This window comes from Streptomyces sp. NPDC048481, from assembly GCF_043200075.1.
GTDB lineage: Bacteria > Actinomycetota > Actinomycetes > Streptomycetales > Streptomycetaceae > Streptomyces.
Genome location: NZ_JBICXC010000005.1, coordinates 1 through 228,341 on the forward strand (window position 1 = coordinate 1; position 228,341 = coordinate 228,341).

At 72.6% G+C, this 228,341-nt stretch carries 195 protein-coding genes, 3 tRNA genes, 2 pseudogenes and 1 riboswitch; of the genes and pseudogenes, 82 read left to right on the top strand and 118 right to left on the bottom strand.

What is annotated here, in order from left to right; translation table 11 throughout:
- Positions 1–361: 361 nt before the first annotated feature.
- Positions 362–1,369, bottom strand: coding sequence for a stage II sporulation protein M (locus ACGFSH_RS16985; protein ID WP_393349194.1), 1,008 nt, complete (start codon positions 1,367–1,369; stop codon positions 362–364).
- A 133-nt stretch (positions 1,370–1,502) separates the two neighbouring features.
- On the opposite strand from ACGFSH_RS16985, the gene ACGFSH_RS16990 reads away from it, so the two are divergent.
- On the top strand, positions 1,503–2,450 hold the full coding sequence (locus ACGFSH_RS16990) for an RDD family protein (RefSeq protein WP_393349196.1): 948 nt from the start codon (positions 1,503–1,505) through the stop codon (positions 2,448–2,450).
- A 112-nt stretch (positions 2,451–2,562) separates the two neighbouring features.
- Here the strand turns inward: ACGFSH_RS16990 and ACGFSH_RS16995 are convergent, their stop codons facing one another.
- From ACGFSH_RS16995 to ACGFSH_RS17030, 8 genes are all read right to left on the bottom strand, one after another.
- A complete protein-coding gene (locus tag ACGFSH_RS16995; protein WP_393349198.1) occupies positions 2,563–3,177 on the bottom strand; it encodes a hypothetical protein in 615 nt (204 codons plus the stop codon).
- Between the two features lie 225 nt (positions 3,178–3,402).
- A complete protein-coding gene (gene ahcY, locus ACGFSH_RS17000) occupies positions 3,403–4,860 on the bottom strand; it encodes an adenosylhomocysteinase (protein ID WP_393349199.1) in 1,458 nt (485 codons plus the stop codon).
- A gap of 325 nt (positions 4,861–5,185) precedes the next feature.
- Positions 5,186–6,166 carry a cation diffusion facilitator family transporter gene (locus ACGFSH_RS17005; RefSeq protein WP_393349201.1) on the bottom strand — a complete coding sequence of 327 codons (981 nt, stop codon included), beginning with the start codon at positions 6,164–6,166 and terminating at the stop codon, positions 5,186–5,188.
- A 125-nt stretch (positions 6,167–6,291) separates the two neighbouring features.
- Positions 6,292–7,443: a mannose-6-phosphate isomerase, class I gene (gene manA / locus ACGFSH_RS17010; protein WP_393349203.1), complete on the bottom strand. Its 1,152-nt coding sequence runs from the start codon at positions 7,441–7,443 to the stop codon at positions 6,292–6,294.
- A 110-nt stretch (positions 7,444–7,553) separates the two neighbouring features.
- Positions 7,554–8,687: an SIS domain-containing protein gene (locus ACGFSH_RS17015; RefSeq protein WP_393349205.1), complete on the bottom strand. Its 1,134-nt coding sequence runs from the start codon at positions 8,685–8,687 to the stop codon at positions 7,554–7,556.
- A gap of 253 nt (positions 8,688–8,940) precedes the next feature.
- Positions 8,941–9,111 (bottom strand): Trm112 family protein, encoded by a 171-nt coding sequence (locus ACGFSH_RS17020; RefSeq protein WP_329410578.1) that lies wholly within the window; start codon positions 9,109–9,111, stop codon positions 8,941–8,943.
- Positions 9,112–9,303: 192 nt separating this feature from the next.
- Positions 9,304–10,668, bottom strand: a complete 1,365-nt coding sequence (locus tag ACGFSH_RS17025) for a phosphomannomutase/phosphoglucomutase (protein WP_393349207.1) — start codon at positions 10,666–10,668, stop codon at positions 9,304–9,306.
- A 518-nt stretch (positions 10,669–11,186) separates the two neighbouring features.
- Entirely contained in the window at positions 11,187–11,609 is a 423-nt protein-coding gene (locus ACGFSH_RS17030) for a DUF3499 domain-containing protein (protein ID WP_256911035.1), read from the bottom strand.
- Between the two features lie 307 nt (positions 11,610–11,916).
- Between ACGFSH_RS17030 and ACGFSH_RS17035 the strand changes: the two genes are divergently transcribed.
- Positions 11,917–12,366, top strand: a complete 450-nt coding sequence (locus ACGFSH_RS17035) for a metallopeptidase family protein (RefSeq protein ID WP_393350021.1) — start codon at positions 11,917–11,919, stop codon at positions 12,364–12,366.
- Positions 12,367–12,452: 86 nt separating this feature from the next.
- On the opposite strand, the gene ACGFSH_RS17040 is transcribed toward ACGFSH_RS17035, so the two are convergent.
- The 3 genes from ACGFSH_RS17040 to ACGFSH_RS17050 all read right to left on the bottom strand — a co-directional run bounded on the left by ACGFSH_RS17040 (position 12,453) and on the right by ACGFSH_RS17050 (position 18,288).
- The gene (locus ACGFSH_RS17040) at positions 12,453–14,039 is read right to left on the bottom strand and encodes a DUF5719 family protein (RefSeq protein WP_393349209.1); all 1,587 of its coding nucleotides are present in this window, start codon (positions 14,037–14,039) and stop codon (positions 12,453–12,455) included.
- Positions 14,036–17,776, bottom strand: coding sequence for a glycosyltransferase (locus ACGFSH_RS17045; RefSeq protein ID WP_393349211.1), 3,741 nt, complete (start codon positions 17,774–17,776; stop codon positions 14,036–14,038). The genes ACGFSH_RS17040 and ACGFSH_RS17045 overlap by 4 nt, the downstream gene beginning before the upstream one ends.
- Before the next feature lie 242 nt (positions 17,777–18,018).
- A complete protein-coding gene (locus ACGFSH_RS17050) occupies positions 18,019–18,288 on the bottom strand; it encodes a WhiB family transcriptional regulator (protein ID WP_069768511.1) in 270 nt (89 codons plus the stop codon).
- Positions 18,289–19,021: 733 nt separating this feature from the next.
- Here ACGFSH_RS17050 and ACGFSH_RS17055 point away from each other — a divergent pair.
- From ACGFSH_RS17055 to ACGFSH_RS17070, 4 genes are all read left to right on the top strand, one after another.
- Positions 19,022–19,603, top strand: a complete 582-nt coding sequence (locus ACGFSH_RS17055; RefSeq protein ID WP_393349213.1) for a cysteine dioxygenase — start codon at positions 19,022–19,024, stop codon at positions 19,601–19,603.
- Between the two features lie 135 nt (positions 19,604–19,738).
- On the top strand, positions 19,739–20,698 hold the full coding sequence (gene cofD / locus ACGFSH_RS17060; RefSeq protein ID WP_393349215.1) for a 2-phospho-L-lactate transferase: 960 nt from the start codon (positions 19,739–19,741) through the stop codon (positions 20,696–20,698).
- On the top strand, positions 20,695–22,005 hold the full coding sequence (locus ACGFSH_RS17065; RefSeq protein WP_393349217.1) for a coenzyme F420-0:L-glutamate ligase: 1,311 nt from the start codon (positions 20,695–20,697) through the stop codon (positions 22,003–22,005). Before cofD ends, ACGFSH_RS17065 begins: the two co-directional genes overlap by 4 nt.
- Positions 22,006–22,180: 175 nt before the next feature.
- The gene (locus ACGFSH_RS17070; protein WP_393349219.1) at positions 22,181–23,206 is read left to right on the top strand and encodes a DNA-3-methyladenine glycosylase family protein; all 1,026 of its coding nucleotides are present in this window, start codon (positions 22,181–22,183) and stop codon (positions 23,204–23,206) included.
- A gap of 91 nt (positions 23,207–23,297) precedes the next feature.
- Here the strand turns inward: ACGFSH_RS17070 and ACGFSH_RS17075 are convergent, their stop codons facing one another.
- Together ACGFSH_RS17075 and ACGFSH_RS17080 are read right to left on the bottom strand one after the other, a co-directional pair.
- Entirely contained in the window at positions 23,298–24,380 is a 1,083-nt protein-coding gene (locus ACGFSH_RS17075) for a sugar phosphate nucleotidyltransferase (RefSeq protein ID WP_393349221.1), read from the bottom strand.
- A gap of 252 nt (positions 24,381–24,632) precedes the next feature.
- Complete coding sequence (locus tag ACGFSH_RS17080; RefSeq protein ID WP_393349223.1) at positions 24,633–26,240, bottom strand: peptidoglycan recognition protein; 1,608 nt, start codon at positions 26,238–26,240, stop codon at positions 24,633–24,635.
- Positions 26,241–26,380: 140 nt separating this feature from the next.
- Here ACGFSH_RS17080 and ACGFSH_RS17085 point away from each other — a divergent pair, with 140 nt between their 5' ends.
- The 4 genes from ACGFSH_RS17085 to ACGFSH_RS17100 all read left to right on the top strand — a co-directional run bounded on the left by ACGFSH_RS17085 (position 26,381) and on the right by ACGFSH_RS17100 (position 32,437).
- Positions 26,381–27,139, top strand: coding sequence for a TIGR03089 family protein (locus tag ACGFSH_RS17085; protein WP_393349225.1), 759 nt, complete (start codon positions 26,381–26,383; stop codon positions 27,137–27,139).
- A gap of 305 nt (positions 27,140–27,444) precedes the next feature.
- Positions 27,445–28,677 (top strand): LCP family protein, encoded by a 1,233-nt coding sequence (locus tag ACGFSH_RS17090; RefSeq protein WP_393349226.1) that lies wholly within the window; start codon positions 27,445–27,447, stop codon positions 28,675–28,677.
- A 242-nt stretch (positions 28,678–28,919) separates the two neighbouring features.
- Complete coding sequence (locus tag ACGFSH_RS17095; protein ID WP_393349228.1) at positions 28,920–30,695, top strand: LCP family protein; 1,776 nt, start codon at positions 28,920–28,922, stop codon at positions 30,693–30,695.
- Between the two features lie 80 nt (positions 30,696–30,775).
- The gene (locus ACGFSH_RS17100) at positions 30,776–32,437 is read left to right on the top strand and encodes an LCP family protein (protein WP_393349230.1); all 1,662 of its coding nucleotides are present in this window, start codon (positions 30,776–30,778) and stop codon (positions 32,435–32,437) included.
- Between the two features lie 27 nt (positions 32,438–32,464).
- On the opposite strand, the gene ACGFSH_RS17105 is transcribed toward ACGFSH_RS17100, so the two are convergent.
- Positions 32,465–33,496 (bottom strand): glycosyltransferase family 2 protein, encoded by a 1,032-nt coding sequence (locus tag ACGFSH_RS17105; protein ID WP_393349232.1) that lies wholly within the window; start codon positions 33,494–33,496, stop codon positions 32,465–32,467.
- Positions 33,497–33,628: 132 nt separating this feature from the next.
- Between ACGFSH_RS17105 and ACGFSH_RS17110 the strand changes: the two genes are divergently transcribed.
- The gene (locus tag ACGFSH_RS17110; RefSeq protein WP_393349234.1) at positions 33,629–35,101 is read left to right on the top strand and encodes an LCP family protein; all 1,473 of its coding nucleotides are present in this window, start codon (positions 33,629–33,631) and stop codon (positions 35,099–35,101) included.
- 113 nt (positions 35,102–35,214) lie between these two features.
- Here ACGFSH_RS17110 and ACGFSH_RS17115 read toward each other — a convergent pair whose 3' ends face one another.
- Positions 35,215–36,495, bottom strand: a complete 1,281-nt coding sequence (locus ACGFSH_RS17115; protein ID WP_393349236.1) for an LCP family protein — start codon at positions 36,493–36,495, stop codon at positions 35,215–35,217.
- Positions 36,496–36,615: 120 nt separating this feature from the next.
- Between ACGFSH_RS17115 and ACGFSH_RS17120 the strand changes: the two genes are divergently transcribed.
- Positions 36,616–37,176, top strand: a complete 561-nt coding sequence (locus tag ACGFSH_RS17120) for an acyl-CoA thioesterase (protein WP_393349238.1) — start codon at positions 36,616–36,618, stop codon at positions 37,174–37,176.
- Between the two features lie 63 nt (positions 37,177–37,239).
- Here ACGFSH_RS17120 and ACGFSH_RS17125 read toward each other — a convergent pair whose 3' ends face one another.
- Together ACGFSH_RS17125 and ACGFSH_RS17130 are read right to left on the bottom strand one after the other, a co-directional pair.
- A complete protein-coding gene (locus ACGFSH_RS17125) occupies positions 37,240–37,668 on the bottom strand; it encodes an SRPBCC domain-containing protein (protein ID WP_393349240.1) in 429 nt (142 codons plus the stop codon).
- 148 nt (positions 37,669–37,816) lie between these two features.
- Positions 37,817–38,974 carry an acyl-CoA dehydrogenase gene (locus tag ACGFSH_RS17130; RefSeq protein WP_393349242.1) on the bottom strand — a complete coding sequence of 386 codons (1,158 nt, stop codon included), beginning with the start codon at positions 38,972–38,974 and terminating at the stop codon, positions 37,817–37,819.
- Positions 38,975–39,175: 201 nt separating this feature from the next.
- Here ACGFSH_RS17130 and ACGFSH_RS17135 point away from each other — a divergent pair, with 201 nt between their 5' ends.
- Positions 39,176–40,519 (top strand): UDP-glucose dehydrogenase family protein, encoded by a 1,344-nt coding sequence (locus ACGFSH_RS17135; RefSeq protein ID WP_393349244.1) that lies wholly within the window; start codon positions 39,176–39,178, stop codon positions 40,517–40,519.
- Positions 40,520–40,704: 185 nt separating this feature from the next.
- On the opposite strand, the gene ACGFSH_RS17140 is transcribed toward ACGFSH_RS17135, so the two are convergent.
- On the bottom strand, positions 40,705–41,214 hold the full coding sequence (locus tag ACGFSH_RS17140; RefSeq protein WP_393349246.1) for a CGNR zinc finger domain-containing protein: 510 nt from the start codon (positions 41,212–41,214) through the stop codon (positions 40,705–40,707).
- A 137-nt stretch (positions 41,215–41,351) separates the two neighbouring features.
- On the opposite strand from ACGFSH_RS17140, the gene ACGFSH_RS17145 reads away from it, so the two are divergent.
- On the top strand, positions 41,352–41,711 hold the full coding sequence (locus tag ACGFSH_RS17145) for a VOC family protein (protein WP_393349248.1): 360 nt from the start codon (positions 41,352–41,354) through the stop codon (positions 41,709–41,711).
- A 52-nt stretch (positions 41,712–41,763) separates the two neighbouring features.
- Positions 41,764–42,168, top strand: coding sequence for a VOC family protein (locus ACGFSH_RS17150; protein WP_393349250.1), 405 nt, complete (start codon positions 41,764–41,766; stop codon positions 42,166–42,168).
- Positions 42,169–42,182: 14 nt separating this feature from the next.
- On the opposite strand, the gene ACGFSH_RS17155 is transcribed toward ACGFSH_RS17150, so the two are convergent.
- From ACGFSH_RS17155 to ACGFSH_RS17170, 4 genes are all read right to left on the bottom strand, one after another.
- Complete coding sequence (locus tag ACGFSH_RS17155) at positions 42,183–43,292, bottom strand: dipeptidase (RefSeq protein ID WP_393349252.1); 1,110 nt, start codon at positions 43,290–43,292, stop codon at positions 42,183–42,185.
- Between the two features lie 143 nt (positions 43,293–43,435).
- A complete protein-coding gene (locus tag ACGFSH_RS17160) occupies positions 43,436–44,623 on the bottom strand; it encodes a dipeptidase (RefSeq protein WP_393349254.1) in 1,188 nt (395 codons plus the stop codon).
- An 8-nt stretch (positions 44,624–44,631) separates the two neighbouring features.
- Positions 44,632–45,153 carry a 5-(carboxyamino)imidazole ribonucleotide mutase gene (gene purE / locus ACGFSH_RS17165; RefSeq protein ID WP_393349256.1) on the bottom strand — a complete coding sequence of 174 codons (522 nt, stop codon included), beginning with the start codon at positions 45,151–45,153 and terminating at the stop codon, positions 44,632–44,634.
- On the bottom strand, positions 45,150–46,289 hold the full coding sequence (locus ACGFSH_RS17170) for a 5-(carboxyamino)imidazole ribonucleotide synthase (protein ID WP_393349258.1): 1,140 nt from the start codon (positions 46,287–46,289) through the stop codon (positions 45,150–45,152). Before ACGFSH_RS17170 ends, purE begins: the two co-directional genes overlap by 4 nt.
- Before the next feature lie 199 nt (positions 46,290–46,488).
- On the opposite strand from ACGFSH_RS17170, the gene ACGFSH_RS17175 reads away from it, so the two are divergent.
- Positions 46,489–47,004, top strand: coding sequence for a GtrA family protein (locus ACGFSH_RS17175; RefSeq protein WP_393349259.1), 516 nt, complete (start codon positions 46,489–46,491; stop codon positions 47,002–47,004).
- 45 nt (positions 47,005–47,049) lie between these two features.
- On the opposite strand, the gene ACGFSH_RS17180 is transcribed toward ACGFSH_RS17175, so the two are convergent.
- A complete protein-coding gene (locus tag ACGFSH_RS17180) occupies positions 47,050–48,324 on the bottom strand; it encodes an ATP-binding protein (RefSeq protein ID WP_393349261.1) in 1,275 nt (424 codons plus the stop codon).
- A 131-nt stretch (positions 48,325–48,455) separates the two neighbouring features.
- Positions 48,456–49,133, bottom strand: a complete 678-nt coding sequence (locus ACGFSH_RS17185) for a response regulator transcription factor (RefSeq protein WP_069768534.1) — start codon at positions 49,131–49,133, stop codon at positions 48,456–48,458.
- Between the two features lie 524 nt (positions 49,134–49,657).
- On the opposite strand from ACGFSH_RS17185, the gene ACGFSH_RS17190 reads away from it, so the two are divergent.
- A complete protein-coding gene (locus ACGFSH_RS17190) occupies positions 49,658–51,196 on the top strand; it encodes a peptide MFS transporter (protein ID WP_393349263.1) in 1,539 nt (512 codons plus the stop codon).
- 92 nt (positions 51,197–51,288) lie between these two features.
- Here the strand turns inward: ACGFSH_RS17190 and ACGFSH_RS17195 are convergent, their stop codons facing one another.
- From ACGFSH_RS17195 to ACGFSH_RS17225, 7 genes and pseudogenes are all read right to left on the bottom strand, one after another.
- Positions 51,289–51,648 (bottom strand): hypothetical protein, encoded by a 360-nt coding sequence (locus ACGFSH_RS17195; RefSeq protein ID WP_393349265.1) that lies wholly within the window; start codon positions 51,646–51,648, stop codon positions 51,289–51,291.
- Positions 51,649–51,823: 175 nt separating this feature from the next.
- Positions 51,824–53,095 (bottom strand): hypothetical protein, encoded by a 1,272-nt coding sequence (locus tag ACGFSH_RS17200; RefSeq protein ID WP_393350023.1) that lies wholly within the window; start codon positions 53,093–53,095, stop codon positions 51,824–51,826.
- 344 nt (positions 53,096–53,439) lie between these two features.
- Positions 53,440–54,531, bottom strand: a pseudogene (locus ACGFSH_RS17205) (hypothetical protein); the annotation flags it as partial.
- The gene (locus ACGFSH_RS17210; protein WP_393349267.1) at positions 54,528–55,391 is read right to left on the bottom strand and encodes a hypothetical protein; all 864 of its coding nucleotides are present in this window, start codon (positions 55,389–55,391) and stop codon (positions 54,528–54,530) included. The gene ACGFSH_RS17210 and the pseudogene ACGFSH_RS17205, both read right to left, overlap by 4 nt.
- A 29-nt stretch (positions 55,392–55,420) precedes the next feature.
- Positions 55,421–56,149 (bottom strand): peptidase, encoded by a 729-nt coding sequence (locus tag ACGFSH_RS17215; protein WP_393349269.1) that lies wholly within the window; start codon positions 56,147–56,149, stop codon positions 55,421–55,423.
- Positions 56,150–56,791: 642 nt separating this feature from the next.
- Positions 56,792–57,355: an ATP-binding protein gene (locus tag ACGFSH_RS17220; protein ID WP_393349271.1), complete on the bottom strand. Its 564-nt coding sequence runs from the start codon at positions 57,353–57,355 to the stop codon at positions 56,792–56,794.
- 203 nt (positions 57,356–57,558) lie between these two features.
- A complete protein-coding gene (locus tag ACGFSH_RS17225; RefSeq protein WP_393349273.1) occupies positions 57,559–57,954 on the bottom strand; it encodes an STAS domain-containing protein in 396 nt (131 codons plus the stop codon).
- A gap of 239 nt (positions 57,955–58,193) precedes the next feature.
- Here ACGFSH_RS17225 and ACGFSH_RS17230 point away from each other — a divergent pair, with 239 nt between their 5' ends.
- On the top strand, positions 58,194–59,129 hold the full coding sequence (locus ACGFSH_RS17230) for an RNA polymerase sigma factor SigF (protein WP_393349275.1): 936 nt from the start codon (positions 58,194–58,196) through the stop codon (positions 59,127–59,129).
- A gap of 298 nt (positions 59,130–59,427) precedes the next feature.
- Positions 59,428–60,279, top strand: a pseudogene (locus ACGFSH_RS17235) (DMT family transporter); the annotation flags it as partial.
- Positions 60,280–60,431: 152 nt separating this feature from the next.
- On the opposite strand, the gene hutI reads toward ACGFSH_RS17235, so the two are convergent.
- The 4 genes from hutI to hutU form a co-directional block, all read right to left on the bottom strand.
- Entirely contained in the window at positions 60,432–61,640 is a 1,209-nt protein-coding gene (gene hutI / locus ACGFSH_RS17240) for an imidazolonepropionase (RefSeq protein ID WP_393349277.1), read from the bottom strand.
- A 35-nt stretch (positions 61,641–61,675) separates the two neighbouring features.
- Positions 61,676–63,022, bottom strand: coding sequence for a formimidoylglutamate deiminase (locus tag ACGFSH_RS17245; RefSeq protein ID WP_393349279.1), 1,347 nt, complete (start codon positions 63,020–63,022; stop codon positions 61,676–61,678).
- On the bottom strand, positions 63,019–64,260 hold the full coding sequence (locus ACGFSH_RS17250; protein ID WP_393350026.1) for an allantoate amidohydrolase: 1,242 nt from the start codon (positions 64,258–64,260) through the stop codon (positions 63,019–63,021). Before ACGFSH_RS17250 ends, ACGFSH_RS17245 begins: the two co-directional genes overlap by 4 nt.
- Before the next feature lie 155 nt (positions 64,261–64,415).
- Positions 64,416–66,086 carry a urocanate hydratase gene (hutU, locus tag ACGFSH_RS17255; protein ID WP_393349281.1) on the bottom strand — a complete coding sequence of 557 codons (1,671 nt, stop codon included), beginning with the start codon at positions 66,084–66,086 and terminating at the stop codon, positions 64,416–64,418.
- A 402-nt stretch (positions 66,087–66,488) separates the two neighbouring features.
- Between hutU and ACGFSH_RS17260 the strand changes: the two genes are divergently transcribed.
- From ACGFSH_RS17260 to ACGFSH_RS17275, 4 genes are read left to right on the top strand one after another with little or no spacing between them, the layout of a single operon-like run.
- Complete coding sequence (locus ACGFSH_RS17260) at positions 66,489–66,941, top strand: hypothetical protein (protein ID WP_393349282.1); 453 nt, start codon at positions 66,489–66,491, stop codon at positions 66,939–66,941.
- Positions 66,938–67,852, top strand: coding sequence for a transcriptional regulator (locus tag ACGFSH_RS17265; protein WP_393349284.1), 915 nt, complete (start codon positions 66,938–66,940; stop codon positions 67,850–67,852). Before ACGFSH_RS17260 ends, ACGFSH_RS17265 begins: the two co-directional genes overlap by 4 nt.
- Before the next feature lie 34 nt (positions 67,853–67,886).
- Positions 67,887–68,414 (top strand): roadblock/LC7 domain-containing protein, encoded by a 528-nt coding sequence (locus ACGFSH_RS17270; RefSeq protein ID WP_393349286.1) that lies wholly within the window; start codon positions 67,887–67,889, stop codon positions 68,412–68,414.
- Between the two features lie 22 nt (positions 68,415–68,436).
- Positions 68,437–68,811, top strand: coding sequence for a hypothetical protein (locus tag ACGFSH_RS17275; RefSeq protein WP_393349288.1), 375 nt, complete (start codon positions 68,437–68,439; stop codon positions 68,809–68,811).
- Between the two features lie 183 nt (positions 68,812–68,994).
- On the opposite strand, the gene ACGFSH_RS17280 is transcribed toward ACGFSH_RS17275, so the two are convergent.
- Together ACGFSH_RS17280 and ACGFSH_RS17285 are read right to left on the bottom strand one after the other, a co-directional pair.
- Positions 68,995–69,582, bottom strand: coding sequence for a hypothetical protein (locus tag ACGFSH_RS17280; protein WP_393349290.1), 588 nt, complete (start codon positions 69,580–69,582; stop codon positions 68,995–68,997).
- Between the two features lie 98 nt (positions 69,583–69,680).
- A complete protein-coding gene (locus ACGFSH_RS17285) occupies positions 69,681–70,559 on the bottom strand; it encodes a MurR/RpiR family transcriptional regulator (protein ID WP_393349292.1) in 879 nt (292 codons plus the stop codon).
- A 272-nt stretch (positions 70,560–70,831) separates the two neighbouring features.
- Here ACGFSH_RS17285 and ACGFSH_RS17290 point away from each other — a divergent pair, with 272 nt between their 5' ends.
- On the top strand, positions 70,832–71,251 hold the full coding sequence (locus ACGFSH_RS17290; protein WP_393350028.1) for a hypothetical protein: 420 nt from the start codon (positions 70,832–70,834) through the stop codon (positions 71,249–71,251).
- 15 nt (positions 71,252–71,266) lie between these two features.
- On the opposite strand, the gene ACGFSH_RS17295 is transcribed toward ACGFSH_RS17290, so the two are convergent.
- Positions 71,267–72,112 (bottom strand): SDR family oxidoreductase, encoded by an 846-nt coding sequence (locus tag ACGFSH_RS17295; RefSeq protein WP_393349293.1) that lies wholly within the window; start codon positions 72,110–72,112, stop codon positions 71,267–71,269.
- Between the two features lie 146 nt (positions 72,113–72,258).
- On the opposite strand from ACGFSH_RS17295, the gene ACGFSH_RS17300 reads away from it, so the two are divergent.
- Positions 72,259–73,095 carry a helix-turn-helix transcriptional regulator gene (locus ACGFSH_RS17300; protein ID WP_393349295.1) on the top strand — a complete coding sequence of 279 codons (837 nt, stop codon included), beginning with the start codon at positions 72,259–72,261 and terminating at the stop codon, positions 73,093–73,095.
- Between the two features lie 364 nt (positions 73,096–73,459).
- On the opposite strand, the gene ACGFSH_RS17305 is transcribed toward ACGFSH_RS17300, so the two are convergent.
- Positions 73,460–74,848 carry a cystathionine beta-synthase gene (locus ACGFSH_RS17305; protein WP_393349297.1) on the bottom strand — a complete coding sequence of 463 codons (1,389 nt, stop codon included), beginning with the start codon at positions 74,846–74,848 and terminating at the stop codon, positions 73,460–73,462.
- Positions 74,849–75,009: 161 nt separating this feature from the next.
- Here ACGFSH_RS17305 and ACGFSH_RS17310 point away from each other — a divergent pair, with 161 nt between their 5' ends.
- From ACGFSH_RS17310 to ACGFSH_RS17320, 3 genes are all read left to right on the top strand, one after another.
- Positions 75,010–76,038, top strand: coding sequence for an SGNH/GDSL hydrolase family protein (locus ACGFSH_RS17310; RefSeq protein WP_393349299.1), 1,029 nt, complete (start codon positions 75,010–75,012; stop codon positions 76,036–76,038).
- Between the two features lie 367 nt (positions 76,039–76,405).
- Positions 76,406–77,626, top strand: coding sequence for an acetyl-CoA C-acetyltransferase (locus ACGFSH_RS17315; protein WP_393349300.1), 1,221 nt, complete (start codon positions 76,406–76,408; stop codon positions 77,624–77,626).
- Positions 77,627–77,976: 350 nt separating this feature from the next.
- Positions 77,977–78,777, top strand: coding sequence for a hypothetical protein (locus ACGFSH_RS17320; RefSeq protein WP_393349302.1), 801 nt, complete (start codon positions 77,977–77,979; stop codon positions 78,775–78,777).
- A gap of 40 nt (positions 78,778–78,817) precedes the next feature.
- Here the strand turns inward: ACGFSH_RS17320 and ACGFSH_RS17325 are convergent, their stop codons facing one another.
- On the bottom strand, positions 78,818–79,129 hold the full coding sequence (locus tag ACGFSH_RS17325) for a hypothetical protein (protein ID WP_329410690.1): 312 nt from the start codon (positions 79,127–79,129) through the stop codon (positions 78,818–78,820).
- Between the two features lie 104 nt (positions 79,130–79,233).
- Here ACGFSH_RS17325 and ACGFSH_RS17330 point away from each other — a divergent pair, with 104 nt between their 5' ends.
- Entirely contained in the window at positions 79,234–79,461 is a 228-nt protein-coding gene (locus tag ACGFSH_RS17330; RefSeq protein WP_256918764.1) for a DUF4287 domain-containing protein, read from the top strand.
- A 92-nt stretch (positions 79,462–79,553) separates the two neighbouring features.
- Here ACGFSH_RS17330 and ACGFSH_RS17335 read toward each other — a convergent pair whose 3' ends face one another.
- The 3 genes from ACGFSH_RS17335 to ACGFSH_RS17345 all read right to left on the bottom strand — a co-directional run bounded on the left by ACGFSH_RS17335 (position 79,554) and on the right by ACGFSH_RS17345 (position 82,045).
- Positions 79,554–80,447 (bottom strand): Bax inhibitor-1/YccA family protein, encoded by an 894-nt coding sequence (locus tag ACGFSH_RS17335; protein WP_393349305.1) that lies wholly within the window; start codon positions 80,445–80,447, stop codon positions 79,554–79,556.
- A gap of 211 nt (positions 80,448–80,658) precedes the next feature.
- On the bottom strand, positions 80,659–81,834 hold the full coding sequence (locus ACGFSH_RS17340; RefSeq protein ID WP_393349307.1) for a 4-hydroxybenzoate 3-monooxygenase: 1,176 nt from the start codon (positions 81,832–81,834) through the stop codon (positions 80,659–80,661).
- Between the two features lie 127 nt (positions 81,835–81,961).
- Positions 81,962–82,045 (bottom strand) — tRNA-Leu (locus ACGFSH_RS17345).
- Between the two features lie 418 nt (positions 82,046–82,463).
- On the opposite strand from ACGFSH_RS17345, the gene ACGFSH_RS17350 reads away from it, so the two are divergent.
- Positions 82,464–83,234 carry an ABC transporter ATP-binding protein gene (locus ACGFSH_RS17350; RefSeq protein WP_393349309.1) on the top strand — a complete coding sequence of 257 codons (771 nt, stop codon included), beginning with the start codon at positions 82,464–82,466 and terminating at the stop codon, positions 83,232–83,234.
- A gap of 103 nt (positions 83,235–83,337) precedes the next feature.
- Positions 83,338–85,866 carry an ABC transporter permease gene (locus tag ACGFSH_RS17355; protein ID WP_393349311.1) on the top strand — a complete coding sequence of 843 codons (2,529 nt, stop codon included), beginning with the start codon at positions 83,338–83,340 and terminating at the stop codon, positions 85,864–85,866.
- 73 nt (positions 85,867–85,939) lie between these two features.
- On the opposite strand, the gene ACGFSH_RS17360 is transcribed toward ACGFSH_RS17355, so the two are convergent.
- The 12 genes from ACGFSH_RS17360 to ACGFSH_RS17415 form a co-directional block, all read right to left on the bottom strand.
- Positions 85,940–87,229 (bottom strand): class I SAM-dependent methyltransferase, encoded by a 1,290-nt coding sequence (locus ACGFSH_RS17360; RefSeq protein WP_393349313.1) that lies wholly within the window; start codon positions 87,227–87,229, stop codon positions 85,940–85,942.
- Positions 87,230–87,505: 276 nt separating this feature from the next.
- The gene (locus ACGFSH_RS17365) at positions 87,506–88,900 is read right to left on the bottom strand and encodes an NAD(P)/FAD-dependent oxidoreductase (protein WP_393349315.1); all 1,395 of its coding nucleotides are present in this window, start codon (positions 88,898–88,900) and stop codon (positions 87,506–87,508) included.
- 575 nt (positions 88,901–89,475) lie between these two features.
- The gene (locus ACGFSH_RS17370) at positions 89,476–90,429 is read right to left on the bottom strand and encodes an exopolyphosphatase (protein ID WP_393349317.1); all 954 of its coding nucleotides are present in this window, start codon (positions 90,427–90,429) and stop codon (positions 89,476–89,478) included.
- Positions 90,426–90,992: a DUF501 domain-containing protein gene (locus tag ACGFSH_RS17375; RefSeq protein ID WP_393349319.1), complete on the bottom strand. Its 567-nt coding sequence runs from the start codon at positions 90,990–90,992 to the stop codon at positions 90,426–90,428. The genes ACGFSH_RS17370 and ACGFSH_RS17375 overlap by 4 nt, the downstream gene beginning before the upstream one ends.
- 21 nt (positions 90,993–91,013) lie before the next feature.
- Positions 91,014–91,490, bottom strand: coding sequence for a septum formation initiator family protein (locus ACGFSH_RS17380; RefSeq protein WP_393349321.1), 477 nt, complete (start codon positions 91,488–91,490; stop codon positions 91,014–91,016).
- Between the two features lie 123 nt (positions 91,491–91,613).
- The gene (gene eno / locus ACGFSH_RS17385; RefSeq protein WP_393349323.1) at positions 91,614–92,909 is read right to left on the bottom strand and encodes a phosphopyruvate hydratase; all 1,296 of its coding nucleotides are present in this window, start codon (positions 92,907–92,909) and stop codon (positions 91,614–91,616) included.
- A 360-nt stretch (positions 92,910–93,269) separates the two neighbouring features.
- Positions 93,270–93,983, bottom strand: coding sequence for a transglycosylase family protein (locus ACGFSH_RS17390; protein WP_393349325.1), 714 nt, complete (start codon positions 93,981–93,983; stop codon positions 93,270–93,272).
- A gap of 3 nt (positions 93,984–93,986) precedes the next feature.
- Positions 93,987–94,171, bottom strand: a riboswitch (cyclic di-AMP (ydaO/yuaA leader).
- A gap of 205 nt (positions 94,172–94,376) precedes the next feature.
- Positions 94,377–95,444 (bottom strand): transglycosylase family protein, encoded by a 1,068-nt coding sequence (locus tag ACGFSH_RS17395; protein ID WP_393349327.1) that lies wholly within the window; start codon positions 95,442–95,444, stop codon positions 94,377–94,379.
- A gap of 189 nt (positions 95,445–95,633) precedes the next feature.
- Entirely contained in the window at positions 95,634–96,941 is a 1,308-nt protein-coding gene (locus ACGFSH_RS17400) for a cytochrome P450 (protein ID WP_393349329.1), read from the bottom strand.
- Positions 96,942–97,183: 242 nt separating this feature from the next.
- A complete protein-coding gene (locus ACGFSH_RS17405) occupies positions 97,184–98,224 on the bottom strand; it encodes a nucleoside triphosphate pyrophosphohydrolase (RefSeq protein ID WP_393349330.1) in 1,041 nt (346 codons plus the stop codon).
- A gap of 94 nt (positions 98,225–98,318) precedes the next feature.
- Entirely contained in the window at positions 98,319–98,963 is a 645-nt protein-coding gene (locus tag ACGFSH_RS17410; RefSeq protein WP_393349332.1) for a SurA N-terminal domain-containing protein, read from the bottom strand.
- A gap of 218 nt (positions 98,964–99,181) precedes the next feature.
- Positions 99,182–100,012 (bottom strand): glycoside hydrolase domain-containing protein, encoded by an 831-nt coding sequence (locus ACGFSH_RS17415; protein WP_393349334.1) that lies wholly within the window; start codon positions 100,010–100,012, stop codon positions 99,182–99,184.
- A 323-nt stretch (positions 100,013–100,335) separates the two neighbouring features.
- Here ACGFSH_RS17415 and ACGFSH_RS17420 point away from each other — a divergent pair, with 323 nt between their 5' ends.
- Entirely contained in the window at positions 100,336–100,725 is a 390-nt protein-coding gene (locus ACGFSH_RS17420) for a hypothetical protein (RefSeq protein WP_393349336.1), read from the top strand.
- Between the two features lie 105 nt (positions 100,726–100,830).
- Here the strand turns inward: ACGFSH_RS17420 and ACGFSH_RS17425 are convergent, their stop codons facing one another.
- Both ACGFSH_RS17425 and ACGFSH_RS17430 read right to left on the bottom strand, forming a co-directional pair.
- Positions 100,831–101,631, bottom strand: coding sequence for an HNH endonuclease family protein (locus ACGFSH_RS17425; protein ID WP_393349338.1), 801 nt, complete (start codon positions 101,629–101,631; stop codon positions 100,831–100,833).
- The gene (locus tag ACGFSH_RS17430) at positions 101,621–101,752 is read right to left on the bottom strand and encodes a hypothetical protein (protein WP_393349340.1); all 132 of its coding nucleotides are present in this window, start codon (positions 101,750–101,752) and stop codon (positions 101,621–101,623) included. The genes ACGFSH_RS17425 and ACGFSH_RS17430 overlap by 11 nt, the downstream gene beginning before the upstream one ends.
- A 217-nt stretch (positions 101,753–101,969) precedes the next feature.
- Between ACGFSH_RS17430 and ACGFSH_RS17435 the strand changes: the two genes are divergently transcribed.
- Entirely contained in the window at positions 101,970–102,155 is a 186-nt protein-coding gene (locus ACGFSH_RS17435; RefSeq protein WP_393349342.1) for an antitoxin, read from the top strand.
- 117 nt (positions 102,156–102,272) lie between these two features.
- Here ACGFSH_RS17435 and mfd read toward each other — a convergent pair whose 3' ends face one another.
- Positions 102,273–105,806 (bottom strand): transcription-repair coupling factor, encoded by a 3,534-nt coding sequence (gene mfd / locus ACGFSH_RS17440; protein ID WP_393349343.1) that lies wholly within the window; start codon positions 105,804–105,806, stop codon positions 102,273–102,275.
- A 502-nt stretch (positions 105,807–106,308) separates the two neighbouring features.
- Here mfd and ACGFSH_RS17445 point away from each other — a divergent pair.
- Positions 106,309–106,866 carry a phospholipase A2 gene (locus ACGFSH_RS17445; RefSeq protein WP_393349345.1) on the top strand — a complete coding sequence of 186 codons (558 nt, stop codon included), beginning with the start codon at positions 106,309–106,311 and terminating at the stop codon, positions 106,864–106,866.
- 163 nt (positions 106,867–107,029) lie between these two features.
- Here the strand turns inward: ACGFSH_RS17445 and ACGFSH_RS17450 are convergent, their stop codons facing one another.
- Both ACGFSH_RS17450 and ACGFSH_RS17455 read right to left on the bottom strand, forming a co-directional pair.
- Positions 107,030–109,615, bottom strand: a complete 2,586-nt coding sequence (locus tag ACGFSH_RS17450) for an ABC transporter permease (protein WP_393349347.1) — start codon at positions 109,613–109,615, stop codon at positions 107,030–107,032.
- Positions 109,612–110,400 (bottom strand): ABC transporter ATP-binding protein, encoded by a 789-nt coding sequence (locus tag ACGFSH_RS17455; protein WP_329410755.1) that lies wholly within the window; start codon positions 110,398–110,400, stop codon positions 109,612–109,614. Before ACGFSH_RS17455 ends, ACGFSH_RS17450 begins: the two co-directional genes overlap by 4 nt.
- Before the next feature lie 559 nt (positions 110,401–110,959).
- On the opposite strand from ACGFSH_RS17455, the gene ACGFSH_RS17460 reads away from it, so the two are divergent.
- The 3 genes from ACGFSH_RS17460 to ACGFSH_RS17470 all read left to right on the top strand — a co-directional run bounded on the left by ACGFSH_RS17460 (position 110,960) and on the right by ACGFSH_RS17470 (position 114,794).
- The gene (locus ACGFSH_RS17460; RefSeq protein WP_393349349.1) at positions 110,960–112,498 is read left to right on the top strand and encodes an MFS transporter; all 1,539 of its coding nucleotides are present in this window, start codon (positions 110,960–110,962) and stop codon (positions 112,496–112,498) included.
- 260 nt (positions 112,499–112,758) lie between these two features.
- Entirely contained in the window at positions 112,759–113,187 is a 429-nt protein-coding gene (locus tag ACGFSH_RS17465; RefSeq protein WP_393349351.1) for a DUF485 domain-containing protein, read from the top strand.
- Positions 113,184–114,794: a cation acetate symporter gene (locus ACGFSH_RS17470; RefSeq protein ID WP_393349353.1), complete on the top strand. Its 1,611-nt coding sequence runs from the start codon at positions 113,184–113,186 to the stop codon at positions 114,792–114,794. Before ACGFSH_RS17465 ends, ACGFSH_RS17470 begins: the two co-directional genes overlap by 4 nt.
- A gap of 27 nt (positions 114,795–114,821) precedes the next feature.
- Here ACGFSH_RS17470 and ACGFSH_RS17475 read toward each other — a convergent pair whose 3' ends face one another.
- From ACGFSH_RS17475 to ACGFSH_RS17485, 3 genes are all read right to left on the bottom strand, one after another.
- Complete coding sequence (locus ACGFSH_RS17475) at positions 114,822–115,706, bottom strand: cellulose-binding protein (protein WP_393349355.1); 885 nt, start codon at positions 115,704–115,706, stop codon at positions 114,822–114,824.
- A 350-nt stretch (positions 115,707–116,056) separates the two neighbouring features.
- A complete protein-coding gene (locus ACGFSH_RS17480) occupies positions 116,057–118,807 on the bottom strand; it encodes an SUKH-4 family immunity protein (protein ID WP_393349356.1) in 2,751 nt (916 codons plus the stop codon).
- Positions 118,808–118,814: 7 nt separating this feature from the next.
- The gene (locus ACGFSH_RS17485; protein WP_393349357.1) at positions 118,815–119,819 is read right to left on the bottom strand and encodes an SMI1/KNR4 family protein; all 1,005 of its coding nucleotides are present in this window, start codon (positions 119,817–119,819) and stop codon (positions 118,815–118,817) included.
- A 307-nt stretch (positions 119,820–120,126) separates the two neighbouring features.
- Between ACGFSH_RS17485 and ACGFSH_RS17490 the strand changes: the two genes are divergently transcribed.
- Positions 120,127–120,705: a YwqJ-related putative deaminase gene (locus ACGFSH_RS17490; RefSeq protein ID WP_393349359.1), complete on the top strand. Its 579-nt coding sequence runs from the start codon at positions 120,127–120,129 to the stop codon at positions 120,703–120,705.
- 68 nt (positions 120,706–120,773) lie between these two features.
- On the top strand, positions 120,774–121,268 hold the full coding sequence (locus tag ACGFSH_RS17495) for an SUKH-3 domain-containing protein (RefSeq protein ID WP_393349361.1): 495 nt from the start codon (positions 120,774–120,776) through the stop codon (positions 121,266–121,268).
- 31 nt (positions 121,269–121,299) lie between these two features.
- On the opposite strand, the gene ACGFSH_RS17500 is transcribed toward ACGFSH_RS17495, so the two are convergent.
- A complete protein-coding gene (locus tag ACGFSH_RS17500) occupies positions 121,300–122,580 on the bottom strand; it encodes a sensor histidine kinase (protein ID WP_393349363.1) in 1,281 nt (426 codons plus the stop codon).
- A 166-nt stretch (positions 122,581–122,746) separates the two neighbouring features.
- Between ACGFSH_RS17500 and ACGFSH_RS17505 the strand changes: the two genes are divergently transcribed.
- The 7 genes from ACGFSH_RS17505 (at position 122,747) to ACGFSH_RS17535 (ending at position 128,530) form a co-directional block, all read left to right on the top strand.
- On the top strand, positions 122,747–123,622 hold the full coding sequence (locus ACGFSH_RS17505) for a hypothetical protein (RefSeq protein ID WP_393349365.1): 876 nt from the start codon (positions 122,747–122,749) through the stop codon (positions 123,620–123,622).
- Positions 123,623–123,637: 15 nt separating this feature from the next.
- Positions 123,638–123,709: transfer RNA gene (locus tag ACGFSH_RS17510), tRNA-Gln, on the top strand.
- 109 nt (positions 123,710–123,818) lie between these two features.
- Entirely contained in the window at positions 123,819–125,267 is a 1,449-nt protein-coding gene (gene glmU / locus ACGFSH_RS17515; RefSeq protein ID WP_393350030.1) for a bifunctional UDP-N-acetylglucosamine diphosphorylase/glucosamine-1-phosphate N-acetyltransferase GlmU, read from the top strand.
- Positions 125,268–125,401: 134 nt separating this feature from the next.
- Positions 125,402–126,376, top strand: a complete 975-nt coding sequence (locus tag ACGFSH_RS17520; RefSeq protein WP_393349367.1) for a ribose-phosphate diphosphokinase — start codon at positions 125,402–125,404, stop codon at positions 126,374–126,376.
- Between the two features lie 208 nt (positions 126,377–126,584).
- Positions 126,585–127,169 carry a 50S ribosomal protein L25/general stress protein Ctc gene (locus tag ACGFSH_RS17525; protein ID WP_393349369.1) on the top strand — a complete coding sequence of 195 codons (585 nt, stop codon included), beginning with the start codon at positions 126,585–126,587 and terminating at the stop codon, positions 127,167–127,169.
- Positions 127,170–127,349: 180 nt separating this feature from the next.
- The gene (gene pth, locus ACGFSH_RS17530) at positions 127,350–127,952 is read left to right on the top strand and encodes an aminoacyl-tRNA hydrolase (RefSeq protein ID WP_393349371.1); all 603 of its coding nucleotides are present in this window, start codon (positions 127,350–127,352) and stop codon (positions 127,950–127,952) included.
- A 41-nt stretch (positions 127,953–127,993) separates the two neighbouring features.
- The gene (locus tag ACGFSH_RS17535; RefSeq protein WP_393349372.1) at positions 127,994–128,530 is read left to right on the top strand and encodes a hypothetical protein; all 537 of its coding nucleotides are present in this window, start codon (positions 127,994–127,996) and stop codon (positions 128,528–128,530) included.
- Positions 128,531–128,643: 113 nt separating this feature from the next.
- On the opposite strand, the gene ppc is transcribed toward ACGFSH_RS17535, so the two are convergent.
- Positions 128,644–131,385 (bottom strand): phosphoenolpyruvate carboxylase, encoded by a 2,742-nt coding sequence (gene ppc, locus ACGFSH_RS17540; RefSeq protein WP_393349374.1) that lies wholly within the window; start codon positions 131,383–131,385, stop codon positions 128,644–128,646.
- A gap of 290 nt (positions 131,386–131,675) precedes the next feature.
- Here ppc and ACGFSH_RS17545 point away from each other — a divergent pair, with 290 nt between their 5' ends.
- Both ACGFSH_RS17545 and ACGFSH_RS17550 read left to right on the top strand, forming a co-directional pair.
- Positions 131,676–132,686, top strand: a complete 1,011-nt coding sequence (locus tag ACGFSH_RS17545; RefSeq protein WP_393349376.1) for an acyl-CoA desaturase — start codon at positions 131,676–131,678, stop codon at positions 132,684–132,686.
- Entirely contained in the window at positions 132,683–133,369 is a 687-nt protein-coding gene (locus tag ACGFSH_RS17550) for a TetR/AcrR family transcriptional regulator (RefSeq protein ID WP_329410790.1), read from the top strand. The genes ACGFSH_RS17545 and ACGFSH_RS17550 overlap by 4 nt, the downstream gene beginning before the upstream one ends.
- Before the next feature lie 121 nt (positions 133,370–133,490).
- Here the strand turns inward: ACGFSH_RS17550 and ACGFSH_RS17555 are convergent, their stop codons facing one another.
- Positions 133,491–133,664: a CsbD family protein gene (locus ACGFSH_RS17555; RefSeq protein ID WP_328481426.1), complete on the bottom strand. Its 174-nt coding sequence runs from the start codon at positions 133,662–133,664 to the stop codon at positions 133,491–133,493.
- Between the two features lie 77 nt (positions 133,665–133,741).
- Complete coding sequence (locus ACGFSH_RS17560; protein ID WP_393349377.1) at positions 133,742–134,536, bottom strand: trans-aconitate 2-methyltransferase; 795 nt, start codon at positions 134,534–134,536, stop codon at positions 133,742–133,744.
- A gap of 88 nt (positions 134,537–134,624) precedes the next feature.
- Here ACGFSH_RS17560 and tamR point away from each other — a divergent pair, with 88 nt between their 5' ends.
- Complete coding sequence (gene tamR / locus ACGFSH_RS17565; RefSeq protein WP_329417062.1) at positions 134,625–135,122, top strand: MarR family transcriptional regulator TamR; 498 nt, start codon at positions 134,625–134,627, stop codon at positions 135,120–135,122.
- On the opposite strand, the gene ACGFSH_RS17570 is transcribed toward tamR, so the two are convergent.
- A complete protein-coding gene (locus tag ACGFSH_RS17570) occupies positions 135,081–135,848 on the bottom strand; it encodes a LuxR C-terminal-related transcriptional regulator (RefSeq protein ID WP_393349379.1) in 768 nt (255 codons plus the stop codon). The two genes, tamR and ACGFSH_RS17570, sit on opposite strands and share 42 nt — an antisense overlap.
- Positions 135,849–136,168: 320 nt before the next feature.
- Between ACGFSH_RS17570 and ACGFSH_RS17575 the strand changes: the two genes are divergently transcribed.
- Positions 136,169–136,636 carry a GNAT family N-acetyltransferase gene (locus ACGFSH_RS17575; protein WP_393349381.1) on the top strand — a complete coding sequence of 156 codons (468 nt, stop codon included), beginning with the start codon at positions 136,169–136,171 and terminating at the stop codon, positions 136,634–136,636.
- 46 nt (positions 136,637–136,682) lie between these two features.
- Here ACGFSH_RS17575 and galK read toward each other — a convergent pair whose 3' ends face one another.
- From galK to galT, 3 genes are read right to left on the bottom strand one after another with little or no spacing between them, the layout of a single operon-like run.
- A complete protein-coding gene (galK, locus tag ACGFSH_RS17580) occupies positions 136,683–137,837 on the bottom strand; it encodes a galactokinase (protein WP_393349383.1) in 1,155 nt (384 codons plus the stop codon).
- Entirely contained in the window at positions 137,837–138,847 is a 1,011-nt protein-coding gene (galE, locus tag ACGFSH_RS17585; RefSeq protein WP_393349385.1) for a UDP-glucose 4-epimerase GalE, read from the bottom strand. The genes galK and galE overlap by 1 nt, the downstream gene beginning before the upstream one ends.
- A complete protein-coding gene (gene galT, locus ACGFSH_RS17590; RefSeq protein ID WP_393349387.1) occupies positions 138,844–139,905 on the bottom strand; it encodes a galactose-1-phosphate uridylyltransferase in 1,062 nt (353 codons plus the stop codon). The genes galE and galT overlap by 4 nt, the downstream gene beginning before the upstream one ends.
- A 148-nt stretch (positions 139,906–140,053) precedes the next feature.
- Here galT and ACGFSH_RS17595 point away from each other — a divergent pair, with 148 nt between their 5' ends.
- Complete coding sequence (locus ACGFSH_RS17595) at positions 140,054–141,745, top strand: sodium:solute symporter family protein (protein WP_393349389.1); 1,692 nt, start codon at positions 140,054–140,056, stop codon at positions 141,743–141,745.
- Positions 141,746–141,779: 34 nt separating this feature from the next.
- On the top strand, positions 141,780–142,163 hold the full coding sequence (locus tag ACGFSH_RS17600) for a hypothetical protein (protein ID WP_393349390.1): 384 nt from the start codon (positions 141,780–141,782) through the stop codon (positions 142,161–142,163).
- Positions 142,164–142,257: 94 nt separating this feature from the next.
- Here the strand turns inward: ACGFSH_RS17600 and ACGFSH_RS17605 are convergent, their stop codons facing one another.
- From ACGFSH_RS17605 to rsmI, 13 genes are all read right to left on the bottom strand, one after another.
- Positions 142,258–142,530 (bottom strand): hypothetical protein, encoded by a 273-nt coding sequence (locus tag ACGFSH_RS17605; RefSeq protein ID WP_393349392.1) that lies wholly within the window; start codon positions 142,528–142,530, stop codon positions 142,258–142,260.
- A 180-nt stretch (positions 142,531–142,710) separates the two neighbouring features.
- Entirely contained in the window at positions 142,711–143,166 is a 456-nt protein-coding gene (locus tag ACGFSH_RS17610; RefSeq protein WP_393349394.1) for a hypothetical protein, read from the bottom strand.
- Entirely contained in the window at positions 143,163–143,867 is a 705-nt protein-coding gene (locus ACGFSH_RS17615; RefSeq protein ID WP_393349396.1) for a LuxR C-terminal-related transcriptional regulator, read from the bottom strand. Before ACGFSH_RS17615 ends, ACGFSH_RS17610 begins: the two co-directional genes overlap by 4 nt.
- A 257-nt stretch (positions 143,868–144,124) precedes the next feature.
- Entirely contained in the window at positions 144,125–146,203 is a 2,079-nt protein-coding gene (locus ACGFSH_RS17620) for a hypothetical protein (RefSeq protein ID WP_393349397.1), read from the bottom strand.
- A 171-nt stretch (positions 146,204–146,374) separates the two neighbouring features.
- A complete protein-coding gene (locus ACGFSH_RS17625) occupies positions 146,375–148,174 on the bottom strand; it encodes a PQQ-binding-like beta-propeller repeat protein (RefSeq protein ID WP_393349399.1) in 1,800 nt (599 codons plus the stop codon).
- A 189-nt stretch (positions 148,175–148,363) separates the two neighbouring features.
- Complete coding sequence (locus tag ACGFSH_RS17630) at positions 148,364–150,169, bottom strand: ABC-F family ATP-binding cassette domain-containing protein (protein WP_393349401.1); 1,806 nt, start codon at positions 150,167–150,169, stop codon at positions 148,364–148,366.
- 324 nt (positions 150,170–150,493) lie between these two features.
- Entirely contained in the window at positions 150,494–150,883 is a 390-nt protein-coding gene (locus ACGFSH_RS17635; RefSeq protein WP_393349403.1) for a hypothetical protein, read from the bottom strand.
- Positions 150,884–150,973: 90 nt separating this feature from the next.
- On the bottom strand, positions 150,974–151,879 hold the full coding sequence (locus ACGFSH_RS17640) for a 4-(cytidine 5'-diphospho)-2-C-methyl-D-erythritol kinase (RefSeq protein WP_393349405.1): 906 nt from the start codon (positions 151,877–151,879) through the stop codon (positions 150,974–150,976).
- Entirely contained in the window at positions 151,876–152,757 is an 882-nt protein-coding gene (gene rsmA / locus ACGFSH_RS17645) for a 16S rRNA (adenine(1518)-N(6)/adenine(1519)-N(6))-dimethyltransferase RsmA (RefSeq protein WP_393349407.1), read from the bottom strand. Before rsmA ends, ACGFSH_RS17640 begins: the two co-directional genes overlap by 4 nt.
- 46 nt (positions 152,758–152,803) lie before the next feature.
- A complete protein-coding gene (locus ACGFSH_RS17650; protein ID WP_393349408.1) occupies positions 152,804–154,246 on the bottom strand; it encodes a ubiquitin-like domain-containing protein in 1,443 nt (480 codons plus the stop codon).
- Between the two features lie 117 nt (positions 154,247–154,363).
- The gene (locus tag ACGFSH_RS17655) at positions 154,364–155,254 is read right to left on the bottom strand and encodes a TatD family hydrolase (RefSeq protein ID WP_393349410.1); all 891 of its coding nucleotides are present in this window, start codon (positions 155,252–155,254) and stop codon (positions 154,364–154,366) included.
- A 67-nt stretch (positions 155,255–155,321) separates the two neighbouring features.
- Positions 155,322–155,735 carry a hypothetical protein gene (locus tag ACGFSH_RS17660; RefSeq protein WP_393349412.1) on the bottom strand — a complete coding sequence of 138 codons (414 nt, stop codon included), beginning with the start codon at positions 155,733–155,735 and terminating at the stop codon, positions 155,322–155,324.
- A 394-nt stretch (positions 155,736–156,129) separates the two neighbouring features.
- Positions 156,130–157,002: a 16S rRNA (cytidine(1402)-2'-O)-methyltransferase gene (gene rsmI, locus ACGFSH_RS17665; protein ID WP_393349414.1), complete on the bottom strand. Its 873-nt coding sequence runs from the start codon at positions 157,000–157,002 to the stop codon at positions 156,130–156,132.
- A gap of 62 nt (positions 157,003–157,064) precedes the next feature.
- Between rsmI and ACGFSH_RS17670 the strand changes: the two genes are divergently transcribed.
- The 4 genes from ACGFSH_RS17670 (at position 157,065) to ACGFSH_RS17685 (ending at position 163,251) form a co-directional block, all read left to right on the top strand.
- Positions 157,065–158,813 (top strand): dolichyl-phosphate-mannose--protein mannosyltransferase, encoded by a 1,749-nt coding sequence (locus tag ACGFSH_RS17670; RefSeq protein ID WP_393349415.1) that lies wholly within the window; start codon positions 157,065–157,067, stop codon positions 158,811–158,813.
- A 203-nt stretch (positions 158,814–159,016) separates the two neighbouring features.
- The gene (locus ACGFSH_RS17675) at positions 159,017–159,553 is read left to right on the top strand and encodes an SHOCT domain-containing protein (RefSeq protein ID WP_393349417.1); all 537 of its coding nucleotides are present in this window, start codon (positions 159,017–159,019) and stop codon (positions 159,551–159,553) included.
- A 223-nt stretch (positions 159,554–159,776) separates the two neighbouring features.
- Complete coding sequence (locus ACGFSH_RS17680; protein ID WP_393349419.1) at positions 159,777–161,405, top strand: penicillin-binding transpeptidase domain-containing protein; 1,629 nt, start codon at positions 159,777–159,779, stop codon at positions 161,403–161,405.
- A 169-nt stretch (positions 161,406–161,574) separates the two neighbouring features.
- Positions 161,575–163,251, top strand: a complete 1,677-nt coding sequence (locus ACGFSH_RS17685) for a penicillin-binding transpeptidase domain-containing protein (protein ID WP_393349421.1) — start codon at positions 161,575–161,577, stop codon at positions 163,249–163,251.
- A gap of 89 nt (positions 163,252–163,340) precedes the next feature.
- On the opposite strand, the gene ACGFSH_RS17690 is transcribed toward ACGFSH_RS17685, so the two are convergent.
- Positions 163,341–163,694 carry an SsgA family sporulation/cell division regulator gene (locus ACGFSH_RS17690; protein WP_393349423.1) on the bottom strand — a complete coding sequence of 118 codons (354 nt, stop codon included), beginning with the start codon at positions 163,692–163,694 and terminating at the stop codon, positions 163,341–163,343.
- A 247-nt stretch (positions 163,695–163,941) separates the two neighbouring features.
- On the opposite strand from ACGFSH_RS17690, the gene ACGFSH_RS17695 reads away from it, so the two are divergent.
- From ACGFSH_RS17695 to ACGFSH_RS17720, 6 genes are all read left to right on the top strand, one after another.
- Complete coding sequence (locus ACGFSH_RS17695) at positions 163,942–164,988, top strand: energy-coupling factor ABC transporter permease (protein WP_393349424.1); 1,047 nt, start codon at positions 163,942–163,944, stop codon at positions 164,986–164,988.
- 3 nt (positions 164,989–164,991) lie between these two features.
- Complete coding sequence (gene cbiQ, locus ACGFSH_RS17700; protein WP_393349426.1) at positions 164,992–165,753, top strand: cobalt ECF transporter T component CbiQ; 762 nt, start codon at positions 164,992–164,994, stop codon at positions 165,751–165,753.
- Positions 165,741–166,502: an energy-coupling factor ABC transporter ATP-binding protein gene (locus tag ACGFSH_RS17705; RefSeq protein ID WP_393349428.1), complete on the top strand. Its 762-nt coding sequence runs from the start codon at positions 165,741–165,743 to the stop codon at positions 166,500–166,502. Before cbiQ ends, ACGFSH_RS17705 begins: the two co-directional genes overlap by 13 nt.
- Complete coding sequence (locus ACGFSH_RS17710; protein ID WP_393349430.1) at positions 166,499–166,966, top strand: MarR family winged helix-turn-helix transcriptional regulator; 468 nt, start codon at positions 166,499–166,501, stop codon at positions 166,964–166,966. Before ACGFSH_RS17705 ends, ACGFSH_RS17710 begins: the two co-directional genes overlap by 4 nt.
- A gap of 250 nt (positions 166,967–167,216) precedes the next feature.
- Positions 167,217–167,621 (top strand): organic hydroperoxide resistance protein, encoded by a 405-nt coding sequence (locus tag ACGFSH_RS17715; RefSeq protein WP_256916206.1) that lies wholly within the window; start codon positions 167,217–167,219, stop codon positions 167,619–167,621.
- Between the two features lie 76 nt (positions 167,622–167,697).
- Positions 167,698–168,873: a serine hydrolase domain-containing protein gene (locus ACGFSH_RS17720; protein WP_393349432.1), complete on the top strand. Its 1,176-nt coding sequence runs from the start codon at positions 167,698–167,700 to the stop codon at positions 168,871–168,873.
- 60 nt (positions 168,874–168,933) lie between these two features.
- On the opposite strand, the gene ACGFSH_RS17725 is transcribed toward ACGFSH_RS17720, so the two are convergent.
- From ACGFSH_RS17725 to ACGFSH_RS17750, 6 genes are all read right to left on the bottom strand, one after another.
- Positions 168,934–169,215, bottom strand: a complete 282-nt coding sequence (locus tag ACGFSH_RS17725) for a DUF1876 domain-containing protein (protein ID WP_329410852.1) — start codon at positions 169,213–169,215, stop codon at positions 168,934–168,936.
- A 96-nt stretch (positions 169,216–169,311) separates the two neighbouring features.
- On the bottom strand, positions 169,312–170,157 hold the full coding sequence (locus tag ACGFSH_RS17730; RefSeq protein ID WP_393349434.1) for an EamA family transporter: 846 nt from the start codon (positions 170,155–170,157) through the stop codon (positions 169,312–169,314).
- Positions 170,154–170,639 carry a YbaK/EbsC family protein gene (locus tag ACGFSH_RS17735; protein ID WP_393349436.1) on the bottom strand — a complete coding sequence of 162 codons (486 nt, stop codon included), beginning with the start codon at positions 170,637–170,639 and terminating at the stop codon, positions 170,154–170,156. The genes ACGFSH_RS17730 and ACGFSH_RS17735 overlap by 4 nt, the downstream gene beginning before the upstream one ends.
- Before the next feature lie 161 nt (positions 170,640–170,800).
- Positions 170,801–171,370, bottom strand: a complete 570-nt coding sequence (locus ACGFSH_RS17740; RefSeq protein ID WP_393349438.1) for a lamin tail domain-containing protein — start codon at positions 171,368–171,370, stop codon at positions 170,801–170,803.
- 446 nt (positions 171,371–171,816) lie between these two features.
- Positions 171,817–174,084: an MMPL family transporter gene (locus tag ACGFSH_RS17745; protein WP_393349440.1), complete on the bottom strand. Its 2,268-nt coding sequence runs from the start codon at positions 174,082–174,084 to the stop codon at positions 171,817–171,819.
- A 123-nt stretch (positions 174,085–174,207) separates the two neighbouring features.
- Positions 174,208–174,810, bottom strand: coding sequence for a TetR/AcrR family transcriptional regulator (locus tag ACGFSH_RS17750; RefSeq protein WP_393349441.1), 603 nt, complete (start codon positions 174,808–174,810; stop codon positions 174,208–174,210).
- Between the two features lie 266 nt (positions 174,811–175,076).
- On the opposite strand from ACGFSH_RS17750, the gene ACGFSH_RS17755 reads away from it, so the two are divergent.
- On the top strand, positions 175,077–178,400 hold the full coding sequence (locus ACGFSH_RS17755; protein ID WP_393349443.1) for a S41 family peptidase: 3,324 nt from the start codon (positions 175,077–175,079) through the stop codon (positions 178,398–178,400).
- A 72-nt stretch (positions 178,401–178,472) separates the two neighbouring features.
- On the opposite strand, the gene ACGFSH_RS17760 is transcribed toward ACGFSH_RS17755, so the two are convergent.
- The 4 genes from ACGFSH_RS17760 to ACGFSH_RS17775 all read right to left on the bottom strand — a co-directional run bounded on the left by ACGFSH_RS17760 (position 178,473) and on the right by ACGFSH_RS17775 (position 182,147).
- A complete protein-coding gene (locus ACGFSH_RS17760; RefSeq protein WP_393349445.1) occupies positions 178,473–178,754 on the bottom strand; it encodes a hypothetical protein in 282 nt (93 codons plus the stop codon).
- Positions 178,755–178,846: 92 nt separating this feature from the next.
- A complete protein-coding gene (locus tag ACGFSH_RS17765) occupies positions 178,847–179,731 on the bottom strand; it encodes an SDR family oxidoreductase (protein WP_393349447.1) in 885 nt (294 codons plus the stop codon).
- Positions 179,728–180,630 carry an alpha/beta fold hydrolase gene (locus ACGFSH_RS17770; protein ID WP_393349449.1) on the bottom strand — a complete coding sequence of 301 codons (903 nt, stop codon included), beginning with the start codon at positions 180,628–180,630 and terminating at the stop codon, positions 179,728–179,730. Before ACGFSH_RS17770 ends, ACGFSH_RS17765 begins: the two co-directional genes overlap by 4 nt.
- Positions 180,627–182,147: a flavin-containing monooxygenase gene (locus ACGFSH_RS17775; RefSeq protein ID WP_393349451.1), complete on the bottom strand. Its 1,521-nt coding sequence runs from the start codon at positions 182,145–182,147 to the stop codon at positions 180,627–180,629. The genes ACGFSH_RS17770 and ACGFSH_RS17775 overlap by 4 nt, the downstream gene beginning before the upstream one ends.
- 147 nt (positions 182,148–182,294) lie before the next feature.
- On the opposite strand from ACGFSH_RS17775, the gene ACGFSH_RS17780 reads away from it, so the two are divergent.
- Positions 182,295–182,963: a MerR family transcriptional regulator gene (locus tag ACGFSH_RS17780; RefSeq protein WP_393349453.1), complete on the top strand. Its 669-nt coding sequence runs from the start codon at positions 182,295–182,297 to the stop codon at positions 182,961–182,963.
- Positions 182,964–182,997: 34 nt separating this feature from the next.
- On the opposite strand, the gene ACGFSH_RS17785 is transcribed toward ACGFSH_RS17780, so the two are convergent.
- Complete coding sequence (locus ACGFSH_RS17785) at positions 182,998–183,801, bottom strand: exodeoxyribonuclease III (RefSeq protein WP_393349455.1); 804 nt, start codon at positions 183,799–183,801, stop codon at positions 182,998–183,000.
- Positions 183,802–183,897: 96 nt separating this feature from the next.
- Here ACGFSH_RS17785 and ACGFSH_RS17790 point away from each other — a divergent pair, with 96 nt between their 5' ends.
- A complete protein-coding gene (locus ACGFSH_RS17790; RefSeq protein WP_393349457.1) occupies positions 183,898–184,380 on the top strand; it encodes a GNAT family N-acetyltransferase in 483 nt (160 codons plus the stop codon).
- A 21-nt stretch (positions 184,381–184,401) separates the two neighbouring features.
- Here ACGFSH_RS17790 and ACGFSH_RS17795 read toward each other — a convergent pair whose 3' ends face one another.
- Together ACGFSH_RS17795 and ACGFSH_RS17800 are read right to left on the bottom strand one after the other, a co-directional pair.
- Positions 184,402–185,055: a response regulator gene (locus ACGFSH_RS17795; RefSeq protein WP_393350032.1), complete on the bottom strand. Its 654-nt coding sequence runs from the start codon at positions 185,053–185,055 to the stop codon at positions 184,402–184,404.
- Positions 184,995–186,389: a sensor histidine kinase gene (locus tag ACGFSH_RS17800; RefSeq protein ID WP_393349459.1), complete on the bottom strand. Its 1,395-nt coding sequence runs from the start codon at positions 186,387–186,389 to the stop codon at positions 184,995–184,997. Before ACGFSH_RS17800 ends, ACGFSH_RS17795 begins: the two co-directional genes overlap by 61 nt.
- A gap of 250 nt (positions 186,390–186,639) precedes the next feature.
- On the opposite strand from ACGFSH_RS17800, the gene ACGFSH_RS17805 reads away from it, so the two are divergent.
- A complete protein-coding gene (locus ACGFSH_RS17805; RefSeq protein ID WP_393349461.1) occupies positions 186,640–187,365 on the top strand; it encodes an ABC transporter ATP-binding protein in 726 nt (241 codons plus the stop codon).
- The gene (locus ACGFSH_RS17810) at positions 187,359–189,818 is read left to right on the top strand and encodes an FtsX-like permease family protein (protein WP_393349463.1); all 2,460 of its coding nucleotides are present in this window, start codon (positions 187,359–187,361) and stop codon (positions 189,816–189,818) included. Before ACGFSH_RS17805 ends, ACGFSH_RS17810 begins: the two co-directional genes overlap by 7 nt.
- A 127-nt stretch (positions 189,819–189,945) precedes the next feature.
- Here the strand turns inward: ACGFSH_RS17810 and ACGFSH_RS17815 are convergent.
- The 7 genes from ACGFSH_RS17815 to galU all read right to left on the bottom strand — a co-directional run bounded on the left by ACGFSH_RS17815 (position 189,946) and on the right by galU (position 195,745).
- A tRNA-Ala gene (locus tag ACGFSH_RS17815) sits at positions 189,946–190,019 on the bottom strand.
- An 82-nt stretch (positions 190,020–190,101) separates the two neighbouring features.
- Positions 190,102–191,586, bottom strand: coding sequence for a gephyrin-like molybdotransferase receptor GlpR (gene glpR, locus ACGFSH_RS17820; RefSeq protein WP_393349465.1), 1,485 nt, complete (start codon positions 191,584–191,586; stop codon positions 190,102–190,104).
- A gap of 187 nt (positions 191,587–191,773) precedes the next feature.
- Entirely contained in the window at positions 191,774–192,445 is a 672-nt protein-coding gene (locus ACGFSH_RS17825; RefSeq protein ID WP_393350034.1) for a GNAT family N-acetyltransferase, read from the bottom strand.
- A complete protein-coding gene (locus ACGFSH_RS17830) occupies positions 192,442–192,951 on the bottom strand; it encodes a molybdenum cofactor biosynthesis protein B (protein WP_393349467.1) in 510 nt (169 codons plus the stop codon). The genes ACGFSH_RS17825 and ACGFSH_RS17830 overlap by 4 nt, the downstream gene beginning before the upstream one ends.
- A complete protein-coding gene (gene moaC, locus ACGFSH_RS17835) occupies positions 192,948–193,427 on the bottom strand; it encodes a cyclic pyranopterin monophosphate synthase MoaC (protein ID WP_329410880.1) in 480 nt (159 codons plus the stop codon). The genes ACGFSH_RS17830 and moaC overlap by 4 nt, the downstream gene beginning before the upstream one ends.
- 84 nt (positions 193,428–193,511) lie before the next feature.
- Positions 193,512–194,837: a gephyrin-like molybdotransferase Glp gene (gene glp / locus ACGFSH_RS17840; protein WP_393349469.1), complete on the bottom strand. Its 1,326-nt coding sequence runs from the start codon at positions 194,835–194,837 to the stop codon at positions 193,512–193,514.
- Positions 194,838–194,842: 5 nt separating this feature from the next.
- On the bottom strand, positions 194,843–195,745 hold the full coding sequence (galU, locus tag ACGFSH_RS17845; protein ID WP_329410883.1) for a UTP--glucose-1-phosphate uridylyltransferase GalU: 903 nt from the start codon (positions 195,743–195,745) through the stop codon (positions 194,843–194,845).
- Positions 195,746–195,860: 115 nt separating this feature from the next.
- On the opposite strand from galU, the gene ACGFSH_RS17850 reads away from it, so the two are divergent.
- A complete protein-coding gene (locus ACGFSH_RS17850; RefSeq protein ID WP_393349471.1) occupies positions 195,861–196,487 on the top strand; it encodes a 5-formyltetrahydrofolate cyclo-ligase in 627 nt (208 codons plus the stop codon).
- A gap of 136 nt (positions 196,488–196,623) precedes the next feature.
- On the opposite strand, the gene ACGFSH_RS17855 is transcribed toward ACGFSH_RS17850, so the two are convergent.
- Positions 196,624–199,455, bottom strand: coding sequence for a penicillin acylase family protein (locus tag ACGFSH_RS17855; protein WP_393349473.1), 2,832 nt, complete (start codon positions 199,453–199,455; stop codon positions 196,624–196,626).
- A gap of 218 nt (positions 199,456–199,673) precedes the next feature.
- Between ACGFSH_RS17855 and ACGFSH_RS17860 the strand changes: the two genes are divergently transcribed.
- From ACGFSH_RS17860 to mscL, 7 genes are all read left to right on the top strand, one after another.
- The gene (locus tag ACGFSH_RS17860) at positions 199,674–201,236 is read left to right on the top strand and encodes a potassium/proton antiporter (RefSeq protein ID WP_393349475.1); all 1,563 of its coding nucleotides are present in this window, start codon (positions 199,674–199,676) and stop codon (positions 201,234–201,236) included.
- 267 nt (positions 201,237–201,503) lie between these two features.
- The gene (locus ACGFSH_RS17865; protein ID WP_393349477.1) at positions 201,504–202,796 is read left to right on the top strand and encodes an MFS transporter; all 1,293 of its coding nucleotides are present in this window, start codon (positions 201,504–201,506) and stop codon (positions 202,794–202,796) included.
- A gap of 67 nt (positions 202,797–202,863) precedes the next feature.
- On the top strand, positions 202,864–203,181 hold the full coding sequence (locus ACGFSH_RS17870) for an FmdB family zinc ribbon protein (RefSeq protein ID WP_393349479.1): 318 nt from the start codon (positions 202,864–202,866) through the stop codon (positions 203,179–203,181).
- Positions 203,182–203,409: 228 nt separating this feature from the next.
- On the top strand, positions 203,410–204,630 hold the full coding sequence (locus ACGFSH_RS17875; RefSeq protein ID WP_393349481.1) for a DUF4241 domain-containing protein: 1,221 nt from the start codon (positions 203,410–203,412) through the stop codon (positions 204,628–204,630).
- Positions 204,631–204,765: 135 nt separating this feature from the next.
- Complete coding sequence (locus ACGFSH_RS17880) at positions 204,766–205,611, top strand: S-methyl-5'-thioadenosine phosphorylase (RefSeq protein WP_393349483.1); 846 nt, start codon at positions 204,766–204,768, stop codon at positions 205,609–205,611.
- A gap of 247 nt (positions 205,612–205,858) precedes the next feature.
- Complete coding sequence (locus ACGFSH_RS17885) at positions 205,859–206,518, top strand: RcpC/CpaB family pilus assembly protein (RefSeq protein ID WP_393349485.1); 660 nt, start codon at positions 205,859–205,861, stop codon at positions 206,516–206,518.
- Positions 206,519–206,626: 108 nt separating this feature from the next.
- Positions 206,627–207,094, top strand: coding sequence for a large conductance mechanosensitive channel protein MscL (gene mscL / locus ACGFSH_RS17890; RefSeq protein WP_393349487.1), 468 nt, complete (start codon positions 206,627–206,629; stop codon positions 207,092–207,094).
- Between the two features lie 217 nt (positions 207,095–207,311).
- On the opposite strand, the gene ACGFSH_RS17895 is transcribed toward mscL, so the two are convergent.
- A complete protein-coding gene (locus tag ACGFSH_RS17895; protein WP_329410895.1) occupies positions 207,312–207,494 on the bottom strand; it encodes a hypothetical protein in 183 nt (60 codons plus the stop codon).
- Between the two features lie 98 nt (positions 207,495–207,592).
- Here ACGFSH_RS17895 and ACGFSH_RS17900 point away from each other — a divergent pair, with 98 nt between their 5' ends.
- The 4 genes from ACGFSH_RS17900 to ACGFSH_RS17915 all read left to right on the top strand — a co-directional run bounded on the left by ACGFSH_RS17900 (position 207,593) and on the right by ACGFSH_RS17915 (position 212,501).
- Positions 207,593–208,891, top strand: a complete 1,299-nt coding sequence (locus ACGFSH_RS17900) for a low temperature requirement protein A (protein WP_393349489.1) — start codon at positions 207,593–207,595, stop codon at positions 208,889–208,891.
- A 53-nt stretch (positions 208,892–208,944) separates the two neighbouring features.
- A complete protein-coding gene (locus ACGFSH_RS17905) occupies positions 208,945–209,973 on the top strand; it encodes a P1 family peptidase (protein ID WP_393349491.1) in 1,029 nt (342 codons plus the stop codon).
- Between the two features lie 337 nt (positions 209,974–210,310).
- On the top strand, positions 210,311–211,486 hold the full coding sequence (locus ACGFSH_RS17910) for an Ig-like domain-containing protein (RefSeq protein WP_393350036.1): 1,176 nt from the start codon (positions 210,311–210,313) through the stop codon (positions 211,484–211,486).
- A 271-nt stretch (positions 211,487–211,757) separates the two neighbouring features.
- On the top strand, positions 211,758–212,501 hold the full coding sequence (locus ACGFSH_RS17915) for a DUF6227 family protein (protein WP_393349493.1): 744 nt from the start codon (positions 211,758–211,760) through the stop codon (positions 212,499–212,501).
- An 82-nt stretch (positions 212,502–212,583) separates the two neighbouring features.
- On the opposite strand, the gene ACGFSH_RS17920 is transcribed toward ACGFSH_RS17915, so the two are convergent.
- The 5 genes from ACGFSH_RS17920 to ACGFSH_RS17940 all read right to left on the bottom strand — a co-directional run bounded on the left by ACGFSH_RS17920 (position 212,584) and on the right by ACGFSH_RS17940 (position 219,179).
- Positions 212,584–212,886, bottom strand: coding sequence for a hypothetical protein (locus tag ACGFSH_RS17920; protein WP_393349495.1), 303 nt, complete (start codon positions 212,884–212,886; stop codon positions 212,584–212,586).
- A gap of 163 nt (positions 212,887–213,049) precedes the next feature.
- Entirely contained in the window at positions 213,050–215,224 is a 2,175-nt protein-coding gene (locus tag ACGFSH_RS17925; protein ID WP_393349497.1) for a fructose-specific PTS transporter subunit EIIC, read from the bottom strand.
- 247 nt (positions 215,225–215,471) lie between these two features.
- Positions 215,472–216,434, bottom strand: coding sequence for a 1-phosphofructokinase (gene pfkB / locus ACGFSH_RS17930; RefSeq protein WP_393350038.1), 963 nt, complete (start codon positions 216,432–216,434; stop codon positions 215,472–215,474).
- 62 nt (positions 216,435–216,496) lie between these two features.
- A complete protein-coding gene (locus ACGFSH_RS17935) occupies positions 216,497–217,258 on the bottom strand; it encodes a DeoR/GlpR family DNA-binding transcription regulator (RefSeq protein WP_393349499.1) in 762 nt (253 codons plus the stop codon).
- A gap of 343 nt (positions 217,259–217,601) precedes the next feature.
- Entirely contained in the window at positions 217,602–219,179 is a 1,578-nt protein-coding gene (locus tag ACGFSH_RS17940) for an MFS transporter (protein WP_393349501.1), read from the bottom strand.
- A gap of 62 nt (positions 219,180–219,241) precedes the next feature.
- Here ACGFSH_RS17940 and ACGFSH_RS17945 point away from each other — a divergent pair, with 62 nt between their 5' ends.
- The gene (locus tag ACGFSH_RS17945; protein ID WP_393349502.1) at positions 219,242–220,327 is read left to right on the top strand and encodes a helix-turn-helix transcriptional regulator; all 1,086 of its coding nucleotides are present in this window, start codon (positions 219,242–219,244) and stop codon (positions 220,325–220,327) included.
- Between the two features lie 117 nt (positions 220,328–220,444).
- Here ACGFSH_RS17945 and ACGFSH_RS17950 read toward each other — a convergent pair whose 3' ends face one another.
- Entirely contained in the window at positions 220,445–221,095 is a 651-nt protein-coding gene (locus ACGFSH_RS17950; protein WP_393350040.1) for a TetR/AcrR family transcriptional regulator, read from the bottom strand.
- 1,021 nt (positions 221,096–222,116) lie between these two features.
- Positions 222,117–223,115 (bottom strand): RNA polymerase sigma factor RpoD/SigA, encoded by a 999-nt coding sequence (locus tag ACGFSH_RS17955; protein WP_393349504.1) that lies wholly within the window; start codon positions 223,113–223,115, stop codon positions 222,117–222,119.
- 186 nt (positions 223,116–223,301) lie between these two features.
- Between ACGFSH_RS17955 and ACGFSH_RS17960 the strand changes: the two genes are divergently transcribed.
- Complete coding sequence (locus ACGFSH_RS17960; RefSeq protein ID WP_393350043.1) at positions 223,302–223,841, top strand: GNAT family N-acetyltransferase; 540 nt, start codon at positions 223,302–223,304, stop codon at positions 223,839–223,841.
- Positions 223,842–223,945: 104 nt separating this feature from the next.
- Here ACGFSH_RS17960 and ACGFSH_RS17965 read toward each other — a convergent pair whose 3' ends face one another.
- Positions 223,946–224,755, bottom strand: coding sequence for a dioxygenase (locus ACGFSH_RS17965; RefSeq protein WP_393349506.1), 810 nt, complete (start codon positions 224,753–224,755; stop codon positions 223,946–223,948).
- Positions 224,756–224,901: 146 nt separating this feature from the next.
- On the opposite strand from ACGFSH_RS17965, the gene ACGFSH_RS17970 reads away from it, so the two are divergent.
- On the top strand, positions 224,902–225,411 hold the full coding sequence (locus ACGFSH_RS17970) for a MarR family winged helix-turn-helix transcriptional regulator (protein WP_393349508.1): 510 nt from the start codon (positions 224,902–224,904) through the stop codon (positions 225,409–225,411).
- A 74-nt stretch (positions 225,412–225,485) separates the two neighbouring features.
- On the opposite strand, the gene ACGFSH_RS17975 is transcribed toward ACGFSH_RS17970, so the two are convergent.
- Both ACGFSH_RS17975 and ACGFSH_RS17980 read right to left on the bottom strand, forming a co-directional pair.
- Positions 225,486–227,027 carry an MFS transporter gene (locus ACGFSH_RS17975; RefSeq protein ID WP_393349510.1) on the bottom strand — a complete coding sequence of 514 codons (1,542 nt, stop codon included), beginning with the start codon at positions 227,025–227,027 and terminating at the stop codon, positions 225,486–225,488.
- Positions 227,028–227,386: 359 nt separating this feature from the next.
- The gene (locus ACGFSH_RS17980) at positions 227,387–228,037 is read right to left on the bottom strand and encodes a TetR/AcrR family transcriptional regulator (RefSeq protein WP_393349512.1); all 651 of its coding nucleotides are present in this window, start codon (positions 228,035–228,037) and stop codon (positions 227,387–227,389) included.
- Positions 228,038–228,341 lie beyond the last annotated feature (304 nt).

Consider the following 228,341-nt stretch of genomic DNA (forward strand, 5'->3'; position numbering starts at 1 on the left):
TTCTCGGGCTTTCCTCCGGGCGCTTCCCTTCGGTCTTGCGTTTCCGACTCTATCAGATCTTTTCTCGATCCGATTTCCTCGGTGCTTTCCAGGTTTCCGCTTTTGTTTCGCGGTTTCCTTTCCGGCGGTTCCGACTTTATCAGAAGTCTCAGGCCGTTTTGACCGGCCATTCGTTTTCCGACTTGTCGGGAAGACCTCGATGGAATCTGCGATTCGAGAGGCCGATCTAGATACTAACCGCTGCCGACCGGACTCTGTCCAGTTCCAGGCAACTGTTCGAATCTACCTCCCCACGCGCTCCGTGTCAACGGCTTTTGTGGGGCGAAGAGGAGACTAGCAGTTCACCGAGGCCGGTCGCACATCAGGCGGCGGTGGGCACCGTGGCGCTGCGTTCGGCCTCCTCGACGTCGCCCGTGTCGCCGGCACGGGCGGCCCTGCCGCCGAGGGCGTACACGTAGGCGAGAAAGGCCAGTTCGGCGGTGACGCCGATGGTGATGCGGGCCCAGGTGGGCAGGCCGGACGGGGTGACGAACCCTTCGATGGCTCCGGAGACGAAGAGGACCAGCGCGAGCCCGATCGCCATGCCCACGGCGGCGCGGCCCTCCTCCGCCAGGGCGTCTCGGCGGGTGCGGGGCCCCGGGTCGATCACCGTCCAGCCCAGGCGGAGCCCGGTGCCGGCCGCGACGAATACCGCCGTCAGCTCCAGCAGGCCGTGGGGCAGGACGAGGCCGAGGAACGTGTCGAGCCGGCCTGCGGAGGACATGAGGCCGGCTCCGACGCCGAGGTTCAGCATGTTCTGGAAGAGGATCCAGAGGACCGGCAGGCCCAGGAAGACGCCCAGGACGAGGCACATCGCGGCGGCCTGTGCGTTGTTCGTCCAGACCTGGGCGGCGAACGCCGCTGCCTGGTGGCTCGAGTAGTACGTCTCGTAGAGGCCGCCGGGGCGGGTGAGCTGCCGCAGTTCGTCGGGGGCCGCGATGGAGGACTGGATTTCGGGATGGGTTCCGATCCACCACCCGAGGAGGAAGGCGACGGCGGTGGAGAGCAGCGCGGTCGGCACCCACCAGTGACGTGACCGGTAGACGGCGGCCGGGAAACCCCGCGTGAGGAAGCGCGTCACGTCGCGCCAGGATGCGCGGCGGGTTCCCGTGACCGCGCTCCGCGCGCGGGCAACGAGCTGGGTGAGCCGGCCGGTGAGCTGGGGGTCGGGGGCGCTGGACTGGATGAGGGAGAGGTGGGTGGCGGCACGCTGGTACAGGGTGACGAGTTCGTCGGTCTCCGTGCCGGTGAGATGGCGCCGGCGGCGCAGGAGCGCGTCCAGGCGTTCCCACTCCGCTCGGTGGGCGGAGACGAAGACGTCGAGGTCCATCGGTGTGCCTTCTCCTCGGCTGTTCGTCAGCGGCCGGTGGTCATGTCAGCTTGTCCTACTGCGGCGCGATGTGCCTTCAGCTTGGCAGACTGGCCGTTCACGGGGCGGGCGGTACGGGGAAGGGACGGCGGGCGTGAGTGAGCTGGTGACAGGTGAGGCGGTGGCGCTGGAGTTGCGGCCAGCCAGGCTGCCCAGCCGGGCGTTGTCCACGCTGCTGGACCTGGCCGTGGTTCTGGTGGTCTACCTCGTCGTGAGCGTCGCTGTGTTGGCCGCGACGGCTTCTCTGGACGAGGCGGCGCAGATCGCGTTGTCGATCGCCGCGTTCCTGCTGGTGCTGGTGGGCGGGCCGATAGCGGTGGAGACGCTCAGCCATGGCCGTTCGCTCGGCAAGATGGCGTGCGGGCTGAGGGTGGTGCGGGACGACGGCGGGCCGATCCGGTTCCGGCACGCGCTGGTGCGGGGTGCGATCGGTGTCGTGGAGATTCTGCTGACGTTCGGGGTGGTGGCCTGTATCGCGTCCCTCGTGTCGGCGCGTGGGCGCCGGCTCGGCGACGTGTTCGCCGGGACGTTGGTGGTGCGTGAGCGGATTCCGGTGGCGCGGTCCGGTTTCCTGCCGCCGCCTCCGCCCTGGCTGGCGGGACGTTTCCAGGGGCTCGACCTGTCCGCCGTGCCGGACGGGCTGTGGCTGGCGGTGCGCCAGTACCTGGGGCGGATGAACCAGCTGGATCCGCAGGTCGGCTCGGTGATGGCGCAGCGGCTGGCGGGTGATCTCGCGGCGCGTACGGGGGCGCCGGTGCCGCAGGGCGTGCCGCCGGCCGCTTTTCTGGCCGCGGTGGTGCAGGAACGGCAGGTCCGGGAGGCGCGGCGGGCGTTCGCGGGAGGCTCCTACGGCCCGCAGGCTCCGGCTCCGGCTCCGGCTGGGCCCTCGGCGGCGTATGGGCCGTCCGCGGTCTCCGGCCCCCCGGTGTCCTCCGGGCCGTCGGCGGTCGCGGGTCCGTCGGGGCCGTCCGAGGCCGCTTCGGCGCGGGCGCACGGTGATCGGCCGGAGGGGGCCGGGAGCGGGTTCGTGCCGCCCGCTTAAGGTCTGCCCGGCCTGTCGGGAGACGTGTTCTCAGTGGGCCGTGTGGGGCGGAGGGCGGGTGTCCGTGTCGGGGCCGCCGGCTGTCCGGGGGGTCTTCTGTGCGGAGGCCGGGTCAGGTGAACGTGGAGGGGGGTGTCTCCAGGTCTTCCAGCTCGATTCCGGGGGCCGCGAGGACGACGTCCCCGGCGATGTGCACGGTGTGCTGTTCACCGGTGTCCAGGGCTGTGACCTGGTATTCGTCCACGGTGAGGGGGCCGTTGTCAGTGGCGTGTGCTTCGCTTTTCAGCAAGGCCCAGGACTGGTCGACGGTGCGTGGGGCGAGGACCGGGTCCGTGAAGGCGACGAGGCGTACGCGGGTTGCCGGGGAGGAGGGGGTGAGGCGCAGGAGACGGGTGGTCGCGACGAGGAAGGCGGGGGATGTGCCGGTGAAGGCGTGGGCGGGGACGTTGCCTTCCCTGGCGTCGGCGCCGGTGGGGTCGGTGCGGACCCAGGTGACGCCGTCCAGGGCCGCGCCGCGTACCTGCCAGCTGCTGGCGTGGAGTTCGAGGCGCAGGGGGCGGCCGAGGTCGTCGAGGGTGAGGTCGACGGAGCCGGTGTGCTCGCCGGTCGGGGTGGTGAGCTGGGAGACGTAGCGCCAGCCGGAGGGGCCGGGGGCGCAGTGGAAGTGCTCGTGCGCGAAGGGGGTGTGATCGTGCGGATCGTGGAGCGAATAGCGGCCGCGGGGCATCGGGGTCCTGGGGTGTGACGGGCCGGCTGGTGCGGGTCGTGCCGTCGTCTCGGCGGCGGGTCGGGTGGGCCGGCGGCCGGTTCGGGCCGGGCCGAAGGGGCAGGCCCCCGTCACGGGGGTGCGGGGGCCTGTCTCGGAGGGCCTGTGCGGACCGGTGAGGGTCCCGAGGGCCGGTGCTGAGGGGCGCGTCGGTGCGTGGACGCGCCCGTCAGCCGGGGGCCGGACTCAGTAGCGGTACTGGTCCGACTTGTAGGGGCCGTCGACGTCGACGCCGATGTAGGCGGCCTGCTCCGGGCGCAGGGTCGTCAGCTTGACGCCGAGGGCGTCGAGGTGGAGGCGGGCGACCTTCTCGTCGAGGTGCTTGGGCAGCGTGTAGACGCCGGTCGGGTACTCGTCGGGCTTGGTGAACAGCTCGATCTGGGCCAGGGTCTGGTCCGCGAAGGAGTTGGACATCACGAACGAGGGGTGGCCGGTGGCGTTGCCCAGGTTGAGCAGGCGGCCCTCCGACAGCACGATGATGACCTTGCCGTCGGGGAACGTCCACGTGTGGACCTGCGGCTTGACCTCGTCCTTGACGATGCCGGGGATCTTCGCGAGGCCGGCCATGTCGATCTCGTTGTCGAAGTGGCCGATGTTCCCGACGATGGCCTGGTGCTTCATCCTGGCCATGTCGGAGGCCATGATGATGTCCTTGTTGCCGGTGGTGGTGATGAAGATGTCGGCCTGGTCGACGACCTCGTCCAGCGTGGTGACCTGGTAGCCGTCCATCGCCGCCTGCAGTGCGCAGATGGGGTCGATCTCGGTGATGATGACGCGGGCGCCCTGGCCGCGCAGCGACTCGGCGCAGCCCTTGCCGACGTCGCCGTAGCCGCAGACGACGGCGGTCTTGCCGCCGATGAGGACGTCGGTGGCGCGGTTGATGCCGTCGATCAGGGAGTGGCGGCAGCCGTACTTGTTGTCGAACTTCGACTTGGTCACGGCGTCGTTGACGTTGATCGCCGGGAAGAGGAGGACGCCGTCGCGCTGCATCTCGTAAAGGCGGTGGACGCCTGTGGTGGTCTCCTCGGTCACGCCGCGGATCTCCGAGGCGAGCTGGGTCCACTTCTGGGAGCCGTCGGTGATGGTGCGGTTGAGGAGTTCGAGGATGACGCGGTGCTCGTCGTTCTCGGCGGTGTCGACGGAGGGGACCTTGCCGTCCTTCTCGTACTCGACGCCCTTGTGGACGAGCAGGGTGGCGTCACCGCCGTCGTCGAGGATCATGTTGGGGCCGCCGGTGGGGCTGTCCGGCCAGGTCAGCGCCTGCTCGGTGCACCACCAGTACTCCTCCAGCGTCTCGCCCTTCCAGGCGAAGACGGGGACGCCCTGCGGGTTGTCCACCGTGCCGTCGGGGCCCACGGCGATCGCGGCCGCGGCGTGGTCCTGGGTGGAGAAGATGTTGCAGGACGCCCAGCGGACGCGGGCGCCGAGGGCGACCAGCGTCTCGATGAGGACGGCGGTCTGCACGGTCATGTGGAGGGAGCCGGTGACGCGGGCGCCGGCCAGGGGCTGCGCCTCGGCGTACTCGCGGCGGATCGCCATGAGGCCCGGCATCTCGTGCTCGGCGAGGGTGATCTCCTTGCGGCCGAAGGCGGCCAGGGAGAGATCGGCGACCTTGAAGTCCTGTCGGTTGTCGACAGTCGTCATGGTGAGCTGCTCCTACGGGTCGGTGGAGAGGGTGGGTACGGCTGGTCTGCGCGCCGGCGGACACGGGAGTGCCCGAGGGGCACGCGGGCATGCCCGCGTGCGCGCGGCGCAGTCCGTCGGAGGCCCTCTCTCCCTCGGCCGGTCCGCTCGGACCGCCCGACCGCCATCAGCAGCGACGTCTGGCTCCGTTCCAAGCTACACCGCTCGCACGGGGCGCCCCAGTCCGCGTCGGTCGGATCGAGCCGTTCCGGATCGGGCGGGAACGGCGACAGGGCCGGCCGGTGGTGTGCGGCGGGCCCTGTCGGGTGGGGGGAGAAGGCCGGGTTCAGTGGTCGGCGGGGTGCTGGGCGGGGCCGCCGGGGGTGGCCTCGCGGTCGGGGCCCTTGGCGGCTTCGGCCTCGCTGTAGATGTCCGGTTCGAGGTAGATCACCCGGGCGATGGGGACGGCTTCGCGGATGCGGGCCTCGGCGGCGTTGATGGCGGTGGCGACCTGGGCCGCACTGTCGTCGTGCTGGACGGCGATCTTGGCGGCGACCAGGAGTTCCTCGGGGCCGAGGTGGAGGGTGCGCATGTGGATGAGGCCGGTGACGGTGTGGCCGTCGACGACGGCGGCCTCGATCTTCTCGACGTCGTCCAGGCCGGCGGACTCGCCGAGGAGGAGGGATTTGGTCTCGCCGGCGAGGACGAGGGCGATCAGGACGAGGAGGACGCCGATGCAGACGGTGCCGATGCCGTCCCAGACGCCGTCGCCGGTGAGGAGGGCGAGGCCGACTCCGCCGAGGGCGAGGACGAGGCCGATCAGCGCGCCGAAGTCCTCGAGGAGGACGACGGGCAGTTCGGGGGCCTTGGCGCGGCGGATGAACTGCGACCAGGAGAGCCTGCCGCGCAGTTCGTTGGATTCCTTGATCGCCGTGCGGAAGGAGAAGCCCTCGGCGATGATCGCGAAGACGAGTACGCCGACCGGCCAGTACCAGTGCTCGATCTCGTGCGGGTGCTTGATCTTCTCGTAGCCCTCGTAGATGGCGAACATGCCGCCGACGGAGAAGAGGACGATGGAGACGAGGAAGGCGTAGATGTAGCGCTCGCGGCCGTAGCCGAAGGGGTGCTGGGGGGTCGCCTCGCGCTGGGCCTTCTTGCCGCCGATGAGGAGGAGGGCCTGGTTGCCGGAGTCGGCGAGGGAGTGCACGCCTTCGGCGAGCATGGAGGACGAGCCGCTGAACGCGAACGCCACGAACTTCGATGCCGCGATCGCGAGGTTGGCGCCGAGTGCCGCCACGATCGCCTTACTGCCGCCTGACGCGCTCATGTTTTCGCGTTGTCCCTTCGCCTTGGTGCATGCGGTTCGCCGTTCAGGCCTTTGCCCGTCCTTTGCCGGTGGGTCATTCTTGCAGTCCGTGCCGGCGACAGCTGTTCAGGTATCCACAAGCGCGGTCAGACAATCACCGTGGCGCGGAAGAGGGTGCCGGCGCCGCAGGCCTCGACCTTGTCGGAGGCGGGTACGAACACGGACTGGCCGGGGGTGAGTTCGTGCTCGCCGGCCCGTACGGTCCCGGCTGTGCAGAGCAGGATCTGGGGGGTGTCGCGGGTGAGGTCGTGGGCGGCGGCGCCCTGCGGGAGGACGTGGCGGGAGAGGCGGAACTCGTCGATGGGGGTGTCGTAGACCTCTTCGCCGTCGGGTGCGGCCTCGGGGCGCAGGATGCCGGGGTCGCCGGGTTCGAAGCGGACGACGCGCAGCAGTTCGGGGACGTCTACGTGTTTGGGGGTGAGGCCGCAGCGCAGCACGTTGTCGGAGTTGGCCATGATCTCGACGCCGAGGCCGTTGAGGTAGGCGTGCGGGATGCCCGCGCCGAGGAACAGGGCTTCGCCGGGCTGGAGCCGGACGTGGTTGAGCAGCATGGCGGCGATGACGCCGGGGTCGCCGGGGTGGTGGTGGGCGATGTCGGCGTAGGGGGCGTGTTCGCCGCCCAGGCGGTCGCAGGCGGCGGCCGCTTCGGCGACGGTGTGGGCGCTCTCCTCGCGGTCGGCGGTGAGGATCGCCGTGAGGACCTCCCGCAGGGCGGCGTCCTCCGGGTGGGCGTGCAGGAGGTCGACGTACGGCTTGAGGGAGTCGACGCCCAGGGCGTCGAGGAGGTCGGCGGTCTGGGCGGGGGGCCGGAAGCCGCAGAGGCCGTCGAACTCGGTGAGGGCGCAGATGAGTTCGGGCTTGTGGTTGGCGTCCTTGTAGTTGCGGTGCGGGGCGTCGACGGGGACGCCGCGGTGCTCTTCGTCCGCGAAGCCCTGTTCGGCCTGGGTGAGGTCGGGGTGGACCTGGAGGGAGAGGGGGGCGCCGGCGGCGAGGATCTTGAAGAGGAAGGGCAGGCGGGGGCCGAATCTGGCGACGGTGCGGGCGCCGAGTTCGCGTGCGGGGTCGGCGGCGATGACCTCGGCGAGGGTGCCCCGGCCGGTGCGCGAGGGTGCGCCGGGGTGGGCGCCCATCCACATCTCGGCCTGCGGTTCGCCGGTCGGCCGGGTGCCGAGCAGGTGCGGGATCGCGGTGGTGGATCCCCAGGCGTAGGGGCGGATGGTGTTGTCGAGGCGGTCCATGCGGTTCTCTCTGCCTGCCCTGGGTGTCGCTGTCTGCCCGGGGGGCCGGTCGTCGGGGGCCTGCCCCGGGATCCGGCGGGCGGACGGTGGGTGGGGTGGTCGGGGGTGGGTCAGGATCCTGAGGCGAGGGCCAGGTAGACGGCGGCGAAGTCCGTGGTGGCGATCAGTTCGGCGAGGGTGACGAGTTCGTCGCCCGGGTCGGGTTCGAGTTCGCTGATCGGCGTGTCGTGGCCGAGGGCCAGTTCGCGGGCGGCGGGGGCGGCGGTGAGGCCGCCGATGGGCCGGTCGCGCAGCAGGACCACGCGCGCGTGGAGGGCGGGGGGTTCCTCGACGCGGTCGCGGAAGAAGTCGTCCGGGTCGGCGCCGGCGGCGAGGGGGCCGGCGAGGAGGGCGCTGTGTTCGGCGAGGGCCTCGGGGAGTTCGGCGACGAGGGCGGGGCGGCCGGCGAGTTCGGCGAGGGCGGCGGCGAACCGGCGGCCGGCGGGGCCGGCGGAGGTGCCCTCGGTCCAGATCACGGGGAGGGCGTCGGCGAGTTCGCCGGCCAGGGTCTTGGCGGGGTTGCTGTAGGTCGCGACGGCGGGGCCGCAGCGTTCGGCGACCTGGTCGAGGCGGTCGGCGACGGCCTCCAGCGCCTCGGGCGGCGCGGAGAGCAGGGAGATGCGGTCCAGGAGGGCGAGCAGGGGGGTCAGGAGGGCCCACAGGACGCCGGGGGCGGAAGCGGCGACGGGGGGCTGTTCGTCCTGTTCGTACGGCGCGGTCGCCATGGGGACGAAGAGGCTGTGGCCCGTGGTGGCCGTCTCGGCGACGGGGGTGTGCGCGGGGGCGACGGCGACGACGGTGCAGCCGCGGCGGTAGGCCTGCTCGGCGAGGAGGGCGAGGCCGGGTTCGCCGCCGTCGGGGGTGGTGATCAGGAGGAGGTCCACGGACCCGGCCCAGCCGGGGAGTTCCCAGCGCAGGGCGCCCGCGTCGGGGGCGACGCCGGTGGGCGACAGGTGGACGACGGGGCAGGCGGCGCCGGCGAGGGTGCCGAGGAGGTCGGCGACGCTGACGGCGGCGGCGCCGGGGCCCGCGATGAGGACGGCGCGGGGGCGGCCGTCCGGTTCGAGGGCGCGGACGCCGGCCTCGGTCGCGTACCGGGCGGCGGTGCGGACGCGGGCACCGGCTTCGGCCGCGCCGCGCAGGAGCGCCCGGTGGTCGGCCGCGGCGAGGGCCTCCGGCGTGTCGAGCAGCGAGTCGTCGAGCATGGCGGCAGTCTCCGATCGCCCGGGGGCGTCGTCGGTGTGCGGGGCCGGGGGGTGGGGCGCGTGCGGGGAGGCTGCCGGGTCCGGCGGGGCCTGTGGGACGCCGTTCCGGCTGTTCCTCGCGGTGCGTGATCGCCCGGGTGGGGTGGTGGTGGTGCGGTGGGGCTGGGCGTCGGACGGGTGGCGCCGGTGGGGCGGGCGCCCGACCGATGCCGGTGGGCGGGGCGTGGCCGCGGGCGGAGCGCGCGGCGCGGGGTCACTCGGGGTGGCGGGCCTCGTCGACGAGGAGGACGGGGATGCCGTCGCGGACCGGGTACGCCAGGCCGCAGTCCTGGCCCGTGCAGATCAGCTCGGTGTCCTGCTCCTTGAGGGGGGCGTGGCAGGCGGGGCAGGCGAGGATCTCCAGGAGGCCGGCTTCGAGCGGCATGGGGGTGTCCCTTCGGGGTGGGCCGGTGTGCGTCCGGGCTGTGGTGCGGGTGGTGCGGGGGTGTGCGGTAGTGCCTGGTCAGGGTACCGCCGGTGAAGGTGGGGCGTGGGGGTGCGGCGGTATGCGGTGCGAGGGGGCGGGGAGAGGGCCGGCGGGCGTCGTCCCGGGTGGTCGTCGCGGCCCCCGGTGCGCTCAGACTCTGATGATCGCGAGGGCCTCGTCCCGGATCCGGGTCATCGTCGGCTCGTCCCTGGCCTCGGCGTTGAGGCGCAGGAGGGGTTCGGTGTTGGAGGGGCGGACGTTGAACCACCAGTCGGCGGACGAGACGGTCAGGCCGTCGAGTTCGTCGAGTGTGACGTCGTCGCGGTCGCCGTAGGCCGCCCTGATCGCGGCGATGCGGCCGGCCTGGTCGGCGACCGTGGAGTTGATCTCGCCGGATCCGCTGTAGCGGTCGTACTCGGCGACGAGGCCGGACAGGGGGCCGTCCTGTCCGCCGAGGGCCGCCAGGACGTGGAGGGCGGCGAGCATGCCGGTGTCGGCGTTCCAGAAGTCCTTGAAGTAGTAGTGCGCGGAGTGTTCGCCGCCGAAGATCGCGCCGGATCGCGCCATCTCGGCCTTGATGAAGGAGTGGCCCACGCGGGTGCGCACGGGGGTGCCGCCGTGCTCGCCGACGACCTCGGGGACGGTGCGGGAGGTGATCAGGTTGTGGATGACCGTGCCGCGGCCGCCGTTGCGGGCGAGTTCCCGGACGGCGACCAGGGCGGTGATCGCGGAGGGGGACACGGGTTCGCCTCGTTCGTCGACGACGAAGCAGCGGTCGGCGTCACCGTCGAAGGCGAGGCCCAGGTCGGCGCCCTCTTCGCGGACCCGCTTCTGGAGGTCGACGAGGTTGGCCGGGTCCAGCGGGTTGGCCTCGTGGTTGGGGAAGGTGCCGTCGAGTTCGAAGTACAGGGGGACGACGGACAGGGGAAGGCCTTCGAGGACCGTCGGGACGGTGTGGCCGCCCATGCCGTTGCCCGCGTCGACCACGACCTTCAGGGGGCGGATGGAGGTCAGGTCGACGAGGGCGCGCAGGTGCGCCGCGTAGTCCTTCAACGTGTCGGCCTCGGAGACGGTTCCCGGCTCGGGCGCGGCTTCGGGTCCGCCCGTCCGCGACCACTTCTCGACCAGTTCGCGGATCTGGGCCAGGCCGGTGTCCTGGCCGACCGGCGCCGCGCCGGCGCGGCACAGTTTGATGCCGTTGTAGCGGGCCGGGTTGTGGGAGGCGGTGAACATCGCTCCGGGCAGGTTCAGCGCGCCCGACGCGTAGTACAGCTGGTCCGTGGAGCACAGGCCGATCAGGGTGACGTGCACGCCGAGGGCTGCCGCGCCGCGTGCGAAGGCGCCGCTGAGGCCCGGCGAGGAGGGGCGCATGTCGTGCCCGACGACGATCGCCTCGGCGTCGGTCACCTGGGCGAAGGCCGCCCCGAAGAGCTCGGCCAGCGACTCGTCCCACTGGTCCGGGACCACTCCGCGCACGTCGTACGCCTTCACGATCTGTGACAGATCAGCAGCCACGGCCAGCCTTCCTGAAGTCCTGTGGGTCACCACAAACTACCCGGACGGGTTCGCCGCCGGTCGTCGGGCCGCCGGGGGACGCGCGCGCACGCGGTCCCCGCCGGTGACCTGGGGTGGCGTGGGGTGCGGAGCCCGGTGGTCGGGCACGCGCGCGTGCGCCGCACGGCCCGGCCCGTCGGGCACGCGCGTGTTCGGGTGGACGACGGAACCCGCGGTGTCGTCAAGTCCCGTCGGGCGGCCGTGCGTTGTGCGCGCCGGGGCGGCGCGGAGGGCGGCCGGTGCGAGGTCCGGGGGTCGGGGCGGGCAGGGGTGAACCGGGTTGTGTCGGGGGACGGTTCACGGTGCTGGAGCGGAACTCGCCCACCACTGAATCCAATTGGGGTGAACCGGACAGCAAGCGGTTTCATGCCCGCCAGGTGGAAAGAAGTGCCGGAGCGGGGCCGGAGGGCCGGGACGACAGCGATCGGGCCGCCCCACGGGGACGCACCGGGCAGGGATGCAGGCGACCGCGCAGTGGGTCAGTTGTCCGGCGAGCGCAGGACCCGCAGGTGGCCGCGCCGGGCGACCTCCATCGGGTCCGCCCCACGGCCGGCGCCGCCCGCTCCCGCCGCACGCTCCTGCGGACGGGCCGCCTCGCGGACGGCGTTGGCAAGCGCTTCCAGGTCGTCACCACTGGGGCGGGCCGGAGCCGATCCGTCGAGCAGCCGGACGACCTCCCAGCCACGCGGGGCGGTGAGGCGTTCGGAGTGCTCGGCGCACAGGTCGTAGCAGTGGGGTTCGGCGTAGGTGGCGAGCGGGCCGAGGACCGCGGTCGAGTCGGCGTAGACGTACGTCAGCGTCGCGACGGCGGGTCGGCCGCAGGCGGTGCGCGAACAGCGACGTACAGGGCTCACGACGTTGGACGGTACCGCACTCTTGAGCGGGCCGCGACGACTCTCCACCAGGTCACTCCACCGTGTCGTGTTGTGAAACGCCCCACGGGCCACACCAGTCATACCCCGCTGACCTGCGCGAACACCAGCCCCTAAGACGAAGTGACCGACACCGTCCGGTCATCACTCGGCACAAACGGCACCAATTGCCATGAGTTCGCCGCTCTCGCAGAGATACGGAATCGAGCCCAACCTTGGCTGGAACGGTCGTCGTGCGACATGGACGGACGGTGGTCCGGTGCTCGCGGGCCGGGCCGGCCGGGAAGGTGTGTGCGGGCCGGTGCCGGGGGGCGTCGGGGACTACGCTTCAGTAGTGATGGACAACCCCGTACCGCCCCCCGCCGCAGGCCCAGGTCCCCGTCGTCGTGATCGCCACGGACGGGGCATGCGGGGGCCGATCGCTCCGCCGCAGGTGCCGTTGGCGGCCAGCCGCGCCGACGTGTTCGCGGATCTCGTGCAGGACTCGGTGGAGCGCCTGGAGCGGCGGTGGCCGCAGCTCGCCGACATCGATTTCATGGTGCTGGAGGTGCCTCGGCCGGCCGCGGCCCCGGAGCCGTGGAACGACGAGGCGGTCCCGCTGGGCGGGACGATCGCCGCTGGCGAGGGCCGGCGGGCCCGGGTCGTCGTCTACCGGCGGCCGGTCGAGATCCGCACCAAGGGGCGTGACGAGCGCGCGGCGCTGGTGCACGAGGTGGTCGTGGAGCAGGTCGCCGAGCTGCTCGGACTGACCCCCGAGACGGTGGATCCGCGCTACGGCGAGGACTGAGCACCGCCCGCGCACGCCCCTCGCCCGGCACCCGGACAGCCCGTCCGGGCGCCTCGACGGCCCTTTCGGGTTCCTTCGGTCGCGGGTTACTTCTGCAGCACCGCGACGTCTTCGTCGGCCTGCGGCACGGACACCGTCCCCCGGTCGTCCGGCAGGGTCTGGACGGTGAAGCCGGGGACCCCTTCCTGGGTGGACGTCAGGGTGCGGGAGGCGTAGACGGGGGTGGCCGTGAGGGTTTCCACGGTCAGGGCGTAGCTGCCCTTCAGGCCCGCGGGCACCGGGAGTTCGACGTCCTGGGTGGTGCCGGCGCGGACCGTGTACGTCTTGGAGACGGCCGTTCCGCCGCCGCTGCCGGCGGACGCGGTGACCTTGACCTGGGCGGCGCCCTTGGGTGCGGTCAGGGAGAGGGTGGTGCCCTTGGCGCTGTTGCCGGCGGCGGAGGCGCGCGAGCCGACCGGTGCGGTGGCGGGGATGAACGCCGACTCCTGGGCGGAGCCCTTGCCGCGCAGGACACGGGCGGCGGCGACGATGGGGACGGACCGGTCGGTGGGGGTCAGGACCAGGGAGCCGGCCTCCCCGCGCGTGACGTCGCCGAGGTCGACCGAGATCGTCCTGCCCGCCTTGACGTGCAGCGTCTCGTGCCCCGCGGGGGTGATCAGACCTGAGGGGGAGGCGAGTTGGACCTTGAGGTCGGCGTCCGCGTCACCCGGGGCGTAGGCGACGAGACGGACGCCGGTGGCGTCCTTGGGGATGCCCGGCACGACCTGGACGGACGCCGGGTCGGTGGCGGCGGTCAGCCAGTCGCCGCCGAGTTTCTCGTCCAGGGCCTGCACGGCGGCTCCGAGCCGGCCGCTGCGGACGTTGACGTGGACGGTGAGGTCCTCCTGCTTCTCGCTGGTGAGCGTGGACAGCAGGATCGGCTCGCTGGAGTGGGCGGGAACGGTCAGGTCCTCCCCCACCGTGGTCGCGAGGGCCCCGTCCTTGCCGTACAGCTCGATGTCGACGACGGCGGCGGAGTCGTCCGGGTTGGTGAGGTGGACGTAGTCGGTGCGGTCGGCGGCGGTGCTGGCGCCCGGGAACCAGAACTCCGTGTCGGGCGCGGAGCAGGCGAGGCCCTGGAGACCGCGGCCGCTGCCGGCGGGGACCTCCGTGGTCTCCTGGACGGTCCAGCCGGGCGCGAAGCGGCCCTCGGCGGTGCCCAGGAGCGCGGCCGCGCCGCCGCCGTCGGCGGCGCCGACGGAGGGTGCGCCGGGCGCCTTGGGGGTGAGCACGGGCTTCGCGGCCGCCTTCTTCTTGCCGCTCGCCTTCCCGTCGGTCTTGCCGTCCGTCTTCCCGTCCGTCTTCCCGTCCGTCTTGCCGTCGGTCTTGGCGCCGGGCTTGCCGCTCGGCTTCCCGCCCGCCGGGTCCGCCGCTCCCTCGGCGGCGGCCGCGAGCGCGGCCTTGCCGTCGTCGCCCGCGCCCTTGGTGACGGGCGTGAAGGACGTGTACGCCGTCTCCGCGAGGTCGGACGTGCTGGGCGCGGGGCAGAGCAGGCTCGTGCGCTCCACGGGCAGTTCGGCGGCCGCCCGGGCGGTGTCCGCGCCGGTGGCGTCCGGTTCGCTGAGCGCGGCGAACCCGGTGACGGCGGCCAGTGCGGCCGTGCCGGCGATCAGGGACAGGGTGGTGCGGTTCACTGCCGGCTCCCGTCGGGACGCTCGTCGTCGGCGCCACGGGGGTGCCGGTCCGGGTCGTAGGCGGGGTCGTAGCCGCCCTGGCCGTAGCCGGACGGGTCGTAGCCCTGCTGCTGGTAGGTCTGGTCGTAGGACGCCTGCTGCGCCTGGCCGTCGTAGGCGTACGGGTCGTACTGGCCGGGTGGGTAGGGGTCGTAGGCCTGCTGGTCGTAGCCGCCCTGCTGGTACTGCTGGGCGCCCTCGTACTGGGCACCCTCGTACTGGCCGCTCCGGTACTGCTCGCCCGGGTAGCCGCCGTATTCGGCGCCCGTGTACGTGGACTGGTCCGCCCACTCGCCGTAGGGCTGCTGCTGCGGGACGGGTGCGGGGGGCTGCTCCTGCCCGGGGGCAGGGAACTCGTCGGGGCTGCCGGGCTCCCGGGGTTCGGCGTCGGCGTCGGCGTCGGGCCCGGATTCCGCCTCGGCTTCGGCCTGGGCGCGCAGGCGGCGGGCGCGGCGGCCCTCGCCGTCGACGGCCTGGGCGGGGACGGGCTCCTCCTCGGGGAGGTCGTCGTCGACGTCACGGCGGCGGCCGGGCAGAGCCAGGACGACGAGGACGAGGGCGAGCAGGCCCTGCGCCCACAGCCACGCGGTGTGGGTGAACGGGTCGTCGTAGGTGACGTCCAGTCTGCCGCCGGAGGCGGGGAGTTCGAAGCCCTGGGCCCATCCGTCGACGGTGGTCGGGGTGAGGGCCTTGCCGTCGAGGGTGGCCGTCCAGCCGTCGGCGGCGGCGTCGGCCAGGCGCAGCACGCGGTTGCCGGAACCGTCGGGGACGGTGGTGTGGATGTCGACGGGGCCCGCCGCGACCGGGGTGGCCGCGCCCTTGCCGGAGTCGGCGACGACGGCCGCGCGGGAGACCTCCTGGTCGACCCGCCACAGGGCGCTGCCGTCCTGCTGGCTGAGCCGCTTCAGGCCGGGGGTGGCGTCCAGGACGCGGGTGGCCTCGCGGGGCGCGCCCTTGTGGACGAGGACGTAGCCCACGGCGAACTTGCCGAGCTGGTCGGCCTGGTCGGCGCCGGAGCCGGCGACGAGGTTGGCGACGACCTTGTCGAGCTGCTCGTTCTCGCCGTCGGCGGCGGCGAGTTCGGCGTCGCCGAGCCGGGCGCCCGAGCCGCGGACCAGCATGTAGCCGACGTGGGCGGCGTCGCTGTCGAGGACGAGGGTGCGGGCCTGGTCGCGGTCGCCCGCCTCCTCGGCGACGAACGCGGGCACCTGGACGGGGTCGCGGCGCTCCAGCGGGCCGTCGGCGCCGCCGATCATCCATCCGGCGGCGACGAGCAGGGGGCCGGCGGCGGAGGCGAAGGCGATGAGCGCGGCGACCGGCTGGCGCCAGCCGAAGCTCTGCTCGGCGACACGCGTGCGTGCCCCGTCGGCGCCGATGACGGCGGCGGCGAGGAGGGCGATGCCGTAGACGAGGGTGGCGGGGCCGGCCCAGGTGGAGCTGTTGGACAGCACGGCGAAGACGAGGCCCACCAGGGCGACGGCCCAGGCCGCCCAGACGCCGAAGTGGCGTTCGGTGCGCAGCAGGGCGGCCAGCGCGGCGAGCACGACGCCGACGAGCATCAGGCCGTCGACGGTGCCGGGGCCGCCGGGGCTGGCGCCGAGCAGGTCGAGGGCGGTGGCGGCCGAGGGGCCGTAGTCGAGGCCGGCCTGGGTGAAGAACCCGAAGGGCAGCAGGGACAGCGACCAGGGCGCGAGGATCAGCAGCGGGGTGCCCAGCTGGGCGAGGAAGCGCGGGCCGTAGGCGGTGAGGTCGCGGCGGCGCACGGCCAGGACCGCGAGGCCGAGGACGAGCGCGATGGGCCAGACGATCGGGGTGAACGCGGTGGTGATCGTCAGCAGCAGGGTGTACGCCCAGGTGGCGCGCCAGCTGCCGCGGGCTCCGGAGGGGTGCGCCAGGCCGCCGGCGGCGATGCCCGCGCGGGCGATGAGCGGCAGCAGCACGGCGAGGACGGCGGTGCCGACGCGGCCGCCGGCGAGGGCGCCCGTCGCGGCGGGCAGGAAGGCGTAGACGACGGCGGCCCACGCGCGCAGGAGGCGGGACTCGACGAGCGGGCGGGAGGCGAAGTACGCGGTGAAGCCGGCCAGCGGCACCGAGCAGACGAGGAGCAGGGTCAGGGCGACGCCGGTCGAGCCGAGCAGCAGGGTGGCCAGGGCCGCGATGATCGCGAGGTAGGGCGGGGCGGCTGGGGTGCCGCCCACGCCGACCGGGTGCCAGGCGTCGATGTAGCGCGACCACAGGTCGGAGGCGTCGGCCGGGGCGGGCAGCAGGGCGCCGCCCGCGAGCGCGCCGCCGCCGAGCAGGCCGCGGCAGGCGACGAGGGAGACGAGCAGCAGGACCAGGAAGAGAACCGGGCCGGGCTTGCGGGCGATGCGCTTGAGGCGCGCGAACTGCTCGATCTCCAGGAATTCGGCGTCGTCGCCGCCGGGGCCGGACTCGACGGCGCCGCCGTGCCGGCCCGCGCCGGAGACGGCGTCGGGGTCGGAGGAGCCGAAGTAGTCGCCGACGGCCTGTTCGACGGTGGCCCGTACGGTCGCGCCGGGCGGCGGGAACAGGGCGCGCAGTTCGTCCTTGTCGATCGTCGGCTTGCCGCGCCTGCGCCGCCCGGCGATGATCCGCTCGGGGCGCAGCAGGGTGCTGAGCAGGCCGCGGATCTCGTCGAGGGCCTGTCCGGGGACCTTGCCGACGAGGTTGGCGAGGGTGCGCAGCAGGGTGCCGAGGACGAGGCGGACCAGGATCCAGGGCAGCAGCGCCGTGCGGCTGTTGACGAGGAGGGTGTAGACGGCGCCGGCTTTGTCGACCTTGTGCGGGGAGGCGGCGGTGCGGCCGGCGCAGTCGACGGCGCGGCGTTCGCGGGAGGCGGCCTCCGCGTGGCGGACGACGGCTTCGGGGGCGATGAGGACGCGGTGGCCGGCGGCCTGTGCGCGCCAGCACAGGTCGACGTCGTCGCGCATCAGGGGCAGTCGGCGGTCGAATCCGCCGAGCTGTTCGAAGACGTCGCGGCGGATCAGCATGCCGGCGGTGGAGACGGACAGCACGGAGCGGACGTGGTCGTGCTGGCCCTGGTCCTGTTCGCGGCGGTCCAGGCCGGTCCAGCGGCGGCCCGAGTGGGCGATGGTGACGCCGACCTCGAGGAGCTGGCGGCGGTCGTACCAGCCGCGGAGCTTGGGGCCGACGACGGCGACGTCGTCACGGCCGAGTTCGAGTTCGTTGTCGACGACGCGCAGCAGTTCGGCGAGTGCGTCCGGCTCGGGGGCGCTGTCGTCGTGCAGCAGCCACAGCCACTGGACGGGTTCGCCGTGCGGGAGTTCGGGGAGGTCGTAGGCGTCGTCGCGCCAGGTGCGCGTGACGGGGTCCCAGCCGCTGGGGCGCTTGAGGTAGGGCAGTTCCTCGGGGGTGAGGACGGGGGCCGTGCGGTTGGCCTCCTCGACGGCCTGGCCGAAGCCGGTGCGGCGGGCGAGGTGCAGCACCCGGTCGTCGCCGAGGGCTTCGGCGACCAGCCGCGCGGAGTCGTCCGAGCTGCCGGTGTCGGCGGCCATCACGGACTGGACGGGGCGCTCCTGGCCGAGCAGCCCGGCGAGCGCGTCGGGCAGCCAGCGGGCACCGTCGTGGGAGACGATCACCGCGGTCACGACATGACGCGGGAACTCAGGTGTGGCAGCGCCGTCTTGGTGGGCTGCCGTGTGGCTGTGCACGGACATCGAGGTACGGGCCCCGGTTCGCTGGACTGCGGTGGACGCCTGCGCCGTGTGGGGGCGGAGGAGCGTCTCGGACGAGCGCCCACACTATCGGCTGGGCAGCACGACGGCCCGCCGCCTGTGGACAAGCCACCTGCGACGGGCCGTTCGGACCCTCGCACCCGAAGGTGCGTCGACGTTCCCCGGTATCGGGGCGCGGCGCCGCCGTGACGCGGGTCGCCGCGTCCGTGCGGTGGGGGCGGTTCTCAGACCGCCGCCTTCTTCAGCCTGCGGCGTTCCCGCTCCGACAGGCCGCCCCAGATGCCGAATCTCTCGTCGTTGGAGAGGGCGTACTCCAGGCATTCGGAGCGGACCTCGCAGGCGAGGCAGACCTTCTTGGCCTCGCGGGTGGAGCCGCCCTTCTCGGGGAAGAAGGACTCGGGATCGGTCTGGGCGCACAGTGCGCGCTCCTGCCAGCCGAGTTCCTCGTCCGCGTCGTCGACGTCGACCAGCAGTTGCTGCACCAGCTCGGTCATGTGCGCCCCTCGCTCTGTCTTTCGCGTCCCCGTGACGTGGCCGTTACCGATTCCGGCTGAACGACACGAGTGAAATTACAAGTGTGCTGCTCCGGGCGAGTCAAGCCGAGATCTGCTATTGGGCCCCTTATTCACTCTGCGGAACCAAGGCCATGCGGTAAGTGTTCAAATCGCCATAAACCTTGACAAGCAGATGTGGCCCCGGAGGGCTACCTCCCCGCACAGCGCCTGTACGGGGAAAGACGCCCGGAGGTTCGATCCCGTTGCGACACGCGCGCGGAAGCGAACCGGATCACAGTCGGATCACGGGATCGCAGCGAGGCTCGCGCGCCCGGCATGTGCGCCATGTGTCCCGGTCACCCCATGCACAAACCTTTCACCTCGCAGATGAACCGAATGAGGTGAACCCTGTCCCACATACCGGGTGGCGAGTTGACAGTGCGGGTGTGAACCGGTGTCCTTGTGGGCATGCTCGCGAACTTGGCACTCACCTCGACCGGCTCCGCCGGGTCCCACGGTGCTGCCCTCGTCCGCTGTAGCTGTTGTCGTCGTCCCAGCTGTTGAGCCCATCGCGCTCCGGCTGCACCCGTTGAGTCCACCGCGACTCGGCTGCTGTCTCCCTCCGGCCCACACCAGGGCACTCCTGTCCCGCCCGTGATCCGGGCGGACGGTCCGCGACACCCAGCAAGCCCCCCACCACTGCCGCCTCTTCCGCCGAGGGACCCCCGCATCCATGAACAGCGACAGCGACCTCCAGATCGCCGGCGACATCCTCGAAGTCCCCCACCTCCTGAAGGCCCCGCGCGAGCACCCGGCCACCGTGGCCGAGTTCGTGGGCCTGGCCCGCTCCGTCGCCGCCGACCGCGCCCAGTGGGAACACCTGGTCCGCTACGACGCGACGGCCCGCTGGTACCACCTGCTGCGCACCGGCCCCGGCTACGAGGTGTGGCTGCTGTCCTGGGTGCCCGGCCAGGGCAGCGGCCCGCACGACCACGGCGGCTCCTCCGGCGTGTTCACGGTGCTGGAGGGCCGGCTGACCGAGCGCACCGCGGCCGGCGAGCGGGTGCTCGGGCCCGCGGCGGCGGGGGCGTCCCTCCGGGAGCGGGGCCGGGAGTCGGAGCGGGTGTTCGCGCCGGGGTACGTGCACGAGGTCGTCAACGACACGCTGGAGCCGGCGGTGAGCCTGCACGTCTACTTCCCGGGGCTGACCGAGATGCCGATGCACCCGCGCTCGGACGTGCGCGCGGGCGGCGCGACCACGATGGCGTGCGCGGCCCCCGGCCCGCACGGCGCCGCGGCCGCCGTCCACGCCTAGGGCCTGCCGTCGTTCGGATCACCGCGCAGGCGCGGCCTTGGCCGCCGCGCCTTCGGGTGGACGCAGTGTCCACAGGCGCGCGGTTGTCCACAACCGCCCGTCGTGCTGTCGGCGCCGCCTGCGAGACTTGCCCTCATGCGCATTGTGGTTCTGGCAGGCGGCATCGGCGGTGCCCGGTTCCTGCGCGGTCTGAAGCAGGCCGTGCCGGACGCCGACATCACGGTCATCGGCAACACCGGCGACGACATCCATCTCTTCGGGCTGAAGGTCTGCCCGGACCTCGACACGGTGATGTACACGCTCGGCGGCGGCATCAACGAGGAGCAGGGCTGGGGGCGGGCGGACGAGACCTTCCACCTGAAGGAGGAGCTCGCCGCGTACGGCGCGGGGCCCGGCTGGTTCGGTCTCGGCGACCGGGACTTCGCCACGCACATCGTGCGGACGCAGATGATCGGCGCCGGTTATCCGCTGAGCGCGGTGACCGAGGCGCTGTGCGACCGGTGGAAGCCGGGCGTGCGGCTGATCCCCATGACGGACGACCGGGTCGAGACGCATGTGGCCGTCGACGTCGACGGCGAGCGCAGGGCCGTGCACTTCCAGGAGTACTGGGTGCGGCTGCGGGCGTCGGTGCCGGCGGAGGCGGTCGTGCCCGTCGGCGCGGAGCAGGCCAAGCCCGCGCCGGGCGTGCTGGAGGCGATCGCGGAGGCGGACGTCGTGCTCTTCCCGCCGTCCAATCCGGTGGTCTCCGTCGGCACGATCCTCGCGGTGCCCGGCATCCGTGAGGCGATCGCCGAGGCCGGGGTGCCCGTGGTGGGGCTGTCCCCCATCGTCGGGAACGCGCCGGTGCGCGGCATGGCCGACAAGGTGCTCGCGGCGGTCGGCGTGGAGTCGACGGCCGCGGCGGTGGCCGAGCACTACGGCTCGGGTCTGCTCGACGGCTGGCTGGTCGACACCGTGGACGCGGCCCTCGTGGAGCGGGTGGAGGCCGCCGGGATCCGCTGCCGCGCCGTCCCGCTGATGATGAGCGACCTCGACGCGACCGAGCGGATGGCCCGCGAGGCGCTGCGGCTCGCGGAGGAGGTGCGGGGCGCGTGAGCGGGTCCGTGGAGACCGGTTACCGGGTCTGGGCCGTGCCCGGGCTGCCCGAGGTGCGGTCCGGGGACGACCTCGCCAAGCTGATCGCCGCCGCGGAGCCGGGGCTCGCCGACGGGGACGTCCTGCTGGTCACGTCGAAGATCGTGTCCAAGGCGGAGGGGCGGATCGTCCGGGCGGACGACCGGGAGGCCGCGATCGACGCGGAGTCGGTCCGGGTGGTGGCCCGCCGCGGGACGCTGCGGATCGTCGAGAACCGGCAGGGGCTGGTGATGGCCGCGGCCGGCGTCGACGCCTCCAACACCCCCGCGGGGACGGTGCTGTTGCTGCCCGAGGACCCGGACGCCTCGGCGCGGGCGCTGCGCGAGGGGCTGCGGGACGCGCTCGGCGTCGACGTCGGGGTCGTCGTCACGGACACCTTCGGACGGCCCTGGCGGGCCGGACTCACGGACGTGGCGATCGGCGCCGCCGGGGTGCGGGTGCTCGACGACCTGCGGGGGCAGACGGACGCGCACGGCAACGCGCTGAGCGCGACGGTCGTCGCCACGGCGGACGAGCTGGCCGCCGCCGGCGACCTGGTGAAGGGCAAGTCCGCGGGACTTCCGGTGGCCGTGGTGCGGGGCCTCGGGCACGTGGTCGCGTCCGACGCCGAGGAGGGGGCCCGGGCGCTGGTCCGCGGGGCCCGCGACGACATGTTCCGGCTCGGGACCTCGGAGGCGGTGCGGCTGGCCGTCACCCAGCGGCGGACCGTGCGGTCCTTCACCGACCAGCCGGTCGACCCCGGCGCCGTGCGCCGGGCGGTGGCCGCGGCCGTCACCGCGCCCGCGCCGCACCACACCACGCCGTGGCGGTTCGTCCTGCTGGAGTCGCCGGACGCCCGGCTTCGGCTGCTGGACGCCATGCAGGACGCGTGGATCGCGGACCTGCGGCGGGACGGGAAGTCCGAGGAGTCCATCGCCAAGCGGGTCCGGCGCGGGGACGTGCTGCGCAACGCGCCCTACCTCGTGGTGCCGTGCCTGGTGGCGGACGGGTCGCACACCTACGGCGACGCGCGGCGCGACGCGGCCGAGCGGGAGATGTTCGTGGTCGCGGCCGGGGCCGGCGTGCAGAACTTCCTGGTGGCGCTGGCCGGCGAGCGGCTGGGCTCCGCGTGGGTGTCGTCGACGATGTTCTGCCGGGACGTCGTCCGGGACGTGCTCGCGCTGCCGGACGGATGGGATCCGATGGGAGCGGTGGCGGTCGGACACCCGGCGGAGGAACCGCGCACCCGTCCCGAGCGGGAGCCGGGCGACTTCGTCGTGGTGCGGTGAGGCCCACGGCGGCCGGGAGCGCCCGCCGGACGGTCCGGGGGCGGGAGCGGTCGGCGGAGGTCGGCGGGTGGTCCGGGGCGGTCAGGTGAGGCCGTCGCACGGTCCGGGGCGTGTGGGGGTGGTGGTGCGCCTACTCTCGTAGCAGCCCTTTTTCGCAGGACCCGGGACATTCATCGTGGCAGGACGCTTCTCCCCCAGGCCCACGCGCACGACCGTGCGCGGCGGCCACGCCGGCGTGCCCGCGGGGGTGCCGCGCCAGGCGTCGGCGCCCGGGCGGGTGCGCGACTGGACGCCGAACGGGCCGCTCGACCTCGGCCTGGTGCTCGGACCGCTGCGCCGGGGCCCGGCGGATCCGACGTTCCGGGCCACTCCGGACGGGTCCGTGTGGCGGGCCAGCCTCACTCCCGCCGGGCCGGGGACGCTGCGGGTCGCCGCCCGCGACGGCGCGGTGCGCGGTGAGGCCTGGGGGCCCGGCGCCGAGTGGCTGCTGGAGCAGTTGCCCGAGATGCTCGGGGCGGCGGACACACCGGAGGCGTTCGAGCCGCGGCACCGGGTCGTGGCGATCGCCCGGCACCGGCGGCCCGGACTGCGGCTGACGCGGACCGGGCTGGTGCTGGAGTCGCTGATCCCCTCGGTGCTGGAGCAGAAGGTCACCACCGACGAGGCGTACCGGGCCTGGCGGCTGCTGGTCCGCAAGTTCGGGGAGCCTGCCCCCGGGCCCGCGGCGGGCGGACGGCTGTGGGTGATGCCGGCCCCGCGGACCTGGGCGCTGATCCCGTCGTGGGAGTGGCATCGGGCCGGGGTCGACGACAAGCGGGCCTCGACGATCCTGCGGGCGGTGCGCGTCGCGCGGCGGCTGGAGGAGACGGTGCGGATGTCTCCGGCCGAGGCGCGGGCACGGCTGGAGGTCCTGCCGGGGATCGGCCCGTGGACGTCCGCGGAGACCGTGCAGCGCAGTCATGGCGCGGCGGACGCCGTCACCGTGGGCGATCTGCATCTGCCGGGCATCGTGGGGTGGGCGCTGGCCCGGGACCGGGACGCCGACGACGCCCTGATGCTGGAGTTGCTGGAGCCGTACGCGGGGCGGGAGCCGGGGCAGGAGGGCCAGCGGCATCGGGCGGCCCGGCTGATCCTGCTCAGCGGGCACGCCCCGTCCCGGCGGGTGCCGAAGATGCCCCGGTGGGACATCGGGCAGCTGTGAGCGCCCGCCGGGCGGCGACGCGTTCCCAGACGGCACGTTCCTGGCCGGGGCGCTTGCCCTGAGACCGGGGCGCCGGAAGGAGCCGTCGGCCCTACTGGTCCGACGAGAAGCGGACCGCGCCGGCCGGGATTCGCGCGTCGCACCACACCCGGGCGCCCTCGCGGAGTTCGTTGTCCGCGCCGACGACCGCGCCGTCGCCGATGACCGTGCCGGTGAGGACGGAGCGTTCGCCGACGCGGGCCCGTGCGCCGATGAGCGAGTCGGTGATGACGGCGCCGGGTTCGATGACCGCGCCCGGCAGGATCGTCGAGCCGAAGACCCGCGCGCCCTCCGCCACGAACGCGCCCTCGCCCACCACCGTGCCGCCGGTCAGCTTCGCGTCGGGGGCGACCCGTGCGGTCGGCAGGATCAGGCGGTCGCCGCAGCGGCCGGGGACCGCGGGCGAGGGGGCCCGGCCGAGGACCAGGTCCGCCGAGCCGCGGACGAACGCGGCCGGGGTGCCCAGGTCCAGCCAGTACGTCGAGTCGACCATGCCCTGGAGGTGCGCTCCCGCCGCGAGCAGGCCGGGGAACGTCTCGCGCTCCACCGACACCGGGCGGCCCTGCGGGATCGTGTCGATGACCGAGCGGCGGAAGACGTACGCGCCCGCGTTGATCTGGTCTGTGACGATCTCCTCGGGCGTCTGCGGCTTCTCCAGGAACGCCAGGACCCTGCCCGTGCCGTCCGTCGGGACCAGGCCGTAGGCGCGCGGGTCCGTCACCTGGGTGAGGTGCAGGGAGACGTCCGCCCCCGTCGTCTCGTGGGTGGCCACCAGGCGGTTGATGTCCAGGCCGGTGAGGATGTCGCCGTTGAAGACGAGGACCGGATCGTCCGGCGCCGAGGTGAGACGGGACGCCACGTTGCGGATGGCGCCGCCCGTGCCGAGGGGCTCGTCCTCCGTCACGTACTCGATCTGCAGGCCCAGGGCCGAGCCGTCGCCGAAGTGCGGCTCGAAGACCTCGGCCAGATAGCTCGTCGCCAGGACGATGTGGTCGACGCCCGCCGCGCGCGCCCGCGCCAGCTGGTGCGTGAGGAACGGCACCCCCGCCGCCCTGACCATCGGTTTGGGCGTGTGCACCGTGAGGGGGCGCAGCCTGGTGCCCTTCCCGCCGACCAGGAGGATCGCTTCAGTCACCTTGTCGTCTCTGCTTCCTGCCGGGACCGGCCGAACTGTCATTCGGCCGGCCAGTGTATGCAGACCCTTGTGTGGCGACTTCCAGGCCGGGGGCGTTCCGTCCCGGTCCCGGCGCGCTGTCCCCCCGACGGCGGCGCAAGGTGCCCCCGTCCGGACGCGCGGTCCGGCCGTTCGGATGCACGGTCCGGCCCTCGGGAGCACGGGAGCTCCGGGGCCCGCCCGGCCCCGGAGCTCCCGCATGCGCAGACCGGTTCAGCGCCCCTGGTAGCGCGCCGCGGTCGAGCGGGCCGAGCCGAGCTTGCCGTAGAGCTGTTTGCCGGGGCATTCGGTGGCGAAGCCGTCCCGGTGACCCGAGATCACGTTCAGTCGTACGCTCTTTCCCTTTCCGTAGAGGTTGCCACCCCCGGACGTCAGGTATGTCTTCCCCTTGGGGTTCGCGCCGAAGAGGCCGAGCTTCCACGCCGTCAGCCGGGCGACGGCGTCGACCGTGGCGGCGTTGGGCTTGGCGCTGCCGAAGGTGCCGAGGACGGCGATCCCCATGCTGTTGGTGTTGAACCCCAGGGTGTGGGCGCCGAGGACCGCCTTCGCCACTCCGCCGGCGCGGCCCTCGTAGATCTTCCCGCACTTGTCGACGAGGAAGTTGTAGCCGATGTCCCGCCAGCCCATGCTCCTGACGTGGTAGCGGTAGATGCCGCGGATGACGGAGGGGGCCTGGGCGCAGGTGTAGCCGTTGCCGGACGCCGTGTGGTGCACGAACGCGGCCTTGACCTTCGTCGTGTAGCGGAAGCCGCTCTCGCGCAGGCTCTCGTCGGCTCCCCAGCCGCGGCGGGTGACGATGCTGGGGCGCGGGCCGATGTACGGGGTGGCCCGCTGGGCCTGCGTCAGTTCGCCGCCGCGCAGGGCGAGGAGTTCGCGTTCGGTGGCCGTGCGGTCCAGGCCCGGGATCTCCAGGGCGCCGAACGGGGCGAGGGCCTCGTTGGCGGCGGAGGCCTCGACGGCCTCGGCGGACAGGCCGTCCGGCAGCTCCGCCGACGCGTCGGCCGTCTTCGCCGACCCGTCCGTCCCGCCGGCCGCCTCGGCGCCGACGGGTCCCGGTTCGCCCGGTTCACCGGGTTCACCCGGTTCGCCGGGCGGGTCGGCGTCGGGGGACAGCGACCGGCTGTGCGGGGGGCCGGCCTGGGCTTGACCGGGGGCGGCCTCGCCCGGGTCGACGAGGTCCAGGCGCAGGCCGGCGGGGAGCGGGGCGACGGTCGAGAGGGTGCGGGCGCCGCGGCCCGTCTCCTCGGTGCGGCGTTCGGTCTGCGGCCGGACGCGGACCTCGACGCCGTCGGAGTCGCCGACCCAGAGGGGGGCGGTGGCGCCGTGGGTCCGGCCCGAGGCGCTCTCGGTGGTGCCGGGGTCGGCGCCGTGGTCGGCGTTGTGGGTCTCGACGTCCTGCCAGCCGGACCAGGCGTCGGAGCCTGCCGGGCGGGTGCGGACCTGGACGCGGCCGTGGAGTTCGGCCGAGGGGTCGTCCCAGACGACGCCGAGGAGGGAGAAGCGGTGCACCTCCCGGCGGGACAGTCCCAGGCCGGGGGCGGCGCCGAGGGCGCGGTCGGCGAGGGGGGCGAGCGGCAGGGACTGGGTGCCGCCCGGGAGAGCGGGGGCGTCGGGCAGTCCGGGGCGGCCGGGAACACCGGTCGCGCCGGAGCGGGTTGTGGCGGTCCGGGCGCCGGGGCTCGTGGCCCCGGCGGTCCCGGCGGACGCCGCCTCCGCGGCCGGTGCCGGTCGCACCGTCGCCGCGTCGGCGGGCGGCGTCAGCGGGAGGGCGAGAGCCGCCGCGCAGGTGACGCCGATCGAGGAAGCAAGCAATCCACGCATGCCAACGATCCTGGACATAGCCATACATATCTGTCCATCGGGGAATTGACGGGCCGTCGGCGTCCGTTCCGCCGAACCGGTGGCTCCGCGCGGGCCCGGCGGCCGGTGCGGCGCCGGGGGCGGCGCGTACCCTTCTGCGGGTGACTGCCACCGATCGCACCCCTGCCGACCTGCTGCGTTCCGCACTCGCCGCGGATCCCGCGCGCCCCCTGGTGACGTTCTACGACGACGCCACGGGCGAGCGCGTCGAATTGTCCGTGGCCACCTTCGCCAACTGGGTGGCCAAGACCGCCAACCTCATCCAGGACGGGCTGTCCGCCGAGCCGGGCGACCGGGTCGCGCTGCTGCTGCCCGCGCACTGGCAGACGGCGGTGTGGCTGCTGGCGTGCGCCTCGACCGGGGTCGTCGCGGACATGGCCGGGGATCCGTCGCGGGCGGACTTCGTCGTGGCCGGGCCCGGGAGCTTCGAGGCGGGGCTGGCGTGCCGGGGCGAGCGGTACGCGCTGTCGCTCGCCCCGCTCGGCCGGCGGTTCGTGCCGGGCCCTCCGCAGGGGTACGACGACTACGCCGTGGACGTCCCGAGCTTCGGGGACCGGTTCGCCCCGTACGCCCCGGTGGACCCCGAGGAGCCCGCGCTGATCGTCGCGGGGGCCGAGTACACCGGCGCCGAGATCGTGGAGCGGGCGCGAGCCGAGGCCGCGGGACTCGGACTGACCGGCCCCGGCTCCCGGCTGCTGTCGGGGCTGCCGTACGGCACCTGGGAAGGGCTGAGCGCCGGGCTGTACGCGCCGCTGGCGAGCGGCGGCTCGGTGGTGCTGTGCCGGAACCTGTCCCAGGCCGACGAGGAGACGGTCGCCCAGCGCGTGGAGAGCGAGCGGGTGACGGCGACGGCCCGCTAGCCGCCCCCGCGGCAGCCGGGGCGGCAACAAACCTCCGGCCCCGCACCGCCCCCACCAGGGCTGAACCCGGGCGCCGCCCCGGCGGCAGCCGTGGTCCTTCGCCGCTCGCTTGCCTGTTCGCCCCCTCGCAGGGGTGCGGTCTGCCTCCGGGACGGGGGCTCGTGTCACCCGTCCGGTCGCTTCGCGAGGTCCCTTTCGTCCTGTTCGCGTCATCGTCGTAGGGACGGCTCCGCGCAGGGACGGCTGGACGCGTTCGTGCGGCCGGGGCGGGAGGACGGCTGGACGGGAGCGGGAGGGGGTCGGACGTGACGCACTCGGAGAGGCGCGACGGCGGGCTCCTGGGGCCGGGTGCGGGGGCGTCCGCCGACGGGCGCGGGCTCGCGCGGCGGCGCCGGCGGCGGTGGGCGCGCTACGGGGCGGGGGCGGTGGCGGTGATCGTCCTGGGGGCCGGGGTGGCCGGGTGGGCGGTCTACGCGAAGCTCGACGGGAACATCACGCCCGACGAGGCGGCCGCGGCGGAGCTGGCGCGGTACGCGAAGGAGCGGCCGACCTCGCTGGTGAAGGGTGCGCAGAACGTCCTGCTGATCGGGTCGGACTCGCGGTCGGGGGACGGCAACGACGAGTACGGGCGCGATTCGGGGACCGAGCGGTCGGACACGACGATCCTGCTGCATCTGGCGGCCGGGCGGCGCAGCGCCACCGCCGTCTCGCTGCCGCGGGACCTGATGGTGGACGTGCCGGGCTGCCGGCGGCCGGACGGGAAGCGCACCGAGCCGATGTTCGCGATGTTCAACTACGCCTTCCAGGCCGGGGGTTCGGCCTGCACGATCCGCACGGTGGAGAAGCTGACCGGGATCCGGATCGACCATCATGTCGTCGTCGACTTCGGCGGGTTCAAGGACATGGTCGACGCGGTGGACGGGGTGGAGGTGTGCCTTTCGGAGCCGATCAGCGACAAGGCGGCCCGGCTGCGGCTGCCGGCCGGGAGGGTCACGCTCGACGGGGAGCAGGCGCTGGGATACGTGCGTGCCCGCAAGTCCCTCGGCAACGGCAGCGACACCGGCCGGATGGACCGGCAGCAGCGGTTCCTGGGGGCGCTCGTCAACAAGGTGCAGAGCAATGACGTCCTGCTGAACCCGGTGAAGCTGTATCCGGTGCTGGACGCGGCCACGTCCTCCCTCACCACCGATCCGGACCTGGCGAGTCTGCGCGGTCTGTACGAACTCGTGCGGGGCCTGCGGGACATTCCCACCGAACATGTGCAATTCCTGACCGTTCCGCGGGAGTCGTACGTCTACAACGCCAATCGCGACCAACTGGTGGAGCCGGAGGCGGAGAGGCTCTTCGCCCGGCTGCGGACGGACAGGCCGGTGGCGGTCTCCCGGGCACATCCCTCGGCGTCCGCCCCTGCGGAGTCGGGTGATCACGGACCGTATCCGCCCCCGGAGGCGAACGGCGCGGCGTCCGGGGCGGCTTCGCCCGGCCCCGCGACGCCCACGTTCCGCGGGAACACCGCCGCCGAGGACGGCTGCGGGTAAAGCGCTTGCCAAGCCGAGCCCACCCGGCGAACAGGAGTTCAAAGAAATAGGGCGGATTGCCCGGTTGTAGGGGCGTGGAATTTGTCACGGCCGTCGCTCGACGCCGAATCGGGCGGATAGTGTGAGCGATCCGGTGCACCCGGCCGCGAGGTCCTTCCTGGGGTCGCGCACCGTGTGACCGAGACCCGAGCGCCTTGAGGGGGAAAGGCGCCGCGTGGCCCCGACGGAGGATTCGGACAACCGTGGACGCGCAAGGCCGTGGGCGGGCGGATGACATCGACCCCGCAGACCAATGGGTGCTCAATCCGGACACCGGTGAATACGAACTGCGACTGAGCAGTTCCGCAGCGCAGTCGCCGGTGCCCGGACCCCGCAGATCCGCCTCCGGCGGCGGGAACGGGGGCCCGGCGCGCGCACGCGCCGCCGAGCCCGACCGGCACGCGCCGTCGTCGTCGCCCGCGAACGCGGCGGCGGGCGCGGACGTGCCCGGCCCGCGCCGGCGCCGCGGCGCGCCGGCGGAGGAGCCCGCGAGCCGGCGTGGCCGGCGGCCGGTGAAGAAGAAGTCGCGGGCGAAGAAGGTCCTGGTGTGGACCGGCGGCATCATGGCCTTCGTGGTCGTGGGCACGGCCGGCGCGGGCTACCTGTACCTCAAGCACCTCAACGACAACATCACCTCCGTCTCCGACGACGGCGCGAGCACCGGCGGTTTCAGCAAGGACAAGGCCATCAACCTGCTGGTGATCGGCACGGACAAGCGCACCGGCTCCGGCAACGAGGGCTACGGCGACTCCGGCAGCGTCGGCCACGCGGACACCACGATCCTGCTGCACGTCTCCAAGGACCGCACGAACGCGACCGCGCTGAGCATCCCGCGCGACCTGATCGTGGACGTTCCGGACTGCCAGACCGAGCAGGAGGACGGCACCACGAAGGTCATCAAGGGCACGGACCACGTCCGCTTCAACACCAGCCTCGGGCAGGACGGCCGTACGCCGTCGTGCACCGTGCGCACCGTCACCGAGCTGACCGGGATCCAGGCGGACAACTTCATGGTCGCCGACTTCAACGCGGTGAAGACGCTGACCACCGCGGTGGGCGGGGTGGAGGTGTGCCTGGCCAAGGACATCGACGACGACGACTCCCACCTGAAGCTGGCGAAGGGCACCCACCTGATCCAGGGCGAGCAGGCGCTCGCCTTCGTGCGCACCCGGCACTCGGTCGGCTTCGGCGGCGACCTGAGCCGGATCCAGATCCAGCAGCAGTTCCTCAGCGCGCTGATGCGCAAGCTGAAGTCGAACGACACGCTCACCAGCCCCACCAAGATGATCAAACTGGCGGAGGCGGGCACCAAGGCGCTGACCGTCGACTCCCAGCTCGACAGCATCAACAAGCTGAAGGACCTGGGGATGGAGCTGGGCAAGCTCGACATCAAGAACCTGACCTTCACCACCGTGCCGGTCGTCGACAACCCGGCCGAGAAGGTCAAGGCCACCGTCGTCCTCGACGACTCCGCGGCGCCGACCGTCTTCCAGATGATCCGGGACGACGTCTCCTTCACCGCGGTGAAGCAGCAGGCGGCGGCCTCGAAGAACGCGGCGGCCAAGGCGGCCGCGGCCCGTCTCAAGGGCTCCCAGTCCGCCGCCTCCGAGGTGCGGGTGCAGGTCATGAACGGCGGAGCGCCCCCCGGCAGCGCCCAGGAGACCCTCAACTGGCTCCAGAACGACAAGGGCGTGACGAAGTCCGAGAACGCCGGCAACGCACCCGCGGCGCTGGCGAAGACCACTCTGGAGTACGCGCCCGAACAGGCCGCGCAGGCACGCAAGCTGGCCGCGGTCATGGGGCTGCCCGGCACGGCGCTGAAGCCGGGCCGGAGCGTGCAGAACGCGCAGGGTCTGCCGACCATGACACTGACGCTGGGCAAGGACTTCAAGGGGGCCGGCGTCTCGCTCACGGCGCCGGCGAAGGTGCCCGACTCGGTCCAGAAGTCCACGGCCGACAAGGTCCAGTGCGCCAAGTAGGTAACCCTTCGGGCCCGTCGTGCGTCTGACTGGACGCGGGACGGGCCCGTGTCAGGCGCACGGCGGGGAGGGGCAGGGCAATGACGGGGAGCAGCGGGGTGCGGGGGAACGTTTCCGCGACACAGGATGCGGCGTCCGCGACGACCGGGGACGCGACGTCTTCGGCCGGGCGGGAACCGGGCGACACGGCCGCGTCCGAGGGGGACGGCAGACGCGGCGGCGGACGGCGCAGCGGCCGGGAGACGGACCGCAGACGCCGGCGTCGACGCGCGTTGCGCTGGTCGGCGACGGTGCTGGCGGTCGTCATACTCGGCGGCGCGGGGGCCGGATACCTCTACTACGAGCACCTCAACGCGAACATCAAGCACGACGACCTGAACATCGGCGACGCCAAGGACCGGGCGGCCGGCACCAAGGCCAACTCTGCCGGGCAGACCGCGCTGAACATCCTGCTGATCGGGTCGGACGCACGGGACACCGAGGCCAACCAGAAGCTGGGCGGCGCCAAGTACGACTTCGGCGGCCCCCCGCTCGCGGACGTCCAGATGCTGCTGCACGTCTCGGCGGACCGCAGCAACATGTCGGTGGTGAGCATGCCGCGTGACACGCTGCTGGACATCCCCAAGTGCACCGACCCCGACGACGGGAAGAGCTACCCGGCGTTGCGGCACGAGATGACGAACGCCTCGCTCAGCCGGGGCGGGCCGGGCTGCACGGTGGCGACCTGGGAGAAGCTCACCGACATCCACATCGACCACTTCATGATGATCGACTTCGCCGGTGTCGTCTCGATGGCGGACGCGATCGGCGGCGTCCCGGTCTGCGTGGACGCCAACGTCCACTCGCACACCAGCTCAGGCAAGGGCTCCGGCCTCAGGCTGGAGAAGGGCACGCACCCCGTCAAGGGCGAGCAGGCCCTCCAGTGGCTGCGCACCCGCTACGGCTTCGAGGACGACACCGACCTCGCCCGCGCCAAGGCGCAGCACATGTACATGAACTCGATGGTCCGCGAGCTGCGCGCCAGCGCCAAGCTGACCAACCCGAACAAGCTGCGCAAGCTCGCCGAGGCGGCCACCAAGGCGATCACGGTCGACGACGGCCTGGACACCATCGGCAAGATGTACGACCTGGCGGGCGAGCTGCAGAAGGTGCCCACCGACCGGATCACGATGACGACGATGCCCAACCGCTACCAGGGCGAGCGGGTGGTGCCCACCGACGACGCCGGGCAGCTGTTCCGGCTGGTGCGCGAGGACATCGCCCTGGACGGCAAGGACGCCCGCAAGGCGACGGCCGCGCCCGCGCCGACGGCGGTCGCCGACCCGGCGGCCGCGAGCGGCGAGATCGCGGTGCAGGTGCACAACGGCACGTCCACCGGGACCGAGCGCGCGGTCCGCGGGCGGGCCACGGCGGTGAAGGACGCGCTGGCCGGCAAGGGCTTCGCCAAGGCCGTCGCGGACACCTCGCCGGCCACGGCCGTGGCGAAGACGGTGGTCAGCTACCCGAGCGCCGACCTCCAGGGCGACGCGCTTGCGGTCGCCAAGGCCCTCGGCATCCCGGCGGCCCAGGTCAAGAAGTCCACCGAGGTGTCCGGCGTCACCGTCGTCGTCGGCGCGGACTGGCGCTCGGGGGCGGGCTACAAGGCGCCGGTGAAGAACGACAAGACGCCCGACACGGCCGGCGCGATCAACGCCTCCGACACCGGGCAGTGCATGCACGTCGACCCGGACTACACCTGGTAGTCCGGGCCGGGCGGGATCCCGCGGTGCTCAGCGCGCGTCGCTGAGGACCGCGGGCCGCCGGGACGCGATGACCTTCCTGGCCAGCGCCTTCGGGCTGGTCAGGAAGCCGAAGCCCCACGACATGTGCATGGTGGCCAGGGCGACGGGGATCTGGAGCCGGGCCTTCGCCGGCAGTCCGCGGCCGGCCGGCAGCGAGCCCGCCGCTATCGCCGCGAGGTACCCGGCCGGGATCACGAAGCCCAGCGGGGTGAGCGTCGCGCCGACCACGATCCCGGCCGCGATCGCGCACACCGCGGCCGGCGGCGCGAGGTAGCGCAGGTTGATGGAGCCCTCGTGGTAGCGGGCGACGACGTGCCGCCAACGGCCGTAGTCCTTGTACTGCTTGGCGAGCGCCCTGACGCTGGGGCGGGGCCGGTAGGACACCTTCAGCTCGGGCGAGAACCAGATCAGCCCGCCCGCCTCGCGGATCCGGAAGTTCAGCTCCCAGTCCTGGGCGCGGATGAACTCCTCGTTGTAGCCGCCCTGTCGCTCCAGCGCCTCGCGCCGGAAGACGCCGAGGTACACCGTCTCCGCCGGACCGGCCTGGCCTCCCGTGTGGAAGGCGGCGTTGCCGACCCCGATCTTCGAGGTCATGGCCGCGGCGACCGCGTGCTCCCAGTCGTTCTCGCCCTCGGCGTGCATGATGCCGCCGACGTTCTGCGCGCCGGTCTCCTCCAGGAGCCGCACGGCGGTGGCGATGTAGTTCGGCGAGAGCATGCCGTGCCCGTCGACGCGGACGACGACCGGATGGCGCGAGGCCTTGATCGCGGCGTTGAGGGCGGCGGGCGTACGGCCGGTGGGATTGGGGACCGTGTGCACGCGCGGGTCTTCGGCCACGAGCTGGGCCGCGATCTCGTCCGTACGGTCCGTCGACGGACCGATGGCGATCACGACCTCCATCTCGCCGGCGTACTCCTGCGCGAGGATCGCTTGGACGGCTCCGCGCAGATGCCGCTCCTCGTTGAGGACGGGCATGATGACGGACACTGCGGGGAGCTGCACGTCGGGCTTGGCGTTCATAGGGGGCTCACGTTACCGCGAACGGGGGACACGGCCCGCCCCGCCGGGTGCGCTGCACCGGTCGGCCGATCGTATGGGCCTATGTTCCAACGGCCACCACCGCCCCACGGCCGCCGCCCGGAGGTGCCCCGTATGCCCGTCACCCCGTCCCGGTTCCCGCGCCGCCCCCACCCGCGGCGCCCCGCGCCGCGCGCCCCCGCCCGACGCGGGCGGCCCCGCTGGGCCGTGCGGGCGGCGACCACGCTGTCCGTGGTGCTCCTCGCGGCCGCCGGCATCGGTCACTCGGTGATCAGCAGCCTCGACGCGGGCATCGCCCGGGTCGACCCCTTCAAGGACATGAAGAACCGTCCGCGCGCCGGTCACGGCATGAACGTGCTGCTGGTCGGCACCGACGGCCGCGACCGGATCACCCCGGAGGAACGCCGCCGGTACCGCCTGGGCGGAGCCCCCTGCCACTGCACCGACACGATCATGATCGTGCACATCTCGGCGGACCGGGAGCGGGCCGGCGTGGTCAGCCTCCCGCGCGACTCGTACGCGCTGACGCCCCCGCACACCGACCAGGTGACGGGCAAGGAGCACGGCGGCCACCCCATCAGGCTCAACGCTGCCTACGCGGAGGGCGGGCCGCAGCTCACCGTCCGCACGGTCGAGAACATGACGCACCTGAAGATCGACCACTACCTGGAGGTCGACTTCACCAGCTTCATGAAGACGGTGGACGTCCTCGGCGGCGTGCCCATCTGCACGGCCCTGCCCCTGAAGGACGCGTACACGGGCCTGGACCTGGCGCCGGGCCGGCACGTCCTCCAGGGCGGCGAGGCGCTCCAGTACGTGCGCTCCCGGCACGCGGACGCCTCCTCCGACCTGGGCAGGATGAAACGCCAGCAGCGGTTCATGGCGGCCCTGGTGGACCGGGCGACGTCCTCCGGGGTCCTGCTGAACCCGCTGCGGTTCCGCGACGTCACACGGGCCGTGCTCGGCTCGGTGCGGGCGGACCGGGGCTTCGGCGCGGACGAGCTGCTCGACCTCGGGCGGGCGATGCGCTCCTTCTCCCCCGCCTCCTCCGAGTTCGCCACCGTGCCCATCGGCCGGATGGGATACCTGGTGAAGGGGATCGGCTCGACGCTGAAGTGGGACCCGGTGAAGTCGGCCCGCCTGTTCGCGTCCCTGCGCGACGACGAGCCCCTCGCGGCGACGGCCCGCGCGAGTGGCAGCCGCGTGGTGCGGGTGCCGGTGGCGCCGCAGCAGATCCGGGTGCAGGTCGAGAACGGCACCCGCACGCCGGGCCTCGGACGGCGGGTGGACGCGGCGCTGGCGGCGGCGGGCTTTCGCGCGACCCGGCAGCCGGTCGCCGCGGCCGGCCCCGCCCTGCGGCGCACGGTCGTCGCCTACGACCCCCGCTGGGACCGCTCCGCGAAGTCCCTGGCGGCCGCCCTGCCCGGCAGCGAGCTGCGCGCCGTACCCGGCCTCGGGCCGACCCTGAAGGTGATCGCGGGCGCGGACTTCCGGCAGGTGCGCCGGGTGCGGGCGGCGGACGCGGAACAGGGCGGGTTCGGGGTCGTCCGGGGCGACGAGGTGGGGTGTGCCCAGGGGAGCCCGTGAGGAGCGCGCGACGGGCGCGCGGGCGCCGGTGACCGGCGCCCCCTCGCTCCCCCGCAACGCAGTTCAGGGGCGCCCCCCCGAGGGGGCGCCCCTGAACTGTGCCCGCCCCGGCCTCAGTTGCCGGAGACGGTGACCTTCTCGTCGTTGTTCAACTCGTTCACCAGCTGCTTGACCTTCGCCTTGTCCCAGACGAGGTTGCCGCCGGACGAGCCGGAGATCGGCATGTTCAGCGAGGTGCCGTCGCCGCCGTTGACGCCCTTCATCGCGAAGAACATGGACCCCAGGTCGTACAGCCCCATGTCCTTGTCGACGATGAGGGAGTCCAGGCCCGCGCTCATCGTCGGGTAGAGCTTGAAGGGGTTCAGGACCGTGCCGGGGGTCGCCACCTCGTGGGCGAGGGCCGCGAGGAACTTCTGCTGGTTCTTGGTGCGCTGGAGGTCGGACGCGGCGAACGCGTGCCGGGTCCGGACGAAGGCCAGCGCCTCCTCGCCGTTCAGCTTCTGCTTGCCCGCCTGGAAGTCGGCGCCCGAGTACTTGTCCTTGAAGGCCTTGTCGATGGTGATCTCGACGCCGCCGACCGCGTCCACGATGCTCGCGAAGCCGGCGAAGCCGATCTCCACGTAGTGGTCGATGCGCAGGCCGGTGTTGAACTCGATCGTGCGCACCAGCAGCTCGGGCCCGTCCGTGGCGTACGCGGCGTTCAGCTTGATGTGCCGGCCGGTGCCCTTGTACGTCTTGCCGGACTCGGAGCCGACGAACGACGGGAGCTCGACGTCGGAGTCGCGCGGCAGCGAGACCAGGGTGTCGCCGTTGGACCCGACGTGCAGGATCATCATCGAGTCGGTGCGCTTGCCCTCGGCGGAGCCGGTGTGCAGCTTCTTCTTCTCCTCGGCGGACATGCCGTCCCGGCTGTCGGAGCCGACGATCAGGTAGTTCGTGCCGTCACCGCCCTCGGGCCGGTCGATCACCTTCGACAGGTCGACCTCGCGCCTGAGCTTGCCGTCGGCCCAGAAGTAGGTGGCGACGCTCGTCACTACGAGCACGGTGACGAGGGTGATCGCCGTCCACTTGATGCGGCGGCGCCAGTTCGGCGCGGGACGCGGGGCGCGCGGGCCGACGTCGCCGGGCCCGCCCGGGTCACCGCCGCCCCCGTAGACCTGGCCCGTGTTGTAGCCGCTGTCGTATCCGGTCTGCCGGGCGTCGGTGTAGTCGCCGTATCCCTGGCCGTTGACGTACGACGGCTGCTGCGGGACGCCGGCGCCCTGCGGCGGCGCGGCCGGGCCGCGGCGGATCTGCCGCATGACGCGAGCGCTCTCGGGCTGCGCGCCGGCGCTGCCGCTGCCGTACCGGTTGCCGCGGTCCCTGTCGGACCATCCCTCGGGCCAATCGTTCATGCGGACCAGTGTGCAGGGCAGGGCACTGTGCCGTACAAGGGTCGTCGGAGAATCAGGGCCGCCCTGTTGCCAAGCTGACACAAAGTCCCGGGTTGTCCCCCTCGGCATAAGGTGGAGGACATGACAGACCAGGTCACCGCGGCGGACTCGGGCAGCACCTCGGACATCCCGGGCAAGCCCACATCCGCGTCCCGCACCACCCTCAGCCACATCATGACCCACGCCGACACCAACCTGCTGGGGACGGTGCACGGCGGGGTGATCATGAAGCTCGTCGACGACGCGGCGGGCGCGGTGGCCGGCCGGCACAGCGGCGGCCCCGCCGTCACCGCCTCCATGGACGAGATGGCGTTCCTCGAGCCGGTCCGCGTCGGCGACCTCGTCCATGTGAAGGCACAGGTCAACTGGACCGGCCGGACCTCGATGGAGGTCGGGGTGCGGGTGCTGGCCGAGCGCTGGAACGAGTCGGCCCCCGCGACCCAGGTCGGCTCGGCCTACCTGGTCTTCGCCGCCGTCGACGCCGACGGCAAGCCGCGCGCCGTCCCGCCGGTCCTCCCGGAGACCGAGCGTGACGAACGCCGCTACCAGGAGGCCCAGATCCGCCGCACCCACCGCCTGGCCCGCCGCCGGGCGATCATGGAGCTGCGCGAGCGCCGGGTGGCCGAGGGCTTCGAGGACTGACCGCGGGCCCCCTGCGACAGCCGCGGTCTGCGCCGACGACCGGACCCGCGCCGGCGTCCGGCCTCAGGGCTGCGCGAGCAGGGCCGCCAGCTTGCCGAGGGCCTCGCCCCAGCCGTCCTCGTGCAGCGCGCGCCGCCGCTCGGTGGCGAAGCCCTCCTGGGTCAGCACCAGCTCGGTCTCGTCGCCGGGCCGGGCGCGCAGGGTCAGCGTGACGACCGTCTCACGGTCCTCGGGGTCGGGTTCCTCCCAGCGGAAGGTGCAGCGCAGCAGCCGCGGGGGGTCGACGGCGAGGTACTCCCCGGCGAGGTGGAACTCCGGCCCCTCGGGCGGCCGCATCGTGATGCGGTAGGCGCCGCCGGGTTCCGGGTCACCGCGCGCGTCGGGGATCGTGAACCCGGCCGGTCCCCACCAGCGGGCCAGCTCCACCGGCTCGGTCAGGGCCCGGAACACGGCCGGCGGCGCGGCGGGCAGCACCCGCCGAAGGCGCAGCACCGGCCCGTCGTAAGCGCGACATGGCGCACCTCCCGCCTCCATCGTGGACCGGCGCCGGCCCGTCCACCACACGCGCCTCGCCCCTCGCCCGGCGAGCGGACGAGGGGCGAGGCGGCGAGCCGGGGCGGGCAGTCCCCGCGGACGGGCCTTAGGGAAGGTTCCTCGCCATCACGATCCGCTGGACCTGGTTCGTGCCTTCATAGATCTGCGTGATCTTGGCATCGCGCATCATGCGCTCGACCGGGTAGTCGCGGGTGTAGCCGTAGCCGCCGAGGAGCTGGACGGCGTCGGTGGTGACCTCCATGGCGACGTCCGAGGCGAAGCACTTGGCGGCCGCGCCCTGGAAGGTGAGGTCGGAGTCGAGGCGCTCGGACTTGGCCGCCGCCGCGTAGGTGAGCTGGCGCGCGGCCTCGATCTTCATGGCCATGTCGGCGAGCATGAACTGGATGCCCTGGAAGTCGGCGATCGGCTTGCCGAACTGCTTGCGCTCCTGGACGTAGCCCTTGGCGTAGTCGAAGGCGCCCTGGGCGACGCCGAGAGCCTGGGCGGCGATGGTGATGCGGGTGTGGTCCAGGGTCTTCATGGCGGTCGCGAAGCCCGTGCCCTCCTCACCGATCATGCGGTCGGCCGGGATGCGGACGTTGTCGAAGTAGACCTCGCGGGTCGGGGAGCCCTTGATGCCCAGCTTCTTCTCCGGGGCGCCGAAGGAGACGCCCTCGTCGGACTTCTCGACGACGAACGCGGAGATTCCCTTCGAGCGCTTCGTCGGGTCGGTCACGGCCATGACCGTGTAGTACTCGCTGACGCCGGCGTTGGTGATCCAGCGCTTCACGCCGTTGAGGATCCAGTGGTCGCCGTCGCGGACCGCCTTCGTCTTCATGCCGGCCGCGTCCGAGCCCGCGTCCGGCTCGGAGAGGGCGTACGAGAACATGGCGTCGCCCTTGGCCAGCGGCGAAAGGTACTTCTTCTTCAGGTCCTCGGAGCCGGAGAGGATCACCGGGAGCGAGCCCAGCTTGTTCACGGCGGGGATGAGGGAGGAGGACACGCACACGCGGGCCACCTCCTCGATCACGATGACCGTCGCGAGGGCGTCGGCGCCCGCGCCGCCGTACTCCTCGGGGACGTGCACGGCGTGCAGGTCGCTCGCCACCAGCGCGTCCAGCGCCTCCTGGGGGAAGCGGGCCTCCTCGTCCACCACGGCCGCGAACGGCGCGATCTTCGCCTCGGACAGTGAGCGGATGGCGTCGCGGAGCATGTCGTGCTCCTCGGACGGGCGGTACAGGTCGAAGTCAGCCGATCCGGCCAAGGTGTCCTCACACTCCAAAGACGCTGCGTTACCGACGCTAATTACCGTTAAGTAACTCAAATTTTAATGGTCTCCCCGATGCCCGTGGTACGTGAGTTTGGCGACAGGGCTCCCGCACCGGCGAACTGCCCGGTGGGGGGCGCCGACACGCCACGGCTATGCTCGGGCGCGCAGCGACGGCAACCCCCACCAGGAGCATCCATGGCCCTCAAGATCACCGTGATCGGCACCGGCTATCTCGGCGCCACGCACGCCGCGGCCATGGCCGAGCTGGGCTTCGAGGTGCTCGCGCTCGACGTCGTCCGCGAGAAGATCGAGATGCTCGAACGCGGTGAGACGCCCATGTACGAGCCGGGTCTGGAGGAGCTGCTGCGCCGGCACGTCGCCGGTTTCGAGGGGTCGAGCGGGCGGTTGCGGTTCACCCAGGACTGGGCCGAGGTGGGGGCGTTCGGCGACGTCCACTTCGTCTGCGTCAACACGCCGCAGAAGCACGGCGAGTACGCGTGCGACATGTCGTACGTCGAGTCCGCCCTCGCCTCCCTCGCCCCGCATCTGACGCGGCCCGCGCTGGTCGTCGGCAAGTCGACGGTGCCGGTGGGCTCCGCGGACCGGCTGGCGCGCATGATCGCCGGTCTCGCGCCGGCCGGCGAGGACGCCGAGCTGGCCTGGAACCCGGAGTTCCTGCGGGAGGGGTTCGCGGTGCAGGACACTCTGCACCCGGACCGGATCGTGGTCGGGGTGCGCAGCGAGCGGGCCGAGAGTCTGCTGCGTCAGGTGTACGAGACGCCCGTCGCGGAGGGCACCCCGTTCGTGGTGACGGACTTCCCCACGGCGGAGCTGGTGAAGACGTCCGCCAACTCCTTCCTCGCGACCAAGATCTCGTTCATCAACGCCATGGCGGAGGTGTGCGAGGCGGCCGACGGCGACGTGGCCAAGCTGGCCGAGGCGATCGGCTACGACGACCGGATCGGCAAGAAGTTCCTGCGGGCGGGGATCGGGTTCGGGGGCGGCTGTCTGCCGAAGGACATCCGCGCGTTCATGGCGCGGGCCGGTGAGCTGGGGGCCGACCAGGCGCTGACCTTCCTGCGCGAGATCGACTCGATCAACATGCGCCAGCGCGGGCGGATGGTCGAGCTGGCGCGGCAGGAGCTGGGGGGCGGGTCGTTCCTGGGCAAGCGGATCGCCGTGCTGGGTGCCACCTTCAAGCCGGACTCGGACGACGTCCGCGACTCGCCGGCGCTGAACGTCGCCGGGCAGATCCATCTGCAGGGCGGTCAGGTCACCGTGTACGACCCGAAGGGGATGGAGAACGCGCGCCGGCTCTTCCCGACCCTGGGTTACGCCGGCTCGGCGCTGGACGCCGTCCGGGGCGCCGACGCGGTGCTGCACCTGACGGAGTGGCGGGAGTTCCGGGACCTGGATCCGGCGGCGCTCGGCGAGGTCGCGGCGACGCGGCTGATCCTGGACGGACGCAACGCGCTGGATCCGCAGCTGTGGCGCAAGTCGGGCTGGACCTACCGGGCCATGGGCCGCCCGACGGCGTAGCGGGCGAAGGCGACGCCGGTTCGGCCGAGGCTCAGTCGGCCGAACCGGCGTCTTGGTGCATTCTGCACCACCGGGCGGCGGCCCGGCCGGTGAACCATCCCTGAACCGGCCCCGAACCACCCCTGAATCGGCCCCTGACCCGACCCGGTCCCGCCCCCTGAACCGGCCCGTCGCCGGTCGGCGGGCTACTTCGCCCGGTAGCGGCGCATCTTGGCGCGCGCCCCGCACACCTGCATCGAGCACCAGCGGCCCCGGCCGGCCGGGCTGCGGTCGTAGTAGGCCCAGTGGCAGGTCGCCGCCTCGCAGGCCTTCAGCCGGGTCCAGGTGCCGTCGACCAGCGCCTGGGCGACGGCGGCCGCCGTGCGCGACAGCAGCGGGGCGCCGCCGTCGGGGCCGGAGGGCGCGAGGCGGGCGGAGCCGTCGTGTTCGTCGACGGCGATCACGAGGGGCGCGGACGCCAGCAGTTCGCCCAGCGGTGTCACCGCGCGGTGCGGAGGGTGCCCGGCGTGTGCCAGCAGGGCGGCTCTCAGGGATTCCCGCAGGGTGCGGGCCTGCTCCACCTCGTCCTCGGCCAGCCCGAACCGCTCGCGTCCCCGCGCGGTGTCCAGGGCGTCCGCGCCGGACGCGACGTCCAGCGTGTTGACCAGGGACTCCACCAGGGCGAGGGCTCCGGGGGCGGCCGATCTGTCACTCATGCCTGCGACGGTACCGCCAGAAGAGGCTTGCGACGTTACCGGCAATGGGCCAGTATGCGGTAACCGTTACCAGTTGCCGGTCTCTACAGGTAACCGGCGACGGGCAGGAAGCCGATTCCGACTCCATGGAGGAAGTCATGGCACTCGCCGAGCTGGGCCAGATCGTTCTGGACTGTCCCGACCCGCGCGCACTGGCCGGGTTCTACGCCGAGGTGCTGGGCGGCACCGTCGAGGGCGACGGGGACTGGGTGAACGTGAAGACGCCCGAAGGCCGCTCGCTGGCCTTCCAGGCCGCCCCCGGTTTCGTCCCGCCCGAGTGGCCCGCGCCGGAGCGGTCGCAGCAGTTCCACCTCGATCTGACCGTCGCCGACCTGGACGCCGCCGAGCAAGGCGTGCTCGCGCTGGGCGCGAAGCCGCTGGACGCGCAGGACCGCTCGCGCGGCTGGCGTGTGTACGCCGACCCCGCTGGGCACCCGTTCTGCCTGTGCCGCTGCTGAGACCGCAGCGGCGGCCACGGTCCGTCGTCCCGCGCCCGCCCAGGAGGGTCCCATGCCGCCCGTCGCCCGATTCCGCTCCGTCGTCCTCGACTGTCCCGATCCGCGCGCGCTCGCCGCGTTCTACGCGGCGGTCCTCGGCGGCACGCCCGAGGCCGAGGACGGGGCGGACGACTGGTTCGTTCTGCACGTGCCCGGCGGTCCCCGGATCGCCTTCCAGCAGGTCGAGGGGTACACCCCGCCCGAGTGGCCGCGCGCCGACCGCAACCCCCAGCAGTTCCACCTCGACCTGGACGGCGGCGCCACCTGGGAGGAGATGGACGAGGCCCACGCGCGCGTGCTGAAGCTGGGCGCGCGCCCGCTCGACCTGGAGGACCGGGAGAAGAAGGACTTCATGGTGTACGCCGACCCGGCCGGCCATCCGTTCTGCCTGTGCCGCGTGGAACAGCCCCTGGCCTGAGCGCGGGGGCCGGCTCAGGCGTCCGGCGGGTCCAGTTCGGTGATGCGCACGGTCGACGGCTTGCGGCGTTCGCGGGCCGCACGGGCCGCGAAGTCGGCCGAGCGCAGGACCCGCTGCATGTTCCCCCAGGTCAGCAGCGCGATGTCGGGCTCCGGCCAGCCGCGTTCGAGCAGCTCGGCGATCAGCGAGGGGTAGGCCGGGACGGTGTCGGGGGCGTCGTCGCGGGCGTGGGCGCCGGACAGGCCCACGCTCTCGGGGCCGGCGATCGCGCGGACGTGGTCGAGATGGTCGGCCACGTCCCGCACGTCCGGCCCGGTCCGCTCGGGCGAGGACGGCACCAGGCACAGCCCCTTCGCCGCGCCAAGCTCGGCGAGCAGCGCGTCGGACAGATTGTCGGGGTGGGCGCGCAGGGCGCGGGCGCCGGAGCGGGTGCACAGCACCGGCGTCCTGGACAGCGCCAGGGCACGGCCGGCCGTGGCGTCGGAGGCGCCGGACAGGTCGGCGAGCACGCCGAGCCGGTTCATCTCGCGCACGACCTCCTCGCCGAACCGGGTCAGCCCCGCCTCGCCCGCCCACGAGGCCCCGGCCAGGGTGAGGACGCGCAGCCCGAGGGAGTGCAGCGACCGCAGGATGCCCAGGGAGTCGTCCAGCGCGGCGGCGCCGGCCGGTCCGAGGACGACGGCGACCCGGCCGCAGTTGCGGGCGTCGATGACCTGTCCCGCGCTGCGGGCCAGCCGCAGCGCCTCGGGATGCGCGGCGATCAGCGACCGGACGAGGTCCAGCTGTTCCAGGGTGGCGCCCACCGCCCGTTCCCGCGCGGAGCGCTCGGGCAGCCGCAGCGACCACAGCAGCGCGCCCACGTGGCCCTCGCGCAGCCGGAGCACGTCCGTGTCGACGCCGCTCTCGCCGAGTTGCAGGTCGTACCAGGGCAGGTCGCGCAGCGCCCGGGGCAGGCCGCTGTGGCCGTCGACCACGGGATGGGCGGCGAGGAGGGCCTCGGCGCGCTCCAGCGGAGCGGTCGTGCCGCGCGGGGGCGGCTGCGGGGCGCAGGGCGCCGTCCGCGCCGTGTCGGGGAGCTCGCCGGCCTCGGGGAGGGCGTGCAGTTCGTCCTGGAGGTCGGCCATGACGGTCTCCGTACGTCGGTCAGCAGTACGGTCACCGTCGCACGGCGGGCGGCGCGCTTCCTGGTGGACGGGGCGTTCGGGGGTACGCGCACGGGCGGGCCGGTCGCGCCGGCCCGCCCGTGTGCCCCGAGGCCTAGGGCCTGTCAGCCGTCCAGGGACTCGATCGTGGCGTGGGAGGCCGGGCGCGTGGCCTTCAGGCCGCGCGCCACGTCCTCGGCCGCGCCCAGCACCCGTACCGCGTTCTGCCAGGTCAGCTTGGCGAGGTCGGCCCTGGACCAGCCGCGGTCCAGGAGTTCCGCGATCAGCCGGGGGTAGCCGGAGACGTCGTCGAGGCCCTCGGGGGTGAAGGCCGTGCCGTCGTAGTCGCCGCCGATGCCGACGCAGTCGACGCCGGCCACCTCGCGCATGTGGTCGAGGTGGTCGGCGACCGTGGCGACGGTGGCGACCGGGCGGGGGCGGGTCTCCTCGAAGGCGCGGTGGACCTTCATCGCCTCGGGGGTGGTGTCGAGGTGGTGGAAGCCGTGGGCGCGCATGTTGTCGTCGGCCGCGGCCGTCCAGTCGACCGCCGCCTGGAGGACGAACTTCGGCACGAACGTCACCATCGCCATGCCGCCGTTGGCGGGCAGCCGCTCCAGGACGTCGTCGGGGACGTTGCGGGGGTGGTCGCACACCGCCCGCGCGGAGGAGTGGGAGAAGATCACCGGCGCCACGCTCGTGTCGAGCGCGTCGCGCATGGTGGTCGCCGCCACGTGCGAGAGGTCGACGAGCATGCCCTCGCGGTTCATCTCGCGCACGACCTCGCGGCCGAACGCGGTCAGCCCGCCCGCCCTGGGCTCGTCGGTGGCGGAGTCCGCCCAGTCGACGTTGTCGTTGTGGGTGAGCGTCATGTACCGCACGCCGAGGCCGTACAGGCCGCGCAGCACGCCGAGGGAGTTGGCGATGGAGTGGCCGCCCTCCGCGCCCATGAGCGAGGCGATGCGACCCTGCGCGCGGGCCGTCTCCATGTCCGCGGCCGTCAGCGCCGGGTGCAGGTCGCGCGGGTGGCGGGCGATGAGCCGCCGAACGCAGTCGATCTGCTCCAGCGTCGCCGGGACCGCGTCGGGCAGGTCGGCGCGCACGTACACCGACCAGTACTGCGCGCCGACGCCGCCGGCGCGCAACCGGGGGATGTCGGTGTGCAGGTGGGCGTGCTGGTCCTGGGCGACGTCGCGGGCGTCGAGGTCGTAGCGGACCTGTTCGCGCAGCGCCCAGGGGAGGTCGTTGTGGCCGTCGACGACCGGGAACTCGCGCAGGAGCTCGCGGGCCGTGTCCAGCGAGGCGGACTGTGTCACCGGTGCCGTCACTTCCCGAAGCCGAAGCCGTTCGAGCCCTCGGCCTTGGCGCGCAGGCGCTTGCCCTTCTCGGTGGCCTGGTCGTTCAGCTCCTGCTGGAAGTCGCGCATCCGGGCGAGGAGGTCCTCGTCGTGGGCGGCGAGGATGCGGGCGGCCAGCAGTCCGGCGTTGCGCGCGCCGCCGACCGAGACGGTGGCGACGGGCACGCCGGCCGGCATCTGCACGATGGACAGCAGGCTGTCCATGCCGTCCAGGTACTTCAGCGGGACGGGGACGCCGATCACCGGCAGCGGGGTCACGGAGGCGAGCATGCCGGGCAGGTGGGCCGCGCCGCCGGCGCCCGCGATGATCGCCTTGAGTCCGCGGCCGTCCGCCTGCTCGCCGTACGCGATCATCTCGCGCGGCATGCGGTGCGCCGAGACGACGTCGACCTCGTACGCGATCTCGAACTCGTCGAGGGCCTGGGCTGCGGCCTCCATGACGGGCCAGTCGCTGTCCGACCCCATGACGATGCCTACGACTGGGCTCATTCGGTGATCGTGCCTCTCAGGTAACCGGCTGCGTGACGTGCGCGTTCGAGGACGTCGTCCAGGTCGTCGCCGTAGGTGTTGACGTGGCCGACCTTGCGGCCGGGCTTCACGTCCTTGCCGTACATGTGGATCTTCAGCTGGGGGTCGCGGGCCATGCAGTGCAGGTACGCCGAGTACATGTCCGGGTAGTCGCCGCCGAGGACGTTGACCATGACCGTCCAGGGGGCGCGCGGACGCGGGTCGCCGAGGGGGAGGTCCAGGACGGCGCGGACGTGGTTGGCGAACTGCGAGGTGATCGCGCCGTCCATCGACCAGTGGCCCGAGTTGTGCGGGCGCATCGCCAGCTCGTTGACGAGGACGCGGCCGTCGCGGGTCTGGAACAGCTCGACCGCGAGGTGGCCCACGACGCCGAGTTCCTTGGCGATGTTCAGGGCCAGCTGCTCGGCCTTGAGCGCCAGCGTCTCGTCGAGACCGGGGGCGGGCGCGATCACCGTGTCGCAGACGCCGCCGACCTGGCGGGACTCGACGACGGGGTAGGCCACCGCCTGGCCGTGCGGGGAGCGCACCACGTTGGCGGCCAGCTCACGGACGTAGTCGACCTTCTCCTCCGCGAGGACGGGGACGCCCGCGCGGAAGGGGTCCCCGGCCTCCTCGGCGGAGTCGACGACCCAGACGCCCTTGCCGTCGTAGCCGCCGCGGACCGTCTTCAGGACGACGGGGAAGCCGTCTCCCTCGGCCGCGAACGCGGCGACGTCCGCCGGGTCGCTCACGATGCGGTGCCGGGGGCACGGCACGCCGAGCGCGTCGAGCCGGGCCCGCATCACGCCCTTGTCCTGGGCGTGCACGAGCGCGTCCGGGCCGGGGCGCACGGGGATGCCGTCCGCCTCCAGCGCCCGGAGGTGCTCGGTGGGCACATGTTCGTGATCGAAGGTGATCACATCGCACCCGCGCGCGAAATCGCGCAGCGTGTCGAGATCGCGGTAGTCGCCGATGACGACATCGCTCACGACCTGCGCCGCGGAATCCTGTGGGGTGTCACTGAGGAGCTTGAACCTGATGCCGAGCGGGATGCCCGCCTCGTGTGTCATACGAGCGAGCTGCCCCCCGCCGACCATGCCGACTACCGGGAACGTCACGCCCCCAGGGTATCGGCCACGCCACCCGGCCGGATCCCTCCGTCTCCCGTCGGCTGTTCCGCGGCCCCATACCCGCCGTTTTCCCGCATCTCGGCCGCCCGCGGCCGACCCGTGAGCCCGACCACAGGAAACCGGGAAGAGTGGTGGTTAGCATGGCTGGGTTGACGACACCGAATCCCGGACGGGGGCCTGTACGACCATGGCACATGGTTCCTCGGGGCTGAAGAGGCTCATCCGTGAGCTGGCCAAGTTCGGAGCCGTGGGCGGCGCGGGCCTGCTGGTGAACCTCGGCGTCTTCAACGCCGTCCGGCATCTGACCGATCTGCAGGTGGTCCGGGCGAGCGTCATCGCGACGGTCGTGGCGATCGCCTTCAACTACGTGGGGTTCCGCTACTTCACCTACCGTGACCGCGACCGCAGCGGCCGTACCCGGGAAATGACGCTGTTCCTGCTGTTCAGCGCGGTGGGCCTGGTGATCGAGAACGGGCTGCTGTACGCGGCGACCTACTGGTTCGGCTGGGACAGCCCGCTGCAGAGCAACGTGTTCAAGTTCGTCGGCATCGGCATCGCGACGCTGTTCCGGTTCTGGTCGTACCGCACCTGGGTGTTCCGGGCGCTGCCGGCTAAGGAGGCCGTGGCCGACGCCGAGGCCTTTCTGACGGTGGCCGAGCAGTCCCGCCGCCCCGAGCCCCAGACCGCGCAGCGCGTGAGCTGACCCCCGCCGCGCGCCCCCTGGGCCCTTCGTCCGGCGCGGGGCCCGTCAGCGGACCGTGGGCTCCTCGTCCTGTGCGGTGCGCTTCTGCGGCGCGGTGCGGGACAGGAACAGGCCGAAGACCGGCGGCTGGGCCTGGAGCATCTCCAGCCGTCCGCCGTCCGCCTCGGCCAGGTCGCGAGCGACGGCCAGGCCGATGCCCGTGGAGTTGCGGCCGCTGATCGTCCGCTCGAAGATGCGGGCCCCCAGGTCGGCGGGGACGCCGGGGCCCTCGTCGGTGACCTCGACCACGGCCTGGTTGCCGGTGACGCGGGTGCGCAGCGCGACGGTGCCGCCGCCGTGCATCAGCGAGTTCTCGATCAGCGCGGCCAGCACCTGGGCGACCGCGCCGGGCGTGCCCACGGCCCGCAGATGGCGTTTGCCGGAGCTGACGATGGCGCGGCCCACGCCCCGGTAGGCGGGCCGCCACTCGGCGAGCTGCTGCTGGATGACCTCGTCGAGGTCGAAGGTGACGGCGGAGCCGGTGCGCGGGTCGCGGGCGTTGGTCAGGAGGCGCTCCACGACGTCCGTGAGCCGTTCCACCTGTGTCAGCGCGATCGTGGCCTCCTCCTTCACCGTGTCCGGGTCGTCGGTGAGGGTGATCTCCTCCAGCCGCATGGACAGCGCCGTCAGGGGCGTGCGCAGCTGGTGGGAGGCGTCGGCGGCCAGCCGGCGTTCGGCGGTGAGCATGCGGGCGATGCGTTCGGCGGAGGAGTCGAGGACGTCGGCCACCCGGTCCAGCTCGGGGACGGCGTAGCGCTTGTGACGGGGGCGCGGGTCGCCCGAGCCCAGGCGTTCGGCGGTCTCGGCCAGGTCGGTGAGGGGCGAGGCGAGCCGGTTGGCCTGGCGGATCGCCAGCAGCACCGCCGCGACGACCGCGAGCAGCGCCACCAGGGCGATGATGAGCAGGGTGCGGCCGACCTCCCGGGTCACCGTGGAGCGCGGCTCCTGGACCAGGACGCTCTCGCCCTCCTCGCCGCGGGCCGTGGACCGGATGACGTCGCCCTCGGGGCGGACGCCGACCTGGATGACCGGCCGGCCGGGGATGCGGATCTCGGCGTAGCGGTCCTGGGTGACCTGGTCGCGCAGTATCTCGGCGGTGACGTCCTCCGCGCCGACCAGCCGGCTGTCGACGATGCTGGCCAGCCGCAGCGCCTCGGAGTCCACGCGTTCCTGGGCGCTGTTGCTGATCGTGCGGGTCTCGACGATGACGAGGGACACCCCGAACACGGCGATGACGACGAGCACGACGGCGAGGGTGGACTGGATCAGACGGCGGCGCACTGAGCCCTCCGGGGCGGTGACGTTTCCAGGCGGGTTCTGGCGGCCCCCTCAGGGGCGCGGGGAGCTGCGCGAGCAGCCCCACCGGCCCGCACCCGACGACGCACGCGCACGGTCGGCCCCAGGGGACCGGTTCAGCTCTTCTCGAAGCGGAAGCCCACGCCGCGCACGGTGGCGATGTAGCGGGGGTTGGCCGCGTCGTCGCCGAGCTTCTTGCGCAGCCAGGAGATGTGCATGTCGAGGGTCTTGGTCGACGACCACCAGGTGGTGTCCCAGACCTCGCGCATCAGCTGGTCGCGGGTGACGACGCGCCCCGCGTCGCGCACCAGGACCCGCAGCAGGTCGAACTCCTTGGCGGTGAGCTGGAGTTCCTCGTCGCCCATCCAGGCGCGGTGCGACTCGACGTCGATGCGCACGCCGTGGGTGGCGGGCGGCTGCTGGGGCTCGGAGGCGCCGCGCCGCAGCAGGGCCCGTACCCGGGCGAGGAGTTCGGCCAGCCGGAAGGGCTTGGTGACGTAGTCGTCGGCGCCCGCGTCCAGACCGACGACGGTGTCCACCTCGTCGGCGCGCGCGGTCAGGATGAGGATCGGAATGGCGTGGCCCTCGGAGCGCAGCCGGCGGGCGACCTCCAGGCCGTCCATGCCGGGCAGACCGAGGTCCAGGACGACCAGGTCGACGCCGCCCTGCATTCCGGCGTCGAGTGCGGTGGGGCCGTCCTCGCGCACCTCGACCTCGTAGCCCTCCCGGCGCAGGGCGCGGGCCAGCGGCTCCGAGATGGACGCGTCGTCCTCGGCGAGCAGTACACGGGTCATGAGCTGATGGTAGTCCGCGCGGGCAGGGGCCGAAGTGTGATCGCCGACGCCGTTTCTTACCTGGGGACATGCCGGACAGCCGGGACACCCGCCGAGGGCGGCGGCGTCGTCGATCTTGGTACGGACCTGTGGTCGGGGGATGGCAGGATGATTCAGACCTTCGAAACGCCGCCACGGTTCCATGATCACCTGTGATCCGCGTCTCAAGTCCTTCCATATCCGGCGTTGTGCTGCCGTATGGTGAAAGAACGCCTGTAGTACACAGGGACCTTTGGCGGTCCGCTTGACGCCGAGGGTCTCTTTTGTGTGCGGGCCGGTTCCCGCCGGCCCCGAAAGGAATGACCTGTGGCCGGGCCCCCGACGCGAGGGGGCGTGGATCCCGGTGACCGCCGTCCACCGCTTCGAGACCCGGAGCGGACTCCCCCCGGGCGTAGGGGCGGACGAGGCGGTCCGCCGGTGCCGGCCGCCCCCCACCGGGCGCGCGGCGCGTTGAGCGCGGCGCGTCCCGAGCAGCAAGGAACGACATGGCGTCCAGCCTGACGAAGGACTCGGTCCGCCCGGGCACCCCCGGCTCCGGGAAGACCTTCTTCGGCCACCCCCGCGGACTGGCCACTCTCTTCATGACCGAGATGTGGGAGCGGTTCTCCTACTACGGCATGAAGGCTCTGCTCACCGTCTACCTGCTCTCCGGCGGCCCCGGCGCCGGCAAGGGGAGCATGGGCGGCGGTCTGGCGATGGACGTGGCCACCACCACGGTGATCGTCTCCGTCTACTCGGCGATGGTCTATCTGCTCGCCATGCCGGGCGGCTGGCTGGGCGACCGCGTCTGGGGCCCCCGCAAGACGGTCGCCATCGCGGCCGTGACGATCATGGCCGGTCACCTCGTGCTGGCGCTGCCCGGCGGCCAGGCGCCGTTCTTCGCGGGCCTGGCGCTGGTCGCGGCCGGTTCGGGCCTGCTCAAGGCCAACATCTCCACCATGGTGGGCCACCTGTACGACGGCCCGGAGGACCCGCGGCGCGACGGCGGCTTCACCATCTTCTACATGGGCATCAACGCGGGCGCGTTCTTCGCCCCGCTGGTCATCGGCACGGTCGGCCAGGAGGTCAACTGGCACCTCGGCTTCGGCCTGGCCGCGGTCGGCATGGCGATCGGCCTCACCACCTTCCTGCTCGGCACCCGCAACCTGAGCCCACGCAGCGATGTCGTCCCGAAGCCGCTGGCGGCCGAGGAGCGCGCGGACTGGCTGCGCAAGGGCCTGCTCTGGCTGATCGCCGGAACCGTGTTCTACGGCGTCGTCGGGTTCACCGGTCACTTCACGCTGAACTGGGCGATGATCCCGCTCACGGTCATCGGTCTGGTGATCCCGGCGGGCGTGCTGCTGCGCATCAAGCGCGACAAGGAGCTGTCGGTCGTCGAGCAGTCGAAGATGACGGGCTACATCTGGTTCTTCGTCGCGGCCGCCGTCTTCTGGATGATCTACGACCAGGGCGCGTCCACGGTCCAGGCCTTCGGCGAGGGCAAGGCCTCGGGCTCCCTGCTGGGCTTCGACTTCCCGTCCTCCTGGTACCAGTCGCTGAACCCGCTGTTCATCATGGCGCTCGCCCCGGTCTTCGCCTGGGTCTGGGTGTGGCTGAACCGCCGCGGCAAGGAGCCGAGCACCATCGTGAAGTTCGCGATGGGCCTGATCCTGGTCGGCGTCTCGTTCTTCTTCTTCCTGGTCCCGCTGGCCATGGCGTCCGACGGCACCGCGGTCAGCCCGATGTGGCTGGTGGGCATCTACTTCATCCAGACCGTGGGTGAGCTGTGCCTCTCGCCGGTCGGCCTGTCGGTGACCACGAAGATGGCCCCCGCCAAGTACGCCAGCCAGATGATGGGCGTGTGGTTCCTCGCGGTCACCGCGGGCGACTCCGTCACCAGCCTGCTGTCCAACCCGGCCATAGCGGGCGTCGACCTCGGCGGCACTCCCGCGGTCCTGGGCGAGGCCGCCCTCGCCGCCCTCGCGGGCGTCGCGGTGTGGATGTACCGCCGGAAGGTCAAGTCGCTGATGGGCGACGTCCACTGACGTCCCGTCACACCGAGAGGGGCCGCCGCACCGGACAGGTGCGGCGGCCCCTCTCGCATGCGGGACGCCTGCGCGCGGGCCCCGTCCCGGCTTCAGGACTTGGTCTCGACCGACCAGGAGCGCGTGAAGCTGCTGAATCCGCACATGACGGTGGACTTCTGGCCCGGCTTCACCCACGGCCCGAACAGGATCCACGGGATCTCGTGCGGGGTGCCCCGGCCGCGGATCACGTCGCACACCAGCTTGACGCGCTGCTTGCTCACCTTCTTGCCCGAGGAGGACTTCTTGCACGAGGACGTCGCCTTCGGCCGGCCGAGGTCGAGGTGGACCTCGGCCTTGCACTTGTACTTGGCCGTCGCCGCCTCGGCGGGCGCCGCCGTCGCCAGTCCGGCGCCCGTCGCCATGAGGACGGCGGCGAGCGCGCCGCCCGCCGCCTTCTTCCCCCAGATCATTTGCTCCTCTTCCCTCCGCGAGACACAGAGCGCGATGGTCAACGCTTCAACTGCTTCTTTGCCTCGCGGGCATATCCGTTGCTCGATCGCTTGCGCGAACACCCGGACGGTATGCGAGAGATGATCTTGGACGCAAACGATCCGCGCCGTTCTGAGCAAGATCTGAGGTGGGCCCTCAGAACGGCCGCCGCCGTCCCGGCAGGAACGTGAAGACCGCTCCGCCCAGCAGCACCGCCGTGCCCGCGACCAGGCCCAGGGCCTTCAGCGCCCCATGGTCGCCCGAGCCCGTCTCCGCCAGACCGCCGCCTCCCGCGGCGCCGCCGCCGGAGCCCGACGACGACCCCGAACCGCCGCCGCCCGAGGCGCCGCCGGCCTGCTCCTCGGTGTTCAGCGTCAGGGAGACCGCCGTGCTGTCCGGAGTGCAGGTGGTGGTCGTGCCCAGGGCCTCGATGACGAGGACGCCCGGCGAGAGCGTGGACTCACCGGTCGCACCCGGCTTGTACGTCCCGGTCAGGTCGGGGATCTCGATCGGGGCGCCCTGCTTGACGGGGGCCGCGTTGGCCGGGCCCGTCACCTTGACCGAGCCCTTGTCCGAGCCGCCCAGGGTGATCTGCATCGACGGTTTCACCGCGCCGGCCGGGATGTCGATCGGGCTGTTCATCACCGACTTCTTGAACCGCACGGTCAGCCCGTAACTCCCGCCGTCCTTCCGCGCGTCGATCTGCACCGGCGACGTCGCCCTCTTCTCCCCGATGGGCGACTGACAGGTGTAGGGGACGTCGACGACCTTGCCGGTGAACTCCGTCGGGCCGGAGCCGCCGGTCGGCGACGAGGTCGGGGTGGCCGACGGCGAGGACGACGGCGTCGCGGACCCGCCGGGCGAACCCGAGGCCGTCGGCGACGTGCTCGGCGAGGGGCTGCCGCTGGACGAGCCCGAACCGCCGTCGCCGGCCGTCACCGTGATCGTCGCCGAGGGCTGCACGGCCTGCGTGGGCGTGCACCGGGTGTCCGTCGACAGCGCGTTGACGACGTAGGCGTCCGGCGTCAGCGTCACCTGCCCGGCCGCCGTCAGCTTCAGCGAGCCCTTCATGTCGGACAGCGTCATCGCGCCGCCCTTGGGGATCGCCGGGTTCTCGCGCGGCCCCCGCACGGCGATGTCGGCGGTCTGCGCACCGGCCGCCTTGAGGGTGCCGGACGGCTGCACGGAGTTCGCGGGCAGATCGATGATGTCGGGGTTCTTCGACGCGGCCTGCGTGAACTTCCAGACGACGTCCACGGTGTCGCCGACCTTCGCCGTGGCCGGCGCGGTGATCTCCACCTTCGTGGTGCCGTTGACGTCGGGCAGGCCGATGCCCGACGGCGGTACGCACTTGGTGGCGTAGGACACCTCGGCGGCCTGCGCCTGACCCGCGGTCACGCCCAGCAGGACGGCGGCCCCGGTGAGCATGACGGCGACGCCCGCGGCGGCCGCCCGCCTGCGCGCGGGGGCCCCTTCGGGTGGCATGGCTCTCTCACTCACGTGGATCCCTTCCTGCCGGAGTCGTGGGGTCGAGGGGAGTCGCCGCCCCCGCCGGAACCGGGAGAACCGGCAGAACCGGCGGACCGGGGGGCCCGGCGGGGGCGCCCGTGCCCCGTGGGAGCGGTGCGGTCGGTGGGGACGGCCGAACCGGCGGAAGCCTCCGGGTCGGCGGGCACGGCCGAACCCGACGGAGCCGTCGCGGCAGCCGTGGGGGCCGTCGGAGCCGTAGCGGTCGTCTGAGCCGCTTGAGGCGTCGGAGCCGTCGGTGGGGCCGAGTCCGGTGGCGGGACCGGGCCCGGCACAGGTGCGGGGCGGTCCTCTCGCAGCGCGGTGAGCCGGGTCGTGGCGGCCGGGCCGGTGTCAGGGGTGAACCACGGCAGGACCGGGTCGGGAGGAACGGGGTTCGGGGCCGGGGGCCCGGTCCGGGGGGACCGGAGGTGCCTGCCGCGTACGTGCCGGGGGACCCGCGAGGCGCCCGGGCCCGGCGGGCGCGGGCGCACCCGGTCCACCACGGCCAGCCCGACGCGGAACACCGCCGCCGGGACGACCACGCAGAGCAGGATCCAGAACAGGGTCACACCCCACGGGCGGCCCACGCCCCACGGCTGCTCGGCGAGGACCTTCCCGCCGTACTTCAGGGAGACCGTGTAGTCGCCGTGGGCGCCCGCGGCCAGTTCGACGGGCAGTTCGACGCGGGCCTTCCCGCCGGGACGGATCGTGCCGCGCCACTGCCGCTCGTCCCACTCGGGGGCGAACACCCCGTGCGCCGCCCCGACCTGGAACACGGGGTCCTTCACGTCCCCGGTGCCGAGGTTGCCCACGGTGAACGTCAGCGTGCGCGCGGGCGGCGCCCCGAACCAGGTCAGCAGGCCCGAGGACCCTTCGAGGCGGGTGTCGGTGAGCACCGACAGACGTCCGCCGCCGGTTCGCGCGGGCAGCGGCCGGACCGGGTGCCCGGCCACCTGGAACGCCGCGTCGGCCTGCGCCTTCGTACCGGTGACGGTGGCCACGTGCACCACGCAGGGACAGGGCGCCGGCGGTTCGGACACGGGCAGCGCCCGGCTGAAGCGGCCGTCGGCGTCGGTGGTGACGGCGCGCCCGTCGGCGTTGGCACAGGAGTTGGTGCCGCCGATCACGCCCCGGGCGGGCGTCGCCTGGCCGCAGACCAGCAGCATCAGCAGGGTGCGCGGCCGCCAGCCGCTGCCGCTCACGGTGACCGAACCGCCCGTGCCCGCCTGTGCCGCGGACACCGTCACCGCCGGCCGCCCGGCGGCCGCGCCCGCGGGCACCGGGGCCGACGACAGCAGCAGGACGAGGAGGAGCAGGACCGGCGCGGGCGCCGTGATCCGCCACTGTGCTCTCACGTCAGCGCTCCCCTCGGCTCGACTTCGACGGCGGCCGTCCCGCGCCGACAGCACCGCCGGCGTCGTAGGGCCGCCGCGGCGGCCACGGCCGACAGCGCGCCGCCCGCCACGCCCGCCGCCGCGCCCGGTGACACGAACCGCGCGGACGCCCGCCCGGTGGCCCGCGCCGCGCCGGGCGCGGTGACGGTCAGCCGCACGGTGACGGCGTCCAGGGCCGGAGGGTCGGGCCAGGGCTCGGACAGGGCGAGACGGCGGCCCGGCGGCAGGCGCACGGGCAGCGGGCGCGGCCCGCGGTCAAGGACGACGCCCAGGACGCCGTCCGCGTGCACGGCGAGCCGGGGGACGAGGACCGTCGTGCCGCGGTTGACCAGCTCGTAGGCGATGCGGCCGCCGCGCACGGCCACGTGCTCGACGGTCAGCGCGGCCAGCCGCGGACCGCCGACCCGGACCAGCAGCCGGACCTCCCTCTCCCGGCCCGCAAAGTCCCGCACGACGATCCGGCCCGTGCGGTCGCCGGGCCGCGCGTCCGCCGCGACCGTCACCGTGAAGGGCACCTCGGCGCGGGTGCGGGCGGGAACGTCGAGCGCGGTCTCGGCGAAGGCGACCCGCAGGCCGGGACCGGCGGCGCCCAGCCGGACGGCGAGCGGCCGGGTCCCCCGGTTGGTCACGGCGACCGTGTCCCGCAGGGCCGCTCCGGGAGCGCCCTCGGCGTAGAACGACGGCCGTCCCCCGCCGGCGGGCGCCGCCGACCAGCCGTCCGGACCGGCGTTCGGCGCACCGGCCGGCAGTGCCGGGGGAAGCAGCGCCGGGGACAGCAGCGGCAGGGACAGCAGCAGGACGCGGGCGGTGGCGTACGGCATCGGCGGCTCCAGCGCTCCTCCGGGGGCGGTCAGCGGCGGGCGCGCGCCGGTTGGCCGCGCCGGGTCAGCCACAGGGCGCCCGCCGCGCCCGCGAGCAGCACGGTGCCGCCGAGGGTGCCGAGGGCGATCGCGGAGTCCTCGGGGCCGGTCCGCGGGAGCTGCCCGCCGGAGCCGCCGCCGCTCGCCGCGCCGCCGGTCGAGCCGCCGCCCGACCCCCCGCCCGTCGAGCCCCCGCCGGCACCGCCGCCCTTCGCGCTCACGTCGAGGGTGAGGGAGGGCCCGGGGGTGTTGCCCGGGGTGCAGGTGGTGGTGGTGCCGAGGGCCTTGATGGTCAGCACGCCGGCCGTGAAGGTGACCTTGCCGCTCTTCTTCGGGGTGTACGTGCCGCTCAGGTCGCTGATCTTGATGGGGGTGTTCGCGGGTATCGCGGCCTGGTTGGCCGGGCCCGTGGCGTTCAGGGTGCCGCTGTCGGCGCCGCCCAGAGTGATGGTCGCGCTCGGCTTCATGGAGCCCGCGCCGAGTTCGACGGGGCTGGAGGAGACGCCCTTCTGCCAGGACATCGTGATCCGGTACCCGTCGCCGCTCCGGACGCCCTTGATGTCGATGGGCGAGACGGCGCTCTTGTCCCCGATGGGCGTCTTGCAGTTGTAGTTGACGTCGACGACCTCGGCCATGGCCGCCGGGGCGGCCGTCAGCACCGCCGAGCCGGCCAGGGCCGCGGCAGTCGCGAGCACGGCGGTTCGCTTCCGGTTCGACACGGTCCCGTCCCCTCACTCCCACCGCCCCGCCTTACTGACGAGGCATCAGATCGAGCCGTCAAGGTACGCCCGAGGCGATGAGGAGGGAAGAGAAGGCACGGGCCGGAGTTGTGACGATCCCGCACCCGGCCCCGGCCACCACGAAACCCCCGGAACGGGGCCGGAGAAGCGGGGCCGGGGACCGGGACCCGGGGTCGGGGAGCGAGGAGCGGGGGGCGCGAAACAGCGGCCGGGACGGGCCGGCGCGGGCCGACTGGGCGGGTCTGCGAAGGGGGAGCACCGCGCGGCGACCGGCGCGGCTCGGCGACAGAGGCACGACCGGTGACGGACGACCGGCGGAGACGCAGACGCACCGGTGACGCCGGCGGCCGGGAAGCGGTGGTGCTCGGCGACCGGCAAGGGCCGGGATCCCTGACCGGAAGCAGTGGCAGTGGGGTCCGGCGACCAGCGATCGGCGGTGCCCGGTGAGCGCGGGCGGTGGTGATCGGTGCTGATCGGCGGCCGCTGGGACGGGGCGCCCGGAGCGGACGGCGGGCGGCCGCGGGCCCGCGACTGCGGGTGCCGCCCGTGTACGGCGACAGTGGGCGTCGGCGGCGCGGGCACGCGGGTCGGGGCCGGGACCCGTGGCCCGCGGCCGCCGTGTCAGGCGGGGGCCGCGCCCAGTTCCGCCCAGACCGTCTTGCCCGCGACGCCCTGCGCGCGCATGACGCCCCAGTCCAGGCAGAGACGCTGGACGATGAACATGCCGTGGCCGCCGGGGCGGCCCGCGCGGTGCGGGGTGCGGGGCGCCGGCTGGCCCGTGCCGCGGTCCGAGACCTCGACGCGGATCACCTTGTTGTCGCAGCCCAGGACCATCGCGTCCGGTCCCTCGGCGTGCAGGCACGCGTTGGTGACCAGCTCGGAGACGACGAGCAGCACGTCCTCGGCGGCGGCCCGCCGGTCGGCGGTCGCGGCGGGCAGCCAGCCCCACGCGTAGAGCGCCTGGCGGGCGAAGTCGCGGGCGAGCGGGACGACACCGCTGGCGTCCTCGAAGCTCAGCCGGCGTACCTGACGGCCGCCCGGCGACGCGGGCGGCACGGCAGCCGTGCTTCCGTCGGACGCCCCAGCCCCCCGCGCGTCCCCGTGGGACGTCCCGGAAGCGCCGCTGGGCTCCGGGCTGGGCTCCGGGCCGCGGTCGCCCGGCGAGTAAGGCCGGGTGGTGCTCATCAGCGCTTCACCTCACCGATTCCCCGATTGACCGGTTCACCATTCAAGAGTCGGATCTCTGCAGAGTCGTACGTGACCGGACGGCGTTCGCGTCGGCGCCACCGCCGGGATGTGCGGGTTCAGGATGACTCCTGCCCGGCGTGACGGGCGGGACACCCCCCCATCTCGCCCGTGTCGAGCCGACGCCGGGCGGACGGCGGAACTCAGCCGTCCTCGTCGTGTCCGTCGCGCTCGTCGGCCAGCGCCGCCTCGACCGTGTCGTGCACGGTGAACACGGCGTCCGCGCCGGTGATCTCGAAGACCCTGGCCACCACGGGGAGCATCCCCGCCAGATGGACTCCGCCGCCGGCCGCCTCCGCCTTGAGGCGGGCTCCGAGCAGCACGTTGAGCCCGGTGGAGTCACAGAACTCCAGGCGCGTGCAGTCGACCACCAGGCGACTGTGACCTCTGGCGAGGCAGGCTTCGAGTGGCTCACGCAACAAATCGGCGGTGTGGTGATCCAACTCACCCGCCGGGGTCACGACGGCACTGGGGCCCTCTTCCCGCACCTCGACCAGAAGCCGGCCCGACTGTGCGCTGCCGACCGTCCCGCGGTCCATGCCGTCTCTTCTCCTGGGTCGCGAACTGCTTTCTGACGCCCTCGAACACTACGCCCTCGACCCGCACCTCAACACCCGAACAATCGCACACAAACAGACATAAACGGACAAAGTGCACTTGCGATCGGTCAAGTAAAGCAGGTAGGCCTAGTACGAACACGCAGACCGACACGGCCGGCTTTGGAGGCGCCGCACACCGTAGTGCGCTCACTGGCTTCGGCAGCCATACGCCGAGAACGATGGAGGACATCATGTCACCCCGGCTCGACGCACCGCATACCCGCGGAGCGACGTCGACACCCCCTCCGGACCAAGAACATCTGGAACCCATCGCACACATCGCGGTGCCGGACGTCGACCCCACCGACGCCCTCGCCGGACTCCCGGAGATCCCTCCGTTCGACGAGGTCGGATCCGTCGACGCGCGGGCCCTGTCCAAGACCCTGTTCGCACGGCTCGAAAGCCTCGAGGAGGGCACGCACGACCACGCGTACGTGCGCAACACGCTCGTCGAACTGAACCTCGCGCTGGTCAAGTTCGCCGCCTCCCGGTTCCGCTCCCGCAGCGAGCCCATGGAGGACATCATCCAGGTCGGCACCATCGGCCTGATCAAGGCGATCGACCGCTTCGAACTCTCGCGGGGCGTCGAGTTCCCGACGTTCGCGATGCCGACCATCATCGGCGAGATCAAGCGCTTCTTCCGCGACACGTCCTGGTCCGTGCGCGTCCCGCGCCGGCTCCAGGAGCTGCGGCTCGACCTGGCCAAGGCGGGCGACGAACTGGCCCAGAAGCTCGACCGCGCGCCGACCGTCGCGGAACTGGCCGAGCGCCTCGGCCTCTCCCACGACCAGGTCGTCGAAGGAATGGCCGCGTCCAACGCCTACACGGCGTCCTCGCTGGACGCGCAGGCCCAGGACGACGACTCGGAGGGCGCGCTCGCCCATCGCATCGGCTACGAGGACAACAGCCTCGAAGGCATCGAGTACATCGAGTCGCTGAAGCCCCTGATCGCCGAACTCGCCCCCCGCGACCGGCAGATCCTCTCCCTCCGTTTCGTCGCCGGTCTGACCCAGTCGGAGATCGGCGAGGAGCTCGGCATCTCGCAGATGCACGTGTCGCGGCTGCTGTCGCGCACCCTGGTGCGGCTGCGCAAGGCGCTGACCGTCGAGGAGTGAGTCGAGGTGTAAGGGCCGGCCCCCAGCAGGCCTCGGACGTCCGCGCCCGGTGATCGAGCCGTACTCGATCACCGGGCGCGGACGTCTGTGCGCCAGGGCGCGAAAATCCGCCGGCCGCTTCCCTCCCGGCGACTACGCTGGCCCGGCCCCCGAACCAGCAGCGCCGCTGGCCCGCGTCGTCTGCCCCTCAGGAGCCCTCGTGCGCCGCTCTCCCGCAGCCCCCGCAGCCCCGGCGGTCCCCGCCACCGCACGGTTCGGACGGCCCGCACGGTCCGGGCGGCCGGGGCCTCTCGCCGACGTGCCCGTCCTGCTGGTCGCCGCGGTGTGGGGGTCCAGTTACCTCGCCGCCAAGGGCGTCACCACGGCGCAGACCGTCATCGCCGTGCTGGTGCTGCGGTTCGCCGTGGTGCTCCCCGTGCTGGCGGTGGCCGGACGGCGGCGGCTGCGGGCGCTGACGGCCGCCCAGTGGCGCGGCGCCTCGCTGCTCGGCCTGGTGCTCGCCGGGATCTTCCTCCTGGAGACGTACGGCGTCGTCCACACCTCCGCGACCAATGCCGGACTGATCATCAGCCTGACGATGGTGTTCACGCCGCTCGCGGAGAGCCGGGCACGGGGCGTGCGGCTCCCCGGGGCCTTCCTGGCCGCGGCGGGCCTGTCGGTGCTCGGCGTGGCGCTTCTCACCCAGGGGGCGGGGTTCACGGCCCCGTCCGGGGGCGATCTGCTCATGCTGGGGGCGGCGGTGGCCCGCACCGTGCACGTCCTCGCCATGGCGCGCATGGAGTCGGTGCGCGGCGCGGACGCGCTGTCGCTGACGACGGTCCAGCTGGGCGGTGCGGTCGCCGTGTTCGCGCTGCTGGCGGCCGTGCCCGGCACGGGCGCCTCGCCGTGGGCCGCGGCGGCGCGCTTCGGCTCCGGCGACTGGGCCCGCCTGGTCTACCTGTCCGTCTTCTGCACGCTGTTCGCGTTCTTCGTGCAGATGTGGGCGGTCCGCCGCACGTCGCCGTCGCGGGTCGGTCTGCTGCTGGGCACCGAGCCGGTGTGGGCGGCGGCGGTGGGCGTCGCCCTCGCCGGGGACCGGCCCGGCCCGCTCGGGTTCGTGGGCGCGGTGCTCGTACTCGTCGGCACCGGCTGGGGCAGGTCGGCGGCGGACCGGCAACGCGCCACCGTCCCCGCCACCACCGCCGCAGACGCAGCCGCTGCTGCCGCTGGTGCCGCCGCCGCCGAGAGTCTGGACGCGGCCTCGACGGGACACCCCGGGGAGACCTCGTCCGGAACCCGACCGCTCCCCCGGTCCGCGCCCCCTCAGACCACGCGCACGCCCCTGCGCCAGACGCCGGACACCAGGGGGACGCCCGGCCGGTAGGCCAGGTGGACGTGGCTGGGAGCGTCCAGCAGGGTCAGGTCGGCGTACGCGCCGGGGGTCACGCGGCCCACATCCGTGCGGCGCAGGGCCGCGGCCCCGCCCGCCGTGGCCGACCACACCGCCTCGTCCGGGGTCATCCCCATGTCCCGCACGGCGAGCGCGACGCAGAACGGCATGGACGACGTGAAGGACGAGCCGGGGTTGCAGTCCGTGGAGAGGGCGACGGTGACGCCCGCGTCCAGCAGCCGGCGGGCGTCCGGCCACGCGGCGCGGGTGGAGAACTCGGCGCCGGGCAGCAGCGTGGCGACGGTGTCGCCGCTCGCGAGGGCGTCGACGTCCGCGTCCGTGAGGTGGGTGCAGTGGTCGGCGCTGGCCGCGTCCAGCTCGACCGCCAACTGCACGCCGGGGCCGTGGGTGAGCTGGTTGGCGTGGATGCGGGGGTGCAGCCCCTTCGCCCGGCCGGCGGTGAGGATCGCGCGGGCCTGGTCGCCGTCGAAGGCGCCCTTCTCGCAGAAGACGTCGATCCAGCGGGCGTGCGGGGCGCAGGCGTCGAGCATCTCGCCGGTGACCAGGGCGACGTAGGCGGCCGGGTCGTCGGCGTGGTCGGGGGAGACGATGTGGGCGCCGAGGTAGGTGACCTCGTCGGTGTGGCGTGCGGCGAGGCGCAGGGCGCGTGCCTCGTCGGCGACCGTCAGGCCGTAGCCGGACTTGGTCTCCATGGTGGTGGTGCCCTGGCTGAGGGCCTCGCCCAGATAACGGGTGAGGTTGGCCTCCAGTTCCTCGTCGCTCGCGGCCCGGGTGGCCGCCACGGTGGTGCGGATGCCGCCCGCCGTGTAACCGCGGCCGGACATGCGGGCGTTGAACTCCTCGGTGCGGTCGCCCGCGAACACCAGGTGGGAGTGGGAGTCGACGAAGCCGGGGAGGACCGAGCGGCCGCCGGCGTCGACCCGGTTGTCAGTGGCTGGTGCTTTGCTTGATTCACCGGTCCACGCGATCCGGTCGCCGTCGATGACGACCGCCGCGTCCCGGATCAGGCCGAGGGGCGAACCGCCCCCGTTCTCGCATGCGTCCGACCGGGGGGACCCGCGTCCGAGGGAGGGATCGTTGGTGACCAGCGTGGCGATGTTGGTGATGACGGTGCTGCTCATGGCGTCCTCATGGGTGGCCGGGCGGGGGGCGGTGGTCAGCCGCGCAGGGCGTCGACGGCCTGCGCGAGGGCCTGCGGCACATCCGGTACGAGCGTGTGCGCCCCGTCCCGTACGACATGCCGTCCGCCCACGACGGTGTGCCGGACGTCCGCCGCGCTCGCGGCGAATACGGCCGTCTCGGCGCCGAGCCGGGGCAGCGGTCCCGCTGTCCTGACCGAGTCGAGCGCGATGGTCGTGAGGTCGGCGAGCGCGCCCTCCTCGATCGTTCCGGCCTCGTGCCAGCCGAGGGCCGCGTGGCCGTCGGCGGACGCGGCGCGCAGCAGCGCGGCCGCCGTCCAGTGACCGCGGGTGCGGGTGCGCAGGCGCTCGTCGAGTTCCATCGCGCGGGCCTCTTCGAGGAGGTCGATGACGGCGTGGCTGTCGGAGCCCAGGCAGAGCGGTGAGCCCTCGTTCTGCAGGGCGACGGCGGGCCCGATCCCGTCGGCGAGGTCGCGTTCGGTGGTGGGGCACATGCAGGTCCCGGTGCCGCTGGCGCCGATGAGGGAGACGTCCTCGGCGGTGAGGTGGGTGTTGTGGACGCCGGTGGTGCGCGGCCCGAGCACGCCGTGCAGGGCGAGCAGCTGGGTCGGGGTGCACCCGTGGGCCTCGCGGCAGGCGTCGTTCTCGGCGGTCTGCTCGGACAGGTGCACATGGAGCGGGGCGCGCCGCTCCTCGGCCCACCGGGCGACGGTCTCCAGCTGGCCGGCGGGCACCGCCCGCACGGAGTGGATGGCCGCTCCGATCCGCGCGTGATCCCGTTCCTTGAGAACTGAACAGCGTTCGGCCCAGGCTTCGGCGCTCCCGTCGGAGAAGCGCAGCTGGTGGGCTGTGGGCGGCTGTCCGAAGCCGGAGGACAGATAGGCGGTGTCGAGGAGGGTGATGCGGATGCCGGCGTCGGCGGCCGCCGCGATGAGGGCCTCGCCCATGGCGTTGGGGTCGGCGTAGCGGGCGCCGCCGGGGGCGTGGTGCACGTAGTGGAACTCGCCGACGGCGGTGACGCCCGCCAGCGCCATCTCGGCGTACACGGCGCGGGCCAGGGCGTGGTAGGTCTCCGGCGTCAGCCTGTCGGCGACCGAGTACATGATCTCGCGCCAGGTCCAGAAGGTGCCGGAGCCGACCTGGACGGTTCCGCGCAGGGCGCGGTGGAAGGCGTGCGAGTGCGCGTTCGCCAGCCCCGGCAGGGTCAGGCCGCGCAGGATCTCGGCGCCGGGCGGCGGGGCCGGCACGTCCGTGCGGACGGCCGTGATCCGGCCGTCCGCGACGTCGACGGCGACTCCCGGCTCGACGTGGGTGTCGAGCCAGGCGTGCTCCAGCCAGTACGTGCGCGTGTGGGGGTGGGTCACCTGCAGGCCAGCCCTTCCAGTGCGTCGGCGAGTGCGAGCACCCCGGCCACGCAGTCGTCCTCGGCGGCGAACTCGGCCGGGGAGTGCGAGACGCCCGTGGGGTTGCGCACGAACAGCATGGCGGTCGGGATGCTCGCGGAGAGGATTCCGGCGTCGTGTCCGGCACCCGTCCCGAGCACGGGGACCCTGAGGCCGGTCCCGCTGCCGCCCGCTCCCGCGATGTCGCCCACGCCCGCGCCGGCGCCCAGGATGCGGGCCAGTTCGTCGCGCAGGGCGTGGTCGAACTCGACGACGGGCGTGAACGACTCGCGCACGACGTCCAGGTCGATCCCGTGTGCCTGCGCGTAGCCGCGGGCGGCCCTCTCGACGCCCTCGACGACCTGGTCCAGGGTGGCCTGGTCGGCGGCGCGGGAGTCGAGCCAGCCGCGCACCAGGGAGGGGATGGCGTTGACGCCGTTCGGCTCGACGGAGATCTTGCCGAACGTGGCGACGGCGCCCGCGAGTTCGGCCTCGCGGCGGGCGGCGAGGACCGTCTCGGCGTAGGACAGCATGGGGTCGCGCCGGTCCGCGAGGCGGGTGGTGCCGGCGTGATTGGCCTCGCCGCGGAAGTCGAACCGCCAGCGTCCGTGCGGCCAGATGGCGCTCGCGAGGCCGACCCGGTCGCCGCTGAGGTCCAGGGCGCGGCCCTGTTCGACGTGCAGTTCCACGAACGCGCCGATGCGGCCGAGCCGCTCCGGGTCGGCGCCGAGGGCGTCGGGGTCGTGCCCGGCGGCCTCCATGGCCTGCGGCAGGGTGATCCCCTCGGCGTCGGTGAGCCGGTGCGCCTGCTCGACCGTGAGCTGCCCGGCGGCGAGCCGCGACCCGACGCAGGCCAGGCCGAACCGGGCGCCCTCCTCGTCCCCGAAGTTGACGAGGGCGAGCGGCCTGGTGAACTCCACGCCCCGGGCGAGCAGTTCGTCGAGGGCGGCGAACGAGGACACGACGCCGAGGGGCCCGTCGAAGGCGCCGCCGTCGGGCACGGAGTCGAGATGCGAGCCGGTGACGACGGCGTCTTCGGCGCCGGGGTCGCCCAGCCAGGCCCACTGGTTGCCGTTGCGGTCGACCTCGTAGGCCAGCCCCCGTGTCTCGGCCTGCTGCCGGAACCAGGCGCGGCAGTCGGCGTCGGCGGCGGTCCAGGCGTAGCGGCGGTAGCCGCCGGAGTCGCGGTGACGCCCGAGGGGCGCGAGGTCACGCCACATCTCCTGGAAGGAGGCGCCGGCCACCGCGGACACCGGCGCCTGCGGCCGCGGCTCGCGCTGCCGCGGCTCGTGCGCGCGGGATCCCGCGCGGGGCCGGTCGGCGGGGGGCGGCGACGGGCGCTCGGCGCCCGCCGCACGGCTGCCGTCTGCGGTCGTCACCGCGCCTCGCCCTCGCCCTCGTTCATCGGCACCCGCACGCCCCGCTCGTCGGCGACGGACTCCGCGATGTCGTAGCCCGCGTCGACGTGCCGGATGACGCCCATGCCGGGGTCGTTGGTCAGCACGCGGCGGATCTTCTCGCCGGCGAGCCGGGTGCCGTCCGCCACCGAGACCTGGCCGGCGTGGATGGAGCGGCCCATGCCGACGCCGCCGCCGTGGTGGAGGGAGACCCAGGAGGCGCCCGAGGCGACGTTGACCATGGCGTTCAGCAGCGGCCAGTCGGCGATCGCGTCGGAACCGTCGAGCATGGCCTCGGTCTCGCGGTACGGGGAGGCGACGGAACCGCAGTCGAGGTGGTCGCGGCCGATCGCGAGGGGGGCGGCCAGTTCGCCCGACGCCACCATGTCGTTGAAGCGCTCGCCGGCCTTGTCGCGTTCGCCGTAGCCGAGCCAGCAGATGCGGGCGGGCAGGCCCTGGAAGTGGACGCGCTCGCCGGCCAGCTTGATCCAGCGGGCGAGGGACTCGTTCTCCGGGAAGAGGTCGAGGATGGCCTTGTCGGTCTTGGCGATGTCCGAGGCCTCGCCGGACAGGGCGGCCCAGCGGAAGGGGCCCTTGCCCTCGCAGAACAGCGGGCGGATGTAGGCCGGGACGAAGCCGGGGAAGGCGAACGCGCGGTCGTATCCGGCCAGCTGGGCCTCGCCGCGGATGGAGTTGCCGTAGTCGAAGACCTCGGCGCCGGCGTCCATGAAGCCGACCATCGCCTCGACGTGGCGGGCCATCGACTCGCGGGCCCGGGTGGTGAAGCCGGCCGGATCCTTCTCGGCGGCGTCGGCCATGTCCTCGAAGGCGATGCCGGTGGGCAGGTAGGCCAGCGGGTCGTGGGCGGAGGTCTGGTCGGTGACGATGTCGACGGGCGCGCCCATCGCCAGCAGCTGCGGGACGACCTCTGCGGCGTTGCCGAGGACGCCGATGGACAGGGGCCTGCGCTGGTCCCTGGCCTCCACTGCGAGCCGGAGCGCGTGGTCGAGGTCGTCGGCCCGGACGTCCAGGTAGCGGTGCTCGATGCGGCGGTCGATGGCGCGCGGGTCGCAGTCGACGCAGATCGCCACGCCGTCGTTCATCGTCACGGCGAGCGGCTGGGCGCCGCCCATGCCGCCGAGGCCCGCGGTGAGGGTGATCGTGCCGGCGAGGGTGCCGCCGAACTTCTTCGCGGCGACGGCGGCGAAGGTCTCGTAGGTGCCCTGGAGGATGCCCTGGGTGCCGATGTAGATCCAGGACCCGGCGGTCATCTGGCCGTACATGGTCAGGCCCAGCTGTTCCAGGCGGCGGAACTCCTCCCAGTTGGCCCAGTCGCCGACGAGGTTGGAGTTGGCGATCAGGACGCGCGGGGCCCACTCGTGCGTCTGCATGACGCCGACCGGGCGGCCGGACTGGACGAGCATGGTCTCGTCCTGCTTGAGGGTGCGCAGGGTGCGGACCATCGCGTCGAAGGAGCGCCAGTCGCGGGCGGCCTTGCCGGTGCCGCCGTAGACGACGAGCTTGTCGGGGTGCTCGGCGACCTCGGGGTCGAGGTTGTTCTGCAGCATCCGCAGCGCGGCCTCCTGCTGCCATCCCAGGGCGCTCAGTTCCGTACCGCGCGGCGCTCGTACGGGGCGGGGTCCTGACATGGTCGGCCTCCTTGCGGATGGGTGATCCCGGCGGATTTTTGCTGTTGTTATTCACATCCTGACGCTCTGAATAGGGCTAGTCAATACGCGGGCGCGACGAGCCGCGCTCCGGACAGGGAGAGCGAAGGCCCCCGGCAGGGACGGGAAAGGGAAGGGCCCGACGGGGGCGCGCGTTGCGGCACGCACCACCCCGGCGGGACACGCGCGCCGTTGACGTGCGCCGGTCGGGAGGTGTTGAAGAGACACATGGGGCGCCGGCCGGCCCGAAACGAGGTCAGTCGACCCACGTTAGCCACCCCGCCGCATGTTCCGCTGGAAAATGCCAGAAGACTCACCCCTCACGCCTACGTTGCGTAGCTTCTTCATCACTCAGCCGAACCGCAGGCGGGAGGGGAGCCAACGGTGCCCGGAATCGACGAGTGTCTACTGGAGGCCATGCGGCTGCCCGGCGCACGGGGCGCCGCGTTGGTCGACTGGACGAGCGGACTGGCCCTGGGCGCGGTCGGGGAGTTCCCCGGCGGCGACCACGAGGCGGCCGCGGCCGAGGCCGCCGAGGTCGCCCGGCTCACGGCGGAGCAGCGGGCCTTCGCGCCCGACGGCTACGCCCGCCACGAGCACGCCGACGACGGCGACGGACCCGGCGGGGGCGACGCGACGGCCGGGGCGGCCGGCGTCGATCCCCCGGTCGAGGATCTGATCATCAGCAACCGGGACAGCTACCACGTGCTGCGCTTCGTGCCGACGTCCTTCGACAGCAGCGTGTTCCTGCACGTGTGGCTGGGCCGGCCGGACGGCAACCTGGCGCTCGCCCGGATCCGGCTGGGCGAGATGGCCGGACGGCTGGTGCTCGGGTGACCGCGGTGAGAACGCACCCCCAGGGGACGACCCCGCCGCCCCGGCTGCCCGTGCGGGAGAAGTCCGGGGCCCGCGACCGCGGCGGCGCGCTGTCGCCGATGCTCACCCGGCTCGCGGCCGAGCGGGCGACGGGCGTCCTGGAGCGCGAGCGCGGCTCGCTCTACCTCGCCGAGGGCCGCGTGGTGCACGCCGAGAGCCCGCTCGCCCCGGGCCTCGACGTGCTCCTCCTGGCCCACGGCACCCTCGCCCCCGCCGTCTGGCAGGACGCGGTGGACCGGGCCGACGAGGAGTACGGCGCCGCCCGTCTGCTGCTCGACGCCGGCCGCGTCCCGCGCGGCGCACTGGAGCTGTGCCACCTGGAGGCGGTGTACGACGCGGCCTACTTCGCGCTCGCCCCCAGCAGCACCCCGGGCCACTTCCGCTACGGGGCCGGGCACTGGCTGGGCGCCCTGCGGCCCGTCCCGGTCGCCGCGGTCGAGCGCGAGACGCTGCGCCGGCGCGAGCTGCTGGACCGGCTGTGGCCGGACCCGCTGACCGACGCGGCGCCGCTGCGGCGGGCCGACGCCGTCGCCGCGCCGACGCCGACCGCCCGGCAGGGCGCGGTGCTGGCCCTGGCGGACGGGGTGCGGACCGCGCCGGACATCGCCCACGAGCTGGGCCGGCAGGCCTTCCACACCCTGGTCGACGTCCGGCGGCTGGCCGCGGCCGGGCTGCTGACGGCCCTGTTCCCGCCGCCGCGCGCCCCCCACTCCCCGGCCGCCGCCGTGCCCGGCCTGCCGCCCCGTCACGCGCTCACCGCGACCGCGGGGACGGCCGCGGCCGAACCGCCGCGGGGCATCACCCTGCCCCGCGTCAACGACCCCGACATCACCCTGCTGAAGAGGCTCAGGGATGCGCTGGAGGCCCTTTGAACGGCAGCGACCGCGTGCCGAGAGGAGCGAGCTGATGGCCTCGGCGCCCGAGATACTCGACGAGCTGCGGCGGCTGCGGGCGCGGGTGCCCCAGCTGACCGGCGCCCTCGCGGCCGGCGTGGACGGCCTCGTCCTCGCCCACGACACACCCGGTGTGGAGCCGGAGGTGGTGGCCGCGCTGACCGCCGCCGCCCTCGGCGTCGCGGTGCGGATGGCGGACACCACCGGCCAGGGCGACTTCCGCGAGCTGCTCGTGCGCGGCCGGTACGGCTACGTCGCCACCTACGCGGCCGGTGAGTCCGCCGTGCTGACCCTGCTCGCGCAGGACCGCGTCAACGTCGGCCGGCTGCACCTGGAGGGCCGCCGCGCCGGAGCCCGCGTCGGGGAGCTGGTGGACGCCCGGGAGGCGGCGGCCCGGCAGGCACGGGCCTCGCCCGCCGAGGCGCCGCCGAAGCCCCCCGCCAAGCCGCCGGTGCGCACACCGGCCAAGCCCCCGACCCTACGGACCAGAACGGCGCGCGGCCCGGCCACCGCCAACGCGCGCACCACCACCGAAAGCTGACAGGAACCGAGGAGCACACGTCATGGCCAACACCGAAACCACGCTGAAAGAGTGCCTCGCCTCCATCGAGGGGGCGACGGGCGTCGCGCTCGTCGACTACACCAGCGGCATGGCGCTCGGCACGCTGGGCGGCAGCAAGACCTTCGACCTGAACGTCGCCGCCGCCGGCAACACCGACGTGGTGCGCGCCAAGATGCGCACCATGGAACACCTCGGGCTCAAGGGCCAGATCGAGGACATCCTGATCACGCTCAACGACCAGTACCACCTGATCAGACTGATCAGCGGCCGCAGCGGCAACGGACTGTTCATGTACCTCGTCCTGGACGCCAAGCGGGCCAACCTCGCGATGGCCCGCCACCAGCTCAGGAAGATCGAGGAGGACCTGGAGGTCTGAGCCCCGCGCCGGGCGGCCCCTCCGGGACGCCGCCCGCGCATCGGCCGCGACGGCGCGGACCGGGCCGAAGGACACCCGCCCGGCCCGCGCCCGCCCCGATCAGGACCCGTCCCGGTCAGGACCCGTCCCGATGGGGCCCGTTCCGCGCCCGGCCCGCCAGTCCCCGCCCGTCCCCGCCGGCCGTCAGGCGGCCAGGGCCGCGGTGCGGCGGCGCGCTCCGCCCGGTGCCGCGTCGCCCGCCGCGACGCCGGTGGCGCGGTACGCCTTGACCGCCTTGCCGGCCGGGCGTCCGCCGCGCCGGTCGAGCCAGTCGACGCGCACCCACAGCAGCACGTCGTCCTCCCGCTCGCGCCGTCCGATCCAGGCGGCCTTCCCGTACAGCCCGGCACCGCAGCCGGCGAGCAGCAGTCCGCCGGCCGAGGGCGCCGCGAGGGAGGCGGCCAGTGCGCCGAGGAAGGCGAGCAGCAGCCACCAGCGGTGACCGCGCCGCCAGGTGCGCACGGTGACCGCCCTGTCCTGGAGCACGTCGTGCTTGCCGGCCCGCGCGGCTCCGCGGCCCAGCGCGGTGAACCGGCGCCGGCCGCGCAGTCCCGTCAGCGCCGCTGCCACGATGAACAGCGCGGCCCCGGCGAGCACACCGATCCGCCGTCCCGTGAGGCCCGGCGTCAGGACGCCGGCCCCCGCCGCCACCACCCCGCACCACCACATCGGCGCGGCTCCGGCCCGTACGACGACGGCCACCCGAGCCAACCCCTGTCCTCCGCGTGCCACGTCCGCCTCCTCGTCACTCAGGCACTGTTTCCGTGACCGCGCAGACTAGTGAGCGAACGTGAGACGAGTCTGAGAGCGCGCCGCGCCCGCGGGCGGGGTCACTCCACGAACAGGCCGCGCGCCGCCGCCCGCGTGTCGAACTCCTCCAGCCGGGCCTGCGCGTCCGGCAGGTCGTCGCACATCGCCTCCAGCAGCACCCGCCCGAGCAGCATCGGCGCACAGGCCGTGTCGAAGGCGAGTCCGGTGCCGACGGCGGCCGGCAGCAGCAGGTCGGAGACCTTGGCGACCGGCGCGAACGCGGAGTCGGCGACCGTCACCACGCTCAGCCCGGCCTCCCGGGCGTAGCCGAGGGTGTCGACGACCTCGCGCGGGTGGCGGGGCAGCGCGAAGCAGAGCAGGGCGGAGGCGCCGGCCCGGACGGCGGCGTCGATCCGGTCGTGGATCATGGTGCCGCCTTCGTGCAGCAGCCGTACGTCCGGATGGACCTTGGCGGCGAAGTACGCGAACCCGTACGCCTGGGAGGCGGCGGCCCGCAGGCCGAGGACGGGCAGCGGACGCGAGGCCGCCAGCAGCCGGCCCGCCCGCCGCACCGGGCGGGGGTCGGCGAGCGCCTCGGCGAGGTGGCGCAGGTTCTCGATCTCGGCCTCGACGGCCTGCTGGTACTCGTTGTACGAGGCGGTTTCCGCGGGCTGCCCGGCCGGGGCGACCTCGCGCAGATGCCTGCGCAGGGCGGGGTAGCCGTCGAAGCCCAGGGCGACCGCGAAGCGGGTGACGGACGGCTGGCTGACCCCGGCCAGCTCGGCCAGTTCCACGCTGGACAGGAACGGCACGTCGGCGGCGCGGCGGACCATGCTGTGGGCGATCCGGCGCTGCGTAGGCGTCAGCCGGTGCCCCTCGAACAGGGTCTGCAGCCGGGCGGCGGGACCGTCCGCCCCGGCCCCCGGCCCGCTCTCGCCGAACTCCGTCTCCGCGCTCATGCCCCGCTCCCCCTCCAGGTGTCCGTGGTGTCCGTGAACCGGTCCGGCAGTGCGCCAGGAGCCCCGGACCGCACCTCGCACCCGAGGCCGGACCGGACGCCACCGCGCCGCTCCGTCGACGATCCATTCACTCACCGAGAACTCTGCATGACGTCATACAGCCGGGCAAGGGGTTCCCGCCCGCGGGCCCCACCGGGACAGGGGGGCTAACCCCAGTGCGCCGGGCGTCCCCCGCTCCCTAGCCTTTGTCCATGACGGGACGGGAGACGGCCATGGACGCGCGGGACACGGACCTGAAGAAGGAACTGGACGCCACCTTGCAGACGCGCAGGGAACTGGGCGAGGAGTACGAGTCCGCGCTGGTGGACTCGTTCCTGGAGAAGGTCGACCAGCGCATCGACAGCGCGGTGGAGCGCCGGGTGCGGCGCCGGCTGGCCGAGCAGCAGATGGCGACGGCCCGGGGGGCGCGCTCGCCCGGGTCGGCGGACTCCTGGGGCGAGCGCTTCGGCTTCGGCATCGTCTCGCTGATCCTGGCGATCCCGCTGTCGGCGGTCTGCGGCGCCTTCGCCGGCTTCGCCGGCGTGGTCACCACCTGGATCGGCGTCGTCGGCGTGAACTTCGTCCAGGCCGCCCGCAGCAACCCCGACCTGCTGTCGGGTCCGCGCCGGCGGTCCGTGCGGGACGACGACTGACCCGCGTCCGGGGCGTCACGCCTGCCGGGTCGGCAGGACCACGATCTGCCGCAGGTTGACGTGCCGGGGGCGGCTGGTCGCGTAGGCGACGACATCGGCGATCTCCGCCGAGGACAGCGCCCCGATGGCGTCGAGCATGCCGTCCAGCTGCCCGGCCAGTTCGGCGTTGTCGAGATGCGTGGCCAGTTCGGTCTCCGTCAGCCCCGGCTCGACGTTGGTGACCCGCACGTCCCGCGGCCCGAACTCGGTGCGCAGCGACTGGGACAGATAGGTGACGGCGGCCTTGGTCGCGCCGTACACCGCGTAGTTCGGGAACGTGATGTGCGCGCCGATGGACGAGACGTTCACCAGGTCGGCGGCGCGCCCCCGGGACGCGCTCTCCACCAGGTCGCCGGTGAAGGCGCGGATCATGCGCAGCACCCCGGTGACGTTGGTGTCGAGCATCCGCTGCCACTCGTCGGCGCGGCCGGCGTCGACGGGGTTGGGCAGCATGACGCCGGCGTTGTTGACGACCAGGTCGACGGTCCCGTAGGCCTCCCTGATCCGGTCGGCGGCGGCGGTCACGGACGCGTCGTCGGTGACGTCGGCGACGACCGCGAGGGCCTCGCCGCCGTTGGCGCGGATCTTCTCGGCGACCGCCTCCAGCCGGTCCGCGCGCCGGGCCAGCAGCGCGACCCGGGCGCCCGACGCGGCGAGCAGCGCGGCCACCGCCTCCCCGATCCCGCTGGCGGCGCCGGTGACGACGGCGGTCCGCCCGGCGAGGCTCGGGTACGGCGTCGCGAACGGGACGTCCCGCGGGGTCGGCCGGGGGTCGTCGTGCAGGTCGCCGCGCAGGTTCTCGTGCAGGTTCTCGTGCGTCATCCGTCGCTCCCGGTGTGGTGGGCCGGGGCGTCTCCCCGGCGGCACGCACCACTGTGGCCGCCCGTCCCGGAGCTACCCAGGGATGCGCTTTTCCTGGGTCCGGCAGTACCAGGTTCGCCGGGCGCCCGTCCCCTACGATCGAACCCATGGACGGGGACCTCGGAGATTTTCTGCGCTCGCGCCGTGCTCGCATCCGGCCGGAGGAGGTCGGACTGCCCTCGCACGGGCGCCGGCGCGTCCCCGGTCTGCGGCGCGAGGAGGTGGCGCAGCTCGCAGGAGTGAGCGTCGACTACTACATACGCCTGGAGCAGGGCCGCGGCCCCGCCGTCAGCGACGCGGTCCTGGACGCCGTGGCCCGCGTACTGCGCCTGGACGACACCGAGCACGCCTACCTGCGCGCCGTCGCCCGCCCGCGCAGGTCCGCCGGGCGGCCGTCCGCGCCCCGCGTCCGGCCGGGGGTGCGGGCGCTGCTCGACAGCATGGAGCGCACGCCCGCGTTCGTGCTGGACCAGCGGATGGACGTGCTGGCGTGGAACCCGCTCGCCGACGCGGTCTTCGGCTACAGCGGGAGCGGGCCCGAGGGCCGCAGCATCCCCCGGCACGTGTTCCTCGACCCCGGCTCGCGCGACTTCTACCCGGAGTGGTCCGCGGTGGCCGTCCAGTGCGTGGCGCACCTGCGGATGCTGGCGGGCCATCACCAGGACGACCGCCGGCTGACCGCGCTGGTGGGGGAGCTGTCGCTGAAGAGTGAGGAATTCCGCAGGCTGTGGGCCGATCACCCGGTCCGGGAGTGCGCCTACGGGGTGAAGCGGATCCAGCACCCGGTCGCGGGCCTGCTGACCTTCCCCTACGAGACGCTGGCGGTGGCGGCGGACCCGGACCAGACCCTGCTGGTCTACACCGCGGAGGCGGGCTCCGAGACGGAGGAACGGCTGCGGCTGCTGGGCAGTTGGGGAGCCGCACCGGTACGTACGTCGCCCTGAGAAGCCCGGCCGGGCCGGGAGGCTTGCGCGGGGACCGCCGCACCCCCGTTGCCGGGGGGCGGGACGACGGCGGTCCCCGCGAGGGACGCGGGCCGGGTCAGGCCGGGCTTGCGTCCGTGGCGTCGTGGGAGGTCCGGGAGCCGCTCCGGAGGTCCGTGACGCCGTTCACCTGCCGGCGGGGGAGCCGCTCCCCGCCGACACCCCTCACGATGCCGGACGCGTGTTAACCCGGTGCTGCGTGCACGTGACACGCGCGTAGCACTTCCGCGAAGTCGACCGATCCGGTGGGGAAACGGAAGTCCGGTGCCTCGGGGGGCCGTTCACCGCAGGTTTCCCCGCGATCACGGCCCCCGTCACGCAAAGGTCACTTTCCGCCCTTGGCCAGGAAGGCCAGCAGGTCCTGGCGGCTGACGACCCCGGTGGGCTTGCCCTCGACGAGGACGATCGCCGCGTCGGCCGTGCCGAGCACGGACATCAGGTCGCCGACCGGCTCACCGGAGCCGACCTGCGGCAGCGGCGCGGACATGTGCTTCTCCAGCGGGTCGTCGAGCGAGGCCCGCTGGGTGAACAGGGCGTCCAGCAGCTCCCGCTCCACGACCGACCCGACGACCTCGGCGGCCATGACGTCCGGGTGACCGGCGCCCGGCTTCACGATCGGCATCTGCGAGACGCCGTACTCGCGCAGCACCTCGATGGCCTGGCCCACGGTCTCGTCGGGGTGCATGTGGACGAGGGACGGGATGGCGCCGTGCACCTTGTCGTTGAGGACGTCGGCGACGCGGGCGCTGGGGCCGTCGTCCTCGAGGAAGCCGTAGTCGGCCATCCACTCGTCGTTGAAGATCTTGGAGAGGTAGCCGCGGCCGCTGTCGGGCAGCAGGACGACGACGACGTCGTCCGGGCCGAGCCGCTCGGCGACGCGCAGCGCGGCGACGACGGCCATGCCGCAGGAGCCGCCCACCAGCAGGCCCTCCTCCTTGGCCAGCCGCCGGGTCATCTGGAAGGAGTCCTTGTCGGAGACGGGGACGATCTCGTCGGCGACGGTGCGGTCGTAGGCGGTCGGCCAGAAGTCCTCGCCGACGCCCTCGACCAGGTACGGCCGCCCGGACCCGCCGGAGTACACGGAGCCCTCGGGGTCGGCGCCGACGACCCGCACCCGGCCCTCGCTGGCGTCCTTCAGGTAGCGGCCGGTGCCGGAGATGGTGCCGCCGGTGCCGACGCCGGCGACGAAGTGGGTGATCCGCCCCTCCGTCTGCTCCCACAGCTCGGGGCCGGTGGAGTGGTAGTGGGAGAGCGGGTTGTTCGCGTTGGAGTACTGGTCCGGCTTCCACGCGCCCGGCGTCTCGCGCACCAGCCGGTCGGAGACGTTGTAGTAGGAGTCCGGGTGCTCGGGGTCCACGGCGGTCGGGCAGACGACGACCTCGGCACCGTAGGCCCGCAGCACGTTGATCTTGTCCGTCGACACCTTGTCGGGGCACACGAAGATGCAGTGGTACCCCTTCTGCTGGGCCACGATGGCGAGCCCGACACCGGTGTTCCCGCTGGTCGGCTCGACGATCGTGCCGCCCGGCTTCAGCTCTCCGCTCTGCTCGGCGGCCTCGATCATGCGCAGGGCGATGCGGTCCTTCACGGAACCGCCCGGGTTGAAGTACTCCACCTTGGCCAGGACGGTCGCCCGGATGCCCTTGGTCACGCTGTTGAGCTTCACCAGCGGGGTGTTGCCGACGAGGCTGATCATCGAGTCGTGGAATTGCACCGTTGTCTCCGGTTGCTTGCAAAAACAGTGGTCGTAGTGGTCCCGCCAGGGTACGGGGCGGGCCCCGGCCGGAGCGGCATGTTCACTCCTCGTCGAGATTGGGCGACCGTGCGTACGGGGCAAGGAGTGGGTGTACGGACACGAGGAGGTGGCGTCGAGGCATGACGAGCATGTCGAGGGCGAGAGTGGCCCGGCGCATCGCGGCCGGCGCGGCCTACGGCGGCGGCGGCATCGGGCTGGCCGGGGCGGCGGTGGCCGGACTGGTGCTGGCGGAGGTGCATCTGGCCCGCCGCCAGGTGAACAACGGGACGCACCCGCACGTCCCGCACGCGGACGGCCGCTACGGCACCGCGTACGACGCCCCCGGGCCGGGCCGGGAGCCCCTGCGGCTGACGATGCTGGGCGACTCCACGGCGGCGGGCCAGGGGGTCCACCGCTCCGGGCAGACCCCGGGCGCCCTGCTGGCCTCGGGGCTGGCGGCGGTCGCGGAACGGCCCGTGGAGCTGCGCAACGTGGCGCTTCCCGGCGCCCAGTCCGACGATCTCGACCGGCAGGTGGCGCTGGCGCTCCAGGACTGCGACCGGGCGCCGGACGTCTGCGTGATCATGATCGGCGCGAACGACGTGACGCACCGCATGCCGCCCACCCGCTCGGTGCGGCACCTGGCGGCGGCGGTCCGGCGACTGCGCACGGCCGGCGCCGAGGTCGTCGTCGGCACCTGCCCCGACCTGGGCACGATCGAGCCGGTCCAGCAGCCGCTGCGCTGGCTGGCGCGCCGGGCGTCGCGTCAGCTGGCGGCGGCCCAGACGATCGGCGCCGTCGGGCAGGGCGGCCGCACGGTGTCGCTGGGCGACCTGCTGGGACCCGAGTTCGAGGCGAACCCGCGCGAGCTGTTCGGCCCCGACCACTACCACCCGTCGGCGGAGGGCTACGCGACGGCGGCGATGGCCGTGCTGCCCACGGTGTGCGCGGCGCTCGGCCTGTGGCCGGCCGACGAGGAGCGCCCGGACGCCGCCCGCCGCGAGGGCTTCCTGCCGGTGGCCCGGGCGGCCGCGGAAGCGGTCGCGGAACCCGGCACGGAGGTGACGGCGGCGATGCCGACCGGCCCCCGGGGCCCCTGGGCCCTCCTGAAGCGACGCCGCCGCCGCCGGGTGACAGAACCAGAACCCACCACCCGCACCACAGCCTGACCGACAAGCCCGTCCGGCACTTCACCACCGGGCCGCACAACCAGCCCGTCCGGCCCTTGAGGACGAGGCCGCACAACCAGCCCGTCCGGCGCTTGAGGACGAGGCCCGTTCAGGGGCGAAGGGGGTCTGGGGGCACAGCCCCCAGGGCCGCTCACCCCACCAACCCGCACAACCCCTCACCTCCCCGACCCGCACAACCCCCCGCACACCCCGGCCGCACAAATCCCGCCCCGCCGCCGGAGGCAAAAGCAAGCGCTTAGTAAATTGCGGCCAGGGTCACATCCCCACCCCCGTGACCCAGGCCATACGTACGGGTAACTTCCCAAGCAGCCGCCCGTACGACCCGTCCAGTCCCCTTGGAGCCGTGATGCCCGAAGCAGTCATTGTCTCGACCGCCCGCTCGCCCATCGGCCGCGCCTTCAAGGGCTCCCTGAAGGACCTGCGCCCGGACGACCTCACCGCCACGATCATCCAGGCGGCCCTCGCCAAGATCCCCGAGCTGGACCCGAGGGACATCGACGACCTGATGCTCGGCTGCGGCCTGCCCGGCGGCGAGCAGGGCAACAACCTCGGCCGCATCGTGGCCGTGCAGATGGGGATGGACCACCTCCCCGGCTGCACGATCACCCGTTACTGCTCCTCGTCCCTCCAGACCAGCCGCATGGCCCTGCACGCCATCAAGGCCGGCGAGGGCGACGTCTTCATCTCGGCGGGCGTCGAGATGGTCTCCCGGTTCGTCAAGGGCAACTCCGACAGCCTGCCGGACACGCACAACCCGTTCTTCGCCGAGGCGGAGGCCCGCACCGCGGCCGTCGCCGAGCAGGAGGGCACGAGCTGGCACGACCCGCGCGAGGACGGCCTCGTCCCCGACGCGTACATCGCCATGGGCCAGACCGCGGAGAACCTCGCCCGCGTCAAGGGCGTGACGCGCCAGGACATGGACGAGTTCGGCGTCCGCTCGCAGAACCTCGCCGAGGAAGCCCTCAAGAACGGCTTCTGGGAGCGCGAGATCACCCCGGTGACGCTGCCCGACGGCACGGTCGTCAGCAAGGACGACGGCCCGCGCGCGGGCGTCACGATGGAGGGCGTCCAGGGCCTGAAGCCGGTGTTCCGCCCCGACGGCCTGGTGACCGCCGCCAACTGCTGCCCGCTGAACGACGGCGCGGCCGCGGTGGTCGTCATGAGCGACACCAAGGCGCGCGAGCTGGGCCTCACCCCGCTCGCCCGCATCGTGTCGACGGGCGTCTCGGGCCTGTCCCCCGAGATCATGGGCCTCGGCCCGGTCGAGGCGAGCAAGCAGGCCCTGCGCCGGGCCGGCCTCACCATCGACGACATCGACCTGGTCGAGATCAACGAGGCGTTCGCCGCCCAGGTGATCCCCTCCTACCGGGACCTCGGCATCGACCTCGACAAGCTGAACGTCAACGGCGGCGCCATCGCCGTCGGCCACCCCTTCGGCATGACGGGCGCCCGGATCACCGGCACGCTCATCAACTCCCTGCAGTTCCACGACAAGCAGTTCGGTCTGGAGACCATGTGCGTGGGCGGCGGCCAGGGCATGGCGATGGTCGTCGAGCGCCTGAGCTGACCCCCGCGTGAGGTGACGGGAACGCGGCGAGCGGCCGCCCGGCACGGCGAGGACGCCGCGTGGCGCGGCGACTTGACGGAGTCTCTGCGTAACCGTTTCAGCACTCGTGGTCACGGATCAGCCCGGAGTCCGGAAAGCACCTGGACTCCGGGCCTTTTTGTGATCCAATCTCCCCCAGGATGTGACCTATCTCCCTCCCAGAGGGATTTACCCAGCTCAGCGCCTTTCGGCAGCAAACCCCAGGCCCAAAGTCCTGTCCGTTTCGTGACGTTACGCACTGACAGCTGGATAGTCCACCCTTCAAGCTGATGTAGGAAGTCGGGGGTCGACTTTGAACCGGGAGTACGTCAGTGAGCGCCATGCCGATCGCCTTGCTGGTCACCACGGCCGCCACGGGCGCCGTGGGCGTCGCCGTCCTGCGCACCCTCTTTCAGCTGCGCCGGCAGGTCGCCGCCCTGCACGCCGAACTCGCGAGGAACGCCGAGAGTGCCGAGAGCGCGGCCGCGCACCTGCGCGGCTTCGTGCCGGCCGCCCGCACCACCGCCGACGCGGCTGAGATACGCGCCGCGGTGGCCGAGGCGCTCGCGGAGGAGCGGGAGCGGGAGCTGGCCGAGGCGCGCGCCTTCTGGGCCGCCCAGGAGGCCCGTGACGGCTCCGACGCCCCCTCCCTGCTCGGTCTGCCGGACAGCGAGCTGTTCCTGCCCCGCCAGGCGGACTTCATCGGCCTGGAGCCGGTGACCGAGGCCGGCGCGGACGGCGACGACTTCAGCGGCGAGTCCGCGGAGCTGGCGGCCGCCCGCCGCCGCCACCCCTCGCACCCCGACTTCGTGCCGGTCCAGTCACCGGTCGTGAACGACCACGAGCGCACGGTGGCCACGCTGGAGGAACTCGCGGCGGAGCAGGTCGAACTGACCGACGTGCGGCCGGGCCCGCTGGGCACCCTCGACGTCTACGTCTTCGCCGACGGCACCACCCTGTGCATGACGCCGGGCCACCGCGAGACGGCGGAACGCCTCGCCGCGGCCCTCACCGCGGGCGAGACCCCGTTCCTGCTGGGCGGTTCGGGCGTCTCCGGCGCCTACACCCTGACGTTCCAGTGCGGCGCGGACAGCGTCTACATCCTGGCGGACCGGGTCATAGCGAGCCTCTGAGACACAGCCGCGGGCGCGTCTGCGCCCCCGCCCGTGAGGCTCACACGCCGGCGCGTTTCTGCGCCTGCGCCACCAGTTCCACCGCTTCTTCCACCTGGCCCTCGTCCGTGAGCACGAGGGCCAGGTCGTGCGCGGCGACGGTGATCTGGTCGGCGGCGGCGAACATCCCGGCGTCGGGCATCTCCCGCGGCGGCGTGCCGGGCTCCTCGACGAGCTGGGCCCGCCGGGCCAGCTCCCTCGCGAGCGCGAGCGCCTCGGCGGCGGCGCCTCTTTGCAGCCGGCTCTGCGGGGCGGCGCGCAGACGGTCGGCGAAGCGGTCCACCGCACGGGTCAGGGACGTCGTATCAGCCACGCCGCGAGAGTACGCGTCGCACCGGGACTGTTGCCAACGGGCGGACACTCAGGCACGGTGACCTGAAGGACCGGCTTACATCCCCTTTGCTACCGGAGGCGCCGATGTCCCATGTCCTCTCCGAGGAGACCCACCGCAACATACTGGCCCGCATCCCCCACTGCACCGGTCGTGAGGTCTCCGACTGGCTGCGCACCGTCGACGAAGGCCCCGCTCTCCGCTTCGAGGAGAAGGTCAGCTGGCTGCGCGCCGAGCACAACCTCGCGTACGGCCACGCCAAGGCGATCATCCACGAGTACGACCTGAGGAGGGCCGCGCGCAAACTGACGTAGCGCGCTCGCGACGCACCCACACAGACGCGGCGAAGGGCCCCGGGACGGTGTCCCGGGGCCCTTCGCCGTGGTGTCGCGCGGTGCGCGGCGGGTCAGTCGCTGTTCAGGATCGACAGGAGCCGCAGGAACTCCATGTAGATCCACACCAGCGTCATCGTGAGGCCGAAGGCGGCGAGCCAGGCCTCCTCGCGCGGGGCGCCGTAGGCGATGCCGTCCTCGACCTGCTTGAAGTCGAGGGCGAGGAAGCAGGCGCCGAGGATGATGCCGATGATGCCGAACACGATGCCCAGGCCGCCGCTGCGGAAGCCGAGGCCGTCACCGCCGCCGAAGACCGCGAACAGCAGGTTCACGGCCATCAGCAGCACGAAGCCGATGGCGGCGGCCATCACGAAGCCGTAGAAGCGGCGGTTGACGCGGATCCAGCCCGCCTTGTACGCCACGAGCACGCCGGCGAAGACCGCCATGGTGCCGAGCACCGCCTGGGCGACGACGCCGTCCGCGATGTAGGTGGACACCGCGCTGGAGATCACGCCGAGGAAAACGCCCTCGAGCGCGGCGTACGACAGGATCAGCGCGGGCACCGGGCGTCGCTTGAACGACTGGACCAGCGCCAGCACCATGGCGACCAGACCGGCGCCGACGGCGATGCCGTACGACTTGTTGATGTTGGCCTCGTCGACCGGCAGCAGCAGCCACGACAGGACCGCCGCGACGACCACGGCGCCGAGCGTGGTCGCGGTGCGCGCGACGACGTCGTCCATGGTCATCCGGCCGGTGGCGGCCGGGGCCTGCGGCGGGACGCCGTACTGCAGGTCCTGCTGGGCGTAGGGGTTCTGCGCGTACGGGTTGCCGGCCTGCTGGGCGTACGGGTTGCCCTGCTGCGTGCCGACTGCGGGTCCCCCGGCCTGCGGCGCGGCGTTGAAGCCCGCGTAGCCGTTGTCGCGGCTGAACCCCCGTCGCGAGAAGACCGGGTTTCTGCTCCTCATTGCACTCCTCCATGGCCACACTGCGCGGCCTTGGCTCAAGGGTAATAGGTAGGCAAAGGATTGACCCTAGTGCTTGGGGAGGATCTTTCCCTCATCCTGTCGCGCAACACGCTACGCCGCCTGGTGATTCCCGGCCGGGGCCGTCACCGATCATGACCAAGCCGGGACAAGGCCGGTATCCCACGGAGACCGGACGAACCCCGCCGTTCGATCAATCGAACGAGAAGCCGGTGTAGCCCTCGGCGAGATCGGTCTCCGCGGCCCGAGAGGAGGCGATCCGCTCCAGGCGGGCGAGCTGGAGCCGCTCCTCGAAGGGGGTGGCGCCGGGGGCGGGGTGCAGCAGGGCCGTCATGTCGCAGGAGAACCGCTCCGCCTGCCACACGCGCCGCAGACAGGTCGCGGAGTAGGCGTCGAGGAGGGCGGACGAACCGGTGTCCCTGCGGTGGGTCAGGGCACGCGCGAACGTGACGACGTCCCCGACGGCGAGGTTCAGCCCCTTGGCCCCGGTCGGCGGGACGATGTGGGCCGCGTCCCCGGCGAGGAAGAGCCGGCCGTGCCGCATGGGCTCGTGGACGTAGGACCGCATGGGAGTGACCGACTTCTGGGTGATGGGGCCGCGTTCCAGCTTCCAGTCGTCGTCGGTGACGAGCCGTCGGTCCAGCTCGTCCCAGATCGCCTCGTCCGCCCACTCCCGCGCGTCCGTGCCCTGGGGCACCTGGAGGTAGAGCCGGGAGACGGACGGCGAGCGCATGGAGAGCAGCGCGAAGCCGCGCGAGTGGCGGGCGTAGACGAGTTCGTCGTGCGAGGGCGGCACGTCGGCGAGGATCCCGAGCCAGCCGAAGGGGTACGCACGCTCGAAGACGTGGGCGGCCGCGGCCGGGACCGCCTTGCGGGCGACGCCCCAGAAGCCGTCGCAGCCCACGACGTAGTCGCACTCCAGGACGTCCTCGACGCCCTCGTGCCGGAAGCGCACGCGCGGCCGGTCGGTGGCGGCGTTCTCGACGGCCAGCGCCTCCGCCTCGAAGAGCAGCGGGCCGCCCTGTGCGAGCTGGAGGGCTATGAGGTCCTTGCACACCTCCGTCTGGGCGTAGACCGTCACGGACCGGCCGCCGGTCAGGGCGGGGAAGTCCACGCGGTGGCGCCGCCCGGCGAACCGCAGCTCGATGCCGTCGTGGCGCAGTCCGGCCCGGTCCATGCGCTCGCCGGCGCCGGCCGCGCGCAGGACGTCCGCCGTGCCCTGCTCCAGGATCCCGGCGCGCTGGCGGTTCTCCGCGTAGGCCCGGTCCCGGCTCTCCAGCACGACGGAGTCGATGCCGGCGACATGGAGCAGGCGGGCGAGCAGCAGGCCGGCGGGGCCGGCGCCGACGATGCCGACGGTGGTGCGCATCCGGCCATCCTCCCAGGAGAGTTCGCACAGTGAACTTTTTTTCACTAACTTCGGACGTGAGTGTGCGCCCGCACTCGGCGGGTGTCAACGGTCGAGACGGCTGGAGGGGTCGCCGAGAGGTCGGAAGTGCCCAGAGCCGGACTTGAACCGGCACGCCCGCGAAGGGGCAGCGAGGTTTAAGCTCGCCGTGTCTGCATTCCACCATCTGGGCAGGCCGAGGGCTCCGCTTGACCTGTCGACCCTATCGGGATCCGTCCCCCCGTCCGACGGCGGTCAGACCCGATGTTGTCTTATTTTATTGATGTCTGAGGGTGCATCAGCACCGATGACCCACTGTCCGCACTTGCCAGCAGCCTCCCGTGCGGAAACCGCTTGTGCATGCGGAATGACGGAATTTCACCGTCCGAACGAGGTTGCTCCACCGGTTCTTGACGAACGTCCAGCAGACGGGCGGGCGCGGGAGCGAGCAGGGGTCCGGCGTCATCCCCAGGTATGACACGGGAGCCCCCGGTCCGTCCGGAGTCTGCCTTCAGAACCGGAACAGCGGCTGACTACACGACGGCCCCCGGCCGCGACGATGGTTCACGTCCCCAAGGAAACCGCCGTCGTCCCGACAGGAGCACCACTCCGTGACCACCAGCCCCCTCGCCGACCGGACCACCACAGCGGCCGCACGCGCCACGGAACTGTCGAAGATCTACGGACAGGGCGAGACCCAGGTGGTCGCCCTGGACCGGGTCTCGGTCGACTTCCGCCAGGCCGAGTTCACCGCGATCATGGGGCCCTCCGGCTCCGGCAAGTCCACGCTCATGCACTGCGTGGCGGGCCTGGACACCTTCTCCTCCGGCTCCGTGCGCATCGGCGACACCGAACTCGGCTCCCTGAAGGACAAGCAGCTCACCAAGCTCCGCCGGGACAAGATCGGCTTCATCTTCCAGGCGTTCAACCTGCTGCCGACGCTGACCGCGCTCGAGAACATCACCCTGCCGATGGACATCGCGGGCCGCAAGCCCGACAAGGAGTGGCTGGACAAGGTCATCCGCATGGTCGGGCTCGCCGACCGGCTCAGCCACCGGCCCTCGCAGCTCTCCGGCGGCCAGCAGCAGCGGGTCGCCGTGGCCCGCGCCCTGGCCTCGCGGCCGGACATCATCTTCGGCGACGAGCCGACCGGCAACCTCGACTCCCGCTCCGGCGCCGAGGTGCTGGGCTTCCTGCGCAACTCCGTGCGCGAACTCGGGCAGACGGTGGTGATGGTGACGCACGACCCGGTGGCCGCGGCCTACGCGGACCGGGTGGTCTTCCTCGCGGACGGCCGGATCGTCGACGAGGTGCACGGCCCGACGGCCGAGTCGGTGCTCGACCGCATGAAGCGGTTCGACGCCAAGGGCCGCACCAGCTGACCCGTACCGGACCGACCGGGCCCGCCTCAGGGCCCACCGGGACCGACCGGGACCCAACGCAAGCCACCGCTCGCCGACGAGCAGGACTGAGAAGACACCACCCATGTTCCGTACCGCCCTGCGCAATGTGCTCGCGCACAAGGCCAGGCTCCTGATGACCGTGCTCGCCGTGATGCTCGGCGTGGCCTTCGTGTCGGGGACCCTGGTCTTCACCAACACCATCTCCGACGCCCTTCAGAAGAGCTCCGCCAAGGGCTTCGACCAGGTCGACGTCGCCGTGACCGGCGAGTCCCAGCCGGACGTCGGCGACCGCATCGTCAAGACGCCCGAACTGACGCAGGCCACGCTGGAGCGCGCCGCGAAGGCGCCGGGCGCCGCGTCCGCCGTCGGCGTCGTGACCGGCTTCACCGCCATGGCCGACAAGGACGGCAAGCTCATAGGCGGCGGCTTCCAGTCGCAGGGCGGCAACTACTGGGGGACGAAGGACGCCCGGTACCCGCTCGTCTCGGGGCGCGCTCCGCGCGGCGTGAACGAGGTCGTCATCGACGAGAAGACCGCCGAGCGCGCCGGGTACGAGGTCGGCGACACCGTGCGGATCTCCGTCGACGGCCCGGTCCTCTCCCCGCGCGTCACCGGCGTGTTCAGCACCGACGACGGCAACGTCGCCGCCGGCGGCAGCCTCGCCCTGTTCGACACGGCGAGCGCGCAGAAGCTGTTCGGCAAGCCCGGCGTCTACGACGAGATCGACGTGAAGGCGGCCCCCGGGACCTCGCAGAGTGCGCTGAAGTCCGCCCTGGACGCCGCGCTGCCGAAGGACCAGGTCGAGACCACCACCGGCAGGCAGCTCGCCGACGACCAGGCGGAGGTGATCTCGGCGTCGATGAGCGGGATGAAGCAGGGGCTGCTGGTGTTCGCCGGCATCGCGCTGTTCGTGGGCACCTTCATCATCGCCAACACCTTCACCATGCTGGTCGCCCAGCGCACCAGGGAACTCGCCCTGCTGCGGGCCGTGGGCGCCTCGCGCCGGCAGGTCACCCGGTCGGTGCTGATCGAGGCGTTCGTGGTCGGCACGGTCGCCGGCGTGACCGGACTGGCGGCCGGCGTCGGCATCGGCGCCGGGCTGCGCTCGCTGCTCGGGACGCTGGGCGCGACCGTCCCCGACGGGCCGCTCGTCGTCTCCCCCGGCACGGTCGCCACCGCCATGGCCGTCGGCATCGTCATCACCATGGTGGCGGCCTGGCTGCCCGGCCGCCGGGCCGCGAAGATCCCGCCGGTCGCCGCGATGAGCAGCGTGCACGCCGCCGCGACCACCCGGTCGCTGGTGCTGCGCAACACGCTGGGCGCGCTGTTCTCGGCGGCGGGCGTGGCCGTCGTCCTCGCCGCGACGACGATGGACGGCTCCGACGGCCAGGCCCCCATGGGCCTCGGCGCGGTGCTTCTGATCATCGGCGTGTTCATCCTGACCCCGCTGCTGTCCCGACCGCTGATCGCGGCCTCCGCGCCGGTGCTGCGGATCTTCGGGGTGTCGGGCAAGCTGGCCCGCCAGAACTCGGTGCGCAACCCGCGCCGCACGGCGGCCACGGCCTCCGCGCTGATGATCGGCCTCACCCTGATCACCGGCATGACGGTGATGGCGGGCAGCCTTCAGAAGTCCATCGACAAGATGGCGTCCGCCGCGATCAAGGCCGACTACGTCGTGTCGATGGCCAACGGCAACGAGCTGTCCCCGGACGTCGACGCGAAGCTGAAGACCGTCGACGGGGTGACCGCCACCAGCCCGATGCGCAACGCGCCCGGCCGCATCGACGGCGAGACCGAGTACCTCACCGGCGTCGACGGCTCCGCCTTCGGCAAGCTCACCGACCTCCCGATGGACAACGGCGCCTTCACGGTCGGCGGCTCGCGGGTCGTCGTCGACGCGGGCACCGCGAAGTCCTACGGCTGGAAGGCCGGTTCGTCGTTCACCGTGCACTACGAGGACGGCAAGAGCCGGCGGCTGACGGTCGCCGGGGTGTACGAGAGCAACGAGCTGATCCGGGGCATCCTCCTCGACAACGCGGCGCTGACCCCGCATGTCGAGGACCCGGCCGACATGCAGGTCATGGTCAAGACGTCCGGCGGCGTCTCGGACGGCACGAAGGACCGGCTGGAGAAGGCCCTCGGCTCCAACCCGGCCATCAAGGTGCAGAGCAAGCAGGACCTCTCCGACGAGATCGCGAAGATGTTCACGCTGCTGCTGAACATGCTCTACGGGCTGCTCGCCATGGCGGTGATCGTCGCTGTCCTCGGCGTCGTCAACACCCTCGCGATGTCCGTCTTCGAGCGCTCCCAGGAGATCGGCATGCTGCGCGCCATCGGCCTGGACCGGCGCTCGGTGAAGCGGATGGTCCGGCTGGAGTCCCTCGTGATCTCGCTCTTCGGCGGGGTGCTCGGCATCGGGCTCGGCGTGTTCTTCGGCTGGGCGGCCGGCGAGCTGCTCGGCACGAAGATGGCCACGTACGAACTCGTCCTGCCCTGGGGCCGGATGGCGCTCTTCCTGGCCCTGGCCGCCGGGGTGGGCATCCTGGCGGCGCTGTGGCCGGCCCGCCGGGCCTCCCGGCTGAACATGCTGGCGGCGATCAAGTCGGAGTAGCGGTACGGGGGGACGGCACAGGAGAAGGGGCCGCGCGCCGGGAGACGGCGCGGGCCCCTTCGTCCGTTCCGGGTCAGTTCCAGGTGCGGGCCCGCAGCGGCATCCCCGAGTCGCCCGACTCGGGGGTCCGCACGGCCAGGATCTGGTTGACGCCGATGCGGTTGCGTTCGAAGGCGACGGCGGAGGCGGCCATGTAGAGCCGCCAGACGCGGGCGCGGCCGGGGCCGGTCAGGTGGACGGCCCGGTCCCAGCCCTCCTCCAGCCGGGCCACCCAGCGGCGCAGGGTGAGGGCGTAGTGCTCGCGGATCGACTCCAGGTCGCGGACCTCGAATCCGGCGCGTTCGAGGTGGCCGACGGTGGTGCCGACGGGGGCGAGTTCGCCGTCGGGGAAGACGTAGGCGTCGATGAAGGCGTCAACGCCGTAGGAGGACTCGTCGCGCTGCGGGCGGCGGGCGATCTGGTGGTTGAGCAGCCGTCCGCCCGGCTTCAGGAGCGCGTGCAGGACGCGCGCGTACTCCAGGTATCTGGCGGAGCCGACGTGTTCGGCCATGCCGATGGAGGAGATCGCGTCGTACGGGCCGTCGGCGACGTCGCGGTAGTCCTGGACGCGGATCTCGACCCGGTCGGTCAGTCCGGCCTCGGCGACGCGTTTGCGGGCGTGGGCGGCCTGCTCCTGGGAGAGCGTGATCCCGACGACGCGCACGCCGTGCTCGCGGGCCGCGTGGACCGCCATCGAGCCCCAGCCGCAGCCGACGTCCAGGAGTCGCTGTCCGGGCGTCAGGGCGAGCTTGCGGCAGACGAGTTCGAGCTTGTCGCGCTGGGCGTCCTCGAGAGTGCCGTCCGGGGTCTGCCAGTAGGCGCAGGAGTACACCATGGACGGGCCGAGGACGAGTGCGTAGAAGTCGTTGCCGACGTCGTAGTGGTGGCTGACGGCGCGCCGGTCGGTGCGGCGGGTGTGCAGGTGGCCCGTGCGGCGGATCTCCTCGCGGGGCGGGGCGGGCGGCAGCGGGGGGCCGGCGAGCCTGAGCAGATTGCGGGCCGCGGCGCGGAACCCGGGGTCGCGCAGCGCTCGGGCGAGGGTGCGGGCGTCGTCGTCGCGCTCCCACAGAAGCCCGGAGACCAGGTCGAGCGCGGTGTACAGGTCGCCCTCGATCTCCACGTCGCCGGCCACCCAGGCGCGGGCCAGGCCCAGTTCGCCGGGCTTGAACAGAAGGCGGCGCAGGGCCCGGCGGTGGCGTACGACCAGGGTCGGCGCGCCGGGAGGGCCGGCCTGCGAACCGTCCCAGGCGCGCAGACGCAGCGGGAACGGTGCGTCCAGCAGCTGTTCGACGAGTCCATGGAGCCGCGGCGCGGCGTCGGCCATGATGCACACCTCCGTGACGGTGATCCCGGAATGCCCTGTCACCACGTAAACACGAGGGGGTGCGGTGTCCAGTCCCGCGACGCCGTCACGGCTGGGCAAAATACCTGCACACGGCACACGGCACACGGCACTCGCCGGGTCATCACAAAGGATGACAACACGCTCCGTCCCCGCCGCGGGACGCCGAAGGGGCCGTCCGCACCACGGATGGCGGACGGCCCCTTCGGGGTGTTCAGTGACCGCGGGCCCGCAGGCCCGAGGTCGGGTGACGCGAGGTCAGGAGGCGTTGGCCTTCTCGTTCTCGGTCTTCTCGGCGGCCGGCTTCGCGGCGACCGGGGCGGGCTTGGCGGCCTCGTAGAACTCCTCGCGCGGGGACTCCAGCGCGCCCAACGCCACGACCTCGCGCTTGAGGAACATGCCGAGGGTCCAGTCGGCGAAGACGCGGATCTTGCGGTTCCAGGTCGGCATCGCCATGCCGTGGTAGCCACGGTGCATGTACCAGGCGAGACGGCCCTTGAGCTTGATCTTCATCTTGCCCATGACGATCATCGCGACGCCCTTGTGGAGGCCGAGGCCCGCCACCGCACCCTTGTTGGAGTGCGCGTACTCCTTCTGCGGGAAGCCCCGCATGCCGGAGATCACGTTGTCGCCGAGGACCTTGGCCTGACGCAGCGCGTGCTGGGCGTTCGGCGGGCACCAGGCGTTCTCGACGCCGGCCTTGCGGGCGGCGACGTCGGGGACCTGGGCGTTGTCGCCGGCGGCCCAGATGTAGTCGGTGCCCTGGACCTGGAGGGTCGGGGCGGTGTCGACGTGACCGCGCGGGCCGAGCGGGAGGCCGTAACGGGCGAGCACCGGGTTGGGCTTGACGCCGGCCGTCCACACGATCGTGCTGGAGTCGACCTCGAGTCCGTTCTTCAGGACGACGTGGCCGTCGACGCAGGAGTCCATCGAGGTGGAGAGGTAGATCTCCACACCGCGGCTCTCCAGGTGCTGCTTGCCGTACTGGCCGAGCTTGGGGCCGACCTCGGGCAGGATCTTGTCCGCGGCGTCGACCAGGATGAAGCGCATGTCCTCGCGGGACACCGTCTTGTAGTACTTGGCCGCGTCGCGGGCCAGGTCCTCGACCTCACCGATGGTCTCCGCGCCGGCGAAGCCGCCGCCGATGAAGACGAAGGTGAGCGCCTTGCGGCGGATCTCCTCGTCGGTCGTGGAGTCGGCCTTGTCCAGCTGCTCCAGGACGTGGTTGCGCAGGCCGATGGCCTCCTCGACGCCCTTCATGCCGATGCCCTGCTCGGCGAGGCCGGGGATCGGGAAGGTGCGGGAGACCGCGCCGAGCGCGATCACCAGGTAGTCGAAGGGCAGCTCGTACGCCTCGCCCACCAGCGGGGCGATCGTGGCGACCTTGCGGTCCTGGTCGATGGTGGTGACCCGGCCGGTGAGGACCTCCGCCTTGGGCAGCACGCGTCGCAGCGGGACGACGACGTGGCGCGGGGAGATGTTGCCGGCGGCGGTTTCGGGGAGGAAGGGCTGGTAGGTCATGTACGACCGGGGGTCGACGACCGTGACGGTCGCCTCGCCGTAGCGCATCTTCTTGAGGATGCGCCGAGCTGCGTACAGGCCTACGTACCCACCGCCTACTACGAGGATCCTGGGACGCTCCGTGGTGCTCATGCCATCGAGTATCCACCCGGTCGGAGGGGGTCGCTCGTGCGCCCCTTCACAAGCTTGTCGGGGGTGTGTGCTATCCTCCGCCGCTCGCGTGATCCACATCATGGCGCGAGGTGGGAACCGGCGTGTAGGGCGTGACGTTGTCAATGCCGCTTGAGCTGCCTCTCCGGGTCCCGGAGGCCGCCGTGAGGCGCTCCGGCAGGGCCCCTCCCGCCCCCTCGCGATACGTCCGCGCACGCCTGTTTTGAACACGTTCACACGGCAGTTGGGGCCCTGGAAGGGTCAACCGGGACGTCTTCGTCCTCCGGCGGGGCCGAATTCCTTGTGAAGAACTTCACGAACTTTCCCGACGGGGCGCCGCGAGGAGGCGTCCGAGGGCCCGCGAGGCGTGCTCATCCGGGCGTCCTGCCTGCTCAGCAGAGTGCGCGCACAGCATCGAAGCGCACCGGGCGACGGACCGCACGACGCCGTCGGAGATCGCCCACGACCGCGACGGCCCCCTGCGCTCCGCGGTCCATCACGGCGGCACAGCGGCCGCTGACGCCCCGCCCGGTCAGGGCATCGCCCGGCACTGCCCCTCAGCGCGCCTCGGCGGCGCAGCCGTGGGCGATGCCGTCGAGGATGTCGTGCTCGCTCACCACGACCTCCCGCGCGCCGATCCGCTCCATGACCGACAGCAGCACCAGCGCGCCCGCCCCGATCACGTCCACCCGGCCCGGATGCATCGCGCCGATCGCCGCGCGCTCGGCGTGCGTCGAGCGCAGCAGCCGGTCGGTGATCTCGCGGACCTTCTCGTGCGAGACGCGCGAGTGGTGGATGGCCGCAGAGTCGTATTCCGCCAGCCCCTGCGCGATCGCCGAGACCGTGGTGACCGAACCGGCCAGGCCGACCAGGGTGTGCGCCTCGCGCAGGGGCACGGTGCGCTCGGCGACGTCGAGGGCGGCCTCGATGTCGGCGCGCATGGCCGCGATCTGGCGCTCGGTCGGCGGGTCGGTGACCTTCCCGTCCACGACCAGGTGCCGCTCGGTCATCCGCACGCAGCCCACGTCGACGGAACGGGCGGCGCGCACCCGGTCGTCGCCGACGACGAACTCGGTCGAGCCGCCGCCGATGTCGACCACCAGGTAGGGCCGGGTGAGGTCGTCGCGGCCGGCCAGTTCCTTCGTGGCCCCCGTGAAGGAGAACTCGGCCTCCTGCTCGCCGGTGATGACCTCGGGCTCGACGCCCAGGATGTCCAGCACGCCGCGCACGAACTCGTCCCGGTTCTCCGCGTCCCGGGAGGCGGAGGTGGCGACGAAACGAAGCCGCTGCGCGCCGAGTTCCTTGATGACGTCCGCGTACTCGCGGCAGGCGGCGAAGGTCCGCTCCAGCGCCTCGGGGGCGAGCCGTCCGGTGCGGTCGACGTCCTGGCCGAGCCGGACGATCGTCATCCGGCGGTCCAGGTCGACGATCTCGCCGGTCCGCGGATCGGCGTCGGCGACGAGCAGCCGGATGGAGTTGGTGCCGCAGTCGACGGCGGCGACCCGCGTCACCGCTCCTCCCCCGCCTCGGAGTTCGCCGCGGAGTCCGCCGCCGGGCCGGCTGCGAGGGTCACGCAGGCGCCCTTGCTCCACCACTGCGGAAGCATCGCCAGCGCCTCGTCGCCGAGCGGGTTGACGCCCGGGCCGGCCGCCAGCGAGTGCGCCACCAGCACGTGCAGGCACTTCACCCGGTCCGGCATGCCGCCGGCGCTGGGGAAGTTCTTCAGCTCCTCGATCTCGTCCCGGCGCCGGACGTAGTCCTCGTGCGCGGCGCGGTAGGAGGCGGCCAGCTCCGGGTCGGTCCGCAGCCGCTCGGTCATCTCCTTCATCACGCCGTTCGCCTCGAGCGTGCCGATCGCCGAGTTGGCCTTCGGGCACGTCAGGTAGTACAGCGTCGGGAAGGGCGTGCCGTCGGGCAGCCGCGGGGCCGTCTCGACGACGTCCGGCTGCCCGCACGGGCAGCGGTGCGCGATCGCGCGCAGGCCGCGCGGCGGCCGTCCCAGCTGCTGCTTGAAGGCCTCGACGTCCGCGTCGGTGGGCTCGGTGCGCGGAGTGGTCGGCGGGGCTGTTTCCATGCCTGTCTTTCTATCGGTCGGTCACTGGTCGGAGGCGTCCGACGAGTCGACCCCGTCCCAGACGTTCGAGTACCAGGGGCGGTCCGCCGCCCCCAGCTCGGCGCGGGACTGCCGGGCCGCGTCCGGGTCGACGACGATGTAGCCGGTCTCCCCCGGCAGCACGTAGTGCAGCCGCTGTCGGATCTGCTGCTCGGCGTACGCGTCGTCCTGCCAGCGCGCCTTCAGGTCGCGCAGCTGCCGTACGCGCTCGCCGGCCTGCTGTTTCTCGCGTTGCAGGTCGGCCACCTCGGCGCGCTGGGAGACGTACTGGCGCATCGGGTAGGCCAGGGCGACGATCAGCGTGCACAGGACGAGCGCCAGCAGGGCGGCGCGCCCGGTGAGCCGTGAGCGGCGGGCCTGGCGCTTCGTCTGGGAGCGGTAGACCCGGGCCGCGGTCTGCTCGCCGAGCAGCTTGATCCTGGTCGCGGTGGAGAACCGGTCCCGGTCCTTCACGGGCATGTGCTCCGCCTCCCCTTCACGTGCGTACGTCCCCGCACACGGTACGGGACCGAGTACGGGGACGTACGTACGACTGGCGGAGCCTTGACCCCGTGGGGTCAGCGCGCTGCGCCGCCGCCGCGCCTACTGGTTCGCGGAGCGGAACCGGGGGAAGGCGCTGCGGCCGGCGTACACGGCGGCGTCGTCGAGGATCTCCTCGATGCGCAGCAGCTGGTTGTACTTGGCGACGCGATCCGAGCGGGCCGGGGCGCCGGTCTTGATCTGACCGCAGTTCACCGCGACGGCGAGGTCGGCGATGGTGACGTCCTCGGTCTCGCCGGAGCGGTGGGACATCATGCACTTGAAGCCGTTGCGCTGGGCCATCTCGACGGCGTCCAGGGTCTCGGTCAGCGAGCCGATCTGGTTGACCTTGACGAGCAGGGCGTTCGCGGAGCCCTCCTCGATGCCGCGGGCGAGGCGCTCGGGGTTGGTGACGAAGAGGTCGTCGCCGACGATCTGGACCTTGTCGCCCAGCTTGTCGGTGATGACCTTCCAGCCGGCCCAGTCGTCCTCGAACAGCGGGTCCTCGATGGAGACCAGCGGGTACGCGGAGACGAGCTCCTCGTAGTACTCCGTCATCTCGGCGGCCGAGCGGGACTTGCCCTCGAACTCGTACTTGCCGTCCTTGTAGAACTCGGACGCGGCGACGTCGAGGGCGAGCGCGATCTGCTCGCCGGGGACGTAACCGGCTTGCTGGATGGCCTCGATGATGAGGTCGAGCGCGGCGCGGTTGGACTCCAGGTTCGGGGCGAAGCCGCCCTCGTCGCCGAGGCCGGTGGACAGGCCCTTGGTCTTCAGCACCTTCTTGAGGGTGTGGTAGACCTCGGCGCCCCAGCGCAGCGCCTCGGAGAAGGACTCCGCGCCGATCGGGGCGATCATGAACTCCTGGATGTCCACGTTGGAGTCGGCGTGCGAGCCGCCGTTCAGGATGTTCATCATCGGAACGGGCAGCAGGTGCGCGTTCGGGCCGCCCAGGTAGCGGAACAGCGGCAGGTCGCTGGCCTCGGAGGCGGCGTGGGCGACGGCGAGCGAGACGCCGAGGATGGCGTTGGCGCCGAGGGAGCCCTTGTTGTCGGTGGCGTCCAGGTCGAACATGGCCTGGTCGATCAGGCGCTGCTCGGTGGCGTCGTAGCCGACGAGCTCCGGGCCGATCTGCTCGATGACGGCGAGGACGGCCTTCTCGACACCCTTGCCGTGGTAGCGGTTGGGGTCGCCGTCGCGGAGCTCGATGGCCTCGAAGGCGCCGGTGGAAGCGCCGGACGGTACGGCGGCACGACCCGTGCTGCCGTCGTCGAGGCCGACCTCGACCTCGACCGTGGGGTTGCCTCGGGAGTCCAGGATTTCCCGGGCTACGACGACGTCGATGGACGGCACGAGCATCTCCTTCTTGGGATGTGACGCTGGTTGTGCGGGGCCCCGCGGGCCATGACGGACCGCGACGGGCCTTGCGGCTAGAGCCTAACCGTCCCCGGGCCGTCGGCAGCCGACCGACCGTCCCGTGGACAGAGAGACCGTACCTATTGTTCACGCCCGGAACAAAGGGGGTGGCCGAGAAAGGCCGCCGGAGGCCCGCGGACGGGCGCCCGGACACAGAGAAACCCCGCTCCGGTGCGTACGGGGGAACACGCACCGGAGCGGGGAGCCCGTGGGGACGGGGGCGGCCCTCACCGGGTCCTCATGAGGCCCTCAGTGTGCGGGCCTCGGCCGTGGGGGCGCTGGGGCTCGCCGGGGAGCCGGCTGTCACTTCAGGTGCAGCTGCTGACCCGGGAAGATGAGGTTCGCGTCCTCGACGATGTCCTTGTTCAGCTCGAACAGCTTGTGCCAGCCGCCCTTGACCTTGTGCTTCTCGGCGATGGAGCTGAGGGTGTCGCCCTTGACGACCTTGTACTCGCCGTCGCCCTTCTTGACCTTCTTGCCGGTCGGGGTGGTGACCGTCTTGGACTTCTTGGTGGCGGCCGGGCGGTCGGTGGAGCGCGAGGCGCTCTGCTTCTCGGTCGAGCGGGCACTGGCGCCGCTGTCCGAGGAGTTGGAGGAGCTGGACGAACCGGAGGAGTTCGAGGAGTCGGAGCCGCCGTTGTACGAGGCGCCGGACAGGCCCGTGCCGCACACCGGCCAGGCGCCCTTGCCCTGGGAGGCGAGGACCTTCTCGGCGACGGAGATCTGCTGCGACTTGGAGGCCTGGTTGGCCTGCGCGGCGTACTGCGTGCCGCCGTACGCGGCCCAGGTGGAGGCGGAGAACTGCAGGCCGCCGTAGTAGCCGTTGCCGGTGTTGATGGACCAGTTGCCGCCGGACTCGCACTGGGCGACCGTGTCCCACTCGGAGGCGGTGGCGGCGGAGGCGTTGCCGGCCGCCATCAGCGGGGCGGCGATGGCGACACCGGTGACGCCGGCCAGAGCGGCGGCGCGGGTGGCCTTGGACGGACGACGGTGCTTGCCCTTGGCGGAAAACAGCATGGTGGATCCCCTCACCGACGCCTGCGAGGTGAGCTGTCGGGTTCGGGCCGTGTGAGTTGCCCGGCCGCTCCTCCGCGGAAGCGATGCTTCCCGGAGGGGCGGCTTCACCCCAAGCCGGATCCAGCCTCTACAGCCGGTCCCGGCACTTACCTTGGGTCCCCCGCTCCTGCCTACGGCGCTTGACGCGACGACTGTTCCCGGGCTGCCGCTGGCAGGATTCGGCGTTGCGACGGCCGGGGCTCGGGTTGCCGAGCGGCCTCGACCGTAGACACGTGATCCGCCGAATTTCAAAGACGATCAGGGCTTCTGAGACTCATCCCACACTTTCACCAAAGCGGACATTAGGCGCGAAGTGTGACGTGAACTCCCGCTGTATTTACCGGGTTTTGCGCCCTATTCGACCCCTGTGTCGAGCGTCTGACCGGGTGCGATGTCGCTCGGGTCGTCGCCGATGAGGCTCCTGTTCTCGGCGTACAGGGCACGCCATCCGCCGTCGAGGCCAAGGGAGTCGGCGATGGACGCGAGCGAGTCCCCCTCCTGGACGACGTAGGTGGCCGCGGCGTGCCGGCCGGCGGTGGCGGGGGCGGTGCCGCTCGGCGCGACGTCCGTGGCGCTCTTGGCCGTGTTCTCGTCGGCCGTGGGCCCACGGTGCCGGCCGGAGCCGAGGGAGCCGGTGTCGACGAGACTCCAAGAGCCCACCTCCTGGCCCGAATTGTCCGACTCGTTCACTTCCGGGGAGACCGTGGGCGATCCGTCGCCCGTAGCGCCCGCCCCCTTGCCCGCGGCGGAGCCGGTGGACTCGCCCGCGGCGGAGGAAGAGGCCGAAGGGGACGAAGAGGACGAAGCCGAGGAAGAGGAGGAAGCGGACTCCGAAGGCGAACCGGTGGGATCGGTGGTCGAGTCGGACGAGTCGGACGATCCGCCCGCGCCGGACGAGCCGTCACCCGAACCGCCGGAGGAGCCCGTCGAGTCCGACGAGCCGGAACCGGACGATCCGGACAGCCCCCGGGACAGATCGGACAGTCCGGAGGAGGCCGAGCCGGAGGAGTCGTCCGCCAGGCCCGTGTCCACGGGCAGCGCGCCGTTCGCCTTGGTGAGACCGGACGTCAGCCCGCAGGTCCCCCACGCGCCGATGCCCTGCGCCGCGAGCACCTTCTGGGCCACCGCGATCTGCTGGTTGCGGCTGGCCAGGTCGGGACGGGCCGCGTAGTCGAGCCCCCCGTACGTCTCCCAGTCCTTCTGGCTGAGGCTCAGACCGCCGAACTCGCCGTCACCCTTGTCGGCGCTCCACGAGCCGCCGGTCTCGCACTGCGCCACCTTGTCCCACACCGTGCCGTCGGCGGCGCTGGCGCCGGAGGCGGCCAGCAGCGGGATGGCGATGGCCGAACCGGTCACCCCGGCCGCGACGAGGAGGGCCGGAGCCTGACGGGGGCGACGGTGCCGACCGTTCCCGGAGAGCATGCGAGGGCCTTTCTCTGGACAGCAGTGACCGGCGCGACGTCCGAGACCGGCCCGTCGCGCTGACGAGTGAACGTATAGGCAGACGATCACTTGTCACAAGTTCATGCCGCGCAGATCACGTGAAGATCACAGAGTTGAGGACCGGTCACGTTTGCTCCGTCGAACGGTCACACTCCGGCTGACTTTCGCTCAGATCCGGACCTGTCCGGTGCCGGAGCGTTCCGGGGCGAACTCCACCGGCAACGTCCGCAGCCCGCGCATGATGAGCCCGCCCCGCCACCTCAACTCGGCCGGATCCGCCGCCAGTCGGAGGTCTGGCAGCCGCGTGAGGAGAGTGGCGAGCGCGGTCCGTCCCTCCAGCCGGGCCAGCGGCGCACCCAGGCAGTAGTGGATGCCGTGGCCGTAACCGAGGTGCTGGTTGTCACGGCGGGACAGATCCAGCACATCGGGATCCGCGAACCGCGCGGGATCGCGGTCCGCCGCCGCGAGGACGACGAGGACCGGGTCGCCCGGCGCGATGTCCTGCCCGCCGATCCGCAGCGGCTCGGTCGCGAACCGCCACGTCGCCAGTTCCACGGGCCCGTCGTAGCGCAGGAGTTCCTCGATGCCCGTCTCCAGCAGGGTGGGGTCGTCATCCCCGGCGAGCGACCTCTGAAGGCGCGCACGCTGCTCGGGGTGGGTGAGGAGGGCGTAGGCGCCGTTGCCGATGAGGTTGACCGTCGTCTCGAAGCCCGCGAACAGCAGGATGAACGCCATGGCCGCGGCCTCGTTCTCGGTGAGGTGCTCACCGTGGTCGGAGGCGCGGATGAGGCCCGAGATGAGGTCCTCGCCCGGCGCCGGCCGGGCGGGCAGCTCCGCGCGCTTGCGGTGGATCAGCTCCAGCAGATACCCGCGCATCTTCTTCACCGACCGCGCGACCCCGCCGCGCGGCCCGCCGCCGTGCCGGATCATCATGCCCGCCCAGTCCCGGAAGTCGTCCTGGTCCTCGCGCGGGACGCCCAGCAGGTCGCAGATGGCGTAGATGGGCAGCGGGAAGGCGAAGTCGTGGATCAGGTCGGCCTCGCCCCGCTCCGTGAACCGGTCCAGCAGCTGATCGGTCAGCTCCTGCACCCGGGGCGCGAACTCGGCGACCCGGCGGGGCGTGAACGCCTTGCTGACCAGGCGGCGCAGCCGGGTGTGGTCGGGCGGGTCGATGTTCAGCAGATGCGTCATCAGCTCGGCCTTGCGCTCGCCGGGGATGCCCGTCTTCCCCTTCGCGTGCGCGGGCTCGTCGTGGTGCGCCGGATTCTTCGACAGCCGCTGGTCGGCGAGAGCCTCCTTCGCGTCGGCGTACCGCGTGACCAGCCATGCCTCGACACCGCTGGGCAGTCGCGTGCGATGCACGGGCGCGTGCTCGCGCAGCCAGGCATAGGCCGGGTAGGGGTCGGTGGCGAACTCCCAGGTGAACAACTCGGGAGCGGGCGGGACGTCGGCCTGGGGGCGGGGCGGGTTGGTCACTCCACGACGGTAGCCGGACACCGGAGGACGCGTTCCGTCAGGCGGGGGGCGAGCGAGGACGCGTTCCGTCGGGCGGGGGTGGCAGGGGCGAGCGAGGAGGCGGGCGGGGCGAACCGCGGGTCGGCGTGGGGCGGGCCGGGCAGGCGGCGGGAAGTGGTCAGCCACCGCACGCTCGCCCCGCACGCTCGGCCCGCGCCGCCGCCCGCCCGCTCGGCCCGCCGCGGGCGCGAAGGGCGGCCGTGCTACTCCTGCGGTATGCCTTCGGTGGCGCGGATCGCGTCGCGGTAGGCGCGGGCCGCCGCGCGGAGCGCCGCCTCGGGGTCCACGCCCTCGGACTCGGCGCGGGCGGCGAGGGCGAGCAGTTCGTAGCCGATGCCGTCGGCGGCCGGCAGTGCCACGTCCAGTCCAGCCGTCCGGGCGCGCGCCACCAGCTTGGTGGCGAGGGCCAGCCCGGGCTGATGGAGGGGGACGCCGTCCGTCACGGACGCGCGCCGCTTCTCGGCCGCCTTCGTGCGCAGCCAGTGCTCCTTGACCTCCTCCGGGGTCGTTGCCGTGGCGTCGCCGAAGACATGGGGGTGGCGGTGGATGAGCTTGGCGACGATCGTGCCCGCGACGTCGTCGACGGAGAAGGGGGACTCCTCGTCCTCCTCGGCGATGCGGGCGTGGAAGACGACCTGGAGCAGGACGTCGCCCAGTTCCTCGCGGAGTTCGTCGCGGTCACCGTCCTCGATGGCCTCGACCAGTTCGTAGGACTCCTCGACGGCGTACTTCGCAAGGTCCCGATGGGTCTGCCGGGAGGACCAGGGGCACTCGGCCCGGATGCGGTCCATGACCTGGACGAGGTCGAGGAGGCGGGCCCCGGGCAGGTCGTAGGAGGCGGGGAGCAGTTCCAGCTCGGGCATCGCCACACGGCCGGAGCCCGCCAGCCGGGCCAGCCCGTCCGTGAGCGCGGGCTCGCCCTCGCCGGTCGCCACGACGACGACGGTGCGGCCGCCTTCGCAGGCGGCGACGAGGCCCTCGGCGGTCGGGGACGTCTCCTCGACGCCGAGACCGGCGTCCCGCAGATAGGGCAGCTGCGGATGCGCGCCGTCCGCGCAGAGCACCCGGTCCGCCGTGCGCAGGGCCTGCCAGGCGGGCCAGGACAGCAGGCCGGGGGCGACGCGGTGGCTGGTGGTGAGCAGGACGATGCGGCCGGGGACGGACGGACCGGCGACGGAGGGACCGGCGACGACCGCGGCGGGACCGCCGGCCGGGCGGCCGCTGGACGGGCTGGATGCGTTCACACCTCGAACGTAACGCACACCCGGCGGCGGCCCGGAGAGTTGTCCACAGGCCCGGTGCGTTCATCACACCGGGCGGGTCGCAACGGCGACGCCGTCACGTGGTCTGCTGGTTCCCCGCCGTCGAGATCTCGTGCACCCAGGGGGTCTTCGCGTCGACGCGGGCGACCTTGCGGGCGTCCCAGCTGCCGTAGCGCGGGTTGAGGTCGACGCCGAGCGACGTGGACGCCTTGGACAGCGCGTTCCAGAAGGCGGGCTGGCTGGTGTTCGTGCCCAGCTCGGTGGCGAGCTTCTGGGCCTCCAGCTGGAGACGGAGGTTCTCGTCGAGACGCCGGGGCGGGATGCCGTACTGCTGGAGCCACGCCCTCTGGAGACCTTCGGAGCCCCCGGCCTGCTGTTCCAGCCCCGCCCGCATCTCCTGGACCTCGCGCGGAGTGACGGTGACGCCCGCGTCCTCGGCGGCCCGCTGGAGCACCCGGTCGAGGACCATGCTGTGCAGGGTGTCGCGGGTGAGGGTGCCCGTCTGGGCGACGGCCTGGGCGTACTGGGTGTCGTCGGTGACGGCGGCGCGCTGGGCGGCGCGGACCTCCTTCACCCGGCCCTCCAGCTGGGCGACGGTGATCCGCTGCCCGCCGACGACGGCCGCCGCGCCGGGATGCGCGTCACTCCCGCAGGCGGCCAGAAGGGGGGCCGCCGCGATCACGGCGGACAGCAGGAGCGCGGTGCGACGACGGCGGTGCAAGGAAACCTCCCGAGGAGATTGTGCGACGGTGCACAAAGTCTTGCGGTGATCGATGGTAGGCAGTGGCAGGCCTGGGGCCAACCCATTCGACCAACGATTCACCAGGACTTCGGGCACCGCCGCGCGCGGCCACCGCCCGCACCGGGGTGCGAGCGCTCAGCCCCGCGCGTCACGCCCCGCCCTCCGTGACCCGCTTCCGGATCGGTTCCTGCTCCGGTTCAGCCGACGATGGCGACCGGGGCGTCCCACGCGTCGCGGTCCACGGTGATCGTGTAACCGCCGCGGGTCTCCTTGCTGTTGACCTGGTACTGGTGACCACGGCTGTGGTTGGTGAACTGGGTGGAGCCCCACGGCCAGTCGGTGGTCGTGGTGTACTTCCCGTCCCACAGCGCGTACCAGAGGTTGCCCGGCAGGTCCGTCTTGTCGGTCGCCGTGGCGATGGCCTTGGCGCTGGAGCTGCTGAAGCCGTAGTAGCCGCCCCGGTAGATCTTGGCGCGCAACGTCTTGGTGAAGGAGCGCACGTACGCCAGCACGGCGTCGTTGCACGCCTTGTTCGTGATGTCGTACGCCTCCATGTCGAGGTAGATCGGGCTGCCGGCCTTCATGCCGAGCGCCGAGGCCTTGGCGACCGCGTCCGCGCCGTCCTTCGCGCCGAGGGAGGTGGCCGTGGCGGCGGTGATCTTCTCCGGGCTGGAGCCCGTCTGGCAGGGCGGCTGGGCGCCGACGTAGAGCGGGATCAGCTTCCAGCCGACCGCGTTGACCGACTTCACCCAGGAGGCCGTCAGGTTGGGCTGCGCGCAGCCCCGGTTCTTGCCGCCGACGTAGACGGCGGCGCCGCCGTAGTACCCGTCGGTCTTCCAGGCCTTCATCGCGGCCAGCGACGGCGCCGTGCAGGCGTCGAAGGCCCGGCCGGTGTAGGTCTTCTGGGCGGGCCAGGTGGTGGCCGCCATCGAGGTCTGCGCCGCTATGCCGGCCCCCGCGAGCACGGCCGCTCCGGCCACGCCCCACGTGATGTATCTGCGCTTTCTGGACTGCCGGTGCTCGGCCATCCCCCACCCCATCGTTCGTGTGTGCGCACGGCGCCTACGGCTCCGCGCGGCAGTGTCTCGCCAGGTCTCCTGTCGGTGCGCCGCGAGGCGCCGCCGGGACCCTGTGGCGCTGCGTTCGAGGCACGACGATACGGCGTCGTCTCGACGTCCTGAACAGCAAAACGGATCGCACCGTACCCCGCGGCGTCCCAGCCGTCGGAAAACGGGACTCCCGCACCCAGGCAAGATTCGCCTACGCCACGGTAAAGAACCGACGCCCCACGCGGTCCACGCCCGGGTCGGCCCGTGCCCTACCCTTGCCCCCTGGTGACTTGGGGGGCGACATGACGATGCCGACGACGGCGGCGGACCGGGGCAGACGGCTGGAGGGCGGCTGGGTCCAGCGCCTGGCCTGGACGGCTTTGGTGTGGGGTTCGCTGGGCTTCCTTGCGTGGGTGCCCTTCCTGTACGCGGCGATCCGCCGCGGACTGCCCTCGGACTGGACGGCCGTCGGGGCCTTCTCCCTGTACGAGTGCGTGATCGTGACCATGACGGCCGTCTCGGACAACGACGACGGGGACGCCTACTTCGGCATGACCTTCCTGACGGCCCTGGTGACGGCGACGGTGCTGCTGCTCTTCGCGGTCTTCGACAAGAAGCCGCAGCAGCCGGGCCCCGCGTACGGGACGGCGCAGACCAACCCCTACCAGCAGGGCTACCCCTACGGGCGGTAGCCGTGGCGGACGCGCAGCCGTGCGGCCGCGACCGCCGTCGCCGACGGAGGGTTCACGGGCCGGGCAGGCGCGTGTCCTTGCGTGGCGTCTCCTGGTGAACGGCGGTCAGCCTCCGCACTGCTCCAGCATCGTCTCCTTGTCGGCCGCCGTGACCGGCAGGTCGTACTTCAAGGACACCTGCGCCACCCGCACCGAGTAGGAGCAGCGGATCAGCTTGTTCGGCGGGAGCCAGGCGGCCGGGCCCGAATCGCTCTTGGCGCCGTTGGTGGGGCCGTCCACCGGAATCAGGTTGAGGGGGTCGTTGGCGATGTCCTCCCGCTTGTCCTTGGTCCAGTGGGCGGCGCCCATCTGCCAGTCGTAGGACAGCGGCATCACGTGGTCTATCTGCACCTTCGCGGCATGGGCCTTGGTCCACTCGATGGTCCTGCCCGTGTACGGGTCGCGGAGGGTCATGGCGGTGACGACGCAGTCGGAGCCGGTGCGGAAGCGGACCTTCTCGCCATCGCGTTTCAGGAGATCGTTCCGTGAGTCGCACCCGTTGTGGGCGAAGGGAACGCCGCCCGGAGCCGAGTCCATCCAGGCGTAGCCGAACTTGTCCCTGGCGTACCCCGTCTTCGGGCCGCGCCCCTTCGTCTTCACCTTCTCGATCAACGAGCGCGCCTTCGCCTTGTCCGCAGCGGAGGTGATCGCCGCCAGCCCCGGTTTCGTGCCGTCGGCGTTGTCCAGCGGGCTCACGGCCCGGCCGGCGGCGGCGGTCGGGACGGCGGAACCGGAGGGCCCGCCGTCCGCGGGTGCTGTGGTCACCTTGCAGCCGCCGGTCAGGGAGGCGACGGTCACCACCGCGGTGACCGCCAGAAGAACGCGCCGGCTCCCGCCGCCGCGCGTCGTGTGCGTCTCAGTGCGCACAGCGCACGCCCCCCTCGACCAGCAGTGGAATTCCTGCGGTCGTGCCGCGCAGCACACGGACGACCGTCATGGCACACGTCAGCACGACGGCAGCCGCCGTCCCGCCCCTCAGACGCCTCACGCGCCCCTCCCCTTGCCTGCCTGCCGCCACCCCGCACAGGGCGGATTCCCCAGCCGGGGACTCGCACACACCGTAGCGAGGGGGCGCGCGGAGGTGACGGGCGGAGGTGGCGACGGGCGGGCGGCGGGTGGTCCAGACCACCGCGGGGGTTCGAGTGGGCATCTGCCGCATCTCGGGAATATCGTCGGAGGGGAGTCACCTTCGCAAAGGAGCTCGCATGGGCATCTTCGACAGGTTCAAGAGCAACAAGGCGGCCCAGGACAAGGCCAGGGACATGTCCGACACCGCCGAGCGCACGGTCAACGAGAAGACGGGCGACAAGTACGAGTCCCAGGTCGACACCGGGCAGCGCAAACTGCACGAGCGGCTCGGCATGGACGAGGACCGGCCCGAACAGCCGTAGCCGGCGCCCGGCCGTAGCCCGCGCCGTTCCGGCGAAGCCGCCCGCAGGGAGGAATCTCCCCGCGGGCGGCTTCCGCACGTGGCGGCGGCGGCCGCCGCTCCTGCTCCCGCTCCTGTCCTACGAGCCCAGGACCGTGGCCAGGAACTCCCCCACCCAGCCGAGCAGTTCGCGGCCGACCAGCGGCTTGCCGCCGACCTTCGCGGTCTTCGGGCGGGGGACGAGGACCTGGTGGGCGGCCGGCTTGATGACCGAGCCGGGGTACAGCCGCTTCAGGCGCAGTTCCTGCGACTCGCGCAACTCCACCGGCGCGAAGCGGATGTTGGGGCCCTGGAGGACGACGTCGCCGACGCCGCACGCACGGGCCAGCATCCGAAGCCCCGCCACCAGCAGCAGGTTCTCCACCGGCTCGGGCAACTTGCCGTACCGGTCGACGAGTTCCTCCCGGACGGCCTTCACGTCGTCCTCGGAGTTGGCGGAGGCGATGGCCCGGTAGGCCTGGAGCCGCAGCCGCTCGCCGGGCGCGTAGTCGTGCGGGACGTGCGCGTCGACCGGCAGCTCGATCTTGACCTCGAGCGGCGGCTCCTCCTCGATCTCGCCGGTCTCCAGCTGACGCCGGTAGTCCGCGACGGCCTCGCCGACCATGCGGACGTACAGGTCGAAGCCGACGCCCGCGATGTGGCCGGACTGCTCGCCGCCGAGGAGGTTGCCCGCGCCGCGGATCTCCAGGTCCTTCATCGCGACGTACATGCCCGCGCCCATCTCGGTGTGCTGGGCGATCGTCGCGAGCCGCTCGTGGGCGGTCTCCGTGAGGGGCTTCTCCGGCGGGTAGAGGAAGTAGGCGTAGCCGCGTTCGCGGCCGCGGCCCACCCGGCCGCGCAGCTGGTGCAGCTGGGACAGGCCGAAGGTGTCGCCGCGCTCCACGATCAGGGTGTTGGCGTTGGAGATGTCGATGCCGGACTCGACGATCGTCGTCGAGACGAGCACGTCGAACTTCTTCTCCCAGAAATCGACGACGACCTGTTCCAGCGCGGTCTCCGACATCTGGCCGTGCGCGGTGGCGATGCGCGCCTCGGGCACGATCTCGCGCAGTCGCGCGGCCGCCCGGTCGATCGACTCGACCCGGTTGTGGATGTAGAAGACCTGGCCCTCGCGCAGCAGTTCGCGGCGGACGGCGGCGCCGATCTGCTTCTGCTCGTAGGGGCCGACGAAGGTGAGCACCGGGTGGCGCTCCTCCGGGGGCGTGGTGATCGTCGACATCTCGCGGATGCCGGTGACGGCCATCTCCAGGGTGCGCGGGATCGGGGTCGCCGACATGGTCAGGACGTCGACGTTCGCGCGGAGCTTCTTCAGCTGCTCCTTGTGCTCGACGCCGAAGCGCTGCTCCTCGTCGACGATGACCAGGCCGAGGTCCTTGAACTTGGTCTCGGAGGAGAACAGGCGGTGGGTGCCGATGACGACGTCCACCGAGCCCTCGCGCAGACCCTCCAGGGTGGCCTTGGCCTCGGTGTCGGTCTGGAAGCGGGACAGTGCGCGCACCTTCACCGGGAACTGCGCGTACCGCTCGCTGAAGGTGCCGAAGTGCTGCTGCACGAGCAGGGTCGTCGGCACGAGGACGGCGACCTGCTTGCCGTCCTGGACGGCCTTGAAGGCGGCGCGCACGGCGATCTCGGTCTTGCCGTAGCCGACGTCGCCGCAGATCAGGCGGTCCATCGGGACCGTCTTCTCCATGTCGTCCTTGACCTCGGCGATGGTGGTGAGCTGGTCGGGCGTCTCCGCGTAGGGGAAGGCGTCCTCCAGCTCGCGCTGCCAGGGCGTATCGGTGCCGAAGGCGTGACCGGGGGCCGCCATCCGCGCGCTGTACAGCTTGATCAGGTCGGCGGCGATCTCCTTGACGGCCTTCTTGGCGCGCGCCTTCGTCTTCGTCCAGTCGGCGCCGCCGAGCCGGTGCAGGGTGGGGGCCTCGCCGCCGACGTACTTGGTGATCTGCTCCAGCTGGTCGGTGGGGATGTAGAGGCGGTCGCCCGGCTGGCCGCGCTTGGCGGGCGCGTACTCCACGACCAGGTACTCGCGGGTGGCGCCCTGGACGGTGCGCTGCACCATCTCGATGTAGCGGCCCACGCCGTGCTGCTCGTGGACGATGTAGTCGCCCGCCTCCAGGGTGAGCGGGTCGATGGTCTTCCTGCGGCGCGCGGGCATGCGGGCGCCGTCCTTGCCGGCCGCCTTCTGTCCGGACAGGTCGGTCTCGGTGAGGACGGCCAGGCGCAGGGCGTGGTCGACGAAGCCGTAGTCGATCGAGCCGCAGGAGACGTGCACGAGGGACGGGCTCAGCTCGGTGAGGTCGCTGTCGAGGCGGGCGGCGACGCCTTCCGCGCCGAGCACCTCGACCGTGCGGGCGGCCGGGCCGTGGGCCTCGGTGACGAAGGCGACGCGCCAGCCGTCGGCGAGCCAGCCCTTGGTGTCGGCGAGGGCCTTGGCGGTGTCGCCGCGGTACGTCTCCGGGGCGTGCATGCCGAGCTTCAGCGTGCCGTCGTCCAGCTCGTCGTCGGCGGCGAACGGCGACACCGACCACCACATCATGTCCAGCTCGCGCGCGCGTTCGCGGACGTCGGCGATCGACCAAAGGGAGGCCGCGCCGACGTCGATGGGCGCCTCGCCGCCGCCCGCCGTGGCCGCCCAGGACGCGTGCAGGAACTCCTGCGAGGTGGCCACCAGGTCGGCGGCGCGCGTGCGCACCCGCTCCGGGTCGCAGACGACGGCCATCGCGCCCTTGGACAGGACGTCGATCAGCAGTTCCATCTCGTCGACGAGGACGGGCGCGAGGGACTCCATGCCCTCCACCGCGATGCCCTCGGCGATCTTGCCGAGCAGTTCGCCCAGCTCGGGGTGCTCCTCGGCGAGGGCACGCGCGCGCGTGCGGACGTCGTCCGTCAGCAGGAGTTCACGGCAGGGCGGGGCCCACAGGCCGTGTTCGGCGACCTCGAGGGAGCGCTGGTCGGCGACCTTGAAGTAGCGGATCTCCTCGACGTCGTCGCCCCAGAACTCGACGCGCAGGGGGTGTTCCTCGGTGGGCGGGAACACGTCCAGGATGCCGCCGCGCACGGCGAACTCGCCGCGCTTCTCGACGAGCTCCACGCGCGCGTAGGCGGCCGCGGCGAGCGCCTCGACGATCTCGTTCAGGTCGGCCGTCTGCCCGGAGCGCAGGGCCACCGGTTCCAGGTCGCCGAGGCCCTTGACCTGGGGCTGGAGCACCGAGCGCACGGGTGCGACGACGACGGAGACCGGGCCGGTCTCCGGGTCGTCGGGGCGCGGGTGGGTCAGGCGGCGCAGGACGGCCAGGCGGCGGCCGACGGTGTCGCTGCGGGGGCTGAGGCGTTCGTGCGGGAGCGTCTCCCAGGAGGGGTACTCCACGACGCCGTCGGGCGGGAGCAGCGAACGCAGGGCGGCGGCCAGGTCCTCGGCCTCACGGCCGGTGGCGGTGACGGCGAGGACCGTGCGGCCGCTCTCGCGGGCGAGGGCGGCGATCGCGAAGGGGCGGGCGGCCGGCGGGCCGACCAGGTCGACGTGCATGCGGTTGCCGTCGGCGGCCGCGGTGATGGCTTCCGCGAGGGCGGCGTCCTTGACGACGGCGTCGAGCAGACCGTGCAGGCTCATGGGGGGCTTTCCGTCTGAGGAGGGGCATCGCAAACAGCCCGACACGTCGAACGGGCCGGGGCTGCCAAGCGTACGACGCCGGGGGCCGGACCGCCCTGCCGCTTCGGTGTCCCGATCGTCGCGTCCGCCGTTTCCCCGCGGCTTTCCCGGCCATTCCCGAGAAGTCCGTCCCGTCTCCTTTCCGGTCCTTTCCGGGCGTCACAGAACGAAATGCGCTCGCGCCGGTATCCCATACCAGGAATTCACGGGGATGATTTGAGCAACATCTGAGCTTGCCCGCCGAGAGCCCGGACGGTGACCCGCGTCTCCCTGCCCGGATATGCCGTCTCCGGCATGAGGCGGGATTGTCTTTCGAGCGGAGAGCGCCAGGAAAGCGCAGGTCAGATGGCACGGAATAACCGACTCCGAATTCCGTGCGCCGATACCGCCGAAAAAGCGATCGCCCGCCCGGCGCGGCCGTGCCACGATGACGGCCACATTCATCCGGAAAGGAATTACACCCTTGAACAAGTTGCGCGCCGCAGTGCCGGGCATCGCTCTTTCGAGTTTCCTCCTCGTCGCGGGAGCGACGCCCGCACTGGCCGATTCCGCCGCCTCCCACACATCCGCCTCCCCCACGGCGGCGGCTGCCGTGACCAAGGCGCAGAAGCTCGCCAAGCTGAAGACCCTCACCCAGAACTCCGAGGCCTCTTCGATGAAGTGGGACGCGGCGCTCGGCGACCACAACGCCGGCCGGGCGTCGATCAACAAGTACAACTTCAACTGGCACACCGACTACTGCAGCTACTCGCCGGACACGCTGCCGGGCGGCTACGTCTTCAAGTGGGGCTGCTACCGCCACGACTTCTCGTACCGCAACTACAAGAACCTGGTGGGCAACGCCGCGTTCAAGCGGGACCACAAGCTGCGCGTCGACAAGGCGCTCCTCGGTGACCTGAACCGGGTCTGCGGCCACCGCATCTGGGCCGACCCGCTCCCGGCCTCCGAGCGCAGCAGGCTGAAGGCGGCCTGCTACAAGGCCGCGAAGAAGTACTACAACGCGGTCCGCGCCGCCGGCTGATCCGGCCGGGGCCGCACCCGGACGAGCGGCACACGCGCACAGCGGACAGCGGGGCACGGAGAGAAACTCTCCGTGCCCCGCTGTCGGTTTCCCCGCTGTCGGTTTCCCCGCTGTCCGGTTTCCCGGCCGTCCGGGACTCCCGCGTCCCGTGCCGGGCGGCCGGTCAGTCCGTCGCGATCGCGCTCAGGACGTTCATGCGGCCCGCCCGGAACGCCGGCACCAGGGCCGCGAACAGGCCCACGAAGGCGGAGCCGATGAACACGCCGGTGATGGTCGGCCACGGGATGTCGAGGACCTTCAGGCCCTCCAGGGCCAGCAGCTGCTGGGCGGTCGCGCCCCAGCCCATCCCCAGGCCGAGGCCGAGGAGCGCGCCGAACAGGGCGATGACGACCGACTCCATGCGGATCATGCGGCGAAGCTGGCGGCGCGAGAGGCCGATCGCCCGCATCAGGCCGATCTCCCGGGTGCGCTCGACCACCGACAGGGCCAGGGTGTTCACCACACCGAGGACCGCGACGATGATCGCCAGAGCGAGCAGACCGTAGATCAGGTTCAGCAGCTGCCCGATCTGGTCCTTCAACTCCTGCTTGTAGTCGGTCTGGTCGCGGACCACGTACTGCGGGTAGTCGTGCAGCGCCGACTTCAGCGCGGTGTACGCGGTGTCCTGCTGCCCGCCCTTCGCGCTGGCGAAGACCATCGCGTCCAGCGGCAGTCTGCCGGCCGGGACGTGCTTCTTCAGGGTGGCGATGGAGGTGTACATCGCGCCCTGGTCGATGACGCCGTCGCTGCTGGTGATCGCCCGGACCGTCAGCCGGGCCGTGGAGCCGTCCCGGAAGGCGACCGCGATCTGCGAGCCGAGGGCGATCTTGTGGTCCTTGGCGAACTTCTCGTGGACCGACATGGAGTCGGGGCGGTAGGCGTCGGCGAGCCGGCCGGCGACGGTCTCGACGCGCAGGTCGGTCGCGTAGGTCGGGTCGGCCGCCGTGATCCTCGTGTCGTCGAGCTTCGCGCCGTCGGGCGTGGTGAAGTCGGCGTCGGCCAGCTTGTACTCGGTGACCCGGGCGAGGCCCGGCGTCGACTTGATGGCCTGCACGGCCTGCGGGGTCACGAGCTGGCCGCCGTCGTTGCGGCCCCGGATGATGAAGTCCGTGCCGACGCTCTTGTCCAGCTCCTCCGACGCGGAGGCCACCATGGACGAGCCGACCACCGACAGGCAGGCGACCAGCGCGAGGCCGATCATCAGGGCCGCGCCGGTGGCGCCGGTGCGCCGCGGGTTGCGCAGCGCGTTGCGCTCCGCCATCCGTCCGACCGGACCGAAGGCCCGCAGCAGGACCGCGCCCAGCGCCCGCACGACCGCACCGGCCAGCAGCGGGCCGATCACGACGAAGCCGATCAGGCTCAGCACCACGCCCATGCCCAGCCAGAGCGAACCCTCGGCGGCCTTGTCCGCGGCGGCGGCGAGGAAGAGGCCCGCGCCGCCCGCGCCGGTGAGCACCAGGCCGATGACGGCCCGCACCACGCCGGCCCTGGCGTCGGCCGGGGCGCCCGCGTCGCGCAGCGCGGCCATCGGCGAGACCTTGCCGGCCCGGCGGGCCGGCAGGTAGGCCGCCAGCACCGTGACGACGACACCGAGGACCATGCCGATCACCGGGGTCGTCCAGGCGACCGTCAGGTCGTCCGTGGAGAGCTTCATACCGGTCATGCCCATGAGCTTCATCAGGCCGACGGCGACGCCGACGCCCGCTCCGACCCCGAGGACCGAGCCGACCACGCCGAGCAGCAGGGCCTCCACGAGGACGGACCGGTTGATCTGCTTGCGGCTGGAGCCGATCGCCCGCATCAGGCCGATCTCACGGGTGCGCTGCGCGACCAGCATCGAGAAGGTGTTGATGATCAGGAAGATGCCGACGAGGAAGGCGATCCCGGCGAAGCCGAGCATCGCGTACTTCATCACGTTCAGCAGGTCGCCCACGTCCGCCCGGCTGGCGTCGGAGGCCTCCTTGGCGGTCTGCACCTTGTAGCCGGCGCCGATCTCGGCCGTGACGCTCTTCTTCAGCTGCGCGTCGCTCACCCCGGCCGCCGCCATGACGTTGACGTTCGTGTAGACGTCCGGCTGGCCGACCAGCGTCGTCTGGGCGGTCGCGGTGTCCAGGTAGAAGATCGCCGCGCCGGGGTTGGTGACCTGGAAGGTGGCGATGCCGGAGATCTTCGCGGTGTGCGTGCCGACCGCGGTGATCACACCGAGCCGGTCGCCGAGCTTGAGGTGGTGCTTGTCGGCGGTGTCCTCGTCGACCACGATCTGGTCGGCGCCCTTCGGCGCCGCGCCCTGCGTGATCTCCATGGTGCGGGCCTCGTTGGCGTTCCAGCTGCCGACGATGGTGGGCGCGCCGCTGGACGGCGACAGGCTGTCCTTGTCGGCGTCGACGACGGTCGCCGCGCTGGAGAAGACCGAGCCCTGCGCCGACTTCACGCCCTGCGCCCGGCGGACCTTGTCGAGCACGGACGCCGGCATGACCGGCGGCTTGCCGTTGTCGGCGGTCGTCTCACCGGAGTCCGAGGCGCCCTTCGCGCTCACCGTCACGTCGGACGCGGACGCGGCGAAGAGCTTGTCGAACGTCGTGTTCATGGTGTCGGTGAACACGAGCGTCCCGCAGACGAACGCCACCGACAGCAGGACCGCCACGGCCGACAGCGCCATGCGTCCCTTGTGCGCGAAGAAGTTGCGCATCGAGGTTCTGAGCACGGTCATGACGTACGCCCCCGCGCGTCGAAGTCCTTCATGCGGTCCAGGACGGTCTCGGCGGTCGGCTTGAACATCTCGTCGACGATCCTGCCGTCCGCCAGGTACAGCACCCGGTCCGCGTAGGAGGCGGCGACCGGGTCGTGCGTGACCATCACGATGGTCTGGCCCAGGTCGTCCACCGAGCGGCGCAGGAAGCCCAGGACCTCGGCGCCGGCGCGGGAGTCGAGGTTGCCGGTCGGCTCGTCGCCGAAGATGATCTCCGGGCGGGCGGCCAGGGCGCGGGCCACGGCGACGCGCTGCTGCTGACCGCCGGAGAGCTGGGTGGGACGGTGCTTGAGCCGGTCGGCGAGGCCGACGGTCTCCACGACCTGGCGCAGCCACGCCTGGTCGGGCTTGCGGCCGGCGATGTCCATCGGGAGCGTGATGTTCTCTATCGCGTTCAGCGTGGGCAGCAGGTTGAACGCCTGGAAGATGAACCCGATCCGGTCCCGGCGCAGCTGGGTGAGCTTCTTGTCCTTCAGCCCGGTGATCTCGGTCTCGTCCAGGTAGATCTGCCCGGACGAGACGGTGTCGAGCCCGGCGAGGCAGTGCATCAGGGTGGACTTGCCGGACCCCGAGGGGCCCATGATCGCGGTGAACTGACCGCGGGCGATGTCCACGTCGACGTGGTCCAGGGCGACGACGCGGGTCTCACCGGACCCGTACGCCTTCACGACCTGCCGCGCCCGCGCGGCAACGGCCGTACGCCCTCCAGTGCCCCCGTGCCTGGGAATGGTCACAGCCGATGTCACGGTAAGTCTCCTAAGTCGGATATCAGAAAGATGACGCGGTGCCGCGCCCGGCGCCCCCGCCGGTGAGGCGGTGAAGCGGTCGGGCGGTGAAGCGGTCGGGCGGTGAAGCTGCTGTGCTGTGTCGAAGAGTCTGTCGCGGGAGGCGGTTGCGCGCGCTGGTGCTCGGGCCCCTCTTCCCGGGGGGTTAACCCCACCCCCCGGCACGGGGGCTGTCCGCCCCCGTGCCGTTCGCCGTCCACCCCCGTCGGCGGCGTAAAGCCAGGTTAAGGACCGTCGGAGCCCGTCTCCTCCTCCGCCGGTACGAACCCTCCCCCAGTCGTAGTGCGGAGATACCCCTAGGGGCAGTCCACCGCGGGGTGGAGATGTTCTCGGGGTCGTCTCCACCCTGCGGCCCGCTCAGCCTGCGCCCTGCCGTCGCGTGAGGCGCAAGTGGGAGGCTGCGTTCCGCCGACCGGGTGGAAGGGACACGGAGAATCGGCCCGAGGACGCACCGGGCCGCCGGGACACGGGGACGCGGGAACCGGGGACACAAGGACACGGGACACGGGGAGGGAATCAGGTGGGGGACACGAGACCCGCGACGCGCGAGGCGGGGCGGCCCGCGCGGGCGCACGGGCGAGGAGCGGTCGCCGCCGCGCTCATGCTGTCCATGGCGCTGGCCGCCCTCGACTCCACCGTGGTCTCCACGGCCGTCCCGCAGATCGTCGGCGACCTCGGCGGCTTCTCCGTCTTCTCCTGGCTGTTCTCCGGCTACCTGCTCGCCGTGACCGTCACCCTGCCGGTCTACGGCAAGCTCTCCGACACCTTCGGCCGCAAGCCGGTCCTGGTCGCGGGGGCGGCCCTGTTCCTGATCGGCTCGCTGCTGTGCGCGCTGGCCTGGAACATGGGGGCGCTGATCGCCTTCCGCGTCGTGCAGGGCCTGGGCGGCGGGGCGCTCCAGGGCACCGTGCAGACGCTCGCCGCCGACCTCTACCCGCTGGAGGAACGCCCGAAGATCCAGGCGAAGCTGTCCACGGTCTGGGCGGTGTCCGCGATCGCGGGGCCGGGCCTGGGCGGGGTGCTGGCCGCCTACGCCGACTGGCGCTGGATCTTCCTCGTCAACCTGCCCGTGGGGGCGGCGGCCCTGTGGCTGATCGTCCGGCATCTGCACGAACCGCGGCGCGAGGCCGGCCCGGAGGGGCGGCCGCGGCCGCGCGTCGACTGGGCGGGCGCGCTGGCGGTGTTCGCGTGCGGCGGGGCGCTGCTGACGGCGCTGGTGCAGGGCGGGGTGGCCTGGCCGTGGTGGTCGGCGCCGTCGCTGTCCCTGTTCGGCGCGGGGCTGGCGCTGGCCGGCGTCGTCGTGGCCGTCGAACGCCGTGCCGCCGAGCCGGTCATCCCCGGCTGGGTGTGGCGCCGCCGGACGATCGCCGCGGTCAACCTCGCCCTGGGCGCGCTGGGCCTGCTGATGGTGGCCCCGACGGTCTTCCTGCCGACGTACGCCCAGGCGGTACTGGGCCTCGCCCCGGTGACCGCCGGGTTCGTGCTGTCCGTGTGGACGGTGAGCTGGCCGCTGTCGGCCGCCCTCAGCCAGCACGTCTACCGGCGCATCGGCTTCCGGGACACCGCTCTGCTGGGGATCGGCACGGCCACCCTGATCCTGTTCGCGTTCCCGCTGCTGCCGTATCCCGGCCACGCCTGGCAGCCGACGGCGCTGATGCTGCTGCTCGGCGGCGCGCTGGGCCTCTTCCAGCTGCCGCTCATCGTCGGCGTGCAGTCGACGGTCGGCTGGTCGGAACGCGGGACGACCACCGCGTCCGTACTGTTCTGCCGGCAGACGGGCCAGACGCTCGGCGCGGCCCTCTTCGGGGCGGTGGCCAACGGCGTGCTGGCCGCCCGCCTCGGCGGCGCGGGCGACCTCGACGCGCTCGCCCGCGACCTCGGCGCCGGCGCGGTCCCCGACGCGACGCGCCGGGCGGTCGCCGACGCCGTGCACGCCGTGTACCTGGGCGCGGCCTGCGCGGCGGCCCTGGCGTTCGTCGTCCTGCTGGCGCTGGCCCCGCGCCGCTTCCCCGTCCGCTCGGAACGACCCGCACGGACGGAACCCCCACTGCCGGAATGAGCCTCGGCCGGAAGAGACCTCGCGGGAGGAACGAACCTCGCGGGAGGGCGCGGGCGGAGCGAGCCCGCCCGGTCTCCGGAGTCGAAGGGTTAACGGCGGTAACACCGCAGGTCAGGCATCCTGCCGCGCAGTAAGCGCATACCGACCAGCCAGTTTGACGAAAAGACTTCGCAGCGGGCCTACTCCCGAGTAGCGTGCGTGCCTCGCCCCCCACCTCCCTGCGGTCCGCCGCCACGGACCCGAGCCATGCAAGGAGCGGGATGTACCACCACCCGTCGCACCCCGAACCCACCTACCCCTGGCAGCCGCCGCCCCCACCGCCCGAACCGCCGCGCGCGCCCACCGCCCGCCACGCCCCCCTCGGCCGCCACAGCGACCTGCGCGTCCTGCGCGGCGCCTACCGCCGTCAGCGCCGCGTCGCCACGCTCACCGCACTCGGCTACTTCGTCGTCTTCCTCGTCCTGTCCGCGTTCGCCCCGTCCCTGATGACGGCCTCCCCCGCCCCGGGACTCCCCGCCGGACTGCTGCTCGCCCTGCTCCAGCTCCCCGTCACCGGACTGGCGATCGTCGTGTACGAACGCACCGCCCGCCGCCGTGTGGACCCCCTCGCCGAACGCATCCGCACCCTCTCCGAGATCGACGCCCGGCGGGACGCCCGCGCGACGCGCCCCAGGGAGGCCGGACGATGACCGGGTTCAGCGACACCGCGCAGACCATGTCCCTCGTGGCGTTCACCGCCGTCGCCACCGTCACGCTGCTGCTGTGCGTGATGACCGGCCCCGACCGCGACGACCTCGACGAGTTCTACACCGGCTACCGCTCCCTCTCCCCCCTGCGCAACGGCCTGGCCATCGCCGGCGACTACATCTCCGCGGCCACCGTCCTGGGCACCGGCGGCGTCATCGCCCTGTGCGGCTACGACGGCGTCGTCCTCGCCCTCAGCACGGCGCTCTCCCTGATGCTGCTGATGTTCCTGCTGGCCGAACCCCTGCGCAACGCGGGCCGGTTCACCATGGGCGACGCCCTGGCCCGCCGGATGCCGGGACGCGCCGTGCGCATGACGGCCTGCGCGGTCACCCTCGCCGCACTGCTGCCGATGATGCTCGTCCAGCTCGCCGGCACCGGCCAGCTCCTCGCCTTCATCCTGGGGTTCTCCGGCGACTCCGTGCAGACGGGCTGCATCGTCTGCATGGGCGTGCTGATGATCAGCTACGCGGCGATCGGCGGCATGAAGGGCACCGCCCTCATCCAGATGCTGAAGATCGTGACCCTGCTCGGTTCCGGCACCGCGATCGCCCTGATCGTCCTGTACCGCTTCGACTGGAACCCCGGCGCCCTCTTCGACGCGGCGGCCCGGGGCAGCGGGGTCGGCGACGCCTTCCTGCGCTCCGGCCTGGAGTTCGCGGGCGGCCCCTACCCCCGAGTCGACATGATCACCGCGCAGCTGTCCGTCGTGCTGGGCGGCGCCTGCCTGCCCCACATCACCATGCGCATGTACACCGCCTCCAGCGCCCGCCAGGTGCGCCGCTCCATGTCCTGGGCGGTCTCGGGCGTCGCCCTGTTCGTGCTGGTCATCACCGTCGTCGGCTTCGGCGCGACGGCCCTCGTCGGCCGCGCCGCGATCGCCGGCGCCGACCCGCGCGGCAACACCGCCTACCTGCTGGGCTCCAGAAGCGCGTTCGGCCCCGACGTCTCCACCGCCGAGACCCTGCTGTTCACGACGGTCACGACGGCGATCTTCCTCACCGTGCTCGCCTCCGTCGCCGGCATGATCCTCTCCTGCGCCAACTCCCTGGCCCACGACGTCTTCGCCGCCCGCGACCCGCGGATGCCACCGGCCCGCGAGATGCTCCTGGCCCGGCTGTCCGCCCTGGCCGTCGGCGCCCCGACGATCCTGCTGGCCACCCAGATCCAGCACCGCAGCCTCCAGCCCCTGGTCACCCTCTCCTTCTGCCTCGGCGCCTCGGCGCTCGCCCCGGCGCTGGTCTACAGCCTCTTCTGGCGCCGCTACACCCGCACCGGCCTCCTCGCCACCCTCATCGGCGGCACCGTCTCCGTCCTGCTCCTCATGCCCGGCACCAACCTCGTCTCGGGCTCCCCCCTCGCCGCCTTCCCCGAAGCCGACTTCAACTGGTTCCCGTTCACCACCACCGGCATCGTCACCGTCCCCCTCGGCTTCGCCTTCGGCTGGCTGGGCACCGCGCTCTCGGGCCGCCACAAGGCCGAGCAACAGCGCCGCGAGTACGAGGCGTTGGAGGGCTGGATCCTGGCGGGGGCGATCAGAAGAGAGAACTGACCCGACCGCGGGACGTGGAGCGGGGGGTCAGTCGGCTGCGCGCCCGGTGAGGGCGGACAGGCTGTTGCGGACGTGGTCCATGTGCGCCTGGACGTCCTCCCCGCGCGCGCCGTGCTCCCGCAGCACCCGTTCCGTCTCCCGCTCGGTGCGCTCCTCACGGGCGCGCGCCTCTACGAGGATCTCGGCGGCGCGCGCGTGTGCCTCGTCCTGACCGCGCCGGGCCGCCTCCTCCGCCTCGGCGAACGCCAGTTCGGCGGCGGACAGCGCCGCCTCGGCCACCGCCACGGCCTCGGCGTACCGGGCGTCCAGCGCCGCGGCCCGCTCGGCCACCTCACGCTCGGCGGCCGCCCACCGCTCCGCCTGCTCCTCCTCCTGCCCGGCGAGCACGGCGGCGGTGCGCCCGCGCACCTCGCGCAGCCCGGCCAGCGCCTGCGCGCGGTACTCCTTCACCTCGCGCCGTGCGCCGATACGGACCTCGTCGGCCTCGGCGCGCGCCGCGAGCAGCCGCTGACGGGCGCTGTCCTCGGCGTCCGCGCGCACGGCGTCCGCCCGCTCCCGGGCCGCCCGGCCCACATCGAGCGCGCACGTCTCCGCGTGCGCGACGTCCTCCAGTGCCGCCCGCCGTGCGTTCTCACGGACGTCCGCCGCCTCCTCGACCGCGAGCTGGAGAACGCGCCGTGCGCGCTCCCCCAGCGCGTCGTACGTCTGCGGCGCGAGCCCGGTCACGACCGTGCGCAACTGCTCGGCCTCGGCCTCCATGTCCCTGGCGAGGACGGTGAGCCGCGCGGCCCGCTCCCAGGCGGCGTCCCGGTCGGCGCAGAGCGCGGCGGTGCAGGCGTCCACCTGGTCGGGCCGGTAGCCGCGGCCTCGGACGGTCACGAACCCGGGCGGTGACACCGATGCGCTGCTCATCCTTGAACCCCTCGCCACCAGACGGACACGACATGGATGATGTCGCGCATATCTTGATGGATCGGACGGAAATGTTCATAACGCGACACTCCGCATACAAGTCACGGCCAACATCGAACACACCCGGACGCAAGGCGAGCGGGCCGAACGAGGGAGGCGGAACAGAAGGGCGAAGGAGGGCCCGAGTGGGAACGTGCGGCGGGCCTGCGCCGGAACGTGCCGGGGGGCCCGAGTGGGAACGTGCGGCGGGCCTGAGCCGGAATGTGCGGGGGGGCGGGGCCCGGTCCTCCGACCCGGCCCCGCCCCCCGCACGTCACCCGCCCGACCGCCCGCGGGTCAACGGCCGCCCGTCACAGCAGCCCGTCCCACATCTCCTCCAGCAGCACCGACCACCAGCTCTCCGGCGACCCCAGCGCCGCCGGGTCGAGCGCGGCCAACTGCGCCTGGAAGTCCACGGTCCAGCGTCCCGCCTGCTCCTGGGTCAGACCGAACCGCAGCCGCCACATCCGCCCGAGCAGCGCCAGACAGCGCGCGAACTCCGGCAGCCCGGTGTTCACGAACTGCGGCGGCACGGACCCGCCGCCCGGCCCGGCCTCCACCGGCACCGCGACGATGTTCGCGGTCCCGTACTGCACGCAGATCGCCTTGCCGAAGTCGCTGCCCATGACGAGGTACGAGCCCGCGTCCGGAGCGGGCTGGACGCCCCGCTCCGCCGCCAGCTCCGCCAGCGTCGGCACCGGCCGCCCCGGCTGGGCCTGCGCCCAGAAGAACGGCCCCAGGTCCGCCGGCAGGCCCGCCACCACCAGCGTGTGCGCCACGACCGGCGGCACACCCTGCCGCGACACCGCCGCCTGCTCGAACCGGAACACCGCCGGCCCGAACACGGCCGCCAGCTCCTGCCCGACGGCCTCCGGCGGAACCGGCGGCACGGGCTGCACCGGCGGCAACGGCGCCCGCACCGGCGCCGGACGCGCCGGACCGTCCGCCACCTGATGCAACTCGCCCTGATGCGCCAGCAGTTGTTGCATGCCCTGCTGGCGGCTGGCGTGATCCGTGCCGTACGGCGCGATGCTCGTGATCCTCGCCTGCGGCCACTGCTCCCGGATCATCCGCGCACAGTACGCACCCGGCAGCTCGCACGACTCCAGCTCCGTGTGCAGCTCCAGCACCTGGTCCGGGGGCACGTTCATCGCCCGCAGCTCGTGGAAGATCTGCCACTCCGGATGCGGCGTCCCCGGCGCCGAACGCCGGATCAGCTGCTGCTCGGAACCGTCCTGCGCGCGATAGCGCAGCACCGCCTGGTAACCCGGGCCGACCGTCGGGAGCCCCTGCTGCTGCGGATACCCGTACGCCGGCGGCTGCCCCGGCACCGGAGCGCCCGGCGGCGGCATCGGCGGCTGCGGAGCACCCGGCGGCACCCCGGGCGCACCGTGGGCCATGCCGGGAGTTCCCGGGGCGCCCGGGAAGCCGGGGACGCCCGGGACCTGCGGCGGCGCGGGCGGCGCCATGCCGGGGCCGCTCTGCGCGGGCCCCGCCAGCATCGTCGCGGCATGGTGAACCCCACCGGGCCCGCCCGGCGCTCCGGGTCCGCCCGCTCCCGGACCGGGCACGCCGGGAGCACCCGGGTTCTGCCCCGCCGCCGGGCCGCCGGGAACACCGGGCGGCTGCGGCGCACCGGGCCCGCCAGGACCCATCCGGCCGGGGTCGGCCAGCATCGTCGCGGCATGGTGGACGCCGCCGGGAGGCGTGCCGCCGGGCGGGTTCGGCCCGGCGGGCGCGCCCGGCGCACCGGGCGGCTGCGGCGCACCGGGGCCACCGGGACCGTCGGGCCCCAGGGCGGACACCATCTGCGTCGGTACGTAACCCCCCGCCGGAGCACCCGGAGCACCCGGGGTTCCGGGAGCGCCCGGTGCCGCGGGCGGCGGTGTGCCGCCCGGACGCGCGCCGGGAGCTCCGGGCGCGCCCGGCGGGGGCGGTGGCATCGACCCGCCGCCCCGCGCCCGGCGCGGCGGCGGCGCGGCCTTGCTGGTCGCGGCGTCGGCGATGTCACCGGCGTTCGGCGCGAGCGGCCGCGCCTGCGATCCGTCGGCACCCGCGGCGGGGGCCGGAGCGGCCCCCGCGCCCGCACCCTGCGCACCGGACGCGCCCGGCCCGCCGGGACCACCGGGACCCTGCGGATAGCCGTACGACGTCCCGGCCGTGCCCGGCCCACCGCCCTGGCCCGACGGGTCGAGCGCCGGCGAGACCGCGGTGGGCGGAAGCCCGCTGCCCCCGGACATCAGCGCCGTCTTGGCGTCCGAGGCCGCCGACGGCGGCGCCGGCTCGTCGTCGGAGCCGCTCAGCGGCGGCGCGAACACGGTCGCGGGCAGCGGCACGGAACGGTCGTCGCCCGCGTCGCCGTTGGTGTCCGTCCCGGCCCACGGCGTCGCCCCCGCCGGAGCGGGAGCGGCAGCCGGCCCCGAAGCACCGCCGGGACCGCCACCGGAACCCGCACCGGCACCGACACCGGCACCGGCAGCGGCAGCAGCAGCAGCAGCAGCGGGCGTCCCGCCCTGCGTCTGCGGCAACCCGCTCCCCGGCACACCGCCCTGCGTACGGGGAAGCGAAGGATCACCGGCCACCCCGGACCCGGATCCGGCCGCAGCCGGTTCCGCGACGCCACCGCCTCCACCGCTCCCGGCGCCATCACCGCCGCTGCCGCCGGACCCGGCGTCCCGGCGGTCCGGGATGCCCATCCTGTCCGCCGCCTCCTGCAACCACTCCGGCGGCGACAACAGGAACGACGTCTGATTCAGATCCACCCGCGCCGCGGGCGCCGGCACCGCGTCCGCGACCTCGTCCGCACGGCCGTACTCCTCCTCGTACCGGCGGATCACCTCGCCCACCGGCACCGCCGGCCACAGCGTCGCCTCCCCGCTGTCCCGGGCGATCACCAACCGCTGCCCGCCCCCGTCCGAACGAGGACCCTCCGCCCGGTCCTCGGCCCACACCACGAACCCCAGCCCGAACTCCCGCACCCGCACCTCACGGTGCTGATACGCCGGCACATCCCCGTTGACCCACTCCTCGGCGCGCTCCTGCGCCTGCGCGAACGTCACCATCGTCAGCTCACTCCCCCGCACCGGCGGACGCCACGGACGACACCGCGACCGCCCGCGCGAACCCGCCGTCCACCATCAGATTCGCCACCGTCTCCAGCTCCGGCGGATTACCGGCCAGCCGCGACAGGAACACGTCGAAATCCTCACCGCACGACAGCAGCAGCCGCTCCATGCGCTCCGCCGGCGACCACCCCGGATCCACGTCCCGCACGTCGTCGTACGCGCAGAACCACACCGAACCCGCCCGCTCCCCGCGCACCTTCACGGCCAGCAGCCCGCCCTGCACGAAACCGACGCACAGATAGTCCTTCGTCAGATGATCACGCAGACACTTGTTCACATACACCAGGTCGTTGACCGCCGCCTCGTCACGCACGGTGAAGAACGGCTGGTCCACCAGCAGCCCCAGCTCCGCGTCCAGAGCCGCCCCCACCGGCGCACACCCGCCCGCCGCCTTCAGGAACGACCGGTACGCACCCGGCAGCCGATACCCCAGATCCTCCTCGACCCCCTGCACCTGCTGCTCCGTCACCGCCACACCCGACTTCGGCAGCCGGAAATGCGCCGGACGCGTCTCCTGCAACGGACGCGTCCCCCGCTTCGACTGATCCACCACCGCCGTCGACACCCCACCGTGATGCCGCAACAACGCCTTCACCTCGACCGGCACCAGCTCCAGCCGCCGCGAACCCACCACGTGATGCCACGTCCAGCCATGCGGCGTCGCCACCGCCGGCACCGTGTCCCACAGCTCATGCCCCGAAGCCGCCGACGCCGCATTCGCCGACACATAGTCCGTCAACCGCAACTCGTCCACGCCGAAACCCTCCGGCGGATCCGCGATCTCCGCGACCGCGCGCGCGTACGGCGAGAAATCCGGGTAACCCCGCTCGTCCACCCGCACACCCCTCGGGTGCCGTGCCGCCCGGACCGGATCCGGGAAATGCACGACCTGCCCGGCATAGGCCGCGTTCGGCGGCGCGGCCTGCTGCCCGAGCCGACCTGTAGTCATGGCGGTTGCCCCCTGCGGCACTCTGTACGGCCCGCAGCGACCCGTTCCGCCTGCGAACCGGCCCACCACGCCCCGTATCGACTGTCTCCAACAATCGCCAACGCGCGTCAACCGCGCGCTCACGGTGGCGACAGCCTATGCGGTACGACGACAGCGGTCACCGGCCCTCCGCTTCCGTGACCAGCCGTCACCCCGCCGTGACAGCCCGCCCCGGCCCGGGCGTGTCGCACCGCCCCAGCTTCCCCACCCGCCACGCCATTTGGCACCCTGAGACCTTCCGGGGGATGCACGGGAGGGGAAAGCGATCATGAACGCGACGCAGACGGGGTCACCCACCGGCAGGTCCGGCGACCTGCACCACCACACCACGGGCGCCCACCACACCGCCGCCACCGGCGACACACACCCCGCCAACGGCGACCCCCGCATCGGCTGGTCCGCCACCGAAACCCCCCACACCCCCACCCTGCGCCACCGCCGCGACGGCATACTGCCCACCGTCGCCGCCGCCCTCTCCGTCCGCGGCGCCACCCTCACCGGCACCGCCGCCCGCGGCGACCAGCCCCCACCCCTGCACCCCCTCGTCCAGGACTTCCTCGACACCCTCCCCAGCGCCCGACGCGACCGCTTCACCGGCCGCTGCGCCGAAGCACTCCTCATCTCCCGCCACATCACCAACGCCGACGCCACCCGCAGCAGACGCGCCGCCCGTCGCCCCATGACCAACGGCGAAGCCCGCAAAGCACTGAAACAAGCCAAACTCACCACCCGCCACATCCGCGAGGACGGCGACCCCCTCCACGGCAGCTTCGCCGCCCCCTGCCGCGCCTGCACCGACCTCAGCGCCCACCTCGGCGTCCGCATCGTCGACCCCGCCACCGACTGACCCGCACACCCCAGGCCGACACCCCCCACACCCGGCCACGCACCACCAGCACGACGAACGAAGGGCAGATGCACCCCGACCGCACCTCCACCACGCGCTTCCCCGTACCCGTCGACGCCGCCCTGCGCGCCGCCGGCTGGCAACCCGGACGCTGGGACATCAAACAAGCCGAGATCTGGGCCGACACCCTCCGCGACCACACCTCACCCGCCGGACACCGCCACGCCGTCTTCCCCGCCGCCGTCGAAGCCTGGGCGGAATTCGGCGGACTCACCATCACCCCCACCGCCCCCGGCCGCCAGATCGCCGCCACCACCCTCCACCTCGACCCCCTCCACGGCCTCCACCTCGCCCGCACCCTCGCCGACCTCGGCCGCGCCCTCGACACCGACGTCGCCCCCCTCGGCGCCGAGACCGACACCCACTCCCTCCTCGCCATCGACGCCGAAGGCCGCGTCTACGCCCTCGACCACACCGGCGACTGGTACCTCGGCCCCGACATCGACCAAGCCCTCGGCGCCCTCGTCACCGGCATCGAACCCACCCGCCTCACCGCGGGCTGACCCGCGAGAGCGCCCTCAGAAGCCCGACCCCTCACGACGCCGGAATCACCGCCGACACCCGGAAACCCCCCGCATCCGTCGGCCCCGACACGAACACCCCACCCAGCGCCAGCACCCTCTCCCGCATCCCCACCAGCCCGTTCCCCCCCGACGGCAACCCCGCCGACGACGCCGAACCCACCTCCGGCGGCGCACCGTTCTCCACCTGCATCGCGATCTCCGCCACCCGATGCGCCAACCGCACCCGCGTCTTCGCCCCCGCCGCATGCTTGTGCACGTTCGTCAACGCCTCCTGCACCACCCGGTACGCCGTCTGCTCCACCTCCGGCGCATACGCCCGCACCTCACCCTCCACCGACAACTCCACCACCATCCCCGCAGCCGCCGACTGCCCCACCAACTCCTCCAACTCCTCCAGACAAGGCCCCTCCCCCTCCTCCACCACCGCCGGCGCCACCGTCACCGACCGCACCGACGCCGCCCGCACCCCCGCCCCGTCGCTGCGCAGCACCCCCAGCATCTCCCGCAACTCCGTCAACGCCTGCCGCCCCATGTCCCCCACCAGCACGGCATTGCGCACCGCCTTCTCCGGATCCTTCCGCGCCACCGCCTGCAACGCCGCAGCATGCACCACCATCAGACTCACCCGGTGAGCCACCACGTCGTGCATCTCCCGCGCGATCCGCGTCCGCTCCTCACCCCGCGCCCACTCGGCCCGCTCCTCCGCACGCTCCGCGAGCAACTGCAACTCCCGCTCCAAGGAGTCCGCCCGCTCCCGCAGACTCTCCATCAGCCGCCGCCGCGCCCCCACATACATCCCCAGCAGCAACGGCGGAGCCGTCAACCCCAACGACGTCGTGATCGCCGCGAACGGGACGAACCAGTCCCCAAGCGTCAACGACCCGCGATTCATGCTCTGCCGCACCTGGACGAACGTCACGATCAACGTCCCCAGCAACTGCATCCCCGCCAGCGAACCGATGATCCGCCGGGGCAGCTCCGACGCGGCGAGCGTGTACAGACCCACGATCCCCATCAGGAAGCCCATCTGCGCCGGCGTGATCGCGATCGCCACCAGCACCACCGCGATCGGCCACTTCCGCCGCACCACCAGCACCGAACCGGCCAGCGCCCCGAACACGACCCCCACGGCCGCCGGGATCCCGGCGTCCTGCGCGAACGGAACCCCCTCCACCGCACACTCCACGGCGGACACGAACCCCAGGGTCCAGTCGAACGCCGCGCTACGCCGTCTGCTCCACCACAACGGCCCTCCCCGGGCCGCCGTGTCCTCTTCCCCCGTCGTGGTCATGACTCCACCCTACGGGCGCGGCCCCCGCCTTTTCCGGCGACTTTCTGCGACCGCCCCACACCACACACCGTAACCGAACAACATCGAAACCCACCGGTATCCCTCGAACTGCTGAACCACGCCCGTTCGATCCCGGAACCGAGCATTCCGCCCAGAGGCTGTGCATATGACACATACCAGGGGCAAGTACGCCGACTACGAAGGCCTCCGGGAACAGGCCGTCGCCCTGCGGCGGGCGGGGCTCAGCCTCCGCCAGATCCGCGACGAACTGAAGATCCACAACAACGACCTCCTCAACCGGCTCGTGAAGGGAGAGCCTCCTCCGGGGTGGACGAAACGCCCCAACGCGAAGGACGACCTGAGGGCCAGAGCGCGCGAGCTGCGGCTCCAGGGCTGGACCTACGATCGGATCGAGGCGGAGCTGGGCTGCTCCAGAAGCTCGGTCTCCCTGTGGGTGCGGGACCTGCCGAAGCCGGAGCGGCGGGACGCGGCAGAGCAGGCCCGGCTGGCGGCGCGGCTGAGGTGGGACCACGAACTGGCGGTGCGGGACGAGGCACGGCAGCGGACCAAGGCCGAGGCGACGAAGCAGATCGGCGAGATGTCCGCCCGCGATCTGTTCATCGCGGGCGTCGCCCTCTACTGGGCGGAGGGGTCGAAGGACAAGCCGTACGACCGCCGCGAGAGCGTTCTCTTCGTCAACAGCGACCCCGGCGTGATCCGGCTCTACCTGGCCTGGCTCTGCCTCCTGGGCGTGGAGCCCGAACGGCTGACCTACCGGCTGATGATCCATATGACGGCGGACACGGAGGGTGCCAAGCGCTTCTGGGCAGACCTGGTGGGTGTCGACGCCACGACCTTCCAGAAGACGACGATCAAGAAGCACAACCCCAAGACCGTACGCAAGAACGTGGGCGAGAACTACCGGGGCTGCCTGGTGATCCGGGTGGCCATGGGAGCCGAGCTGTACCGCCGGATCGAGGGCTGGTGGTCCGGCATGGTGGACTCGGCCGGGCGGGATCATGCCCCTCCCCGCCTCCGGTAGGGTTTAAGGCAGCAATCCGCCGTGGGGTAGCGGCATCCCGCAGGCCTTTGGAGCCTTGAGACGCTGGTTCGAATCCAGCCGGCGGAGCTGCCGAGCGGGCCCCGACATCTCTGTCGGGGCCCGCTCTCATGTCCCCCCTGAAACGCCCCGGTATCCTTCGGATGTCCCCACCTCTCCACAGCCGAAGGGCATTTCCGTGAGCGCCATTCGCCCGGCAGCCGTCGTCGTACTCGCAGCGGGTGAGGGCACCCGTATGAAGTCGGCCATACCGAAGGTCCTGCACGAGATCAGCGGCCGCAGTCTCGTGGGCCATGTGCTGGCCGCAGCCCGCGAGCTGGAGCCGGAGAACCTGGTCGTCGTCGTCGGGCACGCCCGCGAGAAGGTCACCGCGCACCTCGCCGAGATCGACTCCGCCGTGCGCACCGCCGTGCAGGAGGAGCAGAACGGCACCGGTCACGCCGTGCGCATGGGGCTGGAGCAGCTCGGTGGCGGGGTGGACGGGACGGTGGTGGTCGTCTGCGGTGACACTCCGCTGCTGACCGGGGCGACGCTGGCGCAGCTGGCGGCGACGCACCGGGCGGACGGGAACGCGGTGACAGTGCTGACGGCCGAGGTGCCGGACGCGACGGGTTACGGGCGGATCGTGCGGGACGAGGCGTCGGGTGCGGTCACGGGGATCGTGGAGCACAAGGACGCGTCGGAGGCGGTGCGGGCGGTCCGGGAGATCAATTCCGGGGTGTTCGCGTTCGACGGGCAGTTGCTGGCGGACGCGTTGAAGAAGGTGCGGACGGACAACAGTCAGGGTGAGGAGTATCTGACGGACGTCCTGGGGATTCTGCGGGAGGCGGGGCACCGGGTGGGTGCGTCGGTCGCGGGCGATCATCGTGAGATCGCGGGGATCAACAACCGGGTGCAGTTGAGCGAGGCGCGTCGGATTCTGAACGACCGGTTGCTGACGGCGGCGATGCTGTCGGGTGTGACTGTGGTGGATCCGGCGTCGACGTGGGTGGACGTGACGGTGACGTTCGAGCAGGACGCGGTGGTGCATCCGGGTACGCAGTTGCACGGGTCGACGCATCTGGGCGAGGGCGCGGAGGTGGGTCCGAACTGCCGGCTGACGGACACGGAGGTCGGTGCGGGGGCGCGGGTGGACAACACGGTGGCGTACGGCTCTCAGATCGGTGCGGGGGCGTCGGTGGGGCCGTTCGCGTATCTGCGGCCGGGTACGCGTCTGGGTGCGAAGGGCAAGATCGGCACGTACGTGGAGACGAAGAACGCGTCGATCGGCGAGGGGACGAAGATCCCGCATCTGTCGTATGTGGGGGATGCGACGATCGGTGAGTACTCGAACATCGGCGCCGCGAGTGTGTTCGTGAACTACGACGGACAGGACAAGCATCACACCACCGTCGGGTCGCATTGCCGGACGGGTTCGGACAACATGTTTGTGGCGCCTGTCACGGTCGGGGACGGTGCGTACACCGCCGCCGGTTCTGTGATCACGAAGGATGTGCCGCCCGGTTCTTTGGCTGTGGCCCGGGGCCAGCAGCGGAATATCGAGGGCTGGGTGGCTCGTAAGCGTCCGGGCAGTGCGGCGGCGAAGGCCGCCGAGGCGGCGTCGCGGCAGGTGGACGGCGAGGGCTGACCGGAAACGGGTGCGTCGGAGTCGGCGTACCGTGATAGGTGCACACCCGCACCCCACCAGCTGAGACGGCCTCGTCGCGCCCAGCGGCGTGGTTTCTCGACATCCAGCTGAGACACCTCTGAGGAGACAGTGCTGTGACCGGGATCAAGACGACCGGCGAGAAGAAGATGATGTTCTTCTCCGGCCGCGCCCACCCCGAGCTTGCCGAGGAGGTCGCCCACCAGCTGGGTGTCGGGGTCGTCCCGACGAAGGCCTTCGATTTCGCCAACGGTGAGATCTATGTGCGGTATCAGGAGTCGGCGCGTGGCGCGGACTGTTTCCTGATCCAGAGCCATACGGCTCCGATCAACAAGTGGATCATGGAGCAGTTGATCATGATCGACGCGTTGAAGCGTGCGTCGGCGCGTTCGATCACGGTGATCGTGCCGTTCTACGGGTATGCGCGGCAGGACAAGAAGCACCGTGGGCGGGAGCCGATCTCGGCCCGCCTGATCGCGGACATGATGAAGACGGCGGGTGCGGACCGGATCCTGACGGTGGATCTGCACACGGACCAGATCCAGGGCTTCTTCGACGGTCCGGTGGACCACCTGTTCGCGCTGCCGCTGCTGGCGGACTACGTGGGCAGCAAGGTGGACCGGCAGAAGCTGACGGTCGTGTCGCCGGACGCGGGCCGGGTGCGGGTGGCCGACCGCTGGTGCGACCGGCTGGGCGCGCCGCTGGCGATCGTGCACAAGCGGCGTGACAAGGACGTGGCGAACCAGGTGACGGTCCACGAGGTCGTGGGCGAGGTCGAGGGCCGCGTGTGTGTGCTCGTGGACGACATGATCGACACGGGTGGCACGATCTGTGCGGCGGCGGACGCGTTGTTCGCGCACGGTGCGGAGGACGTGATCGTGACGGCGACGCACGGTGTGCTGTCGGGTCCGGCGGCCGATCGTCTGAAGAACTCGAAGGTGAGTGAGTTCATCTTCACGAACACGCTGCCGACGCCGGGTGAGCTGGAGGTCGACAAGATCACGGTGTTGTCGATCGCGCCGACGATCGCGAACGCGGTGCGTGAGGTGTTCGAGGACGGTTCGGTGACGAGCCTGTTCGACGAGCAGTGAGGCTCGTGAGGGCGTCGTGGTGACGTCCGTCGTGTAGATCGATTTCTTGTACGGCCTTCCCGCCGCGTAGACTGCTCCAGTTGCTCGGCGAGGGAGGCCGTACGCGTGTTTCGCGCGTGTGTACGGCGGTCCGTTATCGACGCGCTCTTCGTAGCAGGCCGATGGTTGGCCGGGTGACCACCTTTCCCCAGTTCTACGAGGAGTGAACATGGCCGAGGTCAAGCTCGCAGCCGAGACCCGCACCGAGTTCGGCAAGGGCGCCGCCCGCCGTATCCGTCGTGCCAGCAAGGTTCCCGCCGTGGTCTACGGTCACGGTGCCGAGCCGATGCACATCACGCTTCCGGGTCACGAGCTCCAGCTCGCGCTGCGCACCCCGAACGTCCTGCTGAGCCTGGAGCTCGACGGCAAGACGCAGCTGGCCATCCCGAAGGCCGTGCAGCGTGACGCGATCAAGGGCTTCCTGGACCACGTCGACCTGCTGCTGGTCCGCAGCGGCGAGAAGGTCAACGTCGAGGTCTACGTGCACACCGAGGGCGACCTGGCGCCGGGCGCCTACCTGCTCGAGCACGTGCTGAGCACGCTGACCGTCGAGGCCGAGGCCACGCACATCCCGGAGTCGGTCACGGTCTCCATCGAGGGCCTGGAGGCGGGCGCCTCCATCCTCGCGAAGGACATCCCGCTGCCCAAGGGCACGACGCTGGCGATCGACGAGGACGCGGTCGTCCTCCAGGTGCTGGCCGCCCAGGCGGAGGAGGCCCCGGCCGAGTCCGAGGGCGAGAGCGCCGAGGCCTGATCCCCGGGATCGTCGTTTCGTCGGCCGCCGCTTCCTTCGGGGAGCGGCGGTCTGCGTATGGTCCCTGTGTGCGGCCGTCGCTGCTGGAAGGCTGTGGCCGCGCCGTGTGCAGTTCCTGCCCGCCATTCTGAGCGGCTGTCCGTGATCGCGCGGTGGTCGCTGCCCGTGAGTCGAGGAGACGTGGACGTGACGACCGATGCCAGTGCGCCCTGGCTGATCGTGGGGCTGGGCAATCCGGGTCCGGAGTACGCGATGAACCGGCACAACGTCGGTTTCATGGTGGCCGATCTGCTGGCCGGGCGGATGGGCGGGCGGTTCAAGCGTGCGGGCAAGGCGCAGGCTCAGGTGGTGGAGGGGCGGGTGGGTCCGCCGGGGGCGGGGAGTCGTCGGGTGGTGCTGGCGAAGCCGATGTCGTTCATGAACCTGTCGGGTGGTCCGGTGAACGCGTTGCGGGACTTCTACAAGGTGCCGTTGGGGAACGTGGTGGCGGTGCACGACGAGCTGGACATCGATTACGGGGTGCTGCGGTTGAAGCTGGGCGGCGGGGACAACGGGCACAACGGTCTGAAGTCGATGACGAAGGCGATGGGTGCGGAGTATCACCGGGTGCGGTTCGGGATCGGCCGGCCGCCGGGGCGGATGCAGGTGGCGGATTTCGTGCTGAAGGATTTCGGTTCGGCGGAGCGCAAGGAGCTGGACTACTTCGTGGACCGGGCGGCGGATGCGGTGGAGGCGTTGGTGCTGGAGGGGTTGGAGCGGGCGCAGGGCACGTACAACTCGTGATCCGTGGGCCGGGAGGTTGACGTGCCGTTCGGGCATGGCCAATGATCCCGGCCATGCCTGCCGTAGCGGTCCGTTCCCATCGTCGTCGGGGCTCCTCGTGGAGGGGGTCGGCCGGTGGGTCGGTGGTGGCGTTGCGGTGGGGGCGGTTCGTGGTGATGGGCGCCGTGGCGGTGCTGATCCTGCTGGCGGGGGTGTGGGGTTCGTGGGGTGTGGCGCAGCACGTGATGCTGACGAAGGGGCGTGAGCGGGGCACGGTGGTGGTGGGGCGGTGTGACGGGGGGTGGTGTGCGGGGCGGTATGCGCCGGTGTCGGTGGGGTCGACGGCTCGGGCGCGGGTGGTGCTGGAGGATTCGGTGGCGGTGCGGGTGGGTGGCCGGTACGCGGTGGTGCTGAAGCCGGGGACGGATGAGGCGGTGCGGTCGGGTCCGGCGGGGGTGTTGCTGGCGTGGGTACCGTTGGGTGGGGCGTTGTTGCTGGCGTCGGTGGTGGTGGCGGGTGGTCTGGGGCGGGTGCGGGCGGGGTGGGTGCTGGCGGGGTCGGGGGTGGCGTTGCTGACGGCGGCTTTCGTGACGATCTGAGGTTGCGGGGGCTGGTGGGAGGGGTGGGGTCGTGACGGCGCCCCCGGGTTCGGGTGAATCCGGGGGCGTCGTCGTGTGGGGGCGGGCCGTGTGGGGGGGGCCGGTGTGGTGGGTCAGCCGGTGTTGCGCAGGCCGGCCGCTACGCCGTTGACGGTGAGGAGCAGAGCGCGGGAGAGCAGCGGGTCGGGTTCGGCGCCGGCGGCCGCGGCGTCGCGCTGGCGCTTGAGCAGGGTGACCTGGAGGTGGGAGATGGGGTCGAGGTAGGCGTCGCGGATGCTGAAGGTCTGCTTGAGGGCGGGGGTGGCGGCGAGGAGTTCGCTTTCGCCGGTGACCTTGAGGACTTCGGCGACGGTGCGGGCGTGTTCGGTCTTGATGGTGTCGAAGATGTGGTGGAGCTCTTCGGGGACGAGGGTGTCGACGTAGTGCTGGGCGATGCGCAGGTCGGTCTTGGCGAGGGTCATCTCGACGTTGGAGATGAAGTTGCGGAAGAAGTGCCACTGTTCGTGCATCTCGTCGAGCACGGTGTCCAGGCCTGCTTCGCGCAGGGCCTTGAGGCCGGAGCCGACGCCGAACCAGCCGGGGACGATCTGGCGGGACTGGGTCCAGCCGAAGACCCAGGGGATGGCGCGCAGGCCGTCGAGGGAGACGCCGGAGCCGGGGCGGCGGGAGGGCCGGGAGCCCAGGTGCAGGTCGGCGAGCTGGTCCACCGGGGTCGACGCGAGGAAGTACGTCGGCAGGTCGGGGTCCTCGACGAGGGCGCGGTAGGCGGCGTGGGCGGCGTCGGAGACGACGTCCATGGCGGCGTCCCAGCGGGCGAGGGCTTCGTCGGACTGGCGGGGTGCGGTGTGCAGGGCGGAGGCCTGGAGGGTGGCGGCGACCGTGAGTTCCAGGTTCTCGCGGGCGAGGGAGGGGATGAGGTACTTGTCGGAGATGACCTCGCCCTGTTCGGTGACCTTGATCTCGCCTTCGAGGGTGCCCCAGGGCTGGGCGAGGATGGCGTCGTGGGAGGGGCCGCCGCCGCGGCCGACGGTGCCGCCGCGGCCGTGGAAGAGGCGCAGGCGGACGCCGTAGCGGTGGGCGACGTCGCGCAGGCGGCGCTGGGCGCGGTGGATCTCCCACTGGCTGGTGGTGATGCCGCCGAACTTGGAGGAGTCGGAGTAGCCGAGCATGACTTCCTGGACGTCTCCGCGCAGTGCGACCAGTCGGCGGTACGACGGGTCGGAGAGCATGTCCTCGAGGATGGTGTCGGCGGCCTTGAGCTCGTCGGTGGTCTCCAGGAGGGGGACGATGCCGATCCTGGCCCAGCCGGCGTGCAGGTCGACGAGGCCGGCCTCGCGGGCGAGGACGGCGGCGGCGAAGACGTCGTCGGCGCCCTGGCACATGGAGATGATGTAGGACTCGATGACCTCGGGTCCGAAGACCTCCAGGGCGCGCTTGACGGTGAGGAAGACGCCGAGGGTCTTCTCGCCGGCGGCGTCGACGGGGGCCGGGGTGGGCGCGAGGGGCCTGCGGGAGCGGAGTTCCTTGGCGAGGAGCTTGGCGCGGTAGTCGCGGGGCATGTCGGCGTAGCGCCAGGATTCCTCGCCGAGTCGGTCGAAGAGCTGGCCGAGGGCGTGGTGGTGGGCGTCGGCGTGTTCGCGGACGTCCATGGTGGCGAGCTGGAGGCCGAAGGCGGCGAGGGTGCGGATGGTGCGGTTCATGCGGCCGTCGGCGAAGAGGCCGCCGCGGTGTTCGCGCAGGGAGGTCTGGATGAGGGTGAGGTCCTTGAGGAGCTCGCTGGTGCCGAGGTAGTCGCGGCCGGGCTCGTGGGGGATGCCCTTGGCGAGTCGCTGCTTGGTGTTCTCGAGCTTCTGGCGGATGCAGGTGGCCTTGAGCCGGTAGGGCTCCTCGGCGTTGAGGCGCTTGTAGCGGGGGCTGATCTCGGGGAGTCGTTCGAGGTCGGCCTGGAGGGAGGTGAGGAGTTCGTCGGTGGCGCCGGTGTAGCGGATGGAGTTCGACAGGAATCCGCGCAGTTCGTCGATGGTCTCCAGGGCGTCGTTGATGCCGTGTTCGTGCTGGAGGATGAGGACGTCCCAGGTCACGGCGGGGGTGACGTTGGGGTTGCCGTCGCGGTCGCCGCCGATCCAGGTGCCGAAGGTGAGGGGGCGGGTGTCGTCGGGGAGCTTGACGCCGACGCGCTCCAGTTCCGCGGTCAGGTCCTCGAGGACGTCGCCCACGGCGCCCGCGTGGAGTTCGTCGAGGTAGTAGATGGCGTTGCGGGCCTCGTCGGCGGGTTCGGGGCGGACGACGCGCAGTTCGTCGGTCTGCCAGACGAGGTCGATGTTCTCGGCGAGGCGGGTGTCGTGGCGCCGGCGGTCGGATTCGATGACGGGGGTCTCGAGGAGTGCTGCGATGCGCCGGAGCTTGTTGAGTACCGACCGGCGTGCGGCTTCGGTGGGGTGCGCCGTGAAGACGGGGCGGACGTTGAGGTGGCGGACCGTCTGCTGGACGTGTTCGGGGTCGGCGTCCTTGAGGCGGTCGGCGGTGCGGGCGAGGAGGCCGCCTTCGGCGGCGCGGCGCTCGCGCAGTTCGCGTCCGCGGTGGACCTGTTCGGTGACGTTGGCCAGGTGGAAGTAGGTGGAGAAGGCGCGGACCAGCTTGGCCGCGGTCTCCAGTTCGATGCCACGCAGGAGTTCGGCGGCGGCGTCGCCGTCCTCTCGGGTGAGGCGGCGGACCTTTTCGACCAGTTCGAGGAGTTCCGGGCCTTCCTGCCGGACCAGGGTCTCCCCGAGGAGGTCACCCAGTCGGCGGATGTCGGCACGCAGCTCGGTGCTGGTCGTGGTGTTGGCCTGGCCAAGGTCGTCGGCACTGCTCACAGGTGCGGCTCCTTGCAGTGTTGAAGCTCGTCCGGGAGGGAACTCGGATGCCGGGCCTGGCGGCGGACGCCGCATACGGGTCCTGACATCCGGGAAGAAATCAGAGCGGACCGCGCTGTCCGACCGTCTCCAAGGATAGGTGTCCTCGGAGACGCGCAGGCTGGCGGGCTCTTGCCGCGAGGCGGTGCGCTGCCATACTTACGTTGCCGTAGGTTACGGGACCGTAGGAATTACGCCGAGGTTCCGGTGGTACGGCACCTCCTCCTTCCAAGACCCCCCAGGGGACGCGCATGACCACAGGTTCCAACGTGATCCAGGACCCTTCGAAGACGCCGGACGGCGCCAAGACGCCCTCCGCCACTCTCGGCGGCGAGCAGAAGCGATCGATCGAGCAGATCATGCTGCTGCTCTTCATCGTCGTTCCGTTCCTCGCCGTGCTGGCGGCGGTGCCGCTGGCCTGGGGCTGGGGGGTGAGCTGGCTGGACATGGGGCTGCTGGTCTTCATGTACTTCCTCGGCTGCCACGGCATCACGATCGGTTTCCACCGGTACTTCACGCACGGTTCGTTCAAGGCGAAGCGGCCGCTCCGGATCGCGCTGGCGGTCATGGGCTCGCTGGCGGTGGAGGGGCCGCTGGTGCGCTGGGTGGCCGATCACCGCAAGCACCACAAGTTCTCCGACGCGGACGGGGACCCGCATTCGCCGTGGCGGTTCGGGGAGACCGTGCCGGCGCTGATGAGGGGCCTGTGGTGGGCCCACATCGCGTGGATGTTCGACGAGGAGCAGACGTCGCAGGAGAAGTACGCGCCGGATCTGATCAAGGACCCGGCGATCCGTGCGATCTCGCGGCAGTTCGTGCTGTTCACGGTGGTGTCGCTGGCGATCCCGCCGCTGGTGGGCGGGCTGGTGACGATGTCCTGGTGGGGCGCGTTCACGGCGTTCTTCTGGGGCTCGCTGGTGCGGGTGGCGCTGCTGCACCACGTGACGTGGTCGATCAACTCGATCTGTCACGCGGTGGGCAAGCGGCCGTTCAAGTCGCGCGACCGTTCGGGGAACGTGTGGTGGCTGGCGGTCCTGTCGTGCGGCGAGTCCTGGCACAACCTGCACCACGCCGATCCGACGTCGGCGCGGCACGGGGTGATGCGGGGCCAGGTGGACTCCTCGGCGCGTTTCATCCGGTGGTTCGAGATGCTCGGCTGGGCGTACGACGTGCGCTGGCCGTCACGCTCGCGTATCGATTCTCGCCGTGACACCGGTGAGGACGGCTCCCGGCAGGGGAGGGCGGCCGCCGAGACGGCATGATTGACGGCGTGGCGACCGATCCCAGCAACACCTCCAGTCCCAGTGGTGAAGTGAAGCCGCGGCGTGCGCGTCGCACCAGGATGACGGGAGCGGAGCGTCGGCAGCAGTTGCTGGAGATCGGTCGCACCCTGTTCGCGGAGAAGGGCTTCGAGGGCACGTCGGTGGAGGAGATCGCGGCGAAGGCCGGGGTGTCCAAGCCGGTGGTGTACGAGCACTTCGGCGGCAAGGAGGGGCTGTACGCGGTCGTGGTGGACCGGGAGATGCGCCGGCTGCTGGACATGGTGACGTCGTCGTTGACGGCGGGCCACCCTCGTGAGCTGCTGGAACAGGCGGCGTTCGCGCTTCTCGACTACATCGAGGAGTACACGGACGGGTTCCGCATCCTGGTGCGGGACTCCCCCATCCCGCAGTCGACGGGTTCCTTCGCCTCGCTGATCTCGGACATCGCCACGCAGGTGGAGGACATCCTGGGCCGCGAGTTCAAGAGCCGCGGTTTCGACGCGAAGCTGGCCCCGCTGTACGCCCAGGCCCTGGTGGGCATGGTGGCGCTGACCGGGCAGTGGTGGCTGGACGTGCGCCGTCCGAAGAAGGCCGAGGTGGCGGCGCATCTGGTGAACCTGTGCTGGCACGGTCTGGAGCGCCTGGAGGCCAAGCCGCATCTGATCGGGCGGCGCAAGAGCTGAGCGGGCGCCGAGCCGGGCCGGCGCGTGGACAGGCCCCCCGTCCGTGGGACGGGGGGCCTGTCCGTGTTCGCGCGGCGTGCGCGGGCCCGTTCGGTGCCCGTGGGGCCCGACCGGTGCCGGCTCAGTGCTTGAAGACGTCCTTCGTCTTCTCCTTGGCCTGACGCGCGTCGCCCTTGGCCTGGTCCGCGCGGCCCTCGGCTTCGAGCCTCTCGTTGCCCACGGCGCGGCCGGCCGCTTCCTTGGCCTTGCCCTTGGCCTGTTCCATCTTCGCCTTGGACTTCTGCTCGCCTGCCACTGTTCATCACTCCCAGTCAGGTTTGCGTGCGCTCTCTGCACTCCGGGTGACCCGCCCGGCCCGCTTCAAACCTGGCGTCACTCCTTCACGGCGACGGCGAACAGGCGGCGGAAGGGCAGGACGGTGCCGTAGGCGTGGCTCGGGTAGGCCTCGCGGAGCAGGTCGCGGTATTCGGCGACGAAGGCGTCGCGGGCCTCGGGGTCGTCGGCGAGGGCGTCGAGGGCGGGGCGCAGTCCGGTGCCCTTGACCCAGTCGAGGACGGGGTCCTCGCCGGGCAGGACGTGCAGGTAGGTCGTGGTCCACACGTCGGTGGCGCAGCCGAGGCGGGCGAGCCGGTCGAGGTAGACGCCGGGTGCGTGGACGGAGTCCTCGCGGCGCAGGACGTGGCCGAGGCGGCTCTTCCAGCGGGCGCCGCCGGCCAGCTCGCGCATCAGGGCGTGGAGGGGGGCGTCGGCGTTGTGCGGGATCTGGAAGGCGAGGGTGCCGCCCGGGGCGAGGCCGTCGAGCCAGCCGGCGAGGGCGTCGAGGTGGCCGGGGACCCACTGGAGGGCGGCGTTGGACACGAGGAGGTCGTAGGTCTGCGCGGGTGTCCAGTCGGTGAGGTCGGCGTGGGCGAAGTCGAGGTGCGGGCCGGCGTGGGCGGCGGCGTCGGCGAGCATCTGCGGCGAGTTGTCGTAGCCGGTGATCCGGGCGGTGGGCCAGCGGTCGGCGAGGACGGCGGTGACGTTGCCGGGTCCGCAGCCGAGGTCGGCGATGCGGGGCGGTTCGCGGGGCAGGGCGGGGACGCGGGCGAGGAGGTCGGTGAAGGGGCGGGCGCGGTGGCCGGCGTGGCGCAGGTACTGGGCCGGGTCCCAGGAGGGGTTCGTCGTCATGCCCCGACTCTTCCCCACGATTTATCTCGACGTCAAGACACTCGACATCAAGAGACTTCATGTCGACACAACCACTACACTGATCGTCATGGAGGACGAGGTCGATCGGCTGGTCGCAGCGTGGCGCCGGGAGCGCCCGGACCTCGACGTGGAGCCGCTGGAAGTGCTCAGCCGGGTGAGCAGGCTGGCCCGGCACCTGGACCGGGCGCGCCGGCTGGCGTTCTCCGAGCACCAGCTGGAGCCGTGGGAGTTCGACGTCCTGACGGCGCTGCGCCGCGCGGGAGCGCCGTACCAGCTCTCGCCCGGTCAGCTGCTGACGCAGACGCTGGTGACCTCGGGCACGATGACCAACCGCATCGACCGCCTCGCGAAGAAGGGCCTGGTGGAGCGGCTGCCGGATCCGAGCGACCGGCGGGGCGTGCTCGTGCGCCTCACGGACGACGGCAAGGACCGCGCCGACCAGGCGCTCGCCGGGCTGCTCGACCAGGAGCGGGCGATCCTGGCCGAGCTGTCGCAGGCCCAGCGCACCGAACTGGCGGGCCTGCTACGCCAGTTGACCGCCCCGTTCGACAACATCCCCGGCTAGGTCGACGGGTCCGACCCCGGCCCGTCGGGCGAGGGCGACCGCGGCGAGCGTGGAGTGCACGCCCAGTTTGCCGAGGACGTTCTGCATATGGGTGCGGACGGTGTGCGGGGACAGGAAGAGGCGCTCGGCGACGGCCTTGCGCCCCAGTCCCGCCACCATGCACCGCAGTACCTCGCGCTCCCTCGGCGTGAGGGACTCCACCAGGCGTTCGCTCTCGGTGCGGTGCCTGCGGGCGGCCGTCATCTCGCGCAGGACCCCGGTGAGCAGGGCGGGCGGCAGATGCGTCTCGTCGCGCAGCACGCCCCGGATGACGGTGAGCAGGCGCGACAGCGAGCAGTCCTTCGCCACCCAGCCGGACGCACCCGCCTGGAGCGCGAGCGCCGCGCGGTGCGGGTCGTCCTTCTCGGCGAGCACCACGATCCGGACGTGGGGCTGCGCGACGCGCACTCCCGCGACCAGCGACAGTCCGTCGACGAGACCGTCGTCGCCCACCTCCTGCACGGGCGCGGTCGCGCGTAGGCCGGGCTGTGCGCAGCCCAGGTCCGCGTCGACGAGCAGCACGTCGTAGCGGCGCCCTTCGGCGGCCGCGCGCTCCAGGCTGCGCAGCGCCGCCGGGCCGCTGCCGGCCGCGGAGACGTCGACGTCCGGCTCGGCGGCCAGTGCCGCGGCGAGCGACTCGGCGAAGATGCGGTGGTCGTCGACGACCAGTACACGGATGCGAACCACGAAACCCCCTTCCCCGAGCTCCTTCGCGGAGCGGGGGATACCCCAAAGGTCCGGAGACGGAGAACACCAGGAACACCGACAACGAGAACACGCAGAGCACGGCTGGCACGGAGAGGGACGACCTGCGCGGGCACGACGCTCGCGGGGAGCGCCCCGGCCGCACGGCCGCCGCCGCGCGGACACTGCTACCCCCACCCCGGGCGTCGTACCCGGCTGTCTCGCCCCCTGATCGGCACCGGCCCCCACCGGTGCTGTGTTCAGCGTAGAGCTGTGGGCCGACAGCGGAAGGCAATGTGCAGAACTAATTCGCGGACGCGTTTATGGTGTGCCGCATGTTCCGTCTTGAGACAGAAGTCGACAGGACTCGGCGCGATCTTCTCCGTTCCCGGCTCCTGGCCGCGAACACGGAGGCCTCACCGGTGCTGCGCGCCCTGCGGGGCACCCCGGCGGAACGCGAGTCGCCGCTGCACGTGTGGGCGTGCGGTCCCGGGGGCGAGCTGGCCGGCGGTCTGGTGGGGCACACCTGGACGGCCTGGCTGCACGTGGCGCATCTGTGGGTGGACGCCCGCCATCGCGGGGCGGGCCTGGGCTCGCGGCTGCTCGCCGAGGCGGAGCGCGTGGCCCGCGAGGAACGGGGCTGCACCCGGGTCCGGCTGGAGACCTGGGACTTCCAGGCGCCGGAGTTCTACCGGCGGCACGGCTACGACGTGGTGTGCGTGATCGAGGACTATCCGCCGGGCGTCACGGAGTACACGCTGACCAAGCGCCTCACGCACGGACCGGGGTGAGGCGCCCCGCGCCTCACCCCGGTGGTGACGTCGGACCGGCCCGGGCTCAGCCCAGGCGCCGCGCTCCTGCCGAGGGCACCGCCTCGAAGACGCGCGGAGCCTTGAGCCCCGCTGCCGTGAACGCCTCGACGACGGCCTTGGTGAGCGCCTCGACGTCGGTGGCCTCGGCCAGGACGATCGCCGAGCCGCCGAACCCGCCGCCGGTCATCCGCGCCCCGAGCGCGCCGTGCGCGAGGGCGGTGTCGACGACGAGGTCCAGCTCGGGGCAGGAGACCTTGAAGTCGTCGCGCAGCGAGGCGTGACCGGCCGTCAGGACCGGTCCGACGGCGCGGGTGTCGCCGCCGGACTCCAGGAGGGCGACGACCTGTTCGACGCGCTGGTCCTCGGTCACGACGTGGCGGACGAGCCGGCGGATCTCCTCGTCGTCGAGGCGGTCGAGGGCCGCGTCCAGGTCGGCGTAGGCGATGTCGCGCAGCGCGTCGACGCCGAGGAGGGCGGCGCCCTTCTCGCAGCCGGCCCGGCGCTTGCCGTACTCGCCGCCGCTGTGGGCGTGCGTGACCTGGGTGTCGACCACCAGCAGGCGCAGTCCCTCGGCGGCGAGGTCGAGGGGGATCTGCTTCTGGGAGAGGTCGCGGGTGTCGAGGAACAGCGCGTGGCCGGCCTCGCAGCACGCGGACGCCGTCTGGTCCATGATGCCGGTGGGGGCGCCGACGTAGACGTTCTCGGCGCGCTGGCACAGCCGGGCGAGCTGCCAGCCCTGGAGGCCGAGGTCGAACAGGTCGTTCAGGGCCAGCGCGACGACGACCTCGATGGCCGCCGACGACGACAGGCCCGCGCCCGACGCCACGGTCGACGCCAGGTGGACGTCGGCGCCGGTGACCGGGTGGCCGGCCTCGCGCAGCGCCCACACCACGCCGGCCGGGTAGGCCGTCCAGGCCTTGTCGGACTCGGGTGTCAGCTCGTCCAGGCTCAGTTCGGCGACGCCCGCGTCGAGGTCGGCCGAGTGCAGCCGCAGCACGCCGTCCGTGCGGCGGGAGACGGCGGCGACGGCGGTGTGCGGCAGCGCGAAGGGCATCACGAAGCCGTCGTTGTAGTCGGTGTGCTCGCCGATGAGGTTGACGCGGCCGGGCGCCGCCCACACCCCGTCGGGCCGTGTGCCGTACAGCTCGGTGAAGCCGTCCCGGACCTGCTGCGCCCCCATTACCGCTCCCCTGCGCTGTCGGCGATGTGCTGTGCGAACGTCCACGCGTCCGCGACGATACCCGCGAGGTCCGCGCGGGACGGGTTCCAGCCCAGCCGCTCGTGGGCGGTGGCCGCGGAGGCGACGAGGACGGCCGGGTCCCCGGCGCGGCGCGGGGCGGCGACCTCGGGGATCGGATGTCCGGTGACCTTGCGGACGGTCTCGACGACCTCGCGGACGGAGAAGCCGTTGCCGTTGCCGAGGTTGCAGATCAGGTGCTCGCCGGGCTTCGCGGCCGCGACGGCGAGCAGGTGGGCCTCGGCGAGGTCGGCGACGTGGATGTAGTCGCGCACGCAGGTGCCGTCGGGGGTCGGGTAGTCGTCGCCGTAGACGGAGATGGCGTCGCGGCGGCCCTGGGCGACCTGGAGGACGAGCGGGATGAGGTGCGACTCGGGTTCGTGGCGCTCACCCTGCGCGCCGTACGCGCCGGCCACGTTGAAGTAGCGCAGGGAGACGGCGCCGAGGCCGTGGGCCGCGGCCTCGCCGCTGATCATGTGGTCGACGGCGAGCTTGGAGGCGCCGTAGGGGTTGGTCGGCCTGGTGGGCGCGGTCTCGACGATCGGGACCTGCTCCGGTTCGCCGTAGGTGGCGGCGGTGGAGGAGAAGACCAGTTTGCGCACGCCCGCGTCGCGCATCGCGCCGAGCAGGGCCATGGTGCCGCCGACGTTGTTCTCCCAGTACTTCTCCGGCTTGACGACGGATTCGCCGACCTGGGAGAAGGCGGCGAAGTGGAGGACCGCGTCGAAGGAGTCGTCGAGGTGCTTGCCCGCGTCGCGGATGTCTCCCTCGATGAACGTGGCGCCCGCGGGGACGCCTTCGCGGAAGCCGGTGGAGAGGTTGTCGAGGACGACGACCTCGTGGCCCGCCTCCAGCAGGTGCTGCGCGACGACGCCGCCCACGTAGCCGGCGCCGCCCGTGACCAGGTACTTGCCGCTCGTGCCGGTGGTGCCGCTGCCGGTGGTGCCGCTCATGAACTCGCTGCCTCTCGCAGTCGCCGGGCCGCGGACTCCGGCGGCACGTCGTTGATGAACACGTTCATGCCGGACTCGGAGCCCGCGAGGAACTTCAGCTTGCCGGACGTGCGGCGGATGGTGAAAAGCTCCAGGTGCAGACCGAAGTCGTCGCGGTTGACGCCCTCGAACTCCTCCAGCGTGCCGAACGGCGCCTGGTGCCAGGCGGAGATGTAGGGCGTGCGCGGCTCACCTTCGCCGAAGATCCGGTCGAAGCGCCTCAAGAGTTCCAGGTAGACCTGGGGGAACTCTGTGCGCGCGTCCTCGTCGAGGGCCAGCAGGTCCGGGACCCGGCGCCGGGGGTACAGGTGCACCTCGTAGGGCCAGTGCGCGGCGAACGGCACGAACGCGACCCAGTGTTCACTCTCCAGGACGACCCGCTCGCCCGCGAGTTCCCGCTCCAGGACGGCGTCGAAGAGGTTCTCCCCGCCGGTCGCCTCCTTGTGCGCGCCGACCGAACGCAGCATCAGGGCGGTGCGGGGGGTGGTGAACGGGTAGGCGTAGATCTGCCCGTGCGGGTGACCCAGTGTCACGCCGATCTCGGCGCCGCGGTTCTCGAAGCAGAACACCTGTTCCACGGAGGGCAGATGCGACAGTTCGGACGTCCGGTCCGTCCACGCGTCCAGGACGAGTCGCGCCTGCTCCTCGGTGAGGTCGGCGAAGGACGCGTCGTGGTCGGAGGTGAAGCAGACCACCTCACAGCGGCCGGAGTCGCCGGCCAGCGAGGGGAAGCGGTTCTCGAAGACGACCACGTCGTACGAGGAGTCCGGGATCTCGCTGAGCCGGTCGCCCTGCGAGGGGCAGAGCGGGCATTCGTCGGCGGGCGGGTGGTAGGTGCGGCCCTGCCGGTGCGAGGCGACGGCGACCGAGTCTCCGAGCAGCGGGTCGCGCCGTACCTCCGAAGTGGTGACCGTCGGGTCCAGCGGACGCCTGTCCACCGCGTCGCGCACCGCGTCGTCCCGCTGGTCGTAGTAGATCAGCTCACGACCGTCGGCCAAGCGGGTCGAGGTCTTCTTCACCGCGACTGTCCTCCATACCTCTAGATCCGCGGACCTAGACCCGTACACCTAGCGAAGCTTCCAACAGAACCAAACACATAAAACCACAAACTCCCAGCCGAGTCACCACCACAACCAAACAAAGAACACCAAAAGAAGTGAGCAGGGCATGCGAACCCCCACACACCCGGCCCCACAGTTGGCCGCGGAGCTGCGCCTCCCGACGAACTGGCTCGACTACACGATCCTCGGCATCTACTTCGTCGTGGTCCTGGGCATCGGCTTCGCCGCCCGCAGATCGGTGAAGACCAGCCTCGACTTCTTCCTCTCCGGCCGCTCCCTGCCCGCCTGGATCACCGGCCTGGCGTTCATCTCCGCCAACCTGGCCGCCACCGAGATCCTGGGCATGGCCGCGAACAGCGCGCAGTACGGCGCGTACACCGTCCACTGGTACTGGATCGGCGCCATCCCGGCGATGGTGTTCCTCGGCCTGGTGATGATGCCGTTCTACTACGGCAGCAAGGTCCGCTCGGTCCCGGAGATGCTGCTGCTGCGCTTCGACAAGGCCGCCCACCTGCTCAGCTCGGCCCTGTTCGCGTTCGCCGCGATCCTCATCGCCGGGGTGAACCTCTACGCGCTGGCGATCGTCGTCGAGGCGCTGCTGGGCTGGCCGCAGTGGGTGGCCATCGTGGTCGCGGGTTTCTTCGTGCTGGCGTACATCACGCTCGGCGGCCTGTCCTCGGCGATCTACAACGAGGTCCTCCAGTTCTTCGTGATCCTGGCGGCCCTGATCCCGCTGTCGGTGCTGGGCCTGAAGAAGGTGGGCGGCTGGGACGGCCTGACCGACAAGCTGACCGCCACCCACGGGGACGACTTCGTGACCGCGTGGGGCGGCACCGGCATCGGCAGCGCCAACCCGCTGGGCGCGAACTGGCTGACGATCGTGCTGGGCCTCGGCTTCGTCCTGTCGTTCGGCTACTGGACGACGAACTTCGCCGAGGTGCAGCGCGCCCTGTCGGCGAAGAACCTCTCCGCGGCCCAGCGCACCCCGCTCATCGCGGCCTTCCCGAAGATCTTCATCGTCTTCCTGGTGATGATCCCGGGCCTGGTGGCCGCGGTCCTGGTCCCGAAGATCGGCACCGGCGGCTCGGACCTCCAGTACAACGACGCGATCCCCTACCTCATGCAGGAACTGCTGCCCAACGGCGTGCTGGGCATCGCGGTGACCGGTCTGCTGGCCGCGTTCATGGCGGGTATGGCGGCGAACGTCTCGTCGTTCAACACGGTCTTCACGACCGACATCTGGGCCAAGTACGTGGTGCTGGGCCGCGAGGACGCCTACTACGTCCGGTTCGGCCGTCTGATCACGGCGATCGGCGTCGCCGCGTCGGTGGGCACCGCGTTCCTGGCGTCGTCCTTCTCCAACATCATGAGCTACCTCCAGACGCTGTTCTCCTTCTTCAACGTGCCGATGTTCGTCGTCTTCATCGTCGGCATGTTCTGGAAGCGGGCGTCGAAGAAGTCGGGCTTCTGGGGCCTGCTCGCGGGCACCACGGCCGCGATGGTGAACTACTTCGTCCTCTACAAGCAGGACGTCATCGGCATCCCGACCGACCAGGGCGCCAACTTCGTCTCCGCGATCGCGGGCTTCGTCGCGGGCGCGGTCGTCATGGTGATCGTGTCGCTGTTCACGGCCCCCAAGCCGGCCGAGGAGCTCCAGGGCCTGGTCTACGGCACCGTCTCCCCCGGCATGGCCGAGCCGCCGGCCGCGGGCGACGACGCCTGGTACCGCCGTCCGGCCCTGCTGGGCTGGGGCGCGGTGATCCTGGCCGCCCTCTGCTACATCCCGTTCTCGTTCTGAGCCCTCGCGACACCCGCGGGAGGATGGAAACGCCATGTCCGAGCAATTCGAACCGTCCGAGAACGCCGAGGCCGCCGCCGAGCGGCTGCGGCGGGCGGGCTACTCCGAGGCCGACGTCCAGCGCGAGGTCACCGAACTGGAGCAGAAGTCGGCGACCGCGGCCCGCATCTTCGACCTGCGCCGCATCATCGGGGGCCTGTTCGTCCTCTACGGCGTGATCGTCACCATCGCCGGCATCACGGACGGCGACGCGGAGATCGACAAGGCCCAGGGGATCAACATCAACCTGTGGACCGGCCTGGGCATGCTGGCCCTGGGCGTCTTCTTCCTGGTCTGGCTGAAGCTGCGCCCGGTCGCGCCGGTGACGCCCGCCCTGCCGCCGGAGGCCCAGGAGGAGGACCGCCCGCGCGGCGAATAGCGACCGGTGGAACGAGGCGGCTCCGGGCCCGGACCTTCGCCGTCCGGGCCCGGAGCCGCCTGCGTTCTGCCGCCTGCGTTCTACCGCCTGCGTTCTAGTCCTCGTGGCTCGCGACGTTGGCGTTGACCGCGTCGTCACCGTTGTTGCAGATCTGCTGGGTCGCGGTCTGGTTCGACGAGGATCCGAGCAGCGGGAGGTTCAGGTTCGGCAGGTTGATCAGACCGAACGAGATGTTCTCCACGTGGTTGGCGCACTGCCTGGAGTCGCCGTCCGAGCCCGAGCCGTGGGCGGAGGCGGTTCCGGCCCCGGCGAGACCGAGGCTCCCGATCATGACAGCCACGAACACGGTCTTGTGAAGCTTGCGCATTACATTCCCTTTTCCGGCTGAGTGACAGACGTCGTCACTGAATGGAGCGGTACGATTACCGACCGTATGCCGCGATCATCCGATCCGCACTTCCGGCTGCACCCCTCCCGATCGGCGCCCCGCCGCCACCGCCGGCTCCCGCCCGCCTCCCGGCAGGGACCCGCCGGTTCGGGCCGGCGGTCAGTCCTCGGCGTCCTGGCCCGCGATCTCGCCGCTGTGGGCCGCCGCGACCAGGGCGACCGTGAGGATCACCGCCCCGTCGACGACGTGCGTCGACGGCGGGTAGCTCGCCAGGGTGCCGCCGCCCGCGGTGAGCAGGGCGACGGAGAGCACGGCGAGCGGCAGGCCCGCGGTGAGGGCGGCCAGCAGGCCCCTGAGCGCGGGCCGGGCGAGGAGCCAACGCGGGGCGAGCGCCAGGGCGAGGCCGGTGGCCGTGCCCACGGCGAGGCCGGCCGTGAGGCTGCCGAGGACGGCGAGCCCGGCGGCGGCCGTGAGCGCCCGGGCGGTGCCGTACAGGCCGCCGGTCAGGAAGACGAACGCCGCCACCAGGCACAGGACGCCGCCGATGCCGGCCGGCCAGGCCCCGATCAGCGCGCCGAGGCGCGCGCCGCGCCGGACGGTCGCGCCTGTTCTCACGCGGGCTGTCCGGATCCCGGTTCCGCGGCCTCGGGCCCGGAACGGTGCGGCAGCGGGCCCGCGCGGTCCAGCAGGCCGGTGCGGGCAGCGAGGGCCGCGGCCTCCAGACGGGAGCCCACGCCGAGTTTCATCAGGACGCGCTGGACGTGGGTGCGGGCCGTCGACGGGGCGATGTTCATGCCGGCGGCGATCAGGCGGGTGTCCTCGCCTTCCGCGACCCGCACCAGGACCTCGACCTCGCGCGGGGTGAGCAGTCGCAGCAGCCGCCGGCCCTCGTCGTCCGGCTGGGCCGCCGGGTTGAGCAGCTCGCCGAACGCGCCCTGGAGCAGCTGCGGAGCCACCGCCGCCTCGCCCGCCCTCGCCTTCATGATGGCCCGCTCGACACCCTCTATGCGCTCGTCGTGGCGTACGTAGCCGGAGGCGCCGGCCGCGAAGGCGGCCGCGATGCCTCGCGGGCTCGGGACCGGTCCGAGGACCAGCACGGCCACCTGCGGACGCTCCCGCTTGATGCGGACCACCGGGTCGAAGATGCCCGGCTCGGCCGGGAGCGCCGTGCCCAGCAGACACACCTCCGGAGCACGGGTGATCACCAGTTCCGCCGCCCCCGCGGCCGGGGCCGCCGCGGCGAGCACCCGGTGCCCCCGCAGCTTCAGCGCCGAGGCCAGCGCCTCGGCGAGCAGTCGGTGGTCGTCGACCACCATCAGCCGCACTCCCACGAGCAACCCCCAGTCCCCCCATGGATGCCCATACGGATCCACGCGCGCCGACGGGGGGCCCGCCCCCCGGCGCCCCCGCTCTTCATGCCCGAGGAAGCTACACGCTTGTTCGACGTCGCGCTCCCCCTACCGGCGAGAAGTGCCCCGGATCGCTGAAAGTCCTCGCAGGAGAAGGTCCCGCGCGATAAGCGCACGGCCCCGCCCCTGAACAGGGACGGGGCCGTGCGCCGCAATTAAGATGATCAGCTGCCCGCGGTGCCGAAGCCGACGGCCAGGTACTGCGGATCACCGCTCGACAGCGAGCCGTCGTCGGCGAACACCTCCGACATGTACAGGCGGCCCTTGGAGAAGAGGACCTCGGAGTACTCCGGGGACATGGCGATCTCCAGGTCGTGCACCTCGTCCGTGGCCGGGTTCTCCAGGAGCTTGGTCTCCTTGAACGCCTTTCCGCCGAGGCTGACGACCTGTCCGCCCTTGTCGTAGGGCGGGCGCTTGTAGGCGATCAGGTTCGCGCCGTCCATGCGCAGCGGGTAGATCGTGTAGCCGTCGCCGGCGTCCGCGCGCTGGCCGGTGGGCTTGCCGGTGGCCAGGTCGAAGGCGACGATCTCGTTCGAGCGGCCGCCGTCGCCGCCGCTGTCGTGCTCCTCGGTCGGGACGTAGATCCGGTCGTTGCCGACCGCGAGGCCCTTGCAGGCCTCGACGCGGGTGATGCCCTCGCAGTCGGCGGCGTACTCGTCGCCCGGCACCGAGATGCGCGTGCGCAGCTTGCCGGTCTTGTTGTCGATGGAGAAGAAGTCCGAGATGCCGCTGCCGTCGCCGGCGCTGTCGCCGACGTCGGCGGCCACCACCAGCGGGTCGGTGGACACGATGGACGCGTACTCGATGCCCGAGGCGAGCTGGTACTCGGAGATCACCTTCCCGGAGACCGGGTCGATGGTCTGGATGTGCAGCTCGGGGTTGTCGTAGGGGCCGCACTTGCGCACGGCCACCAGCTTGGGGCCGCCGCCGTAGCCGTCGTCGTAGCAGGTGTCGGCGGGCTTCGGGGCCCACAGCGCCTTGCCGGTGTCGATGTCGAAGGCCGCGCCGCCCTCGGTGGCGCCCAGGGCCACCGTCTTCGCGCTGACCGTCACGTTGTCGAAGGTGACGGTGCGGTCCCCGGTCGCGACGGTCTTGCGCCACAGCTGCTTGCCCGCGACGAGGTCGATAGCCGCGACCTGGTCGCAGCCCGCCGTCTTCGCGGTGCTCGCCTGGAAGGTGACCGCCGTGCGGAAGTCGGCGGTGGTGAACCTGCTGGCCTCGCAGACCGGGCCGGGCAGCGGCACCGTCCACAGCTTGGTGCCGTTGGCCACGTCGTAGCCGGAGACCTCGTTGACGCCCGTCTTCACGTACGCCTTGTCGGTCAGCCAGGAGCCCTTGACGCCGACGGTGTCGTCCTTCTTGACGGAGGGCATCGCCAGCTTGAACAGGACGCTGGCCGCGGGGTCGGCCGGCGCCTTCTCGCTGCCGCCCGGCGCCGTGTCGCCGCCCGCGGCGCCGCCGGTGCCCTTGTCGCCGCCGCCGTTCGCGCCGCCGGAGCTGGCCTCCTCCTTCTTGCCTCCGTCGTGGGAGTTCGCGTACCAGACGCCGCCGCCCACGATGAGCGCGATCGCGACGACGGCGGAGACGATGATCGCCACCTGCGCGTTGATCTTCCGGCCCGATCCCGTGGCCCCCGCGCCGACCTGCGGCTGCATGGGCACGGTCGGCTGGCCCGGATACCCGTAACCGGGCTGGGCCGGATAACCCGGCTGGCCCGGGTAGCCGTAGCCCGGCTGCTGGCCGTAGGCCGTGGCGGGCTGGCCGTAGGGGTTCGGCTGGGGGTGCCCGTACGCGGACGGGCCCGGCGCGGGGGCGGCCGGCTGCGCCGGGTAGCCGTAGCCGGGGGCGGCCGCGGGCGGCGCCTGCGGATAGCCGTAGCCCGGCTGGGGCTGCGGGGGCTGCGGGGGGCCGGACGGCGTCACGGGCGCGGGCGGCTGCGGCGGCTGGGACGCCGGGGCCTGCTGGGGCTGCTGCGGCGGCTGGGGCTGCTCCGGCGCCGGAGGCTGGGCCTGCGCCTGGGCCGGTGACTGGCCATGGCCCGGCTGAGGGGCCTTGGTCAGGTCGGGTGCGGCGGGCTGCGGCGGGGCGTCCTGAGGGGCCGCGTCCTGCGGGACGGCGTCCTTCGGCGTGACGTCCTCGGGCGTGGCGTCCTGCGCGGGCGGGGGCGGGCCGAATCCGCCCTGCGGCGGCTGCGAGGGCTGCTGCGGGGGCTCGTTCGGCGGCGGGGGCGGCGGCTGGGTCATGGTGTGGGTACCTCGGAACAACGCTCGGTGGCTGCGCGAGCCGGGACGGACCGGGAGACCGGGAAAGCCCGGCCGGCTCGGGAAGCCGGGGAGGACGGGCCTGGACGACGGTGACGGGCCGACAGGACGGGCCCGGACGACGGTGACGGGGCCGGGGGACGGCGGGTCGCCCTACTTGCCGTAGGCGAGCATCAGCTTCTCCTTCGTCTCGTCGTTGCCCGTCAGCCTGGTGGTGGAGATGTAGAAGCGGCCGTCGACCCAGTCGATGTCCCGGGAGAAGAAGCTGTCCTCGATGTCGGCCGTGCTCTTGGGCAGTTGCAGCAGTGTCTTCGGCGTGTGCGCGGAACCGGCGGTCGGGATGCCCACCACACGGCCCGGCCCCTCGTACGAGGGCTCCACGTAGGCGACCAGCTGGCCGCCCTCGGTCTTCATCGGCAGCATCGCCTCGTCCGTGGGGGACTTGACGCGCCACTTCTCCTTGCCGGTGGCCAGGTCGACCGCCACGATCTCGTTGGGACCGCTCTTCGCCTCGGTGGGGAGGTAGAGCGTGCCGGCGTCGGAGGCCACGCCCGCGCAGCCCGTGAGGTTGCGCTGGAGGAAGCCGCCCCCGCACTTGGGGGCGAAGTGCTCGTCGACGTGGACCTGCGAACGCACCGAGCCGTTCGGCCTGAACGTCGTGACGTTCCAGTTCTTCTTGTCCTCGTTGGTGCTGTAGGCGACCAGCGGGTCGACGGAGAACGTCTTGCCGACCGTCCAGCCCTTGGCGAACTTCTGCGTCCACTTGACCTTGCCGGTCGCCGGGTCCAGTTCCTGGAGCTCGTCGTGCTCGGTCGGGTCGCCCGCGTCGCAGGACGCCACCGAGATCAGCCGCGGCCCGCCGGCGAACCCGGCCGGGAAGCACGCGTCGCCGTACTTCTGCTTGTCGTACAGCTTCTTCCCGGTGCGGACGTCGTACGCCGTCCCGGACTGGGAGCGGCCCACCATCAGGGTGTTGCCGGCCAGCGACAGCTCGATGCTGATCGCGCTGTCGAACAGCGCGCCGTCCGCGACGACGGCGGTCCAGCCCTTGGCGCCGGTGTTCAGGTCGATCTGCTGGAGCTGGTTGCACTTGGCGCGGTCGCTGGTGCCGCTCATGTAGGCGACGACGATCTTGTCGTCCGCCGTCTTCTGCGGGGTGACGGCGCAGATCTTCTGCGGCAGCGTGAGGGCGGCCCAGCTGGGCCTGCCGTCGGCGACGCCGTACGCGACGACTTCCTTGTAGGCCGCCTTCACGGCCGTCGTGTCGGTGATCCACATGCCGGGGGCGTCGGCGCCGGAGCCGGGGGCGTCGGGCGCCTCCTTGTACCAGAGCACCTTCGCTTCGCCCGCCTTGCGGCCGGCGTTGAAGTCCTGGTCCTCGTCGTCGCCGCCGTCGCCGCTTCCGTCGCCGGGGTTGACCGGGGCGGCGCTCTTCGTGGCCTTGCCGTCGTCGCTCGGTCCGGCGACCGGCTTCTTGCCGCCCCCGTCGTCGTCGCGGGTGACCGCGAACACCGCCCCGCCGATGACCAGGAGCGCCGTCACCGCGGCCCCGACCACCAGCGCGGGCCGGCCCCGGAAGGGGTTGCGGCCGCCGCCCGGCGGGGTGCCCGCGGCGCCGGGCGCGCCGGGGAACTGGGGCTGCTGCTGCGGGTAGCCGTACCCGGGCTGCGGGCCGTAGGGGCCGCTCGGCTGACCGTACGGGCCGGGCTGCTGCCCGCCGTAGGGTCCGGGCTGGCCGTAGGGGCCCGGCTGCTGGGGCGGCCCGTACGGGCCGGGCTGCTGCGGGTAGCCGTAACCGGGCTGCGGCGCGGCCGGTGCGGGCGGCCCCTGGGGCGGCTGCGGCGGCGGCGCGCCGAAACCGCCCTGCGGCGGCGGGCCGGCCGGCGCCTGCGGGCGGTCCTGCGGTGCTCCGGAACCACCCTGCTGCGGCGGCTGATCGGGCGGCTGAGCCATCAGCGTGTTCCCCCTCGTCACTGCTTTTTAGCCACGCGTCCAGGTCAGTGACCACCCGGAGCGGTTTTCAGAAGTACACAGACGGCTCTTTCTATCACCCGGCGCCGACAGGCCAACGGGCCGGATCCGCCCCTGTTTCCAAGGGAGGACCGGCCCGTGATGCCGTCGTTATGCGCCTTCACGCACCCTTCACGCGTCCTCGGCGAGTTCCAGCCAGCGCATCTCCAGCTCCTCGCGCTCGGCGGCCAACTCCCGCAGCTGTGCGTCCAGTCCGGCGACCTTCTCGAAGTCGGTGGCGTGGTCGGCGATCTGGGCGTGCAGCTTGGCCTCCTTCTCGGAGGCCTTGTCCAACTGCCGCTCGATCTTCTGCAGTTCCTTCTTGGCGGCGCGCTGGTCGGCGGCGCTCTTCTCCGGCGCGGCCTTCTGCGCGGCCGCCGGGGCGGAGGCGGCGGCCGCCTCCTCCATGCGCTGCCGGCGCTCGATGTACTCGTCGATGCCGCGCGGGAGCATGCGCAGGGCGGCGTCGCCGAGGAGGGCGAAGACGCGGTCCGTGGTGCGCTCGACGAAGAACCGGTCGTGGGAGATGACGATCATCGAGCCGGGCCAGCCGTCGAGGAGGTCCTCGAGCTGGGTGAGGGTCTCGATGTCCAGGTCGTTGGTGGGCTCGTCGAGGAAGAGGACGTTGGGCTCGTCCATGAGCAGGCGCAGGATCTGAAGGCGGCGGCGCTCACCGCCGGAGAGGTCCCCGACGGGCGTCCACTGCTTGTCCTTGTTGAAGCCGAACGTCTCGCACAGCTGCCCGGCGGTCATCTCGCGCCCCTTGCCGAGGTCGACGCGCTCGCGCACCTGCTGCACGGCCTCCAGGACCCGCAGGCCGGGGTCCAGCTCGCCGACCTCCTGGGAGAGGTAGGCCAGCTTGACGGTCTTGCCGACGGCGATCCGTCCGGCGGCCGGCTGCGTCTCGCCCTCGCTGCGGGCGGCGTCGGCCAGGGCGCGCAGCAGGGACGTCTTGCCGGCGCCGTTGACGCCGACCAGGCCGATGCGGTCGCCGGGGCCGAGGTGCCAGGTGATGTGCCGGAGCAGCACCTTCGGTCCGGCCTGGACGGTGACGTCCTCCAGGTCGAACACCGTCTTTCCCAGGCGGGAGGAGGCGAACTTCATCAGCTCGCTGCTGTCGCGGGGCGGCGGCACGTCCGCGATCAGCTCGTTGGCGGCCTCGACGCGAAAGCGCGGCTTGGACGTGCGGGCGGGGGCGCCGCGCCGCAGCCAGGCCAGCTCCTTGCGGACCAGGTTCTGCCGCTTGGTCTCCTCGGTGGCGGCGATGCGCTCGCGCTCGGCGCGGGCGAAGACGTAGTCGGAGTAGCCGCCCTCGTACTCGTGGACGTCGCCGCGCTGCACGTCCCACATGCGGGTGCAGACCTGGTCCAGGAACCAGCGGTCGTGGGTGACGCAGACGAGCGCGGAGCGGCGCTCGCGCAGGTGCCGGGCGAGCCAGGAGATGCCTTCGACGTCGAGGTGGTTGGTCGGCTCGTCCAGGACGATCAGGTCCTGTTCGTCGATCAGCAGCTTGGCCAGCGCGATGCGGCGGCGCTCACCGCCGGAGAGGGGGCCGATGACGGTGTCCAGGCCCTGCGGGAAGCCGGGCAGGTCGAGCCCGCCGAACAGTCCGGTCAGCACGTCCCGGATCTTGGCGTTGCCGGCCCACTCGTGGTCGGCCAGGTCACGGATGACCTCGTGCCGGACGGTCGCCGCCGGGTCCAGGGAGTCGTGCTGGGTGAGCACGCCCATGCGCAGCCCGCCGGAGTGCGTGACCCGGCCGGTGTCGGCGTCCTCCAGCTTGGCCAGCATGCGGATCAGCGTGGTCTTGCCGTCGCCGTTGCGGCCGACGACGCCGATCCGGTCCCCTTCGGACACGCCGAGCGAGATGCCGTCGAGGAGGGTACGGGTCCCGTACACCTTGCTGACGTTCTCGACATTGACCAGATTGACGGCCATTTCTCTCCTGCCCGGGGGGATCGATCGACCCTCCAGGGTAGTCGGGCGGGCCGTGCCGCCGGCCCACCCGTCCGGCGGGGGGCCGAGGGGCGCGTTCGGCGGCTCCCGGGGCGTGCGCCGTCCGCCGGGCGCGGGGTGGCCAGAGTGTGCGCTGTCCGTCGGCGGCGCGTGCGCGGCCGGCTCGCGCCCCTCGGGGCGTGACGGGGGTGCGGTCGCCCCCGGCGGACGGCGTCCGGTGGTGCGCGCCGACGCGACAGCGCCCGGTGCGAGCCGGGGGCGCACATCCTCGGGCGAGCCCTTGGGAGAGGGACCGGCGTCCGGCTCTCAGGCCGTTCCGCGCAGGGGGCCGAACCATGAGGGGTCGTCCATGGCGCCGTCGTCCTCGTGCCACTGCGGAGGCGCGGACACGACGAAGCTCCTCAGGTCCCGCCCCAGCAGGAACAGGCGCCCGGGCCTCACTTCCAGCCCGTGGTCGAGTGCCACCCTCTCGCACTCCCCGTCGTCGGCCCGGCGGATGACCAGGCCCTCGTAGCCGGGGCGCACGAGCATGAGGTCGACGTTGCCGAAGTGGACGTCGATCCGGGTCTCCGGCGGCCTGTCCCGGCTGCTGCGCAGAAGCAGCCGGCGATGACCGACGGTGTACTGCCAGACCTTGAAGTACCGGTCCGACCGGAACAGCTCGGGACCGGCGGACCGCGGCGCCGTCTCACCCATCGAGATCCTCCCTGGAGTCCGTCGAAGTCCTTCGGAGGCCGGCCGGGCCGGCGCGCGGGGCCTCTGGCCGCTCCCGGCACCCGGGCGTCGCTAGCGCGCGCCCTCGACGACCGTCGCCCCCGGGGCGGGCCCGGACGCGATGCGGACGCTTCGGCAGGTGCCCGACGTGCGCAGCGCCCCCGCGATCCCTTCGGCGGCCTCGCCGTCGCGGGCGAGGAACGCGGTGGTCGGGCCCGAGCCCGAGACCAGGCTCGCGAGCGCCCCGGCCGCGCGTCCCGCGGCGAGCGTGTCCGCCAGCTCGGGGAAGAGGGAGAGGGCCGCGGGCTGGAGGTCGTTGGAGACGGTGGCCGCGAGCGCGTCGGGGTCGCCCTTGGCGAGGGCGTCGAGGAGTTCGCGCGAGGCGGCCGGCTCGGGGACGTCGAGGCCCGCCGTCAGCCGGTCGAACTCGCGGAACACGGCCGGCGTCGACAGGCCCCGCGAGGCCGTCGCGAAGACCCAGTGGAAGGCGCCGCCGGTCTCCAGGGCCGTCAGCCGCTCGCCGCGCCCGGTGCCCAGGGCCGCACCGCCGACCAGGCTGAACGGCACGTCGCTGCCCAACTCGGCGCAGATGCCGAGGAGTTCCTCGCGGGACGCGCCGAGGCCCCACAGCGCGTCGCAGGCCAGCAGGGCGCCCGCGCCGTCCGCGCTGCCACCGGCCATGCCCCCGGCGACGGGGATGTCCTTGACGATGTGCAGATGCACGTCGGGGCTGCGCCCGTACCGCCCGGCCAGCGCGATCGCGGCCCGCGCGGCCAGGTTCGTGCGGTCCAGGGGGACCTGGGCCGCGTCCGTGCCCTCGCAGGTGACCCGCAGCCCGTCGGCCGGGGTCACGGTGACCTCGTCGTACAGACCGACGGCCAGGAAGACGTTCGCCAGGTCGTGGAACCCGTCCGGGCGGGCGGCGCCCACCGCCAGCTGCACGTTGACCTTGGCGGGCACCCGCACGGTGACGCTCACTCGGACGGCTCCTCGAAGACCTTGTGCTCGGCGATCCTGGCGAACTCCTCGACCGTGAGGGCCTCGCCGCGGGCCTGCGGGGAGACGCCGGCCGCCACCAGGGCGGCCTCGGCGAGCGCCGCGGAGCCCGCCCAGCCCGCCAGCGCCGCCCGCAGGGTCTTGCGGCGCTGCGCGAACGCCGCGTCGACGACGGCGAACACCTCGCGGCGGGACGCCGTGGTCGCGATCGGCTGCTCCCGCCGCACCAGCGACACCAGCCCGCTGTCCACGTTCGGCGCGGGCCAGAAGACGTTGCGCCCGATCGCGCCGGCCCGCTTGACCCGCGCGTACCAGTTGGCCTTCACGGAGGGCACGCCGTACACCTTCGAGCCGGGCCCGGCGGCGAGCCGGTCGGCGACCTCCGACTGGACCATGACGAGGGTGCGCTCGATGGTGGGGAAGGTCTCGAGCATGTGCAGCAGCACGGGCACGGCCACGTTGTACGGCAGGTTCGCGACCAGCGCGGTCGGGGCCGGACCGGGCAGCTCGGCGACGTGCATCGCGTCGGAGTGCACCAGCGCGAAGCGCTCCGCCCGCTGCGGCATCCGCGCCGCGACCGTCGCGGGCAGCGCGCTCGCCAGGACGTCGTCGATCTCGACGGCGGTGACCCGGTCGGCCGCCTCCAGCAACGCCAGGGTCAGGGACCCCAGCCCCGGGCCGACCTCGACGACCACGTCGTCGGACCGGACCTGCGCGGTGCGGACGATACGGCGGACCGTGTTCGCGTCGATCACGAAGTTCTGGCCGCGCTGCTTGGTGGGCCGCACGCCGAGGACCGCCGCGAGCTCGCGGACGTCGGCGGGGCCCAGAAGGGCGTCGGGGGTGGGGCTGCTGGTCACGGGACAAGGGTACGGGGACCGCACCGCCCCTCCCGCCCGGCGTGTCTCACCCGTGCAGGCGCGTCCCGCAGTGCGGCCACGGGCCGGCCCCCCGGCGCACGTACAGCTTCTTCGCGCGGAACGTCTGCTCCGCCGCGGGCGCGTCCTGCGGCCGTCCGCTCCCGCCGAGGCTGTGCCAGGTGCGGTTGTCGAACTGGTACAGCCCGCCGTAGTTGCCCGACGGGTCGACGGCGTTCGGCCGGCCGCCCGACTCGCAGGCGGCCAGGGACTGCCAGTTCAGGCCGTCGGCCCTCTGCACCGACGTCGGCCGCGGCTTGGTGCCGACCTTGACCACCTGGGCGCGCGGCGCCCGCACCACCTCGTCGCGGATCCGCCGCGGCCGCTGCCGCACCCCGTTGACGGTGCGCAGGGCGTACGTGACGCGGCGCAGGCCGGGCTGCCCGGTCCGCTCCACCACCTCGGTGCCCTTGAACAGCGAGGGGTCCTCGGTGCGCCGCACCGGGAACGGGATCTGCTCCTCGCGCACCTCCTGGGAGCCGGTGATCCGCAGCACGGTGACGGTCTGCCCGTCGCGCGGGAAGCTGCCGGGGTCGACGGAGGTGGTGTCCTGCCCGCGCAGGGTGATCCCGGCCGCCTGGACCGCCTCGCGCACGGTGGCGGCGTTGGTGCGGACGGTGCGGGCGCGGCCGTCGGCCATGACGGTGACCGAGCGCTCGGTGCGCACGTCCAGCGCGAGCCCGGCGCGTCCGATGGGCTGCGAGCGCGAGACGGACATGTACGCGCCCTCGGCCCGCACGCCGAGCTGGCGCAGCGCCTCCTCCACGGTGGACGCGGTCGTCCACATCTCGTGGCGGTGGCCGTCCAGGGTGAGGCGGACGGGACGTCCGTAGCGGACGGCGATCTCGTCGCCGCTGGTGAGGGGTGTGCCGGGGGCGGGCGCCACCATGTCGTGCGCCCCGACCTTCACGCCCTCCTCCGCGAGGAGTTCGCCGACGTCGTCGGCGAAGGTGTGCAGGGTGCGCGGCTTGCCGTCGACGGTCAGCTCGACCGCCTTGTCCTCGGCGACGAAGGCCGTGGTGCCGCCGGCCAGGAACGCGACGACCAGCGCCTGCGGGAGCAGCCGGCGCATCGCGGACTCCGGGCGCTCGGCGGAACGGGCTCTCCGCCGGCGCTCGGCCCGCCCGGACTCGGCGGCCGGGAAGGGCTGCGGCGCGGGGAGCTGGAGCGTCTCGGGCGGCCTGGGCCGTGCCGCGTGGGGGTCGTACGGGCCGGCCTCGTAGGGACCGGGCGCCGCCGGGTGGGGCACACGCGGCTGGGGTGGCGGGGGCGGCGGGGGCGGTTCGCAGGCCTCGTACGCGGGCCGGTAGGTGTCGTCGTAGGTCCCGGGGGCCGCGTACACGCCGTACGCGACGGTCTCCGCGTTGTGCAGGTCGACGTACGGCCCGCCACCGCCGTAGGGCTCGTACTCGAGGTGCTGCGAGTTGCTCACGCCGACACGCTCCAGGGGGTGGGCTCCGGATCGGGCCCCCAGAACCTAGCGGAGCGGCGGTCACTCTCCAAAGTGGCGCGGCTACCCAGCGTCGCGTTCGATTCCGTCCACTCGCCCTCAGTAGCCGAACGCGCGTGCCGTGTTGGCGGCGAGTGCCGTGGCCAGGGCGTCCTCGCCGACCCCGCGCACGGCGGCCATGGCACGCACCGTGACGGGGACGAGATAGGGCGCGTTGGGCCGTCCGCGGTAGGGCGCGGGGGTCAGGAAGGGGGCGTCGGTCTCCACCAGGAGCAGTTCCGGCGGGGCCACGGCGAGGGCGTCCCGCAGGTTCTGCGCGTTCTTGAAGGTGACGTTGCCGGCGAAGGACATGAAGTACCCGGCGCGGGCGCAGATCTCCGCCATCTCGGCGTCGCCGGAGTAGCAGTGGAAGACGGTGCGCTCGGGCGCGCCCTCCTCCTTCAGCACGCGCAGGACGTCGGCGTGGGCGTCGCGGTCGTGGATGACCAGGGCCTTTCCGTGCCGCTTGGCCATCTCGACGTGCGCGCGGAAGGAGTACTCCTGGGCTTCCTTGCCCTCGGGGCCGGTGCGGAAGTAGTCGAGCCCGGTCTCGCCGACGCCCTTGACGTGCGGGAGCGCCGCCAGGCGGTCGATCTCGGCGAGCGCCTCGTCGAGCGCCGCCGCGCCGCCCGCCCGGCGGGCGCCCTGCCGGGACCAGTTGTCGGGGTCGCCGTGCACGATGCGCGGCGCCTCGTTCGGGTGCAGGGCGACCGCCGCGTGGACGGCGTCGTGCGCTGCCGCCGTCTCGGCGGCCCACCGGGAGCCCCGGACGTCGCAGCCGACCTGGACGACCGTCGTCACGCCGACCGACGCCGCCTTCGCGAGGGCCTCCTCCACCGTGTCCGTCTGCATGTCGAGGTGGGTGTGGGAGTCGGCGACCGGCACTCCGAGGGGGGCCGGGAGCGGCGGCGCGGCACTGGTGTCGGCGTTCCTGCCGGCGTTCGAGGGCATGCCCCGATCCTACGGAAGCGGCCCGGCCGCCCGCCGACGCCCTCGCAGCCGGCAGGAACGCCCGGCGCTACCCCGCCTTGCGGTGGAAGGGGTGCAGGAGGTCGGAGAGGTGCCAGTGGTGATCGGCGTGGGCGGTGTGCTCGCCCGTGCCGCCGGTCCCGGGGGCCTCGACGGGGCCGGCCGGGGGCGCGGTCTTGCGCGGGCGGGAGGCGTCGCGCACGGACGAGACCTGTCCGGCCCGCATGATCCGCACGACGTGGCCGTCGCAGTTCAGGCACGCGGGGCGGCTCAGCGGCGACGGCACGACCCGGCCGTCCGCCACGTAGAGGACGAACTGGTGTCCGTCGCCGTCGGTGTGGTGCTCGATCTCGTACGACTGCTCCCAGCCGTGCCCGCACCGCATGCAGGCGAAGGAGTACGACTCGTTGACGACGGCGCTCGCGCCGTCGCGGAGGCCGGTCTGCCCTGTGATGTCACTCATGCCAGCTCCTGCTGTCCGCTGGACAAGCGCTCCCGGCGCGGGAGTTCCCCCCGGAACGCCCTTGGGAACGAGGGACGGGTGCGTCCCTGTCACCAGTGGACTCCTCGGCGGACACGAAGGCATCAGGCCTGTGCACTGTTGGAGGCGATTTGGACTTTCCTTGCCGAAGGGGCCGCGGCGAGGGGCCTGGGCTTTGCTTTCGGCGACAGCCCTTTGCCCCCGCATGGGGCGCACGCTCAGACGACATGCGCCCTGCTCAGAGGGGGTGTGAGCCGCTTCACAGCACCTCGGTCACAGCCGTCACGGGCGTGCCGCGGGAGCCGTCGCGCGGTCCCGCGCCCCGGTCACCCGAACGCGCGCGAGGCGTCACGACTCCGCCGCCACGTCTGCCCCGTCACAGCTCCCCCGCGTTCTTCGCGGCCACCACCGCGTCGAACACCTCGCGCTTGGGCAGCCCGGTCTCCGCCGCCACCGCCGCGATGGCCTCCTTGCGCCGCTCGCCCGCCTCCTCGCGCACCCGCACCCGGCGCACCAGCTCCGCCGCGTCGAGTTCCTCGGGCCCGCGCTCGGGCGCGCCGGTGACGACGACGGTGATCTCGCCGCGCACCCCCTGCGCGGCCCACTCCGCCAGCTCGCCGAGCGGCCCGCGCCGCACCTCCTCGTACGTCTTGGTCAGCTCGCGGCACACGGCGGCCCGGCGGTCCGCGCCGAACACCTCGGCCATCGCGGCGAGGGTGTCGTCGAGCCGGTGCGGGGCCTCGAAGTAGACGAGGGTGCGCCGCTCCTGCCCGACCTCCCGTAGCCGCGACAGCCGCTCCCCCGCCTTCCTGGGCAGGAACCCCTCGAAGCAGAACCGGTCGACGGGCAGCCCGGACAGCGCCAGCGCGGTGAGGACGGCCGACGGGCCGGGGACGGCGGTGACGCGCACGTCCCGTTCCACGGCCGCGGCGACCAGCCGGTAGCCCGGGTCGGACACGGAGGGCATCCCGGCGTCGGTGACCAGCAGCACCCGTGCGCCGTTCACCAGCTCCTCGACCAGCTCGGGCGTGCGGGCGGACTCGTTGCCCTCGAAGTACGACACCACCCGCCCCTTGGGCGTCACGCCCAGCGCCTGGGTCAGTCGGCGCAGCCGGCGGGTGTCCTCGGCGGCGATCACGTCGGCGCCGGTCAGCTCGTCGGCGAGGCGGGGCGGGGCGTCCGCGACGTCGCCGATGGGGGTGCCGGCGAGCACGAGGAGTCCGGAGGCGGTTCGGGGCGTGGCAGTCACGTTTCCATCCTCGCAGGGGACGGACGCGGGACTCACACAGACCTGTTCCCTACGATGGCGCGGTGACCAGTACCGCGTCCTCCATGGACTCAACGGACTACCGGCAGGGCCGGACGCCGCACGACCGGCGGCCGTCGTGGCAGCAGCGGCTGCGCCGCTTCGGATACACGGCGGAGCCCGCCGCCGACGTCCGCGAGCGGCTGTCGCCGCCGTACGCGCAGCCCGGCCCGCGGCTGTGGCAGGCGCTCGGCGTCCCGCACGGGTGGGCGGACCGGATCGCGCGCTGGTCGCCGTGGGGCGGTCCGCTGCTGGTCACGCTGTTGGCGGGGGTGCTGCGGTTCTGGAACCTGGGCAGCCCCAAGGCGGTGATATTCGACGAGACGTACTACGCCAAGGACGCGTGGGCGCTCGTCCACCGCGGGTTCGAGGTCAACTGGGACAAGAACGCCAACAATCTGATCCTCTCCTCGGGCGGTCACGTCTCCGTGCCGACGGAGGCGGCCTACGTGGTGCATCCGCCGGTCGGCAAGTACGTGATCGGGCTCGGGGAGCTGCTCTTCGGGTTCGACCCGTTCGGCTGGCGGTTCATGACCGCCCTGCTGGGGACCCTCTCGGTGCTGCTGCTGTGCCGGATCGGCCGCCGCATCTTCCGCTCCACGTTCCTGGGCTGCCTCGCCGGAGCCCTGATGGCCGTGGACGGGCTGCACTTCGTGATGAGCCGCACCGCGCTGCTCGACGGGGTGCTGATGTTCTTCGTGCTGGCCGCGTTCGGCTGCCTGGTCGTCGACCGCGACCGGGCCCGCGCGCGGCTCGCCGCCGCGCTGCCGCCGGACGCCGACGGCCGCCACCGCCCGAACGCGGACGTCGCGGAGAGCACCGGGCTGGGCCTGCGTCCGTGGCGCTGGGGGGCGGGCCTGTTCCTGGGGCTGGCCATCGGCACCAAGTGGAACGGCCTGTACATCATGGTCGCGTTCTGCGTCATGTCCGTGCTGTGGGACGTGGGTTCGCGCCGGGTGGCCGGCGCGCGCCACCCGTACCGGACGGTCCTCAGGCGCGACACGGGCCTGGCCTTCCTCGCCACGGTCCCGGTCGCGCTGGTGACGTACCTGGTGTCGTGGACGGGCTGGATCCGTTCCGCCGCCGACGGCAAGGGCGGCTACTACCGCAACTGGGCGGCCGTCGACGGCAAGGGCGGCAGCTGGACGTGGCTGCCGGACTGGCTGCGCAGCCTGTGGCACTACGAGCACGAGGTGTACGAGTTCCACACCCACCTCACCTCGCCGCACCGCTACCAGTCGAACCCGTGGAGCTGGCTCGTCCTGGGCCGTCCGGTGTCGTACTTCTACGAGTCGCCCGCGCCCGGCAAGGACGGCTGCCCGGCCGACGCGAGCGGGAAGTGCGCCCGCGAGGTCCTCGCCATCGGCACGCCGCTGCTGTGGTGGGCGGCCTGCTTCGCCGTCCTGTACGTGCTGTGGCGCTGGCTGCTGCGCCGGGACTGGCGGGCGGGCGCGATCGCCTGCGGCATCGCGGCCGGCTATCTGCCGTGGTTCCTGTACCAGGAACGCACGATCTTCCTCTTCTACGCGGTCGTCTTCCTGCCCTTCCTCTGTCTGGCGGTGGCGATGATGATCGGCGCGCTGGTCGGTCCACCGGGCTCCAACGACACCCGCCGCGTGGCGGGAGCGACGGGCGCGGGCGTCCTCGTCCTCCTGATCGCCTGGAACTTCATCTACTTCTGGCCCCTCTACACGGGCCAGGCGATCCCCATCGACTCCTGGCGCTCGCGAATGTGGCTGGACACCTGGGTCTAGCGGGACGGACGTCTGTCCACGGGGCCGCGGCGCAACGCCGTGGCCCCGTGGCCGTTGCCGGTCGTCGTCGGCGGGGTCGTTGCCGGTCGTCGTCGGTCGTCGTCGGCTGATCCGCCGCCGATGTTCGTACAACCTTCACCTAATGGCGGGTGTCTAGGTGTACACGGCATGTATCACGCCGTACCGAACTCAGGAGCACCCCTATGTCCAGCGATGCGCTGATGACCTTCAAGAGCCACATCGAAGGCAAGAACGCCGACGTGACCATCTGTCACGACCGGATCGAGTGGGCCCGCAGCCGCGGCATGAGCGCCAAGAAGCTGACGGCGGGATTCCTGACCGGCGGCGCGTCGCTCCTGGCCACGGGGGTCCGCAGCTCCGACGCGGGCACCGAGATGATTCCGGTCAGGAGCATCTCCAGCGTGGTGACCAAGCGGGACGGCCTGCTGTTCACCAAGGTGGTGGTGGTCGCTTCGGGCAACACGATCGAGTTCCGGGTGCCGCACGACGCGGCCCCCGGCATCAAGGCGCTGCTCACCGACCTGGTGCTCGGCAAGATCCCCGCCCCCGGCCAGGCTTCTCCTGCCGCGACCGCTCACCCCGTTCCGGCGGCGGCCCCCTCGGCGCAGGCGAGTTCGCCCGTGGAACAGCTGCGACAGCTGGCGGAGCTGCGGGACGCGGGCATCCTCTCGGAGGAGGAGTTCACGGCCAAGAAGGCGGAGATCCTCGCCCGCATGTGAGGCGACCGACGGCCACGACGCGCAGGTCAGGCGTTGTGGCCGTCGCCTTCGCAGTCGCGGTGACGGCCGCGGTTCATGTATGTGGCCGGATACACGGGGCTAACGATTGCGGAAACTGATGCCCCGCGCGCCACCGTTACCGCTTACTGTGACCCGGAGAAGAGCTTTCTGAACGCGTTCAGAAAACGCGGGGCGGGAAGCCGCTACGGGGAGGGGTTCACAGATGCGCAAGGGGGCCAAGGCGGCCGTGATCGGCTCGGTCTTCGCCGTGATGGTGGGCGGGGCCGGGTACGGGGCCTTCAACATCGTGAACGCGCTGAACGACAGCGGGACCACCGCGTCCGGGGGCGCCGGGCCGGCGGCCGTGAAGAGCGGGCCGCCCAGCGCGTCCGAGGTGAAGGACACCAGCGCCGCGTTCTTCGCCGCCTGGACGAAGGGAGAGGCCGAGGCCGCCGCCGACCTCACCAACAACGCGGCCCGCGCCGAGCCGCTGCTCGCCTCCTACGCCGCCGCGCACATCACCGGCGTGAAGATCACGCCGGGCGGCGCGTCGGGCGCCGTGGTGCCCTACACGGTCCGGGCGACGGTGTCCTACGGGGGGAAGTCCAAGCCGCTGTCCTATGCGAGCCGGCTCAAGGTCGTGCGGGGCGTGACGACCGGCAAGGCGCTGGTGGACTGGCAGCCGTCGGTCGTCCACCCGCAGCTGGCGAAGATGGACGACACGCTCGTCGCGGGCGCGTCGTCGGCGCCGGCGATCGAGGCCGTCGACCGCGACGGCAAGGTGCTGACCAAGGAGAAGTACCCCTCCCTGGGGCCGATCCTGGACCAGCTGCGCGCCAAGTACGGCGACAAGGCGGGCGGCACGCCCGGCATCGAGCTGGCGATCAGACACGCCGACCAGGGCTCCGCCGACACCTCGCTGCTGACACTCGCCGAGGGCCGGCCCGGCAAACTCCGCACCACGCTCGACGCGGGCGTGCAGGCGGCCGCCGAGAAGGCCGTGCAGAGGTACCCCCAGTCGTCCACGGTGGCGGTCAAGCCCAGCACGGGCGAGGTGCTTGCCGTCGCCAACAACCGCACCGACGGCTGGAACGCCGCCTTCCTCGGCGAGGTCGCGCCCGGCTCCACGATGAAGATCGTCAGCGCGGCCACCCTCATCGACAAGGGCCTCACCACCGCGAACGGTCCCGCTCCCTGCCCCGAGTCGGCCGTCTCGGACAGCCAGACCTTCCACAACCTCAAGAACATGAAGCCCGACGAGAAGGCCACGCTCTCCGAGAGCTTCGCCCGCTCCTGCAACACGGCGTTCGTCAAGTTCGCCGACGAGGTCGAGGACGACTGGCTGAACGCCGAGGCCCGGGACCGCTTCGGCATCGGCCTCGACTGGAAGACCGGCATCCCGAGCTTCGACGGGTCGGTCCCGGTCTCCTCCGGCCCGGACACCGCGGCCGGCCTCATCGGCCAGGGCCAGGTGCAGATGAACCCGCTGAACCTGGCGTCGGTGACGGCGACCGCGATGACGGGCGCGTTCCGCCAGCCGGTGATCGTCCCGCTCGCCCTCGACGGCCGCGAGCCGGCGCGTGCGCGCGGGCTCGCGCCGGGCACCGTGCAGCAGCTGCGCGCGATGATGAACCGCACCGCGACCAGCGGCACCGCGGCGAACGTGATGGCCGGGCTGAGCGGCCGGATCGGCGCGAAGACCGGCTCCGCCGAGGTCGACGGGCAGTCCAGGTCCGACAGCTGGTTCACCGGCTACCGCGACGACGTCGCGGCCGCGGCGATGACCCAGGACGGCGGCCACGGCATCGACGCCTCCGGCCCGCTCGTGGCGGAGGTGCTCCGGGCGGGCTGAACGCCGTACCGGAACCGGCTCTTGCGGGGTGGCTGACGTCACACGTGACGTCGCGTGCACCGACGTGCGCCGAGGGGACTCTAGGGTGGTAGCCGTCGTCGGGGTCAGTGAGGGCGACGAGGGCAACGGGGCTGGGGGGAGAGCCCCTGGGGATCCGGAGGATCTGGCAGTGGGCAAGAGAAGGCGCGTCGAGGAACGAAGCGGCAGGCGGCGTCCCGCCGTGGTCGGCGGCATGATCGCCGTCGTGGTCGGCGGAGCCGGGCTCGGCGTCTACGCGCTGTACGGCGGAGCCGCGGCCGACGACGGCTCGGCCGCGGCGGCCAACGGCCGCCAGGTGCCCAGGGTCCGGGCCGACGCCCCCTCGACGGCCGAGGCCGAGGCCCTGGCCGCCCGGTTCCTGACGGCCTGGCAGAAGGGCGACGCGGCCCGGGCCGCCGCCGTCACGGACGACTCCGCGGCCGCCGCCGCCCTGCTCACCGGTTACGCCAAGGACGCCCACATCACGGACGTCACCCTCACCCCGGGCACGGCGGCGGGCGTCAAGGTCCCGTTCTCCGTGAAGGCCACGGTGAAGTACAAGAACGTCGGAAAGCCGCTGGCCTACGACAGCGCGCTCACGGTGGTGCGCAACCCGAAGAACGGCAAGGCGCAGGTCGACTGGCACGCCTCCGTCGTCCACCCCGACCTCCAGGACGGCGACACGCTCGTCACCGGCGCATCCGGCACCCCGCCGGTCCGGGCCGTGGACCGCGACGGCGGCGAGCTGACGGCGGCGAAGTACCCCTCCCTGGGCACGGTGCTGGACGGGCTGCGGGAGAAGTACGGCAAGAAGGCCGGCGGCAAGGCGGGCGTGGAGCTCCAGGTGGTCCGCGGAAAGGCGTCGAAGGCGAAGAAGGCCTCCGACAAGACGCTGCTGGAACTCAGCAAGGGCACCCCGGGCACGGTGAAGACGACGCTCAGCCCGAAACTCCAGGCCGCCGCCGAGAGCCAGGTGGCGAAGAGGGCGCGCTCCTCGGTCGTGGTGCTGCGCCCCTCCACGGGCGAGATCCTCGCGGTGGCCAACGCGAGCCCCGGCTTCAACACCGCGTTCAACGGCTCGCTCGCGCCGGGCTCCACGATGAAGGTCGTCACGTCGTCGCTGCTCATCGACAAGGGGCTGGCGTCGGCGGACAAGACGCACCCCTGCCCGAAGACGTTCACCTACGGCGGCTGGAAGTTCCACAACGACGACGACTTCGAGATCAAGGGCGGCTCGTTCAAGGCGAGTTTCGCGCGCTCCTGCAACACCGCCTTCATCAGCCAGGCCCCCGAGCTGAGCGACGACAGCCTGACCAGGCAGGCCCAGCAGGTGTTCGGCCTGTCGATGAACAACTGGGCGATCGGCGTCCCGTCCTTCGACGGCTCGGTTCCGGTGCAGTCGAAGGCGCAGATGGCGGCCTCGCTCATCGGGCAGGGCGGGGTGCGCATGAACCCGCTGAACATGGCGTCGGTCGCCGCCACCGTGAAGGCGGGCTCCTTCCACCAGCCGTATCTGGTCGCCCCGTCGGTGGACGGCCGCACCCTGGCGTCGGCCTCGCGGACGCTGTCGCCGTCGACGCTGGCGCAGTTGCGCGAGCTGATGAACTACACGGCCGCGGCCGGCACGGCCGCCGAGGCGATGTCCGGTCTGGGCCCCGACTACGGCGCCAAGACGGGCTCGGCCGAGGTCGACAACCAGGACAAGCCCAACGGCTGGTTCACCGCCTACCGCGGCGATCTGGCGGCCGCGGGCGTGGTGCAGGCGGGCGGCCACGGCGGCGACACGGCCGGCCCGATCGTGGCGGCCCTGCTGCGGACGGGCGGCTGAGCGCGGACCAGGGCCGGCCAGGTGCGGTCAGGTGCCGGAAGGGCAAGCCTTGCGCCAGGGGTGGAGCCCCGGCCGACCGCGGCGTCCGGTCAGTGCGGGACGGGCTGCTGGGCGGTCGCCATGTAGGTGCGGCGCAGGAACCGCAGCAGGGTCTTCGACTCGAACTGGACGACCGAGACGCCGTGCGCGGAGTGGAACTCGACGACGGCCTGGACGCGTCCGCACGGCCACACCCGGACCTCGCCGGTGCCGGCCGGGGCGCGCAGGCCCTGTTCGAGGAGGGTGCGGGAGAACGTCCACTCCCGGCGGTCGGGCAGCCCGACGCGCACGGATCGCGGGTCCTCGGGGTCGAAGCGCAGGACGACCGGAACGGCCGTCTCCTCCTCGATCCGGTCGGCGTCGGAGACGATGTGGGCTCGCGCGTACTGCTCGACTACAGTCATCGACCGGCCCTCTCACGCAGCGTGACCTGTGCGGAAGCTGTGCATCCGCTCCCCCTCCAATGTCGCATATTTTGCGGATTGCGCTCCCCGCACCGCCATATCTCACCTGTGCGATACACGGATCGGGCCCGAGGTCCGGGTGCGGCTCCGGCGCGGCGCCCGACGCCGGGCGCGGTCCCCGGCCGTCTTCCGCGGACGAATACCTCGCTCTTGCGAACCGTTCGCATTAAGCCACTATCATCGTCGGGTGCACGTACCCGACGGATTCATCAACGCCCCGACCTCCGCGGTGACCGGAGTGGTCGCCGCCGGCGCCATCGCCGTGAGCCTGCGCGGCGCGCGGCGCGAACTGGACGACCGGACCGCGCCGCTGGCCGGCCTGGTCGCGGCCTTCATCTTCGCCGTGCAGATGCTGAACTTCCCCGTCGCCGCCGGAACGAGCGGCCACCTGCTGGGAGGCGCGCTCGCCGCGATCCTCGTGGGCCCCTTCACCGGGATCCTGTGCGTGTCGGTGGTCCTGCTGATGCAGGGCATCCTCTTCGCCGACGGCGGGCTCACCGCCCTCGGCGTGAACATCACCGACATGGCGATCGTGACGACGGTCGTGTCCTACGCCGTCTTCCGCGGCCTGGTGAAGGTCCTGCCCCGCGGCCGCCGCTCCCTCACGGCCGCCTCCTTCGTCGCCGCCCTGCTGTCGGTGCCCGCCGCCGCCGTCGCCTTCACGCTCATCTACTGGACAGGCGGCACCACCGACGTGGCGATCGGCAAGGTGGCCGGCGCGATGATCGGCGTGCACGTCCTGATCGGCGTGGGTGAGGCGGCGATCACCGCGCTGACCGTCGGCGCGGTCGTCGCCGTCCGCCCGGATCTCGTGCACGGCGCGCGCGACCTGCGGCCGACGCTGAGACTGCGGGTGAACGGCGAGCTGGTCGACGCGCCCGCCGGCGCCGCGCCCGTGGCGGTCCGCGCCTCGCGGCGCACGCTGTGGGTGACCGGCCTGGTCACCTCCCTCGTCCTGGCCGGCTTCGTCAGCTTCTACGCCTCCGCGAACCCCGACGGCCTGGAGAAGGTCGCCGCGGACCACGGCATCGACAAGCGGACCGAGAAGCACGCCGCCTCCGACTCCCCGCTCGCCGACTACGGCGTCAAGGACGTCACCGACGCCCGCCTGTCGGGCGGCCTGGCGGGCGTGATCGGCGTCGGCACCACCGTCGTCGCGGGCAGCACCGTGTTCTGGGCGGTGCGCCGGCGCCGCACCCGCGACGTGTCCCCCGTCTCCACGAGCGGCGTCTGACCCATGGGAGCGGGACACGCGCACCGGCTCTACCGCCACGGCCACTCGCCCGTGCACGGGCTGCCGCCGCACACCAAGCTCGCCGCCGCCTTCGGGTTCGTGGTCGTCGTCGTGTCGACGCCGCGGGAGGCGATGTGGGCGTTCGCCCTGTACGCCGTCCTGCTCGCGGCCGTCGCGCACCGGGCGCGCGTGCCGGCCGGCTTCCTGCTGAAGCGGCTGCTCATCGAGGTGCCGTTCGTCGCGTTCGCCGTGCTCATGCCGTTCGTGGCCGAGGGCGAGCGGGTGGACGTCCTCGGGCTCTCCCTCAGCGTCAACGGCCTGTGGGGCGCCTGGAACGTGCTCGCCAAGGGCACCCTGGGCGTCGCCGCCTCCGTGCTGCTGGCGTCCACCACGGAGCTGCGCGAGCTGCTCCTCGGCCTGCAACGGCTGCGGCTGCCCCCGCTGTTGGTGCAGATCGCCTCCTTCATGATCCGCTACGGCGACGTCATCGCGGACGAGATGCGGCGCATGCGGATCGCCCGGGAGTCGCGCGGCTTCGAGGCGCGGGGCGTGCGGCACTGGGGGGTGCTCGCGAAGTCGGCGGGTGCGCTGTTCATCCGCTCCTACGAACGCGGCGAGCGTGTGCACCTGGCCATGATCAGCCGGGGGTACGCCGGTTCGATGCCGGTGATCGACGAGGCGACCGCGACCCGGGCGCAGTGGTCGTACGCGCTGATCCTCCCGTTCGCCGCCCTCGTCGTCTGCGTGTTGGGATGGGCCCTGTGACTGACGTTTCCCTGGAGGTCTCCGGCCTCGCCTTCGCCTATCCCGACGGCCATCAGGCCCTGTTCGGCGTGGACTTCACCGTCGCGCGCGGCGAGCGGGTCGCGCTGCTCGGGCCGAACGGCGCCGGCAAGACGACCCTGGTGCTGCACCTCAACGGCATCCTCGCCGGCGGCGCCGGCACGGTGGCGGTGGCCGGGCTGCCGGTCGGCCGGGAGCACATGGCCGAGATCAGGCGCAGGGTCGGCATCGTCTTCCAGGACCCCGACGACCAGCTGTTCATGCCGACCGTGCGCGAGGACGTGGCGTTCGGGCCCGCGGCGGCCGGGCTGAAGGGGCCCGCGCTGGAGGCGCGCGTCGACCACGCCCTCGCGCAGGTGGGCATGGCCGGGTTCAAGGACCGTCCGCCGCACCACCTCTCCTTCGGCCAGCGCCGCCGCGTGGCGGTCGCGACGGTGCTCGCGATGGAGCCCGAGATCCTCGTCCTGGACGAGCCGTCCTCCAACCTCGACCCCGCCTCGCGCCGCGAACTCGCCGACATCCTGCGGTCGTTGGACGTGACGGTGCTCATGGTCACGCACGACCTGCCGTACGCCCTGGAGCTGTGCCCGCGCGCCCTGATCCTCAGCGAGGGCGTCATCGCCGCGGACGGCCCGACGGGCGAGCTGCTCTCCGACGACGCCCTGATGCGCGCACACCGGCTGGAGCTGCCCTTCGGGTTCGACCCGCGCTCCGCGACAATGGGCGCGTGACGAACGACGGACCCACCGCCGACGGCTCGCTGCTCCTCGACGAGCAGCTGTGCTTCGCCCTGTACGCCGCCCAGCGCGCGGTGACGGCCGCGTACCGTCCGCTCCTGGACGAACTGGGCCTCACCTACCCCCAGTACCTGGTGCTGCTGGTGCTCTGGGAGCGCGGGGAGACGACCGTCAAGGAGCTGGCCGCGGCCCTGCGGCTGGACTACGGCACGATGTCGCCGCTGCTGAAGCGGCTGGAGGCGGCGGGCCTGGTGCGCCGGGAGCGTGCGCCGCGTGACGAGCGCTCGGTGCTGGTGGCGTGCACCGGGCGCGGCGAGGAACTGCGGGAGCGCGCGGGGCGGGTGCCGGGTGCCCTGCTCGCGTCCACGGGCCTGGAGCCGGCGGAGGTCGCCCGGCTGCGCGAGGAGCTGTGGGGCCTCGCGGAGCGCGCGCACCCGGCGGCCGACCGCCCCCGCTAGACCGCCCTCGCCGGACCGCCACCGCTAGACCGCCCTCGCCGAGCCGCAGCCCTCGCCGGACCGCCGCCCTTCGGCGTTACTCGCGGTTACTACCCCCTGCCCCGACACACCTACCTACCGGCCGGTACCTTGTGCACGATGTAATTGGGGAAGATGCTGGGGAGGGTCCGCCGTGACAGAAGGCGCCGCAGTCGGCACCACCGGGGACGCCGGGGCCGCCGGTACCGCCGACACCCGTCCGACGAAGATCATGTACGTCGCCGAGGCGACCGCCCACGGCGGCCGCGACGGGTATGTGACCAGTCAGGACGGCCAGATCGAGCTGAAGGTGGCGATGCCGCCGCAGCTCGGCGGCGACGGCAACGGCACCAATCCGGAACAGCTCTTCGCCGCCGGATACAGCTCCTGCTTCCACAACGCGCTGATCCTCGTCGGCAACCGGGCGGGCTACGACCTCACGGGCTCGACGGTCGCGGCCAAGGTCGGCATCGGCCCGAACAGCAGCAAGGGCTACGGCCTCGCGGTCGCCCTCAGCGTCTCGCTCCCGGTCCTCGACCCGGGCCTCGCGGAGAAGCTGGTCGACGCGGCGCACCAGGTCTGCCCCTACTCCAACGCCACGCGCGGCAACATCGATGTAACGATCATTCTCGGCTAGCGGGACGAAGGAATCGCAGGCCGGTCCGGGGCGTTCCCCGAGGAGTCGAAGGCGATCTCAGAGAGGACGTGCGGGCGTGGACGTGAACGGTGCGGTGGCCGAGGGCTTCGAGCCGGTCCGGGAGGCGTTCGCGCGCAACTTCGAGACGCTCGGGGACCGCGGCGCGGCCGTCGCCGTCTACCGCGACGGGCGCAAGGTCGTCGACCTGTGGGCCGGCACGCGCGACGTGGACGGCGCGGCCCCCTGGGAACGGGGCACCGCCCAGATCGTGCGCTCGGCGACCAAGGGCGTGGTCGCCGCCGCCCTCCTGCTGCTGCACCAGCGCGGCGAACTGGACCTGGACGCGCCCGTGGGGGCGTACTGGCCCGAGTACAAGGCGGCCGGCAAGGAGCGCACCCTCGTGCGGCACGTCCTCGCGCACCGTGCGGGCGTACCGGTGCTGGACCGGCCGCTGACCCCCGCCGAGGCCGCCGATCCCGCCCTCGGAGCGGCGGCGGTCGCGGCACAGGCCCCCGCCTGGGAGCCGGGCACGGACCACGGCTACCACGCGCAGACGTACAGCTGGCTCACCGGCGAGCTGGTGCGCCGGATCACCGGACGGCCGGTCGGGGAGTGGATCGCCGACGAGATCGCCCGGCCCGTCGGAGCCGACCTGTGGCTCGGGCTGCCGCCGTCGCAGCGCGCGCGGGTGGGGCGCGTGGGACAGGTGGAGGCGCCGGTGCGCGCGGGCGCGCTGAAGACCCGGCCCAAGCCGGCCGTCGCCGCCGCCTACGCCGACCCGCACTCACTCACCCGCCGCGCCTTCGCCGCGATCACCCCGCTGCCCGACGAGAACGACGACGCCTACCGGGCCGCGGCCCTGCCCGCCTCCAACGGCATCGCCACCGCCGACGGCCTCGCCCGCTTCTACGCCTCGCTGATCGGCGAGGTCGAGGGCGGGACACGGCTGCTTGGGCCGGAGACGGTGGCGCTCGCGCGCGGCGAGCAGTCGTCCGGCCCGGACCGGGTGCTCGTGGTGAACACCCGCTTCGGCCTCGGCCCGATGCTGCACGGCGCCGCGTCCCCGCTGCTGTCCCCCCGCTCCTTCGGCCACCCGGGCCGCGGCGGCGCCCTCGGGCTGGCCGACCCCGAGTCGGGGATCGCCTTCGGCTACGTCACCAACGGCTTCCGCAAGAGCGTGACGGCGGACCCGCGCGCCCAGGCCCTGCTGCGCGCCCTGCGCACCGCGACGGCGGCGACGCCGGCGGACTGACGGGCCCGCTCCCGGCCGCCCGGCCGCCGGCGCCCGCCACCCGCCGAGCCGCCCGCCGACCTACACGTTGATGGAGTGGGACCGCCGGCCCGAGGCGTCGTCGATCTCCAGATGCGCCTTGGTCAGCAACTGCATGGCGATCTCGTTGAGGGCACGGGCGCCCGCGATCTCCTCCCCGACCCGCGGCTGGTTGGCGTCCACGGTGTGCCGGGAGGCGTGGCCGTGCGCCCTCACCTCGGTCCCGTCCGGCAGCCGCACCATCGCGACCGCCCTCGTGTGCCGCTCGTCCTCCTCGAACTCCAGCTCGACGTGCCAGCCGACCGTGGTGTGCATGACGGTCATGACGATCACCTCCGAAGCTCCTGCTTCCAGGGTGCCTCTCCGCACCGGCGCCCGCACCCACGCGACCCCCGCGCCGCATCCGCGCGCGGCCACCGGTCAGCCCGTGTGCAGCATCAGCCCGATCCCCACGACCAGCAGCCCCGCCGCGGCGAGACGCGGCGCGCCGAAACGCTCTTTGAAGAACAGGGCGCCGATCGCCGCTCCCACGATGATCGACGACTCCCGCAGCGCCGCGACCGGGGCGAGTTCGGCTCGGGTCTGGGCCCACAGGACGAGGGCGTAGGCCAGGACGGACAGCGCCGAGCCGAGCAGGCCGAGGGCGGCGTACGGGCGCAGGAGGCCGGCGGTGCGTCCGCGCCAGCGGTGGACGGCGTAGGCCGGGATGACGACGCCCTGGACGGCCATCAGCCAGGCGATGTAGCCGAGCGGCGAGCCGGAGGCGCGCACGCCGAGTCCGTCGACGACGGTGTACGAGGCGATGGTCAGGCCCGTCGCCAGCGCCGCCCCGACTGCCGCCCAGTCGGGCCGGTGTCCGCGCAGCCCCCACAGCGCGACGCCGGTCAGTCCCGCGCACGACAGCGCAACGCCCGCGGCCGCCCAGCCGTCGGGAACCTCGTGGGCGAAGACGGCGGCCAGGACCGTGACGACGAGCGGCGCCGAGCCGCGGGCGATGGGGTACGCCTGGCCGAAGTCGCCGAGCCGGAACGAGCGCATGAGCAGGGCGTAGTACGCGATGTGGACGACCGCCGAGCACAGCAGGTACGGCCACGCGCCCGGCGCGGGGAACGCGGTGAACGAGGCGAGGGCCAGCCCGATGAGCATGCCGCCGCCCGAGATGAGCGTGAAGCCGACGAGCTTGTCGGTGATCCGGTGGGCGATGGCGTTCCAGGCGGCGTGGGTGACCGCGGCGACCAGGACGGCCACGGTGACCAGCGGGGTCACGCCGCGCGCTCGCGGACGTCCACGAGGGTCGCGTCGGCGTGCCGGACCAGGTCCGCGGGCGCCATGGGGAAGACGACGTGCGGGTTGCCCGCGGCGGCCCACACCACGTCGTGGGCGAGCAGGCTCCGGTCGGCCAGCACCCGCGTCCGCGTCCGGTGCCCGAAGGGCGGCACGCCGCCGATCGCGTACCCGGTCGTCTCGCGCACGACGTCTGCGGCGGCCCTCGTCACCTTCCCCGCGCCCAGTTCCGCGCGCACCCGCTCGACGTCGACGCGCGAGGCGCCGTCCATCAGGACGAGCACCGGCGTGCCGTCGGCCGCGAAGATCAGGGACTTGCAGATCTGGCTCAGCTCGCACCCGATGGCGGCGGCCGCCTCGGCGGCGGTGCGGGTCGACTCGGGGAAGCCGCGCGTCGGGAGGCCGTCCAGGCCGAGGGCGCGGAGGGCGTCGGTGAACCGGGGGTGCGCGGCAGGCGGGGTCATGGGGGCACGCTAGCGGCCGGTGCGGGGAGCGGGCGAGCCGATTGCGGGCGTTCCCGCCGGGCGCGGACGCGCCGGCATGGGGAAGCGCCCGGCCCCCTGGAGGGGACCGGGCGCTTCGCCGTCAGCCGGGGCCGTCGCACAAGACGGCCGGCGCGGGGACGTCAGCCGCGGCGGTGGTGGCCGTCACGGTCGTGACGGTCGTCGCGGTCGCCACGGCCGTGACGGTCGTCGCGGTCACCACGGCCGTGACGGTCGTCGCGGTCACCACGGCCGTGACGGTGGCCCCAGGACTCGGCGTCCACGAGGCGGCGGTGGTCGTCGCGCAGCACGGCGGTGCCGGCGTGGTTGTCCAGCACCTCGTGGTGGCGGTCCTGGAACAGGTCGGTGCGGGTGTCGCGGCCCACGCCGGTGTGGATGCGGACGGTGGCGCGGGGGGCCAGCCGGTAGTGGCGGAAGGTGTAGGTCGCGCCGCGCTCGGCCGACAGGGTCCACCCGCTCAGGTTGACCGCGTGACGGGTGGTGTTGGTCAGCTCGACCCATTCCTTGTTCAGCGAGTGGGCGGAGCGGTCGTTTCGGCCCGGCGCGTCGTACTGCACGGCGCTGATCTGCACTTCCGCCCGGTTGTGGCGGGAGTGGTCGGCCGCGGAGGCCGGCAGCGCCACCGTCCCGACGACGGCCGCGGCGATCGCGGCGGCGGCGAGACAGCGGGCGGAAACAGTGTTAAAGGACACAAGGTCTCCTTGCGTGGTGCGGGTCACGGCCTGATCGGCCGCAGGGCCAACACTCGACCACCGGCCGCGTTCCGCGCGCCTGTTTGGCACCCCGCGTTACGAACCGTCCACATTCCGGTGACAGTAGGCTTCCATGTCCATATATGTACTGAAGGCTCCGAACCATTGGAATCACTGCCCTGCGGGCCTCTTCCGCCGTCGGCCGTCACCCGAAAGTGGGTCACAGAGCGAGGCGCGAGATCGACGGCCGGCAAGTGCGGAAACGACGGCCGGCAGGTGCGGGAAGGGCGGGGTCCGGGATGCGGAAAGGGTGGCGTCCGGGGTGCGGAGAGGACGGGAAAAAGGGAAGCCGGTGAGGGCGCCCCGTCCCCACGGAGCCCTCACCGGCGGTCTATCTCCCTCGCGTCTCGCGCGTCAGGCGCTCGCGACGCGGGCGGTCGCACGTGTCAGGCGCGGACGAGTTCCCGGTCGTCGTCCGGGTCCGCGTCCTTGGCGCCGTCGCCGTCGCCGTGCGCCTTCAGGCCCTCGCCCTCGACGTCCACGTTGGGCAGCGCGCGGTCCAGCCACCTCGGCAGCCACCAGGCCTTCCGGCCCAGCAGCGCCAGGACGGCCGGCACGATGGCCATGCGCACGATGAACGCGTCGAAGAAGACGGCGATCGCGAGGCCGAAGCCGATCATCTTGATCATCGACTCGCTGGAGCTGATGAAGCCGCCGAACACGGCCATCATGATCACCGCGGCTGCGGCCACCACCTTGGCGCTGTGCCGGAAGCCGGTCACGATGGCCTGGGCCGGGCTCTCGCCGTGGACGTACGCCTCGCGCATGCGGGTCACGAGGAAGACCTCGTAGTCCATCGCGAGGCCGAAGACGACGCCCACCATGAAGATCGGCATCATCGACATGATCGGCCCGGTCTCCTCGACGCCGATCAGGCCGCCGAGCCAGCCCCACTGGAACACGGCGACGACGGCGCCGAGCGCGGCGAGCACGCTGAGCAGGAACCCGAGGGCCGCCTTCAGCGGGACCAGGATCGAGCGGAAGACCACGATCAGCAGCAGAAAGGCCAGGCCGACGACCAGGCCCAGATACGGGACGAGCGCGTCGTTGAGCTTCTGCGAGAAGTCGATGTTCATCGCCGTGGTGCCGGTGACGAGCACCTGCGCGCCCGTCTCGGACCGGACGTCGGCGCCCTGGCCGCGGATGGCGTGGACCAGGTCCTCGGTCTGCGCCGAGGAGGGCTTGGAGTCGGGTATGACGGTGATCGTCGCGGTGTCGCCGGCCTTGTTGAAGGCGGCCGGGGTGACCGTGACGACGTCCTTGAGATCCTTGATGCCGTCGGTCACCGAGGCGGCCGCGGCCTGCGGGTCGTCGCTCTGCCGGGCGTCGACGACGATCATCAGGGGCCCGTTGAAGCCGGGGCCGAAGCCCTCGGAGAGCAGGTCGTAGGCGCGGCGCTGGGTGGTGGACGTCGGCTGCGAGCCGTCGTCGGGCAGTCCCAGTTCCAGCTGGGTGGCGGGGACGGCGATCGCGCCGAGCCCGAGCACGCCGAGCAGCAGGACCGCGGCCGGGCGGCGGATGACGAAGCTCGCCCAGCGCACGCCCGGACCGGGCCTGGCCGGCCGGGACGCGGACGGCTCCGCCGCCGTCGAGGCCCCCGCCGCCTTGCCGCTCCCGGCGCCGCGCGGCCTGCGCTTCTCGCCCGTCGCGCGGATCCTGCGGCCGGCGAAGCCGAGCAGCGCGGGGATCATGGTCAGCGCGATGAGAACGGCGACCACGACGGTGCCGGCCGCCGCGAGGCCCATCTTGGTCAGCATCGGCACGTTGACGACGGACAGGCCCGCCAGGGCGATCACGACCGTGAGGCCCGCGAAGACCACCGCCGATCCGGCGGTGCCGGTGGCGCGTCCGACCGCCTCCTCGCGGTCGCGGCCCTCGGCCAGCTCACTGCGGTAGCGGGAGACGATGAACAGCGCGTAGTCGATGCCGACCGCGAGCCCGATCATCAGGGCGAGCGTGGAGGTGGTGTCGCCGAGGTCGAGCGCCTTGGCGAGGGCGGTGATGGCGGAGACGCCGATGCCGACGCCGATGATCGCCGTCAGCAGCGGCAGTCCGGCCGCGACCAGCGACCCGAGGGTGACGACGAGGACGACGGCTGCGATGGCGAGACCGATGACCTCGCCGGCCGCCCCGGGCTCGGCCCCGGCCTGAAGCGCGTCACCGCCGACGTCGACGGTGAGCCCGGCGGCGCGGGCGTCGTCCGCGGCCTGCTCCAGGGTGTGCCGGGTCGCGTCCGTCAGCTCCATGCCGGGCGCGTCGTAGCGGACCGACGTGTAGGCGACCGTCGCGTCCTTGCTCACGGCGTGCGTCGTGAACGGGTCGGCGACGGAGACCACCTCGGAGCCGCCGCTCAGGGCCTTGACGGTCCTGTCGACGGTGGCCCGGTTGGCGGCGTCCGTCATCTTCTGGCCCTCGGGGGCCTTGAAGACGATGCGCCCGGTCGCGCCGTCGGCACTGGCTCCCGGGAAGCGCTGTTCCAGCAGGTCGAAGGCCTTCTGGGCTTCGACGCCCGGAATGGAGAAGGAGGTGGTGCCCGGTGCGGGCGCGGTCGCGGCGCCGACTCCGGCGAGGGTCAGCAGCGCGACCCACATCAGGGCGACGAAGCCGCGCCGCCGGAAGGCGAAACGGCCGAGTTTGTAGAGGAACGTGGCCACGGAGGCGTACTCCCGGTCAGGTCGTGTGCGTGCAGGGCAGGGTTGACCAACCCGGCGTGAGGCAGGGGTGATCGGCCCGACGACGTGAGCGGTGACGTCAGGATGGGCGGACCGCGGGGACGGTCAGGGGGTGGGCGCGCCGAGGGCGGGGAGGACCACGGCGTCGATGTACGCGAGGAGGAACGCCTGCGTCGGCGGCTGTTCGTCGAGCATGGTGCGGGCGGCGAACGCGCCGATCATCATGTGCGGGACGAAGTGCATCGCCGGGTTGTCGGCGCGGACCTCGCCGCGGTCGACGGCCCGTTGCAGCACACGGCCGAACTCGGCCATCTCCGGCTCGACAAGGTGTTCCTTGAAGGCCTTGAGCAGGTCCGGGTTGCCGTGGACGGCCATGGCCAGACCCCGCATCAGGGCGGAGTTCTGTTCCATCTCGCAGTCGTCCGAGCGCATGGTGAGGGCGTGCAGGTCGCCCCGCAGCGTTCCGGTGTCGACCTCGTCGGCGGAGCCGCCCGGCTTGGCGTGGCGGACCGCTTTGGCGACCAGTTCGGCCTTGCCGCCCCACTGGCGGTAGAGCGTGGCCTTGCTGGACCGGGTGCGAGCGGCGACGGCGTCCATGGTGAGGGCGTCGTAGCCGACTTCGCGGAGCAGTTCGAGCACGGCCTCGTAGAGCTCGGCCTCGCGCTCGGGGGTGATGCGGCTGCGACGCGCCGTTGCGACCTCAGTCATTCCGCTCCCCTTCCCTGCTCCGAACCGAAACGAACCACCGACCGAACCACCGGCCGAACCGGCCGGCCGACCGAACTGGTCGAAGCGATCGAACCGGTCCGACCGAGCCGATGCGACACGGTCACGGTTCCCTGTGCGTACTCCCCGAATGTAGCGCACCTCACTGCGAAACGAAACTGTTTCGTACGTGTTCTGTCTCACCCGCGCCCGGTTCCGCACACATATCACAAGTTGCTCCGGTCCATCCCCCGGAAAAGCATGGGGAGGTGAGCTATCTGCGTCTGCCCCATCTCCATGGTGACCTGTTGTGCTTCGTGGCCGAGGACGACCTCTGGCTGGCCCCGCTGGCCGGTCCGGGCCGCGCCTGGCGACTCACCGTCGACCGCACGAAGGCCGGACACCCCCGCTTCTCGCCCGACGGCCGCCTGATCGCGTACACGAGCTGGCGCAGCCTCGTCCCGGAGATCCACCTGGTGCCCGTGGACGGCGGGCCGGGGCGGCGGCTGACCTACTGGGGCAGCTCCGACACCCGGGTCTGCGGCTGGACGCCCCCGGACGCGGACGGGAACGCCGACATCCTCGCCGTCGCCTCCCACGGCGAGCCCTTCTCCTACTTCACCTGGGCCTACAAGGTCACCCCCGACGGCTCCCCCGGCCGCAAACTGCCCTGGGGCCCGGTCAGCGACCTCCAGGTCGCCGACCTCGACGGCGACCGCCGCACCCTCCTGCTCACCGGCACCCCGCCGCACGAGCCGGCCGCCTGGAAGCGCTACCGGGGCGGCGCCACCGGACGGCTGTGGCTGCACGGGCAACGGCTCCTGGAGGACGTCGACGGCCACCTCGCCTCCCCCCTCTTCGTCGGCGGCCGTATCGCCTTCCTCTCCGACCACGAGGGCGTCGGCAACCTCTACTCCTGCGCCCAGGACGGCTCCGACCTGCGCCGGCACACGGACCACGACGACTTTTACGCCCGGCACGCCGCCGGCGACGGCGACCGGGTGGTCTATCAGTGCGGCGGAGACCTGTGGATCGTCGACGATCTCGCGGCGGGCTCCGAACCGCGCCGGATCGACGTGCGCATGGGCGGGCCGCGCGCGGGACGGCGGCCCTACCAGATCCCCGCCGCCCAGCACATCGACGGCGTCTCCGTCGACGAGACCGGCCGGGCGAGCGCCGTCGTCGTCCGGGGCAGCCTGTACTGGCTGACCCACCGCGACGGTCCCGCCCGCACCATCACCGACACCCCCGGCGTGCGGGTGCGGCTGCCCGAGATGCTCGGCCAGGGCGGACAGGTCGCCTATGTGACGGACGCGGACGGCGAGGACGCCGTCGAGGTCGCCCATCTGCCCCGCGCGACGGGCTGCCGGGCGCCCCGGCGGCTGGCCTGCGGTCTGCTCGGCCGGGTGCTGGAGACGGCGGCCGACCCGCAGGGCGAACGGCTCGCCGTGGCCTCGCACGACGGCCGGCTGCTCCTCGTCGACCTCACCGAGGAGGCGGCGGACACGGCGGACGACGGGGACGAGGGGCACGCGGAAGAGGCGGGGGAGACAGCGGACCCGGGGGGCGCGGGCGGCAGGGTCACCGAGCTGGTCGTGTCGGCCAACGGGCCCGTGCGCGACCTGGCGTTCTCCCCCGACGGGGCGTGGCTGACCTGGTCGCACCCGGGGATCGGGCGTTCCCTGCGCCAGATCAAGATGGCGCGCATGAAGGACCGGTCGGTCATCGACGTGACCGACGGCCGCTTCGAGGACGAGAACCCCGTCTTCACGCGGGACGGCCGCTACCTCGCCTTCCTCTCCTGGCGCGGCTTCGACCCGGTCTACGACGTGCACACCGGCGACCTGTCCTTCCCGCTGGGCTGCCGCCCCTACCTCGTGCCCCTGTCCTCCGCGACGCCCTCGCCGTTCGCGCTGACCCCCGAGGGCCGGCCGGCCGCCGGCGGACTGGACCCGGTGGAGGACGACGGCGGCGGCGCCGACGGGACCGTCACCGTGGAGACCGAAGGACTGGCCAGCCGGGTCACCCCGTTCCCCGTCGCCGCCTCCAAGTACTCGGCCCTGCACCCGGTGGCGGGCGGCGGACTGGTGTGGCTGCGCTGGCCGATCTCGGGCGCCCTCGGCGAGACCTTCGCCAACCCCGACGACACCAGCGGCCGCCCGACCCTGGAGCATTTCAACATCAGCAAGGCGAAGAAGTCCGAACTCGTCGACGACCTCGACTGGTTCGCGCTGAGCGGCGACGGCACCCGGCTCGTCGTGGTCGACGAGGGCGAACTGCGGGCGGTGCCGTCCACCGAGACCGGCGACCCCGACTCCACGGTCTGGATCGACCTGCGGCGCATCCTGCACGAGGTGGACCCGGGCGCCGAATGGCGCCAGTCGTACGAGGAGGCCGGCCGGCTGATCCGCGCCTACTTCTGGGACCCCGGCATGTGCGGGATCGACTGGGACGCCGTCCTCGGCCAGTACCGGCCGCTCGTCGAACGGGTCGCCTCCCCCGACGAGTTCGCCGACCTGCTGCGCGAGGTGCTGGGCGAACTGGGCACCTCCCACGCGTACGTCACGGCCGCCCGCCGCAACGAGGGACCGCCGCACTACCAGCGGCTCCAGGGCCTCCTCGGCGCCAACCTCGTACGGCGTGACGCGGGTTGGACGATCCGGCGGATCCTGCCCGGCGACTCCTCCGACTCCAAGGCGCGTTCGCCGCTGGCCGGCACCGGCATCCGGGAGGGCGCGGTCCTCACCCACGTCGACGGCCGCGAGGTCGACCCGCTGGCCGGCCCCTACCCGCTGCTGGCCGGCGCGGGCGGCACCACGGTGGAACTCACGCTCGCCCCCGCCGAGGGCGAGCCGGGCCGGCCGCGCCGGGTGGCCGTCGTCCCGCTCGTCGACGAACGCCCCCTGCGCTATCAGGACTGGGTGGCCAAACGGCGGGCCGTGGTACGGGAGTTGAGCGACGGCCGGTGCGGCTATCTGCACATCCCGGACATGGGCGGCTCCGGCTGGGCCCAGTTCAACCGCGACCTGCGCGGCGAGGTCGCCCGGCCCGCCCTGATCGTGGACGTGCGCGGCAACGCCGGCGGCCACATCAGCGAACTGGTGGTGGAGAAGCTGACCCGGACGATCCTGGGCTGGGACCTCACCCGCGACGCCGAACCGGTGTCCTACGCCTCCAACGCCCCGCGCGGACCGGTCGTGGCGCTGGCGGACGAGGCGACCTCCTCCGACGGCGACATGATCACGGCCGCCTTCAAACTGCTCGGGCTGGGCCCGGTGGTGGGCCAGCGCACCTGGGGCGGCGTGGTCGGCATGACCGGCCGCCACCGGCTCGGCGACGGCACCGTCATCACCGTCCCGATGAACGCGGCCTGGTTCGACGCGTACGGCTGGTCCGTGGAGAACAAGGGCGTCACACCCGACCTGGAGATCCTGCGCACCCCCCTCGACTGGGCCGAGGGCCGCCACGCCCAGCTCGACGACGCCGTGCAACTGGCGCTGGAGCTGCTCAGTAAGAACCCGCCCGCGACCCCGCCCGACTACGCCGACGTCCCCGACCGGTCCCGGCCGAAGCTGCCCCCGCGCACCACCTGACCGCACACGAGGAGGGGCGCCCCGGGCCCGGGGCGCCCCTGTGCTCATGTCACCGGCCGCCGGAGCGGGGTGTCAGAAGCTCTCTTCGTCGAAGCCGACGCGCTCGCGCTCGCGGTCCCGCTCCTGCGGGTTGCGGCGCTCCGACGCCTCGTGCTCGGGACGCATGCGCTCCGGCGTCCCGCGCTCCGGACGCATGCGCTCCGCCGACTCGCGCTCCGGACGCATGCGCTCGGCGTCCTCGCCCGGACGCTGCTTGCCGCGCTGCTGGACCTGCTCCTTGGCCTGCTGGGCCTTCTGCTTGGCCTGCTGCGCCATGTGCTCGGACCGGTCCTGGAACTTGTCCTTCATACCCATGTGGGTTCACTCCTGTAGGAGATGAGGGGGGTTGGGGCCCCGTGGTGGGGCCTCGACCAGATTCACACGGGCGGTCACGGTACGCATGTCGATCAACTACGCTGCGTAGCCCTCGCTTGTTCGTCGGCGGACCCGCCCGCCCCCACCAGCCCCGTCCGCATCCCCTGCAACCGGGGCGCGAACCGCTTCATCTCCCGCCGGCCGACCGTCCCGATGATCCCGGGCAGATAGCCGCGCACCGACTGCATCCCCCGCAGCCACCCCTGCCCGTACACGTGCGGGGAGCGCCGCTCGATGCCGGCCACGATCCGGTCGACCGCCGGTCCGAGCGGGTACGTCTTGTTCGCCGGCCACGGCAGCCGCTGCCTCAACTCCCGCATCACCTCGTCCTGGTCGGCCCCGCGCACCATGTCGGTGTCCGTCCACGACAGGTATCCGACGCCCACCCGGACGCCCTGGTGGGCGACCTCCGCGCGCAGACTGTGGGCGAACGCCTCCACGCCCGACTTGGACGCGCAGTACGCGGTCATCATCGGCGCGGGCGTGATCGCGGCGAGGGAGGCGATCTGGAGCAGATAGCCGCGGCTCTCGCGCAGCAGCGGCAGGAAGGCGCGGGCCGTGACGGCCGACCCGATCAGGTTGACCTCGACGACCCGCCGCCACGAGTCCGGGTCGGAGTCCGCGAACGGACCGCCGTTGGCCACACCGGCGTTGGCCACCACGACGTCCACCTTGCCGAAGCGCTCCTTCACCTCTGCCGCCACCGCGCTCATCGCCTCGTGGTCGGTGACGTCGGCGTACCAGTGGTCGCTGTCGCCGTGCAGCCGCTCGGACACCTGCTTCAGCGCGTCCGGCTCCAGACCGACGAGCGCGATGCTCGCGCCGCGTGCGGAGAGCTTGCGGGCGAGCAGCTCCCCGACCCCCCGCGCCGCCCCGGTGACCACGACGACCTGTCCCTCGAGCTCGACCCTGCTCATGCGCCCTCCTTCAACTGCGTGTACGTGGTGACGAGTTCCCGGATCCGTGCGGTGACCAGGCCGGGCTCCTCGACCGGCGTCATGTGTCCGACGCCGGGCAGTTCGGTGACGCCCAGGCAGTGCGGCAGCGCCGCCGCGATGCGGTGCGCCTGCACCGGCGGCGTCAACCGGTCGGCGGTGCCGACCAGCACGGCCGTCGGCACGCTCAACCGGCCGACGCCGTGGTCGAGATCGAGCAGGTGGAGCACGCCGGACCAGGTATGCCGCACCCGGCGCGGGCAGGCGTGCACGATCCGGGCGCACGCCTCCACCATGTGCGGGGCCGCTCCGGCGCCCATCGTGGCGTACTTCAGGATCCGCATCGCCACGGGTGTGACCGGCCCGAGGGGGGCCCGCGAGCCGAGGACGTGCCGGGTCAGCCAGGTCCGCAGCCGGCCCGGCCGCAGCGGGACGACGGTGGACTCGGCGACCAGCCGGGAGGCGCCGGTGCTGCACAGCAGGACGGCTGCCGCGTGCTCCGCGAAGGCCTCCCGACCGGCCGCCGCCAGCACCGTCATGCCGCCCATGGAGTGACCGGCGATCACCGCCTTCTCGCCGGGCGCCAGGGTCGCCCGCAGGACGGCTTCCAGGTCGTCGGCGAGGGCGTCCGTGCTGCACGCGGTGCTCGCCGGGGTGCGTCCGTGTCCGCGCTGGTCGTAGGCGATCACGCGGTGGTCGACGGCGAGTTCGCGGATCTGGGCCGCCCAGAACTTCGTCGAGCAGGTCCAGCCGTGGGCGAGGACGACGGCGGGCGCGGACCCGGCCCCCGAGGCCGGGCCGTGGATCTCGACGTGCAGCCGTGCGCCGTCGGCGGAGACGGCGGTCAGCTCGCGCACGGCGACGGAGGCGACGGCGCTCATGCCGTCACCTCCTTCTCCTCGCCGGGCTGCGCGCTGCCGGACCCGGGACGGGCGCTCGCGCGCACCACCTCGTACTCCGCGAGGTCCACCCGGCGGGTCGCGCGCCGGAACTCGGCGGTGGTGCCCGGCCAGACGGTCGTGTTGCGGCCGCTCGCGTCCAGGTACCAGCTGGTGCAGCCGCCCGTGCTCCACACCGTCCGCTTCATCCGGTCCTGCACCCGGCGGTTCCAGGCGTGCACCGCGCTCGGGCGGGCGTCCAGGGCCGCACGGCCCCCGAGGATGTCCAGCTGGCGCAGGTAGTCGGCCATGTAGTTCAGCTGGGACTCGATCATCAGGATCATGGAGGAGTTCCCCAGTCCGGTGTTCGGGCCGATGATCGTCATCCAGTTGGGGAACCCGGCGGCGGACGCGCCCCGCAGGGCCTCCATGCCGCCCTTCCAGCTCTCCGCGAGGGTCCGTCCGTCCGCGCCCACCACCCGGTCGGCGATCGGCATGTCGGTGACGTGGAACCCGGTGCCGAACACGATCACGTCGGCCTCGGCCTCGGTGCCGTCGGCGGCGACCAGCGTGGAGCCGCGCACCTCGCTCAGTCCGCTCGCGACGACGTCCACGTTGGGGCGCGTGAGGGCCGGATAGTAGGTGCTGGACAGCAGGATCCGCTTGCAGCCGATGCGGTAGTCGGGGGTGAGCTTCGCGCGCAGGGCCGGGTCCTTGACGGCGCGGGCCATGTTGCGCCGGGCGAGCGCCTCGACGAAGCCGAGTTCGTTCGGGTGCTTGGTGAACGCCTGCACCTGAAGCTCGCGGATCCCCCACAGCAGGCCGCGCCGCAGCCGGGCGGTGACGGGCAGGGCCCGGTGCAGGGCGCGCTCCGCACCGCTGACGGCCCGGTCGACGCGGGGCATCACCCACGGCGGGGTGCGCTGGAACAGGGTGAGCCGGGAGACGTCCGGCTGGACGGCCGGCACGATCTGGACGGCCGACGCGCCGGTGCCGACCATGGCGACCCGCTTGCCCGCGAGGTCGTGGCCGTGGTCCCAGCGGGCCGAGTGGAAGACCTTGCCGGGGAAGGAGTCCAGGCCGGGGATCCGCGGGATCTTCGGGTCGGACAGCGGTCCGGTGGCCGACACGACGACGTCCGCGAAGTAGCGCCCGGCGCTCGTCTCGACGTCCCAGCGCAGCTCGCGCGCGTCCCAGGTCATCCGCAGCACCTCGGAGTCGAGCCGCAGGTGCGGCCGCAGCCCGAACACGTCCGTGACGTGCTCCAGGTAGGCGCGGATGTGCTCCTGGCCGGAGAAGGTGCGCGGCCAGTCCGGGTTGGGCGCGAAGGAGAAGGAGTAGAGGTGGGACGGCACGTCGCAGGCGCACCCCGGGTAGCTGTTGTCCCGCCAGGTCCCGCCCACGCTGCCGGCCCGTTCCAGGATCACGAAGTCCGTGATCCCCTCCCGGCGCAGCCGCACGGCGGCCCCCAGTCCGCCGAAGCCGGATCCGATCACCGCCACCCGTACGTGTTCGGTCATCCCGACACCTCCCAGCCGTGCGACTCTCGCGACCTTCGCGACTCTGCCAGTGAACACTGGCGCAATGGGAGGGTAGAACAGCCCCGTACCGATGGGTAGGGGGCCGGGGGAAGGAAAGTTACCGGCGGTACAACATAAGCTTCGCCCGTGACCCACAAGCGCGAGTACCGGACGGAGGAGCTGGCGGCCGAGGCCGGCATCACGGTGCGCACCCTGCGCTTCTACCGCGAGCGCAAACTCCTCGCCCCGCCCCGGCGCGAGGGCCGCATCGCCTGGTACGACGACCACCACCTCGCCCGGCTGCGCACGATCTCGGCCCTCCTCGAACGCGGCCACACCCTCACCGGCATCGCCGAACTCGCCGACGCCCTGGACCAGGGCAGCGACGTCGCCGAACTGATCGGCGTCGGCGGCCCCACCGAGGAGGAGCCCGTCCACCTCACCCCCGAGGAACTCGCCGCCCGCTTCGAGGGCCAGGTCACCCCGGAGAACCTCGCCGCCGCCCTCGACCTCGGCTACCTGGGCACCGACGGCGACGAGATCGTCCACATCAGCAGGCGGCTGCTGGACGTGTCGTCCGCCCTCGTCGCCGAGGGCATCCCGCTCGCCGAGGTCCTCGCGGCGGGCGTCCGCGTCCGCGAACACGCCGACGCCCTCGCCGCGCTCTTCACCGACCTGATCCTGCGCCACGCCACCGAGAAGGACCTCCCCCGCCTGCGCCCCCTGGCCCGCAGCGTGGTCGAGGCGGAACTCTCCCTGGCCCTGGACCGGCGGCTGCGGCACGAGACCCGGGAGACGAGGGAGCGGGGGGCCTGAGGCCCCACCCGGCTCCGGAAGGCCGCAGGCCCGTCTACAGGTCGTAGACGACGGTCACGGGCGCGTGGTCCGACCAGCGCTCCGCGTGCGTGGCCGCCCGCTCCACCAGGCCCTTGACGGCCTTGCCGGCGAGACCGGGCGTGCCGACCTGGAGGTCGATCCGCCACCCCGTGTCGTTGTCGAAGGCCCGGCCCCGGTACGACCACCAGGTGTACGGGCCCGCCATGTCCGGGTGCAGCTCCCGGACGACGTCCACGTAACCGCCGTCCGCCGGGGCGAGGACCCGGCCCAGCCACTCCCGCTCCTCCGGCAGGAAGCCCGAGCTCTTCTGGTTGGCCCGCCAGTTCTTCAGGTCGGCCGGCTGGTGGGCGATGTTCCAGTCGCCGCACACCAGGACCTCACGGCCGTCGGCCGCGGCGCGTTCGCGCAGCTCCTTGAGGTGGGCGAGGAACCCGTCCATGAAGCGGACCTTCTCGTCCTGGCGCTCCGTGCCGACCTCGCCGGACGGGAGGTAGAGGGAGGCGACCGTCACACCGGGCAGGTCGGCCTCGACGTACCGGCCGCTGCCGTCGAACTCGGCCGAGCCGAAGCCGATCCGGACGGCGTCCGGCTCGCGGCGCGTGTAGAGCGAGACGCCCGCACGCCCCTTGGCAGCCGCCGGGGCGTGGGTGACGAACCAGCCCTCGGGAGCCCCCGCGGCCTGCGGCAGCTGCTCCGGCTCGGCCCGCACCTCCTGGAGGCACAGCACGTCGGCGGAGGTGTCCGCGAGCCACTCCACGAAGCCCTTCTTCGCGGCGGCACGCAGTCCATTCACATTCACGGAGGTCACGGTCAGCACCCCGGCACGATACCCGGCCGGGGCCCGCGGGACGGGGCCGGTCCGGGCGGCGGACGCCGGGGGAAACACGTTGCGGATACACGTACTGTGTACGGCGTGCAAATACGTCCGGTCCCCTTCGACCACCCCGACGCGGTCAAGCTCAACGACGAGGTCCAGGCCGAGTACCACGAGCGCTACGGCGACGGCGGCGACGCCACCGTCCTCGCGCCCTCCGACTTCCGGCCGCCGCGCGGCGTCTATCTCATCGCCTACGACGAGACCGGCCGCCCGGTGGCCACCGGCGGCTGGCGCAGCCAGGACGAGAACGGCGAGGGCAACCAGGACGGCGACGCCGAGCTGAAGCGCATGTTCGTGGTCCGGGACATGCGCGGGCGCGGTCTCGCGCGGCGGATCCTGACCGCGCTGGAGGACGACGCGCGGGACGCCGGGCGCGTGCGGATGGTCCTGGAGACCGGCACCGAGCAGCCGGAGGCCATCGCCCTGTACACCTCCAGCGGCTACGAGCCGTGCGCGAAGTTCGGCTACTACCGCGAGTACGAGGCGAGCCGCTGCTACGCCAAGCCCCTCGGCTCCTGAGGCCGGCGGCCGGCGGGCCCCTCAGCTTCTGAGGTAGGCCAGCACGGCCAGCACCCGCCGGTGGGTGTCGTCGGCGGGCGGCAGGTCCAGCTTGGTGAGGATGCCGCCGATGTGCTTGCCGACGGCGGCCTCCGAGACCACGAGCGCCCTGGCTATCGCGCCGTTGGACTTCCCCTCGGCCACCAGCGCCAGCACCTCCCGCTCGCGTGGGGTGAGCCGGTCCAGCGGGTCGCGCCGCCGCCGCAGCAGCTGCCGTACGACCTCCGGGTCGACGACCGTGCCGCCGCCCGCGACCTCTCGCAGGGCGGCCACGAACTCCTCCACCTGGCCGACCCGGTCCTTGAGCAGATAGCCGACGCCGCTGCCGTCCCCGGAGTCGAGGAGGTCGGCCGCGTAGGCGCGCTGGACGTACTGGCTGAGGACGAGGACGGGCAGGCCGGGATGGTCGGCGCGCAGCCGGACCGCCGCCCGCAGCCCCTCGTCCTGGAAGGTCGGCGGCATCCGCACGTCGGTGACGACGACCTGCGGGCGGTGCTCGGCCACTGCCGCGAGCAGGCCCTGCGCGTCGCCGGCCGCCGCGACGACCTCGTGGCCGAAGCGGGCGAGCAGCGCCGTCAGCCCGTCGCGGAGGAGGACGCTGTCCTCGGCGAGGACGATGCGCAGCCCTCGTCCCAGTCCGGGTCTTCGTCCGTGCCCGTCTCCGTCGGGGTGCGCGTCGGTGTCTGCATCGGCTCGCAAGGGATCTCCACACGCAGCAGGGTCGGGCCGCCGGTCGGGCTGGTCACGGACAGTGTTCCATCCAGCACCGACACCCGGTCCGCGAGCCCGGTGAGCCCGGTGCCGCGGGCCCGGTCGGCGCCGCCGCGGCCGTCGTCCGCCACCTCCAGGACGAGCAGCCGTCCCTCGTGCAGCGCCGCCCGCACCCGCGCGCGGTGCGCCCCGCTGTGCCGGGCCACGTTGGCCAGCGCCTCGCGCACCGCGAAGTGGGCGGCGGCCTCCACGGCCTGCGGCAGCCGCTCCCCCGGCAGCTCGCACTCCACGTCCACGGGGACCGGGGACCGGTCGGCGGTGTCGGCGAGGGCGGCGGCCAGGCCGTGGTCGGCGAGCACCTTGGGGTGAATGCCGTGGATCAGCTCCCGCAGCTCCGCCAGCGCCGCGCCCGCCTCGTCGTGGGCGCGGGCCAGCTGCTCGGCGAGCCGGGTGCCGGGCGGGGCGTCCAGCCGGGCCAGGCCGAGGGCCATGCTGAGGGCGACCAGACGCTGCTGGGCGCCGTCGTGGAGATCGCGTTCGATGCGCCGCCGTTCCGCTTCGAAGGCGTCCACCAGACGGGCCCGGGACCGGGTCAGCTCCACGACCCTGGCCTCCGGGCCGCCGTCGCGCGGGCAGACCAGGCGGCGGGTCAGCGCGGCCCGGGCCCCGGCGGCCGCGCCGACGGCGTACGCGCCGGCCGCCAGCAGCAGCACGCCCAGCGCGGCGGAGCCGAACGCGGGGCCCTGACCGGTGACGGTCCACAGCTTGGCCACCTTGACCTCGCGCCCGCCGCCGACGGTCGCGAGCAGCAGCGGGGTCGCGGTCATCGCCAGCGGCAGGACCAGGGCGACGGCCAGCACGAGCGCCTCGGCGGGCCACAGCAGACCGGCGGTGAGGAGCGTGTGGGCGAGTTCGCGCCAGGTCGCGCGGTCGCGCAGCCGGACGGTGAGCCAGGCGCGCACGCCGGGCGCGCTCGGCTCCGCGTGCGCGGTGGGCGCGGGCGCCGGATCGACCCACCGCAGCCTGCGCCGTTCCAGCGCGGCCACCGGCAGCCCGGCGAACGGGAGGGCCGCCAGAAGGGGCAGTCCCACGAGGGCGATCGCGAGCACCCCGCTCGCGACCGCCCACACCGCCAGCGCCGCCAGGACGACGGCCCCGCCGGCCGCTCCGGTCAGCAGGTAGGCGGCGGCCCGCCACGGCCACGGCGACAGCAGATAGCCGGGGCGGGACAGCGCCTGCCGGACGTCTGGGGGATGCATGCGGATCACGGTAGGAGGGGGCGGGGCGTCCCGCCATACCCGCAGCCGTAGCCCCCGGGGTATGCCTGGCCCTACCCCGGGTCTAGCCCCTGCCCGACAGACGGGGCGGGCCCGCGCACGGTTCGGTGGACCCATGACCGAACACGCCGTACAGCCCCCACGGCCCGCACGCACACCACGGCCCCCTGTGCCCGGCCGCCGGGCGAGCACGTGCGCCGGCCCTGACGCGCCCGCCGTCCGCCTGACCGCCGTGCACCGGTGGTACGAGGCGGGCGGGGTCCGGGTCACGGCGCTGGACGACGTCGGTCTCGTCCTGCCCCGCGGCTCCTTCACGGCCGTCATGGGCCCGTCCGGCTCGGGCAAGTCGACGCTGCTCCAGTGCGCCGCCGGGCTGGACCGGCCGACCTCGGGGTCGGTGCGCGTCGGCGGGACCGAGCTGACCGGGCTGAGCGAGCGGCGGCTGACGCTGCTTCGCCGGGAGCGGATCGGTTTCGTCTTCCAGTCGTTCAACCTGCTTCCCGCGCTCACCGCGGAGCAGAACGTCGCGCTCCCGCTGCGGCTGGCGGGCCGCCGCCCGTCGAGGTCCCGGGTGCGCGAGGCCCTGCGGCAGGTCGGGCTCGCCGATCGCGCCGGGCACCGTCCCGACCGGCTGTCCGGCGGCCAGCAGCAGCGCGTCGCCGTCGCCCGCGCCCTGATCACCCGTCCCGATGTGCTCTTCGCCGACGAGCCGACGGGTGCGCTGGACTCCGCCGCCGGCCGCGAGGTACTCACCCTGCTGCGCTCCCTGGTCGACGACGACGGCGGCACGGTCGTGATGGTCACCCACGATCCGCTCGCCGCGTCCGTCGCCGACCGGGTCGTCTTCCTGGCCGACGGACGCGTCCACGGGGAGCTGACCGGCCCGGACACGACCGCCGAGGCCGTGGCGGCCCGGATGGCGGGTCTGAAGTCCGCAGGGGAGGACGTCGCGTGTTGAGCGTCGCGTTGCACACCCTGCGCACCCGCTGGGCCGCGTTCACCGGCAGTTTCGTCGCCCTCGCGCTGGGCGTCGCGCTGCTCGCCGTCATGGGCCAGGCACTCGCCGCGTCCCTGGACGTCCCGGGGCGCGCCCCGGAGCGGTTCGCGGCCGCGCCGGTGGTCGTCCAGGGGCAGGACGTCCTTCGGGTCACCACCCCGGCGGGCGAGCGCACGGCGAGGCTGGCGGGGCCGCGCCCGGTGCCCGCCCGGACCGTCTCCGCCCTGCGGGCCCTCGGCCCGGTCACCGAGGACCGGTCCTTCCCGGTCCGCACGAGCGGAGCGCACGGCGTTCCCCCCGGCCTGGTGGGCCATCCCTGGCCGACGGCTCGCTTCGCCCCCTACGCGCTGACCGCCGGCCGTGCGCCCGAGGCGGCCGACGAGGTCGTCGTCTCCGGAGACTGGACGGCCGTGGGCGCCCGACTGCCCACCGTGGACGGCCCGTTGCGGGTGGTGGGCACGGTGCGCGCCCTGGGCTTCGAGAACGCCGTCTTCTACACGGCCGACCGGGCCGCCCGACTGTCCCCCGCCGTCGTCCAGTTGGTGGTGGAGGCCGACGCGGGGTCGGTGCGCGCGGCGGTCGCGGACAACGACGTGCGCGTCCTCACCGGCGGCTCGCGCCGGCTCGCGGACGCCGACCCCGGCCGGGACGCCGAGGCCCTGACCGCGCTGAACGCCCTGTTCGGCACGGCCGGCGGGGTGAGCGCGTTCGTGTCCGTCTTCGTCGTGGCCGCCACCTTCGCCTTCGCCGTCGACCGGCGCCGCCGCGAGTTCGGGCTGCTGCGCGTCGCGGGCGCCACCCCGGGCCAGGTCCGGCGGACGGTGCTGGCGGAGGCCCTGGCCGTCGGCGTGCTCGCCTCGGCGGCGGGCTGCGCGATGGGCGCGTACGCCGCCCCGCTCCTCGGCGACCTGGTGGCATCCGCCGGTCTGGCGCCGCGCCGGTACACGGTCGGCGGCCCCGGAGCGGGCGTCTGGCCGTACCGACTCGCCTTCTGGACGGGCCTGTCGGTCGCTCTCGGCGGCGCGCTGGCCGCGTCGTGGCGGGCCGGACGGACGGCGCCCGCGCAGGCGCTGCGCGAGGCCGCGGCCGACGGCCGCGCGCTCACCCGCGGCCGGTCGGTGTGCGGTGCGGCGCTGCTGCTCACGGCCGGGGCGACCCTGGCGTACGCGCTGGCGACCGACCCGGGCGACCTGCTGCACCGCAAGACGTACGTGGTCCGCCCGATGCTGCTGATCACCGCGGTCGCCCTGCTCGCGCCGGCACTGCTGCGGCCGCTTCTGCCCCGACTGCCCGGCGTGGTCGGCCTGTTGGCGCGGGCGCACGCGGTCGCCGGGATCCGCCGCAGCGCCGCGGTGGCCGCGCCCGTGCTGGTCACGGTGGCACTGGCCGGCTCCCTGCTGGGCGCGACGGCCACGCTGGACGAGGCGCGCTCGAGCGAGGCACGGCGGCAGACCGCCGCCGACTTCGTGGTGACGCCGCGGGACGGCGCGACGCTGCCGCCGGGGGACGTCGAGCGGTTGCGGCGCGTCCCGGGCACGCTGGTGTCCGCGACGGCCGCCACCTCCGTCCACACCCTGGAGGACGGCGTGGCGCTGGTGAAGTCCGGGGCGCGCGCAGCCGATCCGCGGCTGCTGGCGAAGACCGAGCGGCTGCCCGTGACGGCCGGTGAACCGGCCGGCCTCGACGACGACTCGATCGTCGTGACCCGGGAATGGGCCCGGCACCGGGTGGGACAGCGGGTGCCGGTGTGGCTCGCGGACGGCACGGCGAAGACGCTGCGGATCGTGGCGGTGCTGGCCGTCGGCACCGGCGAGAACGGCGCCTACGTCACCCCGGCGAACGCGGGCGGCGCGGGCGTGGACCGGGTGGCGGTGCGAGTGCGGCCGGGCGCCGACCGGGCCGCGGTCGCCGCGGGGCTGCGGACCGTGCGCGGGGTGCGGGTCATGGACGCGGAGCAGTGGGCGCGGGCCGGCCGCCCGCGGTCCGCCCGGACGACACTCCTCGGTCTGCTGCTCGTCCTCGGCATCGCGCTCGTGTACACCGGCATCTCGCTCGCCAACACCCTGGTCATGGCGGCCGCCGAACGCCGGCCGGCCCTGCGCGCCCTGCGGCTGACGGGCGCGACACCCGCGCAGATCCTGCGGCTGGCCGCCACGGAGACGCTGAGCGTCGTCGCGGCGGGAGCCGTGCTGGGACTGCTCGTGACGGCGGTGAACCTGGCCGGCATGAGCGCCGCCCTGCGACTGCTCTCGGCGCCGCCCGCGTTCGTCGTCCCCTGGACCGCGATCGCCGGCACGACGGGAGCCTGCGCCCTGCTCGCCCTGACCGCTTCCCTCATCACGACGGCAACAGCCCTGCGCGGCACCGCCCGCACGAGCGGCGCCGGCAGAGGGGCGCGTCCGGCCGGGGGCTGACGCCCGCACGCACGCGACGCGCCCCGGCGGCCCGAACACGAGCCCGGCGACGGCGGATCCCGCGCGATGTGCCGCCGGAATGGCCAAAGCCCCGGTCGGGAATCCCGACCGGGGCTTTGAGCTGCAGTGGACCTGAGGGGATTTGAACCCCTGGCCCCCTCGATGCGAACGAGGTGCGCTACCGGACTGCGCCACAGGCCCTTGCAACGAGTGAAACTCTAGCACCCCCATCGGCCTGCTTGGAAATCCGTTCCCCGAGGCCGGGCGGGGGGTGCCGGGGCCCTTATTCGTTGGCGGCGCGGGGGCGCTCGCCGTCCTCGTACTGGTCGAACAGCGGGGTGCGGCCGCGTTCGCGGGAGCGCCGGGCCGAGGCCGCGCGCCGTGCGTCGCTGCGCTCGCCGCCCTCCGCGGACCGGTCCTCGGCGCGGCCGTCCGCTTCCGGTTCCCCGGCCGGGGCGTCCCCGGCGCCGGCCGTCTCCTGGTCCGGGGCGACGGAGCTGGACCGGGCCGAGCTCCAGGCGTCGGGCGCCGAGAGGTCCACGTCGGACGTCGCGCGCGGGGCGACCGGCGCGGTCACGTAGGTGGGCAGCGGGACCGGGACCGGGTCCCAGCTGTCGCCGTGCACGGGGCGGCGCTGCCGCTCGCGCTGCTGGTCGACCCACTCGGCGTGGTCGGTCTGCTCGACGAGCGCCCTGCGGTCCGCGGCGAGGGCCAGCAGGCCCGGGTCGGTCTCCGGCTCGGCGCCCGCGTGCGGCTCCTCGGCACCGGCGTCGGAGCCGGTGTCGGGGGACTGCGCGCTCGCCGGGGCGGGGGCCCGCCGGCGCGGTTGGCGTTCGCGCAGCCGCTGGGCGGCGACTTCGGCGCGCCTGCGGTCCATCTGGTAGGCGAAGCGGCGGTGCTCCTGGGCGCGCAGATACGCGATGTACGCGCTGAGCAGGGCGGCGGGCACGGCGGGCGCCCAGAGGAAGGCGAGGCCGCCGACGGCCGCGACGATCGCGCCGAGCGTGAAGGCGAGGAAGAGCATGACCGTGGTGCGCCGACGGCGCGCGAGCGCCTTCGAGCGCTGGGCGCGCGCGGCGGACGCCTGGGCGGAGGCGCTCTGACGCGGGGACGGCCGTGCGGCGGACGCCTGACGGGGGGCCGGCGCGCGCCGGCCCGCCACGCCCCCGCCCCCGTCGCTCGCGGAGGCGTGGGAGCCGTGCGGAGCATGCGGGGCGGGGAGGGTCTGCGGGGTGTGCGGGGCGTGGGCCGCCGACGGGTGCGCAGCAGGGGTTCCGGAGGCCGCGGACGGCGTGGAGGCGTGGTCACGGGGCGGCCTGACGCCCTGTTCGCGCGCCTCGCGCCCGGAGTCGGCCGCCGGCTCGCGCGCCGGTTCACGCACCGCGTCGCGCGCCCCTTCGGGCCGACCCGTCCCGCGTTCCGGGGCTCGCTCGTGGCCGCGTTCGTGGCCGCGTTCCTGACCGCGCTCGTGCACCGGCGCCGTCACCTGGGGGCGGGTCGGCGGCATGGCGAAGGCCCGGACGTCCACCGTGTCGGTGACGGCGTCCGGGGCGTCGGCGTCGGACGCCTCCTCGGCGGAGCGCGCCCGCAGGTCCCTGGCGTACCGGCGCTCCATCCCCGCCCGTCCGGACAGCAGCCGGATGGCGGTGCTGAAGCGTTCCGTGGGACGAGCCTCGTTCAGCTCGTCCTGCCTACGGAGCCACATGGGCACCAAGTAGGCGGCCCAGGCCCCGACGATGACTGCGTAGATGAGGCCGCTGCTGCTCACGTCTCACACCGTAGAGGGGTTTACGTGAGGCCATCCGCCAATTGAGCCGGTGTGTCGCACGATCCGGCTGATATTTCGAACTTTTTTTGTGACCGATGCGATCAGCAGGCCGCCATGGGCGCGAATTCCCCGCCCGAGAGCGTCACGACCCGATCATTCTCGAACATGTATGCCATCGAACGTTTATTCAATTTCCGGGGTCGCGGTGATTCCCCCCGGCATTGCCCGGCGCGCTCTGCGGCGAGATACGCGCGCGGGCGCGCCGCCAGCGGCTCAGCAGACCGTCGGGGGCCTCCTCCGCCGTGAGGGCGAACACCAGGTGGTCGCGCCAGGCGCCGTCGATGTGGAGATAGCGCGGGCGCAGTCCTTCCTCGCGGAATCCGAGTTTCTCCACGACCCGGCGGCTGGGGCCGTTCTCGGGGCGAATGCAGACCTCGATGCGGTGCAGTCCGACAGTGCGGAAACAGTGGTCCACGACCATGGCGACGGCCGTCGGCATGACCCCGCGGCCGGCGACCGACTCGTCCACCCAGTAGCCGACGTGCCCCGAGCACATCGACCCCCAGGTGATCCCGGCGACCGTCAACTGCCCGACGAGGCGCCCCTGGTACTCGATGACGAACGGGAGCATCCGCCCCGCGTTCGCCTCGTTCCGCAGATGCCGCACCATCTGGCGGTACGTCGGCCGGTGCGCGATCGGACCGCTGGGCGCGGGCGGCGGAATGGTCGCCTCCCAGGGGCGCAGCCAGTCCCGGTTGCGCCGGTTGACCTCCCGCCAGGCCCGCTGGTCGCGCATCTTTATCGGCCGCAGGACGATGTCGCCGTCGCGCAGCTCGACCGGCCAGGATGGGCTGTTCAGCTCGCACCCCCCTGGCCGGAACCCGGGTGGTCGCCGCCGCGGATCTGGTCGACGGCGTGGACCAGCAGCGGTTCCAGGACGGCAAGGCCGTCCTTCACCCCGCCGGTGGAACCGGGCAGGTTGACGATCAGGGTGGCGCCCGCCACTCCGGCCAGCCCGCGCGAGAGGGCCGCGGCGGGCACCTTCTCGCGGCCGTACGCGCGCACGGCCTCGGCGATGCCGGGGACCTCGCGGTCGATCACCGCGCGGGTCGCCTCGGGCGTGCGGTCGGTGGGCGAGATCCCCGTGCCGCCGGTGGTGACGACGACGTCGTATCCGGCCTCGGCGGCGGCCCGCAGCGCGGCCTCCACCGGGTCTCCGTCGGGAACGACCCGCGGACCGTCGACGGCGAACCCGAAGCCGCGCAGGCCCTCGGCGACCAGGGGCCCGCCCCGGTCCTCGTAGACGCCGGCGGCGGCCCGGTTGGAGGCGGTCACCACGAGGGCCCGGTACGGCGCCGCGCTCATGCCCGGCTCCAGTCGCCCGACTTGCCGCCCGTCTTCTGCTCCACGCGCACGTCCGTGATCACCGCTTCCTTGTCGACGGCCTTCACCATGTCGATCACGGTGAGCGCGGCGACGGAGACCGCGGTGAGGGCCTCCATCTCGACGCCCGTGCGGTCCGTCGTCTTCACCGTGGCGGTGATCTCCACGGCGTCGTCCGCGACCGACAGGTCCAGTTTCACACCGGAGACGGCCAGGGGGTGGCACAGCGGGATGAGGTCCGGGGTGCGCTTGGCGCCCATGATGCCCGCGATCCGCGCGGTGGCCAGCGCGTCCCCCTTGGGTACCCCCTCGCCGCGCAGCAGCTCGATCACGCGGGGCGAGACGAGGACCCGCCCGCTGGCCCGGGCGGTGCGGGCGGTGACGTCCTTGCCGGACACGTCGACCATGCGCGCCGCGCCCGCCTCGTCGATGTGCGTCAGTCGGTCCTGCGTACTCATGCTGGTGGCGCTCCCGGTCCGGGCCCGGCGCGGTGCGGCGCACGGGCCTGCTGTGCGCGACACGGTACCCCCAACCAGGAGCGTTCAGCCGAGCAGGACGACCTCGACCTCGGCGCCGGGCTCGACGCACTCCACGTCCTCGGGGACGACGATGAGCGCGTCGGCGTGCGCGAGGGCGGCTACCAGGTGGGAGCCGGCGCCGCCGACCGGGCGGACGACGCCCTCGGCGTGCACCGCGCGCAGGAACTGTCTGCGGCCCTTCGGCGAGGTCAGCGCCTTGTCGGCGGTCAGCTTCGCGCGCGTGACGGGCCGGTGGACGTCCGCGAGGCCCATCAGGGTGCGGATGGCGGGGCGGACGAACAGCTCGAAGGACACGTACGACGACACCGGGTTGCCGGGGAGCGCCAGCAGGGGGGTGTGGTCGGGGCCGACGGAGCCGAAGCCCTGGGGTTTGCCGGGCTGCATGGCGAGCTTGCGGAACTCGACGCCCGCGCCCTCCTCGTCCGCGTCGCCGACGTGCTCCAGCGCCTCCTTGACGACGTCGTACGCCCCGACGCTGACCCCGCCGGTGGTGACGACGAGGTCGGCGCGCACGAGCTGGTCCTCGATGGTGGAGCGCAGGGTCTCGGCGTCGTCGGCGACCGCGCCGACCCGGTAGGCGATCGCGCCGGCGTCGCGGGCGGCGGCGGTGAGGGCGAAGCTGTTGGAGTCGTAGATCTGGCCGCTGCCCAGTTCCTCGCCGGGCTGGACCAGCTCGCTGCCGGTGGACATCACCACCACGCGCGGGCGCGGGCGCACCCGCACGGAGGCGCGGCCGATCGCGGCGAGCAGGGCGATCTGAGGCGGTCCGACGACGGTCCCGGCGTCGAGGGCGCGGTCGCCCGCCCGCACGTCGCTGCCCTTGGCGCGCACGTGCGCGCGTGCCTCGGCGGGCCGGTGCACGCGCACGTGCCCGGTGGCCTGTTCGGGGGCGAGGCTGCGGGCGCGCATCCCGCTGACCGGGCCCTCCCCGAGCCCTCCGTCGGTCCACTCCACGGGGACGACGGCCTCGGCGCCGGGCGGCAGCGGGGCGCCGGTCATGATGCGGGCGGCCTGGCCCGGTCCTACGTGGAGCAGGTCTGCGGCCTGTCCCGCCGCGACGTCGCCGACGACCTCCAGAGCGGCCGGGAACTCCTCGCTCGCGCCCGCGACGTCCGCGACCCGTACCGCGTACCCGTCCATGGAGCTGTTGTCGAAGGGCGGCAGCGACACCGGCACCATGACGTCCTCGACGAGCACGCAGCCCTGGGCGTCGGGCAGTTGCAGCTCGATGGGCTCCAGCGGGCGGACGGTGGCGAGGATGTCCTCCAGGTGCTCGTCCACCGACCAGAGGCGGTCCTCGGCGGCGGGGCGGGGCGCGGCGGTGCTCAAGGTGGCTACATCTCCTCGGTGACGTAACTGCGAAGCCAGGACCGGAAGTCCGGACCCAGATCCTCACGTTCGCACGCGAGTCTGACAATGGCACGCAGATAGTCGCCCCGGTCGCCGGTGTCATAGCGGCGGCCCTTGAAGACGACGCCGTGCACGGGACCGCCGACCTTCTCGTCCTGGGCGAGCTGCTGGAGGGCGTCGGTGAGCTGGATCTCGCCGCCGCGGCCGGGCTCGGTCTCGCGCAGCACGCCGAACACGCCCGGGTCGAGCACGTAGCGGCCGATGATCGCGTAGTTCGACGGGGCGTCGGCCGGCTCCGGCTTCTCCACGAGGCCGGTCACCTTGACGACGTCGCTGTCCACCGTGGTGTCCACGGCCGCGCAGCCGTAGAGGTGGATCTGCTCGGGGGCGACCTCCATGAGGGCGACGACGCTGCCGCCGTGCTGCTCCTGGACCTCGATCATGCGCTGGAGCAGCGGGTCGCGGGGGTCGATGAGGTCGTCGCCGAGGAGGACGGCGAAGGGCTCCTGGCCGACGTGCGGTGCCGCGCACAGGACGGCGTGTCCGAGGCCCCTGGGATCGCCCTGGCGGACGTAGTGCATGGTGGCGAGGTCGCTGGACTGCTGGACCTTGGCGAGGCGGGCGGCGTCGCCCTTCTTCTGCAGGGCCGACTCGAGTTCGTAGTTGCGGTCGAAGTGGTCCTCCAGGGGCCGCTTGTTGCGGCCGGTGACCATGAGGACGTCGTCGAGACCGGCGGAGACGGCCTCCTCGACCACGTACTGGATAGCGGGCTTGTCCACGACCGGCAGCATCTCCTTGGGAGTGGCCTTGGTCGCCGGCAGGAACCGGGTGCCGAGTCCGGCCGCGGGGATGACAGCCTTGCTGATCCTGGGATGCGACTGAGTCATGCCGGTCACCTTATCCGCTGGCTTTGAGCCGAATCTGTGGATCTGGCCAATTCATGATCATATGAACTTACTGAAGCTGTGTGAGAGCAATGTACGACCGGTGCGGGAGCGGCATATGAGTCACCTCGACGGCGGATCACCGCCCGACAAACGCGCGATGCGGCGGGCATTCCTCGGCGCGAGGAACGAGCTGACGACGGACGACCTGCGCTCGGCCGCCACCGCGCTGGCCGAGCGCGCCCTCGAACTGCCCGAGCTGGCACGGGCGCGCACGGTGGCCGCGTACGTCTCCGTGGGCGCCGAACCGGGCACGCCGGCGCTGCTGGACGCGCTGCGCGCCCGGGGAGTGCGCGTGCTGCTCCCCGCCCTGCTGCCCGACAACGACCTCGACTGGGGCGCGTACTCCGGCGAGGGGTCCCTCGCCCGCGTCCAACACGGCGGGAAGACGGCCCTCTTGGAGCCGGCCGGCGAGCGCCTCGGCCCGGACGCCGTGACAGGCGCCGACGTGGTGCTGCTGCCCGGCGTCGCGGTCGACGCGCGCGGGACGCGGCTCGGCCGCGGCGGCGGTTCGTACGACCGCGTGCTGGCGCGCCTCGCGGCGCACGGAGCGCACCCCTTCCTGGTGGTGCTGCTGTACGACGCCGAGGTCGTCGAGCGCCTCCCGGACGAGCCGCACGACCGGCCGGTGCAGGCCGTGGTGACGCCGTCGGCGGTCCACCGCTTCACCGCGCCCCTGCCCTGAGCCGCCGCTCTGAGCCGCGGCCGGGACCGGACCGCCCGCCGCCCGCCGGAAAGGCCGCCCGTCCCCCGCCCGCCCGCGGCGAAGGGGGCCCTCCACGCGCGTGTGGAGGGCCCCCTTCGCGTGCGCGACAGCCCGCTCAGGGCTTGAGGACCAGGGTGTCGCTGGTGCTGTCGTCGACCGCCTTCTTCGAGAAGGACCAGTCGAGCAGCTCACCGTCGGCCCACTTGCCCGTCTGATCGGTGTAGTGGGCGCTGAAGGCGTGGCCCGAGGCGCCGCTCAGGTTGATCCACTTCGACTTGTCCAGATCGGCGAGGTTGACCACCATCCGCATCGACGGCACCCACACCACCCCGTAACCGCCGGCCGCGTTCCAGCCGGTCGCGTTGACCGCCGCCTCGCCGCCGCCGAGCTTCCAGGGGCCGCGGTTGAGGATGTACTGGAGGAAGCCGGGACCGCTGGTGCCCAGGGTCTGGTTCTTCAGGAACAGCCGGTGCAGCCGTCCCCAGCTCCAGGTGTCGATGTCCTTGCCGAGCTTGGCGGTCAGCTCCCAGCGGGCGTCGATCAGGGCCCGCTCGAACAGCGCGTCCCGGTCGTGGTCGGCGCCGGGGCGCCGGGTGCCCGACGAAGGCGTCGTCCACCACGCGCTGTCCTTCTTGTCGAGCAGGCGGCGCACGACCTCGAACCAGCGGTCACCGCCGTCCGGCTGCGCCTGGTCGGCGTCGCGCTGACCGCACTCGCGGACCTTGCGGGTGTCGTCGACCGGGCCCGTGGAGTCGACCGGGTCGACCCACAGGCACTGGCCCTCGACGCGCAGCTCCTTGGGCAGCTTGTTGCCGAAGGCCAGCTTGAGGATGTTGCGCCAGACCGCGTTGAAGTACGCGGCCGCCGCCGAGTCCGGGTCCTGGGTGTAGTTCCAGTTCTGCAGCAGTTCCTGCGCCTGGCGGACGTCCGCGTCCTTGAGTTCGATCCTCGTCAGCTTGGGGACGAGCAGCGTGGCGATCTCGCTCCTGTTGTCCAGCTGCATCTGCCGCATGTCGTCGGTGGAGATCTTGCCGTTGCCCTCGATCTTCTTCCCGATCAGGGCGGTGATCCGCTGGCTGCGCGCGCCGTAGCCCCAGTCCGTGGTGAGGGTGTACGGGTAGTTCTTCTTGTCGACCACGGCCTGGTTGGCGGTGACGATGTACCCGCGCGGGGGGTCGAACTCGTGGGGCAGTTCCTCGAAGCGGATGTTCCCGGTCCACTTGTACTTGGACTTCCAGCCCGGCGTGGGGACCGAGCCGTCCATGCCCTTCGCGCGCGTGGGGATCTTGCCGGGCAGCTGGTAGCCGATGTGCTCGGCGTCGGCGTAGACGAGGTTCTGGGAGGGCACGTCGAACTTCTCGGCCGCCTTGCGGAAGCCGTCCCAGTCCTTCGCCCTGTCCATGAGGAAGACGGCGTCCATGGAGGTGCCGGGATCGAGCGCGGTCCACTTCAGGGCGACGGCGTAACCGTCGCCCCGGTCGGGCGCCGCGGTGTCGACGGTGGCTTTCTTGCCGACCTTGACGAGTTCGTCGTCACGGTCGGACAGCAGCGGCATCCCGTCCTGGGTCTGGCGGACGACGATCGTCTTCGCGGCTCCGCCGGCGACCTTGATGGTCTCGTCGCGCCGGACGAACGGCCGGACCTTGTCGTCGTACTGGTACCCGTCGGCGCCGGACAGCTTCTCCAGGTACAGGTCGGTGACGTCGGCGCCGGAGTTCGTCATGCCCCACGCGATGTCCGCGTTGTGGCCGATGATCACGCCGGGCATGCCCGCGAAGGTGTAGCCGGAGACGTCGTAGGCGCACTTGGCGGAGACGCTGCGGCAGTGCAGGCCCATCTGGTACCAGACGGACGGCAGCGAGGCCGACAGGTGCGGGTCGTTGGCCAGGAGGGGCTTTCCGGTGATCGTGTGCTTGCCGGCGACGACCCAGGAATTGGAGCCGATGCCGTTGCCGTTCACTCCGACGGCCGCGGGCAGGTCGTCGAGGACGTTGTAGAGGCCCGCGAGCTGGCTCTGCGCGCCCGAGCCCGAGGCCGACCCCGAGCCCTGCGAGGAGCCGTCGCCGGAGCCGGTGCCGGAGCCGGTGCCTGTGCCGGTGCCCGACGAGTCGCCGGAGCCCGTGCCGGCGTCGGAGCCGCTGCCCGAGCCCTGCCCGTCCTTCTCCTCGAACGTCCCGGTCTGCTCGTCGTAGCGGCCGTCCTGGACGATCGGCTTGTTGCGGTCGTACGGGTACTGCGGGTACAGGTCGGCGATCTGCTGCGGGCCGAGCCTGCTGGTCATCAGGGCGCGGTCGATCTCGTCCTGCATGTTGCCGCGCAGGTCCCAGGCCATCGCCTTGAGCCACGACACGGAGTCGACCGGGGTCCACTCGGCGGGCTTGTAGTCGTTGGTGAAGCCCAGGGCCGCGTACTCCAGGGAGATGTCCGCGCCGTCCTTGCCCGCGAGGTACGCGTTGACACCCTTGGCGTAGGCGCGCAGATACTTCTTGGTGTCCGCCGACAGGACGTCGTCGTACTCCTTCTTGGCGACCCGGTCCCAGCCCAGGGTGCGCAGGAAAGCGTCGTTGTCGACCTGGCTCTTGCCGAACATCTCCGACAGCCGCCCGGACGTCATGTGCCGGCGGACGTCCATCTCGTAGAACCGGTCCTGCGCCTGGACGAAGCCCTGCGCCATGAACAGGTCCTCGTCGGAGTCGGCGTAGATCTGCGGGATGCCGTAGCCGTCCCGTTTCACGTCGACGGGCCCGGACAGGCCCTCCAGAGTGATCGAACCCTTGGTCTGCGGGAAGGACGCGCGGACGGTGCTGATGGACCAGTAGGCCCCGTAGGCGACGCCACCGATGATGGCCAGCACCAGTACAAGCACGATCAAACGGGCTTTGCGCCCCTTCTTCCTGCCGGACTTGACGGGCTTGTCACCCGATGTGGCGGTGGTGTTGGGGGGCATCGCTGTCCTTGCTGTCCTAACGCGAGCGGCAGGGCGGGCTGTCCTTTTGAATGAGCGCTGGAGCAACCATAGGCGCAGGGCTTCGCGCCACTTGACGCGGAGTCGGGTACGCGCGCGGAAGACTGTTCGATCCCACGACCGCCGAGTGTCAAGAAATCGTCAAGAGTTAGGTAAGGTAATGAACTAGTTGGGTGCGGGGCGCACACCGCTCGTGTCCGATGTATCCGAAGCACATGTGCGCCCGCGCGCAAGGCGCGCGCGCCGGTGAAAGGGAACCGCCGCTGACTGTCCAGCACCTCAACCAGCTCCTGCTCGTCTGCTCGCTCGTCCTGCTCGTCGCCGTCGCAGCGGTCCGGATCTCCTCGCGCAGCGGGCTCCCCAGCCTGCTCGTCTACCTGGGCATCGGCATCGCCATGGGCCAGGACGGCATCGGCGACGTCCACTTCGACAACGCCGAACTGACTCAGGTCATCGGCTACGCCGCCCTGGTCGTGATCCTCACCGAGGGCGGCCTGGGCACGAAGTGGAAGGAGATCGAACCGGCCCTGCCGTCCGCCACGGCGCTGGCACTGGCCGGGGTCGCGGTCAGCGTCGGCGTCACGGCCACGGCCGCGCACTACGTGACGGGGCTGGAGTGGCGGCAGGCGCTGATCATCGGTGCGGTGGTGTCCTCGACGGACGCGGCGGCGGTCTTCTCCGTCCTGCGCAAGATCCCCCTGCCGTCCCGCGTGACGGGCACCCTGGAGGCAGAGTCCGGCTTCAACGACGCCCCGGTCGTCATCCTGGTCGTCGCCTTCTCCACGGCCGGCCCCGTGGAGCACTGGTACGTGCTGCTGGGCGAGATAGCGCTGGAGCTGGGCATCGGCGCCGCCATCGGCCTCACGGTCGGCTGGCTGGGCTCCTGGGGCCTGCGGCACGTCGCCCTGCCCGCCTCCGGCCTCTATCCGATCGCCGTCATGGCCATCGCCGTCACCGCCTACGCGGCGGGCTCCCTGGCGCACGGCAGCGGCTTCCTCGGCGTCTACCTCGCCGCCATGGTCATGGGCAACGCCAAACTGCCCCACTGGCCCGCCACGCGCGGGTTCGCCGACGGGCTCGGCTGGATCGCCCAGATCGGCATGTTCGTCCTGCTCGGCCTGCTGGTCACCCCGCACGAGCTGGGCGACGACGTGCTGCCCGCGCTCGTCATCGGCCTGGTGCTCACCATGGTGGCCCGCCCGGTCAGCGTCTTCCTGTGCCTGACGCCCTTCCGGGTGCCCTGGCAGGAGCAGACCCTCATGTCCTGGGCCGGCCTGCGCGGCGCCGTGCCCATCATCCTGGCGACGATCCCCATGGTGAACGGCGTCGACGGCAGCCGCCGGATCTTCAACATCGTCTTCGTCCTGGTCGTCGTCTACACCCTGGTCCAGGGGCCGACGCTGCCCTGGCTGGCGCGCAAGCTCCGCCTCGGCGGGGACCCGGAGGCCGCCGACCTCGGCGTCGAGTCCGCGCCCCTGGAGCGGCTGCGCGGGCACCTGCTGTCCGTCGCGATCCCCGAGGGCTCGAAGATGCACGGCGTCGAGGTCAACGAGCTGCGACTGCCCGCCGGGGCCGCCGTCACCCTCGTCGTGCGGGACGGAACCTCGTTCGTCCCCCTCCCGGCGACCGTCCTGCGCCACGGCGACGAACTCCTCGTCGTGGCCACCGACCCCGTCCGCGACGCCGCGGAGAAGCGGCTGCGGGCCGTCGGGCACGGCGGCAAGCTCGCCGGCTGGCTCGGCACCGGCGGCGACACGCGTTGAGGACACGTTTCGCACCGTTCACACCCCCTTCATTCAGAGGCGGCCACGAAGCTGGTGCTCCTTTTCACAGGCCTCGTCGGCCTTGATCCCTGTAGGATGAAGGCGCACTTTGATCGAACCAACTCTGCCTGACGCAGAGCTGGCGCGACCGTATGGCGGCCGGGACACCTCCTGCAGCGGACCTGGCATCTACCGCAGCACGCGCAAGAGGACAGCTCTCGGCGCCCCCGCACGGGCGCGCTACCAGGCGGCAGAAAGGCACGGGCCGTGGCATCCACGGTCACCACCGAGCCGTCGAAGGACTCGCCGGCCTCCTCCCGCCCGGGATACGGGCAACTGCTGCGCACCCGCGGCGCCTGGACGTTCCTGCTGCCCGGCTTCGCCGCCCGCCAGCCGTTCGCGATGCTCACCATCTCCATCGTGCTGCTCGTGCAGCACACCACCGGTTCGTACGGGGCCGCCGGCGCCGCCGCCGCCGTCACCGGCGTCTCCATGGCGCTGTGCGCGCCCTACAGCGGCCGCCTCGCCGACCGCTACGGGCAGCGCGCGGTGCTGGTCCCCGGCGTGCTCGTGCACACCGTGTCCGGGATCGCCCTCACGGCCCTCGCCCTCGCCCACGCGCCTCTGTGGGCGCTCTTCGCGGCCGCCGTGCCCACGGGCGCATCGGTGCCGCAGGTCGGGCCCATGGTGCGGGCCCGGTGGGGCGTGAAACTGAAGGGCTCGCCGCTGATGAGCACCGCGGCGGCCTTCGAGTCCGTCACGGACGAGCTGACCTTCGTCCTCGGCCCGCTCCTGGCGACCGCGCTGTGCACCGCCGTGCACCCCGCCGCCGGTCTGGTCACCGAGGCCTCGCTGACCCTGCTCGGCGGCCTGCTGTTCGCCGCGCAGAAGAGCACCCAGCCGCGGATCGCCGCCGCGGGCCACACGCGCGTGGAGCACACCTCGGCTCTGCGCGTCCCCGGCGTGCGCGTGCTGATCGCGACGTTCCTGGGCATCGGCTCCGTCTTCGGCGGCATGCAGGTCTCCCTCGCCGCGTTCTCCGAGTCGATCGGCGAACCCGGCCTGAACGGCGTCCTGTACGGCACCTTCGCCGCGGGCAACATGCTGTCGGGTCTGGTCTGCGGCGCGATCGCCTGGAAGGTCTCCCCGCAGCGTCGCCTGGTCGTCGCCTACGCGGCCCTCGCGCTCGTCGCCTCCGGCCTGTGGGCCGCGCACTCCGTGCTCGTCCTGGCGGGCCTCGGCCTGCTGGTCGGGATGTGCATCGCGCCCGCGCTGATCACCGGCTACACCCTGGTCGAGGGCCTGGTCCCGGCCGGGGCCCGCACCGAGGCGTTCACCTGGCTGACGGGCGCCGTCGCGCTCGGCCAGGCGGCCGCCGTCACCGTCGCCGGACAGCTGGAGGACAACGTCCGCGACGGCGCCGGTTTCCTGGTCCCGATGGGCGGCACCGTACTGGCCCTGACGGTCCTGCTGGCGCTGCGTTCACGGCTCGCCACACGCCCGCACGCGCGTACCGTCGCGCGTGGCGTCGGTCACCGCGAGCCGGTGACAGTGGACTGAACCCCGGGAATGCGTCAAGATAGACCGTCGTTAGCACTCACTGAGTGAGAGTGCCAGGAGGAAGACAGTGCCGACCTACCAGTACCAGTGCACCGAGTGCGGCGAGGGCCTCGAGGCGGTGCAGAAGTTCACCGACGACGCTCTGACCGAGTGCCCGAGCTGTGGTGGCCGCCTCAAGAAGGTGTTCTCCGCGGTCGGCATCGTCTTCAAGGGCTCGGGCTTCTACCGCAACGACAGCCGCGGCTCGTCGTCGAGCAGCTCGCCGGCGTCGTCGAAGTCGTCGACCACCGACTCCAAGCCGAGCACGACCACGTCGTCGTCCTCTTCGTCGGACTCCAAGTCGTCGAGCACCGGCACCTCGGCCGGCAGCAGCTCCGCCGCCTGACGCCCACCGCGCACGGGACCCTGTCGTCGACCGACGACGGGGTCCTCGCCGTTCCCGCCGCCTTCCCGCCGCCCGGCCCCCCGGTCTCCCGCACCCCGCTGTCAGACCCCGGTGACAGACTGGCGGCACAGACGATGTTCCGGCAGGCCCGGCAGGGCTGGGCGATCCGGCGGGGGCAGCCCCGGCGGCATCGCCCGCCGGGCGGCCCATGTCACGGGGGGATGCGCGGTGGTGGTTTTCGACGGTCTTGATGTGTCGTACGGCGACATGTGGGGTCCCCACCGGGGAACCACCCATCCGACCCCGCTCTCGCGCGCGGTCGCGGCGCGCAGACACGCCGCCGGGACGGCGTACGCGGTTCTGCTGTCCTCGCGGGAGCGGCCGCTCGCGCTGATCGAGAAATGGCCGCGCGGGAAGTGGCGTGTGTACCTGTTCGACGACAGGTCCTGGCGCATGCAGATGATCGACTTCAAGCCGCACCCGACCGGGATGCTGCTGGCCCACCGCTCCACCCGATGGCGGTTCTCCACCGACCGGGCCCACGCGTCCGGCAAGTGGGACACCCAGGAGACCACCACCGTCTCCGCCGACGGACAGATCGAGGTGCAGTACAGGACCGCCGCGTCGGGAGGGACCGCCACGCAGCCGTCGCCCGCCATGGCGTCCGGCCGGCCGGACGCCCGCCCGGAGCCCGTCCCCGTGCGGCCGTCCCCGGCGTCCGTCGAGGACTTCCTCTGCTCCGCCCCGGAATTCGGCGACTGGCAGGTGTTCGTGCCGTTCCTCGCCCAGCAGGGCCACCGGTCCGCCACGACCGTGGTCCTGACCGACGTGTCGGTGGGCGAGGGGTCGGGACCGCTGCGCGCCGCCGGGATCGAGCAGCTGTTCAGTCCGGGGACGCGGGACACTCGGGACGGGACGGTGGCCGTCGAGCCCGTGGACGCCGGTTCGCTCCGGATCCCGTCAGGGCGGCTGGCGGTCTCCGACCCCGGGTGGATCAGCGAGCCGCGGACCGTCGCCGTGCCACCGGGCGAGTACCCGGTCACCCTGTCGCTTTCGCGCACGCCCCACCGGGCCGAGGTCGCCGCGGCCAGGGTGACGTTCCTGGACGCCCCGCCCCGCGCGTGGGAGATGGCCCTCCGTCCCCGCGAGGACCTCGGGCTGCTCGCCGAGGGCGAGTTCTACGGGGTCGGCGTCGACACCGGCACGGTGGCCTTCATGGATGCGACCCGGACGGTGACCGAAGAGGAGCTGGACGAGAAGGTGTTCCTCCCCCTCGACGAAGCTTTCACCGTCGAACTGCCCGGCACGGAGCCCGAGCCGAACCTGATCGCCTTCCGGGCCGGCCGGGGCGACGGGTCCTACCCCGTCTGGATCGGCCGCACCGACGACGGGCAGATCGGCTGCGTCGTCGTCGACTTCCTGCTGCACCCCTCCGACGACGCGCAGTAGAAGACGGAGAAGACACCGGCCGTCGGCGCGAAGGGCACCCGCGGCCACGGCCTCCCACACCGGCCGTGGCCGATGCCGAGCCGCACCCCGGACTTGAAGATCATGATCCACAACCGGGGTACTAGGGTGCCGGACATGGCGAACAAGGCAGCGAACGCAGAGATCGGCGTGATCGGCGGCTCCGGTCTCTACTCGTTCCTCGACGACGTGACCGAGATCCAGGTCGACACCCCCTACGGCCCGCCCAGCGACTCCCTCTTCATCGGCGAGACCGCCGGCCGCCGGGTCGCCTTCCTCCCCCGGCACGGACGCGGGCACCACCTGCCTCCCCACCGCATCAACTACCGGGCCAACCTGTGGGCGCTGCGCTCCGTCGGCGTGCGTCAGGTCCTCGGCCCGTGCGCCGTGGGCGGCCTGCGCCCCGAGTACGGGCCCGGCACGCTGGTCGTGCCCGATCAGCTGGTCGACCGGACGAAGTCGCGGGCCGGGACCTACTTCGACGGCCTGCCCCTGCCCGACGGCACCGTGCCCCGCGTGGTGCACGTGTCGCTGGCCGACCCCTACTGCCCGACCGGGCGCGCGGCGGCCCTCGAGGCGGCACGCGGCCGGCAGTGGGAGCCGGTGGACGGCGGCACCCTCGTCGTGGTCGAGGGACCGAGGTTCTCCACCCGCGCCGAATCCCTGTGGCACCAGGCTCAGGGCTGGTCGACGGTGGGCATGACGGGCCACCCCGAAACCGCCCTCGCCCGCGAACTGGAGCTCTGCTACACGTCGCTGAACCTGGTCACCGACCTGGACGCGGGCGCCGAGAGCGGTGAGGGCGTGTCGCACCAGGAGGTCATGCGCGTCTTCGCCGCCAACGTGGACCGCCTCCGGGAGGTGCTGTTCGACACGCTGGCCGCCCTCCCCGCCAGCACCGACCGGGACTGCCTGTGCACGAACGCCCTCGGCGGCCTGAACCCCGGGTTCGAACTGCCTTAGGAGGGCGGGGGGTTCGGGGGAAGTCAGGAACCTTGAGGTCCGGGGGTCCACAGGATTCGGGTGCTGCGACCGGGGCGGCCGCCGAACCCCCTCCCCGTGAGTGACGGAACTCCTCGTTCGGGTGGCGGAGTTGTCTACAAACCGTGGACCGTCCACCGGCTCCGACGGGCGGCGCGCTCAGGGCTCATCGTGGCTGTGCAAGCCCGTCCGAGCCCGTCCCTCCCCGCAGGTGGTGGTCCCCGTGTCCATGTCCGCGCTTCCTCCCTCCTCTCCGCGCCCGCCCGTCCCGCACTCCTTCCCGTCCGCGCCGTGTCCGCCCGGCCCGGAGGCGCCCGCGACGTGCCAGGTGCCTGCCTTCGATCCGGTCCGGGTGGGTCACAGCCGGTACCGGCTCGGCCGGCTGGTCCGGAGCCGCAGGCGCGCCCTCGCGATCGGACTGGCCGTCACCACCGCCGCGCTCGTGGCCGCGACTCCGCGGGACGGTGACCCGGCCCGCGGACACCCGGACGGTGACGCGCACGGAAGCCCGCGGTCCGGCGCGCGAGCGTCCGCGCACGCCCCCGCGTCCCCCACCCGTACCGCCGGGCAGGTGACGGCCCCGGTGCGCATCGCCGACGCGGCCACCGTCCGGCTGCTGCGCCCCGGTGACCGTGTCGACGTCATCGCGGTCGAGCAGCCGACGGGCGGCAGCACGGGCGGCGAGGCCCGCGTCGTCGCGCGCGGGGCGCTCGTCACCAAGGTGCCCGAGCCGCCGGATGCCCCCGACTCGGCCCCTGTCACGGCCTTCGGCGGCAGCGGCGGGAGCGGCGGCAATGGCGCCTTGGTCGTCCTGTCGGTGTCCCGTCCGACCGCCGCGCGCCTTGCGGGTGCGAGCGCGACGGCACGGCTGGCGGTGACGTTGTGGTGAGGTCAAGTCGCTCGTTCGAGCGACCGCGGTGGACGCGCCGGCACGGCCTTGACGTAGGTTGCGGAGCTGTTTGTTCCACAACCTGTACATGCGAGGAGTATCCCCCAGGTGAGCGAGAAGAAGGCAAGCGTCCTGCAGGGCTTCAAGGCCTTCCTGATGCGTGGGAACGTCGTCGATCTGGCTGTCGCGGTGGTGATCGGCGCGGCCTTCACCAACATCGTCAACGCGGTGGTGAAGGGGATCATCAACCCGGTCATCGGCACGATCGGCACCCAGAACCTGGACAGCTACAGCTCCTGCATCAAGGGCAAGTGCAGCGGCACCGGCGCCAACGCGACGGGCGTGCAGATCCTGTGGGGCTCCGTGCTCGGCGCGACCCTCACGTTCCTGATCACGGCGGCCGTCGTCTACTTCCTGATGGTGCTGCCCATGTCGAAGTACCTGGCCATGGTGGAGGCCCGCAGGAAGGCCAAGGAGGGCGCCCAGGAGGTCATGGACGTGACCGAGCTGGAGGTGCTGAAGGAGATCCGCGACGAGCTGGTCGCCCAGCGCGGCTCGGGCGACCACCGACGGTAGACCCACGGCAGGCCGGGGACCCATGGCCGGTGGATCCAAGGCCGGTGGATCGACGGCCTGCGGATCGACGGCCTGCGGATCGACGACCCAGCCCGCTCGGCCGGCGCCTGGTCCGGGTGGGCCGGGAACGGGTCCGGCTCGGCTACGAGGACGGGCGTCCCACCCGCCTCGAAGAGCGGGGGCCGCTCCGGGCCGGAGACGGGGACCCGCTCCGGCTTCAGATGTGGTGGGGCGGCTTCTCGTCGAGGAAGCGCTTGAGGTCGGCCGCGCTGTCGCCGCCGGCCGACGGCCGCTCGCCCCACCCTCGGTCGGTGTCGTCCGACGACTGGCGGTCCAGCGGGTCGTCGAAGATCAGCGCGGCCTTCGGGTCACGCGGCTCGGGGGCGGCTGGGGTGCTCATGCGTCCAGGGTACGGCCCGGCCCGCCGGGCGGTACCGGGCCCGCGCGGGGACCGCACCGCACGAGAATTTCCGCCGGTTATCTGCTGTGCTGGGACCCATGACGTCCAGCACGCCCCCGCCTGCCCAGCCCTCCGGCCTTCCCTCGCCGCCGACCGCGCCCGCGCGCAGACACCCGCTGCGGAAGCTGACCGCACGCGGTCGGGGCGAGGCGCACCGGGTCGCCTCGCCGCTCGAACTCTTCTTCGACCTGTGCTTCGTCGTGGCCATCGCCCAGGCGGGCGTCCAGCTGGTGCACGCGGTGGCGGAGTCCCACGCGGGCGAGGGAATCCTCAACTACGCGATGGTCTTCTTCGCCATCTGGTGGGCCTGGATGAACTTCACCTGGTTCGCCTCGGCGTACGACAACGACGACGCCCTCTACCGGGTGGTCACGCTGGTCCAGATCGCCGGAGTACTGGTGCTCGCCGCCGGGGTGTCGCGGGCCTTCGAGGACCACGAGTTCCTGGCCGTCTGGCTGGGCTACGCCGTCATGCGGGTCGCGATGTCCTCGCAGTGGCTGCGCGTGGCGCTGTCCACCGAGGGCGCGGAGCGCAGGACGGCCCTGCGCTACGCCGGTGGCGTGCTGTTCTGCCAGATCGGCTGGCTGGGTCTGCTGATCCTGCCCGAGGGCGGCCGGGCCTGGCTGTTCCTGGTGATGGTGCCGCTGGAGATGTGCGTGCCGCTGTTCGCGGAGCGGGGCCACCCGACGTCGTGGCACCCGCACCACATCGCGGAACGCTACGGGCTGTTCACGATCATCGTGCTGGGCGAGACGATCGCGGCGGCCACGGTCGCGGTGAAGACCGGCATCGACGAGAACGACGCGCTGGGCGAACTGCTGCCGATCGCGGTCGGCGGCCTGCTGATCGTCTTCGCCGCCTGGTGGATCTACTTCGTGGTCCCCATCCACGGGCACCTGCGCTCCAGCAGGCAGGCGTTCCTGTGGGGCTACGGGCACTACGCCGTCTTCGCGTCGGCGGCGGCGATCGGCGCGGGCCTGGAGGTGGCGGTCGAGCAGACCGTCGGGGAGGCCCACCTGTCCAGGCTCGCCGCGTCGGCGGCCGTCACCCTGCCGACGGCGCTGTACCTGCTGACCGTCTGGGCGCTGCACTCGCGCCACTTCAAGGTGGGCCTGGCCCAGCAGTCGGTGCTGCCCGTCACCGCGCTGCTGGTGATCTGCTGCACCTTCGCGGGCGAGTGGGCGGTCCTGGCGGCCGGTCTGGTGTCGGCGCTGGCGGTGGCCACCGGCACCACCCTGACGGCCCGCATGCTCGGGCGGGCCGCACGGGACCAGGACGCGACGGACTCGCGGGACCCGGAGGACGACTCGCAAGAGGGTTCGCCTTACGCGGTGTGACGCCAGCGGACTCCGGCCTCGCGCGCGGTGCGGGCTGGGCCAGACTGGCTGCCATGACAGTTGACGCTCTGACGGACGTCGCCGGCGTGCGGGTGGGCCACGCGACGCGGACCGGCGACGGGTGGCTCACCGGCGCCACGGTCGTCCTCGCGCCCGAGGGCGGCGCCGTGGCCGCGGTGGACGTGCGCGGCGGCGGTCCCGGCACCAAGGAGACCGACGCCCTCGATCCGCGCAATCTCGTGCAGAAGGTCGAGGCGATCGTGCTCACGGGCGGCAGCGCGTACGGGCTCGACGCCGCGTCCGGGGTGATGGCCTGGCTGGAGGAACGGGGTCGGGGGATCCGCGTCGGCCCGGATCCGGCGCATGTCGTGCCGGTGGTGCCGGCCGCCTGCGTCTTCGACCTGGGGCGCGGCGGCGACTTCCGGGCCCGTCCGGACGCGGCCACGGGTCTGGCGGCCGTGGCGTCGGCCGCGGCGAGCGAGCCCGGGGCTCGGGTGACTCAGGGGTGCGTCGGCGCCGGCACCGGCGCGGTGGTGGGGCCGTTGAAGGGCGGTGTGGGCACGGCCGCCGTCGTCCTGGAGTCGGGGATCACCGTGGCCGCGCTGGTGGTGGCGAACGCCGTGGGATCGGTGCTGGATCCGGAAACGGGCGCGTTGTACGGGGAGTTGTTCCAGGGCCGCGTGGCGTATCCGCAGGCGCGGGTGCACGAGGCCGCGCGCCGCCGCCTCGCCGAGAGCGCGGCGAGGAACGCGCCGCCGCCGCTGAACACCACGCTCGCGGTGGTCGCCACCGACGCCGACCTGTCCAAGGCACAGGCGCAGAAACTGGCGGGCACCGCTCACGACGGGATCGCGCGCGCCGTGCGTCCGGTGCACCTGCTCAATGACGGCGACACCGTGTTCTCGCTGGCGACGGGCGCCCGACGGCTCGCCCCCGGCGACCCGCTCGCGCTGAACGACGTCCTCGCGGCGGGCGCCGACACGGTGACCCGCGCGATCGTCGCAGCCGTACGCGCGGCCGAGCCCGTCGACGGCCCGGGCGGCGCCTGGCCGTCCTACAAGGAGCTGTACGGCGCCCGGTGACATCGGGACGGAGACCGGCCCGACACCGGGACGAAAGACCGGCCCGCGCCCGGTGACACCGGGGCGAAAGACCGGCCCGTCCCCGCCGTTCCCCGGGGTGGGGGTCGCCCGCAGGGGGCGGGCGGGCATTGCGGGCGGGCATTGTCCCGGTTCTGTCACGCGCTCGTGCCAAGGCCGCCCGCGCCGCAACCCCGTCGGCCGACGCTCCCCTCCTCCTGCACGTACGGAAGCGGATCACTCACCTCTCAAGGAAGCGGAGCAGCCCGTGACGACGGCGGACAAGGCGAACAAGGCGAACAGGGCAGTGCGGCGCGCAGCGGGAGCCTGTGCCGTCCTGGTGGTCGGCGCCCTGACCCTGACCGCCTGCGGGGGCAGCGCGAGCGCCGAGGGCGGCGACGCCAAGGGGGGCAAGAGCGCGGGGAACGGCGTGAAGACGTCCACCGCCAGGATCGTCATCTCGGCGAAGGACGGCTCCACGGGCGCGTCCATCAACCAGACCGGCGTGAAGGTGAGCGGCGGCCGGCTCACCGACGTGAAGATGACGGTGGCCGGGGCGGGCGAGGCCGTCGAGGGCGCGCTGTCGGCCGACGGCAGCAGCTGGAAGCCGAAGAAGCAGCTGGAGCGGGGCACGAAGTACCAGATATCGGCGACCGCGAAGGACGCGAACGGCAAGACCGCGGCGGCCAACGCCATCTTCACCACCGTCTCCTCCGCGAACAGCTTCATCGGCACGTACACCCCGGACAACGGGACCACGGTCGGCGTGGGCATGCCGGTGTCGTTCACCTTCGACAAGGCCATCGCCGACAAGAAGGCCGTGCAGTCGCACATCACGGTCACCTCCAGCAGCGGCCAGCAGGTGGTGGGCCACTGGTTCGGCGCGCAGCGGCTCGACTTCCGGCCCCAGGAGTACTGGAAGGCCGGCTCCAAGGTCACGATGAAGATCGACCTGGACGGCGTCGAGGGCGCGAACGGCGTCTACGGGGTGCAGAAGAAGACGGTCGATTTCACCGTCGGACGCTCGCAGGTCTCCACGGTCGACGCGAACACGCAGACCATGACGGTCGTGCGGGACGGACAGACCCTGAAGACGACCCCGATCTCCACGGGCGACCCCGAGCACACCACGTACAACGGCCAGATGGTGATCTCGGAGAAGTTCACGCAGACCCGCATGAACAGCCGGACGGTCAACCTGGGCGCCGAGTACGACATCCCGGACGTGCCGCACGCGATGCGCCTGACCACGTCCGGCACCTTCCTGCACGGCAACTACTGGTACAACAAGGGCAACCCGCCCTTCGGTCGCACCGGCACCAGCCACGGCTGCGTCGGGCTCGCCGACGTCCAGGGCGCACAGGGCGACACCCCGGCCAAGTGGTTCTACGACAATTCCCTGGTCGGCGACGTGGTGATCGTCAAGAACTCCCCCGACAAGACGGTGTCCCCCGACAACGGGCTGAACGGCTGGAACATGTCCTGGGCGGAGTGGACCGCGGGAAGCGGCGCGTGACCGCGACCGCGAGCACCCCGTTCACCACGGGCAACGGGAGCGCCGCAAGCAACGCGAGCGCCCCGCGAACCGGGCGCACCAGGAGCGTCACGAACACGCGAAGTGCCGTCTGACCGGCGCTTTCTGAGCGCGCGTCGGGCCGTGCGGGAACCATCCGCACGGCCCCGGCGTTTTCTCCGACGTACGTTTTCTCGGTTCCCGGACACGATGTCCGACCGAGGGGCTACGGTATGCACCCACAAGGTGACATGCAGCAACGCCGGGAGAAACCTTGAGCGTTCCGTACGAGACGACAGCGTACGAACCAGCCGAGTCGCCCGAGTCTCCGGAGGAGCATCTCGCGCGACTGCTCGGTCGCGCCCTGAACTCGTTCGAGCTGCCCGACGAGGCCCTGCGGCGGCTCGACTGCGCGCTGGCCCACGACAGCTCCCTGCACTCCGCCCACCACAGCGCCGGCCTGCACCGGGAAACCTACCGGCACACCTGGCTGCTCGCCGACGGCTGCGCGCTCACGCTGTGGGAACTGGTGCACAACACCGCACCCGGCAGCGAACCCCAGCACGAGGTGTACGCGGACGAGGAGGAGCTGCGCGCCGCCACGGCCCGGCTGCCGCTGTCGTCCGAGGCGCCGGACTTCGAACTGCCGGTGCTGGTCCAGCTCGCGCCGGTCCCGGCGCCCCGCCATGTGTACGTGCCGGACGACTCGGCGGACCACGCGCGCCGCCTGCTGCGCCGCGCCGAGAACCCCGACCGGCCCGACGCGGAGACGACGGCACTGCTGAGGTCGGCGTTCGCGCACCAGATCACGCAGGCCTTCGGGCGCCCGTGCCGGGCCGGCCGCATCGGCCTGGGCTACTCGCTGTACGAGCACGCGTTCCTGCTGCGCGACGGCCGGGAGATCTCCCTGTGGGAGGTCGAGCACACGGCCACGCCCGACGGGCGGCACATGTGCGAGGTGTACGCGTCCGAGGCCGCGGCCCGCGAAGCCATGGAACGCCGGGCGGCCCAGGCGTAAGCCCTTCCGGCCTGCGCTGCCTCGCCCTCGTCCGCCACTCCCCCGACGCCGCTCACTCCGCTGACTCCGCTGACCTCCCGGGTCAGCGGTCGCCGCTGAGGCGGCGCACCAGGCCCGCGAAAGCGTCCTTCTCCGCGGTCGTCAGCTCGACGCTCTCCCGGTGGGGACCGGTCGCCTGTTGCTGACGCGGGAGGGCCGGCAGCACGGGAAGCACCGGGACGGCGGGTAGCGCGGACCGGACGGGGAAGGAACGGAACGCCGCGTGAGCCTCGGCGCGTGCGCGCATCCGCCGCAGGACCCGGGTCAGGACGAGCAGCCAGGCGACGGACGCCACGGCGAGAACGGTCAGCGCCGTCAGCTGGGCGGGCGTGAGATGCACGGGCATACCGCCCAGTACACACCACGGTCCGGGATTTTGACCCCGGACCGTGATGTATCTCGCAGGCCACGCAGAACGACCAGATCGACCAGAGCGGTTGGACCGGGCACACCGGCCAGATCGTCCGAAACCACCGGCGGCCCTCGCCGCGCGGCGCATCAGCGGCGCGCTACGCGGCCACCGGTCGCTTCGGTTCCCGGGCCGCGGTCGCGGTGTCCGCGCTGCTTCCCGCCGTGGGCCCCGCGGTGCCGGGCGCCGGCTTGCGCATGCCCTTGAGGACGACCACGGCGGCCGTCGTCACGCACACGCCCGCCGCGACGGCGACCAGGTAGAGGAACGGGTTGCCGATCAGGGGGACCACGAAGATGCCGCCGTGCGGGGCGCGCAGGGTGGCGCCGAAGGCCATCGACAGCGCGCCGGTGACCGCACCGCCCGCCATCGAGGCGGGGATGACGCGCAGCGGGTCGGCCGCGGCGAACGGGATCGCGCCCTCGGAGATGAAGGAGGCGCCCAGCACCCAGGCGGCCTTGCCGTTCTCGCGCTCGGTGGGCGTGAACAACTTGCCCCGGACCGTGGTGGCCAGCGCCATCGCGAGCGGCGGGACCATGCCGGCCGCCATGACCGCGGCCATGATCTTCATGGCCGAGTCGCTCGGACTGGCGACCGCGATACCGGCGGTGGCGAAGGTGTACGCGACCTTGTTGACGGGGCCGCCGAGGTCGAAGCACATCATCAGCCCCAGCAGGGCGCCGAGCAGGACGGCGTTGGAACCGGAGAGGCCGTTCAGCCAGTCCGTCATGCCCTTCTGGGCCGAGGCGATGGGCTTGCCGATCACGACGAACATCAGGAAGCCGACGACGGCCGAGGAGATCAGCGGGATCACCACCACCGGCATGATGCCGCGCACCGGCGCCGGGATCCGCACCTTCTGGATCGCCATGACCACCCCGCCGGCGAGCAGACCGGCGACGAGACCGCCGAGGAACCCCGCGTTGATGGTGGACGCGATCATGCCGCCCACGAAGCCGGGGACCAGGCCCGGCCGGTCCGCCGTGCCGTAGGCGATGTACCCCGCTAGGACCGGGACGAGGAAGCCGAAGGCCACGGCGCCGATCTGGAACAGCAGGGCGGCCCAGCTGTCCGTCTGGGTCCACGCGAAGTGGTCCATGACCGACGGCGCGGACTTGATCTCGTAGCCGCCGATCGCGAACCCGAGGGCGATCAGCAGACCGCCCGCCGCGACGAACGGGACCATGTAACTCACGCCGGACATCAGCCACTTGCGCAACTTGGTGCCATAGCCCTCGCCGGACTCGCCGGCGCGCTCGACCGGCGTGCCCGCGCCGGAGGGGACGCCCGAGGTGACCTCGCCGCGCTCCGCCCTCGCGCGCACCTCGCGGATCAGCTCGGCGGGCCGGTTGATGCCCGCCTTCACGCCGACGTCCACGGTGGGCTTGCCGGCGAAGCGGTCCTTGTCGCGCACGGGGACGTCATGGGCGAAGATCACGCCGTCCGCCGCGGCGACGACGGCCGGGTCGAGGCGGGTGAAGCCGGCCGACCCCTGTGTCTCGACGACCAGGTCGACCCCCGCCTCCCGGCCCGCCTTCTCCAGGGACTCGGCCGCCATGTAGGTGTGCGCGATGCCGGTCGGACAGGAGGTGACGGCGACGATCCGGAAGCGAGGCGCGGCCTCGGGGCCGGGGGCCGTGTCGGCGCCGGCGGAGGCCGCCGCCGACGCCGGCACGGGGTCTGCGGAACCGGAGCCCGTGGAACCGGATTCCGCGGGATCGGTGGGACCGGAGGCCGTTGCACCCGAACCCGCCGGACCGGTGGGCGCTGAACCTCCGGCGACGTCGGTCCCGGCGGAGGGGGCTTCGGAAGCGTGGGGGCGGGCGGCCGGGGGCTCGTCACCGCGGATCAGCGCCGCCGCCGTGGCCGGATCGCCGGCCGACCGCAGCGCGCCGGTGAAGTCGGCGTTCATCAGCTGGCGGGCCAGCGACGACAGGATCGTCAGATGGGCGTCGTCCGCACCTGCGGGGGCGGCGATGAGGAAGACCAGGTCGGCCGGACCGTCCGCCGCGCCGAAGTCGATGCCGGCGGTGCTGCGCCCGAAGGCGAGCGTGGGCTCGGTGACATGGGCGCTGCGGCAGTGCGGGATGCCGATGCCGCCGTCGAGGCCGGTGGGCATCTGCGCCTCGCGGGCGGCGACGTCGGCGAGGAAGCCCTCCAGGTCGGTCACCCGGCCCAGGGCCGCCATGCGCTCGGCGAGGGATCGCGCCGCCGCTTCCTTCGTCGGGGCGGACAGGTCGAGATCGACCAGGTCCGCGGTGATCATGTCGCTCATCGCGGGCTCCTTCGCACGCGTATCGCCCGGGGCGTGGGGTGCTGGGCGGGGGTGGGGGCGGGGAGGGTGGAGGCGGGGCCGGGGCAGCCCCGCCTCCGCGGGGTCACAGGCGGGTTCGGGTCCTGTTTCCCCTGGCCGGCAGGGCGGCTCAGGGTGCCCTGCCGGCCGTCGAGGGCGGCGGTCGCGCGGACGCCTCGCCGCTGTCGGACGCACGGCCCGCCGGGCGGCGCGGGCGGTACGGAGGTCGTCACCATGTCAACGGCTCCCCCACCGGCTCCCGCAGTTCGCGGTCCACGGGCACCTCGGCGGTCACCGTCACCGCCGACGGGTCCAGGTCGTCCGGGGTGGGCATCACGCTGCCGGGCAGTCGGACGGCGGCCGCACCGTGCGCGACCGCCGAGGCGAGCGCCGCCGGGCCGCTTCCGCCCGCGACGAGGAACCCGGCGAGGGAGGCGTCGCCGGCGCCCACGTTGCTGCGGACGACGTCCACCCGGGCGCTTGCGAACCAGGCGCCCGTCTCCTCGACCAGCAGCTGACCGTCGGCGCCCAGGCTCGCGAGCACCGCCCGGGCGCCCATCCCGCGCAGTTCCTCGGCCGCCTTCACCGCGTCGCCCACGGTGGCCAGGTGACGTCCGACGGCCTCCGCGAGCTCCTCGGCGTTCGGCTTCACCACGTCGGGCCGCTCGCGCAGGGCTTCGAGGAGGGCGCGCCCGGACGTGTCCAGGGCGATCCGTGCGCCTGCGGCGTGCGCCCGGGCGACCACCTCGGCGTACCAGGACGGCGCGAGCCCGCGGGGCAGGCTGCCGCAGCAGGCGATCCAGGCGGCCGCGTGCGAGTGCTCGCGCACCGTCTCCAGGAGCATTTCCTGCTCCTCGGCGGAGAGTTCGGGGCCCGGTGCGTTGATCTTCGTCAGGACGCCGTCGGACTCGGCGAGCGCGATGTTGGAGCGGGTGGCCCCCGCGACGGGCACCGGCGCCACCTCGATGCCCTGCGCGGCCAGCAGGTCGGCGACGAGCGCGCCCGGCGCACCGCCCAGCGGCAGCACGGCGACGGTGCGCCGTCCGGCGGCGGCCGCGGCGCGCGAGACGTTCACCCCCTTGCCGCCCGGGTCCATCCGCTCGCCGGTCGCGCGGATGACCTCGCCCCGGTCCAGGGAGGGGACCTCGTACGTACGGTCCAGGGACGGGTTGGGCGTGACGGTGAGGATCACGCCCACGCCACCCGGACCGGTCCCGCGCGCAGGGCCCTTCCCGCTCACCGGGCCGGTGCCGCTCATGCCCGCACCACTTCCGTGCCGCCGCGCTCGATCGCCGCCGCGTCCTCGGGGCTCAGCGCGCTGTCGGTGATCAGCAGATCGACGTCGCTCAGGTCGGCGAAGCGGGCGAAGTGCTCCTGGCCGTGCTTGGCGGAGTCGGCGAGCAGGACGACCCGGCGGGCCGCGGCGACGGCCGCCCGCTTGACCGCGGCCTCGGCGAGATCGGGCGTGGTCAGCCCGTGCTCGGCGGAGAATCCGTTGGCGGCGAGGAACAGGACGTCGGCCCGGATCTCGCCGTACGCGCGCAGCGCCCAGGCGTCCACGGCGGCGCGCGTACGGTGACGCACGCGCCCTCCGATGAGATGGAGCTGCATGCCCGGGTGGTCCGCGAGGCGGGCCGCGATGGGCAGGCTGTGGGTGACGACGGTGAGCTCGGCCTCCAGCGGAAGGGCGGCGGCGAGCCGTGCCACCGTCGTCCCGGCGTCGAGGATCATCGTGCCCTCGGCGGGCAGTTCCGTCAGGGCCGCCTTGGCGATGCGGTCCTTCTCGTCGGCCGAGGTGCCCTCGCGTTCGGTCAGGTCCGGTTCGAAGTCGAGGCGTCCGGCCGGGATGGCTCCGCCGTGCACGCGCCGCACCAGGCCGGCCCGGTCGAGGGCCTTCAGGTCGCGGCGGATCGTCTCCGCGGTGACCTGGAATTCCTCGGCCAGCGACAGGACGTCCACCCGTCCGCCGTCACGGGCGAGCCGCAGGATCTCCTGCTGCCGCTCCGGTGCGTACATGTCCGTTCTCCTCCGACCGACACCTGTTTTATGCCCGAACCTGGGCTTCAGCCACGGAGGCTACGCCTGGATCCCCGCAAAGTAAACAGATTCGGACTTGATTCGGGCATGAACGGACTCCGCTCATCGTGGTCTCCCGACCTCCCGCCCTCCTTCTCTCTCCCCCGGGACGGGGTGCGGCCCGGGGGAGGACAGCCGAAGAGCCCGCCACCGCTGCGATGCGGTGACGGGCTCTCGGCACGGACGCTCGACGGCGACGTTCTCCCGACTCCCTGCGCGGTCTTTCGACCCTCTCCGCGACCTCCGCCCCGGTCTCACGACGAGACCGGGGCGATGCGGAGACTCAGACGGCGAACTCCCGGTCCCGGTCCCCGCCGGGGACCGCGTCCGCGGCCGCCGAGGCTCCCACGCCCTCCGCGACGTCCGCGCCGCCCTCCACGTGCTGCGCGGGCCGCTTCGGCAGGGCGAACATCAGCAGGAAGATCACGGACATCACCAGGGCCACCCAGCCCAGGGCGTGCTGGAACGCGTTCACGAAGGCCGGGCCCACCTCGGACGGCGTCAGCCGGTCGCCGATCTCCCCGAAGAAGACGACCGCGACAAGCCCCAGCCCGAGCGCGTTGCCCATCTGCTGAACGGTGTTGATGAGGCCGGAGGCCGATCCGGCGTGCTCGCGCGGCACCTCCGACAGCACCGCGTCGGTCAGCGGGGCGAAGATCAGGCCCATGCCGGCGCCCATGACGACCAGCGGCAGCGCCATCTGCCAGGGTGCGATGCCCAGCCCGTAGCGCTCGGACTCCCAGATGTAGAGGAGCACGCCGACGACCATCGTCAGGGCGCCCGCCTGCAACACCTTGCGCCCGAAACGCGGGACCAGCTTCTGCACGGACATCCCCGCGGCCACCGAGACGGCGATCGAGAAGGGGACGCCGGTCAGACCGGCCTTCATCGGGCTCCAGCCCAGGCCCGTCTGCATGTACAGCGTCCAGACCAGGAAGAACACGCCCAGGGCGATCCCGAAGACGGTCTGCACGGCGACGCCCGCCGCGAAGCTGCGCACCCGGAACAGGGAGAGCTCGACCAGCGGCGAACCGTCCCGCGCGCCCTTGCGACGCTCGTACGCGACCAGCGCCCCGAAGACGCCCAGCGCACCGGCCATCGACACGTACCCCCACACCGGCCAGCCCAGCTCGCGGCCGCGGGTGAGCGGGTAGAGCAGCATGAGCAGACCGAGGGTGACCAGGACGACGCCGACGATGTCCAGCTTCAGCGCCTTCGGCGCCTTCGACTCGGTGATGAAACGGCCGCCGAGGATCAGCCCCGCGATGCCGACGGGCAGGTTGATCAGGAAGATCGGCCGCCACTCCAGCCCGAACAGGTTCCACTCCGTCAGCAGCGCCCCGAGCAGCGGGCCCGAGACGGCGCCCAGCCCGACGATCGCGCCGAACAGCCCGAACACCTTGCCCCGCTCGTGCGCCGGGAAGGTCGCGTGCACGATCGACAGCACCTGCGGGACCATCATCGCCGCCATGCCGCCCTGAAGGATGCGCGAGGCGACCAGCATCTCGGGGTTGGCGGCGAAGCCGCACAGCGCGGAGGCCAGGGTGAAGCCGCCGATGCCGAGCAGGAACAGCCGCTTGCGCCCGTGGATGTCGCCGAGCCGGCCGCCGGTGATGAGTCCGGCGGCGAAGGCGAGCGCGTAACCGGCGGTGATCCACTGGATCTGGCTCCAGGAGGCGCCCGCGTCCTGCCGGATGGAGGGGATGGCGATGTTGACGATCGTGACGTCGACGAGGTCCATGAAGGCCGCGGTCATCACGATGGCGAGCGCGAACCAGCGGCGCCGGTCCCCCGGCGCGGGATCGGGAGCCGTCTCGAAGGCGGGCGGCGGTGTCTCGGTGGAGGTCTCCGTGGAGGTCATGATGTGACAGTAGGACGGCAGTAGGTCAGATCATGACCTACTCGTACGGCATCCTCGGATGCATGACGACGGACACTCCGGCTCGGCTGCTCCAGCTCCTCTCCCTCCTCCAGACGCCCCGCGAATGGCCCGGCGGCGAGCTCGCCGACCGCCTGCGGGTGTCCCGGCGCACGGTCCGGCGCGACATCGACCGGCTGCGCGACCTCGGCTATCCCGTGCAGGCCACCATGGGCTCGGACGGCGGGTACCGCCTCGTCGCGGGCAAGGCGATGCCTCCCCTCGTGCTCGACGACGAGGAGGCCGTCGCCATCGCCGTCGGACTGCGGGCCGGGGCAGGTCACGCGCTGGAGGGCGTCGACGAGGCGTCCGTGCGCGCCCTCGCCAAGCTGGAACAGGTGCTGCCGACCCGGCTGCGCCACCGCGTCTCCACCCTCCAGGCCGCCACCACCCCGCTGACCAGCGGGGACGGCGCGAGCATCGCACCCGAGACGCTGACGGTCATGGCGTCGACGGTGGCCGGGCAGGAACGGCTGCGGTTCGCCTACCGCGCCAAGGACGGCACGGAGTCCCGTCGTCTGACCGAGCCCTACCGGCTCGTGTCGACGGGCCGGCGGTGGTACCTCGTGGCGTACGACCTCGACCGTCAGGACTGGCGGACGTTCCGGGTCGACCGGGTCCGGGACCCGTTCGCGACCGGCGCGCGCTTCGCACCACGCGAACTGCCGACCGGGAGCGCGGCGGAGTACCTGCGGCGGTCCATCCACGGCCGCCCGGACGCACGCGCCTACGAGTACGACGTCACGTTCCACGCCCCGGCCGAACTCGTCGCGGCCCGCCTCCCGTCCTGGCTGGGAACACCGACCCCGGACCCTCCGGACGCCGACCACGGGATCGGGAACGGCGGCGACGACGGGAGCGCGGGTGCGGGTACCGGGGCCGGCGCCGGCGAGACGTCCGGGCGGAGCTGCCGAGTGCGCGGGTCGACGAGCGACCCGGTGGAGTGGGTGGCGGTCCGGCTCGCGATGCTGGGTTACGAGTTCTCGATCCGGGAGCCGCGCGAACTGGCCGACTGCGCAAGCGCTTTGGCCGCAAGGCTGGGACGAGCGGTGGCCGCCCGGCCGGACACGCCGGACGGAACCACGCACTGACGTCCTGGAACCGAGCAACCGGCGGAACCGCCCCCGCAGGCCTCGCCGACCCCGCCTACCTCGCCGATCCGACCGATCCAATCGGTCCAACCGTCCAACCGGTCCAACCGCCCGTGCCTACCAGGAGAAGCCCCGCAAGGCTCGCAGATTGCTCAGCGCCAGCTCCGCCGGACCCTGCGGGCCGGTGGGCGAGGTGTCCGTCACCGCCCAGCTCTCGACGGCGACCCTGACCGCCGCACCCGCGACCGCCGCCGTGAAGCGCTCGTGCGGCGGAACGTCCACGGCGGCGGCGGGGGTGGCGGCGGTGGTGGCCGTGGCGGCGACCGGTTCCGCGGTGGTCGCCGGGTCAGCGGCCCCGGGCTCGGTGGCCGTCGCCCGCTCGGCAAGGATCTGCGCGAGACCGGCCTCCGAGGTGTGGCAGACCTCGGCCCAGACCTTTCCCAGAGCCGGACTCGCCATCGCCAGCCGGATCAGGGTGCGCACCCATTCCCAGGACGCCGCCGAGACACCGCCGCCCGGGGCGAGCGTGTGGCGCACCGCGTGTTCCAGGGCCTCCGGCACGCTCAGCGCGGCCGGGGCCTCGCGCACCGCCTCCGCCCAGCGCTGGGCGCCCGCCGCGTAGAGAGGGGCTACGGCCTCCTCTTTGGTGGCGAAGTAGCGGTAGAAGGTGCGCGGCGCGATTCCCGCCGCCTGCGCGATGTCCTCCGCGCGGGTGGCCTTCAGGCCCCGGCTGACGAACAGACCGGCTGCCGCCCGGGCGATCTCCATCCGGGTCGCCGCTTTGCGCCGCTCGGTCAGCGAAGCCGAGCCCGAGCGGGAGGTCGAGCTGATCACTCCGGCAGGCTATGCCCATGTGGCACAATCTGCCATTCGGGCGGGCCACCCCGTGGTTCAGGTACGGGGTGCCCCGCCTTCTCGACGTGCCCGCCCACACCGCAACACGTCCGGCGGCCGTGTGCGCCCGCAATTGCCACCGAAATCCCCATGATTGTCCGGCGGCCCCTGCCCGCCGACCGCCCCGCACCCGACCACCTCGCCCGACTCGCGTCCCTTCTCCACTCCGGAAAAGGAGCCGGGCTCCGGCGCCTGGGGGGAGAGGCGCCGAAGCCCGGCTCTGGGATGGTCCCGGCGCCGGGGGGATGTGCGGCGGGACTTGGCTCGGGGGTTTTGGAAGTGCGGCACAACCTCGGAGTCGTCGAGTCATGGAGCTGTCGAGTCGTCGAGCCGTCGGAACTCACGGTGTTCGAGCGCGCGGCCGACTCGGATCTCGGGGCGGCTGAGATCTCGGGCCGGGTTGAGAGGTCGGGCCGGGCTACAGGGTCCGGCCGATCCGAACTCCCGTGCCCAGAAGTCTTTTTCCCCCGCCTCCCCGGTTGAAGCGGCGTTCCCACGCCATGTTTGCGCGCCTTCTCAAACCGGCGCACGCGGGCGTAAGCCCGGCACGATCCGGCACAACCCGGCACCATGAGAAACCCCAGGCACACGGGCATCACATGAGGCGGTCCACGGTTTCACCGGGGACGCCTCGCCCCCGGCCGCGCGTACTCCACCCGCACCGGCCGACGTCTCATACCAGCCGCCGAAGCCCTGCATCGGCCGACGCCTTGAGGCGGAGCGGCACTATGCGCGGCCCGGCACATCGTGCGAACCAGCCATCGTGCGGCCGGAGTCCGGCTGGGCCGGTTCCCTCGGCCGGCTGCCGCTCGGCCGCTGTCCGCTCGGCCGGGCCTCAACCGCCCGGCCCGCGGACCATCCGGAACGCCACCCCTCGGTTACGCCGGGGCCTCGGTCACGCCGCCGCCTCGAAGCCCGTGTCGCGGGCCAGCTTCTTCAGTTCCAGCAGGGCGTGCTTCTCGATCTGGCGGATCCGCTCCCTCGTCAGACCGTGCTCCTTGCCGACCTCGGTCAGCGTGCGCTCGCGGCCGTCGTCGATGCCGTACCGCATCTTGATGATGGACGCGGTGCGCGGGTCCAGGCGGTCGATCAGACCGTCCAGCTCCTCGCTGCGCAGCAGCGTCAGCACCGACTGCTCCGGCGAGACCGCGGAAGTGTCCTCCAGGAGGTCGCCGAACTGCGTCTCACCCTCGTCGTCGACCGCCATGTTGAGGGAGACCGGGTCACGGGCCCAGTCCAGGACGTCCGTCACACGCTCCGGCGTCGAGCCCAGCTCGGCGGCGATCTCTGCGGGCTCCGGGTCGCGGCCGTTCTCCCGGTTGAACTCGCGCTGCACGCGCCGGATCCTGCCCAGCTCCTCCACCAGGTGGACGGGCAGGCGGATCGTGCGCGACTGGTCCGCTATGGAGCGGGTGATGGCCTGACGGATCCACCAGGTCGCGTACGTGGAGAACTTGAAGCCCTTGCGGTAGTCGAACTTCTCGACCGCGCGCACCAGGCCGGCGTTGCCCTCCTGGATCAGGTCCAGCAGGGGCAGACCGCTGCGCGGGTAGCGCCGGGCCACCGCGACGACCAGACGGAGGTTGGAACGGATGAAGACGTCCTTGGCCCGCTCGCTCGCGGCGACCAGGGCCTCGAGCTCCTCACGGGAGGCGTCCGCCCTGGACTCCTCCTCGCCGTCGAGGACCTGTTGCGCGAAGACACCCGCCTCGATGATCTGGGACAACTCGACCTCCTTGGCGGCGTCGAGCAGCGGTGTACGCGCGATCTCGTCGAGGTACATGCCGACCAGGTCGCGGTCGGCGATCTCGCCGCCATGGGCGCGAACACTGCGGGCCGCGCTGCTCGTCTCGCCGGTGGCGGACTTGCGGCGGGCGACGGCACGGGTTGCCATGCGTGCTCCCTTGCGATGGTGGTTCAGCGGGTGGCCCTTCAGACGCCCGGCACTGTCGGAACTCTGGACTCTCCTCGGGTGCCCTGCATCTGATGGAAACAACGACTGGAATCAGGACAGAATTCCCAACCCGCACCCCGAATTTTCTGATCATGCAGTACCCTGTCGGACCACCTGGGAGGCATGATGCCGTCGGAACGTACAGAGGTGCAGGTCAGGCCTGGAGTCGAGGCCGATCTCGACGCGCTCACAAGCCTCTACAACCACTACGTTCGTGAGACGGCCATCACATTCGACACGGTGGCCTTCACTCCGGAAGAGCGACGTCCTTGGCTGCTCTCCCACCCTGAAGACGGGCCGTACCGCCTGATGGTTGCCACGGAAACGGACTCACAGGACATTCCGAGGACCTCGCCGGAGATTCTGGGTTATGCCACGTCCAGCCCCTACCGGCCGAAGGCGGCCTACTCCACGTCCGTGGAGGTCACGGTCTACGTCGCCCCGCACGCGGGCCGGCGCGGCATCGGCACGCTCCTCTACAGGGCGCTCTTCGACGCGCTGGCCGGGGAGGACCTGCACCGCGCCTACGCGGGCATAGCGCAACCGAACGAAGCGTCCGCGCGACTGCACGAACGCTTCGGTTTCCGGCCCGTGGGCACGTACCGCGAGGTGGGCCGCAAGTTCGGCCGCTACTGGGACGTGGCCTGGTACGAGAAGGAGCTGTAGCTCCCGTCGGTCCCGGGACGCCGGCCTTGACGGCGGTCGGCCCTGACGGCGGTCGGCCGTGACGGCGCCGGTGACCGCCCGGCGCCCACCGCCCGCCGCGGCGGTCAGCCGAACTGCACCGACCGCTTGGCCAGCCCCATCCAGAAGCCGTCGATCACGGACTTCTGGGAGTCCAGCTCGCCGGACACCTCCGCCGCGCCCATGGTCACGAAGAGCGGGGCGAAGTGCTCGGTGCGCGGGTGGGCGTACCGGCCGGCCGGGGCCTTGCGGAGGAAGTCGAGCAGGCCGTCCCAGTCCCGGTTCTCCAGCACGCGCCGCCCCCAGTCGTCGAACTCGGCCGACCAGGTCGGCACTCCGCCGCCCGGGTGCCGCAGGGCGGCCAGGTTGTGGGTGAAGAACCCCGAGCCGACGATGAGCACGCCTTCGTCGCGCAGCGGAGCGAGCCTGCGGCCGATCTCCATCAGCTTCACCGGGTCGAGGGTCGGCATGGAGACCTGGAGGACGGGGATGTCGGCGGCCGGGAACATCTCGACGAGCGGGACGTAGGCCCCGTGGTCGAGGCCCCGGTCGGGGATGTCCTGTACGGGGGTGCCCGGAGCGCGCAGCAGCTTGCGCACGCTCTCGGCGAGTTCCGGTGCGCCGGGGGCGTCGTACTTCACCGTGTAGTAGTGCTCGGGGAAGCCCCAGAAGTCGTAGACGAGGGGGACGGGGTCGACGGCGCCGAGGGCGAGCGGGGCCTCCTCCCAGTGGGCGGAGACCATGAGGATCGCCTTGGGCCGGGGCAGTCCGGCGGACCAGGCGGCGAGTTCGCCGGGCCAGACCGGGTCGTCCGCGAGCGGCGGGGCGCCGTGGCTGAGGTAGAGCGCGGGCATGCGCTCCCGGGGACGGCCGAGCTCCTGGGTTGCGGCGGACATGACGGCGACTCCTTCCGGGACCTCGGCCCCTGGTTCCGGAGTACCCACGCACTCCCGGACAGTTGCTTGAAATCTAAAACGGCAACGTCGGCGAGCATATTCCCAGGTGGTTTAAATTTCAAGAAGCGCCCGTTTACAGTGGGGGGATGAAGACCGGATCCGCATCCGCTGAAGAGCCCCGCTGGCTCACCGCCGAGGAACAGCTCATCTGGCGTTCCTACGTGCACGCCACCACCCTGCTGGAGGACCACATGGACCGCCAGCTCCAGCGTGACGCGGGGATGCCGCACGTCTACTACGGCCTTCTGGTCAAGCTCGCGGAGTGCCCGGAGCGGCGGCTGCGGATGACCGAGCTGGCCAAGCACGCGAAGATCACCCGCTCCCGTCTCTCGCACGCCGTCGCCCGGCTGGAGAGGAACGGCTGGGTGCGCAGGGAGGACTGCCCCTCCGACAAGCGCGGCCAGTTCGCCGTCCTGACCGACGAGGGCCTGGAGATGCTCAAGCGCGCCGCGCCGGGCCACGTGGAGGTCGTCCGCAACGCCGTGTTCGACCGGCTCAGCCCGGAACAGCAGAAGTCCCTCGGCGAGATCATGCAGATCGTCGCCGAGGGACTTCAGCCGGAAGAAGCGGGTGCGGACCTGCCCTGGCTGCGCTAGCCGGGCCGGAGCCGGTCGCCGTCGTCCCCGGGATCCCCGTAGGCCCGGGTGCCTCTACGGGTGTCCCGTCCGGGTCAGTGGACCATCACCGGGACCGCGTCCTCGGCGTCCTTCGCGCCGGAGCCGGCGACCGCGCCGCCCATGTCCGGCTTGCCGGCGTTGACGAGGGTCAGGGCGATCGTGGCGGCCGCGACCAGGATGCCGACGGCGAACCAGATGGCGCTGGTGTATCCGTGCACCATGCCCTCCAGCTGCACCAGCTGCTGCTGCGGCTTGGAGGCGGCGCCCGTCATGTGGTCCTTGATGTACGACGTCGTCGCGGACGCGGCGATCGTGTTCAGCAGAGCGGTGCCGATGGCGCCGCCCACCTGCTGCGAGGTGTTGACCATCGCGGAGGCGACACCGGCGTCACGCGGCTCGACGCCCTGCGTGGCCAGCGACATGGCCGGCATGAACGCCGTGCCCATGCCCAGACCGAGCAGCAGCATCGCCGGCAGCAGCACGGCCGCGTAGGACGAGCCGATCTCCAGCCGGGTCAGCAGCAGCATGCCGAGCGCGGCGACCAGGAAGCCCGGGCCCATCAGCAGGCGGGGGGCCACCCGGGTCATCAGGCGGGTGCCGATCTGGGTGGAGCCGGTGATCATGCCCGCGATCATCGGGAGGAAGGCGAAACCGGTCTTGACCGGCGAGTAGCCCTTCACGATCTGCAGGTAGTAGGTCAGGAAGAGGAACAGACCGAACATCGCGATGATCGCGAGGCCCAGGGAGAGGTAGATGCCGCCGCGGTTGCGCTCGGTGATCACGCGCAGGGGCAGCAGCGGGGCCTTCACCTTGGACTCGACGACGACGAACGCGGCCAGCAGCACGGCCGACGCGACGAACATGCCGACGGTCACGGAGTCGCTCCAGCCCTCGGACTCGGCGCGGGTGAACCCGTAGACCAGCGAGACCAGACCCAGGGTGGACAGGACGACGCCCGGGATGTCGAGAGCGGAGCGGTTGCGGCCGCCCTCGGGCTCACGGATGACGAAGTAGGCGCCGGCCGCGGCGATGATCGCGAACGGGATGTTCACGAAGAACGTCCAGCGCCAGTCCAGGTACTCGGTGAGGAAGCCGCCGAGGATCAGGCCGACGGCGCCGCCGCCGCCCGCGATCGCGCCGTAGATGCCGAAGGCCTTGGCGCGCTCCTTGGCGTCCGTGAACATCACGGCGAGCAGGGAGAGCGCGGCGGGCGCGAGCAGCGCGCCGAACGCACCCTGCAACGCGCGGGCGCCGAACATCATCGCCTCGTTGGCGGCCGCGCCACCGAGCGCGGAGGCCGCGGCGAAGCCGCCGAGACCGACGACGAAGGCCCGCTTACGGCCCCACAGGTCGGCTATGCGGCCACCGAAGAGCAGCAGACCGCCGAAGGCGAGGGCATAGGCGGTGACGATCCACTGCCGGTTGCCGTCGGAGATGCCCAGGTCCACCTGGGCCGACGGCATCGCGATGTTCACGATGGTCGCGTCGAGGACGACCATCAGCTGGGCGAGAGCGATGAAGGCCAGCGCTTTCCAGCGGTTGGCGTCCGGGACGCCTGCCCGGGGGGCCGGGGCCTTCTGGACTGTTTCAGACATGGGGATACCCGCTTCGGTACTTCGTGACGGAAAAAATACGGAGAGATCTGAAGAAAACGAAAGAAAACGGTGCCACGGTGGGCATGACGGACGACTGGACGGACGGTGAAGACTCACGGTGAAGACGGACGACGCGCCGGACGGCGGTCCCGGTCATGACGACCGGGCGGCTGGGCGGCCGGGCCGTCCTCGCTGACGGCCGATGCGCTCGACTCCCGACGTGTATCGACTGCTGCGACTTCGCGAACCAATCGCTCACCGGCTCACCGGCGCGGTCGGTCACTCGGTCACTCGGTCACTCATTCTCTGATCGCTGGATCACGGATCACTGGATCGTTCGATCGGTCAAGGGCCGGCCGCTAGGACTGGCGCAGGTCCTCCATGGTCATGGGGGCCCCCGGAAGCACGGAGGGGGCCGGGGCCCGCAGTCCGTCCAGGAACAGCTGCAGGTGGCGGTGGACGAAGCGGTCGCCGCTCGGGCAGGCGGTACCGGCCGGGGGCCTGCTGAGCTGCGCCACCACGATCATCAGGTCGCCCACGCCGATGTCGGGCCGGAGCTGCCCGGCCGACTTCGCGCGGTCCATGACCTCCTCGATGATCCGCTCGACCCGTTCACGGGCGGCCTCGAGGTCGGGGTGGTGCTCGTCGAACGTGCTGGAGACCATCGGGCACAGCGCGCTGATCCGCTCGTCGGCGGCCGCGTGCACGAATCGCTCCAGCGCCCCGAAGGCGTCGCCGGTCTCGTCGAGGGCGACCTGCCCGGCCCGGACCGTACGGTCCAGCACCGAGCAGACGACCTCACGGACCAGCGCGTCCCGGTCGGGGAAGTTGCGGTACACCGTGGCGTTGCCGACGCCGGCCCGGCGAGCGATCTCGTCGAGCGGCACGTCAGGGCCGAACTCGGTGAACATCTCACGGGCGGCGGTGACGATCCGCTCCCGGTTGCGCAGGGCGTCGGCACGGGGCCGGGGCGCCTTGCGCGCTACGGGAATCGCGGTCGCGGTCTGCACGGCGCACTCCTGTCTGGGGCTCGGAGCCGACTCGCGCGGCCCGCCGGAAACGGATCCGGCCGGCGACGAGTCCGACTCGGGGCTGAGTTTGCGATCCGGGGAGCCAGTCCCCGTTTCACTCGGACACATGGCTAAACGGGGAAGGCGTCCCCGGTTATTTCCCGGATCCAGAACTTTCTTCCTGTGACCTGGGTCACGCCCCTGGATGCGCCCTTCGCCGTGCGTCCGCCGGGGCGCGTCGGGCACACCCGGCCGAGCGCTGTCACCGCCCCGAGGGCCCCGGACGCGGCCGCGGCCGCCATGC

Coding starts and splice junctions, on each gene's coding strand:
- ACGFSH_RS16985 (WP_393349194.1), bottom strand. CDS start 1,369: ATGGACCTCGACGTCTTCGTCTCCGCCCACCGAGCGGAGTGGGAACGC.
- ACGFSH_RS16995 (WP_393349198.1), bottom strand. CDS start 3,177: ATGCCCCGCGGCCGCTATTCGCTCCACGATCCGCACGATCACACCCCC.
- ahcY (WP_393349199.1), bottom strand. CDS start 4,860: ATGACGACTGTCGACAACCGACAGGACTTCAAGGTCGCCGATCTCTCC.
- ACGFSH_RS17005 (WP_393349201.1), bottom strand. CDS start 6,166: ATGAGCGCGTCAGGCGGCAGTAAGGCGATCGTGGCGGCACTCGGCGCC.
- manA (WP_393349203.1), bottom strand. CDS start 7,443: ATGGACCGCCTCGACAACACCATCCGCCCCTACGCCTGGGGATCCACC.
- ACGFSH_RS17015 (WP_393349205.1), bottom strand. CDS start 8,687: ATGCTCGACGACTCGCTGCTCGACACGCCGGAGGCCCTCGCCGCGGCC.
- ACGFSH_RS17020 (WP_329410578.1), bottom strand. CDS start 9,111: ATGCCGCTCGAAGCCGGCCTCCTGGAGATCCTCGCCTGCCCCGCCTGC.
- ACGFSH_RS17035 (WP_393350021.1), top strand. CDS start 11,917: ATGGACAACCCCGTACCGCCCCCCGCCGCAGGCCCAGGTCCCCGTCGT.
- ACGFSH_RS17045 (WP_393349211.1), bottom strand. CDS start 17,776: ATGTCCGTGCACAGCCACACGGCAGCCCACCAAGACGGCGCTGCCACA.
- ACGFSH_RS17050 (WP_069768511.1), bottom strand. CDS start 18,288: ATGACCGAGCTGGTGCAGCAACTGCTGGTCGACGTCGACGACGCGGAC.
- ACGFSH_RS17055 (WP_393349213.1), top strand. CDS start 19,022: ATGAACAGCGACAGCGACCTCCAGATCGCCGGCGACATCCTCGAAGTC.
- cofD (WP_393349215.1), top strand. CDS start 19,739: ATGCGCATTGTGGTTCTGGCAGGCGGCATCGGCGGTGCCCGGTTCCTG.
- ACGFSH_RS17080 (WP_393349223.1), bottom strand. CDS start 26,240: ATGCGTGGATTGCTTGCTTCCTCGATCGGCGTCACCTGCGCGGCGGCT.
- ACGFSH_RS17100 (WP_393349230.1), top strand. CDS start 30,776: ATGACGGGGAGCAGCGGGGTGCGGGGGAACGTTTCCGCGACACAGGAT.
- ACGFSH_RS17105 (WP_393349232.1), bottom strand. CDS start 33,496: ATGAACGCCAAGCCCGACGTGCAGCTCCCCGCAGTGTCCGTCATCATG.
- ACGFSH_RS17110 (WP_393349234.1), top strand. CDS start 33,629: ATGCCCGTCACCCCGTCCCGGTTCCCGCGCCGCCCCCACCCGCGGCGC.
- ACGFSH_RS17115 (WP_393349236.1), bottom strand. CDS start 36,495: ATGAACGATTGGCCCGAGGGATGGTCCGACAGGGACCGCGGCAACCGG.
- ACGFSH_RS17120 (WP_393349238.1), top strand. CDS start 36,616: ATGACAGACCAGGTCACCGCGGCGGACTCGGGCAGCACCTCGGACATC.
- ACGFSH_RS17135 (WP_393349244.1), top strand. CDS start 39,176: ATGGCCCTCAAGATCACCGTGATCGGCACCGGCTATCTCGGCGCCACG.
- ACGFSH_RS17140 (WP_393349246.1), bottom strand. CDS start 41,214: ATGAGTGACAGATCGGCCGCCCCCGGAGCCCTCGCCCTGGTGGAGTCC.
- ACGFSH_RS17145 (WP_393349248.1), top strand. CDS start 41,352: ATGGCACTCGCCGAGCTGGGCCAGATCGTTCTGGACTGTCCCGACCCG.
- ACGFSH_RS17150 (WP_393349250.1), top strand. CDS start 41,764: ATGCCGCCCGTCGCCCGATTCCGCTCCGTCGTCCTCGACTGTCCCGAT.
- ACGFSH_RS17155 (WP_393349252.1), bottom strand. CDS start 43,292: ATGGCCGACCTCCAGGACGAACTGCACGCCCTCCCCGAGGCCGGCGAG.
- purE (WP_393349256.1), bottom strand. CDS start 45,153: ATGAGCCCAGTCGTAGGCATCGTCATGGGGTCGGACAGCGACTGGCCC.
- ACGFSH_RS17175 (WP_393349259.1), top strand. CDS start 46,489: ATGGCACATGGTTCCTCGGGGCTGAAGAGGCTCATCCGTGAGCTGGCC.
- ACGFSH_RS17185 (WP_069768534.1), bottom strand. CDS start 49,133: ATGACCCGTGTACTGCTCGCCGAGGACGACGCGTCCATCTCGGAGCCG.
- ACGFSH_RS17190 (WP_393349263.1), top strand. CDS start 49,658: ATGGCGTCCAGCCTGACGAAGGACTCGGTCCGCCCGGGCACCCCCGGC.
- ACGFSH_RS17195 (WP_393349265.1), bottom strand. CDS start 51,648: ATGATCTGGGGGAAGAAGGCGGCGGGCGGCGCGCTCGCCGCCGTCCTC.
- ACGFSH_RS17200 (WP_393350023.1), bottom strand. CDS start 53,095: ATGCTCACCGGGGCCGCCGTCCTGCTGGGCGTGACCGCGGGTCAGGCG.
- ACGFSH_RS17210 (WP_393349267.1), bottom strand. CDS start 55,391: ATGCCGTACGCCACCGCCCGCGTCCTGCTGCTGTCCCTGCCGCTGCTG.
- ACGFSH_RS17220 (WP_393349271.1), bottom strand. CDS start 57,355: ATGAGCACCACCCGGCCTTACTCGCCGGGCGACCGCGGCCCGGAGCCC.
- ACGFSH_RS17225 (WP_393349273.1), bottom strand. CDS start 57,954: ATGGACCGCGGGACGGTCGGCAGCGCACAGTCGGGCCGGCTTCTGGTC.
- ACGFSH_RS17230 (WP_393349275.1), top strand. CDS start 58,194: ATGGAGGACATCATGTCACCCCGGCTCGACGCACCGCATACCCGCGGA.
- hutI (WP_393349277.1), bottom strand. CDS start 61,640: ATGAGCAGCACCGTCATCACCAACATCGCCACGCTGGTCACCAACGAT.
- ACGFSH_RS17250 (WP_393350026.1), bottom strand. CDS start 64,260: ATGTGGCGTGACCTCGCGCCCCTCGGGCGTCACCGCGACTCCGGCGGC.
- hutU (WP_393349281.1), bottom strand. CDS start 66,086: ATGTCAGGACCCCGCCCCGTACGAGCGCCGCGCGGTACGGAACTGAGC.
- ACGFSH_RS17270 (WP_393349286.1), top strand. CDS start 67,887: ATGGCCTCGGCGCCCGAGATACTCGACGAGCTGCGGCGGCTGCGGGCG.
- ACGFSH_RS17275 (WP_393349288.1), top strand. CDS start 68,437: ATGGCCAACACCGAAACCACGCTGAAAGAGTGCCTCGCCTCCATCGAG.
- ACGFSH_RS17285 (WP_393349292.1), bottom strand. CDS start 70,559: ATGAGCGCGGAGACGGAGTTCGGCGAGAGCGGGCCGGGGGCCGGGGCG.
- ACGFSH_RS17290 (WP_393350028.1), top strand. CDS start 70,832: ATGGACGCGCGGGACACGGACCTGAAGAAGGAACTGGACGCCACCTTG.
- ACGFSH_RS17295 (WP_393349293.1), bottom strand. CDS start 72,112: ATGACGCACGAGAACCTGCACGAGAACCTGCGCGGCGACCTGCACGAC.
- ACGFSH_RS17300 (WP_393349295.1), top strand. CDS start 72,259: ATGGACGGGGACCTCGGAGATTTTCTGCGCTCGCGCCGTGCTCGCATC.
- ACGFSH_RS17310 (WP_393349299.1), top strand. CDS start 75,010: ATGACGAGCATGTCGAGGGCGAGAGTGGCCCGGCGCATCGCGGCCGGC.
- ACGFSH_RS17315 (WP_393349300.1), top strand. CDS start 76,406: ATGCCCGAAGCAGTCATTGTCTCGACCGCCCGCTCGCCCATCGGCCGC.
- ACGFSH_RS17330 (WP_256918764.1), top strand. CDS start 79,234: ATGTCCCATGTCCTCTCCGAGGAGACCCACCGCAACATACTGGCCCGC.
- ACGFSH_RS17335 (WP_393349305.1), bottom strand. CDS start 80,447: ATGAGGAGCAGAAACCCGGTCTTCTCGCGACGGGGGTTCAGCCGCGAC.
- ACGFSH_RS17340 (WP_393349307.1), bottom strand. CDS start 81,834: ATGCGCACCACCGTCGGCATCGTCGGCGCCGGCCCCGCCGGCCTGCTG.
- ACGFSH_RS17355 (WP_393349311.1), top strand. CDS start 83,338: ATGTTCCGTACCGCCCTGCGCAATGTGCTCGCGCACAAGGCCAGGCTC.
- ACGFSH_RS17360 (WP_393349313.1), bottom strand. CDS start 87,229: ATGGCCGACGCCGCGCCGCGGCTCCATGGACTCGTCGAACAGCTGCTG.
- ACGFSH_RS17365 (WP_393349315.1), bottom strand. CDS start 88,900: ATGAGCACCACGGAGCGTCCCAGGATCCTCGTAGTAGGCGGTGGGTAC.
- ACGFSH_RS17375 (WP_393349319.1), bottom strand. CDS start 90,992: ATGGAAACAGCCCCGCCGACCACTCCGCGCACCGAGCCCACCGACGCG.
- ACGFSH_RS17380 (WP_393349321.1), bottom strand. CDS start 91,490: ATGCCCGTGAAGGACCGGGACCGGTTCTCCACCGCGACCAGGATCAAG.
- eno (WP_393349323.1), bottom strand. CDS start 92,909: ATGCTCGTGCCGTCCATCGACGTCGTCGTAGCCCGGGAAATCCTGGAC.
- ACGFSH_RS17390 (WP_393349325.1), bottom strand. CDS start 93,983: ATGCTGTTTTCCGCCAAGGGCAAGCACCGTCGTCCGTCCAAGGCCACC.
- ACGFSH_RS17395 (WP_393349327.1), bottom strand. CDS start 95,444: ATGCTCTCCGGGAACGGTCGGCACCGTCGCCCCCGTCAGGCTCCGGCC.
- ACGFSH_RS17415 (WP_393349334.1), bottom strand. CDS start 100,012: ATGGCCGAGCACCGGCAGTCCAGAAAGCGCAGATACATCACGTGGGGC.
- ACGFSH_RS17420 (WP_393349336.1), top strand. CDS start 100,336: ATGACGATGCCGACGACGGCGGCGGACCGGGGCAGACGGCTGGAGGGC.
- ACGFSH_RS17435 (WP_393349342.1), top strand. CDS start 101,970: ATGGGCATCTTCGACAGGTTCAAGAGCAACAAGGCGGCCCAGGACAAG.
- mfd (WP_393349343.1), bottom strand. CDS start 105,806: ATGAGCCTGCACGGTCTGCTCGACGCCGTCGTCAAGGACGCCGCCCTC.
- ACGFSH_RS17450 (WP_393349347.1), bottom strand. CDS start 109,615: ATGACCGTGCTCAGAACCTCGATGCGCAACTTCTTCGCGCACAAGGGA.
- ACGFSH_RS17465 (WP_393349351.1), top strand. CDS start 112,759: ATGTACCACCACCCGTCGCACCCCGAACCCACCTACCCCTGGCAGCCG.
- ACGFSH_RS17470 (WP_393349353.1), top strand. CDS start 113,184: ATGACCGGGTTCAGCGACACCGCGCAGACCATGTCCCTCGTGGCGTTC.
- ACGFSH_RS17475 (WP_393349355.1), bottom strand. CDS start 115,706: ATGAGCAGCGCATCGGTGTCACCGCCCGGGTTCGTGACCGTCCGAGGC.
- ACGFSH_RS17480 (WP_393349356.1), bottom strand. CDS start 118,807: ATGGTGACGTTCGCGCAGGCGCAGGAGCGCGCCGAGGAGTGGGTCAAC.
- ACGFSH_RS17485 (WP_393349357.1), bottom strand. CDS start 119,819: ATGACTACAGGTCGGCTCGGGCAGCAGGCCGCGCCGCCGAACGCGGCC.
- ACGFSH_RS17490 (WP_393349359.1), top strand. CDS start 120,127: ATGAACGCGACGCAGACGGGGTCACCCACCGGCAGGTCCGGCGACCTG.
- ACGFSH_RS17495 (WP_393349361.1), top strand. CDS start 120,774: ATGCACCCCGACCGCACCTCCACCACGCGCTTCCCCGTACCCGTCGAC.
- ACGFSH_RS17500 (WP_393349363.1), bottom strand. CDS start 122,580: ATGACCACGACGGGGGAAGAGGACACGGCGGCCCGGGGAGGGCCGTTG.
- ACGFSH_RS17505 (WP_393349365.1), top strand. CDS start 122,747: ATGACACATACCAGGGGCAAGTACGCCGACTACGAAGGCCTCCGGGAA.
- ACGFSH_RS17525 (WP_393349369.1), top strand. CDS start 126,585: ATGGCCGAGGTCAAGCTCGCAGCCGAGACCCGCACCGAGTTCGGCAAG.
- ACGFSH_RS17535 (WP_393349372.1), top strand. CDS start 127,994: ATGATCCCGGCCATGCCTGCCGTAGCGGTCCGTTCCCATCGTCGTCGG.
- ACGFSH_RS17545 (WP_393349376.1), top strand. CDS start 131,676: ATGACCACAGGTTCCAACGTGATCCAGGACCCTTCGAAGACGCCGGAC.
- ACGFSH_RS17550 (WP_329410790.1), top strand. CDS start 132,683: ATGATTGACGGCGTGGCGACCGATCCCAGCAACACCTCCAGTCCCAGT.
- ACGFSH_RS17560 (WP_393349377.1), bottom strand. CDS start 134,536: ATGACGACGAACCCCTCCTGGGACCCGGCCCAGTACCTGCGCCACGCC.
- tamR (WP_329417062.1), top strand. CDS start 134,625: ATGGAGGACGAGGTCGATCGGCTGGTCGCAGCGTGGCGCCGGGAGCGC.
- ACGFSH_RS17575 (WP_393349381.1), top strand. CDS start 136,169: ATGGTGTGCCGCATGTTCCGTCTTGAGACAGAAGTCGACAGGACTCGG.
- galK (WP_393349383.1), bottom strand. CDS start 137,837: ATGGGGGCGCAGCAGGTCCGGGACGGCTTCACCGAGCTGTACGGCACA.
- galE (WP_393349385.1), bottom strand. CDS start 138,847: ATGAGCGGCACCACCGGCAGCGGCACCACCGGCACGAGCGGCAAGTAC.
- ACGFSH_RS17595 (WP_393349389.1), top strand. CDS start 140,054: ATGCGAACCCCCACACACCCGGCCCCACAGTTGGCCGCGGAGCTGCGC.
- ACGFSH_RS17600 (WP_393349390.1), top strand. CDS start 141,780: ATGTCCGAGCAATTCGAACCGTCCGAGAACGCCGAGGCCGCCGCCGAG.
- ACGFSH_RS17605 (WP_393349392.1), bottom strand. CDS start 142,530: ATGCGCAAGCTTCACAAGACCGTGTTCGTGGCTGTCATGATCGGGAGC.
- ACGFSH_RS17615 (WP_393349396.1), bottom strand. CDS start 143,867: ATGGTGGTCGACGACCACCGACTGCTCGCCGAGGCGCTGGCCTCGGCG.
- ACGFSH_RS17620 (WP_393349397.1), bottom strand. CDS start 146,203: ATGACCCAGCCGCCGCCCCCGCCGCCGAACGAGCCCCCGCAGCAGCCC.
- ACGFSH_RS17625 (WP_393349399.1), bottom strand. CDS start 148,174: ATGGCTCAGCCGCCCGATCAGCCGCCGCAGCAGGGTGGTTCCGGAGCA.
- ACGFSH_RS17630 (WP_393349401.1), bottom strand. CDS start 150,169: ATGGCCGTCAATCTGGTCAATGTCGAGAACGTCAGCAAGGTGTACGGG.
- ACGFSH_RS17635 (WP_393349403.1), bottom strand. CDS start 150,883: ATGGGTGAGACGGCGCCGCGGTCCGCCGGTCCCGAGCTGTTCCGGTCG.
- ACGFSH_RS17655 (WP_393349410.1), bottom strand. CDS start 155,254: ATGCCCTCGAACGCCGGCAGGAACGCCGACACCAGTGCCGCGCCGCCG.
- ACGFSH_RS17660 (WP_393349412.1), bottom strand. CDS start 155,735: ATGAGTGACATCACAGGGCAGACCGGCCTCCGCGACGGCGCGAGCGCC.
- ACGFSH_RS17675 (WP_393349417.1), top strand. CDS start 159,017: ATGTCCAGCGATGCGCTGATGACCTTCAAGAGCCACATCGAAGGCAAG.
- ACGFSH_RS17680 (WP_393349419.1), top strand. CDS start 159,777: ATGCGCAAGGGGGCCAAGGCGGCCGTGATCGGCTCGGTCTTCGCCGTG.
- ACGFSH_RS17690 (WP_393349423.1), bottom strand. CDS start 163,694: ATGACTGTAGTCGAGCAGTACGCGCGAGCCCACATCGTCTCCGACGCC.
- cbiQ (WP_393349426.1), top strand. CDS start 164,992: ATGGGAGCGGGACACGCGCACCGGCTCTACCGCCACGGCCACTCGCCC.
- ACGFSH_RS17705 (WP_393349428.1), top strand. CDS start 165,741: ATGGGCCCTGTGACTGACGTTTCCCTGGAGGTCTCCGGCCTCGCCTTC.
- ACGFSH_RS17715 (WP_256916206.1), top strand. CDS start 167,217: ATGTACGTCGCCGAGGCGACCGCCCACGGCGGCCGCGACGGGTATGTG.
- ACGFSH_RS17725 (WP_329410852.1), bottom strand. CDS start 169,215: ATGACCGTCATGCACACCACGGTCGGCTGGCACGTCGAGCTGGAGTTC.
- ACGFSH_RS17735 (WP_393349436.1), bottom strand. CDS start 170,639: ATGACCCCGCCTGCCGCGCACCCCCGGTTCACCGACGCCCTCCGCGCC.
- ACGFSH_RS17750 (WP_393349441.1), bottom strand. CDS start 174,810: ATGACTGAGGTCGCAACGGCGCGTCGCAGCCGCATCACCCCCGAGCGC.
- ACGFSH_RS17760 (WP_393349445.1), bottom strand. CDS start 178,754: ATGGGTATGAAGGACAAGTTCCAGGACCGGTCCGAGCACATGGCGCAG.
- ACGFSH_RS17765 (WP_393349447.1), bottom strand. CDS start 179,731: ATGAGCAGGGTCGAGCTCGAGGGACAGGTCGTCGTGGTCACCGGGGCG.
- ACGFSH_RS17770 (WP_393349449.1), bottom strand. CDS start 180,630: ATGAGCGCCGTCGCCTCCGTCGCCGTGCGCGAGCTGACCGCCGTCTCC.
- ACGFSH_RS17775 (WP_393349451.1), bottom strand. CDS start 182,147: ATGACCGAACACGTACGGGTGGCGGTGATCGGATCCGGCTTCGGCGGA.
- ACGFSH_RS17800 (WP_393349459.1), bottom strand. CDS start 186,389: ATGCATCCCCCAGACGTCCGGCAGGCGCTGTCCCGCCCCGGCTATCTG.
- ACGFSH_RS17830 (WP_393349467.1), bottom strand. CDS start 192,951: ATGAGCGCGGCGCCGTACCGGGCCCTCGTGGTGACCGCCTCCAACCGG.
- moaC (WP_329410880.1), bottom strand. CDS start 193,427: ATGAGTACGCAGGACCGACTGACGCACATCGACGAGGCGGGCGCGGCG.
- galU (WP_329410883.1), bottom strand. CDS start 195,745: ATGACTCAGTCGCATCCCAGGATCAGCAAGGCTGTCATCCCCGCGGCC.
- ACGFSH_RS17850 (WP_393349471.1), top strand. CDS start 195,861: ATGAGTCACCTCGACGGCGGATCACCGCCCGACAAACGCGCGATGCGG.
- ACGFSH_RS17855 (WP_393349473.1), bottom strand. CDS start 199,455: ATGCCCCCCAACACCACCGCCACATCGGGTGACAAGCCCGTCAAGTCC.
- ACGFSH_RS17860 (WP_393349475.1), top strand. CDS start 199,674: ATGTATCCGAAGCACATGTGCGCCCGCGCGCAAGGCGCGCGCGCCGGT.
- ACGFSH_RS17880 (WP_393349483.1), top strand. CDS start 204,766: ATGGCGAACAAGGCAGCGAACGCAGAGATCGGCGTGATCGGCGGCTCC.
- ACGFSH_RS17885 (WP_393349485.1), top strand. CDS start 205,859: ATGTCCGCGCTTCCTCCCTCCTCTCCGCGCCCGCCCGTCCCGCACTCC.
- ACGFSH_RS17895 (WP_329410895.1), bottom strand. CDS start 207,494: ATGAGCACCCCAGCCGCCCCCGAGCCGCGTGACCCGAAGGCCGCGCTG.
- ACGFSH_RS17900 (WP_393349489.1), top strand. CDS start 207,593: ATGACGTCCAGCACGCCCCCGCCTGCCCAGCCCTCCGGCCTTCCCTCG.
- ACGFSH_RS17905 (WP_393349491.1), top strand. CDS start 208,945: ATGACAGTTGACGCTCTGACGGACGTCGCCGGCGTGCGGGTGGGCCAC.
- ACGFSH_RS17920 (WP_393349495.1), bottom strand. CDS start 212,886: ATGCCCGTGCATCTCACGCCCGCCCAGCTGACGGCGCTGACCGTTCTC.
- ACGFSH_RS17925 (WP_393349497.1), bottom strand. CDS start 215,224: ATGAGCGACATGATCACCGCGGACCTGGTCGATCTCGACCTGTCCGCC.
- ACGFSH_RS17935 (WP_393349499.1), bottom strand. CDS start 217,258: ATGTACGCACCGGAGCGGCAGCAGGAGATCCTGCGGCTCGCCCGTGAC.
- ACGFSH_RS17940 (WP_393349501.1), bottom strand. CDS start 219,179: ATGACCTCCACGGAGACCTCCACCGAGACACCGCCGCCCGCCTTCGAG.
- ACGFSH_RS17945 (WP_393349502.1), top strand. CDS start 219,242: ATGACGACGGACACTCCGGCTCGGCTGCTCCAGCTCCTCTCCCTCCTC.
- ACGFSH_RS17950 (WP_393350040.1), bottom strand. CDS start 221,095: ATGGAGATCGCCCGGGCGGCAGCCGGTCTGTTCGTCAGCCGGGGCCTG.
- ACGFSH_RS17955 (WP_393349504.1), bottom strand. CDS start 223,115: ATGGCAACCCGTGCCGTCGCCCGCCGCAAGTCCGCCACCGGCGAGACG.
- ACGFSH_RS17960 (WP_393350043.1), top strand. CDS start 223,302: ATGCCGTCGGAACGTACAGAGGTGCAGGTCAGGCCTGGAGTCGAGGCC.
- ACGFSH_RS17965 (WP_393349506.1), bottom strand. CDS start 224,755: ATGTCCGCCGCAACCCAGGAGCTCGGCCGTCCCCGGGAGCGCATGCCC.
- ACGFSH_RS17970 (WP_393349508.1), top strand. CDS start 224,902: ATGAAGACCGGATCCGCATCCGCTGAAGAGCCCCGCTGGCTCACCGCC.
- ACGFSH_RS17975 (WP_393349510.1), bottom strand. CDS start 227,027: ATGTCTGAAACAGTCCAGAAGGCCCCGGCCCCCCGGGCAGGCGTCCCG.